General features: G+C 65.7%; 158 protein-coding genes and 1 pseudogene. 96 read left to right on the top strand and 63 right to left on the bottom strand.

The window, feature by feature from the left end:
* Positions 1 to 951: 951 nt before the first annotated feature.
* The 3 genes from AB4120_RS16785 to AB4120_RS16775 all read right to left on the bottom strand — a co-directional run bounded on the left by AB4120_RS16785 (position 952) and on the right by AB4120_RS16775 (position 4,378).
* A complete protein-coding gene (locus tag AB4120_RS16785) occupies positions 952 to 1,989 on the bottom strand; it encodes an alpha/beta hydrolase family protein (RefSeq protein ID WP_149138334.1) in 1,038 nt (345 codons plus the stop codon).
* Between the two features lie 401 nt (positions 1,990 to 2,390).
* Positions 2,391 to 3,842: an MFS transporter gene (locus AB4120_RS16780; protein WP_262389872.1), complete on the bottom strand. Its 1,452-nt coding sequence runs from the start codon at positions 3,840 to 3,842 to the stop codon at positions 2,391 to 2,393.
* A complete protein-coding gene (locus AB4120_RS16775; protein WP_149138333.1) occupies positions 3,839 to 4,378 on the bottom strand; it encodes a hypothetical protein in 540 nt (179 codons plus the stop codon). Before AB4120_RS16775 ends, AB4120_RS16780 begins: the two co-directional genes overlap by 4 nt.
* A gap of 115 nt (positions 4,379 to 4,493) precedes the next feature.
* Between AB4120_RS16775 and AB4120_RS16770 the strand changes: the two genes are divergently transcribed.
* Positions 4,494 to 5,387: a LysR family transcriptional regulator gene (locus AB4120_RS16770; RefSeq protein WP_441642597.1), complete on the top strand. Its 894-nt coding sequence runs from the start codon at positions 4,494 to 4,496 to the stop codon at positions 5,385 to 5,387.
* Positions 5,388 to 6,070: 683 nt separating this feature from the next.
* On the opposite strand, the gene AB4120_RS16765 is transcribed toward AB4120_RS16770, so the two are convergent.
* The 3 genes from AB4120_RS16765 to AB4120_RS16755 form a co-directional block, all read right to left on the bottom strand.
* Positions 6,071 to 6,964 (bottom strand): fasciclin domain-containing protein, encoded by an 894-nt coding sequence (locus tag AB4120_RS16765; protein ID WP_441642596.1) that lies wholly within the window; start codon positions 6,962 to 6,964, stop codon positions 6,071 to 6,073.
* Between the two features lie 369 nt (positions 6,965 to 7,333).
* The gene (locus tag AB4120_RS16760) at positions 7,334 to 7,858 is read right to left on the bottom strand and encodes a lipocalin family protein (protein WP_149139318.1); all 525 of its coding nucleotides are present in this window, start codon (positions 7,856 to 7,858) and stop codon (positions 7,334 to 7,336) included.
* Positions 7,859 to 8,395: 537 nt separating this feature from the next.
* Positions 8,396 to 9,265: a LysR family transcriptional regulator gene (locus tag AB4120_RS16755; protein ID WP_149138331.1), complete on the bottom strand. Its 870-nt coding sequence runs from the start codon at positions 9,263 to 9,265 to the stop codon at positions 8,396 to 8,398.
* Between the two features lie 106 nt (positions 9,266 to 9,371).
* Here AB4120_RS16755 and AB4120_RS16750 point away from each other — a divergent pair, with 106 nt between their 5' ends.
* The gene (locus tag AB4120_RS16750) at positions 9,372 to 10,358 is read left to right on the top strand and encodes a zinc-dependent alcohol dehydrogenase family protein (RefSeq protein WP_149138330.1); all 987 of its coding nucleotides are present in this window, start codon (positions 9,372 to 9,374) and stop codon (positions 10,356 to 10,358) included.
* Positions 10,359 to 10,384: 26 nt separating this feature from the next.
* On the opposite strand, the gene AB4120_RS16745 is transcribed toward AB4120_RS16750, so the two are convergent.
* Both AB4120_RS16745 and AB4120_RS16740 read right to left on the bottom strand, forming a co-directional pair.
* Entirely contained in the window at positions 10,385 to 10,711 is a 327-nt protein-coding gene (locus tag AB4120_RS16745) for a hypothetical protein (protein WP_262389871.1), read from the bottom strand.
* A 40-nt stretch (positions 10,712 to 10,751) separates the two neighbouring features.
* Positions 10,752 to 11,549, bottom strand: a complete 798-nt coding sequence (locus AB4120_RS16740; RefSeq protein WP_441642595.1) for an SDR family oxidoreductase — start codon at positions 11,547 to 11,549, stop codon at positions 10,752 to 10,754.
* Positions 11,550 to 11,695: 146 nt separating this feature from the next.
* On the opposite strand from AB4120_RS16740, the gene AB4120_RS16735 reads away from it, so the two are divergent.
* A complete protein-coding gene (locus tag AB4120_RS16735) occupies positions 11,696 to 12,610 on the top strand; it encodes an AraC family transcriptional regulator N-terminal domain-containing protein (RefSeq protein ID WP_441642594.1) in 915 nt (304 codons plus the stop codon).
* A 104-nt stretch (positions 12,611 to 12,714) separates the two neighbouring features.
* On the opposite strand, the gene AB4120_RS16730 is transcribed toward AB4120_RS16735, so the two are convergent.
* Positions 12,715 to 13,488 (bottom strand): alpha/beta fold hydrolase, encoded by a 774-nt coding sequence (locus AB4120_RS16730; protein ID WP_149138329.1) that lies wholly within the window; start codon positions 13,486 to 13,488, stop codon positions 12,715 to 12,717.
* 161 nt (positions 13,489 to 13,649) lie between these two features.
* On the opposite strand from AB4120_RS16730, the gene AB4120_RS16725 reads away from it, so the two are divergent.
* Both AB4120_RS16725 and AB4120_RS16720 read left to right on the top strand, forming a co-directional pair.
* A complete protein-coding gene (locus tag AB4120_RS16725; protein WP_149138328.1) occupies positions 13,650 to 15,104 on the top strand; it encodes an HD domain-containing phosphohydrolase in 1,455 nt (484 codons plus the stop codon).
* Between the two features lie 414 nt (positions 15,105 to 15,518).
* Complete coding sequence (locus tag AB4120_RS16720) at positions 15,519 to 15,704, top strand: hypothetical protein (protein ID WP_392388549.1); 186 nt, start codon at positions 15,519 to 15,521, stop codon at positions 15,702 to 15,704.
* 76 nt (positions 15,705 to 15,780) lie between these two features.
* Here the strand turns inward: AB4120_RS16720 and AB4120_RS16715 are convergent, their stop codons facing one another.
* Entirely contained in the window at positions 15,781 to 17,064 is a 1,284-nt protein-coding gene (locus tag AB4120_RS16715) for an MFS transporter (protein ID WP_149138326.1), read from the bottom strand.
* A gap of 272 nt (positions 17,065 to 17,336) precedes the next feature.
* Here AB4120_RS16715 and AB4120_RS16710 point away from each other — a divergent pair, with 272 nt between their 5' ends.
* On the top strand, positions 17,337 to 18,284 hold the full coding sequence (locus AB4120_RS16710; RefSeq protein ID WP_149138325.1) for a helix-turn-helix domain-containing protein: 948 nt from the start codon (positions 17,337 to 17,339) through the stop codon (positions 18,282 to 18,284).
* On the opposite strand, the gene AB4120_RS16705 is transcribed toward AB4120_RS16710, so the two are convergent.
* Complete coding sequence (locus tag AB4120_RS16705; RefSeq protein WP_262389870.1) at positions 18,262 to 19,383, bottom strand: lactonase family protein; 1,122 nt, start codon at positions 19,381 to 19,383, stop codon at positions 18,262 to 18,264. The two genes, AB4120_RS16710 and AB4120_RS16705, sit on opposite strands and share 23 nt — an antisense overlap.
* Positions 19,384 to 19,742: 359 nt before the next feature.
* Here AB4120_RS16705 and AB4120_RS16700 point away from each other — a divergent pair, with 359 nt between their 5' ends.
* From AB4120_RS16700 to AB4120_RS16645, 12 genes and pseudogenes are all read left to right on the top strand, one after another.
* Positions 19,743 to 20,717 carry a PhnD/SsuA/transferrin family substrate-binding protein gene (locus AB4120_RS16700; RefSeq protein WP_149139313.1) on the top strand — a complete coding sequence of 325 codons (975 nt, stop codon included), beginning with the start codon at positions 19,743 to 19,745 and terminating at the stop codon, positions 20,715 to 20,717.
* Between the two features lie 50 nt (positions 20,718 to 20,767).
* Positions 20,768 to 21,793 (top strand): amidohydrolase family protein, encoded by a 1,026-nt coding sequence (locus tag AB4120_RS16695; protein WP_441642593.1) that lies wholly within the window; start codon positions 20,768 to 20,770, stop codon positions 21,791 to 21,793.
* Positions 21,794 to 21,808: 15 nt separating this feature from the next.
* Positions 21,809 to 22,669 carry an amidohydrolase family protein gene (locus tag AB4120_RS16690; RefSeq protein ID WP_187645287.1) on the top strand — a complete coding sequence of 287 codons (861 nt, stop codon included), beginning with the start codon at positions 21,809 to 21,811 and terminating at the stop codon, positions 22,667 to 22,669.
* Between the two features lie 108 nt (positions 22,670 to 22,777).
* A complete protein-coding gene (locus tag AB4120_RS16685; protein ID WP_149139311.1) occupies positions 22,778 to 24,064 on the top strand; it encodes an MFS transporter in 1,287 nt (428 codons plus the stop codon).
* 38 nt (positions 24,065 to 24,102) lie between these two features.
* Positions 24,103 to 25,089: a protocatechuate 3,4-dioxygenase gene (locus AB4120_RS16680; RefSeq protein WP_149138323.1), complete on the top strand. Its 987-nt coding sequence runs from the start codon at positions 24,103 to 24,105 to the stop codon at positions 25,087 to 25,089.
* Between the two features lie 50 nt (positions 25,090 to 25,139).
* The gene (locus tag AB4120_RS16675) at positions 25,140 to 25,997 is read left to right on the top strand and encodes an HpcH/HpaI aldolase family protein (protein WP_149138322.1); all 858 of its coding nucleotides are present in this window, start codon (positions 25,140 to 25,142) and stop codon (positions 25,995 to 25,997) included.
* An 80-nt stretch (positions 25,998 to 26,077) separates the two neighbouring features.
* The gene (locus AB4120_RS16670) at positions 26,078 to 26,968 is read left to right on the top strand and encodes a phosphate ABC transporter substrate-binding protein (RefSeq protein ID WP_441642592.1); all 891 of its coding nucleotides are present in this window, start codon (positions 26,078 to 26,080) and stop codon (positions 26,966 to 26,968) included.
* Between the two features lie 126 nt (positions 26,969 to 27,094).
* Complete coding sequence (locus AB4120_RS16665; protein WP_441642591.1) at positions 27,095 to 28,225, top strand: porin; 1,131 nt, start codon at positions 27,095 to 27,097, stop codon at positions 28,223 to 28,225.
* A 21-nt stretch (positions 28,226 to 28,246) separates the two neighbouring features.
* The gene (locus AB4120_RS16660; RefSeq protein ID WP_441642590.1) at positions 28,247 to 30,154 is read left to right on the top strand and encodes a hypothetical protein; all 1,908 of its coding nucleotides are present in this window, start codon (positions 28,247 to 28,249) and stop codon (positions 30,152 to 30,154) included.
* Between the two features lie 94 nt (positions 30,155 to 30,248).
* Positions 30,249 to 31,109, top strand: a pseudogene (locus tag AB4120_RS16655) (tripartite tricarboxylate transporter substrate-binding protein); the annotation flags it as partial.
* A 44-nt stretch (positions 31,110 to 31,153) separates the two neighbouring features.
* On the top strand, positions 31,154 to 31,300 hold the full coding sequence (locus AB4120_RS16650) for a hypothetical protein (protein ID WP_187645286.1): 147 nt from the start codon (positions 31,154 to 31,156) through the stop codon (positions 31,298 to 31,300).
* A 56-nt stretch (positions 31,301 to 31,356) separates the two neighbouring features.
* Entirely contained in the window at positions 31,357 to 32,421 is a 1,065-nt protein-coding gene (locus tag AB4120_RS16645) for a porin (RefSeq protein ID WP_149138320.1), read from the top strand.
* A 19-nt stretch (positions 32,422 to 32,440) separates the two neighbouring features.
* Here AB4120_RS16645 and map read toward each other — a convergent pair whose 3' ends face one another.
* Both map and AB4120_RS16635 read right to left on the bottom strand, forming a co-directional pair.
* Positions 32,441 to 33,208, bottom strand: a complete 768-nt coding sequence (map, locus tag AB4120_RS16640; protein WP_149138319.1) for a type I methionyl aminopeptidase — start codon at positions 33,206 to 33,208, stop codon at positions 32,441 to 32,443.
* On the bottom strand, positions 33,205 to 33,414 hold the full coding sequence (locus AB4120_RS16635; RefSeq protein ID WP_149138318.1) for a ParD-like family protein: 210 nt from the start codon (positions 33,412 to 33,414) through the stop codon (positions 33,205 to 33,207). Before AB4120_RS16635 ends, map begins: the two co-directional genes overlap by 4 nt.
* Before the next feature lie 366 nt (positions 33,415 to 33,780).
* Here AB4120_RS16635 and AB4120_RS16630 point away from each other — a divergent pair, with 366 nt between their 5' ends.
* Both AB4120_RS16630 and AB4120_RS16625 read left to right on the top strand, forming a co-directional pair.
* The gene (locus AB4120_RS16630; protein WP_149138317.1) at positions 33,781 to 34,035 is read left to right on the top strand and encodes a hypothetical protein; all 255 of its coding nucleotides are present in this window, start codon (positions 33,781 to 33,783) and stop codon (positions 34,033 to 34,035) included.
* A 330-nt stretch (positions 34,036 to 34,365) separates the two neighbouring features.
* Positions 34,366 to 34,584 carry a hypothetical protein gene (locus AB4120_RS16625; protein WP_441642589.1) on the top strand — a complete coding sequence of 73 codons (219 nt, stop codon included), beginning with the start codon at positions 34,366 to 34,368 and terminating at the stop codon, positions 34,582 to 34,584.
* Positions 34,585 to 34,644: 60 nt separating this feature from the next.
* On the opposite strand, the gene AB4120_RS16620 is transcribed toward AB4120_RS16625, so the two are convergent.
* Entirely contained in the window at positions 34,645 to 35,184 is a 540-nt protein-coding gene (locus AB4120_RS16620) for an aspartate carbamoyltransferase (protein WP_149138315.1), read from the bottom strand.
* Between the two features lie 31 nt (positions 35,185 to 35,215).
* Entirely contained in the window at positions 35,216 to 35,830 is a 615-nt protein-coding gene (locus AB4120_RS16615) for an SDR family NAD(P)-dependent oxidoreductase (RefSeq protein WP_262389866.1), read from the bottom strand.
* 453 nt (positions 35,831 to 36,283) lie between these two features.
* On the opposite strand from AB4120_RS16615, the gene AB4120_RS16610 reads away from it, so the two are divergent.
* The 8 genes from AB4120_RS16610 (at position 36,284) to AB4120_RS16575 (ending at position 44,805) form a co-directional block, all read left to right on the top strand.
* Positions 36,284 to 37,306 carry an MBL fold metallo-hydrolase gene (locus AB4120_RS16610; RefSeq protein WP_187645285.1) on the top strand — a complete coding sequence of 341 codons (1,023 nt, stop codon included), beginning with the start codon at positions 36,284 to 36,286 and terminating at the stop codon, positions 37,304 to 37,306.
* Between the two features lie 148 nt (positions 37,307 to 37,454).
* Positions 37,455 to 38,489 carry a Bug family tripartite tricarboxylate transporter substrate binding protein gene (locus tag AB4120_RS16605; RefSeq protein ID WP_441642588.1) on the top strand — a complete coding sequence of 345 codons (1,035 nt, stop codon included), beginning with the start codon at positions 37,455 to 37,457 and terminating at the stop codon, positions 38,487 to 38,489.
* A 24-nt stretch (positions 38,490 to 38,513) separates the two neighbouring features.
* Entirely contained in the window at positions 38,514 to 39,470 is a 957-nt protein-coding gene (locus tag AB4120_RS16600; RefSeq protein WP_149138313.1) for an NAD(P)H-dependent flavin oxidoreductase, read from the top strand.
* Between the two features lie 12 nt (positions 39,471 to 39,482).
* Positions 39,483 to 40,214, top strand: a complete 732-nt coding sequence (locus AB4120_RS16595; RefSeq protein WP_149138312.1) for an enoyl-CoA hydratase/isomerase family protein — start codon at positions 39,483 to 39,485, stop codon at positions 40,212 to 40,214.
* Positions 40,215 to 40,220: 6 nt separating this feature from the next.
* Entirely contained in the window at positions 40,221 to 41,420 is a 1,200-nt protein-coding gene (locus AB4120_RS16590; RefSeq protein ID WP_149138311.1) for a CaiB/BaiF CoA transferase family protein, read from the top strand.
* Between the two features lie 33 nt (positions 41,421 to 41,453).
* Positions 41,454 to 42,224: an enoyl-CoA hydratase/isomerase family protein gene (locus tag AB4120_RS16585; protein ID WP_149138310.1), complete on the top strand. Its 771-nt coding sequence runs from the start codon at positions 41,454 to 41,456 to the stop codon at positions 42,222 to 42,224.
* Positions 42,221 to 43,843, top strand: coding sequence for an AMP-binding protein (locus tag AB4120_RS16580; RefSeq protein ID WP_149138309.1), 1,623 nt, complete (start codon positions 42,221 to 42,223; stop codon positions 43,841 to 43,843). Before AB4120_RS16585 ends, AB4120_RS16580 begins: the two co-directional genes overlap by 4 nt.
* A 20-nt stretch (positions 43,844 to 43,863) precedes the next feature.
* Positions 43,864 to 44,805: a hydroxymethylglutaryl-CoA lyase gene (locus AB4120_RS16575; RefSeq protein WP_149138308.1), complete on the top strand. Its 942-nt coding sequence runs from the start codon at positions 43,864 to 43,866 to the stop codon at positions 44,803 to 44,805.
* Here the strand turns inward: AB4120_RS16575 and AB4120_RS16570 are convergent.
* A complete protein-coding gene (locus AB4120_RS16570) occupies positions 44,791 to 45,435 on the bottom strand; it encodes a MarR family winged helix-turn-helix transcriptional regulator (RefSeq protein WP_149138307.1) in 645 nt (214 codons plus the stop codon). The two genes, AB4120_RS16575 and AB4120_RS16570, sit on opposite strands and share 15 nt — an antisense overlap.
* Before the next feature lie 209 nt (positions 45,436 to 45,644).
* On the opposite strand from AB4120_RS16570, the gene AB4120_RS16565 reads away from it, so the two are divergent.
* Positions 45,645 to 46,769: a porin gene (locus AB4120_RS16565; RefSeq protein WP_149138306.1), complete on the top strand. Its 1,125-nt coding sequence runs from the start codon at positions 45,645 to 45,647 to the stop codon at positions 46,767 to 46,769.
* Positions 46,770 to 46,910: 141 nt separating this feature from the next.
* Here AB4120_RS16565 and AB4120_RS16560 read toward each other — a convergent pair whose 3' ends face one another.
* Together AB4120_RS16560 and AB4120_RS16555 are read right to left on the bottom strand one after the other, a co-directional pair.
* On the bottom strand, positions 46,911 to 47,909 hold the full coding sequence (locus AB4120_RS16560; RefSeq protein ID WP_149138305.1) for a Bug family tripartite tricarboxylate transporter substrate binding protein: 999 nt from the start codon (positions 47,907 to 47,909) through the stop codon (positions 46,911 to 46,913).
* Positions 47,910 to 47,947: 38 nt separating this feature from the next.
* Positions 47,948 to 49,162, bottom strand: a complete 1,215-nt coding sequence (locus tag AB4120_RS16555; RefSeq protein WP_149138304.1) for a CaiB/BaiF CoA transferase family protein — start codon at positions 49,160 to 49,162, stop codon at positions 47,948 to 47,950.
* A 94-nt stretch (positions 49,163 to 49,256) separates the two neighbouring features.
* Here AB4120_RS16555 and AB4120_RS16550 point away from each other — a divergent pair, with 94 nt between their 5' ends.
* Positions 49,257 to 50,156, top strand: a complete 900-nt coding sequence (locus AB4120_RS16550) for a LysR family transcriptional regulator (protein ID WP_149138303.1) — start codon at positions 49,257 to 49,259, stop codon at positions 50,154 to 50,156.
* Here the strand turns inward: AB4120_RS16550 and AB4120_RS16545 are convergent.
* From AB4120_RS16545 to AB4120_RS16535, 3 genes are all read right to left on the bottom strand, one after another.
* Entirely contained in the window at positions 50,153 to 50,800 is a 648-nt protein-coding gene (locus AB4120_RS16545; protein ID WP_149138302.1) for a response regulator transcription factor, read from the bottom strand. The genes AB4120_RS16550 and AB4120_RS16545 overlap by 4 nt on opposite strands.
* A gap of 110 nt (positions 50,801 to 50,910) precedes the next feature.
* A complete protein-coding gene (locus tag AB4120_RS16540; protein ID WP_441642587.1) occupies positions 50,911 to 51,744 on the bottom strand; it encodes a hypothetical protein in 834 nt (277 codons plus the stop codon).
* Between the two features lie 250 nt (positions 51,745 to 51,994).
* Positions 51,995 to 55,030, bottom strand: coding sequence for an autotransporter outer membrane beta-barrel domain-containing protein (locus AB4120_RS16535; protein WP_441642586.1), 3,036 nt, complete (start codon positions 55,028 to 55,030; stop codon positions 51,995 to 51,997).
* Between the two features lie 501 nt (positions 55,031 to 55,531).
* Here AB4120_RS16535 and AB4120_RS16530 point away from each other — a divergent pair.
* A complete protein-coding gene (locus AB4120_RS16530; RefSeq protein WP_262389865.1) occupies positions 55,532 to 55,735 on the top strand; it encodes a hypothetical protein in 204 nt (67 codons plus the stop codon).
* A 24-nt stretch (positions 55,736 to 55,759) separates the two neighbouring features.
* Here the strand turns inward: AB4120_RS16530 and paoC are convergent, their stop codons facing one another.
* From paoC to paoA, 3 genes are read right to left on the bottom strand one after another with little or no spacing between them, the layout of a single operon-like run.
* Positions 55,760 to 57,973 (bottom strand): aldehyde oxidoreductase molybdenum-binding subunit PaoC, encoded by a 2,214-nt coding sequence (gene paoC / locus AB4120_RS16525; protein ID WP_149138298.1) that lies wholly within the window; start codon positions 57,971 to 57,973, stop codon positions 55,760 to 55,762.
* A gap of 16 nt (positions 57,974 to 57,989) precedes the next feature.
* Positions 57,990 to 58,940 carry an FAD binding domain-containing protein gene (locus AB4120_RS16520; RefSeq protein ID WP_149138297.1) on the bottom strand — a complete coding sequence of 317 codons (951 nt, stop codon included), beginning with the start codon at positions 58,938 to 58,940 and terminating at the stop codon, positions 57,990 to 57,992.
* On the bottom strand, positions 58,937 to 59,593 hold the full coding sequence (gene paoA, locus AB4120_RS16515) for an aldehyde dehydrogenase iron-sulfur subunit PaoA (protein WP_149138296.1): 657 nt from the start codon (positions 59,591 to 59,593) through the stop codon (positions 58,937 to 58,939). The genes AB4120_RS16520 and paoA overlap by 4 nt, the downstream gene beginning before the upstream one ends.
* A gap of 270 nt (positions 59,594 to 59,863) precedes the next feature.
* Here paoA and AB4120_RS16510 point away from each other — a divergent pair, with 270 nt between their 5' ends.
* From AB4120_RS16510 to AB4120_RS16495, 4 genes are all read left to right on the top strand, one after another.
* Positions 59,864 to 61,012, top strand: a complete 1,149-nt coding sequence (locus tag AB4120_RS16510) for a cytochrome P450 (protein ID WP_441642585.1) — start codon at positions 59,864 to 59,866, stop codon at positions 61,010 to 61,012.
* 14 nt (positions 61,013 to 61,026) lie between these two features.
* Positions 61,027 to 61,413 (top strand): antibiotic biosynthesis monooxygenase family protein, encoded by a 387-nt coding sequence (locus AB4120_RS16505; protein ID WP_149138295.1) that lies wholly within the window; start codon positions 61,027 to 61,029, stop codon positions 61,411 to 61,413.
* A 12-nt stretch (positions 61,414 to 61,425) separates the two neighbouring features.
* Positions 61,426 to 62,175, top strand: a complete 750-nt coding sequence (locus tag AB4120_RS16500) for a sulfite exporter TauE/SafE family protein (RefSeq protein ID WP_441642584.1) — start codon at positions 61,426 to 61,428, stop codon at positions 62,173 to 62,175.
* A 101-nt stretch (positions 62,176 to 62,276) separates the two neighbouring features.
* Positions 62,277 to 63,392, top strand: coding sequence for an extracellular catalytic domain type 1 short-chain-length polyhydroxyalkanoate depolymerase (locus tag AB4120_RS16495; protein ID WP_441642583.1), 1,116 nt, complete (start codon positions 62,277 to 62,279; stop codon positions 63,390 to 63,392).
* Between the two features lie 21 nt (positions 63,393 to 63,413).
* On the opposite strand, the gene AB4120_RS16490 is transcribed toward AB4120_RS16495, so the two are convergent.
* Together AB4120_RS16490 and AB4120_RS16485 are read right to left on the bottom strand one after the other, a co-directional pair.
* Positions 63,414 to 63,728 (bottom strand): 2Fe-2S iron-sulfur cluster-binding protein, encoded by a 315-nt coding sequence (locus AB4120_RS16490; protein WP_149138293.1) that lies wholly within the window; start codon positions 63,726 to 63,728, stop codon positions 63,414 to 63,416.
* Entirely contained in the window at positions 63,721 to 64,326 is a 606-nt protein-coding gene (locus AB4120_RS16485; RefSeq protein ID WP_149138292.1) for an IMPACT family protein, read from the bottom strand. The genes AB4120_RS16490 and AB4120_RS16485 overlap by 8 nt, the downstream gene beginning before the upstream one ends.
* Positions 64,327 to 64,482: 156 nt before the next feature.
* On the opposite strand from AB4120_RS16485, the gene AB4120_RS16480 reads away from it, so the two are divergent.
* Positions 64,483 to 65,112: a DUF938 domain-containing protein gene (locus tag AB4120_RS16480; protein WP_441642582.1), complete on the top strand. Its 630-nt coding sequence runs from the start codon at positions 64,483 to 64,485 to the stop codon at positions 65,110 to 65,112.
* Here the strand turns inward: AB4120_RS16480 and AB4120_RS16475 are convergent.
* The 6 genes from AB4120_RS16475 to AB4120_RS16450 form a co-directional block, all read right to left on the bottom strand.
* Positions 65,109 to 65,873 carry a sulfite exporter TauE/SafE family protein gene (locus tag AB4120_RS16475; protein WP_144197723.1) on the bottom strand — a complete coding sequence of 255 codons (765 nt, stop codon included), beginning with the start codon at positions 65,871 to 65,873 and terminating at the stop codon, positions 65,109 to 65,111. The two genes, AB4120_RS16480 and AB4120_RS16475, sit on opposite strands and share 4 nt — an antisense overlap.
* A 90-nt stretch (positions 65,874 to 65,963) precedes the next feature.
* Positions 65,964 to 66,494 (bottom strand): type VI secretion system lipoprotein TssJ, encoded by a 531-nt coding sequence (tssJ, locus tag AB4120_RS16470; protein WP_149138291.1) that lies wholly within the window; start codon positions 66,492 to 66,494, stop codon positions 65,964 to 65,966.
* 11 nt (positions 66,495 to 66,505) lie between these two features.
* A complete protein-coding gene (tssG, locus tag AB4120_RS16465; RefSeq protein ID WP_149138290.1) occupies positions 66,506 to 67,489 on the bottom strand; it encodes a type VI secretion system baseplate subunit TssG in 984 nt (327 codons plus the stop codon).
* Between the two features lie 62 nt (positions 67,490 to 67,551).
* Positions 67,552 to 69,414 (bottom strand): type VI secretion system baseplate subunit TssF, encoded by a 1,863-nt coding sequence (tssF, locus tag AB4120_RS16460; RefSeq protein WP_441642581.1) that lies wholly within the window; start codon positions 69,412 to 69,414, stop codon positions 67,552 to 67,554.
* A 12-nt stretch (positions 69,415 to 69,426) separates the two neighbouring features.
* Entirely contained in the window at positions 69,427 to 70,992 is a 1,566-nt protein-coding gene (gene tssA / locus AB4120_RS16455; RefSeq protein WP_149138289.1) for a type VI secretion system protein TssA, read from the bottom strand.
* On the bottom strand, positions 70,985 to 73,474 hold the full coding sequence (locus AB4120_RS16450) for an ImcF-related family protein (RefSeq protein WP_441642580.1): 2,490 nt from the start codon (positions 73,472 to 73,474) through the stop codon (positions 70,985 to 70,987). The genes tssA and AB4120_RS16450 overlap by 8 nt, the downstream gene beginning before the upstream one ends.
* Positions 73,475 to 73,501: 27 nt before the next feature.
* Between AB4120_RS16450 and AB4120_RS16445 the strand changes: the two genes are divergently transcribed.
* Positions 73,502 to 73,690, top strand: a complete 189-nt coding sequence (locus AB4120_RS16445) for a hypothetical protein (protein WP_441642579.1) — start codon at positions 73,502 to 73,504, stop codon at positions 73,688 to 73,690.
* A 698-nt stretch (positions 73,691 to 74,388) separates the two neighbouring features.
* On the opposite strand, the gene AB4120_RS16440 is transcribed toward AB4120_RS16445, so the two are convergent.
* From AB4120_RS16440 to AB4120_RS16420, 5 genes are all read right to left on the bottom strand, one after another.
* Positions 74,389 to 75,615: a hypothetical protein gene (locus AB4120_RS16440; RefSeq protein WP_441642578.1), complete on the bottom strand. Its 1,227-nt coding sequence runs from the start codon at positions 75,613 to 75,615 to the stop codon at positions 74,389 to 74,391.
* A gap of 2 nt (positions 75,616 to 75,617) precedes the next feature.
* Complete coding sequence (locus tag AB4120_RS16435; RefSeq protein ID WP_149138285.1) at positions 75,618 to 75,878, bottom strand: PAAR domain-containing protein; 261 nt, start codon at positions 75,876 to 75,878, stop codon at positions 75,618 to 75,620.
* Positions 75,875 to 77,023 (bottom strand): T6SS immunity protein Tli4 family protein, encoded by a 1,149-nt coding sequence (locus AB4120_RS16430; protein ID WP_149138284.1) that lies wholly within the window; start codon positions 77,021 to 77,023, stop codon positions 75,875 to 75,877. The genes AB4120_RS16435 and AB4120_RS16430 overlap by 4 nt, the downstream gene beginning before the upstream one ends.
* A gap of 277 nt (positions 77,024 to 77,300) precedes the next feature.
* Positions 77,301 to 80,405 (bottom strand): phospholipase D-like domain-containing protein, encoded by a 3,105-nt coding sequence (locus AB4120_RS16425; RefSeq protein WP_441642577.1) that lies wholly within the window; start codon positions 80,403 to 80,405, stop codon positions 77,301 to 77,303.
* Positions 80,406 to 80,415: 10 nt separating this feature from the next.
* Entirely contained in the window at positions 80,416 to 83,187 is a 2,772-nt protein-coding gene (locus AB4120_RS16420; RefSeq protein WP_441642576.1) for a type VI secretion system Vgr family protein, read from the bottom strand.
* A gap of 296 nt (positions 83,188 to 83,483) precedes the next feature.
* On the opposite strand from AB4120_RS16420, the gene tssB reads away from it, so the two are divergent.
* The 8 genes from tssB to tssE are packed head-to-tail and all read left to right on the top strand — an operon-like array spanning position 83,484 to position 93,022.
* Entirely contained in the window at positions 83,484 to 83,999 is a 516-nt protein-coding gene (gene tssB / locus AB4120_RS16415) for a type VI secretion system contractile sheath small subunit (protein WP_144197732.1), read from the top strand.
* Positions 84,000 to 84,029: 30 nt separating this feature from the next.
* The gene (gene tssC, locus AB4120_RS16410; protein WP_250025591.1) at positions 84,030 to 85,592 is read left to right on the top strand and encodes a type VI secretion system contractile sheath large subunit; all 1,563 of its coding nucleotides are present in this window, start codon (positions 84,030 to 84,032) and stop codon (positions 85,590 to 85,592) included.
* Between the two features lie 21 nt (positions 85,593 to 85,613).
* On the top strand, positions 85,614 to 86,960 hold the full coding sequence (tssK, locus tag AB4120_RS16405; RefSeq protein ID WP_149138278.1) for a type VI secretion system baseplate subunit TssK: 1,347 nt from the start codon (positions 85,614 to 85,616) through the stop codon (positions 86,958 to 86,960).
* Entirely contained in the window at positions 86,957 to 87,604 is a 648-nt protein-coding gene (locus tag AB4120_RS16400; RefSeq protein ID WP_149138277.1) for a DotU/TssL family secretion system protein, read from the top strand. The genes tssK and AB4120_RS16400 overlap by 4 nt, the downstream gene beginning before the upstream one ends.
* Before the next feature lie 10 nt (positions 87,605 to 87,614).
* Positions 87,615 to 89,351: an OmpA family protein gene (locus AB4120_RS16395; protein ID WP_149138276.1), complete on the top strand. Its 1,737-nt coding sequence runs from the start codon at positions 87,615 to 87,617 to the stop codon at positions 89,349 to 89,351.
* A 4-nt stretch (positions 89,352 to 89,355) separates the two neighbouring features.
* Positions 89,356 to 89,841, top strand: coding sequence for an Hcp family type VI secretion system effector (locus AB4120_RS16390; protein ID WP_092293497.1), 486 nt, complete (start codon positions 89,356 to 89,358; stop codon positions 89,839 to 89,841).
* Positions 89,842 to 89,900: 59 nt separating this feature from the next.
* Entirely contained in the window at positions 89,901 to 92,591 is a 2,691-nt protein-coding gene (gene tssH, locus AB4120_RS16385) for a type VI secretion system ATPase TssH (protein ID WP_149138275.1), read from the top strand.
* Complete coding sequence (tssE, locus tag AB4120_RS16380) at positions 92,591 to 93,022, top strand: type VI secretion system baseplate subunit TssE (RefSeq protein ID WP_149138274.1); 432 nt, start codon at positions 92,591 to 92,593, stop codon at positions 93,020 to 93,022. Before tssH ends, tssE begins: the two co-directional genes overlap by 1 nt.
* 16 nt (positions 93,023 to 93,038) lie before the next feature.
* Here tssE and AB4120_RS16375 read toward each other — a convergent pair whose 3' ends face one another.
* Complete coding sequence (locus AB4120_RS16375; RefSeq protein ID WP_149138273.1) at positions 93,039 to 94,019, bottom strand: tripartite tricarboxylate transporter substrate binding protein; 981 nt, start codon at positions 94,017 to 94,019, stop codon at positions 93,039 to 93,041.
* 119 nt (positions 94,020 to 94,138) lie between these two features.
* A complete protein-coding gene (locus AB4120_RS16370; protein ID WP_149138272.1) occupies positions 94,139 to 95,110 on the bottom strand; it encodes a LysR substrate-binding domain-containing protein in 972 nt (323 codons plus the stop codon).
* 144 nt (positions 95,111 to 95,254) lie between these two features.
* On the opposite strand from AB4120_RS16370, the gene AB4120_RS16365 reads away from it, so the two are divergent.
* From AB4120_RS16365 to AB4120_RS16345, 5 genes are all read left to right on the top strand, one after another.
* Positions 95,255 to 96,427 (top strand): CaiB/BaiF CoA transferase family protein, encoded by a 1,173-nt coding sequence (locus tag AB4120_RS16365; protein WP_187645283.1) that lies wholly within the window; start codon positions 95,255 to 95,257, stop codon positions 96,425 to 96,427.
* 13 nt (positions 96,428 to 96,440) lie between these two features.
* Positions 96,441 to 97,298, top strand: coding sequence for an HpcH/HpaI aldolase/citrate lyase family protein (locus tag AB4120_RS16360; protein WP_441642575.1), 858 nt, complete (start codon positions 96,441 to 96,443; stop codon positions 97,296 to 97,298).
* A 279-nt stretch (positions 97,299 to 97,577) separates the two neighbouring features.
* Entirely contained in the window at positions 97,578 to 98,915 is a 1,338-nt protein-coding gene (locus AB4120_RS16355) for a TolC family protein (RefSeq protein ID WP_149139308.1), read from the top strand.
* Positions 98,899 to 100,101: an efflux RND transporter periplasmic adaptor subunit gene (locus AB4120_RS16350; protein WP_149138270.1), complete on the top strand. Its 1,203-nt coding sequence runs from the start codon at positions 98,899 to 98,901 to the stop codon at positions 100,099 to 100,101. The genes AB4120_RS16355 and AB4120_RS16350 overlap by 17 nt, the downstream gene beginning before the upstream one ends.
* 15 nt (positions 100,102 to 100,116) lie before the next feature.
* Positions 100,117 to 103,239: an efflux RND transporter permease subunit gene (locus AB4120_RS16345; protein ID WP_149138269.1), complete on the top strand. Its 3,123-nt coding sequence runs from the start codon at positions 100,117 to 100,119 to the stop codon at positions 103,237 to 103,239.
* A 42-nt stretch (positions 103,240 to 103,281) separates the two neighbouring features.
* Here AB4120_RS16345 and AB4120_RS16340 read toward each other — a convergent pair whose 3' ends face one another.
* Positions 103,282 to 104,550: an MFS transporter gene (locus tag AB4120_RS16340; protein WP_149138268.1), complete on the bottom strand. Its 1,269-nt coding sequence runs from the start codon at positions 104,548 to 104,550 to the stop codon at positions 103,282 to 103,284.
* A 105-nt stretch (positions 104,551 to 104,655) separates the two neighbouring features.
* On the opposite strand from AB4120_RS16340, the gene AB4120_RS16335 reads away from it, so the two are divergent.
* Complete coding sequence (locus AB4120_RS16335) at positions 104,656 to 105,576, top strand: LysR substrate-binding domain-containing protein (RefSeq protein ID WP_149138267.1); 921 nt, start codon at positions 104,656 to 104,658, stop codon at positions 105,574 to 105,576.
* On the opposite strand, the gene AB4120_RS16330 is transcribed toward AB4120_RS16335, so the two are convergent.
* Positions 105,573 to 105,935 (bottom strand): DUF883 family protein, encoded by a 363-nt coding sequence (locus AB4120_RS16330; protein WP_149138266.1) that lies wholly within the window; start codon positions 105,933 to 105,935, stop codon positions 105,573 to 105,575. The genes AB4120_RS16335 and AB4120_RS16330 overlap by 4 nt on opposite strands.
* Before the next feature lie 289 nt (positions 105,936 to 106,224).
* Here AB4120_RS16330 and AB4120_RS16325 point away from each other — a divergent pair, with 289 nt between their 5' ends.
* Together AB4120_RS16325 and AB4120_RS16320 are read left to right on the top strand one after the other, a co-directional pair.
* Positions 106,225 to 106,665, top strand: coding sequence for a PRC-barrel domain-containing protein (locus AB4120_RS16325; protein ID WP_144197747.1), 441 nt, complete (start codon positions 106,225 to 106,227; stop codon positions 106,663 to 106,665).
* Positions 106,666 to 106,883: 218 nt separating this feature from the next.
* On the top strand, positions 106,884 to 107,072 hold the full coding sequence (locus AB4120_RS16320) for a hypothetical protein (RefSeq protein WP_149138265.1): 189 nt from the start codon (positions 106,884 to 106,886) through the stop codon (positions 107,070 to 107,072).
* A 37-nt stretch (positions 107,073 to 107,109) separates the two neighbouring features.
* Here the strand turns inward: AB4120_RS16320 and AB4120_RS16315 are convergent, their stop codons facing one another.
* Positions 107,110 to 107,325, bottom strand: coding sequence for a hypothetical protein (locus AB4120_RS16315; RefSeq protein WP_244844828.1), 216 nt, complete (start codon positions 107,323 to 107,325; stop codon positions 107,110 to 107,112).
* Positions 107,326 to 107,464: 139 nt separating this feature from the next.
* On the opposite strand from AB4120_RS16315, the gene AB4120_RS16310 reads away from it, so the two are divergent.
* The 5 genes from AB4120_RS16310 (at position 107,465) to AB4120_RS16290 (ending at position 111,914) form a co-directional block, all read left to right on the top strand.
* The gene (locus AB4120_RS16310) at positions 107,465 to 107,830 is read left to right on the top strand and encodes a hypothetical protein (RefSeq protein ID WP_149138264.1); all 366 of its coding nucleotides are present in this window, start codon (positions 107,465 to 107,467) and stop codon (positions 107,828 to 107,830) included.
* 246 nt (positions 107,831 to 108,076) lie between these two features.
* Complete coding sequence (locus tag AB4120_RS16305; RefSeq protein WP_149138263.1) at positions 108,077 to 110,293, top strand: DUF6351 family protein; 2,217 nt, start codon at positions 108,077 to 108,079, stop codon at positions 110,291 to 110,293.
* A gap of 211 nt (positions 110,294 to 110,504) precedes the next feature.
* Positions 110,505 to 110,786, top strand: a complete 282-nt coding sequence (locus AB4120_RS16300; protein WP_149138262.1) for a PAAR domain-containing protein — start codon at positions 110,505 to 110,507, stop codon at positions 110,784 to 110,786.
* 55 nt (positions 110,787 to 110,841) lie between these two features.
* Positions 110,842 to 111,534, top strand: coding sequence for a thioesterase domain-containing protein (locus tag AB4120_RS16295; RefSeq protein WP_262389863.1), 693 nt, complete (start codon positions 110,842 to 110,844; stop codon positions 111,532 to 111,534).
* Positions 111,535 to 111,560: 26 nt separating this feature from the next.
* Positions 111,561 to 111,914, top strand: coding sequence for a hypothetical protein (locus AB4120_RS16290; RefSeq protein WP_149138260.1), 354 nt, complete (start codon positions 111,561 to 111,563; stop codon positions 111,912 to 111,914).
* Here the strand turns inward: AB4120_RS16290 and AB4120_RS16285 are convergent.
* From AB4120_RS16285 to AB4120_RS16275, 3 genes are all read right to left on the bottom strand, one after another.
* On the bottom strand, positions 111,911 to 114,049 hold the full coding sequence (locus tag AB4120_RS16285) for a TonB-dependent receptor (RefSeq protein WP_262389862.1): 2,139 nt from the start codon (positions 114,047 to 114,049) through the stop codon (positions 111,911 to 111,913). The genes AB4120_RS16290 and AB4120_RS16285 overlap by 4 nt on opposite strands.
* A 188-nt stretch (positions 114,050 to 114,237) precedes the next feature.
* The gene (locus AB4120_RS16280) at positions 114,238 to 115,233 is read right to left on the bottom strand and encodes a Bug family tripartite tricarboxylate transporter substrate binding protein (protein WP_149138259.1); all 996 of its coding nucleotides are present in this window, start codon (positions 115,231 to 115,233) and stop codon (positions 114,238 to 114,240) included.
* A gap of 157 nt (positions 115,234 to 115,390) precedes the next feature.
* A complete protein-coding gene (locus AB4120_RS16275; protein WP_149138258.1) occupies positions 115,391 to 116,485 on the bottom strand; it encodes a porin in 1,095 nt (364 codons plus the stop codon).
* A gap of 495 nt (positions 116,486 to 116,980) precedes the next feature.
* Here AB4120_RS16275 and AB4120_RS16270 point away from each other — a divergent pair, with 495 nt between their 5' ends.
* From AB4120_RS16270 to AB4120_RS16210, 13 genes are all read left to right on the top strand, one after another.
* Positions 116,981 to 117,859 carry an alpha/beta fold hydrolase gene (locus AB4120_RS16270; RefSeq protein ID WP_149138257.1) on the top strand — a complete coding sequence of 293 codons (879 nt, stop codon included), beginning with the start codon at positions 116,981 to 116,983 and terminating at the stop codon, positions 117,857 to 117,859.
* Positions 117,860 to 118,069: 210 nt separating this feature from the next.
* The gene (locus tag AB4120_RS16265; RefSeq protein ID WP_149138256.1) at positions 118,070 to 118,390 is read left to right on the top strand and encodes a recombinase-like helix-turn-helix domain-containing protein; all 321 of its coding nucleotides are present in this window, start codon (positions 118,070 to 118,072) and stop codon (positions 118,388 to 118,390) included.
* Positions 118,391 to 118,415: 25 nt separating this feature from the next.
* Positions 118,416 to 119,471 carry an aromatic ring-hydroxylating dioxygenase subunit alpha gene (locus AB4120_RS16260; RefSeq protein ID WP_149138255.1) on the top strand — a complete coding sequence of 352 codons (1,056 nt, stop codon included), beginning with the start codon at positions 118,416 to 118,418 and terminating at the stop codon, positions 119,469 to 119,471.
* Positions 119,464 to 120,246 carry an SDR family oxidoreductase gene (locus AB4120_RS16255; RefSeq protein WP_149138254.1) on the top strand — a complete coding sequence of 261 codons (783 nt, stop codon included), beginning with the start codon at positions 119,464 to 119,466 and terminating at the stop codon, positions 120,244 to 120,246. Before AB4120_RS16260 ends, AB4120_RS16255 begins: the two co-directional genes overlap by 8 nt.
* 19 nt (positions 120,247 to 120,265) lie before the next feature.
* Positions 120,266 to 120,802 carry a cupin domain-containing protein gene (locus tag AB4120_RS16250; RefSeq protein ID WP_144197762.1) on the top strand — a complete coding sequence of 179 codons (537 nt, stop codon included), beginning with the start codon at positions 120,266 to 120,268 and terminating at the stop codon, positions 120,800 to 120,802.
* Positions 120,803 to 120,833: 31 nt separating this feature from the next.
* Positions 120,834 to 121,673: an IclR family transcriptional regulator gene (locus AB4120_RS16245; protein WP_149138253.1), complete on the top strand. Its 840-nt coding sequence runs from the start codon at positions 120,834 to 120,836 to the stop codon at positions 121,671 to 121,673.
* A gap of 22 nt (positions 121,674 to 121,695) precedes the next feature.
* Positions 121,696 to 122,508 (top strand): SDR family oxidoreductase, encoded by an 813-nt coding sequence (locus AB4120_RS16240; RefSeq protein WP_149138252.1) that lies wholly within the window; start codon positions 121,696 to 121,698, stop codon positions 122,506 to 122,508.
* Positions 122,501 to 124,231 carry a thiamine pyrophosphate-binding protein gene (locus AB4120_RS16235; RefSeq protein ID WP_149138251.1) on the top strand — a complete coding sequence of 577 codons (1,731 nt, stop codon included), beginning with the start codon at positions 122,501 to 122,503 and terminating at the stop codon, positions 124,229 to 124,231. The genes AB4120_RS16240 and AB4120_RS16235 overlap by 8 nt, the downstream gene beginning before the upstream one ends.
* Positions 124,232 to 124,250: 19 nt before the next feature.
* A complete protein-coding gene (locus AB4120_RS16230; protein ID WP_149138250.1) occupies positions 124,251 to 125,057 on the top strand; it encodes an aspartate dehydrogenase in 807 nt (268 codons plus the stop codon).
* 12 nt (positions 125,058 to 125,069) lie between these two features.
* Positions 125,070 to 126,545 (top strand): aldehyde dehydrogenase, encoded by a 1,476-nt coding sequence (locus AB4120_RS16225; RefSeq protein WP_149138249.1) that lies wholly within the window; start codon positions 125,070 to 125,072, stop codon positions 126,543 to 126,545.
* Positions 126,546 to 126,579: 34 nt separating this feature from the next.
* Positions 126,580 to 127,545 (top strand): VOC family protein, encoded by a 966-nt coding sequence (locus tag AB4120_RS16220; RefSeq protein ID WP_149138248.1) that lies wholly within the window; start codon positions 126,580 to 126,582, stop codon positions 127,543 to 127,545.
* A gap of 66 nt (positions 127,546 to 127,611) precedes the next feature.
* Positions 127,612 to 128,568 carry a PDR/VanB family oxidoreductase gene (locus AB4120_RS16215; RefSeq protein ID WP_149138247.1) on the top strand — a complete coding sequence of 319 codons (957 nt, stop codon included), beginning with the start codon at positions 127,612 to 127,614 and terminating at the stop codon, positions 128,566 to 128,568.
* A 20-nt stretch (positions 128,569 to 128,588) separates the two neighbouring features.
* Positions 128,589 to 130,013, top strand: coding sequence for an MFS transporter (locus AB4120_RS16210; RefSeq protein ID WP_441642574.1), 1,425 nt, complete (start codon positions 128,589 to 128,591; stop codon positions 130,011 to 130,013).
* A 114-nt stretch (positions 130,014 to 130,127) separates the two neighbouring features.
* Here the strand turns inward: AB4120_RS16210 and AB4120_RS16205 are convergent, their stop codons facing one another.
* Positions 130,128 to 130,643 carry a MarR family winged helix-turn-helix transcriptional regulator gene (locus tag AB4120_RS16205; protein WP_149138246.1) on the bottom strand — a complete coding sequence of 172 codons (516 nt, stop codon included), beginning with the start codon at positions 130,641 to 130,643 and terminating at the stop codon, positions 130,128 to 130,130.
* 362 nt (positions 130,644 to 131,005) lie between these two features.
* On the opposite strand from AB4120_RS16205, the gene AB4120_RS16200 reads away from it, so the two are divergent.
* The 4 genes from AB4120_RS16200 to AB4120_RS16185 all read left to right on the top strand — a co-directional run bounded on the left by AB4120_RS16200 (position 131,006) and on the right by AB4120_RS16185 (position 135,710).
* Positions 131,006 to 131,872: an IclR family transcriptional regulator gene (locus AB4120_RS16200; protein WP_144197771.1), complete on the top strand. Its 867-nt coding sequence runs from the start codon at positions 131,006 to 131,008 to the stop codon at positions 131,870 to 131,872.
* A 119-nt stretch (positions 131,873 to 131,991) separates the two neighbouring features.
* Positions 131,992 to 132,963, top strand: a complete 972-nt coding sequence (locus AB4120_RS16195; RefSeq protein ID WP_392388557.1) for a tripartite tricarboxylate transporter substrate binding protein — start codon at positions 131,992 to 131,994, stop codon at positions 132,961 to 132,963.
* A 139-nt stretch (positions 132,964 to 133,102) separates the two neighbouring features.
* A complete protein-coding gene (locus AB4120_RS16190; RefSeq protein WP_149138245.1) occupies positions 133,103 to 133,543 on the top strand; it encodes a (2Fe-2S)-binding protein in 441 nt (146 codons plus the stop codon).
* On the top strand, positions 133,527 to 135,710 hold the full coding sequence (locus AB4120_RS16185) for a molybdopterin cofactor-binding domain-containing protein (RefSeq protein ID WP_441642573.1): 2,184 nt from the start codon (positions 133,527 to 133,529) through the stop codon (positions 135,708 to 135,710). The genes AB4120_RS16190 and AB4120_RS16185 overlap by 17 nt, the downstream gene beginning before the upstream one ends.
* A gap of 21 nt (positions 135,711 to 135,731) precedes the next feature.
* Here AB4120_RS16185 and AB4120_RS16180 read toward each other — a convergent pair whose 3' ends face one another.
* From AB4120_RS16180 to AB4120_RS16165, 4 genes are all read right to left on the bottom strand, one after another.
* Positions 135,732 to 136,583, bottom strand: a complete 852-nt coding sequence (locus tag AB4120_RS16180) for an IclR family transcriptional regulator (RefSeq protein WP_149138243.1) — start codon at positions 136,581 to 136,583, stop codon at positions 135,732 to 135,734.
* Positions 136,584 to 136,623: 40 nt separating this feature from the next.
* Entirely contained in the window at positions 136,624 to 137,760 is a 1,137-nt protein-coding gene (locus AB4120_RS16175) for an FAD-dependent monooxygenase (RefSeq protein WP_149138242.1), read from the bottom strand.
* 136 nt (positions 137,761 to 137,896) lie between these two features.
* Positions 137,897 to 138,688: an anti-sigma factor family protein gene (locus AB4120_RS16170; protein WP_149138241.1), complete on the bottom strand. Its 792-nt coding sequence runs from the start codon at positions 138,686 to 138,688 to the stop codon at positions 137,897 to 137,899.
* Positions 138,685 to 139,203, bottom strand: coding sequence for a sigma-70 family RNA polymerase sigma factor (locus tag AB4120_RS16165; RefSeq protein WP_149138240.1), 519 nt, complete (start codon positions 139,201 to 139,203; stop codon positions 138,685 to 138,687). Before AB4120_RS16165 ends, AB4120_RS16170 begins: the two co-directional genes overlap by 4 nt.
* A 277-nt stretch (positions 139,204 to 139,480) precedes the next feature.
* Here AB4120_RS16165 and AB4120_RS16160 point away from each other — a divergent pair, with 277 nt between their 5' ends.
* The 3 genes from AB4120_RS16160 (at position 139,481) to AB4120_RS16150 (ending at position 141,987) form a co-directional block, all read left to right on the top strand.
* Positions 139,481 to 140,053, top strand: coding sequence for a hypothetical protein (locus tag AB4120_RS16160; protein WP_149139304.1), 573 nt, complete (start codon positions 139,481 to 139,483; stop codon positions 140,051 to 140,053).
* A gap of 28 nt (positions 140,054 to 140,081) precedes the next feature.
* On the top strand, positions 140,082 to 140,285 hold the full coding sequence (locus AB4120_RS16155) for a CsbD family protein (RefSeq protein WP_092293408.1): 204 nt from the start codon (positions 140,082 to 140,084) through the stop codon (positions 140,283 to 140,285).
* A gap of 247 nt (positions 140,286 to 140,532) precedes the next feature.
* Positions 140,533 to 141,987, top strand: a complete 1,455-nt coding sequence (locus AB4120_RS16150) for a sensor histidine kinase (protein WP_149138239.1) — start codon at positions 140,533 to 140,535, stop codon at positions 141,985 to 141,987.
* 24 nt (positions 141,988 to 142,011) lie between these two features.
* On the opposite strand, the gene AB4120_RS16145 is transcribed toward AB4120_RS16150, so the two are convergent.
* Positions 142,012 to 142,509 carry an acyl-CoA thioesterase gene (locus tag AB4120_RS16145; RefSeq protein ID WP_144197779.1) on the bottom strand — a complete coding sequence of 166 codons (498 nt, stop codon included), beginning with the start codon at positions 142,507 to 142,509 and terminating at the stop codon, positions 142,012 to 142,014.
* Between the two features lie 228 nt (positions 142,510 to 142,737).
* Between AB4120_RS16145 and AB4120_RS16140 the strand changes: the two genes are divergently transcribed.
* The 5 genes from AB4120_RS16140 to AB4120_RS16120 all read left to right on the top strand — a co-directional run bounded on the left by AB4120_RS16140 (position 142,738) and on the right by AB4120_RS16120 (position 148,261).
* A complete protein-coding gene (locus tag AB4120_RS16140; protein ID WP_144197780.1) occupies positions 142,738 to 143,490 on the top strand; it encodes a GntR family transcriptional regulator in 753 nt (250 codons plus the stop codon).
* A 74-nt stretch (positions 143,491 to 143,564) separates the two neighbouring features.
* Positions 143,565 to 145,109, top strand: a complete 1,545-nt coding sequence (locus AB4120_RS16135; RefSeq protein WP_149139303.1) for an acetolactate synthase large subunit — start codon at positions 143,565 to 143,567, stop codon at positions 145,107 to 145,109.
* 28 nt (positions 145,110 to 145,137) lie between these two features.
* A complete protein-coding gene (locus AB4120_RS16130) occupies positions 145,138 to 145,545 on the top strand; it encodes a Zn-ribbon domain-containing OB-fold protein (RefSeq protein WP_149138238.1) in 408 nt (135 codons plus the stop codon).
* 3 nt (positions 145,546 to 145,548) lie between these two features.
* Positions 145,549 to 146,727: a thiolase gene (locus tag AB4120_RS16125; protein ID WP_149138237.1), complete on the top strand. Its 1,179-nt coding sequence runs from the start codon at positions 145,549 to 145,551 to the stop codon at positions 146,725 to 146,727.
* Positions 146,728 to 146,902: 175 nt separating this feature from the next.
* A complete protein-coding gene (locus AB4120_RS16120; RefSeq protein WP_149138236.1) occupies positions 146,903 to 148,261 on the top strand; it encodes a DUF1996 domain-containing protein in 1,359 nt (452 codons plus the stop codon).
* A 34-nt stretch (positions 148,262 to 148,295) separates the two neighbouring features.
* On the opposite strand, the gene AB4120_RS16115 is transcribed toward AB4120_RS16120, so the two are convergent.
* Genes AB4120_RS16115 through AB4120_RS16105 form a run of 3 tightly spaced genes read right to left on the bottom strand, consistent with a single transcriptional unit; the run spans position 148,296 to position 151,761 of the window.
* Complete coding sequence (locus AB4120_RS16115) at positions 148,296 to 149,168, bottom strand: FAS1-like dehydratase domain-containing protein (RefSeq protein ID WP_149138235.1); 873 nt, start codon at positions 149,166 to 149,168, stop codon at positions 148,296 to 148,298.
* Positions 149,169 to 149,192: 24 nt separating this feature from the next.
* On the bottom strand, positions 149,193 to 150,575 hold the full coding sequence (locus AB4120_RS16110) for an MmgE/PrpD family protein (RefSeq protein ID WP_441642572.1): 1,383 nt from the start codon (positions 150,573 to 150,575) through the stop codon (positions 149,193 to 149,195).
* A gap of 16 nt (positions 150,576 to 150,591) precedes the next feature.
* On the bottom strand, positions 150,592 to 151,761 hold the full coding sequence (locus AB4120_RS16105) for an acyl-CoA dehydrogenase family protein (protein ID WP_144197786.1): 1,170 nt from the start codon (positions 151,759 to 151,761) through the stop codon (positions 150,592 to 150,594).
* A 286-nt stretch (positions 151,762 to 152,047) separates the two neighbouring features.
* Here AB4120_RS16105 and AB4120_RS16100 point away from each other — a divergent pair, with 286 nt between their 5' ends.
* A complete protein-coding gene (locus AB4120_RS16100) occupies positions 152,048 to 153,076 on the top strand; it encodes a tripartite tricarboxylate transporter substrate binding protein BugD (RefSeq protein WP_149138233.1) in 1,029 nt (342 codons plus the stop codon).
* Positions 153,077 to 153,120: 44 nt separating this feature from the next.
* On the opposite strand, the gene AB4120_RS16095 is transcribed toward AB4120_RS16100, so the two are convergent.
* Positions 153,121 to 154,023: a LysR substrate-binding domain-containing protein gene (locus AB4120_RS16095; RefSeq protein WP_149138232.1), complete on the bottom strand. Its 903-nt coding sequence runs from the start codon at positions 154,021 to 154,023 to the stop codon at positions 153,121 to 153,123.
* 148 nt (positions 154,024 to 154,171) lie between these two features.
* On the opposite strand from AB4120_RS16095, the gene AB4120_RS16090 reads away from it, so the two are divergent.
* The 10 genes from AB4120_RS16090 to AB4120_RS16045 all read left to right on the top strand — a co-directional run bounded on the left by AB4120_RS16090 (position 154,172) and on the right by AB4120_RS16045 (position 165,378).
* Positions 154,172 to 155,086 carry an SDR family NAD(P)-dependent oxidoreductase gene (locus tag AB4120_RS16090; protein ID WP_144197789.1) on the top strand — a complete coding sequence of 305 codons (915 nt, stop codon included), beginning with the start codon at positions 154,172 to 154,174 and terminating at the stop codon, positions 155,084 to 155,086.
* Positions 155,087 to 155,382: 296 nt separating this feature from the next.
* A complete protein-coding gene (locus AB4120_RS16085; protein ID WP_187645282.1) occupies positions 155,383 to 155,529 on the top strand; it encodes a hypothetical protein in 147 nt (48 codons plus the stop codon).
* Positions 155,530 to 155,997: 468 nt separating this feature from the next.
* On the top strand, positions 155,998 to 157,920 hold the full coding sequence (locus AB4120_RS16080; protein ID WP_149138230.1) for a PrkA family serine protein kinase: 1,923 nt from the start codon (positions 155,998 to 156,000) through the stop codon (positions 157,918 to 157,920).
* Positions 157,921 to 157,992: 72 nt separating this feature from the next.
* The gene (locus AB4120_RS16075; protein WP_144197792.1) at positions 157,993 to 159,270 is read left to right on the top strand and encodes a YeaH/YhbH family protein; all 1,278 of its coding nucleotides are present in this window, start codon (positions 157,993 to 157,995) and stop codon (positions 159,268 to 159,270) included.
* Between the two features lie 57 nt (positions 159,271 to 159,327).
* Positions 159,328 to 160,863 (top strand): SpoVR family protein, encoded by a 1,536-nt coding sequence (locus AB4120_RS16070; protein WP_149138229.1) that lies wholly within the window; start codon positions 159,328 to 159,330, stop codon positions 160,861 to 160,863.
* Between the two features lie 199 nt (positions 160,864 to 161,062).
* A complete protein-coding gene (locus AB4120_RS16065) occupies positions 161,063 to 161,962 on the top strand; it encodes a LysR family transcriptional regulator (protein ID WP_149138228.1) in 900 nt (299 codons plus the stop codon).
* A 116-nt stretch (positions 161,963 to 162,078) separates the two neighbouring features.
* The gene (locus tag AB4120_RS16060) at positions 162,079 to 162,858 is read left to right on the top strand and encodes an aldolase (protein WP_149138227.1); all 780 of its coding nucleotides are present in this window, start codon (positions 162,079 to 162,081) and stop codon (positions 162,856 to 162,858) included.
* Between the two features lie 54 nt (positions 162,859 to 162,912).
* The gene (locus AB4120_RS16055; protein ID WP_149138226.1) at positions 162,913 to 164,238 is read left to right on the top strand and encodes an MFS transporter; all 1,326 of its coding nucleotides are present in this window, start codon (positions 162,913 to 162,915) and stop codon (positions 164,236 to 164,238) included.
* Positions 164,235 to 164,855 carry a 2-hydroxychromene-2-carboxylate isomerase gene (locus AB4120_RS16050; RefSeq protein WP_149138225.1) on the top strand — a complete coding sequence of 207 codons (621 nt, stop codon included), beginning with the start codon at positions 164,235 to 164,237 and terminating at the stop codon, positions 164,853 to 164,855. The genes AB4120_RS16055 and AB4120_RS16050 overlap by 4 nt, the downstream gene beginning before the upstream one ends.
* A 247-nt stretch (positions 164,856 to 165,102) precedes the next feature.
* Positions 165,103 to 165,378, top strand: a complete 276-nt coding sequence (locus AB4120_RS16045) for a hydroxyquinol 1,2-dioxygenase (RefSeq protein ID WP_187645281.1) — start codon at positions 165,103 to 165,105, stop codon at positions 165,376 to 165,378.
* Positions 165,379 to 165,436: 58 nt separating this feature from the next.
* On the opposite strand, the gene AB4120_RS16040 is transcribed toward AB4120_RS16045, so the two are convergent.
* Positions 165,437 to 166,621 carry a helix-turn-helix transcriptional regulator gene (locus AB4120_RS16040; protein WP_149138224.1) on the bottom strand — a complete coding sequence of 395 codons (1,185 nt, stop codon included), beginning with the start codon at positions 166,619 to 166,621 and terminating at the stop codon, positions 165,437 to 165,439.
* Between the two features lie 321 nt (positions 166,622 to 166,942).
* Positions 166,943 to 169,276, bottom strand: coding sequence for a mechanosensitive ion channel family protein (locus AB4120_RS16035; protein WP_149138223.1), 2,334 nt, complete (start codon positions 169,274 to 169,276; stop codon positions 166,943 to 166,945).
* A 291-nt stretch (positions 169,277 to 169,567) separates the two neighbouring features.
* Here AB4120_RS16035 and AB4120_RS16030 point away from each other — a divergent pair, with 291 nt between their 5' ends.
* Positions 169,568 to 169,786 (top strand): hypothetical protein, encoded by a 219-nt coding sequence (locus AB4120_RS16030; protein WP_441642571.1) that lies wholly within the window; start codon positions 169,568 to 169,570, stop codon positions 169,784 to 169,786.
* Between the two features lie 66 nt (positions 169,787 to 169,852).
* On the opposite strand, the gene AB4120_RS16025 is transcribed toward AB4120_RS16030, so the two are convergent.
* A complete protein-coding gene (locus AB4120_RS16025; protein ID WP_149138221.1) occupies positions 169,853 to 172,021 on the bottom strand; it encodes an alpha/beta hydrolase domain-containing protein in 2,169 nt (722 codons plus the stop codon).
* A 251-nt stretch (positions 172,022 to 172,272) separates the two neighbouring features.
* On the opposite strand from AB4120_RS16025, the gene AB4120_RS16020 reads away from it, so the two are divergent.
* Positions 172,273 to 172,899 (top strand): LysE family translocator, encoded by a 627-nt coding sequence (locus AB4120_RS16020; protein WP_149138220.1) that lies wholly within the window; start codon positions 172,273 to 172,275, stop codon positions 172,897 to 172,899.
* A gap of 37 nt (positions 172,900 to 172,936) precedes the next feature.
* On the opposite strand, the gene AB4120_RS16015 is transcribed toward AB4120_RS16020, so the two are convergent.
* The 5 genes from AB4120_RS16015 to AB4120_RS15995 form a co-directional block, all read right to left on the bottom strand.
* Positions 172,937 to 173,611 carry a histidine phosphatase family protein gene (locus AB4120_RS16015; RefSeq protein ID WP_149138219.1) on the bottom strand — a complete coding sequence of 225 codons (675 nt, stop codon included), beginning with the start codon at positions 173,609 to 173,611 and terminating at the stop codon, positions 172,937 to 172,939.
* Between the two features lie 155 nt (positions 173,612 to 173,766).
* Positions 173,767 to 174,765, bottom strand: a complete 999-nt coding sequence (locus AB4120_RS16010; RefSeq protein WP_441642570.1) for a Bug family tripartite tricarboxylate transporter substrate binding protein — start codon at positions 174,763 to 174,765, stop codon at positions 173,767 to 173,769.
* Between the two features lie 167 nt (positions 174,766 to 174,932).
* Positions 174,933 to 175,613, bottom strand: coding sequence for a TetR/AcrR family transcriptional regulator (locus AB4120_RS16005; RefSeq protein ID WP_149138218.1), 681 nt, complete (start codon positions 175,611 to 175,613; stop codon positions 174,933 to 174,935).
* Between the two features lie 295 nt (positions 175,614 to 175,908).
* Positions 175,909 to 176,109 carry a hypothetical protein gene (locus AB4120_RS16000; protein WP_262389861.1) on the bottom strand — a complete coding sequence of 67 codons (201 nt, stop codon included), beginning with the start codon at positions 176,107 to 176,109 and terminating at the stop codon, positions 175,909 to 175,911.
* 105 nt (positions 176,110 to 176,214) lie between these two features.
* Positions 176,215 to 177,813 carry a 3'-5' exonuclease family protein gene (locus tag AB4120_RS15995; protein ID WP_149138217.1) on the bottom strand — a complete coding sequence of 533 codons (1,599 nt, stop codon included), beginning with the start codon at positions 177,811 to 177,813 and terminating at the stop codon, positions 176,215 to 176,217.
* Between the last annotated feature and the right edge of the window lie 176 nt (positions 177,814 to 177,989).

Here is a 177,989-nt window from a genome sequence, read left to right as displayed (position 1 = left end):
CGTCTTCCATGATGGTTCCCCTTCGGTAAAGATCTCCGTAGCGTACGCGCTTCGCGGAGGCGGGGGCGACCATCCCATTAACACAGTCGTATGCCTACCCGCTATTTTACGTGGGCGACCGTGTCCGGTGATTCAAGGGGCTGATCCATGCCCATAAGAATTGTGCAGAACTGAACTCCTTTTGGGGCGATAGACTTGATAGCTGATAAGCATCGAGCTACGCCGTAGCCCCGAACAGCACCCGTACGGCATCCGTTATTGCCATCGCCAGCAGGCCCCAATACTCACGCACCATATGCCTAGCGAAACCCGCAGGCTTGCTGCTGAGGCAAGCACTGGTCCTGATTGACGGACAGTCCCGGATGGTCTTGAACAGGAAGGCGATCGTTAAATCGTATGTCGCCTCATGGCCGACCTCGACAGATCCTGAATGACCTTGTCGGGACTTGACCCGGCAACTGCTCTGCTCACGACTCTCCCGTTTCAGGCCAGCACCACCGCCCTACGAGATGCACCATCAACGCTGCACTGCACAAGAATCACGCCCTCCGCCATGCGACCTCCGGGCAAGTTTCGGCCGCCACAACGGGGATGCGGACGAAATTTGCACACTCGGGCAAGGTAGCAGTTCCGAAAGAGCCTTTGGGGCCGCCTGGACCAGGCAGTAAGAAGTTAATTGTTTGCTCTCGAAGAGTCGGTAAGAAGTTTATCGAAGCGTCGAAAAAACTGCGATCTAAGAATCAAGGACTTACGACCCTTTCGGTAAGAACTTAATTCTCTCTGCTCAGCGGTGACCTCACACATTAAAATTGAGTCTTTGCCAACTTCTCCGGGTGGTACGCAGTGGCACCCCATACGAGATGCCAGGCAGCCAGTTTTGCCATAGTGTCGCCTTGCCTGTGCTCTCAATCACCTATGTGACTGCAGCGGCGCGGAGTTCGGCGATCGGTATCAGTGCCATTGCTGCGCAAAGAACTCGACGACATGATCTTCCAGACTGGGCAAGAACGCAACTCGGTCGAAGCCCGGTGGATTTGCCGAAGCATCACCCGCCGCAGATGGCAGCGGGAAGGTTGGTTGCGCCATGAACGCGAAATGTCCTGCACCGGCCACTGTACTGGCTTGGGCTCTAGGCAGACTGGCGCCCACATAGCCACCGTGGTACTTGCCGTTGAGTACGTTGTCCTGCTCGGCCATAACGATGTGCATGGGCACGGTGATAGCTGCAAGGCTCTCGGGCGTAAATACTATGGCCATGGGAGCCAGCGCGAACACGGCGCCTATGCGGCGGTCAGGCACCGATACCAGTCGTGCATCCGGCGTTACAGGATTGATGCCTGGCGCTACGCGCATCCCGGACGTCTCGGCGGTGGCGGGGCCCTTGGCCAAGGAGCAATAACCTTGGTCGTCCCGGACCGTGGCGCAATGCTCCGCTGAACGTCGCGGATCTGCCTGCGCTCCAGCTAGTGCCAGCACGCTGTAGCCGCCTGCCGAGTGCCCTACAGCACCAATTCGATTGGCCGGAATGCGAGCCCCCCATTCGGGGCTTTCAAGCAGGGCATCCAACACCCGACTCAGTTGTAGCGGGCGTTCGCTAAGGTACCGGCCCGAGATGATGAGCGAGCGGTCCTGCCAGTTGTCGCCTGGGTGGCGCACGGCGGCTACCAAGTAGCCGTCCCGCGCCAGCCGAGTGCCAAGATTGTGGTGATTAAGTTCGGTGCCCCCAGTGCCATGAGAAAGAAGGATCAACCCCTTGAGCTTGATATCGGAGGGCGGGGCACCCGGGGCAACGATGGGCAGCCAGGGGCCCATCGGTACAACCCTGTCCGCCACAGCCGTGGGGTAGAAGAGGGCCACTATCAGGGGCTTGTCTTCCGCGATCGTCAGCGTCTTGTAGCCTGCGTACTGGGCACACGCGTCTCCCGCTATCGCCAGCAAAGCGGCGCCTACGAAAACTGCAGGTTGCAGGAACGTGCGAAACATGTTCATGGTGTACTTTCAAGAGGTGTTGATGCGGTAGGCATGCGGGAGTGTCGGCCTGTCGCTCGACGCGCGGCAATTGAGCTGGCTTACTTCCACCGTCGACGCAGATTTTCACAAGCTTTTCAAGAACTCCTTGGTATGTAGATGGAGGGACAGCCGGCTATAGTCTTCCACGGTGTAGCCAACTGCCTGAGCAGCTTGCTCGACCAATGCGTAATCGGCCGGATGCATTTTCAACTCAAGTGTCCGCTTGAGCGATACGGTCGGCTTACGAGCAGCGGATGTTTCCCGTAACCATCGTATTGCGACCAAGTGGCAATACTCGCGGATTGAGAGCCCAACGGTCTCCGCTGCTTTCTCCAGGCCTCGATAGTCATCGACGTGGAGATCCAGTTCAAGCCGCCGACTCAAGGTTGGGGAGGTATTCTGATCGGACACTTGGAGATCCCAGGATGCATGGCTACCGCTCGTGTCGTCGAGTCGTTTAGATAGCCACCGCTGTCACGCATGCGGAAGACGCTTGTTATGCCTGCAGCGAGGGTCAGAATTGCTGCGGTCATCAGTCCTATCCGTGTCGCGACGATCACGGAATAGCTGGTGAGCAGCATGCTCATGAAAACGGCGCCGATTGTCTGGCCTGTGACACGTGCGACGCTCTGCAGACCGCCCGCTGCGCCGCTACGCTCGCGCGGCGCTGACATGAACATATTGCGATTGTTCGAAACGTTGAACAGGCCGAAGCCAGCGCCGCAGAGCATCACAAAAATGCCGAGCGACAATGTGTGGCGGTCGACTTGCGCGAATGCTGCCGATGCCAACCCTACAGCGAGAAGAATTCCGCCAGTGAGGCAAAGTACCGCTGTCGGTAGCCGGTCAGCTAATCGGCCTGCCAATGGGGCAGTGATGGCGACCGTCAGGGGCCACGGCAACAGGTATAGAGCGGCGGCTAAGGGAGGCAGGCCGAAGGCGTGCTGCAAACTAAATGGCAGCGCCACCAATGCGGCCGCTTGTCCGGTAAAGCTGAGAACAGAAGCGATGACAGACAAACGAAACGAAGGGCGCCACAAAAGGTCCACGGGGAGCAAAGGCGCAACGCGCTGAAGCTCGCGCCGCCAGAGCAATGTCGCAAGAAGTATTGCGGCGACGATGAGGGGGAGCGCAATCTGGGGTTGTGTAGGCAAAATCTGCGCACCGATAAAAAACAGTGCGAACATACCCGCGCTGAGGGCAACGCTAGTGAGACCCACAACTCGACCGGTTCCCTTCACATTGGGTAATGCTTGTGCACAAAGCACCACGCAAACGCCAATAGGTACGCTCACAGCAAAGGTGCATCGCCACTGGCCGAACGACAAAATCGTCGCACCGAGCGTGGGGCCGGCGGCGGAGGACAGTGCTACCGTAACAGCATTCCATCCGATGGCGGCGCCTAGACGGTGTGACGGAACGATAGAGCGCAAGAGCGCGACGCCGAGCGCCAAGATGCCCGCCCCGCCGATGCCCTGCAGGAAACGTGCGCCGACGAGCCATGTCAAAGATGGAGATGCTGCGCACACTATCGATGCGGCAGTGAAGATCGCTGCGCCAGTGACGAAGACTCGCCGGTAGCCGATGCTTTCTCCGAGCGCCGCCGCGGGTAGCAACATCATCACTAGACCAAGTTGATATGCAATAACAACCTGCACGGCCGAGGCGGGCGTCACGTGCAAGGAGACTGCGATCGTTGGCAGCGCTATATTGGCGATCGCCGCGTCGAGTACAACGAGAACCATGCCAGCTAGGACGGAAGCGATGGCACATCCCCTTCGTCTAGGCTCAGCAATACCGTCTTGGCTGTCAGCGACCGCCTGCGCAGTCAAGGCGCACTCCAGAAGCCGTTACGCTGAACGTACCGCGTAATCTTTTTCTCGATAGCATCTTCCCATTTCAGATCACGTTCGGTGAAGCGGAAGAGCAGGGCAGGTCCCGATACGCATATCGTGTCGTGGATGTCCCCTGGTAAGTAGACCTGGGCCTGACCGGGCTTGACAAGAGTGGAGTTGCGCTTGACGAGTCGTGTTTCGCCGTCGGGGGTTTCGACGCGGCCATAAGTGCCCATCTCGCTTTCCCCTTGTTGGACGGCATAAATCACCCAGCTGCGGCCATGATCGTGTGGCGGACGATAGAGCGAAGCTCGCTCGAAGTGCGCCATAAGGACGAAGCCGTGCGTGGGGTCGCGATAGAGTTCTCGACTTGCTGGCTGATCGCGGTGCAGTTCGGCAAGCCATGGTTCATCCGGTGAAGCATGCGCTAGTGCTTCAATGTGCGTACGGCACGCCTCGACCAATTCTGTGGTTAGCGGCCCCCACGCGGCGCGTACCGCAGCCATCGTCAAGGTCAGTGTATCTGTTGCCATTTCTTGCTCCGTTGCTAGTGCCTAAGTAAATGGTACGAGCAACTTACAGCTGGCGGAAGGCGCAACTATTGCAAGTGATTCGTGCGTTAGACGCTATGTCATGTTAGGCTTGGGCATGTCGATCCCTGACCTAAATCTCCTGGTTGCGTTGGATGTCCTCCTCGATGAAGGTAGCGTCGCAGGCGCTGCGACGCGCCTTCACCTCAGTTCTTCGGCGATGAGCCGAACGCTAGCTCGTTTGCGGGAAGTGACGGGAGATCCATTGCTAGTACGTGCGGGCCGTGGCCTGGTGCCGACGCCTCGCGCTGATGAGCTCCGCGAGCGCGTCGGTTCGCTGGTGCAGGAGAGCCAACGCCTGCTACGACCGGCTAAGGCGTTGGACCTCTCGAAGGTTGAGCGCACTTTCACGATCCGTACAAGCGACGGATTCGTCGAAAACTTCGGCCCGCCGCTACTGGCGCGCGTCAGTGCGGAAGCGCCTGGCATCCGGCTGAACTTTCTCCAAAAATCGGACAAGGACAGCGCCCCATTGCGAGAAGGACGCATCGACCTGGAAACCGCCGTGGTCGAAGCCTCAATGTCACCAGAGTTGCGCACCCAGGCGCTCTTCAGGGATCGCCTTGTCGGCGCGATCAGTGCGTCACATCCGCTGGCCCAATCGGAGATCAGCTACGAAGACTATGCTGAGGGACGGCACATCATTGTCTCGCGTAGCGGCTTTGACGAAGACTCGATGGAAGGGAAGTTCCTCCCGGAGGACGTCCGTCGGTGTGTTGTGAGTTCAGTGGGTGGTTTCGCGGCTGCGTTGGCGGTAGCTAAACATTCGGACTTGATAGCAACCGTTCCGGAACGTCACACAGTTTCACTGCGCGAGGGCATGTTCAGCTTCCCGCTCCCATTGCGCGTGACCTGCTTCACCGTTTCGATTGTCTGGCATCCAAGGCTAGACGCCGATCCCATCCACCGCTGGCTCAGGGCGTGTATGCGAGCTGTCTGTGCCCCCGAGTAGATCTCGTTCATGCGAGTCCTACTGAAGGGTACTCAACCATAGAGCCACGTCTGTCTCTCAAATAAGGCCCTTTGCGCCCGATGGCGCCTTGTAGCAGATGGGTCTGATATTCGAGCCTCGAGTCGAGGGCGCCCGTGTTGCCTAGCGAGAATTACCCAACGTCTACACGGCTTGTCCCTGCCGTCCTGTCTACCAGCTATCAGTGAACGGGTCGGTCTTCCCGACGCGAGCGAAGTGTTCTTGCACGCGATATTCAGTGCCTCCGATGGGGATCGGGAACTTGGAAAGAGGGATCTCCGGGGCATTTACGGATCGCGTATCGGCGGCAACGGCCGATGCGGCGTATGCATTCGTGGCCACGCCAAATATAGCCGCGGCAAGGGCAGTCACCCGGGTTGTAGCCTTCATAGTGTCCTCACAGCGAAAAATCGTCGACAGCGGGCTTCAAACTGTAGCAGCGGTACGCCTCAATATTCGGTGCAATCAACGCACGTATATGTTGCGTTAGACGCCCTAATTTCTATCGTAGGCTGTCAGTGTAGGGAACGCGCCGCATCAAAGGTGAATGTGCCTTTAAGAAGCCGGACGCGGCCTTCGGCCGCCTTCGAGCCGCCCTTTCCGTCTGCAATGCCGTAGATGCTGATGTCGGGTGCACGGTCACAGACCGTGCACCGGTATAACACTCAGGGTGCGGGCAAGATGACTTTTTCCAAAACGTGGATGACGCCGTTTGAGGAGAGCACGTCAGTGCTAACAATGTTCGACTGGCGGCCACGCTGGTCCGTAATCGCTAAGGTTGATCCGACGGTGAACGTTTCACCCTCGACAGTCTTTATCGGCGTGTTAAGCGGAACACTAGCTTTCAGGACCAAGTCGGGCACCACGTGGTATGTCAGCACTTTCGTAAGCAACTGTGTGTTCGCCAGAAGTTGCTCCTTGGTGACACCCAGTTCAGTCAACAGCGATGCGAATGCCGCATTGGTCGGTGCGAAGACGGTGTAAGGCCCAGGCGCATTGAGCGTGTCAACCAATCCTGCGGCTGTCACTGCCTCCACCAGAATGCTGAAGTCGGGGTTGGCAATGGCGGTTTGCACGATTGTCTTGTCGGCAGGCAAAAGCACCTTGTCGATGACATGGATGACGCCATTGGATGCGGCAATGTCCGCTTGAATGATATTGCTCGTTCGGTTGCGCCCATCTGTGACGACAAGTCTGGTACCGATCTTGTCGATCTTGAAAAATCCACCCCCAACCGGATTGATGGGCTTACCGAGGGGAATCGCACCGCTTTGGACTTGCCCGGACACAACGTGATATTTAAGTACGGCTGTCAACAGCGACTTGTTTGTCAGTAGTTGGTCCTTGGTCACGCCAAGTTCACCAAGCAACACCGAAAAAGCATCGTTTGTGGGAGCAAACACGGTAATTGGCCCAGATGCGGTCAAGGTATCAGTCAGGCCCGCTGCCTGAACGGCTTCGGCGAAAATACTGAAACGGCTGTCGTTTTTGGCCACCTGCACGACGTTCTCGGGGGGATCGTCGCCGCCACCGCATCCCACGGTAATGGCAAGCAACATAGCACTACATAATCCTGTAATCCACCGTAGCATGATCATTCTCCAAGCTGTACCAACCAATAAGCGCTCCAATAGGTTTTAGTTTTTTATGCGGCCATAGACTGCCTCCTTCAACTCGCTAAGTGAAAAACCCGTCGTTTTTCTCTAAAGTTGCAGACCAAGTTATTGGGGCGCTGCTTCCTCGCGGCTGGTTCGAGCGCGAAGATTGCGTAATCAGCAGCGAGTGTCGGAGGTAGCTACTGCGACAAGGCGAGGATCACGGGCGCCTTGTCCACGGCAATCGCTGCAGAGGCAAACCGCGGCAGCGCAACCGCTGGGCTCTATCGGCTAGGTCGCAAGACAACGTGTATGCCATGCCAAAGGTTCCGATCAGGGCGCCGGGTCCTGACGCTCCTGTGTCACCCACACGAGCGCCGAGGTATCGACACCTAGAGCCCGCGCCCGCGCCACGATGGCATCGCGCCGCGCCGCAGGGAGATCCTTGTCTCGTGCCAGGATCCACGCGTAGCTGGTATCGGATCCAACTACCAATGCCCAGCGGTAGTCCGGATCGAGCGCAACCACATGGTAGCCAGCGTAAAACGGCCCAAAAAAGGACACCTTCAGCGAGCCGTTGGTCGGTGCTCCGGTAAATAGAGCCTTGCCCACGGCTTCCTTCCATTGGCCGGTTGCGTGCGCGTAGCCACGATTAACCACGCGCACGCTGCCGTCAGCTTGCGCGGTGTAGGTGGCCGATACATTGGTCAGTCCACGCTCGAAGGCGTGGTCGAGGCGAGCCAGTTCGTACCAGCGGCCTTCATACCGGTGTATCTCGAAAGGCGTCACGGCCGCCAAGCCGGCCGGCGGGCGGGTACTGGAGCAACCGCCCGCAAGGAAAGCAGTGCCTGCCAGCATCAGTATCAGCACGCCCCGTCGTTGGCGGCGCCGAAGGCCGAGCAAGACCTTGTGACGCACGGGTGACTTGGTAAGCACGCGAAATCCTCCGGGAATCTAGTGGGAGTGTCTTGGGCAACCGCAGCGGACGACCGGCATGAAATGCATCAGTCGCAGTCGGGGAGCGCCAAAATACTATGTCGGAAATAAGACTACTGCATGGTAACTAAATTTACAAATGGGTATTTAGATGGCGCCGAGGGTCGAACCTACCCTCTGGCTAGGCGAGGATGGGATGCGCGAACGAATCTGTTGCAGCAGACATTCAGGATCTGGACCGCGCCTCGCCAAACGGCGATGGATGTCCCCAGCTACCCGGCAAACTGAAAGGAGATCGAGGGGATCCCGGCTGTTGCGGCAGGACGAACTGCCCGTCGCCACCGTGGGCGAGTGATGCGGCTACGCTCCGCAGGCCGCGTTTGGCCGCGCGCCTACCGGCGCGTGCATCGCGCGGCGCAGCGAGACCCCTGATGCCCCATAGGTTGACGGCGTGTCCGCTCAGGGCTTGCCCAGACACTCGATCGTCAACGCCATCAGTGCACGCAAGCGCGCCAGCCGCCGCAGGTCGCGGTGGCAACCAAGCCAGACGTCGCGGCCCGGCGGCGCTTCACCCAGGTCGATACGCCGCAATCCCGGCGTGACGTCACCAAGGGGACACGGCAGCACCGCAAAGCCGCCACGTTCGGCGCACATGCGTGCCTGCACGCTCCGGTTGTTACTGCGGAACGCCGTGTTCGCCCTGGGCAGGATCCGCGTGGTCCACGCCACGTCAGGCAGTGTGCCGAAGGCGCTATCCATGCTGATGAGCACAATGCCATCACCATCCCCCGCACGCGGCGCCTCAAGATCGATGTGCCCGTACAGTGCATAGTCCATGTGCATCAGCTTGTGCTGGATGACATCAGGCTCCTCGAACGGCGTGATGCGAAACGCCAGGTCGGCCTCGCGGCGTGCCAGGCTGTACTGGCGGGAATCCGTCACCAGTTCCAGCGACACGCGTGGGTGCTGCGCCAGGAAGCGCGCAAAAACCGGTGTCAGCACATGAATGCCGAACCAGTCCGACGACGTCACGCGCAGCAGGCCGGTCAGTGCATTGTCCGTTCCGGCGAGTTCGCGCGTCAGGCCGAGTGCCTCTTCCTCCATTCGCTCTGCATAGGCAAGTACGGCAGTGCCCTCCTCGGTCAGCATGAATCCGTTGCGGGTCCGATGGAACAACATGTGGCCGACCGTCGCCTCCAGCGCGCGCATGCGCCGACCCATCGTTGGCTGGCTCAGGCCGAGCTTCCTAGCCGCAGCGCCGAGGGTACCCGCACGTGCGATGGCCAGGAAGATACGCAGGTCGCTCCAATCCGGACTGTTGTCATTCATTTTTGACTGCCAACTATTCAACATTGTTAATTTACATGCAAATTCGCATGAACGATGATGTCATCGTCACGCCCATCCCATGTCCCGGGCGAGAAAGGAGATCAAGATGTCCATGCAGGCACTGGTGCTGAAGCACCACAACGGCCCCCTCGAACTCACTACCGTTCCGCGTCCCGAACCCGCCGCCGGCCAGGTGCTGGTGCGCATTGCGGCAAGCGGGCTGAATCCGCTCGACACCAAGATCCGCGCGGGCAGCGCGGCGCATGCGAAGCACCCGTTGCCGCTGGTGCTGGGCATCGACATGGCAGGCACGGTCGAGGCCGTTGGCGAGGGCGTCACTGCTTTCCGGACAGGAGACGAGGTGTACGGCATGACCGGTGGCGTGGGCGGCATCCAGGGATCGCTGGCCCAGTACGCGGCTGTCGACGCGGACCTGCTGGCACGCAAGCCGGCCAACCTGTCGATGCGCGAGGCAGCGGCGCTGCCGCTCGCCTTCATCACCGCCTATGCTGGCATCGTGGACCGCGCGCACCTGCAAGCCGGGAAGACCGTGCTCGTACAGGGTGGTGCCGGTGGTGTGGGTCACGTGGCCGTACAACTGGCGCGTGCGCAGGGCGCGCACGTGTTCGCTACCGCAAGCGCAAAAGACCGGGACCTGGCGGAGTCGCTCGGCGCCACGCCGATCGACTACCTCACCCAGTCAGCCGAGGACTATGTCAAGGCTCATACGCGGGGTGAAGGCTTCGATCTGGTGGTCGATACGGTCGGCGGCGCAACGCTCGATGCGTCATTCGCGGCAGTGAAGCACTTCGGCCACGTGGTCAGCGCGCTCGGCTGGGGCACGCATGCGCTGGCGCCGCTGTCGTTCCGCGAGGCAACCTACTCAGGCGTATTCACGCTTTACCCCTTGCTGACCGGCAAGCTGCGCGCGCACCACGGCGAGATGCTGCGCGAAGCCGCTCGGCTGGCCGAGGCCGGCAAACTGAGACCGGTGGTTGATCCGCGCCGCTTCGATCTGGGCTCGGCGGAAGCCGCCTACGAGCTGGTCACTGGCGGTACGGCGCGAATCAAGGTCGTCATCGACATCGTCTGACGCAGGCACCGGCGGCCCGTCACGCGTCATCTGCCCGCGGTACCGGATAGCCGCGGCGGATGACATGGCATCACAGACGAGACACCCCAGGAGACAGTCCTTTGGTCGATCATGCCGTGAACGGGGGAATCACGCATTTCGTCCATCAAGCGGTGCATCGATTCCTCAGCCTGAGCAGTGGAATCCCACAACAGCGAGTCAACAATAGTTCCGTCGTCCTGAACCGCAATCCTGCGTAATCTGAAGCCGGGTTGCCTTTTCAGCCATATGTCAATATCGGCATTGGCAGCGATGAATTCCTCAATTGAATGCCCTTTCATCAGCCTGAACGTCGTGATTTCGATTGCCGCCATTATTTCAACCCTCTCTTCGCTTGCTGGGCACGGTCTTTTATCACTGCTGTCTTGTTGGGCGAACAATCACTTCGTTAACATCTACATCCTCCGGTTGGCTGATCGCGAAGCCAATGGCTTTTGCGACTGCACTCGGCGGAATCGATGCCTGCTCCACCATGCTCTGCGCCGCCAGGCGCGCCTCTTGCGCAGAAATTCCGTCGAACAGTTCAGTACGGGTGAGCCCTGGACTAACAACGGTCACGCGCAGTTCCTTGCTCTCTTGCCGCAAGCCTTCTGAAAGCGCTCGAACGGCAAACTTCGTCGCACAATAGATGGCAGCAGTCGGGTCGACACGATGCGCTGAAACCGAGGCCACATTGATGATATGGCCAGATCGCTGCTCACGCATAAGTGGAAGCACGGCCGCGATACCGTGCAGCACGCCGCGCAGGTTGACGTCGATCATCCGGTTCCATTCTTCGATACAAAGGTCTTCTACAAACGACAGAGGCATCACACCGGCGTTGTTGATCAGCACATCGATCCCGCCAAACGCTTGACACGCCGCTTCAACGAATGCGCGCATGCTATCGAGACTTGTCACGTCTAGCGTCCGCGCAAGTGCCCGGCCCCCAGCCGCCTCAATATCACGGGCGATTGCCTCGACACGATCCGTGCGCCTTGCGCCAAGCACGACCTGATGGTTCTGAAATGCGAGATGGCGCGCGGTTGCCTCTCCGATGCCGCTGCTGGCACCCGTGATCAGGACGACCTTGCGATCCGGTGGTAATGAAGAAAGGGACATAATAAGACTCCATTTTTTTTTAAACAGATGAGCGAACCCGCTGGTCAGCAAGTGTGGTGCCTGGCGGAGATCTTGAGTTAGACCAATGGTCCGGGTTTCATGCACGATTCTGCAAACGGACTTGAACGCATGATCTGCGTGACGGACAATCGTGGCTGCTGGTGACTACATAGCCTCGCGTTACACCGGGGAGGAACGTGCTGAAGGCAACTGACTACTATCGGGAGATGAGCTCCATCATTGCCCGATTTACGCGCACCGATGGCGAGTCCCGCACCGCTATCGGCAACCTGTTTCTAAATCGCAGGACGTCTCCGTCGCAGCCCATGCACACGACTCAATGGCCTTGCTTTGCCTTGGTCACGCAAGGTGCAAAGAGCCTGACACTCGGCGATCATGTCTTTGACTACGGGGTAGGCGACTGTCTTGTTGTGTCCGTGGATGTTCCTGTGATTTCGCGCGTCACGAAAGCTACGCCAAGATGCCCACATTTGGGACTGGGCATGGCCATTGACGGCGTCCTGCTCAAGGAACTCCTGAAGCGGGTAGACGTTCCGGTTGTAGCGGGCGGCGGGGGCTCGTGCAGCGTTGCTGTCAACAAGGCCTCATCGGAATTGTTGGACGCTATGCTCAGACTGGTACGGCTGCTCGAAAGGCCAGATGAAATTCCGGCGATCGCCCCGCTGATTGAGCAAGAGATCCTCTATCGCCTTCTTCAGGGACCCCACGGGCCATTCTTGCTCCGGATCGCGGCGATCGACAGTCCATGCAACAAGATCGCCAAGGCCGTCGCCTGGCTGCGTCAATACTTCGCGCTCCAACTCCGTGTCGAAGAGCTGGCGACCTACGTTGGCATGAGCGTCTCATCGCTTCATCACCACTTTAGCGCCGTCACTGCCATGACGCCATTGCAGTTCCAGAAGCAACTCAGATTGCATGAGGCACGTCGCCTCATGCTTGTGGAGCGACTGGACGTCGGTAGTGCCGGCTATCGTGTGGGCTATCAAAGTCCGTCGCAATTCAGCCGCGAATACAGACGGCTGTACGGACTGTCGCCGCGGCGCGACCTGGACAGGGCGCGAGCAACAGTCCATGGCGCTGTCGTCGTCTGAAGGCCGCCCCGACCGTCTCCGAGGCAATGCATGCTTCCCAGGGAAAGGTCGGCTCGCAAGATCTTACGATTTGGTAGGGAATAGCCGCGCTACCAGATTCGCGCCTATTTTGTGCTGGCTTTGACGGCGTCGAAGATTACCTCTGCCACGTCAGCAGGACGCGACTGCTGCGGCACATGGCTGGTCGGAAGGCTCGTGACCTTGGCCCCAATCCTCTTCGCCATCGCCTTTTCAAGTTCGGGCTGAATCATGCGATCATTTTCGCTGACGATGTACCAGGATGGCTTGGTAATCCAGGCTGCGGCATGGACTTTCTCGCCAAACGACTTTGCCTGGATCGGACCCTGCGTCGCCGCCATGACCCGGGCTTGCGCGACCGGCACATCCTGCGCAAAGTCGCTCGCAACCGCCGCGGGTGGCAGCGTCAGGTAACCGTCGGTGTCGGCGACCAGCTTTTTGATACCGGGCGGGGTCGGGTAGCCTTTGCCAAGCTCTTCCGTCGACTGGCCGGCGCCGGGCGCGAATGCGGCCACATAGACCAGGGCAGAAACCTTGTCGTTGTTGCCAGCCTCGGTAATGACGGTACCACCCCACGAGTGGCCTACCAGCACCACTTTCCCGTTCTGGTTGTTGATGGCGCGGCGCGTTGTGGCGACATCATCGGCCAGCGAATTCAGTCCGTTCTGGACAGCCTGAACTTTGACTCCCTTGGCCTGCAGCAAGGGAATAACCTTGGCCCAGTCCGAGCCATCGGCAAACGCACCATGTACGATCACGACCGAAACGTCGGAGGCGGCGCTACCGGCGGCAAAGACTGCGCCGCTTGCGGCGAGGCCTAGCGCGCCCAGGGCGAGAGAAATGGCGTTACGATTCAGCATTATTGGTTCTCCGGGTGATTTCACGACATGACTTCCGTGACATCCGCAAGTATCCGGAACCGGGCAATAGCCAGGTATCGGTCAATTGACCGACCCACGCCGCGCATTCCTGGGCGATCCGTGCGTGGGGCGCCGCGTGTTACCGCCCTCTACATATCAAGATGCAAGCCACTGCAATCAATGTTCCGCCCAACGACGCCATCCTAGGGTTGGCTTTCATCGGCGACCTCAGCATGGGCCAGCCGACGGACCACTCCCCAAGGACAGCGAGACTGGCGTCACAGCTGGCCGCGGAGGCGGGGGCGCCGGCAGGGCAATGCCTGGACGCCGTGCATGTTGCCCTCTTGCGTTGGTCCGGATGCACGGCAAATGCCACCGGGTTCGAGAGTCTGCTCGGTGACGATGTGGGCGGTCGCGACGCCATGCTGACGCACAGGTTGCCGGCGTTTGATGTCGAGACCCAGCAGCGCATTGTTCCGTTAGCGCAGATCCATTGCGAGGTATCGGGCGATATTGCGGCCATGCTGGGCATGAACGCGGGTGTGGAAGCAGGGCTGCGGCATATCTTCGAAACCTACGACGGCAACGGTATGCCTGGCCGTATGAAGCATCCAGACCTGCCTGATGTGGTTTATCACGTCGCGCTGGCCAGCGACCTTGAAATTCTCAGCCGTGCAAAAGGTCTGGAGCACGCATTGGCCTATATCACCGCGTGCGGCGATGCCAAGTATCCGGCGAGTCTGGGCAAGCTGTTGCGCAAGCATGCGCGAGACTGGCTCCATGCGCTTGACGCGGACGTGATACTGCCGGACATAGCGGCCGGCGGCGCCAGCGTCACTGAGGCACAAGTGCCGTTGACCGTGGTGGGCGACGTCGTTGACCTGAAACTGCCGTGGATGGCAGGACATTCGCGCCAGGTCGCGGAACTGGCGAAGGCGAGCGCTGCCATGCAGGGTCTCGATGCCGTCTCGCAGGATCGTCTCTATCGCGCGGGCCTGATCCACGGCATTGGCCGGGCCGCCTTGCCCAATCGGTTGTGGAATAAACGCGACAGGCTGCTGGCGTCGGACTGGGAGCGCATTCGGCTGATGCCGTACTGGACCCTGCGTGCCGCCCGACACATCAACGACCTCGCTGCGGAAGCCGAGCTTGCGTCATACGCCTATGAACGGACTGACGGCGGCGGCTATTTTCGCGGCGCCAGCGGCGACGCGCTGTCGCCGGCGCAACGAACACTGGCGGTTTCCACGGCCTGGGTGGCGCTTCGCTCCCGACGGCCGTGGCGCGAAGCCATGTCGTTCGACGATGCCAGTGTCCTCTTGCGCCAGGAAGCAGCGAGGGGCCGCTTTGATGCTGCCGTCGTCGATGCAACACTCTCTGCGGTGCGCGGCGACAAGGCGTGCGTGCCAGCACTCAAGCCGAACATCCATTTATCCGAGCGGGAGACTGACGTGCTGCGCCGAATCTCCCTCGGCGACAGCAACAAGGAAGTTGCGCGCGTCCTGGCGATCAGTCCCAGCACGGTCCGCACCCATGTGGAGAACATCTTCCGCAAACTCGACTGCTCGACCCGTGCTGCGGCGACCCTGAAGGCGTTTACGCTAGGGATGCTCTAGTCACCCCGGCTGGCTTGCCGCTCGCCACGGTGACCCGGCTTCGCGGCAACGTGGTTGCCGCAGAAGTGCCGTATAGAGCAGCCGGTGTCCACATCGGCGGCTATCGTTTAGCCTATGTGAGGGCATCGCCGTGCGAACGCCTGTACACGTCAGGGTCCAGCACTTCCATGTGGCAGCCGGCGCGTGCAGCGCCGTGAATCCGAACTTCTCGTAGAGCCCAGCAGCCGTCGACGTGACCAGAGTGAAACCATGATTCTGCAGCATGCGGCGTGCGAGCTTCCGCAACCGGCCGGACCTAATGGAGACGACAAGCCGGGCTCGGCGAGAAGTTGCTCACGCCGACTTCGCTGTGAGCAGGTCGATCATGCGGTTCGGAAGCGGCGACAGGTAAGCGCGCTAGCGGTGTCCGCGGCGGTGCGTTCCACGCATTCTCCGGAAGTGCCGACGCTGGCCGAATCGCTTCCGCCCGGCTTCGTGCTCGACAACTGGAGTGGGCTGTTCGCGCCGGCGGGCCTGCCTGCCCCGATCGCAAGGTGCCTGTTCGAGGCGGTGGCCGCCTTGCAAGCCAGCGGCATCGGGATGAAGGGCGAGGCAGGCTAGCAGTAGCCGTCGCGTGCTGCCCATGCAGGGTCTGTGCAACGGTATGGCGTGGCGGATATGGCGGTGGACGCTCGATTTAACTCCCGGCAGCGGCGAAATCCACATGCTTGTTCACTCTGGGCGCCCACTGGCGTCGTAGCAATAGCATTGTGCTTGCCGCCCCTGTCAGCAGGAAGACAAATATCGCCATCATGGGCAGCTCGTAGCTCTTGCCAACGTGAAGAAGCCAGCCTGAAAGGCTAGCCGAAACACCGCCGGCCAGGCTGGTCGCAACTTGCTGAAGGCCGGTGTTTAGCCCGACTGCCTGTTTTGGAATCAGGGTTAGCTTGCAAAGGGCGAGGTTGTTGGCGGTAACAAGCCCAAGCAATGAGAGCGATACGACGTTCCAGAACAATGCTGCTTCGAGCGAGGCCGCCCGGGCGCCGAGTAGAACAGTGGTGCCACCGAGGAAACCGGCAACGATGAACGTTTTCCGGACGGTAACCGCGTCTTTCCCGCCTGCGATGATTCGGTCGGCCGCCCACCCCGCGACGGCTGCAACGACTGCAATCCCGGCGAAGCTGAAGAACGTATAGAGCCCCGAGCGCGCAAGCGTGAGACCTCGCTGCTCGACTAGGTAGGCAGGCATCCAGGTCATGCAATAGAAGGCGAAATAGCTGTAACAGAAGTTGTTGATCAACCCGCCCCAGACGACTGGACTGGATACGAGGTTCCGCAGAGGCACCGTGGACGCGCGCTGTACCGCAATGGCAAGCTGGTCCTTCGAGGGATAATCGTTCCGGACCATCCGCAACCAAGGCACTAGCCAAATCATGCCAACCAGGCCCGTCACAATGAACATCGTCTGCCAGGAGTAGGAAACGATGATCCAGGCCGCGATTGGTGCGCCGAGCGCGGGGCCCATCTTGCCACCGATCGAGAATATGCCGAGTGCCGTGCCTTTCCGGGTTTCCTCAAAATGGTTGGCCAGGTAGCGGTATGTTGCTGGAATCACGATGGCTTCTGCCATGCCGATGATCAGGCGCATCACGATGAGGGCCGCAAGCGTCGTCACCAGTCCGGTTGCCGCTGCTGCCAGACACCACAACACAAAGCAAATCGCGTAAGGCCATTTCACGCCATAGCGGTCGACCAGCCAGCCCATGGGCATCTGAAAAAGACCATATGTCCAGAACACGGCCGAGTTGAGCCAACCCCGCTCGACGTTAGTCAGCGCAAATTCGCGGACAAAGCGGCTGTCAGCCAGGGCCGACGACAGGCTCGTGCGGTCGACGAATGAGATGAGCAGGCCGAACGCAAGAAGCACGAGAATGCCCCAGCGATTCTCGATTGCCGATTGTTTCAATTGGTTGGTCTCCATTGCCTTGGTGCTTGATGGCACGGCTTGTTCTTGTGGGCGGTTCGTGTTGCTGGAGGCAGGATACCTACTGACCGTCGAGGCGTCCCTGCACAAAGGCCAGATTCCCCAGGACTATTTTATTTCGGCGGGCCGCTGAAATTGGGGCTTCCCCGGAGGGTGGCTCAAGGTCGGCACAGTCAGGGGCAACTCCATGACCTAGGCCGTCGAGTCGTTTCGGGTCTAGAATGATGCCGCAGCGATTCTTGTTTGACAGTCGCTGAGATGGAGACAGCATGACCGAAAATACAAAGTCAAGATACCAAGGCGGATGGGAAGGCAGGACTGGAACCACTGCGAGTGTTCCGAAGGTCCGTCTGTATGTGGAGCGTCCGGAGAACAAGGATAACTGGTTCGTCAATGTCGGCCATGTCACCGAGCGTGGTCGCTGGAAGACCGAGCCGCATGCGCATCCGGCCTACGGACAGGTGATCTTCGTGCGCAGTGGCAAGGGCTTGATGAACCTGGAAGGCTCCAGCGTACCGTTCGAAGGACCTTGTGCCTTGCTGTTGCCAACCGAATGCGTGCATGGCCTGGACTACGAAGTCGATGTCGACCGGTGGGTCGTCACTATCGATGTCACCTACCTGGCCCAGCTCAATGCAAAACTGCAGGCGTTCGTCCAGCTCTGGTCATCGCCGCGCATGATCTCGCTGGCGGATTCTGCCGACGCGCAGATCGAGTTCCATCGGCTGATCCGCAGTCTCGAGCAAGAAATCCAGTCGCAGGCGGTTGGTCATGTCGTCGGCGTGGAAGCGTTGCTGACAACGCTACTGCTGACGCTGGTGCGCGCCACGAGCCTGGATCACATAGGCAGCGACAGTGCTACACGACAAGATGTTCGCTTGGCCGAGCGCTTTCGCGAACTTATCGACCGACACTACCGCGACAACCTCTCGCTGCAGGACTATGCGTCCAAGCTCGCGGTGTCGCTCGTGCAATTGCGAGCGGCCTGTGCGTCGGCCACGGGGCAGAGCCCCACCAAGCTTATCCACGCGCGCATTGTCACGGAAGCCAAGCGCAGCCTGATATTCGGGGACATGTCCGTGGAGCAGATCGCATTCTGGTTAGGATTTGCCGACGCCGCGTATTTCACGCGGTTCTTTCGCAAGGAAGTCGGTCAGACTCCTAGCCAATTTCGGCTAGCGGCGCGTCAGCAGCCTACTTCACAAAGGTCAAGCTGACAGGCGATGGGATTTCAGCGAAGTGCCCGGTGTCGGTCAGCCTGCCAGAAGTCGGATCGATGCTGAACACATTGACCTTCCCGCTGCGCTGGTTGGCTACCAGCATCCACTTTCCCGAGGCGTGTATGGCGAAATGCCACGGGCGCTCGCCGCCCGAGCTGGCGCGCTGCACCAGGGACAATTCGCCCGTATCGGGCTGGACGCGATAGATGAGCAACGTGTTCTCTCCGCGATCGGCCACGTAGACGAAGCGGCCGTCATGGCTCAACACCACTTCCGCACCACTCTTCACACCCTCGAAGGATCGGCTGCTGATCGGTTGCGATTGTAGTTGAGTCAACGAGCCGTGAACGGCGTCCCAGCGCAGCGTCACGATTTCGGCGGTCAACTCGTTCAGCAGGTAAGCGTAACGTCCGTTCGGCGCGAAAGCCATATGGCGCGGCCCACTGCCGGGCGCTGCGATGAATGGCGGCGGGTTCGCCGAGTCGTCTCGCGACATCTCGTGTGTGGCACGGTCGAAGCCGTAGATAAAAACGCGATCGGCTCCGAGATCGGACACCAGCGCATAGCGGCCGGAAGGATCAATCACGATCCCGTGTGCATGGGCACTCGTCTGTCGCCGATGTGGCCCCGAGCCAGTTTCCCTGATCGTCGAGGCACGTGCACCGAGGCTGCCATCTCCATTCACCTCAATGCTGGAGGTCGATCCACCGCCGAAATTGGCCGCCAGCAGCGTCATCGACGGGACATCAAGCGACAGATATGTGGTACCACTGCCACCGCTGGCTACCTCGTTCAGTCGCGTGAGCCCACCCGTCGCGCGATCCACCGAAAACGCGGTCACACTGCCTTCGCGCGTATTGTCATCGTCGACCGCGTACAACACGGGCAGTGTCGGATGGGCAATGGTCCAGGTCGAGCGCAAGCCTTCGGCGACCGGGCCGATCGCCGCAAGTATTCCAGTGGACGCATTGAAGCGCAACGCGCGGATCTGGCGCTCCTGCATGCCGACATATACGAGTTCGGTATGCGCAGTCTCAGTTGATGAGGCTGCGGCGGCAACGGCTGACGCAACTGGTGGGGAGAGCACAGCCACCATGGCCATCACCGCGCATCGCACCAATGTCTTCCTCCGAAGGGGCTGCGTCATTTTCTTGTTGTGAAGTTCATGAGTGAGCGCGCAAGCGTAGGCGACGGTGTGGACGCTCGTCCTTGCACAAAACGCTGCTTTTCTGGCACTTCCTGTCCGGCCTCGGGAATTCCCTTGCCTGCCGGCAGCGCCGGCATGGGGGTCATTGTGCCTCGTCTGCGCACCCACTCAAAAAAGTCCCAGTGAATCTGTCTTTTGTGTAGGGACGCTGCGCACCCTGCTCAATATTCTTGCTCTCCATCGCCACGACACGTCCGGCGCCACACCGTGATCTGGCCGCCGGGCGCGAGATACCAAAGGAGAAACAGTTGGCAAAGAAAGTCCCGCTCAAGATAGCGATTGCGGAGCACCCGCATACGTCGGCCATTCGCAACGGCTCCATTCCCATTGAAGGCGTGGACGCCGAGTTCATCACGGTACAGCCACAGATCGGTGCCTTCCGCCGCATGGTGCGTGACGTCGAGTTCGATGTATGCGAACTGGCACCCACCACCTACATCATCGCCCGTGCTCATGGCGCGCCGTTTGTGGGCTTGCCAATCTTCGTGGTGCGCCGTTTCCATCATGGCGGGCTACTGGTGCGTCCTGATGCCGACATCCGCCATCCCAAGGATCTCGAAGGCAAGAAGGTGGGGGTGCGAGCCTACTCGGTTACGACGGGCGTCTGGACCCGTCAGGTGCTGATCGACGAGTTCGGCCTGGATGCATCCAGGGTGACCTGGGTGGTCGACGACGAGGAACACGTCACCCAACTCGCGCTGCCGTCGAACGTGGTCCGTGCACCGGCAGGCAGCTCGCTGGCCGACATGATGGCCAAGGCCGAACTGTCGGCCGGATTCGCCGCGGCCGCCGGCATCGGCCGCACCGGCGCGCCGACCGGTGGTTGGAAGGAGGTCGAGGCCGACTATCCGGATCTGTTTCCGAACGCATCCGAACTGGAGTCCGAGTACTACGCCCGCAGCGGTGTCTATCCGATGCACGGCACGATCGTCGTCAAGGATTCGGTCCTGGCGGAGCACCCGTGGATCGCGAAGTCGATCTTCGACGCCTTCGCACAGGCCAAGCAGGAATGGTTGGTCCGGCTGGACGCCGGAGAAGCCACCGCCGCCTCCGACAAGAAGTACATCGAGCTGCGCAAGATCGTCGGCCACGACCCGCTGCCATACGGTCTGGCCGAAAACTTGAAGACGATCGAAGCCCTGGAAGCCACGGCGTTCAAGCAGGGCCTGACCCCGCGCCGCATGGCGATCCACGAACTGTTCGTGGACCCGCTAGCTCGCTAGTGCGCGCAGATTGCCCGTTCTCCTTGTTCCCAGACTCACACGGAAAGACCATGATTATCGATTGCCACGGTCATTTTACGACCGTCCCCGCCTCGTTCCGCGCGTGGCGCGCCAAGCAGGTGGAGTTCGCCAATGACCCCGCCAACGCACCAGCGCGCTCGGCCGCACACGTGTCAGACGACGAGATCCGCGAAGGCGTCGGCAACGGTCAACTGCGCCTGCAGCGCGAGCGCGGCAGCGACTTGACCCTGTTCTCGCCGATCGCAGGCCTGATGAGCCATCACCTCGGCAATGAGCGCACGAGCCTGGAGTGGGCCGAAATCTCGAACGACCTGGTGTATCGGGTCACTGAGATGTATGCGGAAAACTTTGCGCCGGTATGCCAACTCCCTCAGGCGCCCGGCGCCGATCCTGCGAACTGCGTTCCCGAACTGCGACGTTGCGTGGAGCAGCTCGGCTTCGTGGGCTGCAATCTCAATCCGGACCCCTCGGGCGGCTATTGGACGGGCGTGCCCATGACGGATCGCTCCTGGTATCCGTTGTACGAGGCTCTGGTCGACCTCGACGTCCCGGCGATGATCCACGTGGCTGCATCTTGCAACCCGTGCACGCACGGGACGGGCGCTCACTACCTGAACGCCGATACCTCGGTGTTCATGCAACTGCTGCAAGGCGACCTCTTCAAGGACTTCCCGACACTGCGCTTTGTGATCCCGCACGGCGGCGGTGCCGTTCCGTATCACTGGGGTCGCTATCGCGGCATGTCGCTGGAAATGCGCGAGCGCCCGCTGGAAGGGTTGCTCGACAACATCTTCTTTGATTCGTGCGTGTACCACCAGCCCGGTGTGGAACTGCTGACCAAGGTCATCCCGGCAGACAACGTACTGTTCGGCTCCGAGATGATCGGCGCAGTGCGTGGCAAGGACCCGGACACGGGCCAAAACTTCGATGACACGAAGCGCTACCTCGACGCCTGCCCGGCGTTGACCGATGCCGACCGCCACAAGATCTTCGAAGGCAATGCGCGGCGCGTGTACCCCCGACTGGATGCTCGTCTCAAAGCATTCGGCAAGTAAGGACCGGAGACCGTCATGACGGAACAGATTCCGCAGATCATCGATATTCATCCGCACATCATTTCCGACGATGAAACGCGCTATCCGCCGGCACCGTTGTTCGGCAAGCGCTCGGAGTGGTCCAAGGAGCGACCGACCACGGTCCAGACGCTGATCGCGGCCATGAATGCCGCGGGCGTCGCCAAGGCCGCAGTTGTGCACTCGTCCACAACATACGGCTTTGACAACAGCTATGTGGTCGATGGCTGCAAGCAGTACGCGAACCGACTGGTGGCCGTCGGCTCGGTCGATGTGCTGCAGCCGGACGCGCCGCAGCGCATTCGCGAATGGGTGGAGCGCGGTCTGGCCGGACTGCGCCTGTTCACCGGCGGGAGCACCAAGGAGTTTGATCCGAGTGAACTCGACGATCCGCGCACCTTCCCGGCGTGGGAGCTCTGTGGCGAGATGGGTCTGACGATGTGCATCCAAACCGGGCCGATCGGCCTGCCGCAGGTGACCGCGCTGGCGAGGCGCTTTCCGCAGGTGCGCATTCTCCTCGATCACCTGGGCCGCCCGGAGGTGGCGGATGGCCCGCCCTATGCCAAGGCACAGAGCTTGTTCGACCTGGCCCCGCTGGAGAACATCTATCTGAAGCTCACGCCACGAATCTTCGGCGATGTGAAGAAGGAAAAGGCAAGCGCCGAGACCTTCTTCCCACGCGTGGTGGATGAATTCGGTGCCGGCCGGCTGGCGTGGGGCTCGAACTTCCCGACTTCGCCGGGCACGTTGACCGAAATTCTCGCCACGGCGCGCGAGGGCCTGGCCTGCCTGAACGAGGCCGAGCGCGCGTGGGTATTCGGCAAGACCGCACAAAGGCTCTACCCGAGCCTTGCCTGAGGCGTCGGTGTGGCGGGGAAGGGACCGCCATGGACGGATTGAAGCGGTTCGGTCGATCCGTCTGCGGCGGCATGAAGTATCGCAGTGCATTTGAAGAATAAAGCGCAAATGGAGACAACCCTACCCGCAAGGCAGCAGACGGTGGGCCGCTGGGCCATCCTCGCCCTCCTGGCCGTCGGCGTACTGATTTCCTTCGTCGACCGCACCAGCATTTCGTCGGCACTGGCCGATGCAGCCTTCGTCAAGCAATTTTCACTGTCCAGCGTAGATCGTGGCTGGATCAACTCGGCCTTTTTTTGGACCTACGGCCTGTTCCAGGTGCCGATGGGCTGGGTGGCGGACCGCTATGGCGTGAAGTGGCCCTATGCCATCTGCTTTGCCGCGTGGTGTGTGGCCACGGCAATGATGGGCGCGGTTACCGCGCTCACTGGACTGGTCGTGATGCGGCTCATCGTCGGCATGACCGAGGCGATTGTCATTCCCGCCAGCTACCGGTGGATTCGCAACAACTTCGATGAAAGCCAGAATGGCCTGGCCGTGGGACTGCTGGCCATGGGAAACAAGTTCGGCCCGGCCATCGGCGCGCCCGTCGGCGCCTGGCTCATCGTCAACTATTCGTGGCAGTTTATGTTCATCGCCACGGGCGTGGCGGGCCTGATCTGGCTGGCACCGTGGCTGCTGCTGGTGCGCAATGATTTTCCGTCAAAAGCCGAGCTGGCCGTCGCGAACCGCAAAGCCAGTGCCGTTACGCTGGGCAGAATCCTGGTCAGTCCTGTGGTCTGGGGTGGTCTGATCACGAACTTCTGCTACGGGTATTTCACCTTCTACTGCATGAGTTGGATGCCCGCCTACCTTGTGGAGCAGCGCGGCCTTTCGCTCAAGGAATCTGGGCTGTACACCTTCGTCAGCTTTGCAGGCATCGCAATCGTAGCGGCTGTAGCAGGTTGGGCAGCGGACCGCGTCATCGCCCATGGCCACGACGCCATACGCGTTCGCAAGGCATTCATTGTCGCGGGATTCATCGGCGGCTGCACCGTCCTGCTTGGCGCGCAGGCCAGATCGCTCGACATGGCGCTGTTCTGGAATGTGCTGTCGCTCTCCTTGCTGGGGCTGACGACTGCCAACAACCTGGCGCTGTCGCGCCTGACATTGATTCCGAAGCAAGCCATCGGATTGGTCACCGGCGTGCAGCAAGTGGCCACGAGCCTGGCCGGCGGGGTAGCGGCAAGCCTGTCGGGCTGGCTGTTGCATATCACGGGCAGCTATGACCTGCCAATGCTCGTCATCCTGGTCTTCCTCGTGATTGGCGCGCTGGCCACAGCCATCCTGTTTCGCCCGGAATGGGCACCGAAACTGGCGACGACTCCCGACGCGCCGCGCGCTGCCGAGGCATGAACCCTCAACGAATCCAATCAACCTGCTGAACTATTCTTATGGCGAAAATCGTATTTGGGATGGCAGTTCCCCACAGTGGCATGCTGGGGCAACCGCCGGAGGACTGGCTCAGGAACGGCGAGCGCGACCGCGCCAACCCTGAGCTCTGGTTCCGCAACCGCACCTGGACCTATCCCGAACTGGAAGCGCATCGCGAGGCGGCGTTCGAGAAATACCTGACCCTCGACGAGCGCACGGCTCGCGCCGCACGGTGTCGCGTGGCGCTCGATAAGATGGCTGCTGCTTACCGCGAGGCCGACATCGATGTGGCCATCATCCTCGGGAAGGACCAGAAGGAAATATTCACCGACTTCTCGCCTTCGATAGCGATCTACAGCGGCGAGGAAGTACACAACGGCCCGCCGCAGCGCGCGGTGTATGCGCCCGACCACCACGTGGTGCATCAGTGCCATCCAAAGCTTGCCACCTATCTGATCGAGCATTTCCAGCGCGAGAACTTCGACCTGACGGATCTCTTTGCGTGGCCCGACAACGTGTGGATGAAGCCGCTGCCCGCGTATCCGGTGGTGCCGCATTCGTATAGCTTCGTCTACCACCAGATCATGGGCGACAACCCTCCGCCCCATGTGCCCATCGTCATGAACTGCTTCTATCCGCCGACGCAGCCATCGATGTCGCGCTGCATCGAGTTCGGCCAAGTCCTGCGCGATGCCATAACCGCATGGCCCGAAGACGTGCGCGTTGGCATCTTCGCCTCGGGCGGCCTGTCGCATTTCGTCAATGACGAGGAATTTGACCTCCGCATCATGAAGATGCTGGCCGAGTACGACTACGACGGGCTTGCCGCGGTGGACAACCGCTCCTATCAGTCGGGCACGTCCGAGATCAAGCTCTACGTCAGTGTCATGAAGGCTGTCCAGGAAACCGGCGCAGAGATGACGCTGGTGGATTACGTCCCGTGCTGGCGCACGCCCGCCGGTACCGGCGAGGGTATGGGCTTCATGTACTGGAAGGGGCAGGACTGACAAGCGCCCTCCAGCACCCGTTCACCGACATTCCTTAAGAGATACACACCATGAACGATACCCGCCTCAACGGCATCATCCGCGCCTTCGAATCGGGCAAGCCTGCCTACGCAGCCTTCTCCAAGCTTGACAGCCAGACGGCCATCGAGATGAGCGAAGCGCCCTATGACGGTGTCGTCTTCGAGATGGAGCACAACCCGTACGACGTCTCCGCGCTGGGTGACGCGATGCAGTACATGCTGAGCCGGAAGGCCATCGTCGAGCGAGGCACGGTGGCGCCCGGCGTGACGCCGATCGCGCGCATTCCGGCCAATGGCGCCGAGATGAACCAGTCGTTCGCAAAGCAGGTGCTGGACCGCGGCTGCTATGGCGTGATCTGGCCGCACATCTCGACGGTGGATCAGGCCTATAACGCCGTGGCCGCATGCCGCTATGCGCGCCCCAGGCATGCCCCGTTGTACGAGCCCAAGGGCATCCGTGGCGACGGCCCCGCCAACGCCGCGCGCTATTGGGGGTTGAGCATGGCTGACTACTACAGGAAGGCCGACGTGTGGCCGCTGGCGCCCGAGGGCGAGCTCCTTGTCGGCCTGATGTGCGAGAGCACGGAGGCCATCGAGAACCTCGACGACATCCTGGCCAACGTGCCCGGGATCGGCTTCATCCTGATCGGCGAGGGCGACCTGAGCCAGCAACTGGGCTTCGCTCGCCAGTACGACCATCCGGAGGTGGTCGACGCAATGCGCCAGATCGTGGAGACCTGCCACAAGCACAAGGTGGTCGTGGGCAACCCGCACGTCGGGGCCAAGAACCACAAGCGCCTGCTGGAAGAGGGTTACCGCTTGCTGATGTCGGCGCCGCTCAAGAGCTATGGCGTGGTGGGCGCGGCGCGCGAACAGGCGGGCTACTGACCAGGCAGCGTGGCGAGTGTTTCGCCACGCGGATCGATTCGAGTGAAGCGGCTGGGAGAGCGGCTGCGGAAGGAGTGAACATGACCATGGCAGTTTCCGAGGTGCCAACCCTGCGAACGAACCTCGCCGAGTACGCGGTAACCAAAGCGTTGCGCGATGGCCAGGTGTCGTCCGACGTGGTGAAGCTGGATTTCTGCGGTCCGACGCCGGCGCACAGCGGCTTCAAGAGCATGGTGCGCGAGAACGCTTTCGACGCGGGCGAGTTGGCGATCGTTACCTTCTTGCAGGCCAAGGCGTACGGCAAGCCGTACGTACTACTGCCGGCACCGATCTCGGGGCGCTTCCAGCACCACTGCGCCGGCTTCAATATCGACTTCGGTCATCTCGATCCAAAGGATATCGAGGGCAAGAGGGTGGGCGTGCGCACCTACACACAGACCACTGCGCTGTGGATTCGCGGCATTCTGCGCCACGAGTATGGCGTGGATCTCGACAAGGTCATGTGGATGACGCTCAACGACGGCCACCTGGCCGAGTACAGCGATCCGGCCAATTGTCAGCGCCTGCCCAAGGGATCGTCGATCCCCGACATGATGCTCCAGGGCGAGCTGGCTGCGGCGCTGCTGGGGGAAGACATGCCGAAGGATCCGCGCGTGCGTACGCTCGTTCCCAACGCGCAGGAAGCGGCGAAGGACTGGTTTGCGCGCGAAGGTGTGGTGCCCATCAACCATATGTTCGTGGTTCATGAGGACGTCTCGAGGCAGCGGCCGGATATCGTGCGTGAGCTATATCGGATGGTTGTCGAGAGCCGCCGCCAGGCTGACGTGCCGTCCCTGTTCCCGCCTGTCGGACTCGAGGCCAACCGCAAGGGCATCGAGCTGGCGATCGACTGGGCGCTCGATCAGCGCATTATTCCTCGCCGCCTGTCGGTGGACGAATTGTTCGACGACGTGACTGGCAGCCTGGGCTAGTCCGGACGGAGGGAGGCTGTCGGGGAGAGGAATGGAGCTGTAGTGCCAAAAGAAGAGCAGGTCCGCCGCTGTCGATGACGGCGCGCCAACAAATCTGCCTCCAACAATAAAATCGAGGAGACAACAATGAAGAAGAAGTTCGCTGCATGCGCTTGCGGTGCGGCGTTACTGGCCGCGCCGGCATCGGCGCAGGTGGGGCAGCAGCCGCAGAACGTGCCCCAGCCGACGTCGGTCACGCTGTACGGCCTGATTGACTTGGGAGTGGAGTACATCCACGGGACACAGACTGGCCCGAATTCGACCGGCAGTCAGGCGCGCATGGGCTACGGAGGGGCCCCGTCGCGCTGGGGCATCAAGGGCGTCGAGGATCTGGGCGGTGGCCTCAAGGCGCTCTTCACGCTTGAAGGGGGCATCATGGTCGATACCGGTGGCCAGAGCCAGTCGCGCATGTTTGGCCGCCAAGCCTGGGTGGGCTTGCAGGGGGATTGGGGCACGATCAGCTTTGGGCGACAGTACACGATGCGGTACTACGGCATGCTCGATGCCGACATCTTCGCGGCTGCCTCGCAAGGCCTGGGTGTGCTCGATGCGGGCATTCCCAACGCGCGCGCCGACAATTCGATCTCGTATCGCGGTGCATTCGGGCCCATCAGTGGCGGTGTGAACTACAGCCTTGGCCGCGACGCGGCGTCCGCTAACAACCCAGCTGCGACGAACTGCGCGGGCGAAGTGGCCGGCGACGCGAAACAATGCCGCGAGTACTCGGCGTACCTGAAATACAACGGCGGCAGCTGGGGCGTCGTGAGCGCCTATGAGCGGATCTACGGCGGCACCGCGGCAACGTATGGCGGGCTGGCCAATTCGAACCTGACCGACAGCCGCCTGACCGTGAACGGTTATCTGCAACTGGGCGAGACCCAACTGGGGGCCGGGTGGCTCAAGCGGGATAACGAAGGTAGTGCCACGCCCAAGAGCAATTTGTACTGGATCGTTGCGTCGCAGCCTGTGGCCACGGCGTTCACGATCGACGGCATGGTTGCAATGAACAAGTTCGAGGATTCGCCCAATAAGGCGCTGCTCTTTACCTTGCGCGGCAGCTACACATTCTCCAAACGCACGCTCGCGTATCTGTCCGCGTCGATGATAAAGAACGGCGGCACGCTGGCCTCCCCGGTCAGTTCGAATCCACCTGGCACGCCGCCGCTTCCGGGCGGCTCGGAGCAATCCGTCATGGCCGGTATCCGGCACGTGTTCTAAAACAACAGGAGACAACGCTTCATGAATCGCACTCATATTCTTAAGACTTGCGCGATGTTAGTAGCCGTCGTAGGCGCGATTGTGGCCGTCCCGTCGCGGGCCGGTTCTTCCGTCAAAGGCGAACTGCTTTTGAATCGCATCGGGCCGGTCAGTTCCGAACTGTATGTGTCGAATGCCGATGGAACCGGCGAGCACAAGCTCCTGGGTACCAACGGGTTCGACTATCACGCCTCATTCTCGAAGGACGGCCAGTGGGTCGTCTTCACGTCGGAGCGCGACGGCTTGGGCCAGTCCAACATTTATCGTGTCAAGGTAGACGGTACGGGATTGCAGCGGCTGACGGACCATATCGCCGTCGATGACCAGGCCGTGTTTTCTCCGACCGATGCCAACGTGATCGCCTTCGTTTCGTCGCGCAAGGGTGCAGACGGCTGGGCAACGTCCAACATCTGGACACTCAATATCGCAAGCGGGGCGCTGAAGAACGTGACCGGTTCGCTGCCGTTTGATCCGACGAAGCCGCATGGGTATTTCCGGCCGTCGTGGTCGCCGGACGGTCATTGGCTGGCAATGTCCTCCGACGTTGGCACCGACTGGCGCGGCCACGATCTGCCCAATGGCTGGGAACGCACGCAGGAGAGCGCGATCTACGTGATCCGGCCCGACGGGGGCGGTTTTCGAAAAATTTCCGGCAATCCAGGCTACGCCGACGGATCGCCATCGTGGTCACCGGACGGATCGAGCCTGGTGTTCTACGAATCGCCGCAGGAGGCTACCTGGGGTGCCCACCGTCCGGAATTGATCAACACGGTAAGCTCCCAGATCGTCTCGGTAAACGTGTCGACGCTTGCCAGGACGACACTCACCTCGGCGCCGGGCTACAAGGTATTCCCTCAGTATGTGGGCAGCGGGGTTGTCTATCACGTCAAGGGCGGCGCCACCGAAGGGCTCTACAGCACGAATGGCGCATTCCGCTCCACCGCAGGCACAGGTCTGCGCTCGCCGAACTATTCGGCTGACGGTGCACGCATGATCTACGAGAGGGTGACATTCCAGCCGGCGCGCACGAATGGCACCAACCTGTACAGCTTCGACAGGCAATGGAGCTACAAGTACACGGACGTATTCCCGCAGTTGTCGCGCGATCGCCAGAAGCTGGTCTACACCGAAAAGGCGGTCAATGGTTCCATCGCAACCATCAACCCCGATTTCACTGGCTACGCGCGCATCTACGATCCTGCGACAAGCGGTGTGGACCCGTCTCTGATCGCCAAGGGCCTGGCCGGTGCCTTCCAGCCGACCTGGTCGCCCGACCGCAAATGGGTGGCGTTTGGCGTCGGCCAGTGGTTCCTGACCCGCGCCGCGGGCCCGGGCCGAATCGCGCGCATTCGGGCCGACGGCAGCATGAACGGCATGCCGGAGTTCCTGACCGATGGCAGTATCAACTCCGGCTTCCCAAGCTATTCACCAGACGGTGCGAAGATCGTCTACCGTGTCTGGAGCCCGTCCGAGGTGGGGCTGCGGGTCATCGACGTGAATACCCGCACCATCACCACGCTGACCACCGAACCCGACAATACGCCGGGTTGGTCGCCCGATGGCAGCAAGATCGTATTCACGCGCAAGCTGGTCGATCCGACGAATCCGAATAAATTCAACTACGACGTCTTCACCATCAAGCCGGACGGTAGCGAGCTGAAGCGCCTGACCACGCACGGAGCAAACGACGGTCACGCGGTATGGACATGGGACAACCGGATCCTGTACAGCTCGGGGGTGTATGGCTACCGCGACGAAGTGGCGCTCTACGACTTCACATTCCAGCCTGACGGCCAGAACTGGGTAATGAACGCGGATGGCTCCGACAAGCGGCCCATTACCGACACGATCTGGGAAGAGGCGATGCCCCTTTACGTGCCGATCCGATAAGTCCTGTTGATGTAGCGATGTGCTTTTGGAGCCGTGCTTCGCACGGCTTTTTTTACGTTGCGCAAGGCGCGGCGTCTCGAACGGCCGAATCCACGTTCATGCTGGCTCGGGCGTCGATGCCATCGCCCGCGCGGCGGCACCGGCGCTCGGCAAGACGCTCGGTCAGCCCGTGGTGATCGAGAACCTGCCCGGCGCGGGCGGCATCACGGGCGCCGCGGCGGTGGTCAAGGCCGCGCCGGACGGCAGCACGCTCGGGCGGGTGTCCAACAACCACGTGATTAATCCGAGCGTGTTCAAGTCGATGCCGTTCGACGCCATCAAGGACGTGACGCCGATCAGCGTGATAGGGGCCACGCCGCTGGTGCTGGTGGTCAATCCCAAGATGCCCGTGAAGTCCGTCAAGGAACTCGTGGCGCTGCTCAAGGCCAGGCCGGATGCCTACAACTACGGCTCGTCCGGCAACGGCACCATCCTCCACCTGGCCGTGGAGATGTTCCTCGACGACGCGGGCGTGCGGGCGCGCCATGTGCCCTACAAGGGCACCGGGCCGCTGGTCACCGACCTGATCGCCGGGCAGGTGGAGATGACCGTGATCTCGCTGCCGTCGATCCAGCCGCACCTGAAGAGCGGCATGCTGCGCGCGATTGGGCTCTGCGGCGCCACCCGCACTCCAGCGGCGCCGGACCTGGCCACGATCGCCGAACAGGGCCTCCCCGGCTACAACGTGGAGGGCTGGTTCGCGCTGGTCGGCCCGGCCAACCTGCCGCCGGCCGAAGTGCGCCGCCTGCACGACGCGTTTGCCAAGGCCTTCACGACCCCGGAAGTGGTGGAAGCGCTCAGGAAGCAGGGCACCGTGGTGCAGCCCGGCACGCCCGAGTCCGCCGCGAGCTACTTCCGCAGCGAGGCCGCCCGCTACGCGGCGCTGGTCCGCAAGGCCAACGTCACCGTCGAATGAGGGCCGGCGGGTCTTTTTCATCCCCTCCATATAAGAAGACAGTCATGGCCCTCTACCAGATCGGCGCGCTCGCGCCCACGATTGACGAATCCGCCTACGTAGCGAATGCCGCCACGGTTCTGCCCTTCAACGCTGACGACTACGCGCGCCGGGCTGCGCATTGCAAGACCGCGCTGGAGCGGCTGAGCTAGTCCGGCCTGAAGCGGAGCCCGCACCACAACACCAAAACAAATCCAACGGAGGAGAGATGAAATCACGACAGCTCGTCGGGCTGGCGGCGGGCGCGGCTTGCCTGCTTTCGGGCACCGCCCATGCGCAAACGGCGTCCACGACCGTGACGCTTTACGGATTGGTCGATACCGGTATTGAATACCTGAGCCATGCGGGGCCGGGCGGCTCGGGCGGGGTGGCGCGGCTGTCGCCGGGCAACGTCACGGGCTCGCGCTGGGGCCTGCGCGGCAAGGAAGACCTCGGCGGCGGGCTGAACGCGGTGTTCGTGCTCGAGAGCGGGGTAAACAGCGACACCGGCTCGTCAGGGCAGGGCGGGCGGCTGTTCGGCCGGCAGGCCTTTGTCGGTCTGGGCGGCAACTGGGGTACGGTCACGCTGGGCCGGCAGATCAATACGCTCTACGACCTGTTCGTGCCGTTCGATCCGGTCCGCTATACCAGCTATGGCCTGCTGTCACAGGATGCGCAGTTCGCCAATCGGGCCGATAACGCGGTCAAGTACACCGGCAACTTCGGCAATCTGACGATCACGGGGCTCTACAGCGCCGGCTACGACGCCAATATCGCCAACGGTGCCGAGGTGCCCGGGGCGCCGCGCATCGGCCAGGAACTCAGCGCCGGCACGAGCTACACTATCGGCAAGCTCGGCATGGTGCTGGCCTACGACCAGCGCCGTGGCGCGGCTGTCGCCACCCAGGCCAATGTCGAGCGCCGCTATGCCACTGGCCTGCTCTGGTCGTCGGGGCCGTTCACGGCGGTGGTTGGGTATCGCTTCCTGCAAGGCACCATCGCGGCGCCGTCCCTGCGCGCCCACCTGTACTCGTTGGGCGGCTCCTACAACATTACCCCAGCCTGGGTGTTCCGGGCCGGCGTCTATCGCACCGATCGCCGCGATTCCCCGGACGACGCGATGAGCTACGCGATTTCCACGCTATACAGCCTGTCCAAGCGGACAGACCTGTATCTCAATGCTTCCTATATGAATAACAAGGGGGCGTCGGCGCTGAGCGTGGTGAATGGCGGCACCGGGTATGCGGGGGTCGACCAGACCGGAGTGGTGATGGGGGTGAAGCACATCTTCTGATGTGGCCTATCACCATGCGTCAGTTCGGCACGCTTTCGTCCGTGCGTAGCGTCAGCACCCGAACGCCGTTTCGCGTTACGGCGACCGTGTGCTCGAACTGTGCGGAAAGCTTTCCGTCACGCGTCACCACAGTCCAACCGTCGTCTTCGGTATGAACCGCATGCCGTCCCTGATTGATCATCGGCTCGATGGTGAACACCATGCCTTCTCTCAGCACCAGACCCGTGTTCGGCTTTCCCCAATGCAGAACCTCTGGGGGCTCGTGCATTTCTCGGCCAATGCCGTGCCCGCAGTATTCCCGTACGACTGAGTAGCCATTGCGGCGAGCATGTCGCTCGATGGCATGCCCCACATAACCTAACCTCGCGCCCGGGCGAACGGCTTTGATTCCCTTCCACATCGCTTCATACGTTACCCGCACGAGTTGTTGGGCAAGCGGAGAGACTTCGCCGATCAGATACGTCTTGCTGGAATCCGCGATGTAGCCATTGTTCTCCAGCGTGATATCGAAATTCACGATGTCGCCGTCCTGGAGGATCTCCGTGGGGGACGGAACGCCGTGGCAAACGACGTTGTTACGGGAGGAATTGAGGGCGTAGGCGTACCCATACTGCCCTTTGCTGGCTGGGCGCGCGTGAAGTTCGTCGACAATGAAGTTGTCCACCAGATCGTTGACCTGCATGGTGGACATTCCGACCAGATTCAGGCGATCCAAGTGAGAAAAAACGTCGGCCAATAACCTGCCCGATTCGGCCATCAGGGCAATTTCCCCAGGTTGCTTGGTCACGAAGCAACCCTCAAGCTCTGCGCAACAACACCTGCATCCCGCAGTTCGCGAGCGACAATCTCATTGAAGCTTTGCGTGGGATTCAATTCGCACAGCATGCCAATCTTCATCCAGAACGCTGCCTGAGCGTTGATAGACCGGCATGACACGCCGCTTGCCTTGCGCAACTGGTCATGCAACTCGCCATCGATGTTTACGATGCCCATAGTGCTATCCGTATATGAAACATATACGAATCATATAGGCAATCGCGCCAGCTGTGCAAGCGCTGACATCGCTCCACTCCTGGTCAGCCAGCAACAGCGCGCTCATATGGGCAGCAGGGGGGACCTACGAGGTATCACTGTGTACGCCCGTTAGACGTCGTTCCCGCACTTCACCATCTTGGGATGGCGGTGCCAATCAGAGTGCCCCAGAGACGACTTCGGTGGTACGCGCCCGGCTTGGGGGCGCTCGCGAATACTTGATGTGGATCAGGCCACGGCCCAACTGCCCCTCTATATTGGCTTGGCAACCGTAGCACTCGCTATCCCTCGGGATTCACACCTTTCTCATAGACTGGAAGCACGCACATGAAAAAGATCGCTGGCATCATTTTCCTAACCGCGGCCCTCTCGACGATGGCGTGGGCTCAGCAGGGCAGTCCTGGAACTAGCTCGACGAATGATCATCTGGTTCAGATGCGCTTGGAAATTCAAGCCGCACGAAAGGAATATGATCGAAAAGTCAAGGACGCTAAGGGCGTGTTTAATGAAGCGAAGAAGGCAGCTGCGCAGGAGCGCGACACCGCGATTTCGGCAGCTCGCGCTAAAGGTGGCCAAAGCTAGTCGAAATGGCCAGGAGGGCGGTGCTGACAGACGCATCACGGGTGGCACCGGCCTCGCTTCGACCGGCCTCGCGCAAGGCGTTGGCCCCTCGGTTCTTAGCCGAGTAGGTTGGATCCCTCCAACGGTGGTCGCCAAGTGGTGCATGAAAATAACGACTTCAACGTATCGTTTTATATCGTCCATCCCCTGCTTGCCACGACATACACTACCTCACAGCCAAGTACGCATGACGCGATAGCGCGCCGAACCACTCTCGTAATCTCTCACGCAACACCGCGACTTGGCGTGATCTACGGGTTGGCGTTGCGATGGGATGACATAGATAAGCTAATGAAACCCCTCCTTATGGTCTGTGCCGGCATGATGGCGCTCTCATGTTCCGTCGTGGCAGTGGCAGGCCCGGATTTCTACATCATCGAAAAAGCCCGTGCGGCCAAGCATGCCGGGCAGCAGCAGGCGAAAGCGAGCGAATCGACCGCCGGTAAAGCGCCTGGGCGCATTGCTAATTCGGTAACGCCGCGAGACGTGGTGTACAAGCACGGTGGGTGATCTGGCCCAGCGGGATTGAACCCAGCGAGCGCCAGGACACGCGTGTTCACCATCGGTAGCCTATTCGGACTTGGACGGCATGCCGGATGCATGATGGTGCATGTCCGAATGGGGGCCTGCCATGGCGTCGTGGCCATGGTCAGACAACTGGGCGTCAAACCACTGATGCAAGGCGGCAACCAGCCGGGGTTGTTGGGTCCGGTAGGAAATCTCTCCACCGTTCGGCAGGTCGCGGTAGTCGATCTTCAACTCCCCGGGCTTGGCTGCACGAAGCGCCTCCAGGCCGGGCATGTTCTTGCCGTGAATATGCTCTGGTCCGGCGAAATCTCCCTTGCTGAACTGCTGTGCAATGACAGCCAGATGTTGGCGAATCAGCGCCACCTGTTTAGGGTCCGTCTGTTTCGTCACGACCCGCTGGACACCGCCGTCCGCAGTCTTGGTAAAGATGTGCGTGGTGGCTGCAAGGGAGAACGGCATCACGTCGCTCCCGCGTTGAGCCACGTCTGCTCGGCTAGCCGACACCTCGGCAAAGGCGGGTGACGATAGGACGCTTGCGCCGCATAGCGCCCCGAAAAGCAGTGCAGTTGAGTAGCGTGCCATGGAAGCCTCCAATCATGAATTCGCCTGCAGTCTAACGCGTGCCGCTAGCCACGGATCGTTGCCGCGTATGGCGCGACGACCTTAACCGGTTTCGAGGGATATTCCTGCGCGGCGATGCAAAGCGGCGCGAGCGCAAGCAAAGCGCTGCCCACCACGCCGGCCAGCGCCGTGCGCGTCTTGTCATACATGGTTGTCTCCTTGTCGTTTTGGTGTACTGCGAATACTGCGAGAAGCGTTGCTGCATCCAGCTTAGGACCTGGCCGCCGTCGACCGGTATGACGGCTCCGGTCATGTACCGGCCCGCGTCGGACGCCAGCAGCAGCATGGCGCCGTCGAGATCGGACGGCTTGCCGAACCGTCGCATGGGAATCCGCTTCAGGATGCCTTGCTCGATGCCGGCGAATTCGGCGTGCATGTCTGTCTCGATATTGCCCGGGGCAATCGCGTTGACGCGGACCCCCTTGCCGGCCAGTTCCAGCGCCATGATCTGCGTGAGGTGAATGAGCGCGGCCTTGGACGCGCCGTAGCTCGACATCTGGCCACCGGCACGCAGCCCTGATGACGACGCGATATTGACGATGCTTCCCTCGCCGCGCTGCACCATGCGGCGCGCCGCTTCCTGGGCCATCAGGTAGGCGCCCTTCACGCCACAGCTGCGCCGGTGCCCGCGAGCATGCGCGCTGTATGGAGCCCAATGCCGCTGGAAGCACCGGAGATGAAGGCGGCTCGGCCTTGAAGATCGAACAGGGATGCCTGAGCGTTCATGGAGACGATTTCCTGGCCGTCGCCCCTGATATTCCGGAAATCGGACCACGCCGGCGAAGGTGAGGAGAGTCTAGGGCGCACCGTACCGCACGCCAACGGCGCGTTCCGCGGTGCGGTTTTGCGTTGTGGTTCGCGCCGTCAGCGGGGGTGGCGGAAACCCAGGGGGAATGTCATGAATTGACGGTATATACGACATATGAGACACGCTCAACGCCAGTATGATCGAAGCTCCCAATCGCATTTCCAAGAGACATTCCATCTATCGCCGACTACGGGTGCGTGCACTTGGCATGTCGGTGCAGCACGCGTTCGCACTAACAAGGAGATTTAAGGAATGAAGGTATTCGTAAGGTTTGGCGCGGCTGTTGAGAATCCACGTATATTTTCTGGGCGGCTACTTATATCCATATTGATTGGCGCAACCCTTCTGCTTGGCTCTGGAGTATCTTTTGCCGACTCTGTGAATCAACCCATGGCAGGCAAGGATGCCACGCCAAACGACTATTTCCACACCGGGGCAGGCGCGCGATATTTGCGTCGTGCAGAAATGGATATCGTCGTGAAACCTCTGCGCGGGAATATCACTGTGTTGATGGGATCCGGCGGCAACATCACGGTTCTGTCGGGCAAGGAAGGAAAATTCCTGGTCGATGCGGGGGTTAGCAAATCACAGGAAAAGCTGCGAACTGCGCTCGACAAAATCGGGCCAGCGCGCCTCAAATATGTCGTGAACACGCATTGGCATTGGGACCATACCGATGGCAATGCCTGGATGCATGAGGCTGGCGCCACTATCGTAGCGCACCGGAACACCTTCAAGCATTTGACTGAGACGACGCATGTTGACGCATGGAACTGGACGTTCGATCCGGTGCCGGCAGATGCCCGTCCAACGCTCCTGGTTGATAACGAAAAAGCATTTTCTTTCGCGGGCTCCAAGATCGAAGTGAAAAATCTAGGGGATGGCCACACGGATGGCGACCTGTGGGTGTACTTCAAGCGTGCCGATGTGCTGGCGTTGGGGGACACATTCTGGAATGGCATTTATCCGTATATCGATAATGAGGACGGTGGCAGCATTAATGGCGCCATCGATTGGGCTAACAAAGCCGTCGCGCGCACGACCGACCACACGATCGTTGTCCCTGGTCATGGCCCGGTCGGCACGCGAGCGCAACTGATCGAATTTCGCGACATGCTGGTCACTGTGCGCAACAACGTTGCAGCGCTGAAGCAGCAAGGAAAGTCGCTCGACGAAATCATTGCCGCAAAGCCGACGGCGGTCTTCGATGCCAAATGGGGGAATTTCGTATTCAACGGAGCTCAGTTCACGAAGATGGTGTACGCAGGTCTGTGAGTCGATGGATTCGACGCATGTGCCGTCGCGCCCCGCCTTGAGCGCTGCGGTGGCTGTGTAGCGGAGCGAAGACGAGCCATTGAGCCGCCCACAGGGCGGCTTTTTTGCTTCTTACGGCGCCGTCAACAAGGGCAGGAGGTCGCAAATAGTGGACAAACGCAACGATATAAAATACTATGTCCACAAATATCGAAGCAGTTCTAATAAAGGAGACATGATGTTGCGCCTGATGATGTGCTCGCTATGGACGGCAGTCCTGCTGATGGTTGCCCCTGCGCAGGCGGCTTACCCGGATCGGCCGATTGTTCTCGTGGTGCCGTTCGCGGCCGGTGGTCCGGCTGACGTGATGGCGCGCACGCTTGCCAAGTCCATGGGCACGCGGCTCGGGCAGCCGATCGTCGTGGAAAACCGGCCTGGCGCAGGCGGGCTCGTGGGCATCTCGGCCGTGACGCGTGCCACGGCGGATGGCTATACGCTGGGCATGGCCGGCACGGGCGCTATGGTCTACGCACCCTTCATTTCTCCCAAGATGCCGTTTGACCCGCTCAAGGACGTGGCTTACCTGAGCACGATGGTATCCACCCCCAACCTGCTGGTCGTCAATGCCAGCTCGCCATTCAGATCGGTCGCCGATCTGCAGGCGGCGGCCAAGCGCGAGCCCGAGAAGTTCACGGTTGCGTCTGCTGGTGTGGGTAGCAGCACGCACGTAGTTGGCGCGCTATTCCAGCGCGAAGCGGGCATTCGCCTGCGCCACGTGCCTTACAAGGGCGGCGCGCCCGCCGTGCAGGACCTGATGGGTGGACAGGTGGACATGTTCATTGCCGAGGTCCCGGCGGTTGCGCACCTGATCAAGGGCGGCAAGCTCCGTGCGCTGATGGTGACGGACACCAAACGGCTCGCGGCGCTTCCGGATGTGCCCACGGCGGCCGAGGTCGGCCTGCCGAAAGTCCTTGCCGCAGGGGCGTACGGCATAGTCGCGCCACGCGGCCTGCCCGACGATGTGGCGCGCAAGATCGTCGATGCCGTTACCGCCGCATTGCGCACCCCCGACCTCATCGAGAAGTTTGCCGAACAGGGCGGCGTCGCCCAGTCCAGTACCCCCGATGCCTACCGCGCGCTGATCAAGGCCGAGCAGGGGCGATGGGCGCCCGTGATCAAGGCTGCAGGCATCACCGCGGAATAACCGCTTTTGCAGAGGAATCAACAGATGAGCTTCAAGACGCGAATCACGGAGTTGCTTGGGATCCGCTACCCCATCATTCAGGCGGGTATGAGCTGGGCGTCGTCGAGCTCACCGCTCGTCGGGGCGGTATCTAAGGCTGGCGGCCTGGGCGTGATCGCGGCGGGCCCGATGCGCCCCGATGATCTGCGCCGCGCGATTCGCGAGGTCCGCGAGATTACCGGTGCGCCGTTCGCGGTCAACGTTGCGCTGTACAACAAACGGGCGGCCGAGCATCTGGAGATCGTGCTTGAGGAACGTGTGCCGATCCTCATCGCGTCGCAAGGCAGTCCGCGCGAACACATCGGCCGCTTCAAGGCCGCCGGGGTGAAATGGCTACACGTGGTGGCGCATCCCGACCATGCGCGGAAGGCGGCGGCCGCCGGCGTCGATGGGCTGGTCGTGGTGGGCGGCGAGGCGGGTGGCCATCCGCCGCCCAGCGGCACGAGCACGCTGGTGCTGGTGCGGTTGATTGCGCGCGCCGTTGACCTGCCGATCGTGGCCGGTGGGGGAGTTGCCGACGGCGCGGGTGTGGCCGCGATGCTTTGCCTGGGCGCCGATGCCGTGCAGATGGGCACACGCTTCCTCCTGACACCCGAGGCCTCGCTGCATGACGCCTACAAGGAGAAGGTGCTGGCAGCCGGAGTGGGGGATACCACGCTCGTAGGCTGGCGTGGCTTGCCGATTCGCGCGGTGCGCAACGCCTTCACCGACGAGTACGAGGCTGCGGAAAGGGCCGGTCAGCCGCGCGAGGCGCTGGAGGCACTGTTTGGCAGCCGGTCGCTGAAGATGGCCGCCATGGATGGCGATGTCGATCAGGGCAAGGTCGAGGCAGGCCAGAGCGCCGCGCTCATCGATGGACTGGAGCCCGCCGCCGTGCTGGTCGAGCGGATTGCGGCAGAGACGCGCGAAGCGATGGCGCGTATGGCAAATCAATGGAAGTAGAGAGGTGGGGACATGAGCGAACTGCAGATTGAGGACGTTGGCCGGGTGCGCGTGCTGCGCATGAATCGCCCGGAAAAGCGCAACGCGCTGAACAATGCACTGACCCGTGGGCTGGTGGAGGCTTTGGCGGCGGCCGAAGCCGATGATGCCGTGCACGTGGTCGTGCTCACGGGCAATGGTTCGGCCTTTTGCGCCGGCGCCGACATTGGTGAGTTCAAGGACCTGACCCCTGACCAGATGTCGCGCGTGGAAGAACGCGCCGAACTGACAATGCAACTGCATCTGAGCGTATCGCGCATGAGCAAGCCCGTGATTGCTGCCATCAACGGATTCGCGATGGGCGGCGGTGCGGGGCTGGCCATTGCCTGCGATCTGGCGCTGGCCGCGCGGTCGGCGCGCATCGGCTATCCGGAGGTGAAGCATGGCATCGTGGCCGCCATCGTGCTGCCAAACCTGACACGGCAGATTGGCCGCAAGGCGGCATTTCACCTGGTGGCCACCGGCGACTCGATCGATGCGGACCGCGCAGTCGAACTGGGCATGGTCAACGCCGTGCATGACGACCACGTACTGATGGATGAGACCATGGCGCTGGCCAGTCGGCTGGCAGAGGTCAGCCGAGCGGCCATGGCCACCACCAAGCAGACGTTCCACCACGTGGTGGACTTGCCGCTGGAGGCCGGCCTGGAGGTCGGCCGCGAAGCCAACAAGCGCATGCGCAGCTTCGTGCGGACCGAGCGGTAGCGCGCCATGAGCAAGCCACTCGAACACATCACGATTCTCGATCTTTCGCGGGTGCTGGCCTGCCCGTTCGCATCGATGATTCTTGCGGAACTCGGTGCCACGGTGATCAAGGTCGAGCAGCCTGGCGCCGGTGACGAGACCCGCACCTTCGAACCGCAAGTGGAGGCCGAGGGCGGTAGCGAAAGCGCCTACTACATGGCGTTCAATCGGAGCAAGCAGTCGATCACGGTCAACCTGCGCAGCGAAGCTGGGCAACAGATCGTGCGGGATCTGGCAGCGAAGGTCGATGTGGTGATCGAGAACTTCCCGGTCGGCACGCTCAAGCGCTATGGACTTGGCCCCGAGACGCTGCGCGAGATCCATCCGAAGCTGGTCTATCTGTCCTGTACCGGGTTCGGACAGACCGGCCCCTACGCCGCGCGCAAGGGCTACGACACCGTGTTCCAGGCGATGGGCGGGCTGATGAGCCTGACCGGCGAGCGCGGCGGCGGGCCGGTGAAGCCCGGCTTGCCGATGGCAGACCTGACGTCCGGCCTGTGGGCCGCCATCGCCGTGCTCTCGGCGCTGCAAGGCCGCAGTGCATCGGGGCAGGGCTGTCATATCGATCTTTCGATGTTCGACGCGCAGGTCAGCCTGCTTACGCTGGCGGCGGCGCGCTGGTTCGCACTGCACGAGGTGCCGCCGCGCATGGGCACGGAGCACCCGGGGCGTGTGCCATCGGCGAGCTTTCAGGCTGCGTGCGGCCGCTGGCTTCATATTACGGCGAGCGACCAGCACTGGGCGCCGCTCTGCCAGGTGCTGAAACTCGAGACCTGGGGAGCCGATCCGGAACTGCAGACGAACGCGGGCCGCGTGCGGCGGCGCGACGAAGTGATGCAGCGGCTGACCGAGGCCATCGCGGCGTGCGAGGGTGCCTCGCTGTGCGAGGCCATGGATAACGCGGGCGTGCCCGCCGGCCCGATCAAGTCGGTGGACGAAGTCCTGTCAGATCCCCACGTGCAGGCGCGTGGCATGGTGGCGGAATTCGACCATCCGGTCATCGGCACGTTCCAGGCACTGCCAGTGCCGCTGCGCTTCGACGGCTGGGACAACCCCGAGGTGCGACGGCCACCATTGCTCGGCGAGCATACGGACGAGGTGCTGCGCGACTGGCTGGGCATGGACGCGCAACGTATAACGGCGCTGCGCGAAGCCAAGGCCATCTAGGGTGTAGCGAAACCGAGGCGTATCGAGATAACCATGACTGAATCGAACGAAGCGGGCACGGCGTCCGCCGTGCTCTATGCGGTGGAAGGCGGCGTTGCCACCATCACACTGAACCGGCCGGACAGCCGCAACGCGCTGAACCTGGCCATGTGCGAGGGGTTGCAGGCCGCGGCCACGGCGGCTGCCGCCGATCCGGCGGTGCGTGTCGTACTGGTGCGCGCTGCCGGTCCGGCGTTCTGCGCGGGCGCCGACCTCAAGGAACGCAAGACGATGGATGAAGCGCAGGTGCTGGCCCGCCGCATGCGTGGGTTCTTTGCCTACGACGCGCTGGAACGCCTGCCGATGCCGGTGATCGCCGTGGTGGCCGGCTCGGCAGCAGGTTCAGGCGTGGAAATCGCCGCGGCCTGCGACTTTGCCGTGGCCACGCCCGATGCCAGTTTCTGGACACCGGAGGCGCAGTGGGGCACCGTGGGCGCGACCCAGCGTCTGGCGCGCATCGTCGGCAAGCGACTGGCCAAGGACATGATGTTCACCGGACGACGTCTGACAGCGGCGGAGGCGCAGGACGTCGGACTCGTCACGCGCGTTGTCGCGCCTGACAGCCTGGACGCCGAGGTGGCAGCCATGGCGGCAAGCATCGCCAAGGCGCCGCCGCTTGGCATGCGGCTCGCCAAACGCTGCATCGATCGCGGCATCGAGCTGGGCCCGCGCGGTGCGCTGGCCGAGGAACTTCTGGCAATCGAAGAAAATCTGGCCCGCTCCGACTGGCGGGCGGGAATTGGTGGATTTGGAGGCAAGGCATGACGTGGGAACCTCGCACATTGGCAGCGGTGCTGGCGCAGCAGGCCCGCCTGGGTGGGTCGCGCCGCGCATTGGTCACGCCTGACGGCGCCGTCACATGGACTGAACTCCAGGTGCAATCGCGCCGGGTTGCCAAGGCGCTGTTGGCGCGCGGCGTGAAGCGCGGAGACTTCGTGGGCCTGCTGTGTGGTAACGATGCGCATTGGGTAGCGAGCTTCTATGGCGCCGCGCTGATCGGCGCCGTGACTGTGCCGGTCAATACGCGTTTCAAGGCCCCAGAGATCGAGTATTGCCTGCGCGAGTCCGATGTGCGGCTGCTGATCCTGGCTGACCGCTTCCTGAAGATCGATTTCATGGCGTTCCTCCGCGAGGTGGAACCGGCTGTCGACCAGGGTTTGCCGGGGCAGGCGCTGCCACTGCTTGGCAACGTGGTGGTGGTCGGCAGTGATGTGCCACGCGCGGGGCTTGGCTGGGAAGCATTTCTCGCCGCCGGCGACGTGCTCTCCGATGAAGCGCTCGCCGATGCCACGCGTGTCGTGACGCCGGACGATCTGCTGCTCATCCAGTTCACTTCGGGCACGACGGCGTACCCGAAGGGCGTGATGCTCACGCACGACAATATGTTGCGCAATGCTTCGGCCGTTGGGCAACGGCTTGGCATCGAGGCATCGGATTGCTATTTCAACTGTCGGCCGTTCTTTCATGTGGCCGGCTCTACGCTGTCGCTCCTTTGCGCGCTGTGCGCAGGCGCGAGCATTGCCACCCTGCCGACGTTTGACGCTGGCGCTGCACTGGCGATGATGGAGCAGGAACGCTGCACCTTCATCTCAGGCAATGAGACGTTGTTCCAGATGCTGATTTCCCACCCGTCGTTCGATCGCTCGCGCTTGCATCTGCGTGGCGGGTGGGCCGCGGCAGGCCCCGACACGATGCAGCGCATCATCGACGAAATGGGCATCGAGCGCATCTGCTGGGCATATGGCCTGTCGGAGGCATCACCCAACGTCGCGATCAATGACTGGCGCGACGACGCAGCGTTGCGCGTGGGCGGGCTCGCGCGCCCGCACGATGGCGTGGCGGTGCGGATTATCGACGAGGCATCGGGCACCGTCTGTGGCGCCGACGAGGTGGGCGAGATCCAGGTCAAGGGCTGGGGCGTCATGCGGGGCTATTACAAGCAGCCCGAAGCGAACGCCAAGGTATTCACCGCGGACGGCTGGCTGCGCACCGGCGATCTCGGGGCGTTGCGCTCGGATGGGTGCCTGCGGCTGGTTGGCCGGCTGAAGGACGTGTTCCGCGTCGGTGGTGAGAACGTGGCACCCGCCGAGGTGGAACAGGCCCTGTTGTCCCATCCCGCGGTGGCCTCGGCGCAGGTGGTGGGGGTGCCCGACGCGAGGTTGGGCGAAGTGCCGGCCGCGTTTGTCACGCTCAAGGCCGGCATGACGCTGGATGCCGAGGCGTTGCTGGCTTGGGCCAGACCGCGCATGGCAAATTTCCGTGCGCCGCGCTATGCCGAGATCGTGACGGACTTCGAGCGCATCGGCATGACCGCCAGCGGCAAGGTGCAGAAGAACAAGCTGCGCGAGCACGCCATCGCGTTGTTTCACCCGTCGAACCCATGAACCCCGAGCCGGAGACGTCCATGACTGCCGAAGTCGTCCTGTGTGAGTGCTTTGCCCGCGACGGGTTGCAGCATGAGCCCGATTTTGTGCCCACCGAAACGAAGGTCGCCCTCGTCGATCGATTTGCGGCCATCGGCTTTCCCCGCGTGGAAGCCACGTCGTACTCGAACCCGAAGGTCGTGCCCCAGTTTGCGGACGCCACGGATCTGCTGCGGGCGCTGCCGCGCCGCGATGGCGTGATGTACAAGGCGACCTGTGCCAACGGGCACGCGGTGCAGCGCGCACTCGCAGACCGGGATGCCGGCTTCGGGGCCACGGAGGTGAGCTTGCTGGTGTCGGCCTCGTCGTCGCACTCGGAGCGCAACCTCAAGCGCACCCGGGACGATCAATGGCAGAACATCCGCGCCATGGCAGACGCGGCGCGCGGGCATTTCCGCATGATCGGCACGATCTCGGTAGCGTTCGGCTGCCCGTTCGAGGGCCATGTCGATCCGCAGGAAGTCTTGCGCGATGTGGGGCGGTTTCGGGATGCCGGTGTCAGGTTCGTAACGCTGGGCGACACGACCGGCATGGCGACGCCTGGTACCGTGCGCGCGATGTTCCGTGCCATGCGCAAGGACTTTCCGGATGTCACGCCGATTGCGCATTTCCATGACACGCGGGGCACCGGCCTGGTCAACTATGTTGCTGCGCTGGAAGCCGGGGTGACGCACTTCGATTGCGCGATGGGCGGCGTGGGCGGCCATCCCGCCAAGGTGCAGTACGGGGGCGGACACACCGGGAATGTATGCACCGAGGACTGGGTAGCGCTGCTGGACGCGATGGGCGTCCGTACGGGCATCGAGCTGGACGGCATGCTGGCGGTCGCCCAGCAATGCGAAACGATTCTCGGCCGACCGTTGCACAGCCGGGTGCTGCGTAGCGGCCTGAACCCCTTGCGTACGGGTTTACAAGCCGTCTGAGCCGCCCGGGCCGCCTACGAGCCGGTTGAGGCGCGACACCAGCGAGCGGATTTCGGCCAGATCGAGATCGGCGCCGCCACCCTGTTCCGTGGCGGCGTCAGCCGCCGGCGCCTGGGTCTCCGCTTCGTCGATGGGCTCTCCCGCGGCGGCCCGCCGCTCTTCGTCCAGCACGTCGCGCGCGCTGGCGGTGAGCATCGACAGCATTTCCATCAACTGTTTGCGCTGCTCTGGGCTGAGCGGGCTCAGCAGCCGCTCGTTGCGCGCATTGGCGTCGACGATCACCTTCCGGTAGAGCGCATCGCCGGCCTTGGTCAGGCTCAGCAGCACGGCGCGCGCATCGGCATCGCTACGCTCGCTGACGATCAATCCGCGCTCGATCAGACCCGACACGGTGCGGCTGGCGTAGCTCTTGTCCAATGCAGCGCGTCGTGCGAGTTCCTTCAACGAAAGCGGTGCGTGTGCGCCAAGCATGCCGATCGATCGCCATTCCAGCAGGGTCAGCCCGAACTTGCGCTGCACGCGCAACGATGCGCTGGCGGCAGAAAGGCCAGCCAGATTGTGCAGACGTGAGGAGAGCAGGTCGGTAATGATCCGCGGCACGGCACCAGCGTTGCGTTTCGTTGTGCTCATTGGCGAAGGTTTCCATTAGTTGAATCTGTCAACGATTCTAACTGCATTGTCCACGGCAAGCGACAGATTGACACGTCCATATAGTTGACGATGTCCATCATGTAATTTACATTGGAAACCAATTTGAGAGCGGTAAAACAAGAAGGAGGAGACAGGATGGACGGCAAGGGAGCAGTGACCAAGATCAGCTTGAAGGGTGGGCTGACGTCATGAAGAAGATTTCCACACTTGGCATCATGTTGGCGGTTGCGGGCACCGCGCATGCTCAGACATCGGTCACGCTATACGGCCTGATCGATACGGCGATTGCCTATCAATCGCACCAGGTGGCTGCGACGAACGGCGCGGGGCGTGCCACGGGCAGTGGTGGTGCTGTGGGCATCGTGCCGGGCTTCTTCAACGGATCGCGTTGGGGGATCCTGGGCAGCGAGGACCTTGGCGGCGGTACCTCCGCAGTCTTCAGGCTGGAGTCGGGATTCAGCCCAGACACCGGTGTCTCGCTGCAGGGCGGGCGGTTGTTCGGCCGGCAGGCCTGGGTTGGGCTCAATGCCGACTACGGGCAGATCACGCTTGGCCGCCAGTACAGCGTGCCGTTCGATATCCTGCTCCCGTTCGACACGATTGGCTGGGGCAATACTGGCGCGAGCGATGTCTGGGTGCAGTTGCTGGAAGGCTCGCGGCTGGATAACTCGCTCAAGTACCAGCAGGTTGTGGGACCGCTGAAGCTGGAGGCGGCCTATTCCGCAGGCGAATTTGCGGGCGGTGCATCGTCTGGCTCGACCTACGCGGCGGGCGTGGGCTATACCCGCGGTCCGCTCGGATTGGGCATCGTGGGCCAGCAGGCGCGAGATCCTGCCAGGAACAAGCAGACCAATGCCGGCGTTGGCGCGTCATACGCGATAGGTCCTGTGACCTTCCACAGCTACTACCTTTACACGCGACGGGATGCGGCGTTTGCCCCATCTGGCAGCCAGGACTTCGCGCCGACCTACGGCACCAATGCGCAGTTCTATGCCAACCCAGGTATCACCAACATCGGCGTTGGCACGGCGGCAAGAACGGACCACGTGTTCCAGTTCGGCACCACGTATCAGGTCACGCAAGCGGTGGTCGTGAAGGCGGCCGCGATCTATGACGCCGCCAATAACGTCAACGCGGCGGGAGAGAGCGGCCACAAGTTGTCCGCTTTCCTGATTGGTGACTACTTCTTCTCCAAACGGACCGACATGTACATCGCGGCGACCTACAACAAGGTCAGCGCAAGCATGAATGGCCCGTATGGCGGACATGACGACAGTGTTGGGGTGTTTCTCGGCATGCGTCATCGGTTCTGACCCGCTGGTGCAGAGCCAAGCAGAACTCGCGGCGCCATACATTGGCGCCGTTTTTTCTGGTGGCGGATGGGATGGGCCAACTGTGCTTCACGCCGCCTTTTCCAGCCGTTCGGCGGCACAGTCACCGATGACGGCCGGCCGTCAGTTGGCGGTGATGTTCTTCGCCTTGACGATGGCGCTCCAGCGGTCGTAGTCCTTGTTCAGCCGCGCCTGCATCTGCTTGCCGTCCTGGAACGAGGCGATGGCGCCGGCGCTCACCAGCTTTTGTTGCAGTTCCTTGTCGCCGGTGACGATCTCGCGGGTCTCGCTGGCAATGCGGTCCACGATGGCCTGGGGCGTCTCCAGCGGCGCGATCAGCCCGCCCCAGGAGTCGAAGTCGAAGCCCGGGAAGCCTTGTTCGGAAACCGTCTTCACGCCGGACAGCAGCACCTTGGCGTTCGGCGAACTCAAGGCAATTGCCTTGAGCTTGCCCGCGCGGATGTGGGGCAGGGCGGCTACCACGTCGGCGAACATGATGCCGACCTGTCCGCCCAGCAGGTCTGCAACGGCCGGCGCGCTGCCGCGGTACGGCACGTGCTGCATGTCGAAGCCGCCCAGGTCCTTGAGTTGCTCCATGGCCAGGTGCCCGAAGCTGCCGGTGCCGGAGCTGGTGTAGTTCAGCGGGGTCTTGCTGGCCTTGGCGAAGCGGATCAGGTCCGGCAGGGACTCCACGCCAGGCACCACGGCGGGGTTGATGACGACGGCCATCGGCAGCACGTAGACGGTGGCCACGGACAGGAAGTCCTTCTTCACGTCATAGGCGTTGTTCTTGTACATCAACGGCGCCAGCAGGGCTGGCATGCCGAACATCGACAGGCTGTAGCCATCGGCCGGGCTCTTGATGAAGCTGGCCGTGCCGATGGAACCCGACGCGCCCGGCTTGTTCTCGATAATGACCTGCTGCCCGAGCCGCTCCGACAGCTTTTGCGCCACGATCCGGGCGGCGGTGTCCGTGGGGCCGCCCGCCGGGAACGCGACGGTCATCTTGATGAACTTCTCCGGCCAGCCGGTCTTGGCCAGCACGGCGGGCATCATCGATGCCAGGGAGGCCGCGGCGCCGGCCTTGAGTATCTGGCGGCGGCTGAGTCGCAGCTTGGTCATGGGTCTTGTCTCCAGTCTGTTGAATTGAAATATCGGGATCAGATCACGCCTCGGGATCGCAGGCCCGCGATAACGTTGTCGTCGAGTTGTAGCACTTCCTTGAAAATTTCCGTGGTGTGCTCGCCCATATGGGGCGGCGGACGGCGCACGGGCAGGCGCTGGCCATCCATCGCATAGGGCGGGGCCAGCACGGCCTGCGCACCGGCCTCGGTGTCGTGGAAATGGTGCAGCAGCCCCGCGTCGGCGGTGCGTTGGGACTGCAGCGCGTCGAGCATGCCCAGCACCTCGCCGCAGGGAATCTGGGCGGCGGTCAGCCGTTGCAGCAGTTCGGCCCGGGTGAAATGACGCAGGGTTTCGCGCAGCGCAGCCAGCAGGGTGTCGCGATGGGCCGAGCGGGCTGTGTTTGTCGCAAATCGCTGATCTTCCGCCCATTCAGGACGGCCGATGACCTCGCGGCAGAATCGCTGGAACTGGCCGTTGTTGCCCACGGTAATCACAAGCGGGCCGTCGGCGGCCTCGAAGACCCCGTAGGGAACGATGGACGGGTGGGCATTGCCGAACTTCGGCGGATCGCCGGCCTTGAGCAATGCTTCCATGCCGTAGTACGACGTGATCATCAGCCCGCAATCGTAGAGGGCCATTTGAACATGGCGTCCGCGCCCTGTGGTGTGGCGCGCGAACAGCGCCGCCAGGATCGCCTGCCCGGCGTACATGCCGGTGAACATGTCCACGGCCGCGACGCCGAACTTCAGCGGCCCTTGCCCGGCCTCGCCGTTGGTGGCCATCACGCCGGCTTCGCCCTGTACCACGAGGTCGTAGCCCGGACGCTCGGCCTCCGGCGTGAAGCGTGCGTAGCCGGAGATCGAGCAGTACACGAGGCCCGGATTGTCCGCGCTGAGCTGTTCGTAGCCCAAGCCGAGCTTTTCGGCGCCACCGACCTTGAAGTTCTGGATCACCACGTCGCTGCGCGCGGCCAGTTGGCGCGCCAGCTGCACGCCCTCTTCGCTCTGCAGGTCCAGGGTGACCGAGCGCTTGTTGCGGTTGGCACTATTGAAATAGGAGGTATTGCGCGTGCCGATCCGCACGCCCCAGTCGCGGGTGTCGTCGCCCCGCTCGGGGTGCTCGATCTTGATGACGTCGGCGCCGAGGTCCGCCAGGGCCATCGCACACATCGGCCCCGCCAGTACGCGCGAGAGGTCGAGGATGCGCACGCCTGCCAGCGGCAACGGCGCGGCTTGATCTTGTAGTGCCATGGTTATCTGTCTCCTGTCAGCGCATTGTCTATATGTTCCGAATGATTGACAATTGCTACCAATCCGCAACGCATATGAATACGGAAGGTTGACAATGGACCTGAACGGGCTTTCCTTGCTGGTGGACATCATCGAGGCCGGCAATCTCAGCCGTGCCGCCACGCAACTGGGCATGAGCCGCGCCAACGTCAGCAAGCGCCTCAACCACTTCGAGCGGCAGATTGGTGCGGAATTGCTGCGTCGCAGCACGCGGCAGCTGGAGCCGACGGAGCTGGGCTGGCAGTTGTATGAGCACGCCCGGGCCATCCGCCACGAAGTGATGGCGGCGCAGGAGTCGGTGGAGAGCCTGGGGAAGCGGCTGAGCGGCACGGTCCGGCTCAGCGTGCCGAGCGGCTTCGGCCAGCACACGATGTCCGCGTGGTTCATCGAGTTCATGAACCTGTATCCGGCCATCACGCTGAACGTTGTGTTCGACAACGACATCGACGACCTGATCAAAGGCGCGGTGGATTTCTCCGTCCGCGTGATGGGCGATGCGCCGACCAACGCCGTGGCCTGCAGCCTTGGCGACGTCGAGTACGTGGCCTGCGCCACGCCGGACCTGGTGCGCACCTGCGGCATGCCGCAGACCCTGGAGCAGTTCAAGGGCCTGCCGCTGATTACTTCGGAACTGACGGGGCAGAAGCTGCATGCGGCGGGGCGGCCGGGCCCGGCAAGCCGGCAGCTCGACATCCGGCCCAGGCTGATGTCGGCCAATTTCTTCTTCCTGCGCGATGCCATCCTCCAGGGGCTGGGGGTTGGACTGGTGCCGCACTACATGGTGGACCAGGACCTCGCCACGGGGGCGCTGCTGCGCCTGCCGCTGCCGGCGGAGGATTTGTCCTTCCTCCGAACCACCATGTACCTGCTCTATATGCCGGCGCGCTACCAGACCCGCGCCGTGTCCACGCTGATCGCGTTCCTGCAGGACAAGACAGCAGAAAGAAGCGCCTAGATCACACCGTGTTCGTAGGCGTAGCGGATGAGGTCGGTGTTCTTCTTGACGCCGAGCTTGTCCATGGCCGTGGACTTTTGCGACGAGACGGTGCTGATCGACCGCCCGACCCGGGTGGCGATCTCCTGCAACTGCAAGCCCTGGACATAGAGGCGGACCACTTCCGTCTCGCGCAGTGTCAGGTCGTGGACCGGCTTCTTCATGGCGCCGGAGGTGTTGAGCAGCGTGCGGATGGTCGACGAATAGAAGCATTCGTCCGTGGTTGCCACGTGCACGCAGGCCTGGACCACCTCGTCGAGTTCGTCCTGCTTGCTGACGAATGCGCGCACGCCAAGGTTCATGGCGCGGGCCACGATGCCCGGGTTCATCTGGCCGCTGATGACCACGATGCGGGCATCGGGATGCCGCTCGATGAGCTGCCGTAGCAGGTTGAAGCCGTCGACGCTGCGATCCGTCTGCCCCATGGCGAAGTCCGTCACGATGATGTCGACTTCGGCATCGGCCAGCGCGCGGATCAACGCGCTGCCGTCTGCGCATGCACAGATCACCTCGAACCCTGGCGTGGCGGCCAGGCAATCGTGCAATGCCTTGACGATGAGGGGATGGTCGTCTGCGACGGCGATGCGATTGGCCATCAAGGTCATAACGTTGTCTCCGAACAGGTCGATGCTAGGGTGGTCAAACGGGCGGCCAAACCGGCCAGGAAGCCTCGCCCGGCCGGCACGTGGCGGCCGCCGGGCGAGCGGGTGTCGAGCTATCGGGGGCGGCAGGCGCGCAGGCTGGCCTGCTGCGCCGCGATGGCCGTGCGCAGTGCCTGGTATTCGGGCAGGAGGCGGATCATCTGCATGACGAACTGTTCGCAGCGCTGCGAAGGAACCGGCGAGGCCGCCACGGACAGCACTGCGGCCGGATGTGCCAGCGCCGGATGGATGGCCAGCCAGCGTGGGGTGGCGGCATAGCCGCGCAGGCGCAGCAGCATCAGCAGCTCCACCGGCACGGCCTGTTCGATCGGCTGGTCGAAGTCAGCGAGCGACGTTGGCGTGTGGCCGTGGCTTTGCGCGAGATGGCGGTCGGCCAGCTGCAATGCCAGTTCCACGAACGCGGTTTCGGTGTCGCGCCAGTGCGCGGCCATGTCGGCAAGCGGCGACTCCGTGGTGCGGAACGCGGCCCCGGGCACCTCGATGTCGAGTGCCTGCCCTGCAACCTGGATGATCATGCCCGTGGCGCCGCTCAGCGTGGGCTGGTAGAGATTGTCGAGCTCGGAGTGCTCGCCAAACCATTCCCGCAGCGCGAACGCCGCCAGATCGCGCCAGTCGAGCGCGAGCAGCATCGCCACCTGGAGTGCCAGATCGGACAGATCGGTCTTGTTATAGTGGGTGCCGTACCAGTGCTTGCGGTGCACGACCATGGCATGCGAGCCGGCCAGGCTCTCGAGCACGCCGGACCGGAGGCTGGCGGCATTCGGTGCCAGCACGCCACGCGCGGTGGCGTTGATGGCCTGCCATTGCCGGACCCGGCCCAGTCGGTACATCGCCCGCGCCGCGCGCGATAGCGATACGGATGCCGGTGCTTCGAAAAACTCGGTCATGGTACTTGCAGTACCGATTCCTGAGCAGCGCCGCCTCCATCTCGGCGGGATGGGTGCCGGGGTGGCTCGGATGGTCTGCCTCAATCTCCAGCGGAAAATTTTTGTGCATATGCGATAGGTGTGAAAGTCATGGCCTACGTTAGCCGCTTAGCCGTGATGTCACCATCGCTGTTTCCTGAAAATGCAAACTGGCCGGTGCCAGCCCACCCCCTTCATCGATATCGATTTGAATAAACTGCGAGTCGCCGGGCTACCAGTGATAGGAGAAGCCGACCGCGCCGCCGTGCGTGCTGCCGTGGGTGCCCAGTTCGCCGTCGTAGCGAATGGACAATCGGCTACGTGCCGTGGGGCTGACGCTCATGCCTAGCCGGAGTTGGGCGGCATTGCGGTTCTGGCCGCTGCCGTGCACCGTGAAGTCGGTGGCCGGGGCGCCGGCGTAGCGCGCGGTGATGGACTGCGTGTTCGTGCCGAAGGTGTGGACCCAGGCCGCCGCGGCATCGATGCGCCAGGCGCCGGCCGGTCCGTCGAACAGGTGGCGCCATTCGGTGCCGAGCAGCGAGCGGACCGAATTCGTCGAGCGCGAGGGCAGCACGAGGTTGACGCTGTCCGCCCCAGTTTCCGTCGTGCCGGATAATTTGACCGTCTGCACTTCCGCGCCGGCAAACGGCGACAGCACGCCGGGCAGCGCCAGCGGCAGGTCCATGCCGGTGCGCAGGGCGGCGAAGAACTGGTTGCCGTGCGTGCTGCCGGTGGCCGTGCGGGGCACCTCGGTAAACGTGATGTCGCGGCGCATGTCGTCGATATTGCGCGCATAGCCCAGCGCCTTGCGGAACCAGAATCGGCCCGCCGTGTAGCGGCCATAGAGCACGGCCTGATAGCTGTCGAACTGGCCGTGCACCGGCAGGCTGTGGGTGAAGGTATTGCCGTGGAGGTAGCCGAATGCCACCCCGCCGGTGAACGCCGGCGTCCATTGATAGTCGACCCCGGCCATCACGCCCGCCAGGTTGATGTCCTGCGACAGCCACGTGTCATAGCCGCCGATGCGGCCGGTGTTGCCCAGCACGGTGGCCCATGCGCAGAAGCGCGCCGCCGGCACCGCAGGGGTGCAGGTCTCGTCCGCGAGCCGGGTGTCGATGGCGTTCATCCCCGCCCGCGCCGCCGCGTAGTGGGCGTTCGGCAGCGCGGCGTAGGCTTCCGCGCTCAACTGGTCGATCGCCGCGTAGGCTGCCGCGCCTTCCACGTTGAACAGGTCGACGGCCACTGACAGGAAATCCCGGCTCGGCGCGCTGTTGGTGCCTGCGGCGAAGGCGTCGCGGTCCAGGGCGGTCTCCACGGCGATCTCGTTCGGCGTGCCGCCGGCCAGCGCGAAACCGCGCATGACCACGAGATAGGCGTTGTTCGCATCGTAGGCCAGGGACGGCGTGGCGAATGGGTTGAGCGTGGTCACGCCCGCGAACGTGCCGGTCAGCCCGCCCGAGGCGGTCAGGATCCGGTACGTATCGGCGGGACGCAGCGACAGTGCGCGCAGGCGGGCCTGCACCGTGCCGCCGGCCAGCGCGGCGGGGCCGGTGACGTCGATCAGGTCGTTGCTGGTATGTGAGACATCGACCTGATACACCCCGCTGGCCGCCTGGCTGTAGCTGCCCGCGACAGACAGCGTGCCAACCGACAGCGGTGCCCGGGGCGCGGCCGACACGGCGGCGTTCCCGGGTGCGACCATGCCCTGTACGCTCAGGGCGCCCTGGACCGTGCCCGTACCGGCCAGCGCCGCGCCGGGCGACACCGCCACCGCCGGGCTGGCGAGTGTGCCGTTCACGCGCAGGGTGCCGGTCTCGATGGTGGCCGATGTCCCGATTTCCGTGCTGCCGTCGAGCGACCAGTCCGCGCCGCGCATCGAAAGCGCAGGGAATCCATAGGCGCGGCCGGGCAGGCTGCCGCTGCCCTGCAGGATCAGGGCGTTGCCGGCGCCGTTGCCGCCGTCGAGGTCGCCCGATATGGTGCTGCCGGTATCCAGCGTCAGCGTGCTGTTCGCCCCGGTGAACTGCACGGCGACGCCGTTGCCCGTCAGCGTGCCCGCGTTGACGATGGCGACGTTGGCGCCCGCGACGATGGCCGGCCCCTGGCCGCCGGCAATCGTCGCGCCCGCCTGGTTGGTCACGCTGGACGGACCGTCCGCGCCATCGATCCGGATGGCCGGGATGTTCGCACCGCTGGCCGTGATCGTGCCGGCATTGACGATCTGGCTCGCCCCGTTGAGCGAGATGGCGCTGGTCGTGGACGACTGGACCACGCCCCCGGGCGCTACTTCTATATAGAGGCCGGTCACGCCGGGCTGGGCGGTCAGGCTGCCGGCGAGCTGCCCTGCCACCACGAGACCGCCGCCGCCGATCTGCCACGCCTGTTCGTCCGCGTTCGCGCCCGTCAGCGTCCAGAGGCTGGCGCCCTGTTTCTGGAGGATGCCGAAGTTCCGGTACTGCGCGGCGGGGCCGAGGGAGGCGAGGTCGAAGCTGCCCGCGTCGGCGCCGCCCAGCACCAGCATGTTGCCGGTGCTCGCCGCCGCGCCGCCGTCCACGATGCCGTTGATCCATGCGGTGCCCGTGATCTCGAGCCGGTCATCCCCCGGGCCGAAGGCGATGGCCACGCCGCTGCGCCCGTCGATCTTGCCGCTGTTGACGATCGACGCCGGTGCGCTGGGGCCGGTATGCAGGTCGATGGCCGCGCCCTCGTCCGACGCAATCAGGCCGGCGTTGTCAAGGGTGAGGGCGGGCGTGGCGAGGATGCCGTGCGCATGCCCGACGATGCGGCCCGTCGCCAGATTGACCACGGTGCCGCTCTCGGCGAAATGGATGGCGGCCTGCGTGCTGGAGTAGTCGAACACGTCGCCGGCAATGTCGCCGGCATTGATTACGATGCTGCCGGACTGCCCGAGGTAGATGCCGTCGAGCTTGCCCGCGATCACCGCGCCTGCGTGGTTCACCACGGTGCCGCCGGCAAACATCGCCACGGCGGTGGTGCCGGGGCTCGCCAGCACGCCGAAGTTGGTCAACGTGCCCAAGGGGAGGTGCACTGCGTTATAGCCGCCGTAGACGGTGCCGTTGTTGGTCAATTCCCACCCCGAACTGCCAGAGGCGTCGATGGCGACGGCGCCGTTCCCGCGCGTGTCGATGATCGCGCCGGGCACCACGACGAACGGACTGTTGGCGCGGCTCAGCTTGTAGCCCACCTCGGAGCTCGTCAGGTCAGTCGCATGAAGGGGCCGGAAGGCGGTGACAAACACCAGGAGCACAGCGATGCGAACTCGGCACGGAACGGGCATCGGCAATTTCCCATTAATCGGAAACTGAGTCCAATATGTTTGATAATGGTTGATATTGGATTATCAGGAAATTATTGTGTGGATTCGAAGGGGAGTTTATGTGGTGCGAAAGAGTTGGGGAAGGAAATTGGTGTCAGAGCCAGGGATTTATTTTCCTGTGAAGTCTGATATTTATTTTACGCATCGACATAACGCAATGTGCAATTGTCATTTATTATCAATGGGTCAGCTCGCCATGCAAAAAATACAGAGCCAGCGGGCCTGACAGCGAAAGGAGATGCTCACTACAGACGCAATACCGGATTACCCGGGGGCGCTCCGGATATATATGTAACAGCGCTGGAAATCTGGGCGACTCGCCCTAGGGTATTAGGATGGGCACTGCCCTTCTCATTTTGCATCCTTAGCCATGGGGGATTACGAATGGCCATCCAGTCACTCGCATCTCATAGCACGGCGCAATTACGACGAATGATTGGCCACTTGCAGACCGAACTGGACGCCCTGGAGCGTCTGTCGTCATTGAATCCCGAGGTGCAGGCACGCCTCGGCTATGCCTGCACGCGACTGCGGGAGGGGCTCGAAGCAGTGGAGGACGCACAGCGCTCGCTGCGGTCGCTGCAGGAAGTGCGGCCTTCGGCGCTGCGCGATGCCCGTCCGTCGCGCAAGGCCTGACGGACGGGGATCTGGCGCGGCGAATCACGCCATGGTGGGCATGCCCGCCAGGAGCTTGTCCAGCGTGACCGGGTAGTCACGCACGCGCACGCCGGTGGCGTGGTAAATGGCATTGGCCACCGCCGCGCCCACGCCGCAAATGCCGAGTTCTCCCACGCCCTTCGCTTTCATGGGCGAGGAGATGGGGTCCACCTCGTCCAGGAAAATCACCTCCTGGTGCGGAATATCGGCGTGCACGGGCACCTCGTAGCCGGCGAGGTCGTGATTGACAAAAAAGCCCACGCGTTTGTCGATGGCGAGTTCCTCCATCAAGGCGGCGCCCACGCCCATCGTCATGGCGCCGATCACCTGGCTGCGCGCCGATTTCGGATTCAGGATCCGGCCCGCCGCACACACGGCCAGCATGCGGCGCACGCGAATCTCGGCAGTCGCCATGTCCACGCCCACCTCGACGAAATGCGCGCCGAAGGTGGACTGCTGGTACTGCTTATCGAGATCGCCGAATTCCAGGGTGTCCTCGGCAGTGACGCCTTCGCCCGCCGCCTGCGCCAGCGGCACGCTGCGGCCTCCGGCGCGGATCTGGCCGCCCTCGAACACCGCGTCCGTGGCGTTCACGCTCAGGCCGGCACGCTCGGCCAGCAGCTGGCGCAGCTTCACGCAGGCGGCATAGACGCCTGAGGTGGCGCTGTTGGCGCCCCACTGGCCGCCGGACCCTGCCGACACCGGGAACGACGAATCGCCCAGCCGCACCACCACCTGCTCGATCGGCACACCCAGCATCTCGGCCGCCGTCTGGGCGATGACCGTATAGCTGCCCGTGCCGATGTCGGTCATATCGGTCTCCACGATGACCCGGCCGCCCTTGTCCACCCCCACGCGCGCGCCGGATTTCATGACGAGGTTGTTCCGGAACGCCGACGCCACGCCCATGCCGACCAGCCATTGCCCCGCCTTCGTCGCGCCGGGCTTGGGGTTGCGCGCCTGCCAGCCGAAGCGCTCGGCGCCCAGCCGCAGGCATTGCACGAACTGCCGCTGCGAGAATGGCCGCGCGGGCTTCTCCGGGTCCACCTGCGTGTCGTTGAGGATGCGGAACTGCACGGGGTCGATGCCGGCCTTCTCGGCGATCTCGTCGATGGCGATCTCCAGCGCCATCATGCCCGGCGCCTCGCCCGGCGCGCGCATGGCGTTGCCTTCGGGCAGGTCCAGCGTGGCCAGCCGCAGCGCGGTCATCCGGTTGGCGCCGGCGTAGAGCAGGCGCGTCTGCTGCACGGCGGTCTCGGGCCCGCCGCCGGGCAGGTCGCCCGACCAGCTTTCATGGGCGATGGCCGTGATCCTGCCGTCCCGCGTGGTGCCGATGCGGATGCGCTGGATCGTCGCCGGCCGGTGCGTGGTGTTGTTGAACATCAGGGGCCGCGTCAGCGCCACCTTCACGGGGCGCCCGGCCGCGCGCGCGCCCAGCGCCGCGAGCAGCGCCTCGGCCCGCACGAACAGCTTGCCGCCAAAGCCGCCGCCGATATAGGGCGAGATCACGCGCACGTTTTCCTTGGGGATGCCGAGCGTGGCCGCCAGGTCCTCGCGGCCCCAGGCGATCATCTGGTTGGCGGTCCACAGCGTGAGCCTGTCGCCGTTCCAGGCGGCGATGGAGGCGTGCGGCTCCATCATCGCGTGCGACTGGTCGGGCGTGGTGTAGGTGGCGTCCAGCTGCACCGGCGCGGCCGCGAAGCTGCCGGCGAAGTCGCCGACGGCCGTCTCCGGCTTGCCCGAAAAGTCATCGCCCTTCGGCGCCACGGCCGCATCGCGCGCGGCGGCCAGGTCGAACGCGCCTTTCCCGGCGGCGTAGCGCACGCGGATCATTTGCGCCGCCGCGCGGGCCTGCTCGAAGGTCTCGGCCACCACCAGCGCCACGGCCTGGTGATAGTGCTGGATTTCCGGGCCGCCGAGCAGCGCGGCGGTATTGCGCTGGCCCTTGCCGAGCTTGCCGGCGTTCTCGGCCGTGACGATGGCCAGCACGCCGGGCGCGCGGCGCGCGGCGACGGTGTCCATCGACATGATGCGGCCTTTGCCGATGCCGGCGCCCACCACATAGCCGTACGCCTGGTTGCGTGCCACGTCGTGCCGCTCGTAGGCATAGGGCGCGGTGCCGGTGACCTTGTGGGGGCCGTCGATGCGGTCCGTGGGTTTGCCAACCACGCGGAGCTGGTCGATCGGGTTGGTGGTGGCGGGGGTATCGAATTTCATCGTCCGTGTCCTCCGGTCAGGTGCGGGCCTGCGCCAGCACGGCGGCGAGGGTGCGCTGGAACAGCGGCACCTTGAAGGCGTTGTCGTGGGTCGGGCGGGCATCCGCGAACAGGCGCTGGGTCACGGCCTGGGCGCCGCGCGGCAACTCGGTCTCGGCGGCTTCCAGGCGCCACGGCCGGTGCGCCACGCCGCCCACGGCCACGCGGCCGGTGCCGTCGCGCTGCACGATGGCGGCCACGGACACCAGCGCGAATGCGTAGGAGGCCCGGTCGCGCACCTTCCGGTACAGCTGCACACCGCCGATGGGCGGAGGCAGCGTCACGGCGGTAATCAGCTCGCCCGGCTCCAGCGCGGTCTCGATCTGCGGCGTGTTGCCCGGCAGCTTGTGGAAATCGATGATGGGAATGACACGCGTGGCGCCCTTCGGGTTGACGGTTTCCACCGTGGCGTCGAGCACGCGCATGGCCACCGCCATGTCGCTCGGATGCGTGGCGATGCACGCGTTGCTGGCGCCGATCACCGCATGCTGGCGCGTCACGCCGCCGATGGCCGCGCAGCCGCTGCCCGGCACGCGCTTGTTGCAGGGCTGGTCGGTATCGTAGAAATAAGGGCAGCGCGTGCGTTGCAGCAGGTTGCCCGCCGTGGTGGCGCGGTTGCGCAACTGTCCGGAGGCGCCGGCCAGCAGCGCGCGGGCCAGTACGCCGTAGTCGCGCCGCACGCGCGGGTCGGCGGCGAGGTCGGTGTTGCGGACCAGCGCGCCGATGCGCAGCCCGCCCTGGGTGGTGGCCTCGATCTTGTCCAGCGCCAGGCCGTTCACATCGATCAGATGCAGCGGGGTCTCGATACCGAGCTTCATCAGGTCGAGCAGATTGGTGCCCCCGGCGATGAAGCGGCTGCCCGGGATGCGCGTGGCAGACGCGGCGGCCTGCGCCGGCGACTGGGCGCGTTCGTAGGTAAAGGGGATCATGCTCTCCTCCCGGCGACGTCGCCGATGGCGTCGAGGATGTTGGAGTAGGCGCCACAGCGGCAGATGTTGCCGCTCATCCGCTCGCGGATCTCCTCGGCGCTCAGCGGCGGGCGCGCGTTGAGGTCGGCGCTGACGTGGCTCGGGATGCCGGCCTGGATCTCGTCGAGCACGGCCACGGCGGAGCAGATCTGGCCGGGCGTGCAGTAGCCGCACTGGTAGCCGTCATGCTTCACGAAGGCCACCTGCATCGGGTGCATGCGCTCGGGCGTGCCCAGGCCCTCGATCGTCGTGATTTTGGCCTCGTGGTGCATCACCGCCAGCGTCAGGCACGAGTTCAGCCGGCGCCCATCGACGATGACCGTGCAGGCGCCGCACTGGCCGTGGTCGCAGCCTTTCTTGGTGCCGGTCAGGTGCAGGTGCTCGCGCAGGGCGTCCAGCAGCGTGGTGCGGGTGTCGAGGTCAAGCTCGCGCCGCTGGCCGTTGACGATCAGCGACACCTTGTGGGAGATGGGCGGGCGCGTGGTGGCGGGGGAGGGCGCGGCGGCGGGCTGGCCGGTGGCGGCGCCCGGCACGGCGGCGGCGGTCACCGAGACCGCGCTCGCCTTGAGCAACTCGCGCCGCGATAGCTTGATAGGGTCGCGGAAGTCTTCCATGGGTGGGGGATTCCTTGTGATGTCGGACGCGGACGCCCGAAATTGCAATGTGGCGACGGTTGCGCGCAGTTATTACACGGCGCGGGCCGGCCGCGCGGGGCGGCTGCACGGGGCGTCTGCCGGTGCGGGCAGAACGGCGCACAAAACATGCCCGAGCGCGCCCGCGCCGTTGTCAGGCCCGCCTGCCCGCATTCGACGTTTCATGTCGCCATGAAGCATCGGCGGCACGGCGTGACGCACACTGCATCCATTCGCCACGGAGCCGCCCCCATGAACGTTGCCGATCCGATTGCCGCCGTCACCGATGCGGACCCCTATCCGTACTACCGGCACCTGGCCGCCACGCGGCCGTTCCACCACGATGCCGCGCTAGGCCTGTGGGTGGCCGCCGGCGCCGACGCGGTGGCCGAGGTGCTCGCCCATCCCGACTGCCGGGTCCGCCCGACGGCCCAGCCGGTGCCGCCCGCGCTGGCCGGCACCCCGGCGGGCGACCTGTTCGGCAGGCTGGTGCGCATGACGGACGGGGCGCCTCATGCGGCGCTCAAGACCGTGGTCCTGCGGGCGATGGCGGGCATCGACCTGCCTGCCGCCCGCCTCCGCGCCCGCGCGCTGGCCGCGCACCTGCCGCGTGTGGAGGCCGACGACGCCCACGAGGCCAATCGCTGGATGTTCACGCTGCCCGTGCTCTGCGTGGCGGACCTGCTCGGGCTGCCGCTGGAGCGGGACGAAGCCGGCCATGTGTCCACGCGGGTGGCCGGCTTCGTGGCGATGTTCGCGGCGGCCATGTCGCCGCTGGCCCGGCCCGCCGATGTGGAGGCGGGCGCCGTGGCCGCGCAATGGCTGACGCGCTGGGCGGGGGAGCATGCCGCCCCGGGAGGACTGCTGGCGGCGATGGCGCAGGCCGCTGGCGAGGCCGACATCGACCCCGCCACGCTGCTGGCCAACGCCATCGGCCTGATGATCCAGGCCTGCGAGGCCACGGCCGGGCTGGTCGGCAATACGCTGGTGCGGCTGGGCCGGACTGGCGAAATGGGCGATGTGGGGGATGTGGGCGATCTGGGCGATCTGGAGCCACTGGTCGCGGAGGTCGCCCGCACCGATCCGCCAGTGCAGAACACGCGCCGCTTCCTGGCCGCAGACGCCACGCTGTGCGGCGAATCCCTGAAGACCGGCGATGCCGTGCTGGTGCTGCTGGCCGCCGCGTCCCACGACCCGGCGGCATCCCCCCCTGACCGGCCATGGACCTTCGGCACCGGCCGCCACGGCTGCCCCGGCGACGCGCTGGCGCGTCTTCTGGCTGCGGCCACTGTCGACAGCCTGCTGCAGCGCGATGTGGACCCACGCCGCCTGCTGCGCGGCTTGCGCTATCGTCCATCCGTGAACGCGCGCATTCCGCTGTTCACACCATCCCACTATTAAATAGAGGAGCCCCCATGATTGCCGTGATCTTTGAAGTCGAACCCGCGCCGGGCCGCCAGGACGCCTACCTCGACATCGCCGCCCACCTCAAGCCGACCCTCGAGGCCATCGACGGCTTTATCTCGGTGGAGCGTTTCCAGAGCCTGACCACGCCCGGCAAGCTGCTGTCCCTCTCCTTCTTCCGTGATGAGGCGGCGGTCATCGCCTGGCGCAACACGCTCGACCACCGCCAGGCGCAGGCGGCCGGGCGCGGTGGCGTGTTCGCCAACTACCGGCTGCGCGTGGCCCAGGTGCTGCGCGACTACGGCCTGAACGAGCGTGACGAGGCGCCGGCAGACAGCCGGGCCGTGCACGCCGATGTGCCCAACGGTGTGTCCACTGATGTGTCCACCCCGCGCTAAGGGAGCCTGTCGATGTTCCACGTCGGTCCCGAATTCGCCTTTATCGGCCTGACCTTCCTGCTGGCGGGCTTCGTCAAGGGCGTGGTGGGCCTTGGCCTGCCGACCGTGGCGGTGGGCCTGCTCGGGCTGGTCATGCCGCCCGTGCAGGCCGCCGCGCTGCTGGTGGCGCCGTCCATGGTCACCAACGTCGTGCAGCTGTTCAGCGGGCCGCGCTTCGGCCAGTTGCTCTGGCGGCTGTGGCCGATGCTGGCGACCATCTGCGCCGGCACGTGGCTTTGCGCCGCGCTGGTGCCGGCCAGGATGATGGACCACGCCACCAACGCGCTCGGCGTGGCGCTGATCGTCTATGCCGTGATGGGGCTCGCCGCCGTGCGGCTGGTGGTGCCGCCCCGGGCGGAGCGCTGGATGGCGCCGCTGGCCGGGCTGGTCACGGGGGCGATCACCGCCGTGACCGGGGTCTTCGTGATTCCCGCCGTGCCTTACCTGCAGGGGCTCGGCCTCGACAAGGAAAGCATGGTGCAGGCGCTGGGGCTGTCGTTCACGGTCTCGACCATCGCGCTGGCCGTGAGCCTGGCGCTGGGCGGCGCGCTGCTCCATACGCCGGTGCTGGGGGCCTCGCTGCTGGCGCTGGTGCCGGCGCTGGGCGGGATGTTCCTCGGCCAGTGGCTGCGGCACCGGATCAGCGCGGAGCGCTTCCGGCGCCTGTTCTTCTGCGGATTGCTGCTGCTGGGCGCGGATCTGGCGCTGCGCGGCATCGTCTGACCGGCCTTGGCATGAAAACCTGACACAATCGCCCCGGATACTGGCGCAGGATCGCAAGGTGGCATCCGCCACGGCACCGGACGACGAAAGGGCGATGCGGCATGACACGGCGCAGGGGTACTACCCAACTGTGGGCAACGCTGGGCAAGCAGGCGGCGCGCAGCGCCCGGCGCCTGCAACGCACGGTGACCAATTCCGTGCTGAAGACGGCCAGGCAGCAGGGCAGCGCGGTCAGCGAGGCCATGGGCCGTGCCGTGGGCAAGGCCGCGCACCGGGCGCTCACCGGCGTGGTCACACCGGCGCAGGCGCCGGTCAGCAAAAGCGGCGGGGTCTGGGAGGAGGGGGTATGGGGCTTCACCCTCGGCCTCGGCGCGTTGGGCCAGCGGCGCTATCGGATCTTCGTGCCGCCGGGCGTGAGCGCTGCGCGGCCCGCGCCGCTGCTGGTGCTGCTGCACGGCTGCGGGCAGGACGCCGCCAGCTTTGCCGCCTGCGCGCGCGTGACCACCGTGGCGCGCGACGCGCGCTGGGTGGTGCTGATGCCCGAGCAGTCGGTGCAGGCCAATTCCCAGCGCTGCTGGAACTGGTTCCGGCCGGACGCCCGGGGCGCGTCCGAGGCGGCGCTGCTGATGTCGATGATCGACCATGTCTGCCGGCGCTACGCCATCATCGGCGAGCGGGTTTGCGCGCTGGGCCTGTCGGCGGGCGGGGCGATGGCGATGATGCTGGGCCTGCGCTACCCCGACCGCTTCGCCGCCGTGGGCTCGCACTCGGGTGCCGTGCCCTACAGCGCCGCCAACGCGGCCCAGGCCCCGCGCGCCATGCGCGGCGAGCGCGTGCCGGACGCCGTGGCGGCCCGGCTGGCGCTGGCGGGTCGGCGTCCGCCGCCGTTGCTGCTGCTGCACGGCGATGACGACACCGTGGTCACCTACGACAACGCCACCTCGGCCGCCGCGCTGTGGCTGGAGCTGCTGCCGCCCGGCGCGCCCGCCCCGAAGGCCATGCCGCCCCGGCGCGTGCGGCGTGGCACCCGGCGCGCGGTGGATGTTTTCGACTGGCAGGCCGGCGTGCGGCCCTTCATGCGGCTGGTCAAGGTGGAGGGGCTGCGGCATGCCTGGAGCGGCGGCGCGCCGGGGCAGGCCTTTGCCGATCCGACCGGGCCCGATGCGCTCAAGATCGCCCTGCGCTTCTTCTCTGTGAACGGGCGCGGGCTGGCCTGATGGGGCGATTTACCCGGGCGCCTAGTTTGTGCCGACGGGCTCGAAGGCCACGTCGCTGGTCGGGCACGCCACGCACGGCAGGATCAGGCCCTCGTCCTTCTCATCCGCACTGAGTCCCGGCCACTCGATCCGATAGCGCACGCTCCCCGCGTGAAGCTGGCTGATGCAGGCCCGGCAGGTACCGTTGCGGCAGGAGCTGGGCAGGGCGACGCCTTCGAGCAGGGCCGCTTCGAGCAGGCTCAGCGAGGCCGGCGCGGCGTAGCGCGTCTCGCCGGGCAGCACGTGGGCGGTGAATTCGGCGCTGTCGTGCGTGGTGATGTCGTCCTGGTCAGGCATCGGCTTCCGGGAACCGGGCGCGGCCATGGGTGGCGTCGCGCAGGGTGGCGATGGCGGGCTCGCGCAGCGTGGCCGGCAGGCGGATTACCAGCCGGGCCAGCGCGCCATACCGGGTGTCGGCCAGCGTGCAGCCCTCGCCGGCCATCGATTCGATCCAGCGGCGCACGCGCGGTTCGTCGGCATAGTCCACCTCGACGTCCAGCGTGGCGTAGGCGATGCGCTCCACGCGCTCGGCATCCTTGAGCGCGGCGGCAATCGCATCGGTATAGGCGCGCACCAGGCCGCCCGCACCCAGCTTGACCCCGCCGTAGTAGCGGATCACCGCCGCCAGCACGCCATCGAGATCATGGTGGCGCAACACTTCGAGGATCGGCCGGCCCGCCGTGCCGGACGGCTCGCCGTCATCGGACATGCCGGACTGTCCACCCGCCAGCAGTGCCCAGCACACATGGGTGGCGGCTGGGTGCTGCGCGCGCAGGTCCTGGAGCACCGCCATGGCGGCCTCGCGGTCTGGCACGGGCGTGGCCAGGCCGATAAAGCGGCTCTTGCGGATCTCGAGGTCCGAGTGCACGGGGGTGGCAAGCGTGTAGGTGGGCAAGGCGGCGGAAATCGGCCGAAACCGGCGGGGTGACTGGGCAGGAGAGGGAGTGTAGCGCAGCCGGGGCGGAGCGCCGGGGCGCCGGGGGCGTCTGACCGCGCAGAGGCGCCGTGCCTGCTACCCTTGCGCCTGTCACCCGCGAAAACAGGAGCACCCATGACCCGCCCGTCCCCCGATCTCGCCGCGCGCCGCATGGCGCCTGCCACCGAGCGCAACCGGGAGCCGATCCTTGCCGTGCTGCGCCAGGTGCTGCCGACCAGCGGCACGGTGCTCGAGATTGCCAGCGGCACCGGCCAGCACGCTGTCCACTTCGCCGCCGCGCTGCCGGGCATCACCTGGCAGCCGAGCGACCCCGATGCCACCTGGCGCGAGTCGATTGCGGCCTGGGCGGCCCACGCCGGGACGACGAACGTGCTGCCGCCGCTGGCCCTCGACGTGCGCGCGGAACCCTGGGGCATTGACGCCGTGTCCGCCATTGTCTGTATCAATATGATCCACATCTCGCCGTGGGCGGCCGCCGAGGCGCTGTTCGCCGGTGCCGGCAAGCGGCTCGGGCCGGGCGGCGTGCTCTACCTCTACGGCCCCTACAAGCGCGACGGCGCCCACACGGCGCCCAGCAACGCGGCCTTCGACGCGCAACTGCGTGCCGCCGATGCCGAATGGGGCGTGCGCGACATGGAAGCGGTGATCGCGCTCGGTGCGGCCCAGGGCATGACCTGCGACGCGCCCATCCCGATGCCGGCGAACAACTTCAGTCTGGTCTTCCGCAAGCCGGCGGCAGGCTAGCCGCGTACGAGCATGACCACCGCCGTGGCGATCAGGCAGACGGCGAACGCGGCGCGCAGGCGGCGTTCCGGCATCCGGTGCGCCAGCGCCACGCCCCAGGAGATCGTCAGCATGCCGCCGAGCGAGAGCGGGATGCCGCTGGTCCAGTCGACATGGCCGGCCTGGGCATAAGTCATCAGCGCGACCACGGCGCCCGGCGTGACCAGCGCCAGCGCCAGCCCCTGCGCGGCGGCCTGCCGCATGCCGAACAGGCCGACCAGCGCCGGCGCCGCCACCACGCCGCCGCCCACGCTGAAGAACCCCGAGAACGCCCCGCCCACCACGCCCACGGCCGGAATCCAGCGCGACGACAGCCGCGCCTGCTGCTGGGTCACGGCCCGGCCGGGCATCAGGCGCCACAAGAAGTACAGGGCGAGGCCGATCATGAAGATCGCGAAGATCCGGCGCAGGAGCTGGGCGTCCATGGCGGTGGCCAGCCGGGCGGAGAAGTAGGTGGCCAGCACGGCCGAGAGGCCGAGCACGATGGCGGTGCGCAGTTCGATATCGGCCCGTTTGCGGTACTGCCAGAAGCCGATCACCACGTTGGGCGCGATCATCACCAGCGAGGTGCCCTGGGCGAGCTGCTGGTCCATCCCGTAGAGCAGCCCGAGCGCCGGGATGGCGATCAGCCCGCCGCCGATGCCGAACAGGCCCCCGACCCCGCCGAGCAGCCCTCCAAGTCCGAAGATGAGCAGGGCGGACAGCAACGAATGGTCAGGCATGGTGAATCCGGGGGCGTCAGGGGGGCGAAGAGCGGTGCGAAGAGCGTCGATGATACGCGGACATTGGGGGATACATGGCCGCGCCCGGGGCTACCCCTTGGCCGGCACGGCCAGCGCCAGCGTATTGGCGCGCACCTCCACCCTGACCGGATCGGTCTGCTTCCATTGCCGCCGGGGCACCACCAGCTTCCAGCCGGCTTCCTCCTCCGGGTTGCGGAACAGGGCGACGATGCCGACGAATTCGGCGTCGGCATGCATCGGCTCGGCCAGGCTGACCCGCTCGTCCGGGCGCAGGACGACATCGCGCTGGGCCAGCAGGTCGGGCTTCAGCGTTGCCAGGTCATGGGACTGGAGCTGGGCGTAGCTCAGTTCGCGGAAGGCGTCCGGCGTCTTCAGCTGATAGATCCGCACCACCGTCGACAACGATTTGCCGGCGTCGGTGGCGTTCAATGACGTCCGGCTGGCGAGGTCGAGGTTCATCGTCTTGACCTGCGTGGTGAAGGCCCACTTCGCGGCCTCCACGGTGCTGTCCTTCACGGCCTGGCCGACGCCGCAGCCGGCGAGGCTGGCGGCGAGGCTGGCGAACAGGCACAACGCCGCGGTTCTGAACGGCTGTCTCATCGTGTGTGTCCTCATGATTGATAGTGGCTGGTGGGGCGCTCCGGGCGCGCGGCGGGTTGGACGATGCCATTCCAGGTGCCCAGTTGCACCCGGGTCACAGACTCCGCGGGCGCCCGCAGCTGGGTGGAATAGCCCAGCCGCACTGCGCCGTCGTTCAGCGCCGGCGCCGGCATCAGGGACGTGTGCACGTGCATTTCGATACAGGCATGCGCCGTGTGGCCGAGGTAGAAGCGCAGCAGGGTCATCACCTCCCGGTGCTGGGCGTGGCCGGGCATCAGGCCCTGCACGAGGTCCGCCGTACGGGGCGTGATGACCACGCGCACGGCATTCGCGCGGTCGAAGAAGCCGCGCCCGAGTACACAGTTCTGCCCGAGCGGCCTGCGCTCGGTCGCGTCCGACGGCAGGCGGGTCCAGACCGGATGGAATTCGTCCACGCGCACGCCCGCATCAGGTACCGCGTGTTGCAACACGCCGGCGAGGCCCTCGGCCGTGCGGGTGCGCTGGCTGGCCAGCCCCAGCATCGACAGCAGCTTCTGGGTGGGCACGGTGTCGCTGACAGCGGACCCGCCAAGGCCGAGCCCAAGCAGGCTCAGCAGGTAGCGGGACACCTCGTCGCCGCCGTCGCGCCGGAAGCCCAGCGGGTAGCGGTACTTCCGCGCCACGCGATAGAACTGCGTGACGATGCGGTGGTGGAACAGGTCGAGGAAGGCCGCCAGCGGCTCCGCGCCATCGCGCCGCTGGGCCACTTCGTCGACGAAATACGACGGCATGTGGGCATCGACGCCATACAGCCCCAGGAAATTGGTGCGCACCACGGGTGGCGCGCCGGGGTGGTCCGGGTCACGCTCCACGGCGTCGATCTCGCGGCCCGGAAAGCCGAGCCGGCCGTTCGAGCGGAAGCGCACCGGCTCATTGGCCGGCGAATCGGTGGTGCCGAGCGGCGGGTGGCCTGGCGCCGCCAGCTCGATCAACTCGCACAGGCGGAAGAAGTTCATGCGCGGGGCATCGGCCAGCAATGCCTCGCTCAGCGGGCGGGGCGCCCGGTTGTCCGGCGCGTTCAAAACGGCGCCCCCTGGCCCTTGCTGTCCGGCCACGTCAGCCGCTGGCCGGACGGTTGCGAGACGATCACGAGCCGCGTGTAGAGATTGAGCGTGGCGTACAGCGACAGGAAGCGGTTCAGCATCTCGCCGAACAGTTCAAGGTCGCCCGCGCCGGCAAAGCGCGTGCTGTCCAGCCATACCTCGATCTCCACGCCGCGCAGCAGCCCGCCGCTCTCCAGCTTCTGCAGAGGGCGGTGCCGCACCTCGGTGATGGCGTCGATGCGCTGCCGGTTGGTCTCGCCGTCCGTCCAGTCATAGAGCGCCAGCGTGCCGCGCAGTACCTCGGCATCGAGCAGCGAGAGGTAGTTCGGCGCCAGATGCGAGAGCACGCGCCAGTGGAAGCGGTCGCCGGTGGGCGGATAGACGGGCAGCGTCGGCGCCGTGAGGTTGCGGATCGACGCCACGTTGGTGAAGCCGCCGCGCATCTGTGTGATGCCGGCTTCACGCAGGCCCTTGCGCGGCAGCATGCCGTGGGTGCCGGTGACGGACAGCGAGAGTGTCTCCTCGGGCAGCGCGTCCTGCGTCTCCCAGGCATGGCCGCCGAGCACCAGCCAGGTGTCCACCTGGCCCGATGGCCCGCGCCGCACGCGCGTGTGGAAGTAGCGCTCGGGCATTTCGTGCCGCAGCATGCCGCCGCGATGCCGGAACGCCGCGAACGGCGCGTACTCAAAGCGCTCGCCGCTGGCGGCCTCGAAGCCGCGCACGGTATCCACCGAGTACGCCTCCACATGCCGGCCATGCTGCGCCATCGCCCGCACGCGGTATTCGGTCTCGTGGTGCGTGAGGGTGACCGGGTCGGCCTCGAGTTCGAACAGGTTGATGATGGGCGCGCAATGGAGCCGCACGTTCTCGGCGGAGAAGCGCAGGTCATCGGGGAATGGCCGGGCGAGCACGACCTCGACATCGAACTGCTCCGTCTCCGGCGCCAGCCGGGCGATGGCGGGGAGGTCGAGCCCGAACAGGTCCACGAACATGAATTTCTTGGGGAACGTGAAGTATTCGAGCATCAGCTGGTAGCCGCCGAACGCGTTGTCCGGTTTGGGCCACAGCCGCTCGTCGGCCGCGAAACCGGCCGGCCGCAGGGACAGGCCCGGCATGGGCAGGGGCGTGCCGGGACGGTCGGCAGGGTGGCCGGGCACCCGCACGTGCATCGCCACCGGCGTGGCAGTCAGCGCGGCGTACAGGGCGAGCGCCAGCGGGCGGTCGGCATGGAGAAAGAGCCGCAGGCGCGGCACCTCCAGCAGCGCGATCTTGGCCTGCGCCTGCAGCGCCAGCCGCAGGCGGATCACCGAGCGGCCATCCTCGCGCGTGTAGGTGGCCGCTTCGGTCAGGCGCAGCGGATACAGGTCGACGGCCTGCGTGGTGCGGTAGATACAGTCGACGCTATCGCCGGGGTTGCCCGGGCTGCCTTGGTCGCTTTGCCCGCGCCCCGGCTGCGCGCCCAGCGCCACCGGGTCGGAAACGACTTCCAGCCCGGCCGGCAGCACCTCGTGGCGTTGCAGCGTGCCCATGGCCGGGGACATCTCGATGATCGAGAGCGACGGGATCATGCGCAGGTAGTGGGGCCATAGCATGCTGACGAGGCCCTCGGTCAACTCCGGCAGTTCATCGTCCAGCTTGTGACGCAGGCGTCCCATCAGGAAGGCGAAGCCTTCGAACAGCCGCTCCACGTGCGGGTCGCGCTCCCCGATGCGATCCAGGTTCAGCATGCGCGCGCGGTCCGGATAGGCCTGGGCGAACTCGGTGCCCGCTTCGCGCAGGTAGCGCATCTCCGCTTCGTAGTAGCGCAGGATCTCGTTGTCTTGGGTCGGGTGCTTCATGTCTCGGGAAGGCTAGGCGGTGGCGATGGCGCGCGCTGGGTCGAGGGCGATCAGATCGGCCAGCAGGGTGTCGATGCGATGGGCGATGGCGGGCTTGTCGGCGTCCTTGCGCGACAGGCGCGCCCGGAGCAGCCGCAGCAGTTGCTGCTTGGCCTCGAACGCGAGGCCCGGCTCCCACGCGGCGAGCTGGAAGCGCGCGGCGGTGGCTTCGAGCGTGGCGAGCAGGTGCAGCGCGGTATCGGCGCGGTCTGCGCGGGCGGCCACGCGTGCCATCACCAGTTGGCGGATGAAGCGGTCGCGCTCGCCATCGGGCAGGGGCAGCCCTTGCAGCCACGCGAACGCCGCGTCCAGGCTCTGCTGCGCGGCGAGATCGGCCGCCTGGGCCTCGGTTTCCGCCCAGTCGGTGCTGGCGGACGAGACCGACACCGGCGTCACGGCGTCGCCCCGCTCGACATCGCGCACGGTGGCATGGCGTGCGATCCATTCGAGCGTGGTGTCGTCCGCGAACGGCGTGCCATCGGCAAAGCTCAGTTGCTCGATGCCGGGCAGCCGCTCCAGCATCAATGCGCAGTCCGTGGCCAGCAGGTCCCGCACGCGCGCGTAGTCGCCGCCGGCCTGGTCCTGCGCCGTGAAGGCGTAGTACTGGAGGTCCAGCCAGAAATGGTTGGCGCCTTCGGCAAAGGCGCGTTCGAGCCGGTCGAGCAGTTCCGGCCACTGCTTCTGCAACAGCAGGCGCTTGAGCTGGGCGCGCAGTTCGGCGCGTGGGGCCACCAGCCGCGTCTTGCCACTGGGCTCGTGCGGCGGCGCCTCGGTCAGGGTGTCCCAGCGCACGCAGCGCATGAGCCGGTACGCGGCCAGATAGCCCTGCGGCTGGTCGCCCAGGAACGCGGCCATCTGGCGCGCGCGGTCGAGCAGGTCGCGCGAGGAGGAGATATCGCCCGTGGGCAGCGCCATTGGCGTCGCGGACGGGGCGGGCTCGGTGCGGGCGTCATGGGCGGCGGGCGATTCCACGCGGCCCTCGAAGCGGCGGAAGAGGGCATCAAGCGCCGGCCGCGCGGTCTCGGGCCACTGCGCGGTGCGTTCGAGGATCAGCGCCAGCGCGGACAGCGTGCGCTCCAGCGGGAGCCCGCTCAGCCCGTGCACGCGGTCGAGCCGGTCCGTGAACGTGGCGCTGGCGAGCCATTCGAGCGCCGCCTTGCGGCTCTCGCCCCGGGCGGGCAGCAGCTGCGTGCCGAAGCGGTCTACGAGCGCCGACAGCAGCTCGAAGCCGGACGCTATGCCCTCCGCGCCGTCCCGCCGCATGCGCGCATAGATATAGTAGGCAGCGATCCGCGCGTCCTTGGCGCTACCCTGGAGCAGGCGCTCCGCCGTCTCGACGATCAGGGTGTCGTTGACATCGGACAGCTTGGCAACTTCGTCCTTGATGGCGAGAAAGTCGTCGTCGTAGCCGGGGTCGTCCCCGGCGGGCGCGTCGGGGCGGATGGGCTTCAGCCACGGCTCCCATCGCGCGATGGCCGTCCGGGCCAGATCCGACGGCGCGCGCGTGCCGAACAGCGCGTTGAGCAACTGGTTAAACATCGTTCCCCTTGGTGGTGGATGGGTGGGGCTTGTCGAGGAAGATCCGGGACGGCAGCACGAAGTCGCGCAGCGAGAGCAGTTCGAGCGGCCCATGGCCGAGTTCGGTGCGCAGCTGGTAGCGGATGGGGTAGGTGACATCCCTGGCTGGCGGCTGCATCGCAGCGCGCGGGGTCAGACTGTCGGGGTCCGGCGCGGGGGCCACGGCGGGGCTATCCGGTTGCCCCTGCCACGTGAGCTGGAACGTGGCGCTGTCGATCGGCTCGATGCTGGCCCGCTCGAGCATCCTGACGAGGCCCCATCGGCCGGTGAACTCGTAATGCTTGTTGGTGGCGGCCGTCTCGGTCTGCCACTGGAGACGCGTGCCGGGGTTCTCGAGGTTGTTCGCCGGCCACGTCATGGCCTGCCAGTGTTCGCGCTGGTTGTAGTAGTGGAGGGTCTGGCCGTCCAGGGTCAGCAGCGTATCGGTCAGGCCCGGCGTCGGCACAGGCTTCATCTCGAACTGGTAGCGGGGCTCGCCCTGCGTGAGCAGCCGCGTGCCGATGCGCTGCAGCTGGTTGATCGCCGCAAGGAAGGCCGGATCGAACGCCAGCGCGTGCCCGCCCGACGCCGCGGGCTGCCACGCATCGCCCTGCAGTTCGAGCACGCCGGCCAGCTGAGCGGTGAGAAAGCCGTGGATCAGCCCGCCCTGCGGGCGCAGGAAGCGGGCGAGTTCCGGCAGCGAGGCGTCGTTGGCGGTATCGGCGAATGGGTAGCGGCCGGCGAAGGCGCGGCCCCATGCCATGGCGATGCTGTCTCGCCACGCGGCGTTCAGGCTGGCCTGGGCCGGCTGGAGCACGGTCTGGGTGGCCTGGGCGATGGGGCGCACGAACAGCGACTCCCCCATCCCTGCCCACTCGGCGCCGAGGCTTGCGGCAATCAGTTGCGCGTACACCTGGGTATCGGCCAGTTCCGAGCCCTTGCCCTGGAACAGCGCCTGCGCCATCTGGCGGGCCTGGGCGTCGGCGTCCGGGCTGTTGCTGACCTGCTGGAGCCGCAGCCGCAGGGCCGTCGCGCGATCGAGAAAGCGTTGCAGGCTCATGTCGCCGCCGGCGCCTTCGCCGACGGCCATCAGCCGCTGGATTGGCCCGAAGGTCGGGCCCAGCGGGCCGGCGGTGTCGGGCTTGACGGCCTGGGGGCCGGTGGCCTTCTTGCCGAGCATGTCCTGCGCTTTGGCGACCAGCGTGTCGGATAGCGAGTCCCTGTGCGCGCCAGCGCCGCCCTGGTAATCCAGCGACTTCATCAGCGCGATGACTGGCGACTGGCGTGCATCGGCCATCAGCTTCAACTGGTCGATGGCGCCCGGCAGCGTGGGGGCGGGCTCCCACTGGAGGCTGTTCATGAAGCGCTGCCACTGCTCGGCGTAGTCGGCGAAGTACCGGGCGGTGAGGGTGGCCTGTAGGTTCTTCGGGCTGGCCGACTGCTGGGCATTGCCGTCTGATAGCACCCAATCGCTAGTGACTTCCGTGCGCTTGGCGGCCTGCGCAATGGCCTCGGCCACGTGGCCCTCGTAGGCCTGCCGGGTGTAGGCGCCGGGCACCAGCGCATTGGCTCGGATCAGCCCGCGCGCGTCGGTGCCGGGGGTGAGCGACACCAGCGTCTGATCCGGATACTTGTTGCCGATGCCATCGATCACCTGGCGGTAGATCGTGTCCTGCGCGTTGCGCTGGCCGATGACCGCGAGCACCGTGCGCCGCGCGCCGGCCACCAGCTCGGGCCGCGCCTCGATGCGCCAGTCGGGATGGGCCTTGACGCGGGCGGCATGGAACGTTAGCAGCCGATCCGCCAGATCGTCCCGCTCGCCCGGCGTGATGCGGGCTTCGGTTTGCCAGTGCCGGACCAGCTGCGGCGCCAGGAAGTCTGGCTCGGCGCGCTCCGGGTTGGCCAGCATCAGATAGGTCTTGAGCGTCTGATGGCCGCCCAGCGCCCACTGGCTGCCCTGCGCGTCGAGCCCATCCACCGGCATCTGCGCGAGATCGACGAGCACATCTTCGAGATCCTGCTGGATCGGGCCGACCAGAAGCTCGCGGCTGGCCGCCGCATAGGGCTTCCACAGCGCTGCGAGCAGGGCGTCATCGCGGTTCAGCCCGAAGCGGGTGGAGAGCGACGCGTGATGACCGGGGCGCGGTTCGTAGCGTTCGATCTGGTGTTGCAGGGCAACGAGCGAGCGGAGCCGTCCGGCTGCACTTAGTTCGGCGGCGTTGGCATCGACAGTCCGCTGTGCAGTGTGGATATTGCGGGCGTTCTGGTAGCCGGACAGCAGCATCCCGGCCGTCCACAGGCCGATGGTGCCTAGGGCGATGGTGGAAAAGACGGTGACGGGGTGGAAGCCGACGCGACGGCCGGGATGACGGCGGGCGGAATCGGCGATGTGTTGCCAGAGGGGGAGGGTGGAACTGGTATATGCCTCCCCGTCTTTCGCGTCAGCCGGTAGCGGAGCGAACACGAACCCCGCCAATGCAGAGCGTCCGCCATGGGTGCCGCCAAGTTTTCCCGCCCAGTCGGCGAGCGTCTTGATCCGCGCATCGAGCCGCTGAGACAACTCCGCAAGGTAACGGTCACCGGGGACTGCGCTCAATCGCTCGGTACCGCGCCGGGCAAGACGATCGCGGAGATCCGCAAGGGCGACCTCCACGGCGGTGGCACTCGGATCAAAGCGTAACTCGCAACCGACGACAGGTACATTCCCGCTGCCGGATGTCTCTGCGCCGCCGACCTCGAGAACGAAAACCGGGGCGGACCAGCGCAGGGCTTCGGCGATATGCGAAAGATCCGTCCCCCGTGTCGCGAGATCGCCATGCTGATTTCGTGCGGCGGTTTCACCGTTGGAAACAAGAACCACCGCGTCCACTGGGCCGCGTCGGTGCAACGTTCGCAGTTGGCGCAGGTACGCAGCGTCCACGCTCCCATTTTCGCCGTTGGCGGCTCGGATGAGAACCGAGTTAGCCCCCGTCGCAAATGTGCCCGTGGCCATGATTTCAGGAAGCAGTTCTACCATCGTCCTGTCGTCGCCGCATAGCAGTATTCGAGGGGAACGGCGTTGCCAGAAGGCGCCATCGTTGGCGCGCAGGCTATCCCGCAGCGAGGGGTGCGCCGGAACGCCTTCTGCATTGGCCATCTTGCCACCGGCATCTGGTAGCGTCGCCCCCGCCTCCTTTCGAAGACGAACGGCAGCAACCCTTGATCGAAGGATAACGACCGCAATCAGCAACACAACGAGCGCCGTCCCCGCTGCCAAGGCTTTCCAGTTGTTGCGTACCCAGGCTTCGATCTCGCTGACTTCGAAGAAGAGGAAGAAAAATCCGCCGACCAAGATCGTGACTGCGATCAACACGAGCGCGATTGCGAAGTATGTAATGTTCATGGCGTCTCTGCGCTGGGTTCAGGTGGATCAATACGTCCCATTACGATCCCGTTCCGGTTGCGAGCCGCGAAGAACTGTGCTGTCTGCTGCAGTTCCGCCGCGATACATGCGGCCGCCAGCGCTTGCCATTCGCATAGCCCGCCGCACGGACCCGAGAACGTGTCGATTGAAATCGCCTGGTTCGGATTCTCCGGCAACACCTCCAGCTTGAGTCGAACCAAAGGATGCGCCAGCAGCCTGTTTGTGGCGTTTGTGTCCAGGCCGCAAAGCCACCAGCGGGCGAGGGGTGGGACTGGACCCTGGGTTCCCAGCAGCGTTTCGAGGTCTGTCTCGAGGTTCTCCAATGACGTTTGCATCGGCCGGCGAAGCCATGCGGCCGGTGCAGCGCCGGCTGCGCGCGCTGTGATGTCAGTCGCGAGGGTCATGCCCACTCCCCCCTCCGACACGGTGCCCTCGTCCCCGTCGCCCCATAGCTGCGTGGCCATGAACAGGCCGCAACGCTTGGGGGCTTCCGTGGACCAGTGCGCGAACAGACCTATGACGGATGCATCCACGGCTTCCTTGGGCGGTTCACCATGGAAAGGGTCCAAGCTGGCTCCGTCGAGCAGTTCGGCCATTTGAGGTCCGGCGTTCGTGGTGGCATGGTCTGTCATGCTTACCCCAACGATCTCCACCGAACCCTTTACGCCCGCGTGGACGTTGTAGGCCGATCCGCGGACCTCTTGTAGCAACAAGATGAACAGCCCTTTCTCTCGCACTGAAAACGGATCGCGCTTGTCAAGGTCTTGAATTTGTCTGGGAACGCCGGGACTGGGTTCCAATCGCGGTGCATCGACAATCATGTCGTGGATAAGATCCGCTTCAGAAAGTCTTCTGGTGTCAGGCAACATCAGCACGACGTCGAGCACCACAAGTCGCTGGTTTCCCCAGGCACGCCATTGCGTGAGCGAGTGCTCCTGGATACTCGTCATGAGGGTGGCCTTGCCACTGGCATTGCCGTAGACCAGGAGCCGAACGCCGAATGCCGCCATCCACGCAAGCGCAGGTATGCCGGCAATACCAAGCCAGAAGCGCAGGCCTGACGCCGGGCGGCCTTCTGGCCATAGCCATGCCGTGGCGAGCGCGCCGGCAGCAAGGAACAAGACCAGGAGCGCAAGCCATAAGCGGGCGCGAGGAAGGCCGGGTGTGGCGATGGGCGCGAATGCAGGAATTGGCCAGGTCATGGTCATTCTCCGAACCCGGTAGTACTGGATAACAACCGGCATCCGCATCCGGCAATGAATCCGTGCAACGCAACCTGCCGGTTGCCGCAATAGATCTGGCTCGCGCCGGGCAGGATGGCGCTCTTTCCATGGCTGGGTAGCGAGCAATTGACCACATCGCCGACCAGGGCAACAGGGCGGCCGTCGATGACGATCTCTCCGCTTGCGCTCTCGACATAGCCATCCTGATCGGTACGGTCATGCAGACGAATGGCGCCTCTCATGGTTGAACTCCCGGGATGACATCGTTCGAGGTCCTTGCGCCGTACTCCTTGCCCAGCGCCGTGACCTCGGGCAGGGCCGGCACGGTGGCACGCAGGCGCAGGCTTTCGAGAATGGTGCGGAAGCGTGGTTCGCTTTGCGCGAACGGTGGTGGGTCGCTTGGCAGTTCATCCGCCCGGTTGCGCGCGAAGGTGCGCATCTTGAGGCCGAGCCATGGCAGGGCCTGGGAGTTCATCTTGCCGTCAGAGCCGACGTACAGCGTGTACACCTCATAAGGTGGACGATTGAGGATCCGCTCCAGCTGTTCGTCATCGTAGCTTTGATGCGCGTTGTACTTCTCAATTTCGTCTGCACCGTTGTTGCGCACGATCACGCCGGTCTCGAATGTCTCGCGGCTGTCGATGACGGCCTTGCGGGCAATGCGTTGCAGCAGGGTCGTGTTGGCGGGCAAGCCGGTGATGCCGATGGCGGCCACGCCCAGCGAGTCAAACAGTGGGCCGCCGCCTTCGGTGTCAGGGGTGAGATACCCCATGTCGAAGGTGTAGGTGACGCCAAGCGCATCGGGATAGCGCATGCCGAGCTTGATGAGGAAGGGTAGCGTGCCGTCGTCGGCCAGGAAGGCATAGGGGATGCACAGTCCGGGCTCGGTGGGAATCTCGAACTCGGCACGCGCGCGGAAGCGTTTGAGGAAGGCGCGCATGCGGGCCTGGTTGGCCTCTGGCTGGTCGGCGCGGTCCGTCTGCTCGAAGATATGCAGCCAGGGCTTGCGGTAGACGTAGGCGGTGAGTGTTTGCGTGAGATTGTCTCGACGAGGGTCGTCTTCGCTATAAAGCTCGGGGTAATCCGAATCCCAGATTGCAATGCTATCGGGAAGGCCGGTATCGAAGCGACGGTCGATTCTCGCCCGGGCTTCGCTCACTTCGTGCGCGCGTATTTTCTCCTCTGCCCATTGTCTGTCCGAAGCTACAGTGCTCGGGTTCCGAAGTTCCGCTTTCCAGCGCGCCACGCGTTTATTTTGCCATTCGTTAGGTGCCGGGTCGCCGCGATAGTCCCGGGAGTTGAGGTACGACATGTACTCCACCGCTTCAGGATCGGAGATTACTGCGATCCTGGTGTCATCGATGACCATCTTGTTCACTTCTTTCACGTTGTAGCTGTGTCGAAGAGAGAAGACGAACTCTTTGTCAGGATTAGCGGGCCATTGGGCGGAGGTGTCTACGTCGAAAACATGTCGACCCAAGCATTCCCGATGTTTCCCCGATGGTTGCGTTGAATAGGCTGCGTGCGCGGCCCGCTGCAACGTTTCTAGCCATTCCTGTGCCCGTTCTGTCTCCTCACGTTCGGCACGCGAGGGGCCGCAGCCCATTAGCAATGCTATTGCCAGTGCTGTCATTCCCAACGGAACAATTCTTACGTGTTTCATGTCACGCCTTTGGTTCGTGAATGCCACTTGTAGCCGCGAGTGCCATGCCCGAAGTTGTATCGAGGGGCGGACCATCGTTGTTTGCCAGCAAGGTGAGGTTCAATCCCGATTCATTGTTCTCGCCGGCGGTCCAACGAATGGGCAACGCACAGAAGAAGCCTTGGATGCCGGCCGGTGCGCTTGCCTTGGGATTCGTCTTGGCCTCCCAGCTGCAAGGCTTATCGGTCGGCGCAGGAGACCGCCAGAACGTCTCCTGGAAGGGCATGCGCGCGGATTGCCTGCCTTTCGTTTGATCCCATGTTGCCCAGATGGATTCACGGCGGTCGTTGTCTTTGGAGTGATAGACGTAGCCGAATGCTTCGCCATAGGATCTTGCGTTGGCAGTTGCACGCCTCTGTATCTCCTTCCACGTTGCGGCGCAGGCTGGCTGATCTATTACTGCGGCCAACTCGGAAGCCGGAGCACTGCAATTCCCCGCCAACCCGAACAGCTTGCGCCACAGCTGCGTGCGCAATCCGTGCACGCCTTTGCTGACTGCAATCTGGCGCTTTCCGTCCAGCAGCACCCGAACCGACTCACCGTCGTGAATCATCATCGCCAGTTCCGAGTCACGGTCGCCCAGCAGGCTGCGGTCATTGATATTGGCGCTGCCGAGGATTGCCAGCCTGTCGTCGGCAATCAGGAGCTTGCTATGCACATAGATCTGTTCGGTCACGGGCTGGCCGTTGAGCGTCGCCCAGCTGCGCAGGTTTAGCAGTGTCAGGTATTGGTTCCAGGCGTCAGGCACAGCCTTCACGAGATCAGGGATCGCCATCGCGTCGATCTGCCGATACAGCGCGCGCCGCTCATCGTCGCTCATCCCGGGTGCCGCCTCGCGCCTCCGCTTCTCCACAATTGCGCGCCGGATGGTGTTGACAAGGCTATGGCTGCCGAACACCAGCGACTGCATGGTCAGGTGGATCTGGCTGGCGATGGCGATGTTGTTGAGCGGGCCCTCAGGATGCACGGGCAGGACCATATAAACGTGAAAGGGCAGGCCGTCGAGAATGGCGCGCCGGATCCGCGCGCCCAATGCGTTGCCAAGTGGATTCTTGATTTGCTCCTGCGCCTTGCCCAGCAGCTTCGACGTTTCCACCTGGGCAATATTGCTCAGGATCACACGGAGGTCGGTCCAGAACAGGTCGTCGTCGCCCATGTCGGCCACCACGCGGCGCAGCTTGGCGAGGTCAAGCTTGCGGATCATCTCGGCGGGTGACATCCCCCGTTTGAGATTCAATGCGGTGAGGTACCGCTCGGCGTTGTGCGCGCGCCACGGACTACACATCACGCCCATCGGACCGGAAAGCTCTACGTCTGAGCGTTGTATGCCAAACGCCGACTGAAAGAACTGTCCCTCGATGTACAGAAAATGCTGCGCGCCGAGGATGGCGTTGAGCATGGCCTGGAGGCAGTTGTTCTGCGCAAGCGCTGGTGGAGTGCCTTCGGGATTCGCTGCATGCTCGAGTTGGCACTGGCGCAATGAGGCGCTGCGCAACACTTGAACCGTATGTTTCCGTGCGGTTGCAGGCGGGCAATTTAGCAGCAGGGTCTTGGATAGTTTCGGGAGCCCAAGCGGCTGTGTTGAATTGAGGCGTGCTTCGGGCATCTGGAGTGCACCGAACACTTTGTTCGCCAGCGCGTAACTCTGTTCGCCCAGGTCCTTGAGTGCCCGTTCATGACTGGCGACCACCGCGTCCCATCGACGCACGAAGTTGCGCGTCAGGTCATGCACCGCCGGCCCCTTTACACGCATCTGCACGTCATGCCACGGCATGCGCGGCTGCTTCGCCGTGTCGTGCAACTGCTCGCCGTAGGGCATGACCTTGCGCTTCTCCACCCAGCGGGAGTAGGGCGCCTTGCGGCGCATCGCCTGTTGCGCGACGGTGGTTGCGAACGCCAGCGATAGCCCTTGCATCAACTGTCCGGTCAGGTGGTAGACGGTGGGGGGCATCTCGTCGAGATGGCCGCCGCGCAGCCAATCGATGCACCAGGTGACAGCCGCCGCGATGTCGGCCCCCTCCTTCAACAGCGCTTCACGGGTGGCCTGCCCGAGGTAGTCCCAGGTGCCCCTTGCAAGCCAGCGGACTTGTTGTTCTGCCGTGCCCAGTGCGCCATCCACGACCCTGTCGATTGCACCACGGATAGGCGCTTTCACCCTACGCAGCGGCGCGCTGAGCCAACTGTCGGCCTTCCACCAGTTTTGTACCCGCCATGCCACCTCCTCATACGCCCGTGCCGCCTGGCTGAGCTTGTCTCGAGGAACGGTCATCAAAGGGCTTTCGGCCGGTGAGAACCACCACGCTCCAGTGTTGTTCGCCCAGGTGTCCGAGCAGGCTGCCAGCAACTCCATCAAGGGCACATAGTTCGCCTTGTCCTGGGCGGACAGCGTCTCGATCATGGGAATACAGGGGCTGTAGAACTCGTTGCCCTTGCGCCATTGGGCGCTCAGGTCGAATCGGCCGTCATCGCGGCGCCCATACGCCAGGTCGATGCCGCCCAGGTAGCCGGTCTTGCCGTCGATGACCACCATTTTCTGATGGTGCGAGAAGCCGAGCATGCCGAGCGCCCCCGCGATGTCGCTCTGACCGATGGCGGGCAAGACCCACGCTCGCCGCTCCTTCAATCCGGCGTTGAGTTGGCACAACGCCAGCACGCTTTGCAGGACGCCTGTGGCGAAACACAGCGGGGGTGGCGCCATCCACGGCATGACGTAGACATTCACCCCGCGCTCCACCGCGCGGCGAAGGTGCTCGAACAGGGTCTTGCCGTCGCCCATCTCCACATCGGCGTTTATTTGCCAGCCGGCGATCAGGATCGACGCCTTGGCTCCCCCTATCGCCTTGGCGACGTCGAGGAAATAGGCGTCTCCGGTGACGAAGAACTCGACATCATTCCCTGCGCTGGGTGCCGCGAAGGGTTCGCCCCATCTCGGCTTGGAAAGGAACTTTGCAAGCGTCGGATCTTCGCTCCGCGGTGGTTCGGTCTTGGAAACGAATCCGGTTGGCGCGGAGTTTCCGGCAATGGGCTTCCCGTCCTTCGACTGGATTTGGCAGACTGTCTTTTCCATGAGTACGGGCCTAGCCTTGGTGGAGTTTGGTGCGTTGCTTGACGGCACGGAAGATCTGCCGCGCGGATGTTTCGAACTGCGCCTGGGCCGTCTGTGTTGGCTGGGAGTTCTCGGGCGCTTCCCGCACACTCAACAGATCTGGCGAGAAATCTTCCGCATTCAACGCATGGAGCAGCCGATCCTCATCGGTCCAGTCCTCGGACTCGAACTCGACGTTGATGCGTACAACGTGACCCGGATAGACGAGCCAGGTTTGCATGGGGTGGGTGCAGTACGCTTCGGAGAGCCTGGTTTGGTCGTCTTCGGTGAGCTGGACATGGCCATCGGCGTCGGAGGTGCCCTGCGCCACAACGGTTCGACCTGCGCCGATGTCCAACGATTCCGGCCGTGGCCCATACACAATCGTCCAGGGCGTATGCGCTAGCACATGTCCGTTCGGGCCGGGTGCATCGGACAGCCGCAGACGGAACGCAAGCGGCTGTGGCTCGAGTTCGGATTTCGGAAGGTTTGGCAGCGTGGCGGGTGCGCTGGCTGGCGGGCGCTTCAATAGCGCCACTGTATGACAGAGAATATTGCCCGGCGAGCCAAGCTCGACCTTGCCATCCTTGAGGCGGATGAACGCTCTGCCGCAAGTGAGCAGGAGTTCGTCCTTGGCAGTGACTACGATTCGCCGCTCCGTGCTGGTCAATGACAAGTCATGACGCGCCGTCAGTTCGAGCGAGTCGTTCTGTGCCTGCAACTGGATCTTGCCCTTGTTGGCGAAGAGCTTGATGCCTGCGTTGTGGGCGAACAGGCTGATGGCCTCGCCGGCCACGACGGTGAACCGCTTCCAGGCGCTCATTTCCATGTGCTGCCCGGCATTCGAGAAGATGCTGGCGCCGGCACTATGTCGGATGTGGGCGGGCGTCGTGGCCGCGATGCCAGACGGCGCAGACAGCAGCAGCACGGCACTCTGTAGTTGCTTGACCTGGTCCTGAAGGAAGGCGTTCTGTGCCTTCAGATCCAGCATGTCGGCCTTGGCGGTCTCTGCGGTGTTGTTCAGGCGGTGAAGCTGCTCCAGTGTGTCACCCAACTGGTTCATGGCGCCGCGCATATCGAGTTGCTCGCCTCGCGCGCCCGGTTGGTCATCCGCCGAGATAAACAACCCCTTGCCGCCCCTAAGCGCCCCCCAACCAGACGTTCGCAACTCGAACCCCTCCCCCCGCTTCTTCCACTTCCCATCCACCATATGGCCAAGTGTCAGTTGCGATTTGCCGGAATGCTCCGTGGACAGCTTGACGTGCTCCTGGCCTTCCCAGTCCTCGAACTCGAGCTTGTTGTCGCTCTGCGTACGAATGACGTTGCGCGACAGCCAGCGGTCGTGATTGGTGATCAGGTCCGTCTGACGGCTGTTGTGGTGGACGTGGGCGATGTAGGGCTTGTTCGGGTTCCCGTCCCGGAACGCGATGGCGGCTTCGGTGCCGTCGATCAGCGGAAAGTGGAATCCTGTCTGCAATGCGCCGGCGAACGGCTTTGCCAGCCGCAGGGGCACGCATTCGCCGCCACCGGGCCATTTCTCGAAATCGAAGTCGAAGCGGACGGTGTAGTAGCCCTGTTGGGTCAGGTAGGCGTACTGATATTGGCTCGGTGAGGTGATGCGGGCGCTCAGCGTGCCCGGGATCCTTGGCCAGTTGGCCTCGTCCAGTGGTAGCCGGAAACGGCGATCAGAAGGAATTGATTTAAAGGAATTGCGATATGCGGCATCGCGCGCGCCGGTATGGGTGACCTCGGTGATGACCTGCCCATTGGGTGCGTCGGGCAGGTCAATATCCATTCGAAGGATCCGCGCCGGACGCAGTTCCAGCACGTTGCTCTCGCCCTCGTATTCCACCTGACAGGCGATGGCGGCCTCGTGACGAAGCTGGGCCTCCCACTTGGCGCCATCGAAATCGAGGTGATGGGTGCCGAAGACGTAAGGTTGGCCGTAAGTGGTCTTGTCCTTTCGTGCGATATTGGCTTCGCCCTTCAACGGCTCCCAGGCCAGGTCGGGGTTGTAGTCCGCCACGAGGAACGATTCGGGGACGGTTCTAGCATTTGTACGAATGCTGAAGACCGCCTCGACACCGGCCTCCAGGCCGGCGGTCTCCCGGTAGGGCACACGTAATTCAGGCTTGTAGAGGTAATGGTCGATGTCGTCGCCAAACACCACCATTTCGCCGAATTTCCCAGGAAGGAAATAGGAATAGAGCCCTTCCTGCTCCATCAGCAGGCGGATGTAGTCCCAGTCAGACGTCTGGTACTGCAAGCGGAACGGGTGCTGCGGGTACTTGCGGCGCAGCTTGAAGATGAACTGGTGGCCGACCAGTTCATGCCGCCGCAGGATCGCCTCGATGATCTGCGGCGCGGTCTGGTGCTGGTAGACGCGGGTGGAGCGGGTGAGCCGAAGCCGGGCCACAAGGGGCTCCACCACCATCTGGTAGCCGTGGAAGTCTTGCGTCCGCGCGGTCTTGGAGAACTGTGTGATGCATCCCGCGAACTTGCGCGGCTCGGTGCCATCGCCGGGGTCGATCTCGAACGTGGCGGGCTTGCCGAGGTAGCTGGCACGCCCGAGTTCCAGCGGGTGGGTGAGTTGGATCGTGACGGCATAGGGAGCGCCCAGCTGCTCCACCGCCTCGAACGACACCACCGAGAGACCGACTGCGGTCTCCGCGCCCGGCACCTTCAGGAAGTACGACTGCTGTCCGCCCAGTCCCTTGAGCAGTGCTTCCCCATATGCCTTCAGTGTTGCAACCCCAGCCGACATCGTCTCTCCCCATGGCCGGCAAGCCGGCGTAGCACGTCAGGCATGTCGCGATGCAAGCGACATGCTCCTGCGCGCCGCACCTTACCGCCTTGTGGCTTTGAGGAAAATAGGACTATGTCGAAAGATTGATTTAGATAAAAAAGATCAAAAGTCTGACGAATTTTAGGAAATAACCTAAATACAGTGGGAAATAAAAAAGATAGTCTCCCGGACTTGCGTGTCTACCGGCCGTGCGGCTGATCGAGACGGATCGATCGCCGCTTGGATTGAAAACCTGTTGGAGAAGGAAATCGAGAATGGCAGAGAGCTTCCAGAACGAAGTGCCCAAGGCACGGATCAACATCAAGCTGGATTTGCACACCGGCGGCGCGCAGAAGAAGGTGGAATTGCCGCTGAAGCTGCTGGTGATGGGCGACTACAGCAGCGGGCAGGACACCCGCGCGCTGGCGGAGCGGGAGAAGGTCTCGATCAACAAGAACAACTTCAATGCGGTGCTGGCGGACTTCAACCCGCGGGCCAGGATTGCCGTCGAGAACACGCTCGCAGCGGATGGCTCCGAGCTGCCCGTCGATCTCGATTTCCATTCCATGGATGACTTCAAGCCGGAGGTGGTGGCCGGCAAGGTGCCCGAACTGCGCGCGCTGATGGCGGCACGCAATCTCCTGCGCGACCTCAAGTCGAACCTGCTCGATAACGCAATGTTCCGTCGCGAACTCGAGAAGATCCTCAAGGACCCCGGGCTGTCCGAGCGCCTGCGCGCCGATCTGCAGAAGATTGGCCAGGCCGCCCCGGCTCCCGCCTCCGCCCAGTAACCCGTTACCCGTTACCCGAGGATTTTCTCCATGGAAAAGAAGCCAGAACTGTCTGCACGTACCCATAGCGCCGCCGATAGCGCCGCCGCTGCCGTCGTCCTTGACGCGCCGGGCAAGAGCGTCTATGAAGCGCTCTGCGAGAAGATCAACCTGTCGCCGGTCCGTAGCACGCGGCCGGTGGAGTCGTTCCAGAGCGCAGACGCGCTGTCCGAATCGTCGCTCGACGAGCGCGTGGCGCAGGCCATGCACGTGTTCCTGAAGATGATCCAGGATTCGTCACAGCAGGTGGACCGGCTCGACAAGAGCCTGCTCGACTTCCACATCGCCCATCTGGACGAGAAGATCAGCCGGCAGCTCGATGCAATCATGCATCACGAGACCTTCCAGGAGATCGAATCGGCCTGGCGCGGCCTGAAATTCCTGGTCGATCGCACTGATTTCCGCAAGAACGTGAAGATCGAGGTGCTCGACGTCTCGAAGGAAGCGCTGCGCCAGGACTTCGAGGACACCCCCGAGGTGATCCAGAGCGGCCTGTACCTGCACACCTATATCCAGGAGTACGACACACCGGGCGGCGAGCCAATCGGCTCGATCATCTCCAACTACGCGTTCGACCGTAGCCCGCAGGATATCGCCCTGCTGCGCAATATCTCGAAGGTGTCGGCGGCTGCGCACATGCCGTTCGTGGGTGCGGTGGCGCCGGAGTTCTTTGGCAAGACGTCGATGGAGGACGTGGCGGCGATCCGCGACATCGGCAACTACTTCGACCGCGCCGAGTACCTGAAGTGGAAGAGCTTCCGCGAGTCCGACGACGCACGCTATATCGGCCTGACGCTACCCCGCTTTCTGGCGCGGCTGCCGTACGGTCCGGATACCGTGCCGGTCCGCGCGTTCAACTATACGGAGGCGGTCAAGGGGCCGGATCACAACCGTTACCTCTGGGCCAATGCATCGTTCTCGTTCGCCGCGAACATGGTGCAGAGCTTTATCAAGAACGGCTGGTGCGTGCAGATCCGGGGTCCGCAGGCTGGTGGTCTGGTCGAGGACCTGCCGATTCACCTCTATGACCTTGGTACAGGCAACCAGGCCAAGATCCCGACCGAGGTGCTGATTCCCGAAACGCGCGAGTTCGAGTTCGCCAACCTCGGTTTCATCCCGCTGTCGTACTACAAGAATCACGATTTCGCGTGCTTCTTCTCGGCGCATTCGGCCCAGAAGCCGGCCCTGTACGACACCAAGGAGGCCACCGCGAACAGCCGTGTCAACGCGCGCCTGCCGTACATCTTCCTGCTGTCGCGCATCGCGCATTACCTGAAGCTGATCCAGCGCGAGAACATCGGCACCACCAAGGACCGCCGCCTGCTGGAGCTGGAGCTGAACAACTGGATCAAGACCCTCGTGACCGAGATGACTGATCCGGGTGACGAACTGCAGGCGTCGCATCCGCTGCGCGATGCGCGGGTCATTGTCGAGGATATCGAGGACAACCCGGGCTTCTTCCGCGTGAAACTGTTCATCGTGCCGCATTTCCAGATCGAGGGGATGGACATCAACCTGTCGCTCGTCTCGCAGATGCCCAAGGCGAAGAACTGATAGCGGAATCGGCCCGATACCATGAAGATCACAAGACCGCTGTGGGCGCAGGGCATCTTTATGACGCCGCAGCATTTCCAGCAGCAGGCGCTATGGGAGCGCCACGCCGGCGAGCAGATTGCGCGCATCGTCACCCCGGAGCCGTGGGGCGTCGTGCGCGTCGTCATCGATACCCAGGCCTTGTCAGTGAATCGCCTCGCGGTAAGTTCGCTCGCCCTGCGCCTGCCGGATGGCACCGTGATCGACACGGAGACGGCCGACCGGACCCCTGCGGCGCGCGATCTATCCGATCTGCCCGCAGGCGCGGACGCGGCGGTGGTCCTGATCGGGCTGCCGCTGTTGGACGCGCTGGGTGGTAATTGCGTCGAGGATGGCGAGCGGCCGGCGCGGCCGCGCCGCTTCGTGCGTGAGTACCTCGGCGTAGCCGACCTGCACGGCGATGGCAAGGAGGAAATCAGCGTCGAGCGTCACGCACTGGCCTTGCTGTTCGATGGCGAGGCACAGGGCGACTATGTGACGTGCCCGATCGCCCGGATTGTCCGCACGCCGCAGGGGCAGATCGAACTCGATCCGGGCTACGTGCCGCCGAGCCTGTTCCTGTCCGCGAGCGACCAGTTGACCGCGCGCATGACGCGGCTATCGAGCATCCTCAGTGCGAAGAGTGCGAGCCTGGGCGTGCGCCGGCGCGAGCGCTCCGACCAGATGGCCGACTACGCGGTGGCCGACGTCGCGCTCTTCTGGCTGCTGCACAGTGTCAACAGTGCCTGGCCCGAACTGGCGCGGCTGTGCGCGGCGCCGCAGCAGCATCCCGAGCAACTCTACCGGGTGCTGGCGCGGCTGGCGGGTGCGTTGCTGACGTTCTCGACCACGGAGACGCTGCAGGCCATTCCGGCTTACGACCACATGGCGCCAGAGCCTGTGTTCGCGGAACTGGAATCGATGATTCGGCGGCTGGTGGATGCGGTGGTGCCGTCGCGCGTCGTGCCGATTGCACTTGAACGGCTGCGGCCCACGATCTGGGACGGCAAGATCCTCGACGAGCGGCTGGTCGAGGGCACCGAGTACTACCTGTCGGTGCAGGCTGGCATGCCGGCGCACGCCTTGCTCGAACAACTGCCACGGCTGTGCAAGGCGGGAGCGCCAGACGAAGTCTCGCAGATCGTCAACTCGGCGCTGCCCGGCATTCCGCTGCGGTCGATGTCGCGCCTGCCCGCCGCCATTCCGGTGCGGATCGAGAACCAGTACTTCGCGCTCGATAGCGCCCACCCGGCGTTCCGGCGCATGCTGGACGCGCGGGCCTGCCAGTTCTACGTGCCGGCTTCCGTGCCGGACGTATCGCTCGAACTCTTTGCGGTATTGCCGGCATGACCACGTCAAATCCGATTTTTCCGCTCGCGCTCCGCGATACCGCCCTCACTGTCGCTGCGCTGGCCAGCGGGAGTACTCCGGTGGCCTTCGCATCGTTCCGTGAGACGTGCCTGGGGCACATCGCCCGCCTGCGTGAGGAACTCCGGGCGGCGGGGCAATCCCCGGACGTCATTGAGGACGCGATCTATGCGCAATGCGCGCTGCTCGACGAATACGCGCTCCGCCACCTTGAGGGAGCGGGCCGGAACGAGTGGGAGCGCGAGCCGTTGCAGGTCAAGGAATTCCAGAGTCATGACGCGGGCGACGCGCTGATCGACCGCATCGAACGGCGGCTTGCGGCACCGCAACCGGTGCTGCCATTGCTCGGGGTCTTCCATGTGGTGCTCGGACTGGGTTTCCAGGGGCGATTCGCCCTGAACGGCGCCACGGACCGCGCCGCGCTGCTGCGCGCGCTCGATGAGCGGCTGGCGCGTGCGGGGCTCGACCAGGGTAACGGGCCGGTCATCGTCACTCATGGCAAGGGACGCGCCGACTGGCACATCTCGCCGGTCGCCTGGGTGGGACTCGCGCTCCTCGGCGCCGGGCTGGTCTATCTGGTGCTGGATCGCTGGCTCGACGCGGCCATCGCGCGGCTGGCTGCCTGAAGGGCGTAACGTGACCGGTTATCCCTATCGCACCTTGGCTGGCTGGCTCACGGCGCTCTGTCTGGCATGGCTTGGACTGTGCTCGCCATGGTCGGCCACCTGGAACCTGCTGTTGGGCATGTTCGTCGTGGCGCTAATGCTGGCGGCGATGATCGTTGCCACACGGCGTGGGCGGGCACGCCGGCGAGCCTCCCGGGCCGTGCTGGAAGCCGTCAACGCGTCGCTCGATGCATTGCCCGGCGAAATGCGCCGCAATACGCCGCTCGTACTGGCCGTAGGCGAGCCGGATGGCGCCCTGGCGTCGGCGTTCGGCGACGCGTTGGTCCGCATCACCGAGTCCGCGATCTGGGTGCGCGTGGACGATCCGGCGCGGCTGGCGCACGTGGCGGACGCCCTGAAACGCTGGCGCGACGGCCAGGGGCCGGACGCCGTGGCGTGCCTGGCCGCTGCCGGCCAGATCCGCGACGCCGCAACGCTGAACGCGCGCCTCGGCCGCTTGCGCCACGCGATTGGCGAGGCCAGCCGCGCCGTGGACTATCCGCTACCTGTGTGCGTCGCGGTCTATGGCGAGGCATCGGACGGGCCGCCGGACGAATGCCCGTGGTTCGGCATGTCTGGCGAAGCGGCGCTGGCGGACGAGGCATGGATCGCGCAAGTCGCGGCGAGCCTCGATTCCTACGCACGCACCGCCGGGCCGGCCGACCGCGCCGCGCGGTGGTATCGCGCCGCCCGGCTGCACGCCCTGGCCAGATGGGTGCAAGCGGCCTTGCTGCCGCCCATGCGGGACGAAAGCCGCGAAGGCAGCCGCGACGGTCGCCGCACGGGACGACCGGTGCAGGTGGCCGCTGTCGGCGTAATCGCGGTGCGTGGCACGCCAGCCGACAAGTCGCTGTTTGCCGGGGCCGTGGCGCACATCACCGGTCTGGTCGGGGCGCATCGGGCACAAGGGAGCGGCGGTGTCCGCTATCCGCTCCCAGAGCCGCTGATCCTCGGCATCGGCCGGCAGCCGGTCCGGCGCGCGCTGCCACGGGCGCTGGCGCATGGTTTCGTGTGGCTGGCGGTGGCTTTCTGTGCAGCTGCGGCCGCCTCGGCATGGCAGAACCGGGCGCTGGTGGCGCGGGTCACGGGCAATATGGACCGCTATCGCGCGCTGGCTCCGGAACAGGATGCGGCGCGTGTCGATGCCCTCAAGACCGTCCGGCGTGACCGCGACGAACTGGACCGCCATGCCCGCAACGGCGTGCCGCTGCGGCTTGGCCTCGGCCTGTATCGCGGCGCCGCGCTGCGTGCGCCCATCGATACGCTGATTGCCAGCTACCGGCCGCCGCCTCCGCCGCCGGTCACGATCGAACTGGACAGCCTGGCGTTGTTCCGCAGCGGTAGCGCCACCCTGAATCCGGGCTCCAACCGCGTGATGATCGGCGCGCTGGAGATGGTTCGGGCGCATCCGGACAAGCGCGTGCTGGTGGCCGGCCACACCGATGCCACTGGCAATTCGCACAGCAACCTGCGGCTGTCCGAGGCGCGCGCGGTGTCCGTCCGCAACTGGCTGGCCGATGCCGCCGGGTTGCCGCTGACGCATTTCGCGACGCAAGGCTACGGCGACACCCGTCCGAAGGCGGACAACGATACCGAGGCGGGCCGCGCCGCCAACCGCCGTGTGGAGATCACCCTTGTTCCCGATTGCCGTGACGGCGATCGGGTCACTTCTGGCCAGTCGGCCTGTTCATTTCAGCAGAAGGAGTAAGCAAATGGCAATTCCCGCATACATGTGGATCAAGGACGATGGTGGCGCCGACATCAAGGGTTCGGTCACGGTTTCGGGCCGCGAGGGCAGTGTCGAGGTGGTGGCGTTCGACCATGCGGTCAAGATCCCGACGGATGCCAACACTGGCAAGCTGACGGGCACCCGCGTGCACGAGCCGATCGTCTTCACCAAGGAGACTGACGCCTCGACGCCGTATCTGTACAAGGCCGTCTCCAGCGGCCAGACGCTGAAGGCCGTCGAGATCCGTTGGTACAAGATCGACGATGCCGGCAAGGAGAAGGAGTACTTCAACACCAAGCTCGAGAACGTCAAGGTGGTCGGCGTCACGCCCAAGATGCACGACATCAAGAGCCCGGCCTTCGAGAAGCACAACCATCTCGAGAGCATCGAGCTGCGCTACGAGAAGATCACCTGGTCGTACAAGGACGGCAACATCATCCATGCCGATAGCTGGAACGAGCGTGCCTGAGTAAGGCCGGGCCGGCCGCGCGCCGGCCTTTTCTTCGCGTCCATCGCCATTTCTCCCTCATGACTGCCCGCGACTATTCCCCGTTCCTGCGACGCCTGAACCCCCATTGCGCCCGCGCGCTGACCGAGGCGGCCAGCCTCTGCGAGACCCGTGCCCACCGGGACATCGAGGTCGAGCACTGGCTGATCAAGCTGCTCGAACTGGGCGAAGGCGACCTGCTGGCGATCCTGCGGCGCTATGAACTCGATGTCGATGCCATCTGGCATGCGCTGCTCGCCGCTATCGACCGCCTGCCGCATGACCTGCGGGGCCGGCCCGGGCTCTCGCCGCGCGTGGGCCAGTGGCTGGAGGCGGCATGGATGCGCGCGTCGCTCTCGACGGCGGCGGTGGGGGCGCCGGGCGGCGCCGAGATTCGCTCGGCGCACCTGCTCGCCGCGCTGGTGGAAGCGCCGCATTGGCTGCGGGCGCCGGATGCCTGGCCGCTGCTCAGTGTCTCCGCCGCGCAGATCGAGCGGCTGATGCCGGAGCTGGACCAGATATCGAGCGAGGCGCAGCGGCTGCCCGAGATCCTTCCCCTGCCAACCGACACGCCAACCGTGGCGGACCGCCCCGACAACCCGGTGCTGGGCCGTTTCACGATCGACATCACCGCCAAGGCCCGTGCCGGGCAGATCGATCCGGTCTTTGGCCGTGATGTCGAGATCCGGCAGATGATCGACATCCTCGCGCGGCGCCGCAAGAACAACCCCATCCTCGTGGGCGAGCCCGGGGTTGGCAAGACCGCGCTGGTCGAGGGGCTGGCGCTGCGCATCGCGGAGGGCGATGTCCCGGCGATCATCGCCAACACCAGCTTGCTGACGCTCGACCTCGGCCTGTTGCAGGCCGGCGCCGGCGTCAAGGGCGAGTTCGAGCAGCGGCTCAAGCAGGTGATCGAGGCGGTGCAGCAGTCGCCGACGCCGATCCTGCTGTTCATCGACGAAGCCCACACGCTGATCGGGGCAGGCAACAGCGCTGGCGGCGCCGATGCGGCCAATCTGCTGAAGCCGGCGCTTGCGCGCGGTGAGCTTCGGACCATCGCGGCGACTACGTGGTCGGAGTACAAGCAGTATTTCGAGCGCGACGCGGCACTCGAGCGGCGCTTCCAGATGGTGAAGGTGGACGAGCCCGACGACGAGGCCGCCTGCCTGATGCTGCGCGGGCTCAAGGAGCGCTATGCGCGGCACCATGACGTGCATGTCACCGACGCGGCCGTCGCCGCTGCCGTGCGGCTCTCGCGCCGGTACCTGACCGGGCGCCAGTTGCCCGACAAGGCGGTTGACCTGCTCGATACCGCCGCCGCGCGGGTACGCATGAGCCAGGACACCACGCCGATTGCCCTCGCCCGGTGCGAGGCCGAGCGCGCGGCGCTGGAAACCGAGCGTGCCGCGCTGGCGCAGGACGAGGGTGCCACCGGCATCCGTGACGCCGCACGGATCGGCGCCATCGACAGCCGGCTGGAGGCGCTGGATGACGATCTCGCCCGATTCACGCAGACCCTCGCCGCCCAGAAGGCCGCGACGGAGACCCTGTTCGGCCTGCGCCGCCAATGGCAGGACGCGGACGAGGCGTTGCGGCAGGATCTCGCGCCCTCGATTGAGGCCGCCCACCGCGCCGTGGGTTCAGCCGGGCGGGAGGCGCTGATTCGCGCCGAGGTGGACGAGCACGCGATCGCCGAAGTCATCGCGGACTGGACCGGGGTGCCGGCGGACAGCCTGCTGGCCAGCGAACTGGCCACGCTGCTGGATCTGGAGGCCAGGCTGGGCCGCGTAGTGGTGGGCCAGGACGAGGCGCTCGAAGCGCTCGGCAAGCGGTTGCGGGCGGCGAAGGCGGGGCTCAAGGCCGAAGACGCACCGATCGGCGTGTTCCTGCTCGTCGGGCCTTCTGGGGTCGGCAAGACGGAGACGGCGCGGGCGCTGGCCGACCTGATGTTCGGCGGCGAGCGGGCGCTGATCACGATCAACCTGTCCGAATACCAGGAGGCGCACACGGTGTCGCAACTGAAGGGCTCGCCGCCCGGCTACGTCGGCTATGGCGAGGGCGGCGTCCTGACCGAGGCGGTGCGCCAGCGCCCCTACAGCGTGGTGTTGCTCGACGAGGTGGAGAAAGCCCACCGCGACGTGCTGAGCCTGTTCTATCAGGTGTTCGACCGCGGCTTCATGCGCGACGGCGAAGGCCGGGTGATCGACTTCCGCAATACGGTGATCGTGATGACGTCGAATCTGGGCAGCGACCAGATCCTGGCCGCTACGGACGCGTTGGCCGAGGCTGGCGGCGCGGCCACCCCCGGCATGCTGATGGAGGCGGTCCGCCCGACGCTGGTCGAGCATTTCCAGCCAGCGCTGCTGGCGCGGTTCCAGACCGTGGTGTTCCGGCCGCTGGCCGCCGGGCCCATGGCGACAATCGTCCGCATGAAGCTGGACAAGGTCAGCGAGCGGGTGGCGCGCCGGTTCGGCGTGCCGCTGCGCTACGACGATGGGCTGGTGGACGCGCTGGTCGCCGCCTGCCTGTTGCCGGACACCGGCGCGCGCAATATCGACAGCCTGCTCGACCAGCAGATCCTGCCGGTGCTGGCCCGCGAGCTGCTAATAAGAATGGGGAGCAAGGCGGCGGAGGCGGGCGCCCCGGCCACGATCCGGCTGACTTTCTCGGATGCGGACGGCATCGGGCTGGAGTTTGACGAGGATGCCGCGCTGGCGGAGGCTGACCAGTAATGGCCGGCGGCCCGGGCCTGTTCGAGGCAATCACGGGGCACTTCGCGAATGGGGTGCCGGTCGAGGAATTCGACCTGGCGACGCAGACTTTCCTGTCCGTCCAGGACAATATCCAGCGCATTCTCAACAGCCGGCGCGGCGGGCTGGCCCACCTCCCGGACTATGGGCTGGGCGATCTGTCGCGCATCTACCGGCACCTGCCCTCATCGGCGCACACGCTCAAGCGTGAGATTGAAATCACGCTGCTGCGCTACGAGCCGAGGCTCCGGGGCATCGATATCGATATCGACGATACCGAGCCCGGGATGCTGCTGAGTTTCACGATGACCTGCCACCTGCGCCGGGCCGGGCTGGTGCGCTTTGGCACGCATTTCACGCCCGACGGCAAGACCCGGCTGACACTGCTGCGCGCGGTGCAGGACCGCGACTGAGGGAACCTGAGGCGAGTCAGTCCACCTGGGCGCCCGAGGCCTTCACGATCTTGCCCCATTTGTCGATATCGGCGCGCAACATGGTTGAAAACTGCTGCGGAGTGCCGGTGAGCACCTCGGCGCCCTGCGCGGCGAGCTTGTCGCGCAGCGGCGCGTCGGCCAGCGCGGCCTGCAGCGTCTTGGCGAGCTTCTCCGTCACCGCCTTGGGCGTGCCGCGCACGGCGAACAGGCCAACCCAGAGGTCGCCGCTATAGCCGGGCACGGTTTCGCTGATGGCCGGGATATCCGGCGCGAACGGCGAGCGCTTGGCCGAACTCACGCCCAGCGCGCGCACCTTGCCGGCCTTGATATGGGCCAGCACCGAGGGCAGGCTGGCGAAGGCCATCGGCACCTGGTTGCCGAGCACATCGTTCAACGCCGGCGCCACCCCCTTGTAGGGCACATGCTCGAGTTTGATGCCGGCCATGCTGTTCAGCATCTCGCCGAGCAGATGGTTCAGCGTGCCATTGCCGGCCGACGCGTAGCGGTAGAAATCCGGCTTGGCCTTGGCCATCGTGATCAGCTCCGCCATCGACTTGGCCGGGAACGCGGGATTCACGACCAGCACGTTCGGCACCGTCGCCACGGGGGCGATCGGCTCGAAATCCTTGATCGGGTCGAACGGAATCTGGCGGTACAGGGAGGGGTTGATCGCCTGCGTGCTGCTGATGGTCATCAGCAGGGTGTAGCCGTCCGCAGTGGCGCGCGCGGCGGCTTGCGTGCCGATGTTGCCGCCGGCGCCGGGACGGTTCTCGACGACCACCTGCTGGCCCAGGCGCTGCGACAGATCGGCGGCCACCAGCCGCGCGACGATGTCATTGGTGCCGCCCGGCGCCTGGGGCACGATCATCTGGATCGGCTTGCTGGGATAGGTGTCGGCGTGGGCGCCGCCAACGGCGGCCAGCGTAAGGGCCGTGGCCATGGCCATGCCAGCCAGGGCGGGAAGGGTGCGAAGCATTGTTGTCTCCTGTGACGGGCGGTTATCTGGGATGTCGGTCCCGCCCATGCTGGCGCCCACTCTAGCCGAGGCCGTTGCGCAGGAGAAATTCAATCGCCGACTATGGCCATAAGGATTTCTTATCGGCCGACAGGTGCCGCAGGGGAGGGGGGCGGCGCCAGCGAGCCGCCTTGCGCGATGCGCACAGAGACAATTTCCCGCAGGATCTCGGCCACAGCCTCGGCCGCGTTCGAACGCGGCAGCGCCCGGGGCCAGCACAGCGACAGCGTGCGGCGCAGTTCCGGCAGGATCAGGCGGCGCCCGATGCCCCCTTCGGCATCCCCAGCCCCATCCCCTTCTGCGCCCGGACTCTCCCCCAGCGACGACGCCGGCAGCACCGTGCAGGCCAGCCCCTCGCGGGCGGCGGCCAGCAGGAAGGGCAGCGAATCGAGGTCCGCCACCACGTTCAGGGCGATGCCGGCCTTGGCGAAGCTGCGCTCCACCACCTCGCGCAGGCCCTGCGAGCCGCTGGGCAGCACCAGCGGAATGCCGTCGAGGGCTTTCAGCGCGATGGTGGCCGAGCGGGTGGCGCGCCCGGGCGGCGTGCCGATCAGGTAGAGCGGTTCGCTGGCCAGCGGTTCGGGCTCCACCGCGCGCGAGGCCGTGTCGCGGAACAGGATGGCGAAATCGAGCCGGTTCTGGTTGAGCAGCTCGGAGATATAGCCGCTCATGCTTTCGAACAGTTGCAGCCGCACCTGCGGATAGCGCTGCCGCACCGCGCGCATCAGCGGCATGCCGAAGGCCGCCGCTGCCGTGGTCGGCAGGCCGATGGCGACATTGCCGGAGATCTTCGAGCCGGCCACCCGGACATCCGCGCCGGCAATCTCGACCTGGCGCAGGATATTCCGAATGTGACGATAAAGCGTCTTGCCGGCCTCGGTGGGCCGCACGCCCTTGGCGCCGCGATGCACCAGCGGCACGCCAAATTCCTCCTCGAGCGCCGCCAGTTGCTGGCTCAGCGCCGGCTGCGCCACGCAGACCACCTCGGCGGCGCGTGTCAGGCTGCCGTGGTCGACGATCGCCACGAAATACCGCATTGCCCGGATGTCCATCGCCGCTGTCTCCTGTCCCGTTCGTCGGGTGTCCTCTCGTTGAGGGTATTGATTCTACTTATGGAGGCTTTGGCAATCCCTATTTCACATAGGCGGGGCACGCGGGTAGATTGGCGGCATCGAGCACCCCCGGACCCTATCGCCATGACCCGACCCTTAGCCGGCATTACCGTCATCTCCCTCGAACAGGCGATTGCCGCGCCGTTCTGCACCCGCCAGCTGGCGGACCTTGGCGCGCGCGTGATCAAGATCGAGCGGCCGGGCCCGGGGGATTTCGCCCGCGCCTACGATAGCCGCGTGCGCGGCCTGTCGTCGCATTTCGTCTGGACCAACCGTTCGAAGGAAAGCCTGACGCTGGACGTGAAGGCGCCCGGCGCCACGCCGGTGATGGAAGGGCTGCTGGCGCGCGCGGACGTGCTGGTGCAGAACCTCGCCCCGGGGGCGGCGGCCCGGCTCGGGTTGGATTACGAGACGCTGTCGGCCCGCTATCCGCGCCTGATCGTCTGCGACATCTCGGGCTACGGCGGCGACGGCCCCTATCGGGACAAGAAGGCCTACGACCTGCTGGTGCAGAGCGAATCGGGGTTCGTCTCGGTGACCGGCACGGCCGAAGAGGGCGTCAAGGCGGGGGCCTCGGTGGCGGACATTGCCGCCGGCATGTATGCCTACAGCAATATCCTGGCGGCACTGATCGAGCGCGGCCAGACCGGGCGCGGCAAGCGGATCGACGTGTCGATGCTGGAATCGATGGTCGAGTGGATGAGCTTCCCGATGTACTACGCCTTCGATGGTGCCGAGCCGCCGCCGCGCGCCGGCGCCGCCCACGCCACCATCTACCCCTACGGGCCATTCCCGACCGGCGACGGCAAGACCGTGATGCTCGGGCTGCAGAACGAGCGGGAGTGGTCGGTCTTCTGCAAGACCGTGCTGGGCGAGCCGGCGCTGGCCACGCATGCCGCGTTCGCCACCAACAGCCTGCGCAGCGCCAATCGGGCCCAGTTGCGGGCGCGGATCGTCGAGGCGTTCTCGCACATGACGGCGGAGCAGGTGGTGCAGCGGCTCGAGGAGGCCAAGATCGCCAACGCCAACGTCAATACCATGGCCGATGTCTGGCAACACCCGCAACTGGCCGCGCGGGAGCGGTGGCGCACCGTGGCGTCGCCGGTCGGCGAGATCCCGGCGTTGCTGCCGCCGGGCCTGACCGATGCGCGGATGGATCCGATTCCCGCGGTCGGCCAGCATACCGATGCCATCCTGGCGGAAATCGGCTGTTCCGCCGCGCAAGTGGCCCAACTTCACGCCGATGGCGTGGTTTGACGGTGAGCCGACCATGACTACCCCCCGCGTACCGCGCAGCTACCTGTTCGTTCCCGCCTCCCGTCCCGAGCGTATCGGCAAGGCTCTGTCGGCCGGCGCCGATGCGGTCATCGTCGACCTGGAGGATGCCGTCGCCCCCGATGCCAAGGCGGAGGCCCGGGCGGGCCTCTCCGCTCCCTGGAGTGGCCTGCGGACAGCCGCCCAGGTCGGTGGCGTACAGCTTTTTGTGCGCGTGAACGGCGCCGATACCGCATGGTTTGCCGACGATCTCGCCTGGTGCCGCGCGCAGTCGGTGCGCCAGATTGTGCTGCCGAAGGCCGACGCCACCGCGCTTGCCGCCCTCCACGCCGAGCTGCCCGACGCCCACTGCCATGCCCTGCTGGAGACGGCCGCCGGGTTTGCCGACCTGTATGCGGTAGCGCGCGCGCCGGGCGTCACACGGCTGGTGTTCGGCAGCATCGACCTGATGTTCGATCTAGACGTGGCCGACGACGGCGAGCCGCTGCATCACTTCCGCAGCGAGCTGGTCCTCCATTCGCGCGCGGCCGGGCTGCCGGCGCCGGTCGACGGGGTCTGCACCGCCATCGGCGACGCCGAGGCGCTGGCGGCCGACACCGCCCGGGGGCGCCGCTTCGGCTTCGGCGCCAAGCTGCTGATCCATCCGAACCAGGTGGAAGGCGTGCATGCTGCACTGGCGCCGTCCGCCCAGGAAGTGGCGTGGGCGCGGCGCGTGGTGGCGCAGGCCGCCGCCGCCCAGGGCGCGGCCATCGCGGTGGACGGCAAGATGGTGGACCGCCCTGTGCTCGAGCGCGCATTAAGAATCGTCGCCGCGGCGCCTGCCTCATCCGCCACCTCCGCCACCTCCGCCTGAACCGGACGTAGCGCCAATCGGTGTTTTCCCGACCCACACGTTGGGCGCATTTGGGTGGGAATGCCGACAAGATGAAAGCCGTTTGTAATGAGATTGCGATTGAATGCGCACGGGAGATCGTGCGCGGCAAGGCAAGCGCGGCTAAATGAGCGGATTCCCGGGGAGCGATGAAAGAAAGTCGTCCGCCCGGTGCACCGTTCGGCTGGCACGGTCGTTTACGTCAGACCGAAGTGACATTGAGCCAGATCGATCGTGCATTTTTCAGTTTCCCGCGCCGCCATGGCCGTGCTGCTGGCTGTGGCAGCCGTTGCTGGCCACGCCGCCAGCCAGCCGATGCCCCCGGACGGCCCCTGTGTGCCGCCACCGGCCAAGGCCACGCTGACGCTCGCCCAGGCGCGGCTTGACGCCCAGCGCTGCAATCGCGACATCATTGCCGCCCGGCGCGGCGAGGAAGCGAGCCAGGCCGATGTCCAGATCGCCTCGCAGCGGCCGAATCCGGTCCTGAGCCTCGGGGTCACCAATATCAATCCGCACGCGGGGGTGGGATCGGGCAGCTTGCGCAGCAAGACGGTGGATTCCACGCTGCGCATCGACCAGGTCATCGAAACGGCCAACAAGGGCAACCTGCGCGTGGATGCGGCCCGCAAGGCCAGCGCCGCCGCCGGCGAGACCACCCAGGCCATCGTGGCGCAACAGCTTGGCGCGGTGGACCAGGCCTGGTACGAGGCCGTGGTCAGCCAGACCCGGCTCGAGGTGCTGACCGAGACCGTCGGGCTGTATTCCCGCACCCAGCAGGCCAATGAGACCCGGCTGAAGGCCGGCGACATCTCCCGCGCCGACGTCACCAAGCTCCAGCTGGAAACGCTGCGCGCCCAGAGCGATCTGCGCAACGCCCAGGCCGACCACGCCAGCGACAAGGCGGCTTTGGCCGCGGCGATCGGCGTGCCGGGCACGCTGATCGACAATCGCCTGGTGCCGGACTGGCCCGCGCTGGACACCCCGGTGCCGCCGCTGGACCCCGATGTCCTGCAACGCCGCCCCGACGTGACCGCCGCCGAAGCCCGGCTGGCCGCCGCCGCCGCCTCGCGCGACCTGGCCCGCGCCGGCCGTGTGCCCGATGTGACGGTGGGCGCGCAGGCCGAGCACTATCCGCAATCGCCCACTAATACATATGGCGATGGCAACAGCTACGGCGTGTTCATCTCGATCCCGCTGTTCGTCCGCCACAGCAATGGCGGCGAGGCGCGCCGCGCGGAGGTGGACTACTACGCCGCGCTGGACGACCGCAACCGCATCCTGCTGGAGGCGCAGAACGACATCGAGCGCCTGCGCAGCCAGCTCGAGGCCGCGCGCGCCACGCTGCAACAGATGCAGACCGCCGTGCTGCCGGCCGCCGAGTCCGTGGCGAACAGCGCCGAATTCGCGTACACGAAGGGCGCCACCGGCGTGCTGGACCTGCTCGACGCGCGCCGCGCGCTGCGCCAGACCCGCGTGGATGCCGTCGAGGCGCAGGGCAACTACGCCAAGGCGCTGGCCGCCTACCGCACTGCGCTGCAAGCCACCCAATCCGATATCAACAAGCTTCCCCAGGTCCGTACCGATGCGTCGCGCCCATAACATGCCGTCTTCGTCCCAGTGGTTCCGTCCTTTCCGCCTGGCTGCCGTCGGGTCACTTTGCGCGCTGGCGCTGGTCGCCTGCGGCAAGAAGGAGGCACCCATGGCTGATGACGACCCCAAGGTCAGCGGCCAGACCATCCAGTTTCCGGAGTCGGTGAAGTCCTTGCCCGGCATCGTCGGCCAGCCGGTCAAGCTGGGCGGCGACCGCATGCTGAACCTGCCCGGCCGGCTGGTCTGGAACGAGGACAAGACCGTGCGCGTGACCACGCCGTTCGCGGGCCGCGTGATGGACATCCTCGTACAACCCGGCGCGACCGTGAAGGCCGGCCAGCCGCTGGCAACGCTGACCTCGCCCGACTATGGCCTCGCCCAGGCCGATGCCCGCAAGGCCGCCGCCGACAGCGCCGTGGCCGCCAAGTCCCTGGCGCGCCAGCGCGAGCTGTACGGCGCCGGCATCGTCGCCCAGAAGGAGTTGGAGCAGGCGCAGGCCGACAGCGCCCGCGCCGCCGCTGACCAGCAACGCACGCAGGCGGCGCTGCGCATGTACGGCGCTGCGGCCGGTGGCGATGCGGTGAACCAGCGCTTCGCGCTGCGCAGCCCGATCGAGGGCCTGGTGGTGGAGCGCAATATCAATCCGGGCATGGAACTGCGTCCGGACCAGGCGCCCAGCTCGCCGTTGTTCCTGATTACCGACCCGACCACGCTGTGGGCCCAGGTGGATGCGGCCGAGGCGGACCTCGGCCTGTTCAAGCCGGGCGTGACAGTGCAGCTGACCAGCGCCGCCTATCCCGGCGAGACGTTCCAGGGCACCGTGGTCAAGATCGCCGATTACGTGGACCCGGCGTCGCGCAGTATCAAGGTGCGGCTGACCGTGCCGAACGCGGACCGCCGCCTCAAGGCCGAGATGTTCGTCACGGCGCGCCTCCAGGCCGCCTCGTTCAAGGGGATCGCGGTGCCGTCGAAGGCCGTGTTCCTGGCTGACAACAAGAACTACGTGTTCGTGCGCAAGGGCTCGAACACCTTCGAGCGGCGCCTGGTCAAGACCGGCGTGTCCCTGCCGGGCATGACCGAGGTGCTGGAAGGGCTGGCCGACGGCGAGGTGGTGGTCACCGACGGCAACCTCTATCTGCAGGACATCCTGCGCGACGCCACGGCGGTCAATGCGGCGCGCGCGTCCGCCAAGTAAGGGAATGGCGGACACATGATCTCGCGTATCGTCAACTTTGCGCTGCACCAGAAGCTGTTCGTCTGGCTCGGCCTGATCATCTTCGTCGCGGGCGGCCTGGCCGCCTTCAAGAACCTGCCGATCGAGGCCTTCCCGGACGTCTCCGACATCCAGGTCAACGTGATCACGCTCTACCCGGGCCGCGCGGCCGAGGAAGTGGAGCGGCAGGTCACGATCCCGATCGAGACCGCCCTGGCCGGCACGCCGAACTCGGTGCGGGTGTTCTCGCACACGCAGTTCGGCCTGTCGTTCATGATGGTCACGTTCAACGACAAGGCCACGGACGTCACCGCCCGCCAGCAGATCATCGAGCGGCTGCGCAGCGTGGACCTGCCCGATGGCGTGCACCCGGACCTCGCGCCGCTCTCCACCGCCATCGGCGAAATCTATCGCTTCCGGCTGACCGGCAAGGGCTATTCGCCGCAGGAACTGCGCACGCTGCAGGACTGGGTGGTCGAGAAGAACCTGCGCCAGGTGCCCGGCGTGGCCGATCTGGTGACGATTGGCGGCAGCATCAAGCAGTACGAGGTGAACCCGAACCTGGCGCGGATGCGCGATGCCGGGATCTCGCTGTCCGAGCTGTTCACGGCGCTCCAGCGCGGCAACTCGAACGCCGGCGGCGGCGCGGTGGCGCATGGCCGGCAGCAGTTCCTGCTGCGCTCGCTGGGCAGCTTCCGCACCTCGGCGGACATCGCCAACGTGGTGGTGAGCGAGAAGAACGGCACGCCGATCCTGGTCAAGGACATCGCCGAGGTGAAGGTTGGCTCGGCGCCGCCGCAGGGGCTGATGGGGCAGGACGACGAGGACGATATCGTCTCGGGCATCGTGGTGATGCGCAAGGGCGAGAACCCGTCGATCGTGCTGGACGCGCTGAAGCAGAAGATCGACCTGCTCGACAGCACCATCCTGCCCAAGGGCGTGAAGATCGTGCCGTACTACGACCGCTCCACGCTGATCGACAAGACGCTGCACACGGTGTTCGGCAACCTTGTGGAAGGCGCGCTGCTGGTGATGGCGGTGCTGTACCTGTTCCTGGCCAACGTGCGCGCGGCGGCCATCGTGGCGCTGGTGATTCCGCTGGCGCTGCTCTCCACCTTCATCGGCCTGACCTGGGTGGGCATTCCGGCCAACCTGCTGTCGCTCGGCGCGATGGACTTCGGCATCATCGTGGACGGCGCGGTGATCGTGGTGGAGAACATCTTCAAGCGGCTGGGCGAGCTGAAGGAACAGCAGATCCAGGACAGCAAGGCGCGGCTCAACGCCATCCTGCTGGCGACCACAGAGGTGGGCCGGCCGACCGTGTTCTCGATGGTGATCATCATCGCGGCGCACATCCCGATCTTCACGCTGCAGCGCCACGAGGGCAAGATCTTTGCGCCGATGGCCTATACGGTGACCGGGGCGCTGATCGGCTCGCTGATCATCTCGCTGACCGTGGTGCCGCTGCTGTGCCACCTGCTGCTGAAGAAGAACATCGCGCACGAGGACAACTTCATGGTGCGCCACTGCAAGCGGCTCTACGAGCCGATGCTGAAGTGGGCGCTGGACCACAAAAAGATGGTGGTCGGCATTTCGCTGGGTTTGCTGGTCGCCACGGTGGGCGTGGGCAAGTTCCTCGGCAGCGAGTTCCTGCCGGAACTGGACGAAGGTTCGATGTGGGTCAGCTTCGACCTGCCGGCGTCGGTCTCGCTGGACGAGGCCCGCGACCAGGCGCGCAAGCTGCGCACCGTGATCCGCCAGACGCCCGAGGTGAACACCACGATCTCGAAGGTCGGCCGCCCGGACGACGGCACCGATCCGAAGCTGATCAACACGGTCGAGATCCTGGTGGACCTGAAGCCGGACCAGAAGTGGCGGGCCGGCTACGACAAGCGCAAGATCATCGAGGAAATCAACCACAACCTGCGCCGGCTGCCGGGCATCGAGCCGAACTTCTCGCAGCCGGTGCGCGACAACATTCTTGAGAGCATCTCCCAGATCAAGGGCCAGATCGTGATCAAGGTGCAGAGCGACAGCCTGCAGCAGAACAAGCAGGTGGCGGACCAGATCCTGGCGAACGTGCAGACGGTCAAGGGCGTGATGCGCGCGTTTATCGACCGCGACGGCGAACTGCCGCAGTACGTGCTGGAGTTCGATCGGGCCCAGGCGGCGCGCTACGGCATCAACGTGGCGGACGTGCAGGACCTGATGGAAACCGCGCTGGCCGGCAAGGCCGCCACGGAACTGTGGGAGGGCGAGCGCCACTTCAGCGTGGCCGTGCGCCTGAAGTCGGGCGAACGCGAACTGCCGAACCTGCCGAACATCTTCATGCAGACGGCCGATGGCGCGCAGGTGCCGTTGTCACAACTTGTGACGTTCCGGGCCGCCTCGGGCGCCATGAACATCAGCCGCGAGAACGGCCAGCGCACCACGTCGATCGGCATCTTCATCCACGACCGGGACATGGGTAGCGTGGTGAAGGACATGCAGGCGCTGGTGAAGAAGAACGTCAACGCCGAGGACGTGAAGATCAGCTGGTCCGGCGAGTTCGAGAACCAGGAGCGCGCCATGGCGCGGCTGTCGATCGTGGTGCCGCTGTCGGTGCTGGTGATCTTCCTGCTGCTGTTCAACGCGTTCAAGTCGTTCAAGAGCGCCACGCTGATCATCTCGAACATCCCGTTCGCGCTGATTGGCGGCGTGTTCGCGCTGTTCCTGACCGGGATTCCGTTGTCCGTCTCGGCGGCGATCGGCTTTATCGCGCTGTTCGGCCAGGCCGTGTTGAACGGCGTGGTGATGGTGACGTACTTCAACCAGCTGCGCGACGAAGGGCTTTCCGTGCGCGACGCGGTGCTGGCCGGCTCGATGGACCGGCTGCGAACCGTGCTGATGACGGCGCTGCTGGCCATGCTGGGCCTGTTCCCGATGGCGATCTCGCGGGCGATTGGCTCGGAGACGCAGCGCCCGCTGGCCATCGTGATCATCGGCGGCCTGATTACGGCAACGCTGCTGACGCTGATCGTGCTGCCCACGCTGTACGAGTGGATGGTGGGACGCTCCTGGCCGGACGAGGAGCCGGAGGACGAAGATCACAACCGGATCTCGCCCTCGCTGGCATCGTAAGCCACAGCACCGTGAAACGCCCCCGGCCCCGCCGGGGGCGTTTCACATTCTGGGCCGCGTTCCCGGAAACAGCGGCCACGCCATCAGCGCAACCGCCGCGGTGCTGGCCCAGACCACCGGCCATGACGTCGCCGCGAGCCAGTGCGGCAGGGTCAGCGGCGTGAGGAAGAAGCCGAGGAAGACCGCAGTATTCGCCATGCCGAGCGCCGTGCCCGCGCGCTCGGCCCCGGCCATGGCCGCCAGCTCCGCATAGGCCACGCCGTGCCAGGCCGAGACGCAGATCCCGGCGAGGGCGATCATCGCCGGAAGGAGGCTCATCCACAGGCCGTGGGCATGGCCGGCGCTGCCCTGGACGCAGGCCGCCAGCACCAGGAAGGCGGCTACCGATACCAGCGTGCAGCCGCGTAGATAGGCGCGACGGTTGCCGTGGCGATCGGTCCAGCGGCCGCTCCACACGCGCATCGCCATCGCGCCGCCCTGCACGGCGACCATGGTGGCCGTCATGACGCCGAGCCCGGCATGCGCAAAGTCGTGCAGGAACACTGACGCAAACGTCAGCACCGCGAACTGCGGCACGCAGAGCAGGCCGATGGCCGCGACGATGCGCCAGATGCCCGGCTGCCGCAGGGGATTCGCGGTGGGTGCCCGGCACGCCGTTGATGCCGCGCAGCCGGCTGCCGGCGGCTCGTGCAGCCATCGCCAGGTCAGCCACGCCGACACGCCACACAGCAGCGCCACCCATCCATAGACCCAGGCGAAGCCCACCGTTGAGGCGAGCCACGGCAGCGTAAGGGCGCCGATACCGCCGCCCAGCGGCACTGCCGTCTGCCGGATGCTCATGGCCAGCCCGCGTTCGCCTTCCCGGAACCAGCGCATCACGGCGCGGCCGCTCGCGCCGTTGACGCTCCCGCTCAAGAGCCCGACGACCGCCATCGCACTCATCAGCCAGCCTAGTGGCGGGGCATGGCCGGCGTTGGGGGCGAGCCAGAGTGCCATGACCAGCAGGGCGATGGCAGTGGAAGCGAGGCCGCCGAGCAGCACGGGGCGGTCGCCCCAGCGGTCTGCCGCTACGCCCCACGGGAGTTCGGAGAGGGCGACGCCGAAGCCGAGCGCCCCGAGGGCGAGGCCCAGCTCGGCGTTGTCGAAGTGATAGCCGGTGCGCATCCAGACGGCGGTGGTGGGAATGCCGCTGGCGCCGGCCATCACGCTGGCATTGGCGGCCACGCCCACGCCGAGGACTTTCCAGCGGTGGCCTGCGCCAAAGTGACGGTTCGCCGACACCGGCGCCGAAGCAAGAGTCTGGGATGACATGGCTGTATTCCGATCGATGATTTGACCGGACCGAGTCTCTCACCCACAATCCGTCCTGAATATCAGAAAATATTTCTGGAATCGTTCGACAAAACAGGATGATCGATGTCACGCACGAATTTCGACGTCGCCGCCTTGCGTAGCCTGCTGGCGGGGATGGAACTGGGTAGCTTCGCGCGCGCGGCGGATCGCGTCGGGCGCTCCACCTCCGCCATCAGCGCGCAGATCAAGAAGCTGGAGGAGCAGGCCGGCACGCCGCTGTTCCGCAAATCCGGACGCGGGTTGGCGCTGACAGCCGCCGGCGAGGCGATGCTCGGCTATGCCCGGCGGCTGGTGGACCTGAACGACGAAGCCGCGGCGGCGGTGCGCGGCGTGGATCTGGCGGGCGGCATCCGGCTGGGATTGCAGGAGGAGTTTGGCGAAGGGCTGCTGCCCGACGTGCTCGGCAGGTTCGCCCGCGCGCACCCGAAGGTGCGCATCGAGGCGGTGGTGGCGCGTAACGCCGAACTATTGGCGCGGATCGATGCCGGACGGCTGGACCTCGCGCTGATCTGGGCCGATGGCGGTCTGGGCTTGCCCGAGGCCAGCATTCCGGGCTACGCACTGGGCCAGCGTGCGGTGGAGCCGATCGACGAACCGCCCATGTGCTGGGTCGGCTCCGCGACGGCGCCGATGACCTGGGAGCCCGGCGAGCCGCTGCCCCTGATCGCCTTCGACCGCCCATGCCAGTTCCACGCCGCGGCGACAGCGGCGCTGGATCGCGCCGGCATTCCGTGGCGCCTGGCGTTCTCGAGCCCGAGCCTCGGCGGGCTGTGGGCCGCCGCCGCTGCCGGGCTGGGGCTGACCGTGCGGTCCCGCTACGGCCTGCCGGCCAATGTGCGCGCGGTGCCGGCCGGGGAGGCCGGCCTGCCCGGGCTGCCGTCGCTGCCGCTGGTCATGCTGCGCGCGGCGCCAACCATGCCGCCCGAGGTGGAGCGGCTGGCGGACATCCTGCTGGCGTCGGTGCGTGAGGCGCGTGCGGCTTAGTCGTCGTAGCGATGCCGGCTCGGCCGGCAAAGCACCGCGCCCAGCAGCACGCCAATCCCGAGCGCCATGCCGATGGCGCGCATCGGCTGCTTGTTGACGTACTCGGTCACGCACTCCTGGCCGTGCTGCCAGTTGTGACTGACCGTGGACTTGATCGAGTCCAGCGCCTGCGAGCCGCGCTCCGCCTTGGAGAGAAACGTCTTCTTGGCGGCTTCGACGGCTTCCCCGGTCAGATTCGGCAACTGCGACAGCAGATCGTCGAGATCCCTGGCCAGCTGGTTGGTGTCGGCGCGCAAGTTAGCCCGCGCGGCGGACGCGTCGGCACTTGAGTTCTGCGGATTGAGATTGTTCGGGTCCATGCGTGTCTCCTGTCAGGCAGTGCGAAAGGTGCAAAGGTGCGGGGAAATCGATGCCAACACATGCCTGCGCAGGTTCCGTACCAGCACACGCACCGCCACCCCACACGCGCGGCGCGCTCTCTAATATAGAAACGCCGCGGCAAGTTACCGGTGCTTGTAATTTGTCCGCGATGGAAGGAGGTGCGCGACACGTCGCCCCGGACCACCGCGCGCGCCCGGCAAGGCGGGCGCAGCCTCGGCACGCTCGTTGCGGGATCAGGGTTCCCACACCCCACGCAAGGAGTTGCAGATGAACACCGCTGATCCCACTCTCACTTCCAACCAGGGCGCCGGCATCGTCGGCTCCGGCGTGGGCGACGGGCCCGGCCCCGAAGTCATGGCCGCATCGAGCCTGGATGACACCAAGGTCTATTCGTCAGACGGTGAACACGTCGGCGAAATCTCGGAAATCATGATCGACGTCCCGCGCGGCCGCGTGGCCTACGCCGTGCTGAGCACCGGCGGCTTCCTCGGTATCGGCGACACCCTCCACGCCATTCCCTGGGGCGCCCTGGTCATGGACACCGACGCCAAATGCTTCCGCCTCGGCCTGACCGCAGACCGCATCAAGAACGCCCCCGGCTTCAACAAGGACAGCTGGCCCGGCATGGCGGACCCGCAATGGGCGACCACGATCCATGAGTACTACGGGAGAGATCCGTATTGGACTGGTGTGGGCGGGGCGCTATGAGTTGAGCGTTTCCTGGCTGGATAGACGGCGGCCGTTGCAATGACGGCCGCCGTTTTTGTATGCGCGTAGACCGTAACGGAATGGTGAACATGCGTTGTCATCGCGCGTCATTGAATTCTGATTTAAAAATGATTCATATCACTGGTGACTCAGATTTGACGGAATCGTAAAAACTGCCGAATTGCCCGGAAACTGTTCGCTGGGAAGATGTCTCCGCCATGGGCAAGGCCTATCCAAACGCCTGCAAGGTGAAGGTGCGTTACGAGCGAGCAGACAGCCTGTTTCCCACGCTCGAAAGCACGGTCTGGCTTGCGCCAGGCGCGGGTCCGGTCAAGCTGACCGGCGCACCGTTGCTGGGCGTGGAGACCATCTCGGCCGAGACATCCGGCGTCGCTGCCAGCAACTGACGGCGGAAAGGGCGGCGAATTGGGGGCCGCCCCAGCCCTATGGCTGGCCGGCCTTCTGCAACACCTCTGCCAACTTCCCCCGCACCAGTCCCAGCAGGCAATAGGCGTTATACGAAGGCTCGGACGTCTCGCTCTGCTTCTCGAGCAGTTCCAGCACCCCATCAATGCCGGCGAGCACGGCATCGGCATTGGCCGCGCGGCTCGATGGACCGGTTGGTGGCTGGGCGGCCGGAGGCAGTTTTGATTCAGGCATACGCATCTTGGATCCAGGAGGTAGGTCGTTCAGTCGGATCAGTCTTCCCCATCCCACCCCCGCCAGTCCATGAGACGATTCGCATTCTGTGGATCCCGGCACCTATACTCGACTGGCGCCCCAGAAGACAAGGCAAGCCATGACCCTGCCACCTCCCGCCCAGCCCGAGGCCGCGTCCACTCCGCCCCAACCTCCTGCGCTGGAAGTCGTCCCCGCCGGATTCCGGCAAGGCATCATCACGGCGATCACGGTCCTGCTTGGTTTCTCGCTGGCCTTCTGGCGATTCTGGGGGCTTGAGACGCCGGGGCGGTGGGGCACGCTCGCGATCCTCGCCGCTGCGGCGCTGCTGATTGCGGTGGCGCTGCAGATCGTCGCGCTATTTCGCGCGCTGCGGATCGAGGATGATGCCGTCGCTGAATATCGGCAGACGGTGCGCTGGTTTATCGGTTCGGCCGTGGCGTTGCTCGTCGGGTTGGCTGTCGCGATGGTGGACGCCGCGTTGTAAAAAGCCAGCGTCCAAAACTTCAACGCGCGCAGGAAATCCACCCCGCATCGCACCACGTTTCTTGGCGTTCTTACACGCCACGCCTTAAGACGATGAACCGCACATCACAGGCGCGCGCAGTTCTTTCAAGCCATCGTTGCGAATTTGCACGCGCGTTGTAAAGCCGATGACCGCCTCCTAAGCTGGCCTCAGGCAGCTGATCCATGACAGGCCTGTCTGAAACATTAAAAATACTAGGAGACTCCCATGAAATCCATCAGGAGAATGCTCGGCGTCGCGCTCGCCGGCATTATGCTAATCGGCCTTTCGTCGTGCGGCGGAGGCGGAGACGATGACCCGGGCATCGCGCCCACCGTCCAGCTGCTTTCGTCGCAACCCGATTATGTGACCGGCGGCAATGCGCTGATCGACATCGGCGTGCCTTCCACGGTCAACAACGATCGCCCCCTCAAGGTCTCGCTGAACGGCAATGACGTCAGCGCCCAGTTCAAGACCAGTCCCACCGATTCGTCCCACCAGCAAGCTGTGCTGACCGGGCTCGTCAATGGCACGAACTCCGTGACGGCCAGTGTGGGCAAGGCTTCCAAGACCATCACGATGACCAACTACCCGATCACTGGTCCGGTGATCTCGGGTCCCTTCCAGACGCCGTTCGTCTGCCAGACCAGCACGTTCGCGCTGCCGGACGGCTCCACGCTCGGCGCGCCGCTCGACGAGAACTGCAGCGTGGCCACGCGCGTGACCTATCTCTACCAGTCTACGCAGGGTGGGGCGCTGAAACCTATGACTGACACCAGGACGCGCCCTGCGGACGTGGCGACGGTCACCACGCTCAGCGGCACCCAGGCGCCCTTCATCGTGCGCGTGGAAACGGGTACCGTCGATCGCGGCATCTACCAGAACGCCGTCCTGCATGATCCGACGACCGAATCCGCACCCACGCCGACTTCTCCGCCCAAGGCATGGAACCGGCGCCTCATCGCCGTGGAAGGCTTCGGCTGCCCCGGCGGCTGGTATATCCAGGGCGGGGCGATCGGCAACATCCAGAGCGCAGGCTTCGACTTCAGCCTGCTCAACACGCAGCGGCTGGCCGAGGGCTATGCAACGTTCGCCAACACGCTGCAGCATGCGTCGAACAACTGCAACGCGGTGCTGGCCAGCGAGGCGGCAATGATGTCGAAGGAAGCCACGATCGAACGCTTCGGCGTGCCGGTGTTCACGGTGAGCGCAGGCTGCTCGGGCGGCTCCTATGGCAGCACGCAGCCGGCGGATCGCATCCCGGGGTTGCTCGATGGCGTGCTGATCTCGTGCACCTTCCCCGACCCGCTCTCGATTGCCTTCGCAGGGTCTGACGGGCACCTGATCACGCACTACATCACGCTATTCCCGTCGGCGTTGACGGACGCGCAGATCGCGGCGGTCACCGGCTACAAGAGCCGAAAGGCCTTCGAGGATGCCGCCAACCAGGCTGGCCGTACCGATCCGGTGCCGGCGCGCGTGGACTACGCGGGCTACAACTCCGGTGTCTTCAACAGCGTGGTGCCAACGTCGGTGCGCTATGACCCGGTCAACAACAAGACCGGCGTGCGCCCCACGGTCTACGATGCCGCGAAGAACATCTACGGCGTCGACAAGGCCACCGGCTTCGCGCTCAGGCCCTACGACAACGTGGGCGTGCAGTACGGCCTCGCGGCGTTGAATAGCGGGGCGATCACCACCACGCAGTTCCTGGACCTGAACGAGAAAGTCGGCGGCTATGACCAGGATGCCAACTACGTGGCCAATCGCACCGAGGGCGACCCCGGCGCGATCCTGCGCGCGCAGCAGAGCGGTTTGCAGATCGGCACCAACGGCGGGCTGGCGAGCATCCCCGTGTTCGACGTGACGGGCATCTATAACGACGACTCGGGCTACCACTACCAGTACTTCCACTTCGCCCTGCGCGAGCGGATGGTGGCGGCCAACGGCGGCAGCAACAACCACGTGATGTGGCGCGGCAATCCCGTGCCGGCCGATACGGCGTGGAACACCTTCATCCAGTGGGTGGCGGCCTATAAGGCCGATGTGACGACCACCGCGCAGAAGGACAAGGTGGTCACCCACAAGCCGGCTACGGCGGTGGATGGCTGCTGGAGCGACGCCGCGACCTTCGTCAACGAGCGCCAGACGCTGAGTGCCATCGGCAACACCACCTGCAACGGGCTGTTCCCCTCGTGGACGGCCACGCGCATCGCAGCGGGCGGGCCAGTAGCGGGCAACATCATCAAGTGCACGCTGAAGCCGATTGCGGCGTCTGACTACACGGTGATGTTCTCGGGCGCTGAGATGACGCGTCTGCAGGCCATCTTCCCCAACGGTGTGTGCGACTGGACGAAGCCGGGCGTCAACCAGTCCGGCGTGGTCCCGAACGGATCGTTCGGCCCATCGCCAGTGAACGTTGTGTTTGATATCACCAAGTCCTAGGAGCGGGTACCAGGCGGAACTGGGGCGGGCCGGCCGGAGAGCCGATACCCGCCCCGCTTCAATTCTGAGCCGGTCGGACCCTTCCTATTTCCCCTCAGATCCGCACCGAAAGCAGCGGATCGCGCCGCATCCTTTCCTTGATTTGCGCCAAAGATTTCTTCCTCGAATAGGGCGAAGGTGCCAGCCATCGTCTGGATAAGGAGGAAGGGTCATGCGGGATTTACGCTATGCACTGTTGAACGGGAACGCCACCACGACAGGCGGCGTGCTGATAGCGCTGAACACGTACACGATTCACCACGGCGTTAATGTTGGCGTGGAAGGCGACCATGCGACCTGCCCGGCGTGCAAGGTCGGCGGGCCGGTGTACAACGACTGCGATCCGAGATATTCGCTGCATGGGAAGCAGATTCTGGTGTCGGGCGCGCGCGTGTTCTGCAAGTGCAAGGAGCACCCGCGCGTACTGCCGTCGCAGAACACTTTTTTCGATTGAAGTTTATGCATTGGTGCAGCACGCGGTCGGAGGCTCTATTGGGGCTGGCGGGGTCGTGGCATCGACGCCGGCTGCGGGCGCTGCGCACTTGGCCGCGGACGAGCCGTCGACGAAGGAGTATCTCCTGCGGCCGCGCGGGACGTTGTATTGGGGTGGAGCGGGGCTCGATGGGGACTACGTGCGGCCCCAGCTGGAGGCGTTCCGAAAGGCGGGGATCGAGCACTGTTTCATGGGCCTGACGAATTCGGCGAACCACGGACTGAGCGAGGACTACAAGGAGGTGGGGCAAATCCTGGATGCCCTGCGAGCTGGCCTCGTCGTGCGCTATCGTGATGACAGTGAGTGGACGATTTCGAGTGGTATGTCGCCGGACGCCCCGCAATTCAATTTGATCGGATATAGCTACGGCTCCTTGCTAGCCGCGCAAACTGCCTGGTCCTATGCACGCGCGGGCCACGTGGTTGACCATCTCGTCCTGATCGGATCCCCGATCGACGAGGATTTCCTATCCGATCTGCAGACGCACCCCCGCATAGGTAAGGTCGTGACGATTGACCTGCGGGAATTTGGCGATCCGATTTATGCGGGAATGTCGTGGGCCGAGCTCGTTGCCATGGCGCCCATTCTCGGCAAACAGATGCTGGATGGGAAGGGAGAGGGGCACTTCTACTATGCACACGCTGTGAAAGACAGTCCGCGTCGTTGGGAAAGCCTCGCAAAGCGCCTGGCATCGGAAGGGCTACGATGAAGCCGGGATCGGGGTTGCTGCGGACCATGAACATCATCGCGGGGCTTCTTGTCCTCGTAGGTGTCGCCTACGTCACCGCGCTGGTGCTGACCCCTTTCAAGCCCGGAGACCGCTATACCGGTCCGGCTGCGGCGTACTTTGCGATGGCCGCACTGGCAGTCGCCGCATTGCTCTTCGCGGGCCTCCTTGTCCTTCTCATTGCACTGGTCCGGCGCCGCCCGCACAAATGGGCAATGGTCCGGGCGTTTGCCATGGGTATCGTTTGCTTCATGCTGGCGTTTGCGGTGTCTCGGGTGTGGGTCCACTACCAGCTCCAACAACACCACCCCGGCAGCAACGCCGGGGTGTCAACTACCAGCCCGCAAGACCCTAAACCCTAGAACCGTGCCGTAATCGTGCTTATCAGCATGAACGGCTCGCCATACTGGATTTGCCCGCCGCTCGTTGCGCTGCTGTAGTAGGTCTTGTTCAGCAGGTTGCGCAGTGTGAGGCGGTAGTCAACCATCCTGGTGCGGTAGCCGATCATCGCGTCGAGGCGGCCATAGCCCGGCATGGTGACCTTGTTCAGGCTGTCTGCATACCGCGCGCCGACGAGCGTGAGTCCGGCTTCGCCGTAGATGCCTTGCTTGGGCAGATATGATACGAACAGGCTGCCGTTGCGCCGGGGTGCGTTTGAGACGCGTTTTCCGGCGAAGCCGTTGTTGTCCTCCACGATGCTCGCATTCTGCAGGCCCATGCCGCTGCGCAAATACCAACTGCCGGTGACGCGGCCCAACAGCGATGCCTCCACGCCTTGCGAACGCTGGAGGCCCGTCAACAGGATGCGCGATGGATCGTCCGGATCCTGCGTGCGCCGGTTATAGAGATCGATCTGGAACAGCGAGAGCGTGCTGGTCAGCCGGCCCGCCAGCCAGTCCCCCTTCCAGCCCATCTCGTAGAGGCGGGTGTGCTCCGGCCCCACATCGTTGGCGTTGCCGGACGCGTTGGTCGCGGCGCCAATCATTCCGCCGCCGGTTGGCGAGAACGTCTTGCTGTAGGTGGCATAGACCGTCTGCGAGGCCACCGGGCTCCAGAGCAGCGAGAGCCGCGGGCTCAGTGCGTTGGTCTCGCTGCTGCCAGTCCTGTTCCGGAGCCTGTCCGTCGATGTCACGCGGAACGCATCGGCACGCAGTCCCACCAACGCCTGGAAGCCATGGCCGAATGAGAGTTGGTCCTGTAGATAGATCGCCGAGTTGGTTGCCGCATGCTCGACCTCCGAATAGCGGTCCATGCGGCCGCGATGCTGTCTGGTGAGATCGGGGTGGAACAAGCCCAGGGACGGCACCGGCATGGCTCCCGGCCCGCGCGTGGCGGCATTCCAGAGCGTGGGACTCCGGTGCTGATTGGTGAATTCCAGCCCGGCGAGCAAGCGATGCTGCACACGTCCAGTGGAAAGACTTCCCTCCGCTTCGATCTGGTTGCGCAGATTGCGCACCCCGAGCGCCTGCTGGAAGCGCTGGCGCGTCACCCGGCCGGAGCCCGCGTGATAGCCCCGCTGATAGGTATTGTCGAACTGGCTGTCGAGCCAGAAGGCATCGAAGGTGTAGCGCAGCTGCCAGTCCTCGCCGAGCCGATATCCGAGACGGGCACGCAGGGTCTGCGCCTGGTCGTCGATATAGTCCCGTTCCGGGTCGCCATAGAGGGTGTTGCGCCCAACCGGCGCCGGCCGGTTGCCGAGCGAGGGCACGCCGCGGTCCGGCGTGCGGCGATACTCGCTGAATTCGTATTGAACCAGGGCGGTCAGTTGCGGCGTGACGTTCCACAGGAGGGCTGGCGCAAACAGCGTTCGCCAGTCACGTTGTCCGGTTCTGTAGCCATCCTGGATGCCGCCGCCCAGATTCAGCCGGAGCTTGACGGTATCGCCGAGGCTGGCTGGCAGATCGGCATAGAGGCTGGCGGTTTCCTTCGTTCCCCACTGCGCTTCCACGCTGGGCGAGAGGCCGGCATCGGGCACCTTGCTGATCCGGTTGACGATCCCGCCCTTGCTGCCTCGGCCGAACAATGCGCCGGACGGACCTTTGAGGACATCGATACGCTCGATGTTGTGCAAGTCGCGGACGTACTGCGCGTCGTCACGCACGCCATCGCGATACAGATCGTTGGAGGCATCGAAGCCGCGGATGCGGAGACTGTCGAAGCGCGTGTCCGATGCGTTGCTGACATTGGGCACGCCGTCGAGCAACGTGCCGAGCGTGGCGGGCCCGTAGGCCAGCGCGGGCGCTACCCTGACGGAGTCAACGGTCTGGGGCACGTCGCGCAGGCGGGTGAGCGTGCCAGTGGCGGAGGTGGTCGCCTGCACGCGCGGATCGTCCGTGTCGAATGCGGGCATCGTGACGGTGATGGCCGGAAGCGTATGCCCGGCCTCGGGGGCCTCCCTTGCGCCGACGCTCGCGGCGAAAACCATCAGACAGATCGGCGCTTTCGCCTTGCGCACGTTGCGCATCCCGCGCCCTTGGGCCAGACCACGGCACTTCATGAATTCCTCCTGGAATCATCGACATGAAATGCGAATCATTCTTGGGTTCGGGGGCGGCTGGGACAATGAGACGAATCTGAAAGTGGTTTCCCAAGTGGTGACGCCACCATAAAAAAACCCCGGCAGCAATGCCGGGGTGTCCAGTACTACCGGTGTTTTCGGCGCCGGCACCTTCAAGATTCAGACGCCTAATCGGCCTGGATGTTGAATTCCTTCACGAGCTTGGTGTAGCGGGCGGTATCCGCCGCAATCAGCTTCTGGAGCACGGCCGGCTCGCCGCCGACCGGCGTGACGGCGATGGTCGCCATCCTGGCGATCACGTCGGGCTGCTTCAGGATCTCGTTCACATGGCTGTTCAGCGTGCGGACGATCTCGGGCGGCAGGTTCTTCGGGCCCAGCATCGCCTGCCAAGCGCCAATCTCCACGTCCTTGTAGCCCAGCTCGCCCAGCGTCGGCACGTTCGGCGCGAACGGGGAGCGCTTGGTGTCGGCCACGGCCAGCGGCACCAGGCTGCCGTTGCCGACGTATTGCGCCACGGCGCCGTAGGTCACGTAGGTCATCGGCACCTGTCCGCCCAGCACGTCGACGATGGCCGGCGCCGTGCCCCGGTACGGCACCTGCGCGATCTTCACGCTGGCCGACTTGTTGAACATCTCACCCATGATGTGCATCGGCGAGCCATTGCCCGGCGTGGCGTACGTCTCCAGCTTGCCTGCCTTGGCGCGCGCCACGAGGTCGCTCATCTTGGTGATGCCGGTGGTCTTGGCCACCACCACGAACAGCGACTGCGTGCCGAGCTGGATGATCGGCGTGAAGTCGTTCTGCACGTCGTAGGTGGCGCCGGTGCCGGACTTCAGCACTAGCGGGGCGATCGACAGCGTGTTGGGCGCCAACAGCAGCGTGTAGCCGTCGGCGGCGGCGCGCGCCACGTAGGCGCTGCCGATGGTGCCGGCGGCGCCGGTGCGGTTCTCCACCACCACCGACTGCTTCAGCCGCGCGCCGAGCTTGTCGGCCATCAGGCGGGCGAGCACGTCCACGTCGCCGCCGGCGGGGTAGGCCACCACGATGGTGATCGGCTTGTTGGGGTAGCCGCCCTGGGCCATCGCGGGCAGGGCGGAGAGCAGGGCAGCAGCGCCGAAGGCCGCACCCATGGCGGCGAGTACGTTGCGGCGGACAGTCTTCATGATCGAAACACCTCTTGTCAGGGTTCGCGCCCGATGCGGGGGCATCTCTGCGCGAAGGAGTCGGGGAAACGGTGCTGTGCCGGATTTCCCATCGGGCTTGTGGCGAGCGGCGCCAAGGCAGAGGAAAGCTGCCCGGCGCCGCATGCGTCCGCCGCTATTAGAAGATGTGCTTGATGCCGAGCATGGCGCCAAACTGCTGGCCGCCCGGCTTCGTGTTGGCGCCGGCCTGCGCGCCGCTGACGGACAACGTCAGGTTGCCGTCGTTGTTGATGAAACCGGCGGTCGCATAGACGGCCGTGCGCTTGCTGAAGTTGTACATGCCGCGGATGGCGTACAGCATCGACTTGTTATCGCTGCTGTTGTAGTTCAGATAGTAGACCTGGCCAGCCAGCGTGAACGCGGGCGTGATGTCGTACGCGGCGCCGATGTAGTACAGCGCCGAGATCGGCGTGGCGCTGCCCTGGTTCTCGCGGCGGATCACGCCGGCGCCGATCTTGGTGCGATCGAGCAGCACGTAGCCGGCCAGCGAGGCGCGGTCGTCACGGAAGCTGCTGCTGGTCAGGCCGGCGAAGGCGCCCGGGCCGCCGCGCTGCGAGTCATACGCGGCGGTAATGCCCCAGGTCTTCTGGTCCCAGCCGATCATGGCGGACCACTCGCGGCACTGCGACTTGTCGGCCGGATTCTCGCCGGCGCAGTTCGTGCCGGCCGGGCTTGGGCCGGCGTTGGCCACGTCGCGGCCAAAGCTGTACGTGCCGCCCACGGTCAGGCCGCCGAAGGTGCCCTTGTACGCGATGGCGTTGTCGGCGCGCGTGTTCGGGATGTAGCTGTCCATCGAACCGGAGCCGAACGCGTTCGGCCCGAGGATGTCCGGGTCGAGCACGGCCCAGAACAGCATGGTGTACTGGCGGCCGAACGAGACCTGGCCCCATTTGCCGCTCAGGCCGACCAGCGCCTGGCGCCCGAACAGGCGGCCGCCCTGGTTGGCGGTGCCCGAATCCGGCGCGAAACCGGACTCCAGCACGAAGACGCTCTTCAGGCCGCCGCCGAGATCCTCGGTGCCGCGCAGGCCCCAACGGGACGGCACGGTGCCGGTCAGCGTATTCATGCGGGCCACGCTATTGCCGGCCGCGCCGACGTTGTTGACGAACTCGACGCCGGTGTCCACCACGCCATACAGTGTGACGGACGATTGCGCCGAGGCCAGCAGGGGCGCTGCGGCCAGCAGGCCTGCCGCGTACTTTCCGATCTTCATCTACCGTTTCCTTCTTTAGTTTTCGTGGGCTCGTCTGCGTTTCCGTCCGGCCGGGCAATGATGGGGACCGATCCGTCTTTGTGTTTCATTAGTAAAACAATGAACTACATAGGAAACGTTCAGCGAAATATAGACAGGAGCGCCTGCGGCGTAGATCAGGGGGAACCCTAGTGAGGCCACATGGCGACGCCGCGGCATGGCGCCGATGCCACAAAGCCCTGGAATCGTTGTGGTGCGCGGCTTCCACGGCGGCGCACCGCCTTTGCGAAAGTGGCAGCGCGGGCGAAGTCAGTCCTCGCTCGGCAAAGCCATGCAGAAAGCCGCTTTCGGGTGAAATGCGGCATGCCCCGTTGCGGGGCATGCCGAGGCCGCCCGGACCTTGCGTGATGGCGGCGCGCTCCGCGCGGATTTCTTCTACTTGTTTACCCTGATCCCGCACGTCCCGAAACCCGGCCTATAGTCGAGGAGTTTTATTTATAAATACAGGTTTCACATATGGAACAAAACGCGCCCCATCGAGCACTTGACCCGGGCGCCGACCTCCTGGCGGCGCTGGACAACCATTTCGCGGCGCGCACCGTGATGGTCGATGCGCAGGGCACACGCGTGTCTTGCCGGGTCGGCGGCGCGCGCGGTCCGGTGATCGTGCTGCTGCACGGCATCAGCTCCGGCGCGGCGTCGTGGCTGCCTTGCGCGAGCCTGCTGGCCGCCGGGGCGCGCGTCATTGCGTGGGACGCACCCGGCTACGGCGATTCCACCCCGTTGCCGATGTCCGCGCCCATCGCCCAGGACTACGCCGCGCGGCTTGAGCAATTGCTGGCCGTGCTCCAGGTGAGCCCGGACCTGATCGTCGGCCACTCGCTCGGCGCGCTGATGGCCGCCGGCTACGCCGCCCATGCCGCATCAGACATGCAACCGGCCCGCTTCCTCCTGTTGAGTCCCGCGCTCGGCTATGGCGCGCCGGGCAACGAGACGAAGTCGCGCGAGGTCTCGGCCCAGCGGCTTGAAGCGCTCGACACCCTGGGCATCGATGGCCTGGCCCAGCGCGGCCCCACTCGCCTGCTCAGCCCGGCGGCCACGCCCGATGCCCAGGCCTGGGTGCGTTGGAACATGCGCCGCCTGCATCCGGACGGCTATCGCCAGGCGGTGGCACTGCTCTGTGGCGATGACATCGACGAATACCTCGCTGACGCCTCGCGCCCCATGCACGTCGGCTGCGGCGCCCAGGACGTGGTGACCACGCCCGCCGCCTCGTCCGCGCTGGCCGGGCGATTCCAGTTCCCGTTCCACCTGATCGCCGACGCCGGCCACGCCTGCTACATCGAGCAGCCCCAGGCCGTTGCCCAACGGATCCGCGCCACGTTGCACGACTGAGGCAAGCGCTTCAGGACCGATAGCAGCCGGCTACCGGTCACTTCTCCGCCACGATCTGGCGATTCAAGGGGTTAACCCTAGTCAATTTTTGAAGCGTCGTTGTCTATAGTCGTACCTGTGTTCAATATTTAAACTCGTGTTTCACAGGTAAAACAAACAAGCCTGAGGACGCGAGCGCGGTTGAACCCGCCGTCCCCAACAAAGCAAGCCATGGAGCAAAGCGCAATGGAAAGCCTCTCGTACAACCCGAACCTGGTGCCGTGGGAGCGCCCCGCGCCGAACAACGTAGCGGGCAAGGGCCATATCGAGCAGCCGGGCAAGGTTGCCAACATCGTCTGGCAGACCCGTGCGGCGGCACCCACCGCGTACGAGAACGCGCTCGCCGATGCCCTGGAGGCTGCGTTCGAGGGCGGCGCCAAGAACCCGGGCGACATCGTCCGCGCGTTCAACCGCACGAACTTCCTGGCCGCCGATGGCCAGCCGTGGACCGAGGCTGCGTTCCTCGCCGAAATGCGCCGCCTGGGCGCCTGACTCCGGAACCCCAGCGAGACAAGACATGGAATCGAACAAGCAAGCACGCGCCGAAGCGCGCCTGAACAGCGGCCTGCGCAACTACTGGTATCCGGTGGCGGCGTCGTGGCAGGTGACCCACGCGCCCATCGGCATTACCCGCCTGGGCCAGAACATCGTCGTGTGGCGTGACAACGCCGGCGCGCTGCACGCGCTCGAAGACCGTTGCCCGCACCGTGGCGCACGCCTGTCGATGGGCTGGAACCTCGGTGACCGCGTGGCCTGCTGGTACCACGGCGTGGAGGTGGGCGGCGACGGCCAGGTCAAGAGCGTGCCGGCCGTGGAGAGCTGCCCGCTGGAAGGCCGCACCTGCGTGCGCAGCTACCCGGTGCAGGAGCAGGCCGGCGCCATCTTCCTGTGGTTCGGCGACAGCGCCCCGGCCGAAGCCGATGCCCTGCGCCTGCCCGAGGAACTGGTCAGCGACGAGCACAGCAACTTCCTCTGCGTGGCCCACTGGGACTGCAACTACCGCTACGCGATCGACAACGTCATGGACCCAATGCACGGCGCCTACCTGCACGCCGTCTCGCACTCGATGGCCAGCGGCGAGAAGTCGGCCGTCATGCAGATCCGCGAGACCGACAGCGGCCTGATCTTCGAGAAGACCGGCCAGCGCGGCGTGAATTTCGACTGGGTGGAATTCGGCGAGACCGGCACGCTGTGGCTGCGCCTGTCCATCCCCTACCGTGACAAGGTCGGCCCCGGCGGCCCGTTCGGTATCGTCGGCATGGCGACGCCGGTGGACGAGGACCACTGCCTGGTGTTCTTCTGGCGCACCCGCCACGTGCAGGGCTGGGAGCGCGACGTGTGGCGCTTCCTGTATCGCAACCGCCTGGAAGGGATGCACTGGGACGTGCTCGAGCAAGACCGCGTGGTGCTGGAGTCGATGGCGCCGAACGCGCGCGACCACGAGATGCTGTACCAGCACGACGCCGGCATCACCCGCGTGCGCCGCCTGCTGAAGCGCCGCGCCGATGCCGAGGTGGCCAACGAACCGGTGGCGATGCTGCAACCGGCCGGCGGAGTCCCCAGCCATGCGTGACACCGAAGTTGGCAACCCGACGGCCAACCTGCTTGCCGGCCGCAAGGTCCTGGTGACCGGCGCCGCGCGAGGCCTCGGCCTGGCGTTTGCCACCGCCATTGCCGAGGCGGGCGCCGCCGTGGCGATGGCCGACATCCTCGCCGATCGTGTGCAGGAATCGGCCGCCGCCCTGCAGGCGCGCGGTTTCCACGCCGTGCCGCTGACGCTGGATCTCAACGATCCGGCTTCCGTGCAGGCCTGCGCTACCGCCGCCGTGGAAGCGCTCGGCGGGCTCGACGGCCTGGTCAACAACGGCGCGGTCACCGACTCGGGCGGCCGCGACCTGACCGCGCTGGACGTGGCCACCTGGGACCGCGTGATGAACGTGAACGTGCGCGGCACCTGGCTGATGACCGCCGCCTGCACGCCCGCGCTGCGCGCCAGCGGCCGGGGCGCCGTGGTCAACCTGGCCTCGGACACCCCGCTGTGGGGCGCCCCCAACCTGCTGGCCTACGTGGCCAGCAAGAGCGCCATCATCGGCATGACCCGCTCGCTGGCCCGTGAACTGGGCGATGCGCAGGTCACGGTCAACGCCGTGGCGCCGGGTCTCACGCTGGTGGAAGCCACCGAATACGTGCCGCAGCACCGCCACGACCTGTACCGCAACCAGCGCGCGCTCCAGCGCGAGCAAGTCCCCGACGATGTCTGCGGCGCCGTGCTGTTCGCGCTGTCCGGCCTCTCCCGCTTCGTCACTGGCCAGACCCTGGCCGTGAACGGCGGCTTTGTCATGCACTGAAACCAAGGAACCCGATCAAATGAGCGATATGTCCCAACAGGAAAACATCAAGCGCAGCTGGGAGCGTCCTGCCGACGCCTCGTTCGACCAGTGGATGGAGAGCCGCGTGGCGCGCTTCTCCACCCGCCGGTACGACTGGGACGCCCTGAAGTTCCAGGCCGACTACGACCCGAAGTACCGTCGCGCCCAGATGCGCTATCTCGGTACCGGCGGTACCGGCGTGGCCGCCGACACCAACACGGTGCCGTCGGAGCATTTCACGTTCTCCACGATGATCATCCCGGCCGGCCACGAAGGCCCGTCGCACCTGCACACCGATGTGGAAGAGGTCTTCTTCATCCTGCGCGGCAAGATCAAGCTGATCCTGGAGAAGGACGGCGAGCGCTTCGAGACCATCCTGACCGACCGCGACCTCGTCTCGGTGCCGCCGGGCGTGTATCGCGAGGAAATCAACATCGGCGAGGAAGACGCGCTGATGTGCGTGATGCTCGGCGCCAAGAAGCCGATCACGCCGACGTACCCGCCCGAGCACCCGCTCACCCAGGTCAAGCGCTGAACCCGCGCGCCGACCGTCGACATCGCTAGCCATGAGCACCCAACCACTGCCCGCCGAGATCCAGGACCGGTACATCGTGCCCGGCCTGGAGCGTGGCCTGCGCCTGCTGGCCGAGTTCAGCGCGCGTGACCGCGTGCTGTCGGCGGCCGACCTCGCGCGCCGGCTCGACGTGCCCCGCTCCACGGTGTTCCGCCTGCTGGCGACGCTGGAAGCCACGGGCTACGTGGAACGCGCCGACGGCGGCCGCGAATACCGGCTGGGCCTGGCCGTGCTCCGGCTCGGCTTCGACTACCTGGCCTCGCTGGAGCTGACCGAACTGGGCGCGCCGCTGCTGAACAAGCTGCGCGATGAAATCGAGTACCCGTGCAACCTCGTGGTGCGCGACGGGCGCTCGGTGGTCTACGTCGCCAAGTCGGCGGCGTCGCGCCCGTTCGCCAGCAACGTCAACGTGGGCACGCGCCTGCCGGTGCATGCCACCGTGCTGGGGCGCGTGCTGCTGGAAGACCTGTCGCTGGCGCAGCTGCGCGAGATCTATCCGGAGCCGCAACTGCAGATCTACTCGGACAGCACGCCGCGCACCGTGGATGCGCTGTTCGAGATGGTGCAGCAAGACCGCTCGCGCGGTTACGTGCTGCATGAAGGCTTCTTCGAAGCCAGCATCTCCACCATCGCCGCGCCCGTGCGCGACCGCACCGGCAAGGTCACCGCCGCGCTGGGCGCCACGATCCCGGCGTCGCGCATCGACCCGGACCAGCTCGGGCTGATGGTGGAGCGGGTGAGGGATGCTGCGCGCGAGCTGTCGCGGCTGCTGGATTACCGGCCGCATCGGGCCAACGGGCACGGCAAGGTCGTGTCTTTACATCGGGAATGAGCAAAAGAGGGGAGTGAGGACGATGTCCATGATTCAACTCGACGGCAAGGTAGCCGTCGTGACCGGCGGGTCCTCCGGCATCGGGCTGGCGACCGTCGAACTGTTGCTGGAAGCCGGCGCCGCCGTGGCCATGTGCGGCCGTGACGAACAGCGGCTGCGCCAGGCCGAGGCCTCGCTGCGCGCGCGCTTCACCGGCTGCCGCCTCTACGCGGCCCGGTGCGACGTGCTGCAGGCCGCGCAGGTCAACGCCTTCGCCGCCGACGTGGCGCGCGAACTTGGCCCGGTGGACATGCTGGTCAACAACGCCGGCCAGGGCCGCGTGTCGACATTCGCCAGCACCGAGGACGCGGCGTGGCTGGAGGAGCTGCAACTGAAGTTCTTCTCGGTGATCCACCCGACCCGCGCTTTCCTGCCACAGCTGGAGCAGTCGGGGCAGTCGGGGCAGGGCGCCGTGGTCTGCGTGAATTCGCTGCTCGCCACCCAGCCGGAGCCGCATATGGTGGCGACCTCGGCGGCGCGCGCCGGCGTGCACAACCTGGTGCGCTCGCTGGCCACCGAATTCGCGCCGCGCGGCGTGCGCGTGAACGGCATCCTGATCGGGCTGGTCGAGTCCGGCCAGTGGCGCCGCCGCTTCGACGCGCGCCCCGAGGAAGACCGCCACCTGGACTGGACCGCGTGGACCGCGCGTCTGGCCCGCCAGAAGAACATCCAACTGGGCCGTCTCGGCCTGCCGCAGGAAGCCGCCCGCGCCATCCTGTTCCTTGCCTCGCCGTTGTCTTCGTACACCACGGGCAGCCATATCGATATTTCCGGAGGACTCTCCCGTCATGCGTAACGAACAACAGCAAGTCACCGTGGGCTGCGCCATCGCGGCCTTCCTCGAGCAGTGCGGTGTCAAGGCCGCCTTCGGCGTGATCTCGATCCACAACATGCCCATCCTCGATGCGATGGGCGAGCGCGGCAAGATCCGCTTCGTGCCGGCGCGCGGCGAAGCGGGCGGCACCAACATGGCCGATGCCTACGCCCGCACCACGGGTGGCCTGGGTGTCTGCCTGACCAGCACGGGCACGGCAGCGGGCAATGCCGCCGGCGCCATGGTCGAGGCCCTGACGGCCGGCACGCCGCTGCTCCACATCACCGGCCAGATCGAAACGCCGTACCTGGACCAGAGCCTTGCCTACATCCACGAGGCCCCGGACCAGCTCACCATGCTGAAGGCCGTGTCGAAGGCCGCCTTCCGCATCCGCAGCGCCGACACCGCGCTCTCCACCATCAAGCTGGCCGTGCAGACCGCGCTGACGGCGCCGACCGGCCCGGTCAGCGTGGAAATCCCCATCGACATCCAGGCCGCGCTGATCCCGATACCGGCGGACCTGCAACCGCTGCCGGTGCCGCAGCACCAGCCCTCCGCCCACGCGCTCGACGCGCTGGCGGACCAGCTGGCCAAGGCGCGCCGGCCGATGCTGTGGCTCGGCGGCGGCGCGCGCCACGCCAGCCAGCAGGTCAAGCGCCTGCTGGACCTGGGGTTTGGCGTGGTCACCTCCACGCAGGGCCGTGGCATCGTGGCGGAAGACGATCCGCGCTCGCTGGGCGCCTACAACCTCCACAAGCCCATCGAGACCTTCTACCAGACGTGCGATGCGATGCTGGTGGTCGGCTCGCGCCTGCGCGGCAATGAAACGCTGAAGTACGAGCTGAAGCTGCCGCGCCCGCTGCTGCGCATCGACGCCGATCCGGCCTCGGAAGGCCGCTGCTACCAGAGCGACTACTTCGTCAGCGGCGACGCCGCCCTGGCGCTGGACGGTCTTGCCGACCGGCTTGAAGGTCACCTGAAAGGCCGCCTGAAGGTGGACCCGCAGTTCGCCGCCGACCTGCGCCGCGCGCATGACGTGGCCGTGGGCGCGCTGGTGGACGGCCTCGGCCCGTACAGCGCGCTGGTGCAGGCGCTCCAGCAGGCGGTGGGCCGCAACTTCAACTGGGTGCGCGACGTCACGGTGTCCAACAGCACCTGGGGCAACCGCCACCTGCAGATCTTCGACTCCCGCGCCGGCGTGCACGCGCTGGGCGGCGGCATCGGCCAGGGCCTGGCCATGGGCATCGGCGCCGCCATCGGCGCGGCAGCCACGGCCTCCGGCAAGAAGACCTTCACGCTGGCCGGCGACGGCGGCTTCATCCTGAACCTGGGCGAACTCGCCACGGCGGTGCAGGAGCGTGCCGACATGGTCATCGTGCTGATGAACGACAAGGGCTACGGCGTGATCAAGAACATCCAGGACGCGCAGTACGGCGGCCGCCGCCACTACGTGGACCTGCACACGCCGGACTACGCCCAGCTCTCGAAGTCGCTCGCGCTGCGTCACCGCCGCGTGAGCAACCTCGCCGACATTGACGCGGCGCTGGAAGAGGCCACGGTGGAGCCGGGCCCGTTCCTGCTGGAAATCGACATGCTGTCCATCGGCAGCTTCAAGACCGTGTTCGCTGGCCCGCCGGTCAACAAGCAGCAGCCGATTGCCAGCCCCGCATCGACCCCGGCGGCAGCCGCTGCGGCGGCGGCTTAATCCAACCAGGAGAACGTCCATGCTGCATGTGTCCATGGTGGGTTGCGGAGCGATTGGCCGCGGCGTGCTGGAACTGCTGAAGTCAGACCCGGATGTCGTGTTCGACGTCGTGATCGTGCCGGCGGGCACGATGGACGAGGCACGCGGCGCGCTGTCGGCGCTGGCGCCCAATGTGCGCGTGGCCACCGGGCTGGCCGACGGCGACCGCCGCCCGGACCTGCTCGTGGAGTGCGCGGGCCATCGCGCGCTGGAGGAGCACATCGTACCGGCGCTCGAACGTGGCATTCCGTGCATGGTGGTGTCGGTCGGCGCGCTGTCCGAGCCGGGCATGGCCGAGCGCCTGGAAGCGGCGGCACGCCGTGGCAACACGCAGGTGCAGCTGCTGTCGGGCGCCATCGGCGCCATCGACGCGCTGGCTGCCGCCCGCGTGGGCGGGCTGGACGAGGTCATCTACACCGGCCGCAAGCCGGCCCGCGCGTGGTCAGGCACGCCGGCGGCCGAGCTGTTCGACTTGGACGCGCTGACCGAAGCCACGGTGATCTTCGAAGGCACCGCGCGCGACGCCGCGCGGCTCTATCCGAAGAACGCCAATGTGGCCGCCACCGTGTCGCTGGCGGGGCTCGGCCTCGACCGCACGTCGGTCAAGCTGCTGGCCGATCCGCACGCGGAGGAGAACGTCCACCACGTGGAAGCACGCGGCGCGTTTGGCGGCTTCGAGCTGACCATGCGCGGCAAGCCGCTCGCGGCCAATCCCAAGACGTCCGCGCTGACCGTGTTCAGCGTGGTGCGCGCCCTCGGCAACCGCGCCCACGCGGTGTCGATCTGAAGTGAATCTGACATGAGCACACAACAAGTCCTCCCGATCTGCATCGCCGGCGCCTGGCGCCTGGGCTCGGGCGACCGCTACGCCACGCGCTACCCCGCCACCGGCGAGATCGTGGCCGAACTGAACGCGGCCAGCCTGGCCGATGTGGAAGAAGCCGTGCAGGGCGCCCATCGCGCCTTCCTGACCAGCGGCTGGGCGCAGCGCAAGCCGCATGAGCGCGCCGCCGTGCTGTACCGCGTGGCCGAGCTGATCCGCGCGCGCGCCGAGCCGCTGGCCCAGCGCCAGCGCCTGGACAACGGCAAGCCGATCAGCGAGACGCGCGCGCTGGTGGCCAGCGCCGCCGCCACGTTCCAGTTCTTCGCCGCCGCCTGCGAGACCATGGAGGAATCCATCACGCCGCAGCGGGGCGACTGCCTGACCATGAGCGTCTACGAGCCCATGGGTGTGGTAGCCGCCATCACGCCGTGGAATTCGCCGATTGCCAGCGAGGCGCAGAAAATGGCGCCGGCGCTCGCCGCCGGCAACGCCGTGGTGGTCAAGCCGGCCGAGGTGACGCCGCTGATGGCGCTGGAGCTGGCCGCGATCTGCGAGGAAGCCGGCGTGCCCCGGGGCCTGATCAGCGTGCTGCCGGGCAAGGGCTCGGTGATTGGCGACGCCATCACCAAGCATCCGCTGGTGCGCCGCGTGTCGTTCACGGGCGGCACCACCACGGGCAAGCACATCGCCCATATCGCCGCCGACAAGATGATGCCGGTGTCGCTGGAGCTGGGCGGCAAGTCGCCGACCATGGTCTTCGACGACGCCGACCTGGACCACGCGGTGAACGGCGTGCTGTACGGCATCTTCAGTTCGTCGGGCGAGTCGTGCATCGCCGGCTCGCGCCTGTTCGTGGCGCGCGCGCAGTACGAGCCGTTCATGGATCGCCTGGCCGCCGCCGCCGCCAGACTGCGCGTGGGCGACCCGGCCGACGAGCGCACCCAGATGGGGCCGCTGATCACCGACCGGCACCGCGACAGCATCGAATCCTACGTGGCGATGGGCGTGGAAGATGGCGGCCAGCTGCGCACGGGCGGCATGCGCCCGGACGTGGCGGGCCTTGGCAATGGCTATTTCTACACGCCGACCATCATCGAAGGGCTCGACAACAATGCACGTATATGCCAGGAGGAAATCTTCGGGCCGGTGCTGGTGGCGATGCCGTTCGACGACGAGGACGACCTGATCGCCCAGGCCAACGACAGCATCTACGCGCTGGCCGCCGGCATCTGGACGCGCGACTACAAGCGCGCCTGGCGGGTGGCACGATCCGTGCAAGCCGGCAACGTGTGGATCAACACCTACAAGCAGTTCTCGATCTCGACGCCGTTCGGCGGCTGGCGGGACAGCGGCCTGGGCCGCGAGAAGGGACGACTGGGCATCCTGCAATACATGGAACAGAAGGCCGTGTACTGGGGCCTGAACGAACAACCGCTGCCGTGGGCCAACTGAGCCCGTGGATCAACCGGCAGGACGGAGAAGCAAGATGAAGGTATTGGGAATCGACGAAATCACCTACGGCGCCGACGACTTCGACGCGTGCCGTGGCTTCTTCAGCGACTGGGGCCTGACCGTCAAGCGCGACGACGCCGAGGCGCTTGACTTCGAAACGCTGAACGGTTGCCGCGTGCTGGTGCGCAAGATCGCCGATCCGGCGCTGGCGCCGGCCATCGAGGACGGCCCGACGCTGCGCGAGGTGGTGTGGGGCGTGGCGGACCAGGCGTCGCTGGAGGCGATTGCCGACGCCATCGGCGCCGAGCCGAGCTTCGTGCGCCAGCAGGACGGCGCGCGCGTGGGCTGCACCGACCCGAACGGGCTGGCCGTGCGCTTCCAGGTCTCGCGCAAGCGCGAGGTGCAGGTGGAGTGCGCGGTGATGAACACGTGGAACGACAAGCCGCGCCTGAACCAGCGCAGCCCGGTCTACGAGCGCGCCGCGCCCATCGAGGTGGGCCACGTGGTGTTCTTCGTCGCGGACGTGAAGGCCACCGAGCGCTTCTACGTGGAGAAGTTCGGCTTCGTGCAGTCGGACAACTACCCGGAACGCGGCGCCTTCCTGCGCTGCGCGGCCGAGGGCGGTCACCACGACCTGTTCCTGCTGCAACTGCCGCAGCCCAAGCGCGGCCTGAACCATGTGGCGTTTACGGTGCGGGACATCCACGAGGTCTTCGGCGGCGGCATGCACATGTCCCGCACGGGCTGGGACACCCAGCTCGGCCCGGGCCGCCACCCGATCTCGTCCGCCTACTTCTGGTACTTCAAGAATCCGGCCGGCGGCCTGATCGAGTACTACGCCGACGAGGACCAGCTCGACGCCCACTGGGAGCCGCGCGCCTTCGAGCCGGGCCCGACCGTGTTCGCCGAATGGGCCATCGAGGGCGGCATCGACGGCAATACGCGCCGTCAGAAGAACGCCGGCGGCCCGCAGGGCAAGTTCCTCACGGAAAAGCGTTAAGTCGCACTGCGGCATTGAAGCAGCGTTGTTGCCTCTGCGGGGGCAAGCCTTGAGAAGGAAGCAGTCATGAGTGCCAGTCAATCCCTGACGATGCGCGTGCAGGCCATGCGGTTCGAGGCGCGCGGTGTGGTCAGCATCGAGCTGCGCGACCCCAGCGGCGCCACCTTGCCCGAATTCAGCCCGGGCGCGCATATCGACCTGCACCTGGCCAACGGCCTGGTGCGCAGCTATTCGCTGTGCGGCGCGCCCGAGGCGCGCGACCGCTACACCGTGGGCGTGCTGCAGGACCGCAACAGCCGGGGCGGCTCGCGCTTCGTGCACGAGCAGCTGCGCGTGGGCAGCACCCTCACCGTGGCGGCGCCGCGCAACCACTTCGTGCTGGACGAGGATGCCGCGCACACAGTGCTGGTGGCTGGCGGCATTGGCGTCACGCCCATCGTCTGCATGGCGCGCCGGCTGGCCGAGCGTGGCCGCGCGTTCACGCTGCTGTACTGCGCCCGCTCGCGGGAGGAGGCGGCCTTCGTCGAGGCCCTGTCGGCCTATGGCGATGCCGTGCGCTTCCATTTCGACGACGAGCAGGGCGCGCCGCCGGACCTCCAGGCGATGCTGGCCGGGCAGGATGCCGGCACGCACTTCTACTGCTGCGGCCCCGGCCCGATGCTCAACGCCTTCGAGGCCGCCTGCGCGGCCCACGGCTACGCCAACGTCCACATCGAGCGCTTTGCCGCCGACCCGGCCACCGAGGCGGTGCAGGAGGGCGAGTACAGCGTCACGCTGCAACGCACGGGCGCCAACGTGCGCGTGCCGTCCGGCAAGTCGCTGCTCGATGCCCTGCTGGAAGCCGGCGTGGCGGTGGAGTACAGCTGCCGGGAGGGCGTGTGCGGCTCGTGCGAGACCGCCGTGCTCGACGGCTGCCCCGACCACCGCGACAGCGTGCTCAGCAACAGCGAGCGCGCTGCCAACAACACCATGATGGTGTGCGTATCCGGATGCAAGGGCCAGCGGCTCGTGCTGGACCTTTGAGCGGCTGAGGAACCCCCACGATGTATATCGATAGCATAGACGGCGCGGCATCAGCCGGCGCCACGGCCCCCGCACACCCCCAAACCAGCACCCGCGCGGTCACGCGCGGCCAGATCATCGCCCGTATCGAGCGGATGCCCGGCAACGCGATGCATATCCGCGCCCGGCTGCTGATCGGCCTGGCCACCTTCTTCGACGGTTTCGACGTGATTGCCATCGCCGCCACGCTGCCGCTGCTGATCGCCAACTGGTCGCTCACGCCGGGGCAGATCGGCTTCCTGATCGCGGCGCCTTCGGTGGGCCAGCTGGTGGGCGCGCTGCTGTTCCCGGCGCTGGCCGAGCGCTTCGGCCGGCTGCGCTCGGTGGGCTGGAGCGCGGGCATCATCGGCCTGATGAGTATTGCCTGCGGCTTTGCGCCCTCGTTCGAGATCTTCGCGCTGCTGCGCATCATCCAGGGGCTGGGGCTGGGCGGCGAACTGCCGGTGGCGGCTACCTATATCAACGAGGTTACCCGCGCGCATGGCCGGGGCCGCTTTGTGCTGCTGTACGAGGTGGTGTTCCCGATCGGGCTGATGGTGTCCAACGCGCTGGGCGCCTTCCTGGTGCCGCGCTACGGCTGGGAGGTGATGTACTTCCTGGGCGGGGTGCCGATCGTACTGTTCTTCGTGCTGCGCAAGCTGATTCCCGAGTCACCGCGCTGGCTGGCCGAGAAGGGCCGGCTGGGCGAGGCGGACGCGGCGCTGAGCGCCTTCGAGGCCCGCGCGAAGCAGCCGCTGCCGCCGGAGGGCGATACCTCGGCGTTCGACGCCATGGCGGCCCGCCATCCGCGCCGCCGCGTGCGGGATCTCGTCGGCCGCGCCTATATCGGCCGCACGCTGGCCGTGTGGATGCTGTGGGCGACCTGCGGCTTTATCCAGTACGGGCTGTCGACGTGGCTGCCCACCGTCTACAAGACCGTTTACCACGCGCCGCTGCAACTGGCGCTGAACCTGGCGGCGGGGGCCTCGGTGCTGGGCGTGGTCGGGTCGCTGATCTGCGCGATGGTGGTGGACAAGGTGGGCCGCAAGCCGGTCATCAACGTGTCCTTTGTGCTGTGCGCGGTGTCGCTGGTGCTGGCGGGCGTGTTCCACGCCTCCACGGTCTACGTGGTGGCCACGTTCTGCGCGCTGGCCATGGGCTTCCTGGCCTGCGGCTTCATCACCGCCTACGTCTACACGCCGGAGCTGTACCCCACCAGCATCCGCGCCATGGGCTGCGGGCTGGGCGGCGCGTGGCTCAAGATCTCGGCGATCTTTGCCCCGGGGCTGATCGCCAGCACCATTGGCAGCGGCAATCTGAGCCTGGCGTTCTACGGGCTTGCCGTGGTGCCGCTGCTGGCCGCCGTGACCGTGTTCTTCCTCGGCATCGAGACCAAGGGGCAGGTGCTGGAGGAGCTGGAGGTCTAGCCTCCGGACGGCTGAAACGTATTGTTGGGTCTTCGACGATCGTCATGTCGTCGTTGCGCTCCGCGGCCTGTACCGGCGCGGGGCGTTTTTTGTTTTTCCTGTCTGGCGACGGGGTCAGTCGCGGGCGGTGCAGATGCCGTGCAGCTTGCGCAGGCCGGTGTACAGGCCGTGGCGCTCCTCGGGCGTCAGCAGGCGGATCACCGATGCCTGCCCGCGCCGGGCCAGCGGAATCACCTGGGCGTGGAGCGCCTCGCCGGCGGGCGTGATGCGGCAGACCAGGCGTCGGCGCGGCGTGCTGCCTTCGGACTCCAGCGTGACGAGCCCCCGGTCCTCCAGCAGCCGCAGCGTGCGGCTGACCAGCGCCTTGTCCGAGGTGGACTGCTTGACCATCTCCGCGAACGAGAGCTCCTTGCCGTGCGCCAGCAGCGCCAGCATGCGCCATTCCGGCACGGTCAGCTCGAACTGCGTGGCGTATGGCTCGGTCACGCTGTTGCGCAGTGCCGTGACCAGCTGGCTCAACATCGTCGTCAGGAAGTCGTTGACGGTCAGTCCCGTGCCCGCCTCGTCGAGTTCGGACCAGGGATCGGTGGCCGGAGTGGCTTGTTCGTGTGCGGAGGTGGGGCTGGACATGGCGAAGTGGAAGCGGGGAAAGAATGCCGCGGGATGCCGCAAGACGGCCGGAAACCGGCCGCGATTGTCTCACAGCTGGCGGGGCTCGCAACTTTGTGCCACGCAGCAAAATACGGCAGATCGCAGGGGTGATGTCAATCGGGGATTGACTTAAGTTGAGTCATCAACAAAGTCGCCCTACTCTGGATTCGTTCCTGATGTGAATCCGGGTTTCATAGATAAAACATATCTGCTAGGGTTCGAGGTGGAGACGTGTGTGCGATCGTGCTGTGCGCGACGCCGCATGTTATACGGATCCGTTGCCAGCCGGCTGATGTTGCAGAAAGCCGGCGGCAGGACCGAACGCTACGCAGAGAGAGACCATGAACCAGGACCTTCCCAGAGAGGAAACGCAGCAGGAAGTGCAGCAGGAAGTGCAGCAGGAAACGCAGGACACGCAAGACAAGTACATCGTGCCGGGGCTGGAGCGCGGGCTGAGGCTGCTGGGCGAGTTCAGCAGCAAGGACCGCACGCTGTCGGCGGCGGAACTGGCGCGGCGGCTGAAGGTGCCGCGTTCGACGGTGTTCCGGCTGCTGGCCACGCTGGAGATGATGGGCTTCGTGGAACGGACCGATGGCGGGCGCGAATTCCGCCTCGGCATGGCGGTGCTGAGGCTCGGCTTCGACTACCTGGCCTCGCTGGAGCTGACCGAACTGGGCCGGCCGCTGCTGGACCGCCTGCGCGACGACATCCACTACCCGTGCAACCTGGTGGTGCGCGATGGCCGGTCGATCGTGTACGTGGCCAAGTCGGTGGCGGCGCGGCCGTTCACCAGCACGGTGAACGTGGGCACCCGCCTGCCGGCGCATGCCACGGTGCTGGGGCGCGTGCTGCTGGAAGACCTGTCGCTCGAGGCGCTGCGGGAGCTGTATCCGGAGCCACGGCTTGAGGTGTACTCGGACAGCACGCCGCGCACCGTGGAGGAGCTGTACGAGATGGTGCAGCGTGACCGCCAGCGCGGCTACGTGCTGCACGAGGGCTTCTTCGAGGCCAGTATCTCGACCATCGCCGCGCCGGTGCGTGACCGCACCGCGCGCGTGGTGGCGGCGTTGGGGGCGACCATCCCGGCGGCCCGGATCGATCCGGCGCTGCTCGATTCGATGGTCGAGAAGGTGCGCGAGGCGGCAGGGGAGCTGTCGCGCCTGCTGGATTACCGGCCGACCCTGCAGGACAGGGTGGCCAACGAATGACGCCGGGCTGACGCCCCGGCGGATGGTGAAATCACGGAAGGAACGGGGCTGGCATGAGGAAAGCACGGTGGATGGGCAGGGCGGCGGCAGTGCTGCCGATGATGGCGATCATGGCGATCATGGCGATGGGGGTGATGGTGGCGATGCCGGGCAAGGCGCAGGCCGCCCCGGCCTGTCACACGGTGCGGATCGTGGTGCCGTTCCCGGCTGGCGGCCCGGCCGACCAGCTCGCCCGTACCCTGTCGCAGGGCCTCCAGCAGCTGCCGCAGCCGTCCGAGCGCAAGGGCGCGACCATGATCGTCGACAACAAGCCGGGCGCCAACGGCAATATCGGCATCGACGCCGTGCGCCGCGCGGCGGGCGATGGCTGCACCTGGCTGGTGGTGCCGGCGGGCAACCTGACCATCAATCCCACGCTGTTCCCGGCACTGTCCTACAACGTCACGCGCGATTTCCGGCCCGTCTCGCTGCTGGCCAGCTCGCCCAACGTGCTGGCGGTGAACCCGGCGGTCAAGGCGCGCACCGTGCCGGAGCTGATCGCCCTGGCCAGGCAGGCGGATCAGGCGAAGTCGCCGCTCGGCTACGCCAGCCCCGGCGTCGGCAGCGGCCTGCATCTGGCCGGCGAGCTGTTCCGCAACAAGGCCGGCGTGACCATGCTGCATGTGCCGTACAAGGGCACCACGCAGGCCGTGACCGACGTGGTGGGCGGGCAGGTGCCCGTGCTGCTCGGCACGTGGCCCACGCTGGCACCGTTCATCCAGTCCGGCGCGCTGCGCGCGCTGGCCGTCACGCAGTCGAAGCGCTCCCCGGCGGCCCCGGACGTGCCCTCGCTGGCCGAGCAGGGCATGCCCGGCATCGACGTCAGTTCCTGGTACGCCCTGCTGGTGCCGTCCGCCGCGCCCCAGCCGCTGGCCGATGCGCTGGCCGCCGATGTGCGCACGCTGTTCGCCACCGCGAGTGTGCGCGATGACCTGAAGCGCCAGGGCCTGGAACCCGTGGCCAGCACCCCAGACGCCCTGGCCACACGCATCCGCGACGATACCGCGGCGTGGGCCACGCTGATCCGCACGTACCACATCACGGCGGAATAGCCTCCCGGCGCTTCGCGGCACACCCGCCGGCGCCCCTCCCCAAGTTTCCAACCGAGTCGTACCTGGCCGCACCCTGCGCCGTGCAGGGTGGCCTGCGGCCGTCATTTCAGCGTGACTTCTTGCACGAGCGAGGGCAATCATGGATTTTGTGTTGAACGGAAAAGCGACCCGCTTTGACGGCGACGGCGATACGCCGCTGCTGTGGGTGATTCGCGATGACGCCGGCCTGACCGGCACCAAGTACGGCTGCGGCATCGGCGCCTGCGGCGCCTGCACCGTGCATGTGGATGGCAACGCGCAGCGGTCGTGCGTGACGCCGGTCTCCAGCGTGGCGGGCCGCAAGGTCACCACCATCGAGGGGCTCTCGCCGGACCGCTCGTCCAGGGTGCAGCAGGCCTGGATCGCCAAGGACGTGCCGCAGTGCGGCTACTGCCAGTCCGGCATGGTCATGGCGGTGACGGCGCTGCTCAAGCAGAATCCGCACCCCACCGACAAGGAGATCGACGCATCGGTCAGCAACCTGTGCCGTTGCGCCACCTACCACCGCATCCGGGAGGCCGTTCATGCTGCCGCAAAGTGACAGTATCGCCAGCCCCGCGCGGCGCGGCTTCCTGAAGGGCGGCATGGCGCTGGCCGGCGCGCTCTGCATTCCGCTGCCGGCACTGGCGTCCCGCACCGTGGACAGCGGCCCGCACGGCACGCACGAGATCACGGACTGGATCTGGATCGAGCCGAACGGCAAGATCACGCTCGGGCTGTCGCAGTGCGAATGCGGGCAGGGCGTCTATACCGGCATGCCGCAGGTGCTGGCCGACGAACTCGACGCCGACTGGCAGCAGGTGGCCGTGACCTTCGTGACCGGCCGGGACGCCTACCGCACCGGCGCCGCGTACGAGGAGCCGCAGCAGTTCGTCGGCGCGTCGATGTCCGCCACGCTGTTCTACCAGCGGCTGCGCATTGCCGGCGCGCAGGCGCGCGAGGTGCTGGTGATGACCGCCGCGAAGCGCCTGCAGGTACGCCCGGGCCAGTGTTACACGGAGAAAGGTCGCGTCTATCACGGCGCCACGGGCCGCTCGTTCAGCTATGGCGAGCTGGCCGAGGAAGCGGCGAAGCTGCCGCTGAACCCCACGCCGCGCCTCAAGAACGAAGCCGCGCACCAGCTGATCGGCAAGGACCTGCAGCGGCTGGACACGCCGGCCAAGGTCGATGGCTCCGCCGAGTTCGGCATCGACGTGAAGGTGCCGGGCATGCTCTACGGCGCGCTGAAGTTCGCCCCCACCGTGACCGGCAAGGTCATCGGCCTGCGCAACGCCGACGCCGTCAAGGCCATGCCGGGCGTGCAGGCCGTGGTGCAGGCGCCGGACGCCGCCATCGTCGTGGCCACGAGCTACTGGCTCGCCAAGAAGGGCGCCGATGCGCTGGAGCTGGAGGTCGATCCCGGCCCGGCCAGGTCGCTCGACAGCGACCAGATCCTGGCCGCGCGCCAGGCCGCGCTCGGCGCGCCGGAGGCCGTGGTGGCGACGAAGCTGGGCGATCCGGACGCGGTGCTGGCCGGCGGCGGCAAGGTGGTCGAGGCCGACTACCACACGCCGTATATCGTCCACGCCACGATGGAGTCGGTGAACGCCACCGTGCACTTGCGCGAGGACGCCATCGAGGTCTGGGGGCCGATCCAGGGCCAGGACTTCGTGCGCAACGCGCTCGGCAAGCTCTACCAGCGCAAGCCCGAGACGATCATCGTCCACACCACCTTCCTCGGCGGCAGCTTCGGGCGCAAGTTCCTGCCGGACTTCGTGGTGCACGCGGCGCGGGCCTCGGCGGCGGTGGGCAAGCCGGTCAAGGTCGTCCGCTCGCGCGAGGACGACATCCGCCATGGCTTCTACCGGCCCGGCGTGTCGGGGCGCTTCCGCGCCGTGCTCGATGAAAAGGGCCTGCCGCGCGCGCTGCATGCCCGGCTGACCGGCCAGTCGCTCTACGGCGTGATCAAGGCCGAGCGCATGGCCAAGCACGGCGGCTGGGACGAGACCATGCTGGAGGCCATCTACGACTGCGTCTACCGCGTGCCGAACCTGAAGGTGGACATGATCGACGTAAAGCAGCCGATTCCGGTCAGCTTCATGCGCAGCGTGGGCTCCACCTCGAGCATCTTCATGCTGGAGAGCTTTGTCAACGAGATGGCCGACGCGGCCGGCATGGACCCGTACCGCTACCGCCGCGCGCTGCTGGCGCACAACCCGCTGGCGCTGCGCGTGCTGGATGCCGCGGCCAAGGCGGCGAACTGGGACCGCAAGCTGGCCCCGGGCGTGTCGCGCGGGTTCACGTTCAACCTCTACACGGGCCGGGGCGAGGCGTTCCAGACCTACGTGGCGATGGCGCTGGAGCTGGAGCGCAGCGGCAAGGCGTTCCGCGTGCGGCGCGTGGTGTGTGCGGTGGAGTGCGGGCGGGCGATCAACCCGAACCTGATCCGCGCCAATATCGAGGGCGGCATCGGCTTTGCGCTGACCAACACGCTCAAGAGCGAAATCACGTTCAAGGCGGGCGTGGTGCAGCAGAGCAACTTCCACGACTATCCGCTGCTGCAACTGGCGGAGATGCCGAAGATCGATGTGGTGATCGTGCCGAGCGACCGGCCGCCGCAGGGCTGCGGCGAGGTCTCCCTCGGCCCGGTGGCGCCAGCCGTGGCGCACGCGCTGTACCAGGCGACCCAGGCCCGGCGCAGGTCGATGCCGATGAAGCTGGAGGTTTGATGGCTGGGGGGGGAGACCCCCTCAGCGCTTGCCGTTCGCCCGGTACCCCAGCAGCGCCGACAGATCCTTCGCCGCCGCCTTCACTTCCTTTTCCACCCGTTCGCGCAGCGTGCCGTCCGCCTCGAAGCGCTGCTGCGGGCCGGCCACGCTGATCGCGGCGATCACGTCCCCGGTGGCGTCCATCACTGGCGCGGCGCAGGCGTCGATGCCCGGCTCGAAGGCCGAGAAGCTCCACGCGCAGCCGCGCTCCAGGTCCGCGCCGAGGATCTCGGCCAGGCGGGCGTGGGTGGCGGGGCTCTGGCCGGTCACGGTCGGCAGCGGGTCATCGCCCAGCCGCTCGCGCAGCGCCTCCGGCGACAGGTGCGCAATCAGCATCCGCCCCGGCGTGGTCAGGTGCGCCGGCACGCGGCTGCCGACCTGGATGTTGCTGACCAGCCCGGTGTTGGGCATGTCCCGCAGCAGGTAGAGCACGTGGCCGCCGTCCGGCACGGCCAGATAGGCCGACAGTTGCAGCGATCCGCTCAGCCGCGCCAGCACGCGCCGCGCGAAGGTGGTGAGGTCGTTCGCCGCCAGCACGCGCGACGCCAGCTTCAGGAACGAGAACCCCACCGTATGCCCACCCTGCGGCAGCCGCTCGACCATGCCCTCGTGCTCCAGCGTGGCCAGCAGGCGCATCACCGTTACGCGGTTCACGTCGATGCGCCGGCCCACCTCGCTCAGGTTGGCGGTGGAGCCGCCCTCTGCAATGAAACGCAGCAGGCGCAGGCCGCGCATGACCGGGGTCACGAGCGCCTGCGCCGCGCCGCTGGCATCGTCGTTGTCCAGTTCAGTGGCGTTGTCGAGGGAGTCGTCTGGCGCGGCGGTCTTGGGCATCGGCTCGGGGAAAAGAAAAACGGAACGGGTGCCGGCAGGATCAGCCGAGCGCCACGTTCCAGGCGTTGTAATCGTACACCCAGTCCGCGTTGCCGCCGGCCTTGAGCCACTCGTTGCCGCGCGAGCCGATCTGGATGCGGCTGGTGCGGTCGTGGCGGGCCGCCTGGTAGCGCGCCAGCGCCTCGGGGATGGTGTCGTCGCTGGCCTCGGCCAGGCAGCGCGCCAGCACCACGCCGTCCTCGATCGCCATGCCGGCGCCCTGCGCCATGAACGGCATCATCGGGTGGCAGGCATCGCCCATCAGCGCAATGTGGCCGGCCGACCAGGACGGCAGCGGGTCGCGCACGTACAGCGCGGAGATCAGCACGTCGTCGCAGGCGTCGAGCAGGGCGCGGGCATCGGGATGGAAGCCGGCATAGGCGGCGCGCAGGTCCTCGACCCGGCCCGGCGTGGTCCAGGACTCGTTGCGCCAGCTGTCCTGCGCCACGGTGGCGAACACGAAGATCTCGCGGCCACGGTTGAGCGGGAAGGTCACGATCTGGCTGGTCGGCTCCGGCCCCCACCACTTGGTGAAGGCGCCGAGGTTGGGCACGCCGGCCAGCTTTTCCGCCGGTACCACGGCGCGGTAGGCCACCACGCCGGTGAAGATCGGGTGTTCCTCGCCCAGCAGCGCCGTGCGCACGATGGAGTGGATGCCGTCGGCACCGATCAGCACGTCCACCTCCTCGGTATTGCCGTTGGCGAAGCGCAGCGTGGCGCCGCGCCCGCCGTCCTTCGGCGCGATGTGGGTGGCCTTGTGCGCCAGCCGCACGCAGGCGGCTGGCACGGCGGCTTCCAGCGCGGCCATCAGGTCGCCCCGGTGCATGGTCAGCTGCGGCGCGCCGTAGCGCTGCTCGGCTTCGTCGGACATGGCCAGGCGGGAGGTTTCCGCGCCAGTGTCCCAGGTGCGGCTGATGCGGTGCGTGGGGCGGGCTGCCGTTTCGCGCAGCGCGGCGCCCACGCCCAGGCCGTCCAGTGCGCGCACGGCGTTCGGCGTGAGATTGATGTCCGCGCCAACCCGCGCGAACCGCGCTGCCTGCTCGTACACCACGACATCCATGCCGAGCTTGCGCAGGGCGATGGCGGCGGCCAGTCCGCCAATGCCGGCACCGTTGATGCCGATCTTTCCTGAAACCATGGGGCGCTCCGTGTGGTGGCCAATGCGTCACGCGTCGGCCGACTGCTCAATGAAATGTTCAAATATGAACGACAAGTTCATAAAAAGAATATTGAGCGCGGGGCGTCCCGTCAAGCGGGTTTCTGGCAGTCCTTATCTAGGTGGCATCGCGGCGTGACGGCTCGATCGCCTGCTGCAAGGTGCGCGTCACCGGCGTATCGGTGGGGCTGACCACGGCATAGGAATAGCGGCCCTGCCGCCAGTACTGCGCCAGCAGGTTGCCGTCCTGCCGGTTGCCGTTGCCAAAGCGCAGCAGGTTGCCCGGCGGCCGGACGTAATAGACGATGGTCTGGCCCTGGTCGTTGCGGTACAGGACCATCGCCGCCGTGCCCTGCTCGGTCGGCATCAGCCGTCCGCCGGCGGGCCGGAAGCCATACTGGGTGAAATCGGGCAGCGGGGCGGGCTGGACGAAGTGACGGTCGAGCCAGGACTGGAGCGCGCGCGGATCGGTCGCGCTCACATCCACCACCTGCGGCCCCTCGCTGGCCGCGAACATGCGGTAGGCCTGTACGGCATCGGCCATCGGCAGGTAGTTCTGGCGCATGGCGAGTTCGCGGGTCTGCCAGCCGCCCATGCCGCCAATGCCGAGCGCCATCACCAGCGAGGCGGCCACGGCCATGCGCCGCTGCGTGCGGTCGCGCAGGGTGCGGCGGATGCGGAAGGGGTCGAGCCGCGCGGGGGTGTCCGCCGGGGACGGCTCCGGCAGGCTCGCGCGCAGTTGCTGGGCGGCGGCCCGGATCGCGTCGATCTGGCGGGCGAGGTCCGGGTGCGTGGGCAGCAGCGCGTCGATCTGGGCGCGGCGCGGGGCGTCGAGTTCGCCATCCACATAGGCGTGGAGTTCGGCGTCGGCGGGCATCAGGGAGTGTTGGGTCGTCTTCTGGAGGGTCATTTCAGGACCTGGACGGTGGGACGGGCGGGTTGGCCTTCGGTCATGTCGCGCATGGCTTTGCGGGCGCGTGACAGCCTGGACATGATGGTACCGATGGCTACGCCAAGCGTATCGGCAGCCTCCTGGTAAGTCAGGCCCTCCACGGTGACCAGCGTGAGCAGCGCGCGCTGCTCGGCCGGCAGGTGGTTGAAGGCCTGCAGCGCGGAGCGGGCCAGCACCACGTCCTCGGTGGAGGGCGCCATGTCGGCATCGTCGCCCACGCCGAACAGCGCCAGCACGCCGGCGTAGCGCTTGGCGCGGCGCTGGCCGTCGAGGAACTGGCGGTACAGGATTGTGAACAACCATGCGCGCAGGTCGCCGTCGTGGTGGCGGGCCGCGCCGCGCGACAGCGCGCGCTCCAGGCACGCCTGCACCAGGTCGTCGGCGCTTGCCTCATGCCGGGTCAGCGTGAGGGCGAAGCGCCGCAGGCGGGGAATGACTTCGCGCAGGGCGTCGTCGGTCAGGGTCTGGCTCATGGCGAAATTCCGGGAAGTGCTTGTAGCGCTCGTAGCGTAAGACGAACGGCACGGGCGCTTATTCCCTCGGTGCCCGACTTTATTCCATCGCCACTGCACAAAAATGTGAAGTGTGGGAATTGTCTTACGTACATTTCAGCAGCGGTCTTCTGCTTCGATCTGGTGGGGAAACGTAACCTGCAAGTACAGCGTGGCCATGACGTTGCAATTGTGACGCGGCGTGTGGCCCGAACAGGGTTCCATCCGGATCCACCAAGAAAAGGAGAACGACATGATGATGACCAAAAAGTGGCTTGCCGCAGCAGTGTGTTCGATGATGGTTGCCGCCCCGGCGGGCTTCGCCTATGCCCAGGCCGGCTCCAAAGCCGACTACGACGCCGCCGTGAAGCAGGCAGATGCGGACTACAAGGCGGCCAACAGCAAGTGTGGCGGCCTCAAGGACAACGCCAAGGACGTGTGCAAGGCCGAAGCCAAGCGTGACCGCGACGTGGCCAAGGCCAACGCCGAAGCCAAGCGCGACGGCACCGAGAAAGCCCATGCCAAGGCCATGAAGACCAAGGCCGACCGTGACTACGACGTCGCCAAGGAAATGTGCGACGACAAGAAGGGTAACGACAAGGACGTGTGCGTGAAGGAAGCCAAGGCTACCCACGAACGCAACCTGGGCGCCGCCAAGACCGAGAAGGCCGCCGCCACGGGCACCAGCGCCGATGTGGCCGAAGCCCGCGCCGACGCCAAGAAGGACACCATGGACGCCGCCTACAAGGCTGACAAGGAAAAGTGCGATGCGATGTCCGGCGATGCCAAGGACAAGTGCCAGGCCAACGTGAAGGCCAAGTACGCCAAGTAATCCATCGGATAACAACCAGGAGCCGTATATGAATTGGGATCAGATCGAAGGCAAGTGGGAACAGGCCAAGGGCAAGGTCAAGGAAAAGTGGGGCCAGCTGACCGACGACGACCTCACGGTCATCAACGGCAAGCGTGACCAGCTCGCCGGCCGCATCCAGGAGCGCTATGGCTACACCAAGGAGCGCACCGAGGAAGAACTGAAGGCCTGGGAACGGGACACGCGCTGGTAAGCGCAAGCCAGCGCGGGGCCGGCAGCGATGCCGGCAGCCATTCCGCACGGCGGGACGATCAGTCCCGCCGTTTTTGTTTCCCCGCCATGCCGGCGGAATACACCATTCCCCTTCGGTGGGGCAGGGCCGCAACCGTTGCGAATTCAGCGCGGCTTAGGTCTGAATACAGCCAATTTTAGTGCGGACAGATCACGCACGCCTTACCATGGCGGTCCTTCCTGCTGCGCCGCGCGCATCGCGGCTGTGCATGTACGCGATCCTTCCCGCCTTCGTTTCCGCGATCTTCCTTGGGTATGGGCTTTATGTGCTCGTGACCCAGGGCGTGACACGCGTGTCGGCTGCGTTCTTCCTGATGTGCGTGACCACTTTCGCGTGGCAGGGCACCTGGGCGTTCCTGTTCCAGGCCGCGCACCCGGACGTGGCGGTGGTGCTGGCCAAGGTCGGCTACCTCTTCATCCTGTTCCTGCCGACCACGTTCTACCAGTTCATCTGCGAGGTCACCGAGTGCCGCCGCGAGCGGCCCGCCGTGCTGGCCTCGTACGGCCTGAGCCTGATCCTCGCCGTGCTGCTGCTGACCACGAGCCAGGTGGTGTCCGGCTACTACACCCTGTTTTTTGGCGATTATCCGAAGGCCGGGCCGCTGCATCCGCTGCATGTGGCGCAGACCGCGGTGCTGGCGTGCCGGTGCGCATGGCTGCTCTGGGCGGCGCGCGCCAATGCCACCGTGGAGCGCCGCCGCCGCTTCAACCTGTGCCTGCTGAGCCTGGGCCTCTATTCGCTGGCGGCAGTCGACTATGCGGTCAACTACGGCTACGCGTTCTATCCGCCGGGCGTGGTGTGCATCGCGCTGAGCCTGGGCATCCTCGCCGTGACTGTGGTGCGCTACAACCTCATGCACCCGTACTCGCTGGCGGCTACGGTGGCGCACGAGGTGCGCACGCCGCTGGCCACCATCCGCATGCAGGCGCAGGAGATGGCGCGGACCTTCCCGCAGGTCATCGAGGGCTACCGGCTTGCCGTGGCGCACGGGCTGATCGAAGACCGCCTGCGGCCGGGGCAGCTTGAGCGCATGGCCACGGTGGTGGAGGGCATCACGCGCGAGGTGGACGGCACCAGCACGGTCATCGACATGGCGCTGGCCTCCGTCACGCTGGAGCGCGTGGACCGGCGCAGCTTTGCCCCACACGGGCTGGCCGCCTGCGTGGACGCGGCGCTGGCGCGCTACCCGTTCCAGCCCGGCGAGCGCGAGCGCGTGCGCCTGGCGCCGATGCCTGCCGGCTGGCGCTTCGTGGGCTCGGACACACTGCTGGTCTACGTGCTGTTCAACCTGCTGAAAAACGGCCTCTACGCCGTGCGTGCGCAGGGTGAGGGCGGGATCGAGATCTCGGGCGCGGCCGAGGGCGGTTTCTACCTGCTGCGCTGCCGCGATACGGGCTCCGGCATTCCCGCCGATGTGCTGCCGCGCATCTTCGACCCGTTTTTCTCGACCAAGGCCCACGGGAGCGGCAACGGCCTCGGGCTGGCCTTCTGCCGCCGCGTGGCCGAGGCGTTTGGCGGGCGCATCGACTGCGAGTCCGTGCCGGGGGTGCACACTACCTTCACGCTGCGGCTGCCGCGCTTCCACCCCACGGCGGAGCAGCCCGACCAGCCTGAGCAGCCAGACCAGCCGGACGGCCCCCTCCACACGCACGCCACCGGCTGAACCAGCCCGGCGGCGCGCGACCCATCAGTTAGTCAGCGGCGGCAGCACCAGCTCGTACTCCTTCACCTTTTCGATGATTTCCTTCGGGAAGCGCGTGATGCGCTTGTCCCGGCCCGCGAACACGATCTGCTGGTAGCCCAGCGACACCGGCCGCCCCTCCACGCAGAAGCGGAACAGCAGGTAAGCCGAGCACTGGCGCACCTGGAAGGTGTTCAGGTAGCAGTCCACACGCTGGAACGGGAAGGTTTCCTCCACGTACTCCTGGTGGGCGCGTTTGGTCACGAACACGCCGCCGGCGGCCAGCAGGTTGCCGTGGATGCATTCGTGGAACCAGCGCTCGCGGCAGATGCCCTGCCATTCGAAGTACCGGGCGAAGTAAGTGTTCATGAACGCATTCGAATCCTTGAGATAGATGTCGATGGCATGGTGGAAGGTCTTTTGAGGCGGGGTCTCCAGTACGTACTGGCCAAGCAGGGCCGTACCGCGGTTCAGCACTTGCGGGATCACGTCTCGCATCAACATGGAATGACTCCTTTAGATGGCTGCAAAGCGGCAGCCACGCCCGCCCCGGCGTCGCGCGGGGCATGGAGGCATTCTGCGGGGCTTTGGCAGTGGCCATGGGCGGGACGTGGAGGGGTAAACACACGCGAAACCGGCTCTGGATAAGGGCTCTGCCGTAAACCCTAGTAGTCTAGCTAACTAGACTTTTATAAAGTCGCCCTATCTTATTAGTGCGCCCCCGCGCTGCGCATGTCCGACGCCGCCGCCCAACTTCTTTCCCGCAGCCGCGAGCCTGTCTATCTCCAGCTCGCCACGATCTTCCGCCGGCAGATCGAGAGCGGCGCATGGCGGCCCGGTGAGCAGATTCCGTCACTCGAAGCACTTTGCCGCGAATATGGCGTGGCGCGCATGACGATGCACCACGCCATCTCCCAGCTGGATGCCGAAGGGCTGGTCGCGCGCTCGCGCGGGCGCGGCACCTTCGTCAAGGCGGCGGGCCGTGACCGCCGCCCGCTGGCACTGCCCACAAGCTGGGATCAGGCCGTGGCCGTGGGAGACCGCCTGTCCACCGAGGCCATCGTCGAATCCACCGCCGACGTGCCGCTGCCGGATGACCTCGGCATGCCGTGCGACGGCCGCCGCGCCGCCGCCTATCACTTCCTGCATCGCGCCCATCGGCTGGACGGCCGGCCGTTTGCGGTGGGCGAGGTCTATATCGAAGCGGCCGTATTCGCGCGCGAGCCGGAAGCGTTCCGCCAGGGCGCCTCGGTGCCGGTGCTGGACCGCTTTCCCGGCCTGCAGGTCTCGGCGGCACGCCAGCGGCTGTCCATCGTGGCCGCCGGCGGCGACGCGGCCAAGGCGCTGGAGCTGCCGGTCGGCGCGCCGGTGGCGGAGTTGCGCCGCTTCGCCTGTGTGGACGACGTGATCGTGTACTACGCGCGGATCGAGTTCCCGACGGAATTCGTCTGCCTTGATTTCGACCTGCTGGCATCACGTGGCTGATACCGCATATTTCTCAGACTCACTCAATACATAACCCGAACGGAACCCGAGACATGGAGACGACCCAATCCCCGATGAACGGCGCGGAAAGCCTGGTCAAGACGCTGCTGGCCTGCGGCGTGGACACCTGCTTCGCCAACCCCGGCACCAGCGAGATGCACTTCGTGGCCGCGCTGGACCGCATTCCCGGCATGCGCTGCGTGCTGGGTTTGTTCGAGGGGGTGGTGACCGGTGCCGCCGACGGCTACGCCCGCATGGCCGACAAGCCGGCCGCCACGCTGCTGCACTGCGGCCCGGGGCTGGCCAATGGATTGGCGAATCTCCATAACGCACGGCGCGCGCAGACGCCCATCGTCAACATCATTGGCGATCAGGCGACCTACCACCGCCCGTTCGATGCGCCGCTGACCGCCGATACCGAGGGCTGGGCGCGCCCGGTGTCCGTGTGGACGCGCACCGCCACGCGTGCCGCCTCGGTGGGGGCTGACGCCGCCGTGGCAGTGCAGGCCGCACGCGGCGCGCCGGGCGGTGTCGCCAGCCTGATCCTGCCGTCCGATGTGTGCTGGGATGCCGGCGGCCAGGTGGCCGCGCCGCTGCCGGCGCTGCCGGTGCCCAAGGTCTCGCCGGACGCCGTGCAGAACGCCGCGCGCGTGCTGCGCAGCGGCCAGCCCACGCTGATCGTGCTGGCCGGCAGCGCGCTGCGCGAAGCCGCGCTGGCTGACGCCCACCGCATCGCCGCTGCCACGGACGCCCGCCTGATCACGCCGATGTCCAACGCCCGCGTCACGCGTGGCCGGGGCCGGCTGGCGATCGACCGCATTCCCTATTCGGGCGATGCCGCCCGCGCCAAGCTCGCCGGCATCCGCAACGTGATCCTGGTAGGCGCGCCGGCACCGGTGACCTTCTTCGCCTACCCGGGCCAGTCGCCGCGCCCGTACCCCGAGGACGCCAATATTCACGTGCTCGCCCGCGCCGAGGAAGATCTGGCCGAAGCGCTGGCCCGGCTCGCCGACGAACTGGGCGCCCGCAACGCCGCCCTGCCGGCGGCCGCCACACAGGTGCCGCGCGAGACCGCCAAGGGCGCCGTGACCTCGGAGGCCGTGGCGCAGACGCTGGCCGCGCTGCTGCCGGAGCAGGCCGTGGTGGTGGAAGAGAGCGTGAGCTTTGGCCGCGCGTTCTATCCGGGCACCGTGCACGCCGCCCCGCATGACTGGCTGCAACTGACCGGCGGCGCGATCGGCGCCGGCCTGCCGCTGGCCACCGGCGCCGCCATCGCCGCGCCCGACCGCCGCGTGGTGGCCCTGCAGGCTGATGGCTCGGGCATGTACACGCTGCAATCGCTGTGGACCATGGCGCGCGAGAAGCTCGACGTCACCATCGTGCTGCTGGCCAACCGCAAGTACGCGATCCTGCTGGGCGAGCTGGCCGGCGTGGGCGCCAACCCGGGCAAGACCGCGCTCGACATGCTCGACCTCGGCAACCCGGACCTGGACTGGGTCAAGATGGCCAACGGCATGGGCGTGGAGGCCGCGCGCGCGGACAACATGGAGACCTTTGCCGATCTCTTCGCGATGGCCAACCAGCGCAGGGGCCCGTTCCTGATCGAACTGGTGATCTGACCCGTATCCCCGTATCCCCGGAGCCCCCATGCCGCAATCCATTCCTGCCGTGACCGATCCCGGTCCGGACAAGCAGTACGCCGAGGCGCTCGCCGCCGGCCAGTTCCGCATCCAGCTTTGCCAGGACTGCCATCGCCATGTCTTCTATCCGCGCAATATCTGCCCGCACTGCGGCGGCGACGCGCTGGCCTGGACCGCGCCCGCTGGCACCGGCACGGTCTACTCGACCAGCGTGGTGCGCCGCAAGCCCGATGCGGGTGGCGACTACAACGTGGTGCTGGTGGACCTGGACGAAGGCGTGCGCATGATGAGCCGGGTCGAGGGCATCGCCCCGGCCGAGGTGCGCATCGGCATGCGCGTGACCGCGCGCGTGGCGCCGGCAAAGAGTGACACCGAACCGGCCCTGGTCGTGTTCGATCCGGTTGTGGAGGGCTGAAGCATGGCAAATCACGGATCCCGGCTGCGCGGCAGCGTGGCCATCGTCGGCGTGGGGCAGGCCGGTCTCGGCGAAGCCCATGGCAGGACCGAGATGGAAATCCTCGTGGAGGCGGCCAAGGCGGCCGTCAAGGATGCCGGCATGTCGATGCGCGACATCGACGGCATCGCCACGGCCAGCGTCGGCGCCACCATGTGGGTCATGCCGGTGGCGGAGTACCTCGGCATCCAGCCGAAGTTCGTCGACAGCACCATGATCGGCGGCTCCAGCTTCGTCTCGCACATGCTGCCCGCCATGATGGCGCTGGAAGCCGGCCTCTGCGACGCCGTGCTGGTCTGCTACGGCAGCAACCAGCGCACGTCCACGGTGGGCCGGGCCGGCATCGGCAAGGTGCGCGCCGTGCTGGACCCGCAGCCCTACGAGAACCCCTACCAGCCGCTGGCGCCGATCACCTCCTACGCGCTGGCCGCCGCGCGCCACATGCACCAGTACGGCACCACGCGCACGCAGCTGGCCGAGGTGGCCGTGGCCGCGCGCCAGTGGGCGCGGATGAACCCCGAGGCGATGATGCGCGACCCGCTCTCCATCGAGGACGTGCTGGGCGCCCGCATGGTGTCCGATCCCCTTTCGGTGCGCGACTGCTGCCTGGTGACCGATGGCGCCGGCGCCTATGTGATGGTGCGGGCCGACCGCGCGAAGTCGCTGGCCAAGCCGCCGGTGTACGTGCTCGGCAACGCCACGGCTACCTGGCACCGGCAGATCTCGTCGATGCCGGACGTGACGGTGACGGCGGCGCAGGAGAGCGGCGCCCGGGCGTTCGCGATGGCGGGGCTCAAGCCGTCCGACGTGGACGTGCTCGAACTCTACGACGCCTTCACGATCAACACGATCCTGTTCCTTGAGGACCTGGGCTTCTGCGCCAAGGGCGAGGGCGGGGCGTTCGTCAGCGGCGGGGCCATCGCCCCGGGCGGGCGGCTGCCCGTGAACACCAACGGCGGCGGCCTGTCATGCGTGCATCCGGGCATGTACGGCATGTTCATCACCATCGAGGCGGTGCGGCAGCTGCGCGGCGAGTGCGGTGAACGACAGGTGGCGGGGGCGGAGATCGCGCTCGTGCACGGCAACGGCGGGACCTTGTCCAGCCAGTCCACCGCACTGCTGGGCACGGCGGCGGCGCTCTGACCTACAACCCTCACCGCACGCGGTGAGGGATGACCCATCATCGTCCATTGTCCTGCAAGGATCGTGGCGGGAACATCCTTCGCATCCACACAGCGAGGGGGTTCCATCATGAAAAGTCGCCTGTATTACTCGATCGCGGTGCTCTGCGGGGGCCTGCTGGTGGCCGCCGTATGGGTTGGGCGCCCCGAGTGCGCGCGGCGAGGCGATTGGCGAGGGTGCCGCCAACGTCAGCTGCTCGTTCTCGCACCGTCTGCCGGACGATCCGATCATCTACCCCGGCAAGCCGGGGATCGCGATGTCGCATGACTTCCTCGGCCATACCACCACCACCGGCAACACCACGGCGGAAGACCTGTACACGGAGCACAGCTCCACCTGCGAGAACGCGGCGGACAACACGTCCTACTGGGCGCCTTCGCTGAAGCTGCCGGATGGGCGCGTGGTGGCGCCCGGGTATCACAAGACCTATTACCAGAACCGGGCCTTCCCGGCGACCTCGCACCGGCGGGTCACGGTGATTCCGCCCGGGCTGCAGATGCTGGCCGGCGATCACCGTGGTACGGGGCCCAGCGTGGCGGTCAACTTCCTCTGCACGGGGTCGAAGAAGGGCTATACCCGCACGCCGCCGAACGATTGCATACCGGACGGGAACGGCAACGTCCAGCTGAACATCGCGCTGGCGTTTCCGAACTGCTGGGACGGCGTGCACATGCATCCGTTCCGTAGCGGCCGGAACAATATCGCCTATGCCAATGCCAATGGGGTCTGCCCGGAGGACTATCCGGTGCCGCTGCCGCACCTGAGCTTCAATCTCGCCTACCAGATCGGGGCCGTGACGGACCTGACCCACGCGCAGCTCTCGATGGACCCGACGCTGGACCAGCACGGCAACGTGGAAAGCCTGAACTGGGGCTCGCTCTACACGGCCCATGCCGATTTCTTCAATGGCTGGACCGAAGACGCGATGGAGTACATGGTCGATTACTGCATGAACCTCAGCCGTTCCTGCTCCCGCACCGTGGCTTATGAGTTCACCCGACCCACCGCGGACGCTACCGTCCGGGGCGGCGATACCGCAAACGACAACTTCGGGGACGGGGAATCGCTGTTCTCCCAGCGCGCGGTCGGCAGCGAACCGGAATCGAAGATCTATATCAAGATGCCGATCCCGAAAGGCGCCCTGGACATCCCGCCCGAGTTCACGCCGCAATATCGGCTGCTGATCTGGGGCGGCGGCGTGGATGCCACGGCCATCATCAGTGCGCACAGCACCGCGACCACCTGGCAGGAGGAACATATCACCTACCATAACGCACCGACTTGCGGCGGCACCTCCTCCACGCTGTACCTGGATACCGCCAAGCAGTACCGGTTCTTCAATGTCACGGATCTGGTCAAGACGGCCATTGCCGGCGGCCACGACACGGTGTCGTTCTGCATCCGTGGCAATTCGTCCGGCAATGCCTTCAAGTTCGACAGCAAGGAGGGCGAGCACGGCGCCATCCTGTACATCTACGCGGTGAATCCGCTCTGAGCGTGACGACGGCGCTGACGCGGTGCGCCCGGCGTCAGCGCCGCACCTCGGCCCAGGCCTGCATGGCCTGGCCGCCGACATCGTCGCCGGTCCACAGGATGACCCGGCCATCGCGCTCCGGGTCGTCCTGCCCGCCCACGCTGACCGTGTCCTGGTGGAACAGCGGCGCCACGCCACGGAAGCCGAAGCGCGCCACCCGGGCCTCAGGCCGGGCGTGCCGCAGCAGTTCCAGCATCAGCATGGCCTGCAGGGGCCCGTGGACGATCAGCCCCGGATAGCCTTCCACCTCACGCACATAGTCCAGGTCGTAGTGGATACGGTGCCCGTTGAACGTCAGCGCCGAGAAGCGGAACAGCATGACCGGACCGGCCCGCAGCGTGCGGCCGAACTGCGCCGTGTCGGGATGGATGACAAGGCGCGGGCGCGGCGGCTGGGGGGCGCCGCGCTCGGGCATGGCGCGATAGACGATGTCGTGCCGCTCGGTCAGCGCGGTCTCGCCGTCCACCGTCAGCACGTGCTCTACCGTCACGAACCAGAGTTCGCCGGTGCGGCCGGATTTGTGCTGGACATCGGTGATGGTGGAGGTCTTGGTCACCGTGTCGCCCACGCGCAGGCCGCGCGAGAACGTCAGTTCCCCGCCGGCCCACATGCGGCGCGGCAGCGGCACGGGCGGCAGGAAGCCGCCCAGCGCCGGATGGCCATCGGCGCCAAGATCGCGCTGCTGGGCGCGCGGCAGGAAGTAGAGCCAGTGCCACAGCGGCGGCAGCGGCTGGCTGGCGACGGCCTCGCCATCGAGATCCAGCGTGGCGGCCAGTGCGAGGACCGGTTCGGGCGCGAGCGTCTCGGTGCGCGTCTCCGAGCGGCCGATCCATTCGCGTAGTTGTTCGAGCGTGGGGGTCTGGGTCATGGGGTGTCTCGTGTCCTGTGTCTCTCAGCGGGCGAGCGGCAGCCAGTCGCGCACGTCCGCCGCCTGTTCGAGTTGCCAGACGCGCGCGATGATGGTGCGCATCTCGGCTTCCGTGGCGCCGTGCCGGAACGCGCCCAGCTGGATCGCCTTGGCCTCCAGTTCGGGGCGCGACAGCGTGTTGTCCGGGTCACCCTTGGGCACGTCCACGCGGGCGCCGAGCGTGCGGCCATCGGTGGTGCGCACGGTCACGCGGCCAATCCACTGGCGCGGATAGGCGGCGTTGATCTCGTCGTCCAGTTCCATGGTGACCTTCTCGCGGAACGCGGCCACCTCGGCGTCGCGCAGCGCGTGCTCCTCGAATTCGCCCAGCCCGGCGTGGGCATACCAGGCCACCAGCCCGAGCACGGTGCCCATCGAGAACTTGGCCTGATGGATGGTGCGCGGGTCCACCACGGGGCCGAGCACGTCGATGGCGCCCTGGTGCACGTGGGCGGTGACGGCGGCGATGTCGCTGGCGCGCAGGCCGTCGCGCTGCATCAGCGCCTTGAGCGCGTCAGCGGCGGGATGCGTATGGCGGCACGAGGCGAAGAACTTGGACGAGGTTTCCGCCGTGGCCCAGCGCGTGCCCAGGCCATCGGTCAGCGCGGCGGGGTTGGCGTCGCTCGACATGCCGGCCGCCATGCCCTGCGCCCCTTCGAGGATCTGCCGGGCGCCGGTGAAGCCCGCGCGGGCGAGCCAGGCCGACTGAAGCCCATCGGCGGCGGCCTTGGCGGTGTGCAGTTGCTTGGAGTCGGCGGCATCGCGCAGGAATTCCCACAGGCCGGCGGCCTGCGTGCCGGCGGAGCCGAGCGCCTGGTTGATGCCTTCTGCGTCCAGCCCGAACAGCTTGGCCACCGCCGCGGCGGCGGCCAGCGTGCCGACCGTGCCGGTGGTGTGGAAGACCCGGTAGTGCGAGCGGCCCATGAATTCGCCGATGCGGATGCCGGCCTCGTAGCCGGCGATGCTGGCCAGCAGCACCTCGGCGCCGGTCTTGCCCTCGGCCTGCGCGGCGGCCACCACGGCCGGGAACACCACGGCAGCCGGGTGCAGCACCGAGCCGTTGTGCACATCGTCCTGTTCCACCACATGGGACGAGGCGCCGTTGATCAGCGCGGCGAAGTAGGGCGAGGTGCGGCGCCGATCGACAAAGACCTCGGCGTCGCCGCCCTGCGGCCCCATGGCGGCGGCGAATTCCTGGATACGGCGCACGGCGGGCGCGTCCTTGCCGGCGATGGCTGATGCCATCCAGTCGAGAAACAGGTCCTTGGTGCGCTCGATGACCGGCGCGGGAATGTCGTCGAGCGTCAGGCGGGCCAGGAAATCGCAAAGCTGGCGCGTCGGGTATTGCGGTGCGGCATGGTCGGACATGGCAATCTCGGCAATCTCAGTAGGAACGGGGCAGGTCCAGCACGTGTTCGGCCACGTAGGACAGGATCAGGTTGGTCGAGATCGGCGCCACCTGGTACAGGCGCGTCTCGCGGAACTTGCGCTCGATGTCGTATTCGGCCGCGAAGCCAAAGCCGCCGTGGGTCTGCAGGCAGACGTTGGCGGCCTCCCACGAGGCATCGGCGGCCAGCAGCTTGGCGATGTTGGCCTCCTTGCCGCACGGCTTGCCGGCGTCGAACAGCTGCGCGGCCTTGTAGCGCATGAGGCTGGCTGCTTCCACGTTGACGAACGAGCGGGCGATGGGGAACTGCACGCCCTGATTCTGGCCGATGGGGCGGTCGAAGACGATGCGCTCGCGCGCATAGCTGCTGGCGCGCTCGACGAACCAGTAGCCGTCGCCGATGCACTCGGCGGCAATCAGGATGCGCTCGGCGTTCAGGCCATCGAGGATGTACTTGAGCCCGCGGCCTTCCTCGCCGATCAGGTTCTCGGCGGGGATCTCCAGGTTGTCGAAGAACAGCTCGTTGGTCTCGTGGTTGACCATGTTGCGGATCGGCTGGACGGTCAGGCCCTTGCCGATGGCCTCGCGCAGGTCCACCACGAACACGGACAGGCCCTCCGACTTCTTCTTCACCTGGTCCAGCGGCGTGGTACGTGCCAGCAGCAGCATCAGGTCGGAATGCTGCACGCGCGAAATCCACACTTTCTGGCCGTTGACGATGTATTTGTCGCCCTGGCGCACGGCGGTGGTCTTGAGTTTGGTGGTGTCCGTGCCGGTGGTGGGCTCGGTCACGGCCATCGACTGCATGCGCAGCTCGCCGGAGGCGATGCCCGGCAGCCAGCGCTGCTTCTGGGCCTCGGAGCCATGGCGCAGCAGGCAGCCCATGACGTACATCTGGCCGTGGCAGGCGCCCGAGTTGCCGCCGCTGCGGTTGATTTCCTCCATGATCACCGACGCCGCCGTCAGCGGCAGGCCGGAGCCGCCGTAGGCTTCGGGAATCAGCGCGGAGAGCCAGCCGGCCTGCGTCAGCGCCTGGACGAAGGTCTCCGGAAATGCGTTCTGTTCCTCCACCCGCTGCCAGTAGGCGGAATCGAAGCCTGCGCAGAGGTCGCGCACGGCTTCGCGGATTTCCGGGTAAATCTGGTCTTGGTCCTGTTCGGGAAGCATGGCAATGTCGTCTGTGTCGAAGTGTGGCCATTATTCCCGAGGGGCCGCGCCGGGGACATTCGGATTTGCCGAAGCGAGGCTTTGGGGCGGGGCCAGGGGGTTTGGGAGATCTGGCCGGGCCGGGGCGGGGGATCAGGAAGACCCATTAGGGGGAACCCTTGTACTTCACGGGCGCCGTGCTCCGCCTTCGGCAAATCGGAATTGTGCCGCGCGGCGATTGCTTCCACGCTGCGGCCATCGATTCTCAAACCAGACGCGTGCAACACGCGCACCCAGGAGACGCCGTATGAAATCATCCAGGCCGAAGTCCGCCGTGATCGCCCACCATTGCCGCAACGTGCTGTGGGCTGCACTTGGCATGGCCGCCGCCGTGGCCCTGACCCTGCCCGGACGCAGCCACGCGGCAGACCCGTATCCGTCGCGGCCCATCACCATGGTGGTGCCGTTCGCGGCGGGTGGTCCTACGGATGTGGTGGCGCGCTCGGTGGCGGCGGCGATGTCGAAGTCGCTGGGCCAGAGCGTGGTGGTGGAAAACCGCCTCGGGGCGGGCGGCACGGTGTCCGCCGCCTACGTGGCCAAGGCCGCGCCGGACGGGTACACGATCCTGATCCATCACAACGGCATGGCCACGGCGCCGGCGCTGTACTCCAAGCTGTCGTACAAGCCGCTGACGGACTTCAGCTTCGTCGGCCAGGTGGCGGACGTGCCCATGACGCTGCTGGGCCGGCACGACCTGCCGCCCAACACGCTGCCGGAGCTGATTACCTATATCAAGCAGAACCAGAGCAAGGTGAACCTGGCGAACGCCGGGCTGGGCGCGGTGTCGCAGCTTTGCGGCATGCTGTTCCAGAAGGCCATCGGCGTGGACTTGCAGACGATTCCGTACCAGGGCACTGCGCCGGCGCTGACGGCGCTGCTGGGCGGGCAGGTGGATGTGCTCTGCGACCAGACCACGCAGACGCTGCCGCATATCAAGGCGGAGAAGGTGAAGCTGTATGGCGTGACCACGACGGAGCGCATTCCCGCGCTGCCGAATACCCCCACGCTGCGCGAGGGCGGGCTGAAGGGCTTCGAGGTCAAGGTCTGGCACGGCATCTACGCGCCCAAGGGCACGCCGCCGGCGGTGATCGACAAGCTCAACGGCGCGCTGCGTGCCGGCCTGAAGGACCCGGCGGTGGTGGCGCGGCTCCAGGAACTCGGCGCGGTGATCGTGCCGGCGGACAAGCAGACGCCCGAGGGGCTGCGCACGTGGCTGGCTGCGGAGATCGACAAGTGGTCGCCGATCATCAAGGAAGCAGGGGTGAAGGCTGACTGACCCCGGAACTGCCCCCCGGGGCAGCGGGCGGCGGCGGGAGGCGGCTAGACCGGCTCCCGCGCCGCTTCCACCAGATACTGGATCAACGTTTCCGCGAACTGCGGCAGTTCGCGTCCGGGCCGGCGCACGAGCCGCAGTTCGCGGCGCGCCCAGTCGTCCTCCAGCCGGATGAAGCGCAGCACCTTGCGGCTGGCGTAGCGGCGCGCGCAGCTGTTCGGCACGATGGCGATGCCGGCGCCGGCTTCCACCATCCGGCACACGGCGTCGAAGCTGCCCACCTGGATCCGCAGGCTGATGCGCTTGCCCATGCCGTTGGCAATCCGGTCCAGGAAGGACTGGATCGCCGAGAACTGGTTCAGCCCGACGAAGCGGCAGCTATCGAGCAGATCGGCGAAATGCAGCGTCTTGAACGCCGGCAGCGGATGGTTGACCGGGGCGATCACGATCAGTTCGTCGCTGCAGAGCTGCATCGCGTCCAGGTCCTGGGTGGCCACCTCGCCGGCCACGATGCCCAGGTCGGCCGCGCCTGCGCCAATCGCCGAGACGATCTCGGCGGACAGGTGCTCCTCCAATTCGACATCGACGTCGGGGTTCTCGGACAGGAATCGCGACAGCGCCGAGGCCAGGAAGGAGTTGGTGGCGGTGGTGTTGGCCAGTAGCCGGACCCGCCCCTTCACGCCCTTGGCGTAGGGCCGCAAGTCGGAATGCATGCACTCCAGCTCGCGGAACACCTCGCGCGCGTGGCGCAGCAGGGCATCGCCGGCCGGCGTCAGGCGCACGCCTTTTACCTGCCGGATCAGCAACTGGGTCTGGAACGCCTCCTCCAGCTGCTTGATGCGCGTGCTGGCGGCGGGCAGGGAGAGGAAGCTGCGTTCGGCCGCCCGCGTCAGGTTCTCGGTCTCCCCCACGTTAAGGAAGAGGCGCAGGTCGGTCAAATCGTAGTGCATGGTTTCGTTCGTGCCAAAGGCCACTTTTGTGATTTGTGAATTCCAAAGTCAGCGCCGACAATCTATCGTATCTTGCGCCGCAATAAAACGGGGATGTTCCCCGGATCGGCGGCGATGGCGCGCCAGTGCGCAGAACAGGAGCGAGACGATGAGCGGTTTGATGGCAGGCAAGGTGGTGATTGTGACGGGCGCGGGCGGCGGGATCGGGCGGGGGATCGCCCTGGGCATGGCGGCGGCGGGTGCCAAGGTGGTGGCCAACGACCTGGGCGTGAGCATGACCGGCGAGGGCGGCGACGCCGGCCCGGCCGAGCGCGTGGCGGCCGAGATCCGCGCGGCGGGCGGCGAGGCCGTAGCCAACACCGACAGCGTGTCCGGCTGGAGTTCGGCCAATGCCATCGTGCAATGCGCGCTGGACCACTTTGGCCGCATCGACGCGGTGGTCAACAACGCCGGCAACCTGCGCGACCGCATGTTCTTCAAGATGAACGAGGAGGAGTGGCGCTCGGTCATCGACGTGCACCTGAACGGCACGTTCTATGTCAGCCGCGCGGCGGCCAACTACTTCAAGGACCAGGAGAGCGGGGCGTTCGTCCACATGACGTCCACCTCGGGCCTGATCGGCAACCTCGGCCAGGCCAACTATTCGGCGGCGAAGCTGGGCATCGCGGCGCTCTCGAAGTCCATCGCGCTGGACATGGCCCGCTTCAACGTGCGTTCGAACTGCATCGCACCATTCGCCTGGAGCCGCATGACCAGCTCGATTCCGTCCGAGACGCCGGAAGAGAAAGCCCGCGTGGCCCGGCTGCAGAAGATGGAGGCGGGCAAGATCTCGCCCGTGGCGGTGTTCCTGGCCAGCGACGCTGCGCGCGAGGTCAACGCCCAGATCTTCGCCGTGCGCGCCAACGAGATCATGCTGATGAGCCAGCCGCGCCCGGTGCGCTCGGTGCATACCAGCGAGGGCTGGACGCCGGAAACCGTGGCGGAGATCGCCATGCCGGCCATGCGCGGCAGCTTCTTCCCGCTCGAGCGCTCGCCCGACGTCATCAACTGGGATCCGATCTGATCTCGCATTGATCCCGCATTGATCCCCGCACGTGTGATCGTGCGGGCGCTCGCCGCAACGATTGCTGCGATGCAAAACGCAACGCTCCCCGAGCGTGGCACGCAAAGTGCTCATCCCGTCCCGTAGCGGCACAGGCCCGCACCGTGCGCACTCGCGCGGTGCGTAGCGCGGGCGGGGACCGGGAGCAAACGCAATGTCGGTGCATGCGCACGGTTCGGCGCGGGTTCGCCGTTGGGATTCGGCGTCGGGTGCAAGTCCGATTGGCACTCGGTGACCGACACTGCTGACGGCGCGTCATGAATCGTCGCGCGGCAACTTGCCGCAGTGAAAACACCGACGCCCGCGTGGCCATCGTCGTCACGCGCGCGATGGTCGAAAGACATGTCGTGGAGGCAGCGATGGAAGCCGGCCGTCGTGCGCTGGTGGTCACGCATTGCGCATGACGTCATGCATGAATCGTTCGTTTGCACGATGGCGAAAGGCCGCGTGCGGCTTCATAGTGAAGGCATTCTGTGGCAGCGATGTCGGTGCATGACCGACAGACGTGTCAGACGTTACTGGATTCGATACATCGTTACACACGGCGTTGTGCACTTCACGCCGGAAAGGTGTAAGGTGTGTCACAAGCATGGTCAATGGCCCGTCGCAGCGGGATGAGAACAGCGAGGGATTCGTGCAGTGCGAAACGCGAAGCAGGTTGTGTTGCATTGCGTGTCGCAAGGAACGAACGGGGCGTGCGTAACACGTCAACTCCGTCCTCATGAACGCCGTTATTTGACTATGATGAAGTAAAGACTTCGCAACATGGCAACTCCGCCAGGCCGGGGTGGTGGAACGCAAAATTGCCGCGAATGTCTTAGGGGAGTCAAACTGCCTTCGCCTCGGACGTGGGACTCTGACGGGAGTGAGGTATGGACATTTTTGGCCACTACGCCACGCGCTTCGAAGCACGCAAGGAAGAGGAATACAGCATCCAGGAGTACCTGGAGATCTGCAAGAAGGATCCTACTGCCTACGCGACTGCTGCCGAACGCATGCTCGCCGCAATCGGACAGCCTGAACTGGTGGATACCCACCACGATCCTCGACTGTCCCGACTGTTCTTCAACAAGGTTATCCGGGTCTACCCGGCGTTCCGCGACTTCTACGGAATGGAAGACACGATCGAGCAGATCGTCTCCTTCTTCAAGCACGCGGCGCAGGGCCTTGAGGAACGCAAGCAGATTCTGTATCTGCTCGGGCCCCCGGGCGGCGGCAAGTCGTCTCTCGCGGAAAAGCTCAAGGCGCTGATGGAAGAGATTCCCATCTATGCGCTGAAGGGTTCCCCCATCCATGAATCGCCGCTCGGGCTGTTCTCGGCCGATGAAGACGGCAAGATCATGGAGGAGGACTATGGCATTCCGGTGCGCTACCTGAATACCATTCCCTCGCCGTGGGCGGTCAAGCGCCTGCACGAGTTCAACGGCGACATCACCAAGTTCCGTGTGGTCAAGCTCAGGCCATCGGTGCTGTCGCAGATCGCGATTTCCAAGACGGAGCCTGGCGATGAAAACAACCAGGATATCTCCTCGCTGGTCGGCAAGGTCGACATTCGCAAACTGGAGGATTTCCCGCAGGACGATCCGGATGCCTATTCCTATTCCGGCGGACTTTGCCTGGCCAACCGAGGCCTGCTCGAGTTCGTGGAAATGTTCAAGGCGCCCATCAAGGTCCTGCACCCGTTGCTGACCGCCACGCAGGAAGGCAACTACAAGGGTACGGAAGGCTTCGGCGCGATTCCGTTCGATGGCGTCATCCTTGCCCACTCGAACGAGGCGGAATGGCAGACCTTCAAGGCTGACAAGAACAACGAGGCATTCCTCGACCGGATCTATATCGTGAAGGTGCCGTACTGCCTGCGCGTGTCGGACGAGGTCAAGATCTACGACAAGCTGCTGCGCAGCAGTTCGCTCTCGGCGGCACCCAACGCCCCGAACACGCTCAAGATGATGGCGCAGTTCGCGGTGCTCACGCGGATCAAGGAGCCGGAGAACTCGAACATATTCTCGAAGATGCGCGTCTATGATGGCGAAAGCCTCAAGGACGTGGACCCGAAGGCGAAGTCGTATCAGGAGTACCGCGATTACGCCGGCATCGACGAGGGCATGAACGGGCTCTCCACACGCTTCGCGTTCAAGGTGTTGTCCAAGGTGTTCAACTTCGACAATACCGAGGTCGCGGCCAACCCGGTGCACCTGCTCTATGTGCTCGAGCAGCAGATCGAGCGCGAGCAGTTTCCGCCGGAGCAGGAAGCCAAGCTGCTCTCGTACATCAAGGAGTACCTGACCACGCCGTTCGTGGAGTTCATCGGCAAGGAGATCCAGACCGCCTACCTGGAGTCGTACTCCGAGTACGGCCAGAACATCTTCGACCGTTACGTGGTGTTCGCCGATCTGTGGATCCAGGACCAGGAGTACCGCGATCCGAACACCGGCGAAATCCTCGATCGCAACGCGCTGAACGATGAGCTCGAGAAGGTGGAGAAGCCGGCGGGGATCTCGAACCCGAAGGATTTCCGCAACGAGATCGTCAACTTCGTGCTGCGGGCGCGCGCCAACAACGGTGGCAAGAACCCGGTCTGGACCAGCTACGAGAAGCTGCGGATGGTGATCGAGAAGCGCATGTTCTCCACCACGGAGGACCTGCTGCCGGTGATCTCGTTCAACGCGAAATCGACGCGGGAGGACCAGGACAAGCACGAGAACTTCGTCAACCGGATGGTGGAGAAAGGGTACACGCCGAAGCAGGTTCGACTACTGGTGGAGTGGTATCTGCGCGTCAGGAAATCGTCGTAACAGCAACCGGACGCGGTCTCCTTCATCCAAGCGACCTGGCGGTTGCGGCTTATCAAGGCGGGCGGACGGCTTATGGCTACGGTCATCGATCGGCGCGAAAACGGCGGCAACAAGAGTGCCGTCAACCAGCAACGCTTCATCAAGCGATACCGCGAGCAGATCCGGCAAGCGGTGGCGAAGGCGGTGTCCGGCCGGAAGATCATGGACATCGAGCAGAGCGGGCAGGTGTCCATTCCGGTCAAGGACATCACCGAGCCGATTTTTCATCACGGCCAGGGCGGCAAGCGTGAGTGGATTCACCCCGGCAACAAGAAGTTCGTCCGGGGTGACAGCTTCGATCGCCAGCAGCAGGGCAGTGGTGGCGGCGGCTCGCGGGCCAGCGACAGCGGCGAGGGCGAGGACGATTTCGTCTTCACGCTGTCGCGCGAGGATTTCCTGAATTTCTTCTTCGAGGACATGGCGCTGCCAGACCTGGCCAAGCGCCACCTCGCCAAGATCGCCGAGGTGCGCAAGGTGCGTGCCGGGTTTTCCATCGACGGGACACCATCGAATCTCTCCATCCTGCGTACGATGCGCAGTTCGCTCGGGCGCCGGATCGCGCTGTCGAGCCCGTACCAGAAGCGGCTGCGCGAGCTGGAAATCGCCTACAGCGAGGAGATCGAGCAGAACGGCCCCTATACGGACACAGCGGTGGAGATGATGGAGAAGATGCGGCACCTGCGCGCCTGCGTGGACCGCGTGCCTTTCATCGAAAAGCTTGACCTGCGCTACAACAACCGCGTGCTCAAGAAGCGCCCACAGGCCCAGGCGGTGATGTTTTGCCTGATGGACGTGTCCGGCTCGATGGACGAGAGCCGCAAGGACCTCGCCAAGCGCTTCTTCATGCTGCTGTACCTGTTCCTGAAGCGCAACTACGAGCGGATTGACGTGGTGTTTATCCGTCACCACACGGTGGCCAAGGAAGTGGATGAGGAAGACTTCTTCCATTCGCGCGAATCGGGCGGCACGGTGGTGTCCAGCGCGCTGAAGCTGATGGTCGAGGTGATTCACGACCGCTATCCGGCGAGCCAGTGGAACATCTACTGTGCGCAGGCCTCCGATGGCGATAACTGGGCGGGGGACTCCGAACTGTGCGGCCGGCTGCTGCGCGAATCGATCCTGCCGCTGGTGCAGTACTACGCCTACGTGGAGGTGGCATCCGAGGAGCCGCAGAACCTGTGGGAGGAATATCTCACGGTGAAGAACCAGTTCGAGCACTTCGCGATGCAGCGCATCATCGGTGCCGACGAGATCTACCCGGTGCTGCACGATCTCTTCCAGAAGCGGGCCGCCTGGCCCGGTGGCAGGTAGCGGGGCGCCGGCACGGTGGCGCATCCGCGTACGTTCATGGGATAAGGGAGGAAGTTCATGGCTTACCTATCCACCGGCTCGGAGTGGACCTTCGAGCTGATCCAGCGCTACGACCGCGAAATTGCCCGCATCGCCGGCGACTTCGGGCTCGACACGTATCCGAATCAGATCGAGATCATCACGGCCGAGCAGATGCTCGACGCCTATGCGTCCGCCGGGCTGCCGGTGGGCTATAACCACTGGTCGTACGGCAAGCACTTCCTCGCCTCGGAGCGCAGCTACCAGCGCGGCCACATGGGCCTGGCCTACGAGATCGTGATCAACTCCAATCCGTGCATCGCGTACCTGATGGAGGAGAACACGATGCCAATGCAGGCGCTGACCATCGCGCACGCCTGCTACGGGCACAACTCGTTTTTCAAGGGCAACTACCTGTTCCGCACCTGGACCAACGCCGACGCGATCATCGACTACCTGCTCTTCGCCAAGAACTACGTGGCCGAGTGCGAGCAGCGCTATGGCGAGCAGGAAGTGGAGTTGCTGCTGGACTCCTGCCATGCCTTGCAGAACTACGGCGTGGACCGCTACAAGCGGCCCAAGAAGCTGTCGATCACCGAGGAGCAGGCACGCCAGACCGAGCGCGAAAGCTACCTCCAGATGCAGGTGAACGACCTCTGGCGCACCCTGCCCAAGCACCGGCCGCACCTGCTCAGGGAGGAAGAGGAGGCGATGGAGCCGGAGATCGCCTTCCCGCCGGAGCCGCAGGAGAACCTGCTGTACTTCATCGAGAAGAATGCGCCCAAGCTCCAGCCGTGGCAGCGCGAGATCGTGCGCATCGTGCGCAAGATTGCACAGTACTTCTATCCGCAGCGCCAGACCAAGGTGATGAACGAAGGCTGGGCAACGTTCTGGCACTACACGATCCTGCACCAGCTCTACGAGGAGAAGCTGGTCAACGACGCCTTCATGCTCGAACTCCTGCAGGCCCACACGAACGTCATCTACCAGCCGCCGTACCACAGCCCTTACTACAGCGGCCTGAACCCCTATACGCTGGGCTTCCTGATGTTCCAGGACCTGCGCCGCATGTGCGAGAACCCCACCGAGGAGGACCGCCGCTGGGCGCCGGAAATCGCGGGCAGCGACTGGCGGCAGACGCTGGACTTCGCGATGCGCAACTTCAAGGACGAGAGCTTCCTGCTCCAGTTCCTGTCGCCGCGCGTGATCCGCGAACTGAAGCTGTTCTCGGTGCTCGACGACGACCGCGAAGGCAAGCTGCGCGTCACCGCCATCCACGACGACGAAGGGTATCGCGCGATTCGCCAGCTACTGGCGAATCAGTACGATCTCTCCAACATGGAGCCCAATATCCAGGTGACAAACGTGGATGTGGGCGGGGACCGCTCACTGACGCTGCGTCACCTGCAGAGCGACCGCCGCCCGCTGGCGCACAGCTTCGACGAAGTGGTGCGCCACGTGACGCGCCTCTGGGGCTTCACCGTGCGGCTCGAGGTGGCGTACGAGGACGGCCGGCGCGAACTCAAGTACGAGTGCAAGCCGGAGCGGAAGCACCAGCATCGGAAAGCGGCTTAGCGGGCAGGTGGGCGCTTTCAAGCGCTGTTGAACCCGTCATTTCGTCGACATAACTGGCACGAACGTTGCTGTACAGATACCCGCACCCGGCCATGCCCCAAGGCTGGGCCGGGTATCTGCGCATTGCAGCCGCACGCGGCTGCTGTACCGTGTCGACACATGACTACAACTGGCCCATGCATGGAAGCCAGCCGCTCCCATGGAAACGCCTGATCGTCTTCTCCGCATTTTTCTTCGCATTGCCGAACTCAAGTCGCTTTCCAAGGCGGCAGAGCATCTCGATCAGACCCAATCTGGTGTCAGCCGGCAGCTTGCCACGCTGGAGGCGCAGCTCGGCAAGCCGTTGTTCGTGCGGACTGGCCGCGGCGTGGCCTTGACCGAGGCCGGGCAGAAGCTGCAGGAGGCCATCGAAGGGCCTTACCGCGCGATCGACCAGGCTGTGGATGCGATCCGCGACGCCCACGGCACCACGCAGGGTACCGTCCGGCTGGCGATCGTTCACACGGTCAGCTACTACTTTATCGCCGATGTGGTGGCCAGCTTTGTCAGTACCCATCCCAACGTCAATCTTTCGCTGATGGGGCGCAGCTCGGCCGATGTGGTGGCCTTGGTGGAAAGCGGCAAGGCCGATCTTGGCGTGGTCTACGACACCGCAGTCGATACGGCCACCCTGACCACCCATCCGTTGTTCGAGGACGAGATGTGTCTGGTCACGCCGCAGCGGCCCGATGGGCTGCAGTCCGCCTCGCAGGACGGACTCGATTTGTGCGGGCAGCCGCTGCGTCTGGTCGGCTTTCCGCACGGCTATGCGCTGCGCCGGATGGTGGAGAGCGCCGGGTTGCAGCCCACCTACGTGGCCGAGGCCGAGACCGTTGATGCCATCCTGAAGCTGGTCTCCGCTGGCGTGGGCGATTGCATTCTGCCGTGCCGGCTGCCGGACAAGCTGCTCCACGAGTACGGCTTGCGCAAGCTGAAGATACGCAGCCCGCTGCTGCGCCGCCGCATGGTGGCCGTCACTCACGCTGCCCGCCATGCGCTGCCGCTGGCCGACACCTTGCTCGCCGCAGCCTTGCAGGTGGCCCGCACCCTCAAGCCGTGAAGCAAACGAGATAGCTGCTATGCGCGTGGCTGCATAGCACGGCAGGCGCCTGGTTTTCATACTTCCCTTCATGCTGCCGCACCGGTTGCCGGCTGGCATTCCACGGAGAAGAGAAGATGAACGCCCCCCTCAGAGACAAGTCGTACTTCGACACGCGCGCCACCAACGAGATGGCCAGGCACCTGCGCAACAGGCCGCGCTCCATGCAGGAGACCATGGCCTATGCCTGCCGCATCCTGGCGATGACCGAGCAGGAAGCGGGTCTGGCCGGCCAGATCAGCGTGCGATCGGAGCGCCCCGGCGCCTACTGGACGCTTCGCTTCGGCCTCGGCTTCGACGAGGCGACGCCAGACGACTTCATCGAGGTGGACCGCGACCTCAACACGCTGACGGGCGAGGGCATGCCCAACCCCGCCACGCGTTTCCATCTGTGGGTGTACGACGCGCGCCCGGACGTCAACTCGATCATCCATACGCACTCGCCCTGGGCCTCGGCACTGGCCGCAGCGCGCCAGCCGCTGGTCATCGCCCAGATGGACATGACGCCGTTGCACGACGATTGTGCATTCCTGGGCGAATGGCCCGGCGTGCCGATCGCGGACCAGGAGGGCGTGATCATCTCCGCCGCGCTGGGCAACAAACGGTCGATCATCCTGGCGCACCACGGCTACCTGACCGCGGGCCAGACCTGTGAGGAAGCCACCTATCTGTCGGTCTACCTCGAGCGCGCCGCGCGCATGCAGATTCGCGCGCAGGCTTTCGGCCCGCTGACGCCCGTGGACGATGCACTCGCCCGCGAGGCCCACGACTACCTGCTCAAACCTTCCATCGTCAACGCCACGTTCTCTTACTGGGCGCGCCAGACGCACGGCATCGCGCCGCTGCCGCCCGCCTGAGTGCCTGCCGCCGGCGCATGGCCGACGGCTTACCCGAATCCAAGGAGCGTTACGATGAACAAGATTCCTGGCGCGCGCTCACGGCGCGCGTATATCACCGCGGGCCTGGCGAGCATGATGGGCACGACGATTGAATGGTATGACTTCTTCCTGTACGGCACGGCTGCCGCGCTGATCTTCAACAAGATCTTCTTTCCGTCATTCGATCCCCTGACGGGCACGCTGGCGGCCTTCGCTACCTATTCGGTGGGGTTCTTCGCCCGCCCGCTCGGCGGCATCGTCTTCGGCCATTTTGGCGACAGGATGGGCCGCAAGTCGATGCTGCTGATCACGCTGTTCATGATGGGCATACCCACGATCCTGATCGGCCTGATTCCGTCGTACGACAGCATCGGCTACTGGGCTGCCGTAGCGCTGGTGCTGCTGCGGCTGCTGCAAGGGATTGCGGTCGGCGGCGAGTGGGGCGGCGCGGTGCTCATGGCCGTGGAGCATGCGCCAGAAGGCAAGAAGGGCTTCTTCGGCAGCTTGCCGCAGGCCGGGGTCGCGCCCGGGCTGGTACTGTCGTCGCTGGCGATGGGAATGGTAGCGACGCTGCCGGAACAGGACATGCTGACATGGGGCTGGCGCGTGCCGTTCCTGGCCAGCGTGGTCCTGCTGGCGGTGGGTTGGTTCATTCGCGCCAAGGTGGCCGAGTCGCCTGACTTCGAGCAGATGAAGAAGCAGGGCGACAAGGTGGAAATGCCGGCGATGGTCGTGCTGCGCCAGTATCCGCGCCAGGTGCTGACCGTGGTGGGTGGCCGGCTGGCCGAGGTGACGTGGTTCTACACGGTGGTCACGTTCGCGCTGGCCTATGCCACCGGCACGCTGGGCATTCCCAAGACGGTGATGCTCGACGCCACGGTCTGGGGCGCTGCCATCGCGCTGTTCACCATGCCCCTCTGCGGCATGCTGGCTGATCGCATCGGCTTCAAGTGGGTGTTCATGGCCGGTACGGTTGGCGTCCTGCTGTTCTCGTCGCAGTTCTTTGACCTGCTGCAGTCGCTGGATCCACGCAATATCACCATCGCGCTCTCCATTGCCATCGGGCTGGTCTACGCCTGCCTCTACGCACCGGAAGGCAGCCTCTTTGCCGCCCAGTTCCCGGCCGAGGTGCGCTACAGCGGCATCTCGATCGCCGTGCAGGTGTCGGGTGCCATCGGGGGCGGCCTGGCGCCGATCGTCGCCACATCGCTGCTGAAGTACGGTGGCGGCAGCCCTACCTATATCGTCTGGTACCTGGGTGCGCTGAGCGTCATCGCGTTCCTGAGTGCCGCCTGCATGCGGGAAACGGCGCTCGGCGGGTTACCCGTGGCGGCGGTCAACGGGAGTCGGCACGTATGAGCCGCGCGAACCAACCTGTCATCGACTATTACTTCTGGATGAATTCGGACTGGGCGTATCTGGGCGCGGACCGGCTCGATGCGCTGGCGCGGCGCCAGGGCGTCGAGATCCGGCATAAGCCCGTGAACCTGCCCGAGGTGTATGCGCGAACCGGGGGCGTGCTGCTTGGCCAACGCTCGCCGGAGCGGCAGCAATATCGCATCACGGAGCTGGCGCGCTGGTGCCGCAAGCTGGATATCCACGTCAATCCGTTGCCCAGGTACATGTGCCCGAACGCGGACCTGGCATCCGGCATCGTCATCGCAGTGGATGCGCAGGGGCTGCCGGTGCTGGAGCTGTACAAGGCCATTCTCCGCGCGCAATGGTGCGAGGAGCGCGATATCTCCTCGGAGACCACGCTACGCGAGATCCTTGCGTCGCAGGGGTGCGATGTGGACGCGACGCTCGCGCGGGCGCGCTCGGCGGAAACCCGGGAGATATATCGGCGCAATACCGACGAAGCCGTGGCCGCCGGGGTGTTCGGATCGCCGTCTTATGTCTTCGACGGGGAGCTGTTCTGGGGCCAGGACCGGCTGCACATGCTGGAGGTGGCTGTCGCGGTGCGTCTGACGGTGTAGGCCTATGGGGGGAGCTGGCGATCCGGCACGTTGCTGCACGCCAGTTCTTCTTTTGTACGCCTTTGTATCAGGCCGTGTGCGCGATACGCGTCGTGACACTAAGGGGGCAAATACGCCACGAGCGCGATACGTGGGCGGATTTAAATAGCATCCATGGCAGCGCAACGCGACAACGACACAGCGGAATCGCCGCCTTGGCATCACTCACAACCGCAAACCGCTCACGCATCCATCAAGGAAACCGATCATGTCCAAGACCCTCACCTCCCGCCTGGTTCTCGCCGTTGCCCTCGCTGCCGCCGCTGTCGGCGCACAAGCTTCCGTCCTCGGCGCCCGCGACCCGTACAGCGATGGCGCCCGCGCCGCGCAGAGCGCGCGGGATGTCTTCAGCGAGGGTGCCCGCTCGGCGACGGAAGCCCGCGACCCCTACACCGAAGGTGCCCGTTCGGCGGACCCGTATCTCGACGGCGCCCGCTCGGTGCAAGACCAGCGCAGTCCGTTCACCGACGGCGCCTACGCCTGACGCCTGACGTCGCGGCTGGAAGCTGAGATTGCGTAGGGGGGGCTGATGTGCGATGTGGTTATCGCAACCGCGCGGCCCGCGGCCGGGCCGTCGACGACGCCCCGGCCCGCTCCAGGTCCACGCCTGGCAGCAGGTGCAGCAGTCGCACCAGTTCTGACTGCCGGTGCGTGCCGGTCTTGCGCAGCGTGTCGCGGATATGCACGCGCACGGTGTGGGGCGACAGGAACTCGCGTTCGGCAATTTCGTTCAGCGTCTCGCCGGCGGCGAGGCGGATCGCGATGATGCTTTCCTTCTTCGACAGGCCGAACAGCGAGGTCAGCACGGCGGCGTCCAGCACGGAGCGGGACTCGGAATTCCCCAGCAGCATCATGGCAGCCGGCAGTTGCCACGGGCCTTCCACCGGCTGGCGCGAAACCAGCGGCATGACGATGATCGGTACCGGCTGGCCGCCCGAGGTGATATGCATCCAGGACCCTGCCGCGGCGCCGCCGTTGCGGCCGCCATGCACGGCGGCCTGAAGCAGGTCGCGCAGCACGCCCTGCAAGGTTTCCGGCCGTGCGCGCAGCACGCCGTTGTCGAGCGCGAGGTTGGCGTCGGCCTGCACCAGCGATTCGGCCCAGCTGTTGGCGTAGCGCACGCGCATGTCGGCCTGGAGCACCATCACGCCGAAGTCGAGGGTATCGAGGCCGGCCAGCCCCAGCGAAGCCAGGCCGCTCAGTTCGAAATTGCGGTGTTGCATGCGGGCGGCGCGGGCCCAGTGCGGCATCACCTGCGCCAGGCGACGCTCGCGATGATCGGCGGGCATGAAGTCGTCGCCGCCGCCGGGCGTGGCGCTCATCAGCACGCAGACTTCGGAGGTGTCGAACAGCCGCACGCCCCGGGCGAGGCCCATGCAGTCATAGAGGCCGCCGCCGGCTGCCACGGGCCTTGTCAGCAGTTGGGTGTCGGGGCCGGACGCCATGGCGACCGATGCCGGCACGGCGTCTGCGGTGGCGAAGTGTCCGGGCAGGACGCGCATGCTGTCCGGCATGGTGCCGAGGCTGGTGTAGCAGCCGTTCGGCGTCACGCCCAGGCGTGCATGGCCTGCGAGCTTGTCCCAGATCAGGTAGCGCGGGCTGCCGGTGCAGGTGTAGCGGGAAAAGAGGTCGAGCGCCTCTGGCATGGCCGCCACGTCCATGGCGGATTCATAGATGCTATCGACCAGACGATGGAAGACATCGTCGGCAGACGGGTGTTCGCCCATTCTCATTTCCCCCGGTGGCAAACGCCTTTTCCTCAGGACCACTGCGGCGAGGCGTGGTCCCCTGTTCTATGTTTGGATACTGCCGGCCGGAGGTTGGCCGGCCGTCACGACGATGATCCCGCACAAGCCTTGCATCGGGCCATCCCGCCTTGGGAGGGAGTCGGGCACGGGTGCGGTCCCGGCCGATTTGGCGCGGGCTCGCGTGATAGTAATGCGCGTTCCTCGATATTTAAAGCATTCCTGGCGAATGTTCCGGCTCCGCATTGCACAAAAGCGACAACTTTGTGACATCTGGGGACAATGCAGCACAACCGCCCGTCATCAAGCCGATTTCCCGGCAGTCCGCGTGACGAATTCGACGCCTGGTGGCGCGGTCTCCGCGCCGGCCTTGCCGCCGGCACCGTCCAGACTGATCCCGCCGCCATCCACGCGCACGGTTAACTGCGGTGCGGCCATGCGGATGCCGGCTTCGTCGAAATTGCGCTTCAGCCGCATGTTGAAGCCCCGCGTGATCTCGGCCTGCGTCAGCGGCCTTGTCTTGAACTGCGCCAGCACGACGATGCCGTTGGGGTCGAAGCGGTCGAGCCCGAGAATGTCCAGCCCCGAGAGCAGGTTGCGGCTGTAGCGGTGGTCGCGGGCCAGCTCGGCGCCGGTGGCCCGGATTACCTCGGTGGCGCGGTCGATATCGCTCTCGTAGCCCACCGCAATGCTGAACACGGCGAAGGCGTAGCCGCGCGACAGGTTTTTCACCGCCTTGATCTGGCTGTACGGCAGCGTGTGCAGCGCGCCCTTGCCGTCGCGCAGCTTCACCGTGCGGATGGTCATGCCTTCCACCACCCCGGCGTGGTCGGGCAACTCGATCGAATCGCCGATGGCGATGGAATCCTCGATCACGATGAACAGGCCCGTGATCAGGTCCTGCACCAGGCTCTGGGCGCCGAAGCCGATGGCCAGGCCGACTACGCCAGCGCCGGCCAGCAGTGGCGTGACGTTGACGCCCAGGTTGGCCAGCACCGCAATCATGGCGATGACCAGCAGCCCTACGAACGACGCGTTGCGCACCAGCGGCAGGATGGTCTTGGCGCGCAGGCTCGGTTGCTGGCCGCGCCCGTGGCCCGGCGTGAGGGTCTGGGTGATGGCGGTGTCGATCAGCAGCCAGACCAGCCACGCCAGCAGCACCACCCCGACCACGCTGAGGATCGATTCGGTGATATGCCGGCCCAGCGTGGTGGAGTCCGCCAGGCGGATGATCGACGAATTCCAGACGCGCGCCACCAGTTCGACGAACGCCATCCAGATGATGACCCGCACCAGCGCGATGCCGAAGCGGGCAAAGCGCTGGATATAAGCCGAGCGCCGGCGATCCCGCAGGCGCGGGGCGCGCACCGTGGCCTTGGGCGAGCGGCCCGCCACCAGGGTCAGCAGCAGCGCCGCCACGAACAATGCCACGGTGAGTACGGCGCGGCGCAGGAACTCGTCGGCGTGCCCGGTGGCCATGATGGTGCCGACGACGGAGGACAGCACCACGGCCAGCATCGGCAGATACCAGGCGTGCCCGGCCAGGCGCAGCAGGTCCACGATGGCCGGGTGGGCCTGCCGGAACGCCAGCGGCCGCAGCGCGATCAACTGGCCGACGGCGCGGCGGAAACGCACCGCGAAGAAGGCAATCAGGATGGCGGCGAGGATGTTGGCGAAGGTGCCGACGAGTGCGGCGAGATTGACGCCGAGCGCGGTCACCACGCGGGGGTCGGTGCTGGCCTCGCCCAGCGCGGCCAGCGCACCGGTTACGAAGAGCAGCCACGGCGAGTGCTTGAGCAGGTCTCGCACGGCGTTAGAGCGGTGCGCGGAGTGGAACAGCGCGAAGATCACCTGGCACGTGGCGGACATAATCGCGCCGGCCACGATCGCATACGCCACCATCACGCCGCCCATGCTGGCCGGCGTACGGCCGTAGACCTTGTACGCGAGCAGTACGGTCATCGCAAATGCCACGACCCACGGCCCGATCCGGCGCAGGAAATAAATGCCGACGTCTATCCATGACGGCACGGAGGGCAGGTGGGCCGGTTGCGCGGGCCGCAGGCGGTTCCGGTGGATGCGCCGCGACAGCTCCCAGAGCAGCCAGCCGGTCAGCGCCCAGCCGGCGAGGATGGTGGCGAACTCGCGCACGGACACGCTCGCCGGGCGGGTGTCCTGGATGGTCAATGCCTCGCGCCATTCCTGCCCGGCGAACTGGATGCGCCAGCCCCAGTATTGCCACGCGCCATGGTCCTTGCGCGGCGCCTTGTCGATTTCCTCGAGGGCCTTGGCGACGGCGCCAAGCAGTCCGGGCGAGGGCGCGGACGCAGCCGCGACATCCGAGGCGGCAACGGGGGCCGAGGCGCCATCCGTCACGCCGCGCCGCAGCGTCTGTAGTTGATTCAGGAGATTCTGGCGCTCGGTGTCGTTCTGCAACGTGGCGATGACCTGGTCCAGCGACTGCGCGAGCGCCGCGCTTGCGGGCGCGGCTGCGGGTGCCGAGGCGGGCTGCTTCTGCGCACCCAGGGCGAGCGCAGCCAGCGGGCTGCCGGCGGCGTGGGCAGCCAGCGGCAGCGCGCAAGCAAGCAGCAGGAAAAGCCAGGCCAGCCAGTCAGGACGATGCGAGATACGGGGCATGAAAGGGGCGCAGCGGCAGGGGGCCTCGGCCGCGTGTGGGGCGAAAAGACAGGATCGCGCCACTGTAGCGCATCGCCCGCGCCGGTGCGTGATCGCGCAGGCGAGGCGAGTATCGGCGGAACTTCAAAAAAACTGAATAAGTGATTGGAACTTCGTCTACGTATCGGTCACTTTGGAAGCCTAATATTCAACCCATGGACGGCGCACACAAGTCAAAGACAAGCCGAAGACGATGTGGCGGCGGACCAAAAAGACATTCAAATTCACTTAATGACATACCGGAGAGAAATCATGACCAAGACCACCGCCCTCAAGATCGCCGCTTCCCTGGTCGTTTCGCTGGCCACCCTCGGCGTTGCCCAGGCTGGCACCGTGCCCGCCGATCAGTATGGCTACCAGTTCCGCACCGGCGTGCCGGCAGACCAGTACGGTTACGGCTTCCGCACGCACGACGCCTTCACCGATGGCGCCCGTAGCTTCGACCCGTACCTGGACGGCGCGCGTGGCTGATGCCCGAAGCCCGGTCGCTAGGAGAAAGGCGCCGTGCCTGTCGCACGGCGCCTTTTTCCATTGGCGTCAGGGCAGGACCGGCTGGGCCACCGCCCGCGCGATGATGGCATCGGCATCGCGCTGCAGCAGGAAGCGTTGCGCCACGAGGTCGTTGGCGGCCGCCGTCACCGCGGCCACGTAACCGGCTTGATCTGTATACAGCGATTCGAGCGAGGGCCGTCCGTCGCCAGCCGAGACACGCGCCGCCTCGGTCTTGTGGAAGGGGAGGAATGACCCCGTCAGGTTCGACAGATCCACGATGCCGGGCGTGGCGACATAGTTGAACTCCACGCTGGTGCCGAGCGGCGCGCGCGCCTCCACGCTGTGGATGCCGGCCTTCGGGAGACCCGTGGAGGCGTCCACCTGCGGCACCAGGATCGCGTAGTCGCGGTTCAGGTACGCGGGCGGCAGCATCGTGGCAATGCCGGACTCGTCCTCGCGCCGGTACTGCGGGCCGAAATCGAGCAAGGGATAGCCGTTGTAGCGCGCCAGGTACTGGAAGTCAGGCACCGCCGTTTGCACGCCGCTCACGGCCCACGTCACGCCCTTCATGGCGGGGAAGGCCACGTCGGCGGGGCGCACCAGCGAACCATCGGCCAGTGCCGGCACCTGGCTGGGCGGCGGGGTGGTGCCGCGCACGACCCAGTCTTCGAGGTCGATGAACAGCGCGCGGAACGTATCGTTATGCTGGATCACCGTGCCCGCCGGGTAGACGTTGCGCGTCGGCGCGAAGCTGATGCTGGCCGTGCCGCCCGCCCCGCCGTGCTGGGCGCCCGCGTAGTAATAGATGCGGGCGTTGTCCGGCTGCTTCAGGTCGGCGAAGCCGTTGGCGTCGGTCAGTACCGGGGAGCCCTGCAACTGCCAGAACTCGGTGCCGGACAGGCCGAGGAAGAACTTCGGGCAGGTGTTGGACGCCGAGCAGCGCGCCATCACACCGCCCTTGGTGCCAGAGATGTCGTCCACGTAGTCCTTGTCGAGGCCGCGCGGTGCGGTCTGGCCGAATGCCGTGTGGTCGGTGCGCAAGCCGCCCCCGCCGCCGGGCACGGCAAAGCGCGTATTGATATTGGTCTGGCGTGCCGCCACGTGGGCGTAGATGCCGTCGAACACCTTCGAGCCGTCCAGCGCCTGGTTGAAGCCCAGGTGCAGGAACGTCTTCATCGCATTGCCGGACTGCGACGTCCCCTGGCCCAGCGCGTGAGTGATGCGGCCCGCCACCGGATTCGGCGTGCCGGCGCTGTCCACGGCCTTGCTGCGGAAGAAGCTCACGGTGTCCCGCAGCGCGGCCAGGCCCACGCCCATCACCTTCGGGTCCTTCGCCACATACACGAGTTCGTAGAGATACTTCGGGTCGAAGCCGCCGCGCAGGCAGATGCTGGCCGGGTCGGGCGTGCCGGGGAAGGCGTTGGCGCCGGCGTCGCAGGTGGCGAATTTCCAGTCGCTGGCGGGAATCGCCACGCGCGCATCGGTCTCGTTGACGCGCCGCGTGAGCGAGTAGCCCGGCTGGGTGTTGTCGAGGCTGGCCGGCGCGTAGGGGATCATGGTGCCGTTGAACACGCCACCTGGCAGGGTCATCGCCGGCACGGCCGCGCCCGGCACCAGTTCGGTCCGATAGGTGCCCGTGATCGAGGTGCCATTGGCATTCTTCGCCACCGGCACCGTCACGGTCAGCCGCGCCGGGCTGGACTTCGGCACATCGCCCTGCCAGGCCGAGTACAGCAGCACGTAGCCGCGCTCCAGGTAGACCGCGTCGCCTGGGCTCGCGGTGGGGTTGATCATGGTCAGGATATTGCCGCGATTGGGCGCGTCGTAGCGCAGCACGCCGCTGGCCTTGCTCATGTCCTTGGGCTTGAGCATGACGAAGTCGGCCGAGTACTCGACCATGCCGTTCGCGTTGACGGGCGCCAGCGCCAGGTCCTGGATGATGGCGTTCCTGGGGTCCTTCGGATCGACCTCGCCGCTGATGGTGCCCGTCAGCTGCTCGTACTGGCCCACGCTGCCGTAGCTGCCCGCGAAGTCCTGCGTGCCGGTGATCTTGAGCCTCTGGGTGGGCGCATGCGTCTGGGGCGTGCCAGCGCCACCGCCGCCACTGTTCCCGCCGCCGTTGTTGTCGTCGCTGCCACCACAGGCCGTCAACATGGCCATGGCGCCCGTCAGGGCGACCGCCACCGCGTGCCGCATCGGTGCACGTGCTTGCATCGTCTGTCTCCTCGTTGTCGTTCGGGATTGGCTTGCGTGGCAGCCCGTGAGGATTGCCCCGCGCGGTCGCCGCCCGTTCGTGCGCACCGCTGTCGAAGTGAGAGCAGTGTAGGAGTGACCGATTAAGCTGATAAATTGATTGTTTGGATGAATTGATCGAGGATATGGATCGATGGTCAGCGGCACGCCGAGGGGCAACGCGCTGCGCGGCGTTCCGCTACCATGACGCTCCCAACGTACGGAGCGCACCGATGCCTTCGATCGACACCCTGCTGACTTTCCTCGGGATTGCCGTTCTGCTGAGCCTTGCGCCCGGCCCTGACAATATCTTTGTGCTGCTCCAGTCGGCCATGCACGGCACGCGCGCCGGGCTGACCGTGGTGCTCGGTCTCTGCACCGGACTGCTCGTGCACACGGCGGTGGTGGCGGTGGGGCTGGCCGCGCTGCTGGCGGCGTCGGCGTTGGCCTTTACGGTTCTCAAGATCGCCGGGGCGCTCTATCTGGTATGGCTGGCGTGGCAGGCGTTTCGCGCGCCGGTGGGGGAGATGTCACCGCAACATGCCGATGGGCATCCGCCCCGCCGCATGTACTGGCGTGGCGTGGTGATGAATCTCACCAATCCCAAAGTGGTGATCTTCTTCCTGGCCTTCCTGCCGCAGTTCGTGGTGGCCGAGCGTGGGCACGTGGCGCTGCAGTTGATGGTATTCGGCTTCGTGTTCATCCTTGCCACGCTGCTGGTCTTTGGCGCGATTGCGTGGTTCTCGGGCGTGTTCGGCCGCGTGTTGATGCGCTCGGCCCGCGTGCAGCGGGCGATGAACTGGTTCGCCGGCACGGTGTTCCTCGCGCTGGCGGGGCGCCTCGCGCTGTCGCAGCGCTGAGGCGGGTAGCCTGAAGCGGGCGTCTCAGGCGAACGTCTCAGGCGAAGGTGATCGCCTTGCGGCGCTCGGCGTGCTCAAGGTGCGGCACGCTGTTGAAGCTCAGCAGCCGCTGGGTGCCGCGTCCCACGATTAGTTCGCAGAAACCGGTATTGCGGAACTGCAGGTTCAGTTCGATGGCGGTCTGCGTCGGCGCGCCAAGCAGGTCGGCCACGGCGCGGCCGATGGCACCGCCCGAACTGACCACGAGCAGCGCATCCTCGCGCGCCGCGCCCTCGGTGGCATGTGCCAGTGCGGACTGCATGCGGGCGCCGAAATCGGTCCAGGTCTCTGGCATGCCGGTCAGCGTGTCCTGCGTCCAGGCCGCGAACGCCGCGCGGAACGTGCGCCAGTAGTCCTGGTAGTCGCCGTTCTGATGCGCGCGATGATCGGCCCCCTGGGTGAAGCTGCGATACAGCGCCTCGCCGTCGTATTCATTGAGGCCGGGATGGGACGCCACACGGGTATCGGCTGCCCCCATGCCGGCGAGGATCTCGGTGGCGGTGTCCTGCTGGCGGACCAGCGTGCCGGCCACCACGCGCCGGAAGCTGACGCCCCGGTCGCGGAAATACTCGCCCAGCCAGCGCGCCTGCTGGCGGCCCACGTCGGACAGGCAGTCGTAGTTGGCGGCCCCGAACGAGGCCTGTCCGTGACGGACCAGGAATAGCGTTGCCATGGGAGGGCGGCGTCTCGCGCCGGAAAATCATCGTGACACGGATTCTAGAAGGCTGCCCCCCGGCCCGCAAAGCAAGCTGCTCCCGAATTCATACCGGCCATCGCCGCGCTGCATTGTCCGGCGCGGGGGGGGCGGCCCGGAGGTGGCGGCCCGGGTCAGTCCAGCGTCACTCCGGTGTCGGCGGCCAGCTTCAGGGCCACCGGCAGGTAGGCCTTGTAGGCGCGCGCTGCTTCCGCCGGGGTGTTGCCGATGGGCTCGGCGCCCATTTCGTCGATCTTCGCCTGGAACTCGGGCGACTTGACCAGCGCCACGACCTCGCGGCCCAGCTTCTCGATGATGGCTTCGGGCGTCTTGGCGGGCGCCATCAACGTGGTCGGCCCGACGATCTTGTACGCCTCATCGCCATAGCCCGCTTCGGCGAAGGTCGGCACATCGGGCATTCCACGGGCGCGCGTGGTGCCGGACACCGCCAGTGCCCGCAGCTTGCCGGTGGCGACGTACTGCCGCAGCGTGGTCACGGAACTGATGGTCATGTTGACCTGCCCGGCGAGCAGGTCGGTGACAAGCGGGCCTTCGCCGCGATACGGCACGTGGAGGATATCCACGCCGTAGGTCTTGTCCATATAGGCCTGGATGGTGTGCGGCAAGGTGCCGGGGCCCCATGAGCCCATCCGCAGCTTACCCGGCGACTGCTGCGCGTAGGTCAGCAACTCCTTGACGGTCTTCGCGGGCACCGTCGGGTTGACCGTCAACACGGTGCGCGCCATCGCGATGTCCGAAAGCGGCCGCAGGTCGGTGCGGGGGTCATAGGGCAGCTTCTTGTATAGCGCGATGTTGGACGTGATCGGCCCGGGAATCGTCATCAGCAGCGTGTAGCCGTCCGGGGCGGACTTGGCGACGAAATCCGTGCCGATGATGCCGCCCGCGCCGCCCTTGTTCTCCACGACGACGGTCTGGCCGAGGCGCTTGGACAGCCCGTCGGCCACCTGGCGCGCCAACGTGTCGGTCAGCCCGCCAGCGGGATACGGCACGATCAGGCGGATCGGTTTGGTCGGGTAGTCACCTTGCGCCTGCGTGGCCAGTGAAACCAGCCCGAGCATGACGCCGGCAACACGCGCGGCCAGTCTCCTGCGTGACGTGATGGATTGCTTCATGGTGTTGTCTCCACGTTTATCCGGCCTGAAGACAGGCGGCGCCGCTATGTTGCGGCGAGATCGGACGGCCCGAGGTGGGCGGGGCCGTCCGGGTAAGCGGGATGAGGCGGGGGAACCGGGGGGAACCGGGGTAAAGCGAAGCGGTTACGGCGCGGCGGGCGGGGCGCTCAGAGGTCCAGGTAGCTCGCCACCATGCGCGTGAGTTCCACGGGCAGCCGTTCGTCGGCGAGCGTGAGCGGGCCGGGATCGTTCAGCACCGCATTGACGATCATGCCGAAGACCACCTGCATGGCAAAGCGCACGCGCTGCTCGGCTTCTTCCGCCGGGCCGGGCAGGCGTGGCACCAGCAACGCCACAAGCCGGTCGACGATTTCCTGGCCGTTCTTCTGATGGGGCAGCCACTCCTCGGGACGCGTGGTGGCGTGCTTGAGTGATGCACGAATCACGCCCCGGTTGCTATGACATCCGGTCAGGAGGAATCGCATTGTCTTCTCGACGATCTGGCGCGGCGGCGTCTCGGCCCAGCGCCCTTCGTCCAGATAGCGCGCCACGGAGGCGTCGGTCTCTTCCATCACGAGCGTGCGCAGCGCATCGAAGAACGCCATCTTGTCGCGGAAGCGTCCGTAGAAGGCGCCCACGGACACCTGGCAGGCGGCTGCAATCTGCGCCACCGAGACGGCGGCGAAGTCGCGCTGCGCCAGCAGTTCGCGGCCGGCGGTCAGCAGGGCCTGTTCCGTTTCCTTGGCGCGACGCTGGCGGGGTGGCTGGAGAATCGAGGGGGTGTCGATGCGAGGAAAGGCAGTGGACGGCGAATTGCTATTCGTCACACTCGGAAACGAGGCTTGCATGGCGGTTTTCCGTATTCGAATTCGGATTCGGTTCTATTGTCCGCACATTACGGTTTCCTATACCGCAGCGTCAAGTTGGGGTTTACGATCCGGACTCTGCCTTGCGGGGCAGCCCCGCGCACTGGCCGACCAGCGTCTGCACACAGCAGGCGTTGCCGCGCCATTCCCCGCCCGTGACCTTGCCGTTGGCGCCGGCCAGCAGCTTGCGCTGGCAGCGTGCGGTGGTGGCAGGTGGCTCAAGCTGCGCGTCACGCGGGCCACTGCCGGGCGGGTGCGCCGTCGGCAGTTCGTCGACCTATATATTGGCGGTGCCGGCCGGGGTGCTCTGCACGGACTGCGGCGGGCCCCACTGGGCCTGCACCTGCTCCACGGGCGCGCCCTGCCAGGATGCGAAGATCCGATGCATGGCGCCGCCATCGGCGCTGGTGCAGCCAATGGTCACACCGGCCGCGCAGAGCACGGCGGCGGAAAAAGGCAGGCGGGGCAACGCGGGCATGGCGGCTCCATCTAGGTAGCGAACCCTCCTCGGCAGACTAGCCGAGCGGGCACCCAGGTGACAACACGCCAATGCGCGCCGCCGCACATTGCTTGCCGACCCCGATCAGGCGAACAGGGTGAGGGTTTGCGTATCCGGCGAAGGTTCGGATGTCCGGGCCGGCCGCTTGACAGAAGAAGCGGGCGCGCGCCTGGGCGGCGGTGGCTCCGGCGGCGTCAGCGCAAACGGCCGGGCCGACGCGAGCGGCACCGCCGAGGCGCGCAGGGCATCCAGGCGCGGCGCGAGGATCTGGTAGGTATCGACATCGAATCTGGCCGGCACGGCGAGCAGGGCCGCTGCCGCGTCGAGGGCCGGCACGGACCCGAGATAGCACCAGTTCTCCAGCACGTGCCACGGCTGCTGCGGATGATCCGATTCCCGCCACGCCACCGCGCCGTCGAACGGCCACGGCTGCAACGCCAACGTGGCGATGGCGGCCATCGTCCGGTCCCGGTGGGTCGCGTGCGATTCGTCGCCGGTGCAGGCGCCCGCGCAGCGATGCAGTTGTCGCGCGAAACACGGGTTGCCGCGTCGGTGCGTGGGCTCGAGCATCAGCGTGGTCAGGCAGAGCGTGTGTTCCTCCGCCAGCTCGCGCAACCGGGCCAGGGCCGCGGCGCGGCTGCCGAACGCGCCATAGAGATTGGCATGGCGGCTGAAATCCACGTGCCGGTCCGAGCGCAGGCGCGGCACGGGCAGGCCATCGGGCATTTCCCACGAGAACAGCTCGCTGTTCTGGCGCAGCAGCTGGTTGTGCAGCGGCTGCAGCGACTTGACCAATTGCGCTTCCATCAGCAGCGCGCCAACTTCGCCGCCGGTCTCGTGCCACGCCACGCGCCGCACGCCCCGCGCCAGGCGCATCTCCTTCTCGTGGCGATGGTCGCCCGAGAAATGGCTCTTGATGCGCTGGCGCAAGTGAATGCTCTTGCCGACATAGAGCGGCGCGTCCTCGTCACCATAGAACAGATAGACGCCGGGACGATCGGGCACCTCGTCGAGCGCGGTCTCGGACAGGCCGGCCGGCAGGCTCGCCTGCTTCACCAGCGACTTGATGGCAGATTCCACCAGATCCACGGAATACAGACCATGCAGCTTCTGCCAGAACTGCCAGAGCAGTTCGGCGTCCGCCAGCGCGCGGTGACGGCCCTTGGGCGTCAGGCCGAAGCGGGCGATCAGCGCGTCCAGCCCATGGCGCTCCACCGACGGGAACAGCGCGCGCGACAGCCGCACTGTACAAAGGACGTCGGCGCGGAAGGTGATGCCGGCGCGCCGGAACGCATTCTTCAGGAAGCCGTAGTCGAAGCGCGCGTTGTGGGCCACGAAGAGGCGGCCCTGCAGCCGCTCCGCCAGCGACTCGGCAATCGACTCGAACGTGGGCTGGCCGCGCACCATCGCCTCAGTAATGCCGGTCATGCCCTGGATGAACGACGGGATGCTGGCCTGCGGGTCTAGCAGGGTGTCCCATTCCTGGATGCCGTCGGGGCCCACTTCGACCACGCCGATCTCGGTAATGCGGTCGCGCTGGGCATCGGCGCCCGTGGTTTCCAGGTCGACGAATACGATCGGCCGCGCCAGGGCGGTGGCGAGCGCGAGCGCATCGAGGGCGCCGGCGTCGCGGCTTGCGAGGCGCTCGGGCACGTAGGTCATCAGGTCTGGCGGTGTCGTCATGGGGCGATTCTACTGCGCCGAAAATTCTTTTGCGAAATCGCTTGCCAGCCCGCCATCAGTCGCCTACTATTCGTCCCCTCGCAACACAAACCGCGCTGCAAACGCAGCAGCGACAAGGGTTGCGGGGTTGATGGGTGGTCGGGCTGAGCAGTTTTACAGCGCTGACCGCAGCGAAA

Origin of the sequence: Cupriavidus sp. 2KB_3 (assembly GCF_052115685.1) — a bacterium.
Classification (GTDB): domain Bacteria; phylum Pseudomonadota; class Gammaproteobacteria; order Burkholderiales; family Burkholderiaceae; genus Cupriavidus; species Cupriavidus campinensis.
Note: the sequence above shows the minus strand (reverse complement) of the source record. Positions and strands in the feature narration are given on the sequence as shown.

Excerpts from the sequence above, each read along its gene's own strand:
- AB4120_RS16785 (WP_149138334.1), bottom strand. The coding sequence starts at position 1,989 with ATGAACATGTTTCGCACGTTCCTGCAACCTGCAGTTTTCGTAGGCGCC.
- AB4120_RS16775 (WP_149138333.1), bottom strand. The coding sequence starts at position 4,378 with ATGGCAACAGATACACTGACCTTGACGATGGCTGCGGTACGCGCCGCG.
- AB4120_RS16770 (WP_441642597.1), top strand. The coding sequence starts at position 4,494 with ATGTCGATCCCTGACCTAAATCTCCTGGTTGCGTTGGATGTCCTCCTC.
- AB4120_RS16765 (WP_441642596.1), bottom strand. The coding sequence starts at position 6,964 with ATGTTGCTTGCCATTACCGTGGGATGCGGTGGCGGCGACGATCCCCCC.
- AB4120_RS16760 (WP_149139318.1), bottom strand. The coding sequence starts at position 7,858 with ATGCTGGCAGGCACTGCTTTCCTTGCGGGCGGTTGCTCCAGTACCCGC.
- AB4120_RS16755 (WP_149138331.1), bottom strand. The coding sequence starts at position 9,265 with ATGAATGACAACAGTCCGGATTGGAGCGACCTGCGTATCTTCCTGGCC.
- AB4120_RS16750 (WP_149138330.1), top strand. The coding sequence starts at position 9,372 with ATGTCCATGCAGGCACTGGTGCTGAAGCACCACAACGGCCCCCTCGAA.
- AB4120_RS16745 (WP_262389871.1), bottom strand. The coding sequence starts at position 10,711 with ATGGCGGCAATCGAAATCACGACGTTCAGGCTGATGAAAGGGCATTCA.
- AB4120_RS16730 (WP_149138329.1), bottom strand. The coding sequence starts at position 13,488 with ATGCTGAATCGTAACGCCATTTCTCTCGCCCTGGGCGCGCTAGGCCTC.
- AB4120_RS16725 (WP_149138328.1), top strand. The coding sequence starts at position 13,650 with ATGCAAGCCACTGCAATCAATGTTCCGCCCAACGACGCCATCCTAGGG.
- AB4120_RS16715 (WP_149138326.1), bottom strand. The coding sequence starts at position 17,064 with ATGGAGACCAACCAATTGAAACAATCGGCAATCGAGAATCGCTGGGGC.
- AB4120_RS16710 (WP_149138325.1), top strand. The coding sequence starts at position 17,337 with ATGACCGAAAATACAAAGTCAAGATACCAAGGCGGATGGGAAGGCAGG.
- AB4120_RS16705 (WP_262389870.1), bottom strand. The coding sequence starts at position 19,383 with ATGGTGGCTGTGCTCTCCCCACCAGTTGCGTCAGCCGTTGCCGCCGCA.
- AB4120_RS16695 (WP_441642593.1), top strand. The coding sequence starts at position 20,768 with ATGATTATCGATTGCCACGGTCATTTTACGACCGTCCCCGCCTCGTTC.
- AB4120_RS16690 (WP_187645287.1), top strand. The coding sequence starts at position 21,809 with ATGACGGAACAGATTCCGCAGATCATCGATATTCATCCGCACATCATT.
- AB4120_RS16685 (WP_149139311.1), top strand. The coding sequence starts at position 22,778 with ATGGAGACAACCCTACCCGCAAGGCAGCAGACGGTGGGCCGCTGGGCC.
- AB4120_RS16680 (WP_149138323.1), top strand. The coding sequence starts at position 24,103 with ATGGCGAAAATCGTATTTGGGATGGCAGTTCCCCACAGTGGCATGCTG.
- AB4120_RS16675 (WP_149138322.1), top strand. The coding sequence starts at position 25,140 with ATGAACGATACCCGCCTCAACGGCATCATCCGCGCCTTCGAATCGGGC.
- AB4120_RS16670 (WP_441642592.1), top strand. The coding sequence starts at position 26,078 with ATGACCATGGCAGTTTCCGAGGTGCCAACCCTGCGAACGAACCTCGCC.
- AB4120_RS16665 (WP_441642591.1), top strand. The coding sequence starts at position 27,095 with ATGAAGAAGAAGTTCGCTGCATGCGCTTGCGGTGCGGCGTTACTGGCC.
- AB4120_RS16660 (WP_441642590.1), top strand. The coding sequence starts at position 28,247 with ATGAATCGCACTCATATTCTTAAGACTTGCGCGATGTTAGTAGCCGTC.
- AB4120_RS16650 (WP_187645286.1), top strand. The coding sequence starts at position 31,154 with ATGGCCCTCTACCAGATCGGCGCGCTCGCGCCCACGATTGACGAATCC.
- AB4120_RS16645 (WP_149138320.1), top strand. The coding sequence starts at position 31,357 with ATGAAATCACGACAGCTCGTCGGGCTGGCGGCGGGCGCGGCTTGCCTG.
- AB4120_RS16635 (WP_149138318.1), bottom strand. The coding sequence starts at position 33,414 with ATGGGCATCGTAAACATCGATGGCGAGTTGCATGACCAGTTGCGCAAG.
- AB4120_RS16630 (WP_149138317.1), top strand. The coding sequence starts at position 33,781 with ATGAAAAAGATCGCTGGCATCATTTTCCTAACCGCGGCCCTCTCGACG.
- AB4120_RS16625 (WP_441642589.1), top strand. The coding sequence starts at position 34,366 with ATGAAACCCCTCCTTATGGTCTGTGCCGGCATGATGGCGCTCTCATGT.
- AB4120_RS16620 (WP_149138315.1), bottom strand. The coding sequence starts at position 35,184 with ATGGCACGCTACTCAACTGCACTGCTTTTCGGGGCGCTATGCGGCGCA.
- AB4120_RS16610 (WP_187645285.1), top strand. The coding sequence starts at position 36,284 with ATGAAGGTATTCGTAAGGTTTGGCGCGGCTGTTGAGAATCCACGTATA.
- AB4120_RS16600 (WP_149138313.1), top strand. The coding sequence starts at position 38,514 with ATGAGCTTCAAGACGCGAATCACGGAGTTGCTTGGGATCCGCTACCCC.
- AB4120_RS16595 (WP_149138312.1), top strand. The coding sequence starts at position 39,483 with ATGAGCGAACTGCAGATTGAGGACGTTGGCCGGGTGCGCGTGCTGCGC.
- AB4120_RS16590 (WP_149138311.1), top strand. The coding sequence starts at position 40,221 with ATGAGCAAGCCACTCGAACACATCACGATTCTCGATCTTTCGCGGGTG.
- AB4120_RS16585 (WP_149138310.1), top strand. The coding sequence starts at position 41,454 with ATGACTGAATCGAACGAAGCGGGCACGGCGTCCGCCGTGCTCTATGCG.
- AB4120_RS16580 (WP_149138309.1), top strand. The coding sequence starts at position 42,221 with ATGACGTGGGAACCTCGCACATTGGCAGCGGTGCTGGCGCAGCAGGCC.
- AB4120_RS16575 (WP_149138308.1), top strand. The coding sequence starts at position 43,864 with ATGACTGCCGAAGTCGTCCTGTGTGAGTGCTTTGCCCGCGACGGGTTG.
- AB4120_RS16570 (WP_149138307.1), bottom strand. The coding sequence starts at position 45,435 with ATGAGCACAACGAAACGCAACGCTGGTGCCGTGCCGCGGATCATTACC.
- AB4120_RS16565 (WP_149138306.1), top strand. The coding sequence starts at position 45,645 with ATGAAGAAGATTTCCACACTTGGCATCATGTTGGCGGTTGCGGGCACC.
- AB4120_RS16560 (WP_149138305.1), bottom strand. The coding sequence starts at position 47,909 with ATGACCAAGCTGCGACTCAGCCGCCGCCAGATACTCAAGGCCGGCGCC.
- AB4120_RS16555 (WP_149138304.1), bottom strand. The coding sequence starts at position 49,162 with ATGGCACTACAAGATCAAGCCGCGCCGTTGCCGCTGGCAGGCGTGCGC.
- AB4120_RS16550 (WP_149138303.1), top strand. The coding sequence starts at position 49,257 with ATGGACCTGAACGGGCTTTCCTTGCTGGTGGACATCATCGAGGCCGGC.
- AB4120_RS16545 (WP_149138302.1), bottom strand. The coding sequence starts at position 50,800 with ATGACCTTGATGGCCAATCGCATCGCCGTCGCAGACGACCATCCCCTC.
- AB4120_RS16540 (WP_441642587.1), bottom strand. The coding sequence starts at position 51,744 with ATGACCGAGTTTTTCGAAGCACCGGCATCCGTATCGCTATCGCGCGCG.
- AB4120_RS16530 (WP_262389865.1), top strand. The coding sequence starts at position 55,532 with ATGATTGGCCACTTGCAGACCGAACTGGACGCCCTGGAGCGTCTGTCG.
- paoC (WP_149138298.1), bottom strand. The coding sequence starts at position 57,973 with ATGAAATTCGATACCCCCGCCACCACCAACCCGATCGACCAGCTCCGC.
- AB4120_RS16520 (WP_149138297.1), bottom strand. The coding sequence starts at position 58,940 with ATGATCCCCTTTACCTACGAACGCGCCCAGTCGCCGGCGCAGGCCGCC.
- paoA (WP_149138296.1), bottom strand. The coding sequence starts at position 59,593 with ATGGAAGACTTCCGCGACCCTATCAAGCTATCGCGGCGCGAGTTGCTC.
- AB4120_RS16510 (WP_441642585.1), top strand. The coding sequence starts at position 59,864 with ATGAACGTTGCCGATCCGATTGCCGCCGTCACCGATGCGGACCCCTAT.
- AB4120_RS16505 (WP_149138295.1), top strand. The coding sequence starts at position 61,027 with ATGATTGCCGTGATCTTTGAAGTCGAACCCGCGCCGGGCCGCCAGGAC.
- AB4120_RS16500 (WP_441642584.1), top strand. The coding sequence starts at position 61,426 with ATGTTCCACGTCGGTCCCGAATTCGCCTTTATCGGCCTGACCTTCCTG.
- AB4120_RS16495 (WP_441642583.1), top strand. The coding sequence starts at position 62,277 with ATGACACGGCGCAGGGGTACTACCCAACTGTGGGCAACGCTGGGCAAG.
- AB4120_RS16490 (WP_149138293.1), bottom strand. The coding sequence starts at position 63,728 with ATGCCTGACCAGGACGACATCACCACGCACGACAGCGCCGAATTCACC.
- AB4120_RS16480 (WP_441642582.1), top strand. The coding sequence starts at position 64,483 with ATGACCCGCCCGTCCCCCGATCTCGCCGCGCGCCGCATGGCGCCTGCC.
- AB4120_RS16475 (WP_144197723.1), bottom strand. The coding sequence starts at position 65,873 with ATGCCTGACCATTCGTTGCTGTCCGCCCTGCTCATCTTCGGACTTGGA.
- tssJ (WP_149138291.1), bottom strand. The coding sequence starts at position 66,494 with ATGAGACAGCCGTTCAGAACCGCGGCGTTGTGCCTGTTCGCCAGCCTC.
- tssG (WP_149138290.1), bottom strand. The coding sequence starts at position 67,489 with ATGAACTTCTTCCGCCTGTGCGAGTTGATCGAGCTGGCGGCGCCAGGC.
- tssF (WP_441642581.1), bottom strand. The coding sequence starts at position 69,414 with ATGAAGCACCCGACCCAAGACAACGAGATCCTGCGCTACTACGAAGCG.
- tssA (WP_149138289.1), bottom strand. The coding sequence starts at position 70,992 with ATGTTTAACCAGTTGCTCAACGCGCTGTTCGGCACGCGCGCGCCGTCG.
- AB4120_RS16445 (WP_441642579.1), top strand. The coding sequence starts at position 73,502 with ATGGGTGCCGCCAAGTTTTCCCGCCCAGTCGGCGAGCGTCTTGATCCG.
- AB4120_RS16440 (WP_441642578.1), bottom strand. The coding sequence starts at position 75,615 with ATGACCTGGCCAATTCCTGCATTCGCGCCCATCGCCACACCCGGCCTT.
- AB4120_RS16435 (WP_149138285.1), bottom strand. The coding sequence starts at position 75,878 with ATGAGAGGCGCCATTCGTCTGCATGACCGTACCGATCAGGATGGCTAT.
- AB4120_RS16425 (WP_441642577.1), bottom strand. The coding sequence starts at position 80,405 with ATGGAAAAGACAGTCTGCCAAATCCAGTCGAAGGACGGGAAGCCCATT.
- AB4120_RS16420 (WP_441642576.1), bottom strand. The coding sequence starts at position 83,187 with ATGTCGGCTGGGGTTGCAACACTGAAGGCATATGGGGAAGCACTGCTC.
- tssB (WP_144197732.1), top strand. The coding sequence starts at position 83,484 with ATGGCAGAGAGCTTCCAGAACGAAGTGCCCAAGGCACGGATCAACATC.
- tssC (WP_250025591.1), top strand. The coding sequence starts at position 84,030 with ATGGAAAAGAAGCCAGAACTGTCTGCACGTACCCATAGCGCCGCCGAT.
- tssK (WP_149138278.1), top strand. The coding sequence starts at position 85,614 with ATGAAGATCACAAGACCGCTGTGGGCGCAGGGCATCTTTATGACGCCG.
- AB4120_RS16400 (WP_149138277.1), top strand. The coding sequence starts at position 86,957 with ATGACCACGTCAAATCCGATTTTTCCGCTCGCGCTCCGCGATACCGCC.
- AB4120_RS16390 (WP_092293497.1), top strand. The coding sequence starts at position 89,356 with ATGGCAATTCCCGCATACATGTGGATCAAGGACGATGGTGGCGCCGAC.
- tssH (WP_149138275.1), top strand. The coding sequence starts at position 89,901 with ATGACTGCCCGCGACTATTCCCCGTTCCTGCGACGCCTGAACCCCCAT.
- tssE (WP_149138274.1), top strand. The coding sequence starts at position 92,591 with ATGGCCGGCGGCCCGGGCCTGTTCGAGGCAATCACGGGGCACTTCGCG.
- AB4120_RS16375 (WP_149138273.1), bottom strand. The coding sequence starts at position 94,019 with ATGCTTCGCACCCTTCCCGCCCTGGCTGGCATGGCCATGGCCACGGCC.
- AB4120_RS16370 (WP_149138272.1), bottom strand. The coding sequence starts at position 95,110 with ATGGACATCCGGGCAATGCGGTATTTCGTGGCGATCGTCGACCACGGC.
- AB4120_RS16365 (WP_187645283.1), top strand. The coding sequence starts at position 95,255 with ATGACCCGACCCTTAGCCGGCATTACCGTCATCTCCCTCGAACAGGCG.
- AB4120_RS16360 (WP_441642575.1), top strand. The coding sequence starts at position 96,441 with ATGACTACCCCCCGCGTACCGCGCAGCTACCTGTTCGTTCCCGCCTCC.
- AB4120_RS16355 (WP_149139308.1), top strand. The coding sequence starts at position 97,578 with ATGGCCGTGCTGCTGGCTGTGGCAGCCGTTGCTGGCCACGCCGCCAGC.
- AB4120_RS16350 (WP_149138270.1), top strand. The coding sequence starts at position 98,899 with ATGCGTCGCGCCCATAACATGCCGTCTTCGTCCCAGTGGTTCCGTCCT.
- AB4120_RS16345 (WP_149138269.1), top strand. The coding sequence starts at position 100,117 with ATGATCTCGCGTATCGTCAACTTTGCGCTGCACCAGAAGCTGTTCGTC.
- AB4120_RS16340 (WP_149138268.1), bottom strand. The coding sequence starts at position 104,550 with ATGTCATCCCAGACTCTTGCTTCGGCGCCGGTGTCGGCGAACCGTCAC.
- AB4120_RS16335 (WP_149138267.1), top strand. The coding sequence starts at position 104,656 with ATGTCACGCACGAATTTCGACGTCGCCGCCTTGCGTAGCCTGCTGGCG.
- AB4120_RS16330 (WP_149138266.1), bottom strand. The coding sequence starts at position 105,935 with ATGGACCCGAACAATCTCAATCCGCAGAACTCAAGTGCCGACGCGTCC.
- AB4120_RS16325 (WP_144197747.1), top strand. The coding sequence starts at position 106,225 with ATGAACACCGCTGATCCCACTCTCACTTCCAACCAGGGCGCCGGCATC.
- AB4120_RS16320 (WP_149138265.1), top strand. The coding sequence starts at position 106,884 with ATGGGCAAGGCCTATCCAAACGCCTGCAAGGTGAAGGTGCGTTACGAG.
- AB4120_RS16315 (WP_244844828.1), bottom strand. The coding sequence starts at position 107,325 with ATGCCTGAATCAAAACTGCCTCCGGCCGCCCAGCCACCAACCGGTCCA.
- AB4120_RS16310 (WP_149138264.1), top strand. The coding sequence starts at position 107,465 with ATGACCCTGCCACCTCCCGCCCAGCCCGAGGCCGCGTCCACTCCGCCC.
- AB4120_RS16305 (WP_149138263.1), top strand. The coding sequence starts at position 108,077 with ATGAAATCCATCAGGAGAATGCTCGGCGTCGCGCTCGCCGGCATTATG.
- AB4120_RS16300 (WP_149138262.1), top strand. The coding sequence starts at position 110,505 with ATGCGGGATTTACGCTATGCACTGTTGAACGGGAACGCCACCACGACA.
- AB4120_RS16290 (WP_149138260.1), top strand. The coding sequence starts at position 111,561 with ATGAACATCATCGCGGGGCTTCTTGTCCTCGTAGGTGTCGCCTACGTC.
- AB4120_RS16285 (WP_262389862.1), bottom strand. The coding sequence starts at position 114,049 with ATGAAGTGCCGTGGTCTGGCCCAAGGGCGCGGGATGCGCAACGTGCGC.
- AB4120_RS16280 (WP_149138259.1), bottom strand. The coding sequence starts at position 115,233 with ATGAAGACTGTCCGCCGCAACGTACTCGCCGCCATGGGTGCGGCCTTC.
- AB4120_RS16275 (WP_149138258.1), bottom strand. The coding sequence starts at position 116,485 with ATGAAGATCGGAAAGTACGCGGCAGGCCTGCTGGCCGCAGCGCCCCTG.
- AB4120_RS16270 (WP_149138257.1), top strand. The coding sequence starts at position 116,981 with ATGGAACAAAACGCGCCCCATCGAGCACTTGACCCGGGCGCCGACCTC.
- AB4120_RS16265 (WP_149138256.1), top strand. The coding sequence starts at position 118,070 with ATGGAGCAAAGCGCAATGGAAAGCCTCTCGTACAACCCGAACCTGGTG.
- AB4120_RS16260 (WP_149138255.1), top strand. The coding sequence starts at position 118,416 with ATGGAATCGAACAAGCAAGCACGCGCCGAAGCGCGCCTGAACAGCGGC.
- AB4120_RS16255 (WP_149138254.1), top strand. The coding sequence starts at position 119,464 with ATGCGTGACACCGAAGTTGGCAACCCGACGGCCAACCTGCTTGCCGGC.
- AB4120_RS16250 (WP_144197762.1), top strand. The coding sequence starts at position 120,266 with ATGAGCGATATGTCCCAACAGGAAAACATCAAGCGCAGCTGGGAGCGT.
- AB4120_RS16245 (WP_149138253.1), top strand. The coding sequence starts at position 120,834 with ATGAGCACCCAACCACTGCCCGCCGAGATCCAGGACCGGTACATCGTG.
- AB4120_RS16240 (WP_149138252.1), top strand. The coding sequence starts at position 121,696 with ATGTCCATGATTCAACTCGACGGCAAGGTAGCCGTCGTGACCGGCGGG.
- AB4120_RS16235 (WP_149138251.1), top strand. The coding sequence starts at position 122,501 with ATGCGTAACGAACAACAGCAAGTCACCGTGGGCTGCGCCATCGCGGCC.
- AB4120_RS16230 (WP_149138250.1), top strand. The coding sequence starts at position 124,251 with ATGCTGCATGTGTCCATGGTGGGTTGCGGAGCGATTGGCCGCGGCGTG.
- AB4120_RS16225 (WP_149138249.1), top strand. The coding sequence starts at position 125,070 with ATGAGCACACAACAAGTCCTCCCGATCTGCATCGCCGGCGCCTGGCGC.
- AB4120_RS16220 (WP_149138248.1), top strand. The coding sequence starts at position 126,580 with ATGAAGGTATTGGGAATCGACGAAATCACCTACGGCGCCGACGACTTC.
- AB4120_RS16215 (WP_149138247.1), top strand. The coding sequence starts at position 127,612 with ATGAGTGCCAGTCAATCCCTGACGATGCGCGTGCAGGCCATGCGGTTC.
- AB4120_RS16210 (WP_441642574.1), top strand. The coding sequence starts at position 128,589 with ATGTATATCGATAGCATAGACGGCGCGGCATCAGCCGGCGCCACGGCC.
- AB4120_RS16205 (WP_149138246.1), bottom strand. The coding sequence starts at position 130,643 with ATGTCCAGCCCCACCTCCGCACACGAACAAGCCACTCCGGCCACCGAT.
- AB4120_RS16200 (WP_144197771.1), top strand. The coding sequence starts at position 131,006 with ATGAACCAGGACCTTCCCAGAGAGGAAACGCAGCAGGAAGTGCAGCAG.
- AB4120_RS16195 (WP_392388557.1), top strand. The coding sequence starts at position 131,992 with ATGGCGATGGGGGTGATGGTGGCGATGCCGGGCAAGGCGCAGGCCGCC.
- AB4120_RS16190 (WP_149138245.1), top strand. The coding sequence starts at position 133,103 with ATGGATTTTGTGTTGAACGGAAAAGCGACCCGCTTTGACGGCGACGGC.
- AB4120_RS16185 (WP_441642573.1), top strand. The coding sequence starts at position 133,527 with ATGCTGCCGCAAAGTGACAGTATCGCCAGCCCCGCGCGGCGCGGCTTC.
- AB4120_RS16180 (WP_149138243.1), bottom strand. The coding sequence starts at position 136,583 with ATGCCCAAGACCGCCGCGCCAGACGACTCCCTCGACAACGCCACTGAA.
- AB4120_RS16175 (WP_149138242.1), bottom strand. The coding sequence starts at position 137,760 with ATGGTTTCAGGAAAGATCGGCATCAACGGTGCCGGCATTGGCGGACTG.
- AB4120_RS16170 (WP_149138241.1), bottom strand. The coding sequence starts at position 138,688 with ATGACCCTCCAGAAGACGACCCAACACTCCCTGATGCCCGCCGACGCC.
- AB4120_RS16165 (WP_149138240.1), bottom strand. The coding sequence starts at position 139,203 with ATGAGCCAGACCCTGACCGACGACGCCCTGCGCGAAGTCATTCCCCGC.
- AB4120_RS16160 (WP_149139304.1), top strand. The coding sequence starts at position 139,481 with ATGACCAAAAAGTGGCTTGCCGCAGCAGTGTGTTCGATGATGGTTGCC.
- AB4120_RS16155 (WP_092293408.1), top strand. The coding sequence starts at position 140,082 with ATGAATTGGGATCAGATCGAAGGCAAGTGGGAACAGGCCAAGGGCAAG.
- AB4120_RS16150 (WP_149138239.1), top strand. The coding sequence starts at position 140,533 with ATGTACGCGATCCTTCCCGCCTTCGTTTCCGCGATCTTCCTTGGGTAT.
- AB4120_RS16145 (WP_144197779.1), bottom strand. The coding sequence starts at position 142,509 with ATGTTGATGCGAGACGTGATCCCGCAAGTGCTGAACCGCGGTACGGCC.
- AB4120_RS16140 (WP_144197780.1), top strand. The coding sequence starts at position 142,738 with ATGTCCGACGCCGCCGCCCAACTTCTTTCCCGCAGCCGCGAGCCTGTC.
- AB4120_RS16135 (WP_149139303.1), top strand. The coding sequence starts at position 143,565 with ATGAACGGCGCGGAAAGCCTGGTCAAGACGCTGCTGGCCTGCGGCGTG.
- AB4120_RS16130 (WP_149138238.1), top strand. The coding sequence starts at position 145,138 with ATGCCGCAATCCATTCCTGCCGTGACCGATCCCGGTCCGGACAAGCAG.
- AB4120_RS16125 (WP_149138237.1), top strand. The coding sequence starts at position 145,549 with ATGGCAAATCACGGATCCCGGCTGCGCGGCAGCGTGGCCATCGTCGGC.
- AB4120_RS16115 (WP_149138235.1), bottom strand. The coding sequence starts at position 149,168 with ATGACCCAGACCCCCACGCTCGAACAACTACGCGAATGGATCGGCCGC.
- AB4120_RS16110 (WP_441642572.1), bottom strand. The coding sequence starts at position 150,575 with ATGTCCGACCATGCCGCACCGCAATACCCGACGCGCCAGCTTTGCGAT.
- AB4120_RS16105 (WP_144197786.1), bottom strand. The coding sequence starts at position 151,761 with ATGCTTCCCGAACAGGACCAAGACCAGATTTACCCGGAAATCCGCGAA.
- AB4120_RS16100 (WP_149138233.1), top strand. The coding sequence starts at position 152,048 with ATGAAATCATCCAGGCCGAAGTCCGCCGTGATCGCCCACCATTGCCGC.
- AB4120_RS16095 (WP_149138232.1), bottom strand. The coding sequence starts at position 154,023 with ATGCACTACGATTTGACCGACCTGCGCCTCTTCCTTAACGTGGGGGAG.
- AB4120_RS16090 (WP_144197789.1), top strand. The coding sequence starts at position 154,172 with ATGAGCGGTTTGATGGCAGGCAAGGTGGTGATTGTGACGGGCGCGGGC.
- AB4120_RS16085 (WP_187645282.1), top strand. The coding sequence starts at position 155,383 with ATGAATCGTCGCGCGGCAACTTGCCGCAGTGAAAACACCGACGCCCGC.
- AB4120_RS16080 (WP_149138230.1), top strand. The coding sequence starts at position 155,998 with ATGGACATTTTTGGCCACTACGCCACGCGCTTCGAAGCACGCAAGGAA.
- AB4120_RS16075 (WP_144197792.1), top strand. The coding sequence starts at position 157,993 with ATGGCTACGGTCATCGATCGGCGCGAAAACGGCGGCAACAAGAGTGCC.
- AB4120_RS16070 (WP_149138229.1), top strand. The coding sequence starts at position 159,328 with ATGGCTTACCTATCCACCGGCTCGGAGTGGACCTTCGAGCTGATCCAG.
- AB4120_RS16065 (WP_149138228.1), top strand. The coding sequence starts at position 161,063 with ATGGAAACGCCTGATCGTCTTCTCCGCATTTTTCTTCGCATTGCCGAA.
- AB4120_RS16060 (WP_149138227.1), top strand. The coding sequence starts at position 162,079 with ATGAACGCCCCCCTCAGAGACAAGTCGTACTTCGACACGCGCGCCACC.
- AB4120_RS16055 (WP_149138226.1), top strand. The coding sequence starts at position 162,913 with ATGAACAAGATTCCTGGCGCGCGCTCACGGCGCGCGTATATCACCGCG.
- AB4120_RS16050 (WP_149138225.1), top strand. The coding sequence starts at position 164,235 with ATGAGCCGCGCGAACCAACCTGTCATCGACTATTACTTCTGGATGAAT.
- AB4120_RS16045 (WP_187645281.1), top strand. The coding sequence starts at position 165,103 with ATGTCCAAGACCCTCACCTCCCGCCTGGTTCTCGCCGTTGCCCTCGCT.
- AB4120_RS16040 (WP_149138224.1), bottom strand. The coding sequence starts at position 166,621 with ATGGGCGAACACCCGTCTGCCGACGATGTCTTCCATCGTCTGGTCGAT.
- AB4120_RS16035 (WP_149138223.1), bottom strand. The coding sequence starts at position 169,276 with ATGCCCCGTATCTCGCATCGTCCTGACTGGCTGGCCTGGCTTTTCCTG.
- AB4120_RS16030 (WP_441642571.1), top strand. The coding sequence starts at position 169,568 with ATGACCAAGACCACCGCCCTCAAGATCGCCGCTTCCCTGGTCGTTTCG.
- AB4120_RS16025 (WP_149138221.1), bottom strand. The coding sequence starts at position 172,021 with ATGCAAGCACGTGCACCGATGCGGCACGCGGTGGCGGTCGCCCTGACG.
- AB4120_RS16020 (WP_149138220.1), top strand. The coding sequence starts at position 172,273 with ATGCCTTCGATCGACACCCTGCTGACTTTCCTCGGGATTGCCGTTCTG.
- AB4120_RS16015 (WP_149138219.1), bottom strand. The coding sequence starts at position 173,611 with ATGGCAACGCTATTCCTGGTCCGTCACGGACAGGCCTCGTTCGGGGCC.
- AB4120_RS16010 (WP_441642570.1), bottom strand. The coding sequence starts at position 174,765 with ATGAAGCAATCCATCACGTCACGCAGGAGACTGGCCGCGCGTGTTGCC.
- AB4120_RS16005 (WP_149138218.1), bottom strand. The coding sequence starts at position 175,613 with ATGCAAGCCTCGTTTCCGAGTGTGACGAATAGCAATTCGCCGTCCACT.
- AB4120_RS16000 (WP_262389861.1), bottom strand. The coding sequence starts at position 176,109 with ATGCCCGCGTTGCCCCGCCTGCCTTTTTCCGCCGCCGTGCTCTGCGCG.
- AB4120_RS15995 (WP_149138217.1), bottom strand. The coding sequence starts at position 177,813 with ATGACGACACCGCCAGACCTGATGACCTACGTGCCCGAGCGCCTCGCA.